Annotated in this window: 230 protein-coding genes, 1 tRNA gene and 1 other RNA gene (2 of these 232 running past the window's edge); 114 read left to right on the top strand and 118 right to left on the bottom strand. The window is 63.7% G+C overall.

What is annotated here, in order from left to right; translation table 11 throughout:
• Window positions 1-213, top strand: partial view of a Cu(I)-responsive transcriptional regulator gene (gene cueR, locus SLT36_RS07440; RefSeq protein ID WP_067957402.1) — the 3' portion only. Its footprint begins 183 nt before the window's first position; the window shows 213 of its 396 coding nt (coding positions 184-396); its start codon lies beyond the left edge, outside the window; it ends in the stop codon at window positions 211-213.
• Between the two features lie 10 nt (window positions 214-223).
• On the top strand, window positions 224-661 hold the full coding sequence (locus SLT36_RS07435) for a YqaA family protein (RefSeq protein ID WP_432286579.1): 438 nt from the start codon (window positions 224-226) through the stop codon (window positions 659-661).
• A 94-nt stretch (window positions 662-755) separates the two neighbouring features.
• Here SLT36_RS07435 and SLT36_RS07430 read toward each other — a convergent pair whose 3' ends face one another.
• From SLT36_RS07430 to SLT36_RS07420, 3 genes are read right to left on the bottom strand one after another with little or no spacing between them, the layout of a single operon-like run.
• Complete coding sequence (locus tag SLT36_RS07430; RefSeq protein WP_432286578.1) at window positions 756-1,826, bottom strand: ABC transporter ATP-binding protein; 1,071 nt, start codon at window positions 1,824-1,826, stop codon at window positions 756-758.
• Complete coding sequence (locus tag SLT36_RS07425; RefSeq protein WP_432286576.1) at window positions 1,826-4,081, bottom strand: ABC transporter permease; 2,256 nt, start codon at window positions 4,079-4,081, stop codon at window positions 1,826-1,828. The genes SLT36_RS07430 and SLT36_RS07425 overlap by 1 nt, the downstream gene beginning before the upstream one ends.
• 3 nt (window positions 4,082-4,084) lie before the next feature.
• On the bottom strand, window positions 4,085-5,107 hold the full coding sequence (locus SLT36_RS07420) for an ABC transporter substrate-binding protein (protein ID WP_432286575.1): 1,023 nt from the start codon (window positions 5,105-5,107) through the stop codon (window positions 4,085-4,087).
• Window positions 5,108-5,301: 194 nt separating this feature from the next.
• Here SLT36_RS07420 and SLT36_RS07415 point away from each other — a divergent pair, with 194 nt between their 5' ends.
• On the top strand, window positions 5,302-5,781 hold the full coding sequence (locus SLT36_RS07415) for an NUDIX hydrolase (RefSeq protein WP_432286573.1): 480 nt from the start codon (window positions 5,302-5,304) through the stop codon (window positions 5,779-5,781).
• 152 nt (window positions 5,782-5,933) lie between these two features.
• Window positions 5,934-6,953 (top strand): LacI family DNA-binding transcriptional regulator, encoded by a 1,020-nt coding sequence (locus SLT36_RS07410; protein WP_182573793.1) that lies wholly within the window; start codon window positions 5,934-5,936, stop codon window positions 6,951-6,953.
• On the opposite strand, the gene SLT36_RS07405 is transcribed toward SLT36_RS07410, so the two are convergent.
• The 9 genes from SLT36_RS07405 to SLT36_RS07365 all read right to left on the bottom strand — a co-directional run bounded on the left by SLT36_RS07405 (window position 6,911) and on the right by SLT36_RS07365 (window position 17,466).
• Window positions 6,911-8,638, bottom strand: coding sequence for a metallophosphoesterase family protein (locus tag SLT36_RS07405; RefSeq protein ID WP_432286571.1), 1,728 nt, complete (start codon window positions 8,636-8,638; stop codon window positions 6,911-6,913). The two genes, SLT36_RS07410 and SLT36_RS07405, sit on opposite strands and share 43 nt — an antisense overlap.
• 29 nt (window positions 8,639-8,667) lie before the next feature.
• A complete protein-coding gene (locus tag SLT36_RS07400) occupies window positions 8,668-9,300 on the bottom strand; it encodes a dual specificity protein phosphatase family protein (RefSeq protein ID WP_432286570.1) in 633 nt (210 codons plus the stop codon).
• Window positions 9,301-9,335: 35 nt separating this feature from the next.
• Window positions 9,336-10,154, bottom strand: a complete 819-nt coding sequence (locus SLT36_RS07395; RefSeq protein WP_432286569.1) for an inositol monophosphatase family protein — start codon at window positions 10,152-10,154, stop codon at window positions 9,336-9,338.
• A 143-nt stretch (window positions 10,155-10,297) separates the two neighbouring features.
• Window positions 10,298-11,152: an inositol monophosphatase family protein gene (locus SLT36_RS07390; RefSeq protein WP_432286567.1), complete on the bottom strand. Its 855-nt coding sequence runs from the start codon at window positions 11,150-11,152 to the stop codon at window positions 10,298-10,300.
• On the bottom strand, window positions 11,149-11,958 hold the full coding sequence (locus SLT36_RS07385) for an HAD family hydrolase (protein WP_432286565.1): 810 nt from the start codon (window positions 11,956-11,958) through the stop codon (window positions 11,149-11,151). The genes SLT36_RS07390 and SLT36_RS07385 overlap by 4 nt, the downstream gene beginning before the upstream one ends.
• Window positions 11,959-12,051: 93 nt before the next feature.
• Window positions 12,052-13,194 (bottom strand): ABC transporter substrate-binding protein, encoded by a 1,143-nt coding sequence (locus SLT36_RS07380; RefSeq protein WP_432286563.1) that lies wholly within the window; start codon window positions 13,192-13,194, stop codon window positions 12,052-12,054.
• Window positions 13,195-13,261: 67 nt separating this feature from the next.
• Window positions 13,262-14,389 (bottom strand): ABC transporter substrate-binding protein, encoded by a 1,128-nt coding sequence (locus tag SLT36_RS07375; protein ID WP_432286561.1) that lies wholly within the window; start codon window positions 14,387-14,389, stop codon window positions 13,262-13,264.
• A 103-nt stretch (window positions 14,390-14,492) separates the two neighbouring features.
• Entirely contained in the window at window positions 14,493-15,623 is a 1,131-nt protein-coding gene (locus SLT36_RS07370; protein WP_432286559.1) for an ABC transporter ATP-binding protein, read from the bottom strand.
• A 1-nt stretch (window position 15,624) separates the two neighbouring features.
• Window positions 15,625-17,466: an ABC transporter permease gene (locus SLT36_RS07365; protein ID WP_432288273.1), complete on the bottom strand. Its 1,842-nt coding sequence runs from the start codon at window positions 17,464-17,466 to the stop codon at window positions 15,625-15,627.
• Between the two features lie 590 nt (window positions 17,467-18,056).
• Between SLT36_RS07365 and gmd the strand changes: the two genes are divergently transcribed.
• On the top strand, window positions 18,057-19,148 hold the full coding sequence (gene gmd / locus SLT36_RS07360; protein WP_432286558.1) for a GDP-mannose 4,6-dehydratase: 1,092 nt from the start codon (window positions 18,057-18,059) through the stop codon (window positions 19,146-19,148).
• Window positions 19,141-20,085, top strand: coding sequence for a GDP-L-fucose synthase (fcl, locus tag SLT36_RS07355; RefSeq protein ID WP_432286556.1), 945 nt, complete (start codon window positions 19,141-19,143; stop codon window positions 20,083-20,085). Before gmd ends, fcl begins: the two co-directional genes overlap by 8 nt.
• A 33-nt stretch (window positions 20,086-20,118) precedes the next feature.
• Here fcl and SLT36_RS07350 read toward each other — a convergent pair whose 3' ends face one another.
• The gene (locus SLT36_RS07350; RefSeq protein ID WP_192314132.1) at window positions 20,119-20,580 is read right to left on the bottom strand and encodes a L,D-transpeptidase; all 462 of its coding nucleotides are present in this window, start codon (window positions 20,578-20,580) and stop codon (window positions 20,119-20,121) included.
• A gap of 781 nt (window positions 20,581-21,361) precedes the next feature.
• Between SLT36_RS07350 and SLT36_RS07345 the strand changes: the two genes are divergently transcribed.
• Window positions 21,362-21,526, top strand: a complete 165-nt coding sequence (locus SLT36_RS07345; protein ID WP_432286554.1) for a hypothetical protein — start codon at window positions 21,362-21,364, stop codon at window positions 21,524-21,526.
• A gap of 22 nt (window positions 21,527-21,548) precedes the next feature.
• Here the strand turns inward: SLT36_RS07345 and SLT36_RS07340 are convergent, their stop codons facing one another.
• Window positions 21,549-22,274 carry a winged helix-turn-helix domain-containing protein gene (locus SLT36_RS07340; protein WP_432286553.1) on the bottom strand — a complete coding sequence of 242 codons (726 nt, stop codon included), beginning with the start codon at window positions 22,272-22,274 and terminating at the stop codon, window positions 21,549-21,551.
• A 199-nt stretch (window positions 22,275-22,473) separates the two neighbouring features.
• Between SLT36_RS07340 and SLT36_RS07335 the strand changes: the two genes are divergently transcribed.
• The gene (locus tag SLT36_RS07335) at window positions 22,474-23,253 is read left to right on the top strand and encodes a response regulator (RefSeq protein WP_154385668.1); all 780 of its coding nucleotides are present in this window, start codon (window positions 22,474-22,476) and stop codon (window positions 23,251-23,253) included.
• Window positions 23,254-23,382: 129 nt separating this feature from the next.
• Window positions 23,383-25,467, top strand: coding sequence for a PAS domain S-box protein (locus SLT36_RS07330; protein ID WP_432286552.1), 2,085 nt, complete (start codon window positions 23,383-23,385; stop codon window positions 25,465-25,467).
• Window positions 25,468-25,469: 2 nt separating this feature from the next.
• On the opposite strand, the gene SLT36_RS07325 is transcribed toward SLT36_RS07330, so the two are convergent.
• The 5 genes from SLT36_RS07325 to SLT36_RS07305 all read right to left on the bottom strand — a co-directional run bounded on the left by SLT36_RS07325 (window position 25,470) and on the right by SLT36_RS07305 (window position 29,040).
• Window positions 25,470-26,243 (bottom strand): glucose 1-dehydrogenase, encoded by a 774-nt coding sequence (locus SLT36_RS07325; RefSeq protein ID WP_432286550.1) that lies wholly within the window; start codon window positions 26,241-26,243, stop codon window positions 25,470-25,472.
• Window positions 26,244-26,426: 183 nt separating this feature from the next.
• On the bottom strand, window positions 26,427-26,837 hold the full coding sequence (locus tag SLT36_RS07320) for a hypothetical protein (RefSeq protein WP_432286548.1): 411 nt from the start codon (window positions 26,835-26,837) through the stop codon (window positions 26,427-26,429).
• A gap of 337 nt (window positions 26,838-27,174) precedes the next feature.
• Window positions 27,175-27,474, bottom strand: coding sequence for a GNAT family N-acetyltransferase (locus tag SLT36_RS07315; RefSeq protein ID WP_432286546.1), 300 nt, complete (start codon window positions 27,472-27,474; stop codon window positions 27,175-27,177).
• The gene (locus SLT36_RS07310; protein ID WP_432286544.1) at window positions 27,471-28,097 is read right to left on the bottom strand and encodes an alpha/beta hydrolase; all 627 of its coding nucleotides are present in this window, start codon (window positions 28,095-28,097) and stop codon (window positions 27,471-27,473) included. Before SLT36_RS07310 ends, SLT36_RS07315 begins: the two co-directional genes overlap by 4 nt.
• Before the next feature lie 10 nt (window positions 28,098-28,107).
• A complete protein-coding gene (locus SLT36_RS07305; protein ID WP_432286542.1) occupies window positions 28,108-29,040 on the bottom strand; it encodes a VOC family protein in 933 nt (310 codons plus the stop codon).
• 231 nt (window positions 29,041-29,271) lie between these two features.
• On the opposite strand from SLT36_RS07305, the gene SLT36_RS07300 reads away from it, so the two are divergent.
• A complete protein-coding gene (locus tag SLT36_RS07300) occupies window positions 29,272-30,828 on the top strand; it encodes an alkaline phosphatase family protein (protein ID WP_432286540.1) in 1,557 nt (518 codons plus the stop codon).
• Window positions 30,829-30,884: 56 nt separating this feature from the next.
• On the opposite strand, the gene SLT36_RS07295 is transcribed toward SLT36_RS07300, so the two are convergent.
• Together SLT36_RS07295 and SLT36_RS07290 are read right to left on the bottom strand one after the other, a co-directional pair.
• Window positions 30,885-31,832 carry a PRC-barrel domain-containing protein gene (locus SLT36_RS07295; protein WP_432286539.1) on the bottom strand — a complete coding sequence of 316 codons (948 nt, stop codon included), beginning with the start codon at window positions 31,830-31,832 and terminating at the stop codon, window positions 30,885-30,887.
• 212 nt (window positions 31,833-32,044) lie between these two features.
• The gene (locus tag SLT36_RS07290) at window positions 32,045-32,215 is read right to left on the bottom strand and encodes a hypothetical protein (RefSeq protein WP_169808314.1); all 171 of its coding nucleotides are present in this window, start codon (window positions 32,213-32,215) and stop codon (window positions 32,045-32,047) included.
• Between the two features lie 126 nt (window positions 32,216-32,341).
• On the opposite strand from SLT36_RS07290, the gene SLT36_RS07285 reads away from it, so the two are divergent.
• Window positions 32,342-33,778 (top strand): sensor histidine kinase, encoded by a 1,437-nt coding sequence (locus SLT36_RS07285; RefSeq protein ID WP_432286537.1) that lies wholly within the window; start codon window positions 32,342-32,344, stop codon window positions 33,776-33,778.
• Window positions 33,779-33,790: 12 nt separating this feature from the next.
• Here the strand turns inward: SLT36_RS07285 and SLT36_RS07280 are convergent, their stop codons facing one another.
• Together SLT36_RS07280 and SLT36_RS07275 are read right to left on the bottom strand one after the other, a co-directional pair.
• Complete coding sequence (locus tag SLT36_RS07280) at window positions 33,791-34,243, bottom strand: hypothetical protein (RefSeq protein WP_432286536.1); 453 nt, start codon at window positions 34,241-34,243, stop codon at window positions 33,791-33,793.
• 72 nt (window positions 34,244-34,315) lie between these two features.
• Window positions 34,316-34,642, bottom strand: coding sequence for a DUF883 family protein (locus tag SLT36_RS07275; RefSeq protein WP_432286534.1), 327 nt, complete (start codon window positions 34,640-34,642; stop codon window positions 34,316-34,318).
• A 121-nt stretch (window positions 34,643-34,763) separates the two neighbouring features.
• Here SLT36_RS07275 and SLT36_RS07270 point away from each other — a divergent pair, with 121 nt between their 5' ends.
• Window positions 34,764-35,876 carry an AI-2E family transporter gene (locus SLT36_RS07270; RefSeq protein WP_432286532.1) on the top strand — a complete coding sequence of 371 codons (1,113 nt, stop codon included), beginning with the start codon at window positions 34,764-34,766 and terminating at the stop codon, window positions 35,874-35,876.
• A 71-nt stretch (window positions 35,877-35,947) separates the two neighbouring features.
• On the opposite strand, the gene SLT36_RS07265 is transcribed toward SLT36_RS07270, so the two are convergent.
• Window positions 35,948-36,709: a Crp/Fnr family transcriptional regulator gene (locus SLT36_RS07265; protein WP_432286531.1), complete on the bottom strand. Its 762-nt coding sequence runs from the start codon at window positions 36,707-36,709 to the stop codon at window positions 35,948-35,950.
• 147 nt (window positions 36,710-36,856) lie between these two features.
• Between SLT36_RS07265 and SLT36_RS07260 the strand changes: the two genes are divergently transcribed.
• Window positions 36,857-37,240 (top strand): response regulator, encoded by a 384-nt coding sequence (locus SLT36_RS07260; protein ID WP_432286529.1) that lies wholly within the window; start codon window positions 36,857-36,859, stop codon window positions 37,238-37,240.
• On the opposite strand, the gene SLT36_RS07255 is transcribed toward SLT36_RS07260, so the two are convergent.
• Complete coding sequence (locus tag SLT36_RS07255) at window positions 37,226-37,774, bottom strand: sigma-70 family RNA polymerase sigma factor (protein ID WP_432286528.1); 549 nt, start codon at window positions 37,772-37,774, stop codon at window positions 37,226-37,228. The two genes, SLT36_RS07260 and SLT36_RS07255, sit on opposite strands and share 15 nt — an antisense overlap.
• Window positions 37,775-37,780: 6 nt before the next feature.
• Window positions 37,781-37,978, bottom strand: a complete 198-nt coding sequence (locus tag SLT36_RS07250) for a NepR family anti-sigma factor (protein ID WP_432288271.1) — start codon at window positions 37,976-37,978, stop codon at window positions 37,781-37,783.
• Between the two features lie 195 nt (window positions 37,979-38,173).
• On the opposite strand from SLT36_RS07250, the gene SLT36_RS07245 reads away from it, so the two are divergent.
• The 5 genes from SLT36_RS07245 (at window position 38,174) to SLT36_RS07225 (ending at window position 41,214) form a co-directional block, all read left to right on the top strand.
• Window positions 38,174-38,968: a response regulator gene (locus SLT36_RS07245; protein ID WP_067957319.1), complete on the top strand. Its 795-nt coding sequence runs from the start codon at window positions 38,174-38,176 to the stop codon at window positions 38,966-38,968.
• A gap of 75 nt (window positions 38,969-39,043) precedes the next feature.
• Entirely contained in the window at window positions 39,044-39,208 is a 165-nt protein-coding gene (locus tag SLT36_RS07240) for a DUF1328 domain-containing protein (RefSeq protein WP_018429836.1), read from the top strand.
• Window positions 39,209-39,417: 209 nt separating this feature from the next.
• A complete protein-coding gene (locus SLT36_RS07235) occupies window positions 39,418-40,389 on the top strand; it encodes a sensor histidine kinase (RefSeq protein WP_432286526.1) in 972 nt (323 codons plus the stop codon).
• 98 nt (window positions 40,390-40,487) lie between these two features.
• The gene (locus SLT36_RS07230; RefSeq protein WP_432286525.1) at window positions 40,488-40,808 is read left to right on the top strand and encodes a hypothetical protein; all 321 of its coding nucleotides are present in this window, start codon (window positions 40,488-40,490) and stop codon (window positions 40,806-40,808) included.
• A 160-nt stretch (window positions 40,809-40,968) separates the two neighbouring features.
• Window positions 40,969-41,214 carry a YMGG-like glycine zipper-containing protein gene (locus SLT36_RS07225; protein ID WP_067957313.1) on the top strand — a complete coding sequence of 82 codons (246 nt, stop codon included), beginning with the start codon at window positions 40,969-40,971 and terminating at the stop codon, window positions 41,212-41,214.
• Window positions 41,215-41,286: 72 nt separating this feature from the next.
• On the opposite strand, the gene SLT36_RS07220 is transcribed toward SLT36_RS07225, so the two are convergent.
• From SLT36_RS07220 to xylF, 4 genes are all read right to left on the bottom strand, one after another.
• Entirely contained in the window at window positions 41,287-42,888 is a 1,602-nt protein-coding gene (locus SLT36_RS07220) for a CHASE domain-containing protein (RefSeq protein ID WP_432286524.1), read from the bottom strand.
• Window positions 42,889-43,008: 120 nt separating this feature from the next.
• On the bottom strand, window positions 43,009-43,797 hold the full coding sequence (locus tag SLT36_RS07215; protein ID WP_432286523.1) for an ATP-binding cassette domain-containing protein: 789 nt from the start codon (window positions 43,795-43,797) through the stop codon (window positions 43,009-43,011).
• A gap of 21 nt (window positions 43,798-43,818) precedes the next feature.
• The gene (locus SLT36_RS07210; protein ID WP_263005957.1) at window positions 43,819-45,171 is read right to left on the bottom strand and encodes a sugar ABC transporter permease; all 1,353 of its coding nucleotides are present in this window, start codon (window positions 45,169-45,171) and stop codon (window positions 43,819-43,821) included.
• A gap of 140 nt (window positions 45,172-45,311) precedes the next feature.
• Window positions 45,312-46,352 (bottom strand): D-xylose ABC transporter substrate-binding protein, encoded by a 1,041-nt coding sequence (xylF, locus tag SLT36_RS07205; RefSeq protein WP_154385677.1) that lies wholly within the window; start codon window positions 46,350-46,352, stop codon window positions 45,312-45,314.
• Window positions 46,353-46,600: 248 nt separating this feature from the next.
• Here xylF and SLT36_RS07200 point away from each other — a divergent pair, with 248 nt between their 5' ends.
• On the top strand, window positions 46,601-47,842 hold the full coding sequence (locus SLT36_RS07200; protein ID WP_067957299.1) for an ROK family protein: 1,242 nt from the start codon (window positions 46,601-46,603) through the stop codon (window positions 47,840-47,842).
• A 26-nt stretch (window positions 47,843-47,868) separates the two neighbouring features.
• Here SLT36_RS07200 and phoB read toward each other — a convergent pair whose 3' ends face one another.
• From phoB to SLT36_RS07160, 8 genes are all read right to left on the bottom strand, one after another.
• A complete protein-coding gene (phoB, locus tag SLT36_RS07195; RefSeq protein ID WP_067957297.1) occupies window positions 47,869-48,558 on the bottom strand; it encodes a phosphate regulon transcriptional regulator PhoB in 690 nt (229 codons plus the stop codon).
• Between the two features lie 98 nt (window positions 48,559-48,656).
• A complete protein-coding gene (phoU, locus tag SLT36_RS07190) occupies window positions 48,657-49,361 on the bottom strand; it encodes a phosphate signaling complex protein PhoU (protein WP_067957295.1) in 705 nt (234 codons plus the stop codon).
• 38 nt (window positions 49,362-49,399) lie between these two features.
• The gene (gene pstB / locus SLT36_RS07185) at window positions 49,400-50,224 is read right to left on the bottom strand and encodes a phosphate ABC transporter ATP-binding protein PstB (RefSeq protein WP_154385679.1); all 825 of its coding nucleotides are present in this window, start codon (window positions 50,222-50,224) and stop codon (window positions 49,400-49,402) included.
• A 24-nt stretch (window positions 50,225-50,248) separates the two neighbouring features.
• The gene (gene pstA, locus SLT36_RS07180; RefSeq protein WP_432286522.1) at window positions 50,249-51,565 is read right to left on the bottom strand and encodes a phosphate ABC transporter permease PstA; all 1,317 of its coding nucleotides are present in this window, start codon (window positions 51,563-51,565) and stop codon (window positions 50,249-50,251) included.
• Entirely contained in the window at window positions 51,562-53,028 is a 1,467-nt protein-coding gene (gene pstC / locus SLT36_RS07175; protein ID WP_432286520.1) for a phosphate ABC transporter permease subunit PstC, read from the bottom strand. Before pstC ends, pstA begins: the two co-directional genes overlap by 4 nt.
• 102 nt (window positions 53,029-53,130) lie before the next feature.
• On the bottom strand, window positions 53,131-54,168 hold the full coding sequence (locus tag SLT36_RS07170) for a PstS family phosphate ABC transporter substrate-binding protein (RefSeq protein ID WP_154385682.1): 1,038 nt from the start codon (window positions 54,166-54,168) through the stop codon (window positions 53,131-53,133).
• Between the two features lie 289 nt (window positions 54,169-54,457).
• Window positions 54,458-57,403: a response regulator gene (locus SLT36_RS07165; protein WP_432286519.1), complete on the bottom strand. Its 2,946-nt coding sequence runs from the start codon at window positions 57,401-57,403 to the stop codon at window positions 54,458-54,460.
• Between the two features lie 245 nt (window positions 57,404-57,648).
• A complete protein-coding gene (locus SLT36_RS07160; RefSeq protein ID WP_067957278.1) occupies window positions 57,649-58,005 on the bottom strand; it encodes a putative quinol monooxygenase in 357 nt (118 codons plus the stop codon).
• Window positions 58,006-58,715: 710 nt separating this feature from the next.
• Between SLT36_RS07160 and SLT36_RS07155 the strand changes: the two genes are divergently transcribed.
• Complete coding sequence (locus tag SLT36_RS07155; protein ID WP_067957276.1) at window positions 58,716-58,943, top strand: hypothetical protein; 228 nt, start codon at window positions 58,716-58,718, stop codon at window positions 58,941-58,943.
• 359 nt (window positions 58,944-59,302) lie between these two features.
• Window positions 59,303-59,797: a hypothetical protein gene (locus tag SLT36_RS07150; RefSeq protein WP_432286517.1), complete on the top strand. Its 495-nt coding sequence runs from the start codon at window positions 59,303-59,305 to the stop codon at window positions 59,795-59,797.
• Window positions 59,798-59,967: 170 nt separating this feature from the next.
• Here SLT36_RS07150 and SLT36_RS07145 read toward each other — a convergent pair whose 3' ends face one another.
• From SLT36_RS07145 to SLT36_RS07135, 3 genes are all read right to left on the bottom strand, one after another.
• A complete protein-coding gene (locus tag SLT36_RS07145) occupies window positions 59,968-61,338 on the bottom strand; it encodes an IS1182 family transposase (protein ID WP_432286516.1) in 1,371 nt (456 codons plus the stop codon).
• Window positions 61,339-61,435: 97 nt separating this feature from the next.
• Complete coding sequence (locus SLT36_RS07140; RefSeq protein ID WP_067957269.1) at window positions 61,436-62,110, bottom strand: outer membrane protein; 675 nt, start codon at window positions 62,108-62,110, stop codon at window positions 61,436-61,438.
• A 172-nt stretch (window positions 62,111-62,282) separates the two neighbouring features.
• The gene (locus SLT36_RS07135; protein ID WP_432286514.1) at window positions 62,283-63,158 is read right to left on the bottom strand and encodes a hypothetical protein; all 876 of its coding nucleotides are present in this window, start codon (window positions 63,156-63,158) and stop codon (window positions 62,283-62,285) included.
• Window positions 63,159-63,578: 420 nt separating this feature from the next.
• On the opposite strand from SLT36_RS07135, the gene SLT36_RS07130 reads away from it, so the two are divergent.
• From SLT36_RS07130 to SLT36_RS07120, 3 genes are all read left to right on the top strand, one after another.
• Complete coding sequence (locus SLT36_RS07130; RefSeq protein WP_432286513.1) at window positions 63,579-63,827, top strand: DUF982 domain-containing protein; 249 nt, start codon at window positions 63,579-63,581, stop codon at window positions 63,825-63,827.
• Between the two features lie 112 nt (window positions 63,828-63,939).
• Entirely contained in the window at window positions 63,940-64,239 is a 300-nt protein-coding gene (locus tag SLT36_RS07125; protein ID WP_432286511.1) for a DUF982 domain-containing protein, read from the top strand.
• Window positions 64,240-64,290: 51 nt separating this feature from the next.
• A complete protein-coding gene (locus tag SLT36_RS07120) occupies window positions 64,291-64,740 on the top strand; it encodes a GFA family protein (protein ID WP_432286509.1) in 450 nt (149 codons plus the stop codon).
• Window positions 64,741-64,833: 93 nt separating this feature from the next.
• Here the strand turns inward: SLT36_RS07120 and SLT36_RS07115 are convergent, their stop codons facing one another.
• Window positions 64,834-65,013 (bottom strand): hypothetical protein, encoded by a 180-nt coding sequence (locus tag SLT36_RS07115; protein WP_432286508.1) that lies wholly within the window; start codon window positions 65,011-65,013, stop codon window positions 64,834-64,836.
• A gap of 213 nt (window positions 65,014-65,226) precedes the next feature.
• Here SLT36_RS07115 and SLT36_RS07110 point away from each other — a divergent pair, with 213 nt between their 5' ends.
• Complete coding sequence (locus SLT36_RS07110) at window positions 65,227-65,601, top strand: tudor domain-containing protein (RefSeq protein ID WP_432286506.1); 375 nt, start codon at window positions 65,227-65,229, stop codon at window positions 65,599-65,601.
• A 92-nt stretch (window positions 65,602-65,693) separates the two neighbouring features.
• On the opposite strand, the gene SLT36_RS07105 is transcribed toward SLT36_RS07110, so the two are convergent.
• The 4 genes from SLT36_RS07105 to SLT36_RS07090 all read right to left on the bottom strand — a co-directional run bounded on the left by SLT36_RS07105 (window position 65,694) and on the right by SLT36_RS07090 (window position 66,957).
• Window positions 65,694-65,867 carry a hypothetical protein gene (locus tag SLT36_RS07105; RefSeq protein ID WP_432286505.1) on the bottom strand — a complete coding sequence of 58 codons (174 nt, stop codon included), beginning with the start codon at window positions 65,865-65,867 and terminating at the stop codon, window positions 65,694-65,696.
• 141 nt (window positions 65,868-66,008) lie between these two features.
• Window positions 66,009-66,083: transfer RNA gene (locus SLT36_RS07100), tRNA-Glu, on the bottom strand.
• Between the two features lie 89 nt (window positions 66,084-66,172).
• Window positions 66,173-66,580 carry a VOC family protein gene (locus SLT36_RS07095; RefSeq protein ID WP_432286503.1) on the bottom strand — a complete coding sequence of 136 codons (408 nt, stop codon included), beginning with the start codon at window positions 66,578-66,580 and terminating at the stop codon, window positions 66,173-66,175.
• The gene (locus SLT36_RS07090; protein WP_432286502.1) at window positions 66,577-66,957 is read right to left on the bottom strand and encodes a fimbrial protein; all 381 of its coding nucleotides are present in this window, start codon (window positions 66,955-66,957) and stop codon (window positions 66,577-66,579) included. The genes SLT36_RS07095 and SLT36_RS07090 overlap by 4 nt, the downstream gene beginning before the upstream one ends.
• A 24-nt stretch (window positions 66,958-66,981) precedes the next feature.
• On the opposite strand from SLT36_RS07090, the gene SLT36_RS07085 reads away from it, so the two are divergent.
• Both SLT36_RS07085 and rpoH read left to right on the top strand, forming a co-directional pair.
• On the top strand, window positions 66,982-68,010 hold the full coding sequence (locus tag SLT36_RS07085; RefSeq protein WP_432286501.1) for an RluA family pseudouridine synthase: 1,029 nt from the start codon (window positions 66,982-66,984) through the stop codon (window positions 68,008-68,010).
• Window positions 68,011-68,198: 188 nt separating this feature from the next.
• Window positions 68,199-69,098 (top strand): RNA polymerase sigma factor RpoH, encoded by a 900-nt coding sequence (gene rpoH, locus SLT36_RS07080; protein WP_067957191.1) that lies wholly within the window; start codon window positions 68,199-68,201, stop codon window positions 69,096-69,098.
• Window positions 69,099-69,207: 109 nt separating this feature from the next.
• Here the strand turns inward: rpoH and SLT36_RS07075 are convergent, their stop codons facing one another.
• The gene (locus tag SLT36_RS07075) at window positions 69,208-69,570 is read right to left on the bottom strand and encodes a cell division protein ZapA (protein WP_067966084.1); all 363 of its coding nucleotides are present in this window, start codon (window positions 69,568-69,570) and stop codon (window positions 69,208-69,210) included.
• A gap of 7 nt (window positions 69,571-69,577) precedes the next feature.
• Complete coding sequence (locus tag SLT36_RS07070; protein ID WP_067957185.1) at window positions 69,578-69,850, bottom strand: DUF4164 domain-containing protein; 273 nt, start codon at window positions 69,848-69,850, stop codon at window positions 69,578-69,580.
• A 282-nt stretch (window positions 69,851-70,132) separates the two neighbouring features.
• Between SLT36_RS07070 and tkt the strand changes: the two genes are divergently transcribed.
• The 3 genes from tkt (at window position 70,133) to SLT36_RS07055 (ending at window position 75,207) form a co-directional block, all read left to right on the top strand.
• Window positions 70,133-72,121 carry a transketolase gene (gene tkt / locus SLT36_RS07065; RefSeq protein WP_432286499.1) on the top strand — a complete coding sequence of 663 codons (1,989 nt, stop codon included), beginning with the start codon at window positions 70,133-70,135 and terminating at the stop codon, window positions 72,119-72,121.
• 22 nt (window positions 72,122-72,143) lie between these two features.
• A complete protein-coding gene (gene gap / locus SLT36_RS07060; protein ID WP_192314028.1) occupies window positions 72,144-73,154 on the top strand; it encodes a type I glyceraldehyde-3-phosphate dehydrogenase in 1,011 nt (336 codons plus the stop codon).
• 193 nt (window positions 73,155-73,347) lie between these two features.
• The gene (locus SLT36_RS07055) at window positions 73,348-75,207 is read left to right on the top strand and encodes a potassium/proton antiporter (protein WP_432286498.1); all 1,860 of its coding nucleotides are present in this window, start codon (window positions 73,348-73,350) and stop codon (window positions 75,205-75,207) included.
• A gap of 188 nt (window positions 75,208-75,395) precedes the next feature.
• On the opposite strand, the gene SLT36_RS07050 is transcribed toward SLT36_RS07055, so the two are convergent.
• Window positions 75,396-75,779, bottom strand: a complete 384-nt coding sequence (locus SLT36_RS07050) for a VOC family protein (RefSeq protein ID WP_432286496.1) — start codon at window positions 75,777-75,779, stop codon at window positions 75,396-75,398.
• Window positions 75,780-75,913: 134 nt separating this feature from the next.
• The gene (locus tag SLT36_RS07045; RefSeq protein WP_432286495.1) at window positions 75,914-76,465 is read right to left on the bottom strand and encodes an AAA family ATPase; all 552 of its coding nucleotides are present in this window, start codon (window positions 76,463-76,465) and stop codon (window positions 75,914-75,916) included.
• Between the two features lie 152 nt (window positions 76,466-76,617).
• On the opposite strand from SLT36_RS07045, the gene SLT36_RS07040 reads away from it, so the two are divergent.
• Window positions 76,618-77,814 (top strand): phosphoglycerate kinase, encoded by a 1,197-nt coding sequence (locus SLT36_RS07040; RefSeq protein ID WP_432286493.1) that lies wholly within the window; start codon window positions 76,618-76,620, stop codon window positions 77,812-77,814.
• 366 nt (window positions 77,815-78,180) lie between these two features.
• Here SLT36_RS07040 and SLT36_RS07035 read toward each other — a convergent pair whose 3' ends face one another.
• Window positions 78,181-78,561, bottom strand: a complete 381-nt coding sequence (locus SLT36_RS07035) for a cupin domain-containing protein (protein ID WP_432286492.1) — start codon at window positions 78,559-78,561, stop codon at window positions 78,181-78,183.
• 337 nt (window positions 78,562-78,898) lie between these two features.
• On the opposite strand from SLT36_RS07035, the gene SLT36_RS07030 reads away from it, so the two are divergent.
• Window positions 78,899-79,924, top strand: coding sequence for a class I fructose-bisphosphate aldolase (locus SLT36_RS07030; protein WP_432286491.1), 1,026 nt, complete (start codon window positions 78,899-78,901; stop codon window positions 79,922-79,924).
• A gap of 364 nt (window positions 79,925-80,288) precedes the next feature.
• Here the strand turns inward: SLT36_RS07030 and SLT36_RS07025 are convergent, their stop codons facing one another.
• Complete coding sequence (locus SLT36_RS07025) at window positions 80,289-80,708, bottom strand: hypothetical protein (protein ID WP_432286489.1); 420 nt, start codon at window positions 80,706-80,708, stop codon at window positions 80,289-80,291.
• Window positions 80,709-80,892: 184 nt separating this feature from the next.
• On the opposite strand from SLT36_RS07025, the gene SLT36_RS07020 reads away from it, so the two are divergent.
• Window positions 80,893-81,147: a DUF982 domain-containing protein gene (locus tag SLT36_RS07020; protein WP_432286488.1), complete on the top strand. Its 255-nt coding sequence runs from the start codon at window positions 80,893-80,895 to the stop codon at window positions 81,145-81,147.
• Between the two features lie 71 nt (window positions 81,148-81,218).
• Here the strand turns inward: SLT36_RS07020 and SLT36_RS07015 are convergent, their stop codons facing one another.
• The 9 genes from SLT36_RS07015 to SLT36_RS06975 form a co-directional block, all read right to left on the bottom strand.
• Window positions 81,219-81,377: a hypothetical protein gene (locus tag SLT36_RS07015; protein WP_432286487.1), complete on the bottom strand. Its 159-nt coding sequence runs from the start codon at window positions 81,375-81,377 to the stop codon at window positions 81,219-81,221.
• Between the two features lie 106 nt (window positions 81,378-81,483).
• Window positions 81,484-82,200 (bottom strand): type 1 glutamine amidotransferase, encoded by a 717-nt coding sequence (locus SLT36_RS07010; RefSeq protein WP_432286485.1) that lies wholly within the window; start codon window positions 82,198-82,200, stop codon window positions 81,484-81,486.
• Window positions 82,201-82,291: 91 nt separating this feature from the next.
• Entirely contained in the window at window positions 82,292-82,597 is a 306-nt protein-coding gene (locus SLT36_RS07005; protein WP_115730521.1) for a hypothetical protein, read from the bottom strand.
• A 107-nt stretch (window positions 82,598-82,704) separates the two neighbouring features.
• Window positions 82,705-82,881, bottom strand: a complete 177-nt coding sequence (locus SLT36_RS07000; protein ID WP_432286483.1) for a hypothetical protein — start codon at window positions 82,879-82,881, stop codon at window positions 82,705-82,707.
• 97 nt (window positions 82,882-82,978) lie between these two features.
• Window positions 82,979-83,173 carry a hypothetical protein gene (locus SLT36_RS06995; protein ID WP_154385705.1) on the bottom strand — a complete coding sequence of 65 codons (195 nt, stop codon included), beginning with the start codon at window positions 83,171-83,173 and terminating at the stop codon, window positions 82,979-82,981.
• Between the two features lie 113 nt (window positions 83,174-83,286).
• Window positions 83,287-83,463, bottom strand: coding sequence for a hypothetical protein (locus SLT36_RS06990; RefSeq protein ID WP_432288541.1), 177 nt, complete (start codon window positions 83,461-83,463; stop codon window positions 83,287-83,289).
• Between the two features lie 72 nt (window positions 83,464-83,535).
• Complete coding sequence (locus SLT36_RS06985; RefSeq protein ID WP_432286481.1) at window positions 83,536-84,006, bottom strand: hypothetical protein; 471 nt, start codon at window positions 84,004-84,006, stop codon at window positions 83,536-83,538.
• 55 nt (window positions 84,007-84,061) lie between these two features.
• Complete coding sequence (locus tag SLT36_RS06980; RefSeq protein ID WP_432286480.1) at window positions 84,062-84,322, bottom strand: hypothetical protein; 261 nt, start codon at window positions 84,320-84,322, stop codon at window positions 84,062-84,064.
• A gap of 18 nt (window positions 84,323-84,340) precedes the next feature.
• A complete protein-coding gene (locus SLT36_RS06975) occupies window positions 84,341-84,631 on the bottom strand; it encodes a hypothetical protein (protein ID WP_432286478.1) in 291 nt (96 codons plus the stop codon).
• A 263-nt stretch (window positions 84,632-84,894) separates the two neighbouring features.
• Between SLT36_RS06975 and SLT36_RS06970 the strand changes: the two genes are divergently transcribed.
• Window positions 84,895-85,662, top strand: a complete 768-nt coding sequence (locus SLT36_RS06970; protein WP_432286476.1) for a sulfite exporter TauE/SafE family protein — start codon at window positions 84,895-84,897, stop codon at window positions 85,660-85,662.
• On the opposite strand, the gene SLT36_RS06965 is transcribed toward SLT36_RS06970, so the two are convergent.
• A complete protein-coding gene (locus SLT36_RS06965; protein WP_432286474.1) occupies window positions 85,659-85,814 on the bottom strand; it encodes a hypothetical protein in 156 nt (51 codons plus the stop codon). The two genes, SLT36_RS06970 and SLT36_RS06965, sit on opposite strands and share 4 nt — an antisense overlap.
• A gap of 233 nt (window positions 85,815-86,047) precedes the next feature.
• On the opposite strand from SLT36_RS06965, the gene SLT36_RS06960 reads away from it, so the two are divergent.
• Window positions 86,048-87,958, top strand: coding sequence for a propionyl-CoA synthetase (locus tag SLT36_RS06960; protein ID WP_432286473.1), 1,911 nt, complete (start codon window positions 86,048-86,050; stop codon window positions 87,956-87,958).
• A gap of 245 nt (window positions 87,959-88,203) precedes the next feature.
• Window positions 88,204-89,856, top strand: a complete 1,653-nt coding sequence (locus tag SLT36_RS06955) for an alpha/beta hydrolase (protein ID WP_432286472.1) — start codon at window positions 88,204-88,206, stop codon at window positions 89,854-89,856.
• An 83-nt stretch (window positions 89,857-89,939) separates the two neighbouring features.
• On the opposite strand, the gene ybaK is transcribed toward SLT36_RS06955, so the two are convergent.
• On the bottom strand, window positions 89,940-90,413 hold the full coding sequence (gene ybaK, locus SLT36_RS06950) for a Cys-tRNA(Pro) deacylase (protein ID WP_432286470.1): 474 nt from the start codon (window positions 90,411-90,413) through the stop codon (window positions 89,940-89,942).
• Window positions 90,414-91,069: 656 nt separating this feature from the next.
• Between ybaK and SLT36_RS06945 the strand changes: the two genes are divergently transcribed.
• Window positions 91,070-91,741 (top strand): outer membrane protein, encoded by a 672-nt coding sequence (locus SLT36_RS06945; protein ID WP_432286469.1) that lies wholly within the window; start codon window positions 91,070-91,072, stop codon window positions 91,739-91,741.
• Between the two features lie 48 nt (window positions 91,742-91,789).
• Here the strand turns inward: SLT36_RS06945 and SLT36_RS06940 are convergent, their stop codons facing one another.
• Window positions 91,790-92,815, bottom strand: a complete 1,026-nt coding sequence (locus SLT36_RS06940; RefSeq protein WP_432286467.1) for a helix-turn-helix transcriptional regulator — start codon at window positions 92,813-92,815, stop codon at window positions 91,790-91,792.
• A gap of 250 nt (window positions 92,816-93,065) precedes the next feature.
• Here SLT36_RS06940 and SLT36_RS06935 point away from each other — a divergent pair, with 250 nt between their 5' ends.
• From SLT36_RS06935 to SLT36_RS06915, 5 genes are read left to right on the top strand one after another with little or no spacing between them, the layout of a single operon-like run.
• A complete protein-coding gene (locus SLT36_RS06935) occupies window positions 93,066-93,389 on the top strand; it encodes an ArsR/SmtB family transcription factor (RefSeq protein WP_432286465.1) in 324 nt (107 codons plus the stop codon).
• Window positions 93,386-93,796 carry an SRPBCC family protein gene (locus SLT36_RS06930; RefSeq protein WP_432286463.1) on the top strand — a complete coding sequence of 137 codons (411 nt, stop codon included), beginning with the start codon at window positions 93,386-93,388 and terminating at the stop codon, window positions 93,794-93,796. The genes SLT36_RS06935 and SLT36_RS06930 overlap by 4 nt, the downstream gene beginning before the upstream one ends.
• Window positions 93,797-93,824: 28 nt before the next feature.
• Window positions 93,825-94,049: a hypothetical protein gene (locus SLT36_RS06925; protein ID WP_432286461.1), complete on the top strand. Its 225-nt coding sequence runs from the start codon at window positions 93,825-93,827 to the stop codon at window positions 94,047-94,049.
• Window positions 94,049-94,465, top strand: coding sequence for a DUF1801 domain-containing protein (locus SLT36_RS06920; RefSeq protein WP_432286460.1), 417 nt, complete (start codon window positions 94,049-94,051; stop codon window positions 94,463-94,465). Before SLT36_RS06925 ends, SLT36_RS06920 begins: the two co-directional genes overlap by 1 nt.
• 30 nt (window positions 94,466-94,495) lie before the next feature.
• Window positions 94,496-94,945, top strand: a complete 450-nt coding sequence (locus SLT36_RS06915; protein WP_432286458.1) for a GNAT family N-acetyltransferase — start codon at window positions 94,496-94,498, stop codon at window positions 94,943-94,945.
• Window positions 94,946-94,990: 45 nt separating this feature from the next.
• Here the strand turns inward: SLT36_RS06915 and SLT36_RS06910 are convergent, their stop codons facing one another.
• A complete protein-coding gene (locus tag SLT36_RS06910; RefSeq protein WP_432286457.1) occupies window positions 94,991-95,470 on the bottom strand; it encodes a VOC family protein in 480 nt (159 codons plus the stop codon).
• 275 nt (window positions 95,471-95,745) lie between these two features.
• Between SLT36_RS06910 and SLT36_RS06905 the strand changes: the two genes are divergently transcribed.
• From SLT36_RS06905 to SLT36_RS06870, 8 genes are all read left to right on the top strand, one after another.
• Window positions 95,746-96,396, top strand: a complete 651-nt coding sequence (locus SLT36_RS06905; RefSeq protein ID WP_432286455.1) for a glutathione S-transferase family protein — start codon at window positions 95,746-95,748, stop codon at window positions 96,394-96,396.
• A gap of 102 nt (window positions 96,397-96,498) precedes the next feature.
• Complete coding sequence (locus tag SLT36_RS06900; protein ID WP_432286454.1) at window positions 96,499-97,284, top strand: SDR family NAD(P)-dependent oxidoreductase; 786 nt, start codon at window positions 96,499-96,501, stop codon at window positions 97,282-97,284.
• A gap of 95 nt (window positions 97,285-97,379) precedes the next feature.
• Complete coding sequence (locus SLT36_RS06895) at window positions 97,380-97,553, top strand: hypothetical protein (RefSeq protein ID WP_182573752.1); 174 nt, start codon at window positions 97,380-97,382, stop codon at window positions 97,551-97,553.
• Window positions 97,554-97,581: 28 nt separating this feature from the next.
• Window positions 97,582-98,193, top strand: a complete 612-nt coding sequence (locus tag SLT36_RS06890) for a DJ-1/PfpI family protein (protein ID WP_432286452.1) — start codon at window positions 97,582-97,584, stop codon at window positions 98,191-98,193.
• Window positions 98,194-98,376: 183 nt separating this feature from the next.
• On the top strand, window positions 98,377-99,093 hold the full coding sequence (locus tag SLT36_RS06885; RefSeq protein WP_067957091.1) for a helix-turn-helix transcriptional regulator: 717 nt from the start codon (window positions 98,377-98,379) through the stop codon (window positions 99,091-99,093).
• Window positions 99,094-99,218: 125 nt separating this feature from the next.
• Complete coding sequence (locus SLT36_RS06880; RefSeq protein WP_432286450.1) at window positions 99,219-99,653, top strand: GFA family protein; 435 nt, start codon at window positions 99,219-99,221, stop codon at window positions 99,651-99,653.
• Between the two features lie 115 nt (window positions 99,654-99,768).
• Window positions 99,769-100,977 (top strand): serine hydrolase domain-containing protein, encoded by a 1,209-nt coding sequence (locus SLT36_RS06875; RefSeq protein ID WP_432286449.1) that lies wholly within the window; start codon window positions 99,769-99,771, stop codon window positions 100,975-100,977.
• Window positions 100,978-101,166: 189 nt separating this feature from the next.
• The gene (locus tag SLT36_RS06870) at window positions 101,167-102,612 is read left to right on the top strand and encodes a serine hydrolase (protein ID WP_432286448.1); all 1,446 of its coding nucleotides are present in this window, start codon (window positions 101,167-101,169) and stop codon (window positions 102,610-102,612) included.
• A 233-nt stretch (window positions 102,613-102,845) separates the two neighbouring features.
• Here SLT36_RS06870 and SLT36_RS06865 read toward each other — a convergent pair whose 3' ends face one another.
• Window positions 102,846-103,316: a nucleoside deaminase gene (locus tag SLT36_RS06865; RefSeq protein WP_432286446.1), complete on the bottom strand. Its 471-nt coding sequence runs from the start codon at window positions 103,314-103,316 to the stop codon at window positions 102,846-102,848.
• 312 nt (window positions 103,317-103,628) lie between these two features.
• Between SLT36_RS06865 and SLT36_RS06860 the strand changes: the two genes are divergently transcribed.
• Window positions 103,629-105,092 (top strand): serine hydrolase, encoded by a 1,464-nt coding sequence (locus SLT36_RS06860; protein ID WP_432286445.1) that lies wholly within the window; start codon window positions 103,629-103,631, stop codon window positions 105,090-105,092.
• An 89-nt stretch (window positions 105,093-105,181) separates the two neighbouring features.
• On the opposite strand, the gene SLT36_RS06855 is transcribed toward SLT36_RS06860, so the two are convergent.
• Window positions 105,182-105,883, bottom strand: a complete 702-nt coding sequence (locus SLT36_RS06855) for a DUF1013 domain-containing protein (protein WP_115730498.1) — start codon at window positions 105,881-105,883, stop codon at window positions 105,182-105,184.
• Between the two features lie 506 nt (window positions 105,884-106,389).
• Between SLT36_RS06855 and SLT36_RS06850 the strand changes: the two genes are divergently transcribed.
• Entirely contained in the window at window positions 106,390-109,191 is a 2,802-nt protein-coding gene (locus SLT36_RS06850) for an autotransporter outer membrane beta-barrel domain-containing protein (RefSeq protein WP_432286444.1), read from the top strand.
• An 82-nt stretch (window positions 109,192-109,273) separates the two neighbouring features.
• Here the strand turns inward: SLT36_RS06850 and SLT36_RS06845 are convergent, their stop codons facing one another.
• The 7 genes from SLT36_RS06845 to SLT36_RS06815 form a co-directional block, all read right to left on the bottom strand.
• Window positions 109,274-109,762 (bottom strand): GlcG/HbpS family heme-binding protein, encoded by a 489-nt coding sequence (locus tag SLT36_RS06845; protein WP_432286442.1) that lies wholly within the window; start codon window positions 109,760-109,762, stop codon window positions 109,274-109,276.
• A 140-nt stretch (window positions 109,763-109,902) separates the two neighbouring features.
• Complete coding sequence (locus SLT36_RS06840) at window positions 109,903-110,490, bottom strand: response regulator transcription factor (RefSeq protein ID WP_432286441.1); 588 nt, start codon at window positions 110,488-110,490, stop codon at window positions 109,903-109,905.
• A 53-nt stretch (window positions 110,491-110,543) separates the two neighbouring features.
• Window positions 110,544-112,232 (bottom strand): sensor histidine kinase, encoded by a 1,689-nt coding sequence (locus tag SLT36_RS06835; protein ID WP_432286440.1) that lies wholly within the window; start codon window positions 112,230-112,232, stop codon window positions 110,544-110,546.
• 328 nt (window positions 112,233-112,560) lie between these two features.
• Window positions 112,561-114,147: a FadD3 family acyl-CoA ligase gene (locus SLT36_RS06830; RefSeq protein WP_432286439.1), complete on the bottom strand. Its 1,587-nt coding sequence runs from the start codon at window positions 114,145-114,147 to the stop codon at window positions 112,561-112,563.
• Between the two features lie 92 nt (window positions 114,148-114,239).
• A complete protein-coding gene (locus SLT36_RS06825) occupies window positions 114,240-114,839 on the bottom strand; it encodes a LysE family translocator (protein WP_432286437.1) in 600 nt (199 codons plus the stop codon).
• A gap of 93 nt (window positions 114,840-114,932) precedes the next feature.
• Window positions 114,933-116,369: an NAD(P)/FAD-dependent oxidoreductase gene (locus SLT36_RS06820; protein ID WP_182573743.1), complete on the bottom strand. Its 1,437-nt coding sequence runs from the start codon at window positions 116,367-116,369 to the stop codon at window positions 114,933-114,935.
• A 251-nt stretch (window positions 116,370-116,620) separates the two neighbouring features.
• Window positions 116,621-117,775: an acetyl-CoA C-acetyltransferase gene (locus tag SLT36_RS06815; protein ID WP_432286435.1), complete on the bottom strand. Its 1,155-nt coding sequence runs from the start codon at window positions 117,773-117,775 to the stop codon at window positions 116,621-116,623.
• A 111-nt stretch (window positions 117,776-117,886) separates the two neighbouring features.
• Between SLT36_RS06815 and SLT36_RS06810 the strand changes: the two genes are divergently transcribed.
• The gene (locus SLT36_RS06810) at window positions 117,887-118,798 is read left to right on the top strand and encodes a LysR family transcriptional regulator (protein WP_432286433.1); all 912 of its coding nucleotides are present in this window, start codon (window positions 117,887-117,889) and stop codon (window positions 118,796-118,798) included.
• A 236-nt stretch (window positions 118,799-119,034) separates the two neighbouring features.
• Window positions 119,035-119,985 (top strand): SMP-30/gluconolactonase/LRE family protein, encoded by a 951-nt coding sequence (locus SLT36_RS06805; protein WP_432286431.1) that lies wholly within the window; start codon window positions 119,035-119,037, stop codon window positions 119,983-119,985.
• A 376-nt stretch (window positions 119,986-120,361) separates the two neighbouring features.
• Here SLT36_RS06805 and SLT36_RS06800 read toward each other — a convergent pair whose 3' ends face one another.
• Window positions 120,362-121,225: a DMT family transporter gene (locus SLT36_RS06800; RefSeq protein WP_432286430.1), complete on the bottom strand. Its 864-nt coding sequence runs from the start codon at window positions 121,223-121,225 to the stop codon at window positions 120,362-120,364.
• 82 nt (window positions 121,226-121,307) lie between these two features.
• Between SLT36_RS06800 and SLT36_RS06795 the strand changes: the two genes are divergently transcribed.
• Window positions 121,308-122,723 (top strand): PLP-dependent aminotransferase family protein, encoded by a 1,416-nt coding sequence (locus SLT36_RS06795; RefSeq protein WP_432286428.1) that lies wholly within the window; start codon window positions 121,308-121,310, stop codon window positions 122,721-122,723.
• 265 nt (window positions 122,724-122,988) lie between these two features.
• Here the strand turns inward: SLT36_RS06795 and SLT36_RS06790 are convergent, their stop codons facing one another.
• Window positions 122,989-125,133: an acetate--CoA ligase family protein gene (locus SLT36_RS06790; protein WP_432286426.1), complete on the bottom strand. Its 2,145-nt coding sequence runs from the start codon at window positions 125,131-125,133 to the stop codon at window positions 122,989-122,991.
• A 139-nt stretch (window positions 125,134-125,272) separates the two neighbouring features.
• On the opposite strand from SLT36_RS06790, the gene SLT36_RS06785 reads away from it, so the two are divergent.
• A complete protein-coding gene (locus SLT36_RS06785) occupies window positions 125,273-126,169 on the top strand; it encodes an IclR family transcriptional regulator (protein WP_432286424.1) in 897 nt (298 codons plus the stop codon).
• Here the strand turns inward: SLT36_RS06785 and SLT36_RS06780 are convergent.
• The 6 genes from SLT36_RS06780 to SLT36_RS06755 all read right to left on the bottom strand — a co-directional run bounded on the left by SLT36_RS06780 (window position 126,132) and on the right by SLT36_RS06755 (window position 134,046).
• Window positions 126,132-127,157: an ABC transporter substrate-binding protein gene (locus SLT36_RS06780; RefSeq protein ID WP_432286422.1), complete on the bottom strand. Its 1,026-nt coding sequence runs from the start codon at window positions 127,155-127,157 to the stop codon at window positions 126,132-126,134. The genes SLT36_RS06785 and SLT36_RS06780 overlap by 38 nt on opposite strands.
• Window positions 127,158-127,316: 159 nt before the next feature.
• On the bottom strand, window positions 127,317-128,114 hold the full coding sequence (locus tag SLT36_RS06775) for an SDR family NAD(P)-dependent oxidoreductase (RefSeq protein WP_432286421.1): 798 nt from the start codon (window positions 128,112-128,114) through the stop codon (window positions 127,317-127,319).
• 13 nt (window positions 128,115-128,127) lie between these two features.
• A complete protein-coding gene (locus tag SLT36_RS06770) occupies window positions 128,128-129,291 on the bottom strand; it encodes a thiolase C-terminal domain-containing protein (RefSeq protein ID WP_432286419.1) in 1,164 nt (387 codons plus the stop codon).
• Entirely contained in the window at window positions 129,288-129,743 is a 456-nt protein-coding gene (locus SLT36_RS06765; protein ID WP_432286417.1) for a Zn-ribbon domain-containing OB-fold protein, read from the bottom strand. Before SLT36_RS06765 ends, SLT36_RS06770 begins: the two co-directional genes overlap by 4 nt.
• The gene (locus tag SLT36_RS06760) at window positions 129,740-131,935 is read right to left on the bottom strand and encodes a hydantoinase B/oxoprolinase family protein (RefSeq protein ID WP_432286416.1); all 2,196 of its coding nucleotides are present in this window, start codon (window positions 131,933-131,935) and stop codon (window positions 129,740-129,742) included. The genes SLT36_RS06765 and SLT36_RS06760 overlap by 4 nt, the downstream gene beginning before the upstream one ends.
• Complete coding sequence (locus tag SLT36_RS06755) at window positions 131,932-134,046, bottom strand: hydantoinase/oxoprolinase family protein (protein ID WP_067957023.1); 2,115 nt, start codon at window positions 134,044-134,046, stop codon at window positions 131,932-131,934. The genes SLT36_RS06760 and SLT36_RS06755 overlap by 4 nt, the downstream gene beginning before the upstream one ends.
• Window positions 134,047-134,389: 343 nt before the next feature.
• Here SLT36_RS06755 and SLT36_RS06750 point away from each other — a divergent pair, with 343 nt between their 5' ends.
• The 4 genes from SLT36_RS06750 (at window position 134,390) to SLT36_RS06735 (ending at window position 138,020) form a co-directional block, all read left to right on the top strand.
• Window positions 134,390-135,211, top strand: coding sequence for an ABC transporter ATP-binding protein (locus tag SLT36_RS06750; protein WP_432286414.1), 822 nt, complete (start codon window positions 134,390-134,392; stop codon window positions 135,209-135,211).
• 31 nt (window positions 135,212-135,242) lie between these two features.
• Window positions 135,243-136,079, top strand: coding sequence for an ABC transporter permease (locus SLT36_RS06745; RefSeq protein ID WP_067957017.1), 837 nt, complete (start codon window positions 135,243-135,245; stop codon window positions 136,077-136,079).
• A 139-nt stretch (window positions 136,080-136,218) separates the two neighbouring features.
• Complete coding sequence (locus tag SLT36_RS06740; RefSeq protein WP_432286412.1) at window positions 136,219-136,923, top strand: hypothetical protein; 705 nt, start codon at window positions 136,219-136,221, stop codon at window positions 136,921-136,923.
• 296 nt (window positions 136,924-137,219) lie between these two features.
• Window positions 137,220-138,020 carry a class I SAM-dependent methyltransferase gene (locus SLT36_RS06735; protein WP_432286410.1) on the top strand — a complete coding sequence of 267 codons (801 nt, stop codon included), beginning with the start codon at window positions 137,220-137,222 and terminating at the stop codon, window positions 138,018-138,020.
• A gap of 118 nt (window positions 138,021-138,138) precedes the next feature.
• Here SLT36_RS06735 and SLT36_RS06730 read toward each other — a convergent pair whose 3' ends face one another.
• On the bottom strand, window positions 138,139-139,149 hold the full coding sequence (locus tag SLT36_RS06730) for an NAD(P)H-quinone oxidoreductase (protein ID WP_432286409.1): 1,011 nt from the start codon (window positions 139,147-139,149) through the stop codon (window positions 138,139-138,141).
• Between the two features lie 113 nt (window positions 139,150-139,262).
• On the opposite strand from SLT36_RS06730, the gene SLT36_RS06725 reads away from it, so the two are divergent.
• The 3 genes from SLT36_RS06725 to SLT36_RS06715 all read left to right on the top strand — a co-directional run bounded on the left by SLT36_RS06725 (window position 139,263) and on the right by SLT36_RS06715 (window position 141,126).
• The gene (locus SLT36_RS06725) at window positions 139,263-139,457 is read left to right on the top strand and encodes a DUF1192 domain-containing protein (RefSeq protein WP_432286408.1); all 195 of its coding nucleotides are present in this window, start codon (window positions 139,263-139,265) and stop codon (window positions 139,455-139,457) included.
• Between the two features lie 79 nt (window positions 139,458-139,536).
• Window positions 139,537-140,778, top strand: coding sequence for an MFS transporter (locus SLT36_RS06720; protein WP_432286407.1), 1,242 nt, complete (start codon window positions 139,537-139,539; stop codon window positions 140,776-140,778).
• A gap of 84 nt (window positions 140,779-140,862) precedes the next feature.
• A complete protein-coding gene (locus SLT36_RS06715; RefSeq protein WP_067957002.1) occupies window positions 140,863-141,126 on the top strand; it encodes an ArsR/SmtB family transcription factor in 264 nt (87 codons plus the stop codon).
• Between the two features lie 311 nt (window positions 141,127-141,437).
• Here SLT36_RS06715 and SLT36_RS06710 read toward each other — a convergent pair whose 3' ends face one another.
• The gene (locus SLT36_RS06710) at window positions 141,438-141,617 is read right to left on the bottom strand and encodes a YdcH family protein (RefSeq protein WP_067956999.1); all 180 of its coding nucleotides are present in this window, start codon (window positions 141,615-141,617) and stop codon (window positions 141,438-141,440) included.
• 238 nt (window positions 141,618-141,855) lie between these two features.
• On the opposite strand from SLT36_RS06710, the gene SLT36_RS06705 reads away from it, so the two are divergent.
• The 3 genes from SLT36_RS06705 to SLT36_RS06695 all read left to right on the top strand — a co-directional run bounded on the left by SLT36_RS06705 (window position 141,856) and on the right by SLT36_RS06695 (window position 143,720).
• The gene (locus tag SLT36_RS06705; RefSeq protein WP_067956996.1) at window positions 141,856-142,059 is read left to right on the top strand and encodes a YdcH family protein; all 204 of its coding nucleotides are present in this window, start codon (window positions 141,856-141,858) and stop codon (window positions 142,057-142,059) included.
• Window positions 142,060-142,176: 117 nt separating this feature from the next.
• Window positions 142,177-142,641 (top strand): 5-(carboxyamino)imidazole ribonucleotide mutase, encoded by a 465-nt coding sequence (gene purE, locus SLT36_RS06700; RefSeq protein ID WP_432288269.1) that lies wholly within the window; start codon window positions 142,177-142,179, stop codon window positions 142,639-142,641.
• A 59-nt stretch (window positions 142,642-142,700) separates the two neighbouring features.
• Entirely contained in the window at window positions 142,701-143,720 is a 1,020-nt protein-coding gene (locus SLT36_RS06695; protein WP_432288268.1) for a 5-(carboxyamino)imidazole ribonucleotide synthase, read from the top strand.
• Between the two features lie 64 nt (window positions 143,721-143,784).
• Here SLT36_RS06695 and SLT36_RS06690 read toward each other — a convergent pair whose 3' ends face one another.
• Together SLT36_RS06690 and SLT36_RS06685 are read right to left on the bottom strand one after the other, a co-directional pair.
• Entirely contained in the window at window positions 143,785-144,156 is a 372-nt protein-coding gene (locus tag SLT36_RS06690) for a hypothetical protein (RefSeq protein WP_432286406.1), read from the bottom strand.
• A 72-nt stretch (window positions 144,157-144,228) separates the two neighbouring features.
• The gene (locus tag SLT36_RS06685; RefSeq protein WP_432286405.1) at window positions 144,229-145,113 is read right to left on the bottom strand and encodes an NAD(P)-dependent oxidoreductase; all 885 of its coding nucleotides are present in this window, start codon (window positions 145,111-145,113) and stop codon (window positions 144,229-144,231) included.
• 130 nt (window positions 145,114-145,243) lie between these two features.
• Here SLT36_RS06685 and SLT36_RS06680 point away from each other — a divergent pair, with 130 nt between their 5' ends.
• Entirely contained in the window at window positions 145,244-145,585 is a 342-nt protein-coding gene (locus tag SLT36_RS06680) for a winged helix-turn-helix transcriptional regulator (RefSeq protein WP_432286404.1), read from the top strand.
• Window positions 145,586-145,650: 65 nt separating this feature from the next.
• On the opposite strand, the gene SLT36_RS06675 is transcribed toward SLT36_RS06680, so the two are convergent.
• Complete coding sequence (locus tag SLT36_RS06675) at window positions 145,651-146,058, bottom strand: lysozyme inhibitor LprI family protein (protein WP_432286403.1); 408 nt, start codon at window positions 146,056-146,058, stop codon at window positions 145,651-145,653.
• Between the two features lie 243 nt (window positions 146,059-146,301).
• Between SLT36_RS06675 and ykgO the strand changes: the two genes are divergently transcribed.
• The 3 genes from ykgO (at window position 146,302) to SLT36_RS06660 (ending at window position 148,267) form a co-directional block, all read left to right on the top strand.
• Window positions 146,302-146,427 carry a type B 50S ribosomal protein L36 gene (gene ykgO, locus SLT36_RS06670; RefSeq protein ID WP_018429929.1) on the top strand — a complete coding sequence of 42 codons (126 nt, stop codon included), beginning with the start codon at window positions 146,302-146,304 and terminating at the stop codon, window positions 146,425-146,427.
• Between the two features lie 79 nt (window positions 146,428-146,506).
• Entirely contained in the window at window positions 146,507-147,088 is a 582-nt protein-coding gene (locus tag SLT36_RS06665) for a tetratricopeptide repeat protein (protein WP_432286402.1), read from the top strand.
• A gap of 129 nt (window positions 147,089-147,217) precedes the next feature.
• On the top strand, window positions 147,218-148,267 hold the full coding sequence (locus SLT36_RS06660) for an alpha/beta fold hydrolase (protein WP_432286401.1): 1,050 nt from the start codon (window positions 147,218-147,220) through the stop codon (window positions 148,265-148,267).
• Between the two features lie 97 nt (window positions 148,268-148,364).
• Here SLT36_RS06660 and pyk read toward each other — a convergent pair whose 3' ends face one another.
• Together pyk and SLT36_RS06650 are read right to left on the bottom strand one after the other, a co-directional pair.
• Entirely contained in the window at window positions 148,365-149,801 is a 1,437-nt protein-coding gene (gene pyk / locus SLT36_RS06655; RefSeq protein WP_432286400.1) for a pyruvate kinase, read from the bottom strand.
• Window positions 149,798-150,286 carry a DUF1036 domain-containing protein gene (locus SLT36_RS06650; RefSeq protein ID WP_432286399.1) on the bottom strand — a complete coding sequence of 163 codons (489 nt, stop codon included), beginning with the start codon at window positions 150,284-150,286 and terminating at the stop codon, window positions 149,798-149,800. Before SLT36_RS06650 ends, pyk begins: the two co-directional genes overlap by 4 nt.
• Window positions 150,287-150,531: 245 nt before the next feature.
• On the opposite strand from SLT36_RS06650, the gene SLT36_RS06645 reads away from it, so the two are divergent.
• The 3 genes from SLT36_RS06645 (at window position 150,532) to SLT36_RS06635 (ending at window position 152,047) form a co-directional block, all read left to right on the top strand.
• Window positions 150,532-151,329, top strand: a complete 798-nt coding sequence (locus SLT36_RS06645; protein ID WP_432286398.1) for an N-formylglutamate amidohydrolase — start codon at window positions 150,532-150,534, stop codon at window positions 151,327-151,329.
• Window positions 151,330-151,340: 11 nt separating this feature from the next.
• The gene (locus SLT36_RS06640) at window positions 151,341-151,649 is read left to right on the top strand and encodes a DUF1244 domain-containing protein (protein WP_432286397.1); all 309 of its coding nucleotides are present in this window, start codon (window positions 151,341-151,343) and stop codon (window positions 151,647-151,649) included.
• Window positions 151,650-151,786: 137 nt separating this feature from the next.
• Window positions 151,787-152,047: a DUF2312 domain-containing protein gene (locus SLT36_RS06635; RefSeq protein WP_067956960.1), complete on the top strand. Its 261-nt coding sequence runs from the start codon at window positions 151,787-151,789 to the stop codon at window positions 152,045-152,047.
• 58 nt (window positions 152,048-152,105) lie between these two features.
• Here SLT36_RS06635 and SLT36_RS06630 read toward each other — a convergent pair whose 3' ends face one another.
• Window positions 152,106-152,783 carry an NADPH-dependent FMN reductase gene (locus SLT36_RS06630; RefSeq protein WP_432286396.1) on the bottom strand — a complete coding sequence of 226 codons (678 nt, stop codon included), beginning with the start codon at window positions 152,781-152,783 and terminating at the stop codon, window positions 152,106-152,108.
• 42 nt (window positions 152,784-152,825) lie between these two features.
• On the opposite strand from SLT36_RS06630, the gene SLT36_RS06625 reads away from it, so the two are divergent.
• The 4 genes from SLT36_RS06625 (at window position 152,826) to SLT36_RS06610 (ending at window position 156,607) form a co-directional block, all read left to right on the top strand.
• A complete protein-coding gene (locus tag SLT36_RS06625; RefSeq protein WP_432286395.1) occupies window positions 152,826-153,809 on the top strand; it encodes a LysR family transcriptional regulator in 984 nt (327 codons plus the stop codon).
• Window positions 153,810-153,900: 91 nt separating this feature from the next.
• Complete coding sequence (locus SLT36_RS06620) at window positions 153,901-155,253, top strand: LLM class flavin-dependent oxidoreductase (protein WP_432286394.1); 1,353 nt, start codon at window positions 153,901-153,903, stop codon at window positions 155,251-155,253.
• Window positions 155,254-155,278: 25 nt separating this feature from the next.
• Window positions 155,279-156,091: a sugar phosphate isomerase/epimerase family protein gene (locus tag SLT36_RS06615; protein WP_432286393.1), complete on the top strand. Its 813-nt coding sequence runs from the start codon at window positions 155,279-155,281 to the stop codon at window positions 156,089-156,091.
• Window positions 156,092-156,253: 162 nt separating this feature from the next.
• Entirely contained in the window at window positions 156,254-156,607 is a 354-nt protein-coding gene (locus tag SLT36_RS06610) for a hypothetical protein (protein ID WP_432286392.1), read from the top strand.
• Between the two features lie 74 nt (window positions 156,608-156,681).
• Here SLT36_RS06610 and msrB read toward each other — a convergent pair whose 3' ends face one another.
• Together msrB and SLT36_RS06600 are read right to left on the bottom strand one after the other, a co-directional pair.
• Complete coding sequence (gene msrB, locus SLT36_RS06605; RefSeq protein WP_182573724.1) at window positions 156,682-157,086, bottom strand: peptide-methionine (R)-S-oxide reductase MsrB; 405 nt, start codon at window positions 157,084-157,086, stop codon at window positions 156,682-156,684.
• A 120-nt stretch (window positions 157,087-157,206) separates the two neighbouring features.
• Complete coding sequence (locus SLT36_RS06600; RefSeq protein ID WP_432286391.1) at window positions 157,207-158,397, bottom strand: vWA domain-containing protein; 1,191 nt, start codon at window positions 158,395-158,397, stop codon at window positions 157,207-157,209.
• Between the two features lie 218 nt (window positions 158,398-158,615).
• Here SLT36_RS06600 and SLT36_RS06595 point away from each other — a divergent pair, with 218 nt between their 5' ends.
• The gene (locus tag SLT36_RS06595) at window positions 158,616-159,689 is read left to right on the top strand and encodes a GH25 family lysozyme (protein WP_432286390.1); all 1,074 of its coding nucleotides are present in this window, start codon (window positions 158,616-158,618) and stop codon (window positions 159,687-159,689) included.
• A 36-nt stretch (window positions 159,690-159,725) separates the two neighbouring features.
• On the opposite strand, the gene SLT36_RS06590 is transcribed toward SLT36_RS06595, so the two are convergent.
• Together SLT36_RS06590 and SLT36_RS06585 are read right to left on the bottom strand one after the other, a co-directional pair.
• Complete coding sequence (locus SLT36_RS06590; protein WP_432286389.1) at window positions 159,726-160,172, bottom strand: GNAT family N-acetyltransferase; 447 nt, start codon at window positions 160,170-160,172, stop codon at window positions 159,726-159,728.
• Between the two features lie 422 nt (window positions 160,173-160,594).
• Window positions 160,595-161,434, bottom strand: coding sequence for an AAA family ATPase (locus SLT36_RS06585; RefSeq protein WP_432286388.1), 840 nt, complete (start codon window positions 161,432-161,434; stop codon window positions 160,595-160,597).
• A 248-nt stretch (window positions 161,435-161,682) separates the two neighbouring features.
• Here SLT36_RS06585 and ssrS point away from each other — a divergent pair.
• The 5 genes from ssrS (at window position 161,683) to SLT36_RS06560 (ending at window position 165,305) form a co-directional block, all read left to right on the top strand.
• Window positions 161,683-161,838: non-coding RNA, 6S RNA (gene ssrS, locus SLT36_RS06580), on the top strand.
• A gap of 121 nt (window positions 161,839-161,959) precedes the next feature.
• Window positions 161,960-162,544, top strand: coding sequence for a 5-formyltetrahydrofolate cyclo-ligase (locus SLT36_RS06575; protein WP_432286387.1), 585 nt, complete (start codon window positions 161,960-161,962; stop codon window positions 162,542-162,544).
• 87 nt (window positions 162,545-162,631) lie between these two features.
• Window positions 162,632-163,456 (top strand): TIGR00282 family metallophosphoesterase, encoded by an 825-nt coding sequence (locus SLT36_RS06570; RefSeq protein ID WP_067956925.1) that lies wholly within the window; start codon window positions 162,632-162,634, stop codon window positions 163,454-163,456.
• Between the two features lie 162 nt (window positions 163,457-163,618).
• Window positions 163,619-164,374, top strand: a complete 756-nt coding sequence (locus SLT36_RS06565) for a TerC family protein (protein ID WP_432286386.1) — start codon at window positions 163,619-163,621, stop codon at window positions 164,372-164,374.
• 220 nt (window positions 164,375-164,594) lie between these two features.
• Complete coding sequence (locus tag SLT36_RS06560; protein WP_432286385.1) at window positions 164,595-165,305, top strand: DNA helicase; 711 nt, start codon at window positions 164,595-164,597, stop codon at window positions 165,303-165,305.
• Window positions 165,306-165,350: 45 nt separating this feature from the next.
• On the opposite strand, the gene SLT36_RS06555 is transcribed toward SLT36_RS06560, so the two are convergent.
• The gene (locus SLT36_RS06555) at window positions 165,351-165,713 is read right to left on the bottom strand and encodes a VOC family protein (protein ID WP_432286384.1); all 363 of its coding nucleotides are present in this window, start codon (window positions 165,711-165,713) and stop codon (window positions 165,351-165,353) included.
• A gap of 11 nt (window positions 165,714-165,724) precedes the next feature.
• Complete coding sequence (locus SLT36_RS06550; protein ID WP_432286383.1) at window positions 165,725-166,210, bottom strand: SRPBCC domain-containing protein; 486 nt, start codon at window positions 166,208-166,210, stop codon at window positions 165,725-165,727.
• Window positions 166,211-166,261: 51 nt separating this feature from the next.
• Between SLT36_RS06550 and SLT36_RS06545 the strand changes: the two genes are divergently transcribed.
• Entirely contained in the window at window positions 166,262-166,585 is a 324-nt protein-coding gene (locus SLT36_RS06545; RefSeq protein ID WP_067956912.1) for an ArsR/SmtB family transcription factor, read from the top strand.
• A gap of 23 nt (window positions 166,586-166,608) precedes the next feature.
• On the opposite strand, the gene SLT36_RS06540 is transcribed toward SLT36_RS06545, so the two are convergent.
• Window positions 166,609-166,959 carry a winged helix-turn-helix transcriptional regulator gene (locus SLT36_RS06540; protein WP_432286382.1) on the bottom strand — a complete coding sequence of 117 codons (351 nt, stop codon included), beginning with the start codon at window positions 166,957-166,959 and terminating at the stop codon, window positions 166,609-166,611.
• Window positions 166,960-167,087: 128 nt separating this feature from the next.
• Here SLT36_RS06540 and SLT36_RS06535 point away from each other — a divergent pair, with 128 nt between their 5' ends.
• Window positions 167,088-167,792, top strand: coding sequence for a glutathione S-transferase family protein (locus SLT36_RS06535; protein ID WP_432286381.1), 705 nt, complete (start codon window positions 167,088-167,090; stop codon window positions 167,790-167,792).
• A gap of 162 nt (window positions 167,793-167,954) precedes the next feature.
• Window positions 167,955-169,406, top strand: a complete 1,452-nt coding sequence (locus SLT36_RS06530) for a diguanylate cyclase (RefSeq protein WP_432286380.1) — start codon at window positions 167,955-167,957, stop codon at window positions 169,404-169,406.
• Window positions 169,407-169,415: 9 nt separating this feature from the next.
• Here the strand turns inward: SLT36_RS06530 and SLT36_RS06525 are convergent, their stop codons facing one another.
• Window positions 169,416-170,222 carry an MBL fold metallo-hydrolase gene (locus SLT36_RS06525; RefSeq protein ID WP_432286379.1) on the bottom strand — a complete coding sequence of 269 codons (807 nt, stop codon included), beginning with the start codon at window positions 170,220-170,222 and terminating at the stop codon, window positions 169,416-169,418.
• Window positions 170,223-170,387: 165 nt separating this feature from the next.
• On the opposite strand from SLT36_RS06525, the gene SLT36_RS06520 reads away from it, so the two are divergent.
• The 3 genes from SLT36_RS06520 to SLT36_RS06510 all read left to right on the top strand — a co-directional run bounded on the left by SLT36_RS06520 (window position 170,388) and on the right by SLT36_RS06510 (window position 172,887).
• Entirely contained in the window at window positions 170,388-171,137 is a 750-nt protein-coding gene (locus SLT36_RS06520) for a YebC/PmpR family DNA-binding transcriptional regulator (protein ID WP_432286378.1), read from the top strand.
• A 226-nt stretch (window positions 171,138-171,363) separates the two neighbouring features.
• A complete protein-coding gene (locus SLT36_RS06515; RefSeq protein ID WP_067956897.1) occupies window positions 171,364-171,675 on the top strand; it encodes a SelT/SelW/SelH family protein in 312 nt (103 codons plus the stop codon).
• A gap of 135 nt (window positions 171,676-171,810) precedes the next feature.
• Window positions 171,811-172,887 carry a D-alanine--D-alanine ligase family protein gene (locus SLT36_RS06510; protein ID WP_432286377.1) on the top strand — a complete coding sequence of 359 codons (1,077 nt, stop codon included), beginning with the start codon at window positions 171,811-171,813 and terminating at the stop codon, window positions 172,885-172,887.
• A gap of 34 nt (window positions 172,888-172,921) precedes the next feature.
• On the opposite strand, the gene SLT36_RS06505 is transcribed toward SLT36_RS06510, so the two are convergent.
• Window positions 172,922-173,407, bottom strand: coding sequence for a DUF1772 domain-containing protein (locus SLT36_RS06505; RefSeq protein ID WP_432286376.1), 486 nt, complete (start codon window positions 173,405-173,407; stop codon window positions 172,922-172,924).
• Window positions 173,404-174,249 carry an NAD(P)H-binding protein gene (locus SLT36_RS06500; protein ID WP_432286375.1) on the bottom strand — a complete coding sequence of 282 codons (846 nt, stop codon included), beginning with the start codon at window positions 174,247-174,249 and terminating at the stop codon, window positions 173,404-173,406. The genes SLT36_RS06505 and SLT36_RS06500 overlap by 4 nt, the downstream gene beginning before the upstream one ends.
• Window positions 174,250-174,347: 98 nt before the next feature.
• Between SLT36_RS06500 and SLT36_RS06495 the strand changes: the two genes are divergently transcribed.
• Window positions 174,348-174,974 (top strand): TetR/AcrR family transcriptional regulator, encoded by a 627-nt coding sequence (locus SLT36_RS06495; RefSeq protein ID WP_432286374.1) that lies wholly within the window; start codon window positions 174,348-174,350, stop codon window positions 174,972-174,974.
• 639 nt (window positions 174,975-175,613) lie between these two features.
• On the opposite strand, the gene rpmE is transcribed toward SLT36_RS06495, so the two are convergent.
• Window positions 175,614-175,835, bottom strand: a complete 222-nt coding sequence (gene rpmE / locus SLT36_RS06490) for a 50S ribosomal protein L31 (RefSeq protein ID WP_067956883.1) — start codon at window positions 175,833-175,835, stop codon at window positions 175,614-175,616.
• Between the two features lie 188 nt (window positions 175,836-176,023).
• Here rpmE and SLT36_RS06485 point away from each other — a divergent pair, with 188 nt between their 5' ends.
• Window positions 176,024-177,829 (top strand): ABC transporter transmembrane domain-containing protein, encoded by a 1,806-nt coding sequence (locus SLT36_RS06485; protein WP_432286373.1) that lies wholly within the window; start codon window positions 176,024-176,026, stop codon window positions 177,827-177,829.
• Between the two features lie 4 nt (window positions 177,830-177,833).
• Here SLT36_RS06485 and SLT36_RS06480 read toward each other — a convergent pair whose 3' ends face one another.
• From SLT36_RS06480 to SLT36_RS06450, 7 genes are all read right to left on the bottom strand, one after another.
• Complete coding sequence (locus tag SLT36_RS06480) at window positions 177,834-178,523, bottom strand: nitroreductase family protein (RefSeq protein ID WP_432286372.1); 690 nt, start codon at window positions 178,521-178,523, stop codon at window positions 177,834-177,836.
• Window positions 178,524-178,636: 113 nt separating this feature from the next.
• On the bottom strand, window positions 178,637-181,456 hold the full coding sequence (locus tag SLT36_RS06475; RefSeq protein WP_432286371.1) for an autotransporter outer membrane beta-barrel domain-containing protein: 2,820 nt from the start codon (window positions 181,454-181,456) through the stop codon (window positions 178,637-178,639).
• 400 nt (window positions 181,457-181,856) lie between these two features.
• Window positions 181,857-184,247: an autotransporter outer membrane beta-barrel domain-containing protein gene (locus SLT36_RS06470; protein WP_432286370.1), complete on the bottom strand. Its 2,391-nt coding sequence runs from the start codon at window positions 184,245-184,247 to the stop codon at window positions 181,857-181,859.
• Between the two features lie 269 nt (window positions 184,248-184,516).
• Entirely contained in the window at window positions 184,517-188,164 is a 3,648-nt protein-coding gene (locus SLT36_RS06465) for an autotransporter domain-containing protein (RefSeq protein ID WP_432286369.1), read from the bottom strand.
• A gap of 164 nt (window positions 188,165-188,328) precedes the next feature.
• Window positions 188,329-189,177, bottom strand: a complete 849-nt coding sequence (locus SLT36_RS06460) for a hypothetical protein (protein ID WP_432286368.1) — start codon at window positions 189,175-189,177, stop codon at window positions 188,329-188,331.
• Window positions 189,178-189,472: 295 nt separating this feature from the next.
• Window positions 189,473-191,125: an FAD-binding dehydrogenase gene (locus SLT36_RS06455; RefSeq protein ID WP_432286367.1), complete on the bottom strand. Its 1,653-nt coding sequence runs from the start codon at window positions 191,123-191,125 to the stop codon at window positions 189,473-189,475.
• Window positions 191,126-191,339: 214 nt separating this feature from the next.
• Complete coding sequence (locus tag SLT36_RS06450) at window positions 191,340-192,824, bottom strand: carboxypeptidase M32 (protein WP_432286366.1); 1,485 nt, start codon at window positions 192,822-192,824, stop codon at window positions 191,340-191,342.
• Between the two features lie 139 nt (window positions 192,825-192,963).
• On the opposite strand from SLT36_RS06450, the gene SLT36_RS06445 reads away from it, so the two are divergent.
• Complete coding sequence (locus SLT36_RS06445) at window positions 192,964-193,317, top strand: DUF1304 domain-containing protein (RefSeq protein WP_432286365.1); 354 nt, start codon at window positions 192,964-192,966, stop codon at window positions 193,315-193,317.
• A 56-nt stretch (window positions 193,318-193,373) separates the two neighbouring features.
• On the opposite strand, the gene SLT36_RS06440 is transcribed toward SLT36_RS06445, so the two are convergent.
• Window positions 193,374-193,796: a hypothetical protein gene (locus SLT36_RS06440; protein WP_432286364.1), complete on the bottom strand. Its 423-nt coding sequence runs from the start codon at window positions 193,794-193,796 to the stop codon at window positions 193,374-193,376.
• Window positions 193,797-194,028: 232 nt separating this feature from the next.
• Between SLT36_RS06440 and SLT36_RS06435 the strand changes: the two genes are divergently transcribed.
• Window positions 194,029-194,977 (top strand): IS630 family transposase gene (locus SLT36_RS06435; protein WP_432283321.1). Its coding sequence is split into 2 segments (ribosomal slippage): window positions 194,029-194,364 and window positions 194,366-194,977, totalling 948 coding nucleotides; the frame shifts between segments, so codons are not numbered across the junction.
• A 134-nt stretch (window positions 194,978-195,111) separates the two neighbouring features.
• Here SLT36_RS06435 and SLT36_RS06430 read toward each other — a convergent pair.
• The 7 genes from SLT36_RS06430 to SLT36_RS06400 all read right to left on the bottom strand — a co-directional run bounded on the left by SLT36_RS06430 (window position 195,112) and on the right by SLT36_RS06400 (window position 201,479).
• The gene (locus SLT36_RS06430; protein ID WP_432286363.1) at window positions 195,112-196,143 is read right to left on the bottom strand and encodes a peptidoglycan -binding protein; all 1,032 of its coding nucleotides are present in this window, start codon (window positions 196,141-196,143) and stop codon (window positions 195,112-195,114) included.
• Window position 196,144: 1 nt separating this feature from the next.
• Window positions 196,145-197,164 carry a MotA/TolQ/ExbB proton channel family protein gene (locus SLT36_RS06425; RefSeq protein WP_432286362.1) on the bottom strand — a complete coding sequence of 340 codons (1,020 nt, stop codon included), beginning with the start codon at window positions 197,162-197,164 and terminating at the stop codon, window positions 196,145-196,147.
• A gap of 185 nt (window positions 197,165-197,349) precedes the next feature.
• Window positions 197,350-198,039: a PAQR family membrane homeostasis protein TrhA gene (gene trhA / locus SLT36_RS06420; protein ID WP_432286361.1), complete on the bottom strand. Its 690-nt coding sequence runs from the start codon at window positions 198,037-198,039 to the stop codon at window positions 197,350-197,352.
• 173 nt (window positions 198,040-198,212) lie between these two features.
• Window positions 198,213-199,013, bottom strand: coding sequence for an inositol monophosphatase family protein (locus tag SLT36_RS06415; RefSeq protein WP_432286360.1), 801 nt, complete (start codon window positions 199,011-199,013; stop codon window positions 198,213-198,215).
• A 26-nt stretch (window positions 199,014-199,039) separates the two neighbouring features.
• Window positions 199,040-199,606: an elongation factor P gene (efp, locus tag SLT36_RS06410; protein ID WP_018429990.1), complete on the bottom strand. Its 567-nt coding sequence runs from the start codon at window positions 199,604-199,606 to the stop codon at window positions 199,040-199,042.
• Window positions 199,607-199,709: 103 nt separating this feature from the next.
• Complete coding sequence (locus tag SLT36_RS06405; protein ID WP_432286359.1) at window positions 199,710-200,825, bottom strand: tetratricopeptide repeat protein; 1,116 nt, start codon at window positions 200,823-200,825, stop codon at window positions 199,710-199,712.
• A 6-nt stretch (window positions 200,826-200,831) separates the two neighbouring features.
• The gene (locus SLT36_RS06400; protein WP_192313812.1) at window positions 200,832-201,479 is read right to left on the bottom strand and encodes a thiamine phosphate synthase; all 648 of its coding nucleotides are present in this window, start codon (window positions 201,477-201,479) and stop codon (window positions 200,832-200,834) included.
• A 174-nt stretch (window positions 201,480-201,653) separates the two neighbouring features.
• Between SLT36_RS06400 and SLT36_RS06395 the strand changes: the two genes are divergently transcribed.
• Both SLT36_RS06395 and SLT36_RS06390 read left to right on the top strand, forming a co-directional pair.
• The gene (locus tag SLT36_RS06395) at window positions 201,654-202,424 is read left to right on the top strand and encodes a sulfite exporter TauE/SafE family protein (protein ID WP_432286358.1); all 771 of its coding nucleotides are present in this window, start codon (window positions 201,654-201,656) and stop codon (window positions 202,422-202,424) included.
• Window positions 202,425-202,481: 57 nt separating this feature from the next.
• On the top strand, window positions 202,482-204,116 hold the full coding sequence (locus SLT36_RS06390) for an acyl-CoA synthetase (protein ID WP_432286357.1): 1,635 nt from the start codon (window positions 202,482-202,484) through the stop codon (window positions 204,114-204,116).
• A gap of 37 nt (window positions 204,117-204,153) precedes the next feature.
• Here the strand turns inward: SLT36_RS06390 and SLT36_RS06385 are convergent, their stop codons facing one another.
• Window positions 204,154-204,705: a DUF2269 family protein gene (locus SLT36_RS06385; protein ID WP_432286356.1), complete on the bottom strand. Its 552-nt coding sequence runs from the start codon at window positions 204,703-204,705 to the stop codon at window positions 204,154-204,156.
• 445 nt (window positions 204,706-205,150) lie between these two features.
• On the opposite strand from SLT36_RS06385, the gene SLT36_RS06380 reads away from it, so the two are divergent.
• The 10 genes from SLT36_RS06380 (at window position 205,151) to SLT36_RS06335 (ending at window position 211,286) form a co-directional block, all read left to right on the top strand.
• The gene (locus SLT36_RS06380) at window positions 205,151-205,528 is read left to right on the top strand and encodes a hypothetical protein (RefSeq protein ID WP_067956827.1); all 378 of its coding nucleotides are present in this window, start codon (window positions 205,151-205,153) and stop codon (window positions 205,526-205,528) included.
• Between the two features lie 416 nt (window positions 205,529-205,944).
• Entirely contained in the window at window positions 205,945-206,478 is a 534-nt protein-coding gene (locus tag SLT36_RS06375) for a DUF1465 family protein (protein ID WP_067966050.1), read from the top strand.
• Between the two features lie 90 nt (window positions 206,479-206,568).
• On the top strand, window positions 206,569-207,090 hold the full coding sequence (gene ruvC / locus SLT36_RS06370) for a crossover junction endodeoxyribonuclease RuvC (RefSeq protein ID WP_432286355.1): 522 nt from the start codon (window positions 206,569-206,571) through the stop codon (window positions 207,088-207,090).
• 60 nt (window positions 207,091-207,150) lie between these two features.
• Window positions 207,151-207,402 carry an AbrB/MazE/SpoVT family DNA-binding domain-containing protein gene (locus tag SLT36_RS06365; protein WP_432286354.1) on the top strand — a complete coding sequence of 84 codons (252 nt, stop codon included), beginning with the start codon at window positions 207,151-207,153 and terminating at the stop codon, window positions 207,400-207,402.
• 108 nt (window positions 207,403-207,510) lie between these two features.
• On the top strand, window positions 207,511-207,780 hold the full coding sequence (locus tag SLT36_RS06360) for an AbrB/MazE/SpoVT family DNA-binding domain-containing protein (RefSeq protein WP_432286353.1): 270 nt from the start codon (window positions 207,511-207,513) through the stop codon (window positions 207,778-207,780).
• A complete protein-coding gene (locus SLT36_RS06355) occupies window positions 207,761-208,177 on the top strand; it encodes a type II toxin-antitoxin system VapC family toxin (RefSeq protein ID WP_432286352.1) in 417 nt (138 codons plus the stop codon). The genes SLT36_RS06360 and SLT36_RS06355 overlap by 20 nt, the downstream gene beginning before the upstream one ends.
• A gap of 13 nt (window positions 208,178-208,190) precedes the next feature.
• The gene (gene ruvA, locus SLT36_RS06350) at window positions 208,191-208,811 is read left to right on the top strand and encodes a Holliday junction branch migration protein RuvA (protein ID WP_192313797.1); all 621 of its coding nucleotides are present in this window, start codon (window positions 208,191-208,193) and stop codon (window positions 208,809-208,811) included.
• Between the two features lie 40 nt (window positions 208,812-208,851).
• Window positions 208,852-209,892 (top strand): Holliday junction branch migration DNA helicase RuvB, encoded by a 1,041-nt coding sequence (gene ruvB / locus SLT36_RS06345; protein WP_067956812.1) that lies wholly within the window; start codon window positions 208,852-208,854, stop codon window positions 209,890-209,892.
• Window positions 209,893-209,895: 3 nt separating this feature from the next.
• Window positions 209,896-210,387, top strand: a complete 492-nt coding sequence (locus SLT36_RS06340; protein WP_432286351.1) for a GNAT family N-acetyltransferase — start codon at window positions 209,896-209,898, stop codon at window positions 210,385-210,387.
• Window positions 210,384-211,286 (top strand): metallophosphoesterase, encoded by a 903-nt coding sequence (locus SLT36_RS06335; protein WP_432286350.1) that lies wholly within the window; start codon window positions 210,384-210,386, stop codon window positions 211,284-211,286. Before SLT36_RS06340 ends, SLT36_RS06335 begins: the two co-directional genes overlap by 4 nt.
• Before the next feature lie 12 nt (window positions 211,287-211,298).
• Here SLT36_RS06335 and SLT36_RS06330 read toward each other — a convergent pair whose 3' ends face one another.
• Window positions 211,299-212,531, bottom strand: a complete 1,233-nt coding sequence (locus SLT36_RS06330) for a glycoside hydrolase family 5 protein (RefSeq protein WP_432286349.1) — start codon at window positions 212,529-212,531, stop codon at window positions 211,299-211,301.
• A 323-nt stretch (window positions 212,532-212,854) separates the two neighbouring features.
• Between SLT36_RS06330 and SLT36_RS06325 the strand changes: the two genes are divergently transcribed.
• The 9 genes from SLT36_RS06325 to tilS form a co-directional block, all read left to right on the top strand.
• Window positions 212,855-213,664, top strand: coding sequence for a class I SAM-dependent methyltransferase (locus SLT36_RS06325; protein ID WP_432286348.1), 810 nt, complete (start codon window positions 212,855-212,857; stop codon window positions 213,662-213,664).
• A gap of 167 nt (window positions 213,665-213,831) precedes the next feature.
• Window positions 213,832-214,299 (top strand): tol-pal system-associated acyl-CoA thioesterase, encoded by a 468-nt coding sequence (gene ybgC / locus SLT36_RS06320; RefSeq protein WP_432286347.1) that lies wholly within the window; start codon window positions 213,832-213,834, stop codon window positions 214,297-214,299.
• Between the two features lie 354 nt (window positions 214,300-214,653).
• Window positions 214,654-215,364, top strand: coding sequence for a protein TolQ (gene tolQ / locus SLT36_RS06315; protein WP_067956800.1), 711 nt, complete (start codon window positions 214,654-214,656; stop codon window positions 215,362-215,364).
• A 10-nt stretch (window positions 215,365-215,374) separates the two neighbouring features.
• Window positions 215,375-215,833: a protein TolR gene (tolR, locus tag SLT36_RS06310; RefSeq protein WP_067956797.1), complete on the top strand. Its 459-nt coding sequence runs from the start codon at window positions 215,375-215,377 to the stop codon at window positions 215,831-215,833.
• 8 nt (window positions 215,834-215,841) lie between these two features.
• Window positions 215,842-216,912 carry a hypothetical protein gene (locus SLT36_RS06305; RefSeq protein ID WP_115730432.1) on the top strand — a complete coding sequence of 357 codons (1,071 nt, stop codon included), beginning with the start codon at window positions 215,842-215,844 and terminating at the stop codon, window positions 216,910-216,912.
• Window positions 216,913-216,950: 38 nt separating this feature from the next.
• The gene (gene tolB / locus SLT36_RS06300; protein WP_067956791.1) at window positions 216,951-218,267 is read left to right on the top strand and encodes a Tol-Pal system beta propeller repeat protein TolB; all 1,317 of its coding nucleotides are present in this window, start codon (window positions 216,951-216,953) and stop codon (window positions 218,265-218,267) included.
• A 355-nt stretch (window positions 218,268-218,622) separates the two neighbouring features.
• A complete protein-coding gene (pal, locus tag SLT36_RS06295; RefSeq protein ID WP_115730431.1) occupies window positions 218,623-219,132 on the top strand; it encodes a peptidoglycan-associated lipoprotein Pal in 510 nt (169 codons plus the stop codon).
• A 159-nt stretch (window positions 219,133-219,291) separates the two neighbouring features.
• Window positions 219,292-220,344 carry a tol-pal system protein YbgF gene (ybgF, locus tag SLT36_RS06290; protein WP_432286346.1) on the top strand — a complete coding sequence of 351 codons (1,053 nt, stop codon included), beginning with the start codon at window positions 219,292-219,294 and terminating at the stop codon, window positions 220,342-220,344.
• Window positions 220,338-221,087, top strand: partial view of a tRNA lysidine(34) synthetase TilS gene (gene tilS, locus SLT36_RS06285; protein ID WP_432286345.1) — the 5' portion only. Its footprint extends 603 nt past the window's final position; only the first 750 of its 1,353 coding nucleotides appear in the window; the start codon lies at window positions 220,338-220,340; its stop codon lies off the right edge, out of view. Before ybgF ends, tilS begins: the two co-directional genes overlap by 7 nt.

The raw sequence follows: 221,087 nt of genomic DNA, 5'->3' as shown, positions 1-221,087 counted from the left end.
TGCCGCCAGCTGCTGTCGCTCTATGGTGACAAGGAACGCGAGAGCGCCGACGTCAAGGCCATCGCCGAGACCAAACTGGTCGAGATCGACCGCAAGCTCGCCGAGCTGACCGAGCTGCGCAACACGCTGCGCCACCTCGTGCACAACTGCCACGGCGACAACCGCCCCGACTGCCCGATCATCGACGGCCTGTCCGGCCGCGTCACCCAGTAGCCGGCTTTCGATGACCAGCCTCGCCGCCTATGGCGGCCTCTTCGCCGCGGCCTTCGCCGCCGCGACGCTTTTGCCCGCACAGTCCGAAGCCCTGCTCGCCGGGCTGGTCGTCAATGGCGGCTACTCGCTCGCCCTGCTGATCGCCGTCGCCACCCTCGGCAACGTGCTTGGTTCGCTCGTCAACTGGTTGCTCGGCCGCCAGGTCGAGCGTTTCAAGGACCGCCGCTGGTTTCCCGCCAGTCCGGCCGCTCTCGCCCGCGCCGAGGCCTGGTACCACTGCTACGGCCGCTGGTCGCTGTTGCTCTCCTGGGTGCCGATCATCGGCGACCCGCTGACCTTGATCGCCGGCACGCTCAAAGAGCCGTTGTGGAGTTTTCTGGGGTTGGTCGGGGCCGCCAAGCTGCTGCGCTACCTCGCAGTGGCAGCGGCAGCGCAGAGTTTCATCTGAGACAACCCGTCTGGACTGGTCTCCTGAGGCAAGCGTCCTGGTCACACACATTGGCTACCGCCCAGAACGAAGCGCCTCGGTGCAACAGGTAACCTCAGGCCCTGATCAACACCGGTCCCCGTGCGGCGAACCCCACGCCAACGTCCTGCCCCGGCACGAACGGCGCATCGACGTCGGGCGACACGGCAAAGACCTCGCCGAACTCGGTGCCGATCATGAACTCGAGGTCGGAGCCGACATAGGTCACCTTATCGAGCCTCCCGGGAATGGTGCTCGGCGCGCCCACCGCCCGGATCTGGATGCGGCTAGGCCGCACCGCCAGCTTCGCCGGCCCCGGCCGCATGCCGCGCGCGTCGAGCTGCGTTTCGAAACCGCCTAGCCGCACAGTGGCAAGCTCACCTTCTACCGAGGCGATTTCGCAATCGAAGATATTGGCCTCGCCGATGAAGTCGGCGACGAAGGCATCCGCCGGCGCGTCATAGAGTTCGCGCGGCGTGCCGTCCTGGGCGATGACGGCATTGTTCATGACGATGATGCGGTCGGAGACGGCCAAGGCCTCCTCCTGGTCATGCGTGACGTAGACCACCGTCAGGCCGAGCTTGGTCTGGATGTCGCGGATTTCCTCGCGTACCCGGCGCCTGAGCTTGGCATCAAGATTGGACAGTGGCTCGTCGAACAGCAGCACCTGCGGCTCCAGCACAAGCGCCCGCGCCACGGCGACGCGCTGCTGCTGGCCGCCGGACAGTTCGCTCGGCAGACGGTTGCCATACCCCCCGAGACCGACGAGTTCGAGCCCGGCGCGGGCGCGATCGCCGATTTCCCGCTTGGCGAAGCCGGAGAATTTCAGCCCGTATTCGACGTTCTCGTTGACCGTCATATGTGGGAACAGTGCATAGGACTGGAACACCATCGACACGTCGCGGTCGGTTGCCGGCAGATGCGTAACGTCGGTCCCGCCGATAAGGATTTGTCCGCGCGTCGCCATTTCCAGGCCGGCGATCATGCGCAAAGTCGTCGTCTTGCCGCAGCCGGACGGGCCGAGCAGCGTCACCAGCCTGCCCGCCTCGACAAACAGCGACACGTTGTTGACCGCCGGGACCGGGCTCTTGCCATAGACCTTGGTGACCGCGCGAAACTCCACCGAAGCGGCGTTGCTCTTGATCATCAGCTCCCTCCCGAAAATGCCGGTTGGCTCACATTGGTGCGCGACTGCGAGAGTTCATGGCCACGGCGACCGATGTTGCGGCGACCGACAAGCAGCTGCATCAGCCCGACCACCGCCAGCATGACGCCGATCAGCACCGCCGAATAGGCGATCGCGATGCCGTACTCGTTGTTTTCGACACGGCCGACGATGTAGCTCGTCGACATGTCGTAGCGGGCGCTGACCAAAAAGATGATGGCGCTGATCGCCGTCATGGCACGCACGAAGGAATAGACGAGTGCTGCAACGATTGCCGGCCGGAGCAGCGGCAGCACCACCTTGCGGAACGTCTGCCACGAATTGGCGCCCAGCGTCAGCGACGACTCGTCCAGGCTCTTGTCGATCTGCGACATCGACGCCACCCCTGCCCGCACGCCGACCGGCATGTTGCGGAAGATGAAGGACAGAATGAGGATGATGCCGGTGCCGGTCAGCTCGATCGGCGGCACGTTGAAGGCGATGACATAGCTCACGCCGATGACAGTGCCCGGAATGGCAAAAGACAGCATGGTGCCGAACTCGAAAGCGTTCTTGCCGGCAAAATTCTGCCGCACCAGAAGATAGGCGGTGAGCAGGCCGATGGCCGCCGTCAGCGGCGACGAGATCAAGGCGATCTGCAAAGTCGTCCAGAACGAGCTCCAGGCCGAACCCTTCCAGTGGATGCCGAACTCGTTCCAGCCCACCGCGAATGCCTTCACATAATGAGCCAGGGTCAGGCTGTGGTCGACGCCCCAGAGCTTGACGAAGCTGCCGTAGAAGATCGTCGCATAAACGAAGATGGTGAAGGCGACCCAGAAGCCGGCAGTGGCGTAGACGGCGCGCTTGAGGCCCGCGGGCAGCTGCGGATGAACGCCGGCATCGCCCTTTCCGGACATCGTCGTATACGACTTCTTGCCGAGCCAGAAACGCTGGGCGTAAAAGGCAAGCAGCGTGAAGACGAGCAGCACGATGGCGAGCACCGCTGCCTGCGCCTCGTCATTCTGCGCGCCGACGATGGCGAAGAAGATTTCCGTCGACAGCACGTCGAAATTGCCGCCCAGCACAAGCGGGTTGCCGAAGTCGGCCATGCTCTCGATGAAGCCGAGCAAGAAGGCATTGGCGAGGCCCGGTCGCATCAGCGGCAGCGACACTGTCCAGAAAGTTTGCCAGCGATTGGCGCGCAGCGTCTGTGCCGCCTCCTCCATTGACGGGCTGACACCCTCGACGACGCCGATCAGCACCAGGAAGGCGATCGGTGTGAAGGCGAGCAGCTGCGCGATCAACAGTCCCGGCAGGCCATAGATCCAGCGCGTCGGCTGGATGCCGAACAGCTCCGAAAAGGTCTGCGTGACAGCACCGGATAGGCCGAAGAGCAGGATGATGGCGAGGCCGATGACGAAGGGCGGCGTGATGATCGGCAGCACCGTCAGTGCGCGCAGCAGCTTGCCATGGCGGAAGCCGGTGCGTGTCACCATCAGCGCGAAGACGAGGCCGAGCACCGTCGTCAGCACCCCGACGAGCACCGCGAGGAACAGCGAGTTCCAGGCGACGCCGCAGCGGCTGCCGCCGGCCAGGCAGCCGAGGCTCCAAAGCCGCGGACTGAACAGCTTGCCGAGGAAGGTGGTGACCGAATAGCCGCCGTCCTCGGTGACCAGCGCATTGGCCAGCATCTGCAGAATCGGCATGAAGATGAAAAGGCCGACCGCCGCCACCACGAAAGCGATTGTCGAGACGACGAAGACGTCGCCGCCGACGGCCCCGCGCGCGGCAAGACCGACGGAAAACAGGAACAGGAAGGCAAGCCCGACCAGAAGCGCGCCATAACCCATGCCGAACTGGCGATCGCCAAGCTCGCCGAACAGTCCTTCGAGCCAGCCGAACTGCCAGCCCCGCAAGCCGATGGCGAACCCCTGGAACAGCAGCCAGGCAAAACCCGCGGCACCGACCGCAACCAGCAGCTTGCCGAAGATCGGATCGGATTTCGTCCGCCCCCACAAGAACAGCGGCGCGGCCAGGAGCAGACCGAGCGGCGCAAGCCACAGCTTCTCGCCCTTGAAGTTGAGGACCAGCGCCGGCGCAAGCTCGCTGTCGAGGGGGTAGCCCTCGAACAGCCAGGACAGGCCGAAGAACCCGTCTTCGACGCCATACCAGGGCAGCACGGCAAAGCCGAGCCATCCGACAGCCACCCACAGGATGACGGTCGGATGCAGGCCGCCGCTCGGATCGCGGGAGCGCATGTCTTACTGCGGCAGCGAGGAAACCTCCGTGTCCCATTTGCCAAGCAGCCGCTTGCGCTCCTCGCTCGAGCCGTACTTCTTGAAGTCGTAGTCGATCAGCTTGATGGTCGAGAGATCAGGCGTCAGTTCCGACACGGCCGCCGACTTGTTCGACGGCAACTGGAACGACTTCACGTCCTTGGCCTTGCCCTGCATGTCGGCGGACAGCGCCCAGTCGTAGAACTTCTTTGCCGCCTCCGCATTGCGCGCGCCCTTGATCAGCGACATCGAGCCGATCTCGTAGCCTGTGCCCTCGCAGGGCGCGACCGTCACGATCGGGAACCCGGCCGCCGTCTGCGCCACCGCATCATGCATGAACACGATACCGACGGTGGTCTCGCCGAGGCCGGCGGCCTTGATCGGCGCCGAGCCCGACTTGGTGTACTGGTTGACGTTCTTGTGCAGGGCTTTCATGAACTCGAAGCCCTTTTCCTCGCCCATCAGCTGGACCATCGTCGCCAGCGTCGTGTAGGCGGTGCCCGACGAGTTCGGGTTGGCGATCTGGATCTGGCCCTTGAATTCGGGCTTGGTCAGATCGGCCCAGCACTTCGGCTCAGGCAAGCCGTTCTTGGCGAGCAGGTCCTTGTTGTAGCCGAAGCCGAGCGCACCGGAGTAGACGCCGATGGTCTTGTTGCCGGAGGCCTCGGCCTGCTTGATCGCCCAGTCGTGCAGCTCGCCGCGCATCGGCGAGATGTATTCCTCGGTCAGGTTTTCCTCGGCTGCCTGCAGATGCGGATCGCCGGTGCCGCCCCACCACACATCGCCCTTGGGGTTGCTCGCCTCGGCGCGCACCTGGGCGTAGGTCTCGCCCGAGCTCTTGCGGGTCATGTCGACTGATATGCCGGTCTTTTCCTCGAAGCCGGTCTTGATCTGCTGGCACCACGCCTCGTCGGCGCTGCAATAGAGCGTCAGGCTCTCGGCACGGGCAGCGCCAGCCGCCAGCATCAGGGCGGCAAACGCCGCCGAACACATAAAGGCAGACTTCATTTTTCGGTTCCCTCCATTTTTTCGCCGTCTAACGATCTTATGTCGCTTTGGCCTGTTGCAGAGTGAGTTGTTTTTACGCATTTTGCAATCGTGTTCATTGCACTATCTTTGCGTCATGATCACGATCTGGCCGATGTGCTAGAAAAGGCAAAAAGACGGTCTTCAAGACTGCGGGAAAGGAACGCCAGGCGAAAATGCCCAAGGACAAGAAGACCATTCGCAAGGCGAACAAGGGCGAGCGCATTGCCCAGGTCGCTGCCATCCCGTTCCGCGTGAACGAGGGCGGCGAGCTTCAGGTCATGCTTGTGACGTCGCGCGGCACCCGCCGCTTCATCGTACCCAAGGGCTGGCCGATGAAGGGCAAGAGCGGCCGCCAGGCTGCCCTCATCGAGGCCCGCGAAGAGGCCGGCGTGCGCGGCAAAGCCTTGAAAAGGCCTGCTGGCAGCTATTGCTACTGGAAGCGGCTGTCGACCAGCTTCGTCCACGTCGTGGTCACGGCCTATCTTATCGAGGTGACCGAGGAACTTGAAGCCTGGCAGGAAGCAGGTGCCCGCCAACGCGCCTGGCTGACGCCAACCGACGCGGCCGTGCTCATCGACGAGCCCGAGCTGTCGACCCTGATCCGCAATCTCACGCTCGCCGATCTCCTCCAGCCCGAGCCCGTCGCCGCCTGACAGCGGGCGGCGGGAATTCGGCACGCCGACATTGCAAGATTCCGGGTTCCAGGATTGCAGACTGCCCGATCCGATTGTATCAGGGGACAGTCCTTGCACATTTGTGCAAGCAGCCAAGTGCGGTCGACGACCGACCCAAACTGGAGCCGCCGATGTCCGAACTGAAGCCGGGCAGGTCATTCGTAAGCGCACAGCAGGTCGCCGAATTGGCCGGCGTTTCACGCTCGGCCGTGTCCCGCACCTTCACCGACGGCGCCAGCGTCTCCGAAACCACGCGCAAGAAGGTGCTCGAGGCCGCCGAAACGCTCGGCTACCACGTCAATCACCTCGCCCGGAGCCTGATCCATGAGGACAGCGGCATCGTCTGCCTCATCGGCGCCGACATCAACACGCCCTACCATTCGCGCCTGATCGACGCGATCACCCGGCGCCTGCAGGCGATCAACCGCGTCGCCATGGTCATCAACACCTCTGGCGACACAGACAGCGTCGAAGCAGCGCTCCGCCAGACGCTGAACTACCGCGCCAACGCGACGGTCGTCCTGTCGGGCACGCCGCCGACATCGTTGATCAACACCTGCCTCAACAGCGGCCAACATGTCATCCTGATCAACCGCGACGATCATCTCGACGGGCCGGAAAACATCAGCGTCGACAATGCGGCGGCCGCCCGCGAGGCCTTCCACATGCTGCACCGTGCCGGCAGCCGGCGCATTGCCGTGGTGTCGTCGCAGGCCGGAACGCCGAGCCTGGTGGCGCGCGAGCGCGCCTTCGAGACGGCCGCTGGTGAAGCGGGGCTGGACGTTACCATCACGCGCGCCGGCCCCACCGGCTACGGCGCAGGTTTCGAGGCCGGACGACTGCTGCTCAGCGGCTCGCACCGGCCGGACGCCGCCTTCTGCGTCACCGACCTTTTGGCCTGCGGTTTCATGGATGCGGCACGCGTCGAGTTCGGCATGAATGTGCCGGAGGAACTGTGCGTCGTCGGTTTCGACGACATCGAGCAGGCGGGCTGGGCGTCATACCAGCTGACCACCTTCCGCCAACCGATCGTGCAGGTGGCCGATCACATCACCATGCTGCTCGACGGCGAGGATCCGCTGCGCCAGCGTGGCGGCAGCGTCAGCTTTCACGCCGACCCGGTCTGGCGCCGGACCGTACGGCCCAAATGATCCCTTGGCATCACCTCGCCCGTGGCGAGGTCGACGGAAAAGTCGCGTGACGGGGCACTGGCCAGCCAGTCGCTCAGCATCCGCATGAACGATGCCAGCCTGTCCTGAAGACTTCCCGCCGGCCAGGCACCGGCGGCGAAACGCGCGGCGAGATGACGATAGACCGCGATGCGCTCGGGCTCGATGAAGTCGAGCGCCAGCTCGCGGCCCTTGCGCAGCCTGTACCAGTCGACGATCATCTCAAAGAACGGCAAGTCCTGCAGCTTCGTCGTTCCCGTTCTGGGCAACGAAGCAACGACCGAGGGTAGATCTTTCGGAGTCAGCGGCGCCACGGTCCTCGCCAGCATCTCCAGATCGCTGAGGCAAAGCTGCGGCACGAGCGCAGCCAGATCCTGCGGCCACTCCTTGGGCAGGTAACGATGCATGACCATCTCGGCGAGATGCCGACTTAGGAAATCGGCATGGCCGGTCGCTTCGGTCACGGCAGCCGACGTTCCCTCCTGCTCCGCCTCTACACGATAGAGGGCAAAAGCAATGTCATATGACGGCACGTCGCTGACGACCACCGTCTCGACCTCGAGCCTATCGCCGGACATCTCCACGACCTTGTAGGCCGGTGGAAATCCGACCATCGACGGCACGGCGATGTTGACCAGCCAGTCGTCGCCGTCGCGGAAGACGGCAGTGTCGTTGATGTGCAGGTGGCCGCTGAAATGCACGTTGATGCCTGTGGCAGCGGCCGCCTTCGACACCTCCGCCCGCGGCGTGCGGCGCAGGAAACTGGTGTCGTTGAGCAGCTTCGCCTCGTCTGCCCAGGTACCGTTGAGCGGGTCGATAACAGGGTAGTGCGAGAAGGCGACCAGCCGTTTGCCCAACGCTTCGGCGCGCGCAGCAACGTCCTTCATCCAGTCGAGGACAAAACCTTTATTGCGCGGCATCGCGTTCCAGCCGGCGTCCGTGCTGTCGTGGTAGCTCTTCTCCAGCGTCGGATCGAGGTCGCCGTTCTTCGGCTCGAAGACATTGGCGTCAATGGACAAGAGCCACAGCCCGTCGACCGGCTCGACGAGGAACGAGGCGTCCACCATCCGTCGCATCGTCTGCCCATCCCCGGACACGATCTCGAAGGTCCGCGCCTCCAGCCTGTCGTCGGTGCCGAACGGGCATTCCCAATGAAGATCGCCGTCGCGCTTGAAGAAGCCGAGATCGCCCAGTGCCGGGATAGCTGCGCCATACCCGCCGCAATACATGTCGTCCGAGACGATGCGCTCGACCGAGCCGCCCTGCTCCGCCAAGGGATCGCTCGTCACCAGCATGTGCGATCCGTCCGGGTTGAGGAAGCGCTTGCTGTGGTGGCGGCCGTGGATCGCATAGAGATCGTGATTGCCGGGCGTCGCCACGAAGCGCAGGCCGAAGCGCCTGGAATAGTCGGCAAGCAGCGCCGTCGCCGCGGCCATCGTCGACTGCTGGCCGTCATCGGTCAGGTCGCCGGCGATGATGACAAGCGAGATGCCGCGCCTGACGATGTCGTCGAGCAGTGCGTGCGTGGCATGGAAGCTTTCGTTGAACACCCGCGTCGAGGCATTGGTGTCGGCCAGCGTCCGCAACGCCACCCTGTCCCCACGCCCCACGCTCTGGCGATTGTCGATGTCGTGGAAATGCGGGTCGGCGATGACGGCAATCTTCATGTCAGTCTCACAGCAAAACGAGCGCGCCGTCAGTCATTGGAGGCCAGGGCCGGCGCAGGCAAGCCCTTGTCGATCATGGCGATCCACTGTGCTGCCTTGCGTGCGGCCTCGACCAGCATCGGCTTGGGCGCTTCATGCCATTCGTCGCGGCGCAGCTCACGCCGGGTGCGCACATGCTCGAGCGCTGCATCCAGCGTCGGGAACTTGGCCGGCATCTCGACATGCAGGAACAGCGCCACCAGCGACACCGAGCGGCTGCGGCCGCCACGGCAGTTGACCAGCACGTTGCCCTTTTCGCGACGCTTGTAGGTGGCCTTGTCAGGCAGCACCTGGCTCAGCGCTCCGCGCAGCAGGTAGAAGCCCGACAGCATCATGGTCTCGGGATTGCCGTGGCCGTCGATCAGGCCGAGCTTGTAGTAGCGCACGGCGCCGATGCCGTAGATCGCGTCAGCCGCCTCCCCTTCGCCGAACGGCTCGGTGGCGTAGTTGAAGTCGAGATTGACGGCGCAGTTCACCACCGTGGTGATGTTCTTTTCCCTGAGCAGTTCGAGGTCGCCCGCGCCGTCCATGCCGCCGACATAGATGTCGATGCCGTAGCCGGCGATGTCACGCTCGATCAGGCTGAGCGCCGGGCGCTCATATCGCGGGCTGTTGCTGTCCATCTGGCGGCCTTGACGCTTGAGGGTATCTGGGGCTCTCACTTGCCGGCCTCGAGCGCGATGCCGGTCGCCTCGCTCATGCCGAGCGCCACGCCGGGCGCCGCGGCCAGAACGGCCCCGCCCTCGGTCAAGCCGCCGACCGAAAGGAACGGCGCGACGACGCCTCCGGCCTCCCTGACCATCAGCAGCCCCGCCAGGCAATCCCAGGCATGCATGTGGAGCTCGGCATAGGCATCCGAGCGGCCATCGGCGACATAGGCGAGCCCCAACGCGCCCGAGGCGCCGCGACGGACGTTGGCGCCGCGCTCGAGGATGTTGGAGAGCACGTCGAGATAACGCGTGTTGGTCTTGCGGTTCGACCAGCCGAACTCGACGCAGGCAGCATCGAAATCGCGCGTCTTGGCAACTGACAACGGCTTGCCATTGCGGGTGCCGCCATGTCCGCGGCGGGCGAAATACAGCTCGTCCAACACTGGGTTGTAGATCGCGCCGATCTCGGTCTCGCCATTGCTGACGAAAGCGATCGAAATGCAGAAATGCGGAATGTCGCGGGCGAAATTCGCCGTGCCGTCGATCGGGTCGACGACCCAGATGTCCGCCTTGATCGCCCCGCCGCCTTCCTCGCCGAGGAAACCGTCCTCGGGGAATTCTTCGGCGACACGCGCCTTGAGGTGCCGCTCCACAGCCGCGTCCGTCTCGGTCAGGAAATCCTGCGGCCCCTTCATGTCGAAACCGGCCACGCGATTGGTGAACCCGTCGAGCGCCACCGCGCCCGCCGAACGCGCAATGTCACGGCAGAATGCCGCACGCCGGTCGAGGCCGGTTTCTGCAGTGGTGGCTGTTGCGTGAACCGTCATTTTCTATGCCGCCTGTGGTGTGGTTGACGTCAATTTGCACAGCTGTGCAAGATCGTCAACGCATTAAGTTGGATAATATTTCTGCAGTCGACGGAAGCGCAGGAAGTGCGTGATCTGACATCTATGCACACGCGTTCCATCGATCATGCCGCGTCTCGCGCACGGGCTGCATCTCGTTCGTCGGAGATGCGCCGCGCCACCCGCATCAACGTCGGATAGTCGGCACCTTCCCCGAGTGCGACATAACCGGGACACATGAAGTCGGGCACGCCGGCATCGACCTTGCCAAGGGTCAGCGGGTGATAGCTGCCACCGGCCTGTGTGAGGATCAGCGCCGCTGCCGCCACGTCCCAGGGATTGGAGCCGAAGCCGGCTGACGCATCGACCCAGCCGGCAGCGACATGGCAGAGGCTGAGCGCACCGCTGCCCGGCCGCCGCAGCGTCGAGAATGTCTCGACCAACTCGCCGAAATTGGCCAGCGTCTGCTCGTGCCCATCGCGCCTGAAATCACGCGCCACCGGATAGCCCGTGATCAGCGTCGCCTGCCGTTCGTCAGCTATGGCGCGCGAGCGCAACGGCTCACCATTCAACCAGGCACCGGTCAGGTCGGCCGCAAACAGGTTCCCGGCGACAGGATCATAGACCGCGCCGGCAAAGACCGCGCCGTCAATCGCCACGCCGACCGACACACACCAGAAGGCAAAGCCGCGGGCGAAGTTCGAGGTGCCGTCGATCGGATCGACATACCAGCGTACCCGGCCGACGCCGCTCTCACCTGCCTCCTCGCCGACGACGACCGAGTCAGGAACTTTGCCCAGGATGAAGGCGCGGATCGCCACCTCGGCTTCCCTGTCGTGTCTGGTCACCACGTCATGCAGGTCGACCTTGTAATCGACATCCATGTTGGAGCGGAACGCCGCCAGCAACGGCTCGCGCATCAGCTGTGCTGCCTGTTCGGCAACCGTCCGCAGGCGCTTCGACTCTTCGATGCTCGTCATGCCGCGATCCCGCGCCCGGCTTCGCGGAACAGGCCGAGCAGCCCGACAGGATCCGCCACGATGGCATCCGGCTTGAGCTTGAGGTCATAAGGCAGGTCGTATGTACCTTTGGCTTCCATCAGTATGTTGCCGCCAATGCCGGCACGTTTGCCGCACAGCAAGTCGCGGTCGAAATTGTCGCCGACGTACCACGCCGCCTCCGGCTCGATGCCGAGTGAACGTGTCGCCAGCCAGATCATCTCGGGGTTCGGCTTGCGCAGCTTGACCTCGTCGCTGTGGATGACCACGGCAAAGCGCCCGGTCAGCCCATGGACGTCGAGGAAATCGACATGTACCTGGCCGCACAGCGCGTTGCTGACGATGCCGACCGGCACGCCTGCGCCATCTGCCGCGTCGAGCAGGTCGAGCATACCGGTGCGCAAGACACGCTCGCTCTTCCAGTTGCCCATCTTGCGGCAGAGGTCGTAGGCCTCGGCCACGACGACATCCCGCGCCTGCTGCGGCCAGTCGCCGGCGACGAAGTCGCCCCAGAATTCCTCGTGGCGCAGCTCGCGCGGCGCAAGCGGTCGCGACATCGCATCCTTCCAGTGCGAGTCGGCGATGCCGCCGGCCTTGATGTCGGCGGTGATCTGCTCGACCGAAAGTGCCGACGCCTGCGCGCCGGCCTGGACGAGCAGGCCATGCACATGCGAGGCCAGCCGCTCCCGCCAGCCGGGCAGGTGCGTCGTCGATACGATCACGCCGCCAAAGTCGAGCAGCAATGCCCTGGGTGGCGCGAGCTTTCGCCCCGAATTGTCAGACATCATCACGTCTCCAGTTGTTCCCGATGAAAGCGGGCCAAGGGAAAAAAGTGGGACGGAGCCGAAGGAGAAGGGCCCCGTCCCTAGCCCACCGGGAAACTATTTCTTGTAGGCGACGCGCCAGAGGTCCTGCCAATCCTGGCGCGCGTCCCAATCTTCGAGCGCGGTCGAGGCGTCGTATTGCTGCAGCCTGTCCAGCACCTTGCCGATGCCCGATGGCTCATCGGCAGGCAGGCCGATGTCGGGGTTGGTCGGCAGCTTGCCGTCCTTCACCTGCGGCGCGATGCCCTCCGCGGTCAGGATGTAGTGGATGAATAGCTTGGCCGCGTTCGGGCTCTTGGTGCCGGTGGCGATCAGTCCGAGCTTGACATAGGTCCAGCCCGGCCAGGGATCGAGCCCTTCGCAGAGCCCGAGCTTGAAACCCTTGTCGGCATTGTCGCGGAACTTGGCCGAGCTCATCAGCCCAAAGAACGGTTCCTTCTGGCCGGGCGCGCCGACAGCTTCGGAGATCGCGTCGTCGGCATCCGCAAGCAGCGGCGAATTGCCGGCAAAGCCCTTGACCCAGGCAGCCGTCGCACTGTCTTCGCCGACCTCGATATCCTTGCCGAAATGCGCCTTGTAGGCAGCCTTCATCTTGTCGTCGTCATGCGTCGCAGTCTGATTGAACCAGTCGGGATAGGTGCCCTTCGACAGCGGATCGTAGAAGGCGACCTTGCCTTTCCACTTGGGATCGGTGAGCTCCCAGATGTTCTTCACCGGGCAGGCATCGTAGGCCTCGGTGTTGTAGGCCCAGACAGCGGCATTGGTGGTGATCGCCAGCGGGTTCTGGAACTGGACCGGGATCTTGTCGGCCATGTCAGGCGGCAGGTAGCTCTCGACGAACTTCTGCGGCAGAAGCTGCGCCAGGCCTGCTGGCGCGTCGGTAATCAGCACCACGTCGCCCTTGACGTTCTTGGCCTGGCCCTCGCGCACGATCATCTCGAGCTGCGCGCTCGCCGACACCTTGATGCCGGTTGCCTTCACGCCGTATTTGGCGGTGAAGTTCTCGGCCATTTCGACGATCTTGCCGGTGCTGTCATAGATGTTGATCGGCGCTTCCTTCTTCGCCGCCTCGACCAGGGCGTTGAGGTCAAAGGTTTCCGCGCGCGCCGGAGCCGACGCCATCACCATGGCCGTCATCAGCCCGGCCAGCGCCGTCGTTGCCAGTGCAACTTTCCTGCTCGTTCCAAATGCCGGTTTCATCGTTTCCTCCCCAAAAATCCGGCTGAAACGCGCCCGGCGTCAGTGCCGGGCGCGACAATCGCAAGCGCTATTTCTTGTAGTTGATGCGCCAGAGGTCCTGCCAATCCTGGCGCGCGTCCCAGTCACTCTGGGCCGACGCCGAGTCGTAGGGGAAGATCTGGTCCAGCACCTTGCCGATGCCCGAAGGCTCGTCGTCTGGCAGCTTGGCGTCGCTGTTGGTCGACATCTTGCCGTCGGCCGCCTGCGGGGCGATGCCCTCCTCGGTCATCAGATAGTGGATGAACAGCCTGGATGCGTTCGGGCTGTCGGTGCCCTTTGCGATGAAGCCGAGGCTCGGATACATCCAACCGGCAAAGGGCTTCAGATCCTTGCACAGGCCAAGCTTGGAGCCGACGTCCTGGTTGTTGCGGAATTTAGCCGAGCTGATCAGGCCGATGAACTGGTCCTTCTGGTCGGGAGCGCCGACCGCCTGGGCAGCTGCCTCGTCAGCATCGGTGAGCAACGGGCCGTTGGCGGCGAGCGCCTTGACCCAGGCGCCGGTAGCGCCGTCCTCACCCGCTTCGAGATCCTTGCCGTAATACTCCTTGTAGGCTGCAGCCATCTTGTCATCGGCGTTGGTCGCCATCTGGTTGAACCAGTCGACATAGGACGCCTTGTTGAGCGGGTCCTGCATGGCGAGCTTGCCTTTCCACTTGGCCTCCGTCAGCTCCCAGATATTCTTGACCGGGCAGCTTTCATTGAGCTGGGTGTTGTAGGCAAAGACGTTTGCCTCGTTGGAGACGGTCAGCGGGTTCTGGTACTGCACCGGGATCTTGGCGGCGAGATCCGGCGGCAGCCAGCTCTCGACGAAGCCCTGCGGCACCAACTGCGCCACGCCGGCGGGCACGTCGCTGATCTGGATGACGTCGCCCTGCACGTTCTTGGCCTGGCCCTCGCGGATCACCATTTCCAGCTGCGCCGCGGCATTGGCCTTGGTGCCGGTCGCCTGCACGCCGTACTTCTTGGTGAAGGCCTCGGCCTGCTTCACGATCTTGCCGGTGCTCGAATAGACATTGATCGGCGGTTCCTTCTTCGCCGCCTCGACCAGCGCGTTGAGGTCGAATTCCTCGGCCTGTGTCGCGCCGGCAAACGATCCGACAGCGGCAGCCAGTGCCGTCGCCGTCAGGAGCCGTTTCACACTGAAATCCCTGCTCATTCTCTCCTCCCTTGTCAGGCCGGCGCCATGCCGGCCGTGTCGTTCCCGATGGTCCTGCTTGCTTCCCCCGGGCCAGTCCTCCACCGCCCGAAGGGAATTCTCCTCAATGCAGCTTCGCCGGCCGCATCAGCCTGTCGGCCACCTCCATGCGCTGGCCTGCCTTGTCGAAGACATGCAGCGCCTTTGATTTGGCCCACCAGGTCACGGCCTCGCCGACCTCGACCTCCGGCGACTGGTGCGTGGTCATGAACAGCTTCTCGCCGCCAGCGGTGAGCTCGATGATCCAGCTGCCGCCGGTGGGCAGGATGCCGGTCACCACGGCCTGGCCGGCAACGGCACCGTCGGCCACGCCGCGCTCGGCATCAGCCAGCCGGATCGCCTCCGGTCGGATGCCGATCGAGCCCGCGTCGCGCAACTCAGCGAAACGCGCGCCGAGATAGGCATTGGCGAGCCGCGCCACCTCCGATTTTCCATCACCCAGCTCGACGATGTTGATCGGCGGATTGCCGACGAACTGCGCCACGAAGCGGTTGGCCGGCCGGTCGTAGATGTCGTTGGGCGTGCCGACCTGTTGCAGCTCACCCTCGCTCATCACCGCGATGGTGGTGGCCAGCGTCATTGCCTCCCACTGGTCGTGGGTGACAAACACGATGGTGGTCTTGAACTCGCGGTGCAGCCGCTTGAGCTCGGCCCGCATCTCAAGACGAAGAGCGGCATCCAGGTTGGACAGCGGCTCGTCGAGCAAAAGCACCTCCGGATTGACCGCCAGCATGCGGGCCAGCGCCACGCGCTGCTGCTGGCCGCCAGACAGTTGCGAGGGATAGCGATCTCGATACTTCTCGATGCCAAGTGTCTTCATCACTTGGTCGACGCGCTGCTCGCGCTCGGCCTTGGGCATCTTGCGCAGGCGCAGGCCGAAGTCGGTGTTGCGCTCGATGGTCAGATGCGGCCATAGCGCGTAGCTCTGGAACACCAGCCCCATCTCGCGCTTTTCCGGCGGCACGAACACGCCATCGACGACGGAGTCGACGACACGCGGGCCGACGCGGATCTCGCCCGCCGTCAGGTGCTCCAGCCCGGCGATCATGCGCAATGTCGTGGTCTTGCCGCAGCCGGATGGGCCCAGAAGGCACATGAACTCGCCATCGCCGATTTCGAGATCGAGGTCGGCCACCGCGTTGGCCGAGTTGCCGCCGTAGTTCTTCTCGACGCCGCTCAGGTTGATCTTCGGCATGTCAGTTCCCCAGTCCTTGCGCGAGATTGGTCTTGGTCAGCTTCTGGCCGAGCAGCGCGCCGAAATAGGCGAGGCCGGCGATGATCAGCACGACGGCGTTGGCGGCCTGCGTGTAGTGGTAGTCGACGAGCCGGAGCGAATAGGTGGTCAGCACGTCGGTCGAAGGAACCGCCAGCACGACGAACAGGCTGAGGCCCTTGATGCCCGAAATGAAGGGCAACAGGATGCCCGTCGTCAGCGACCCCTTCTGGATCGGGATGACGATCGAGATCATGCGGCGGAACCAGCCGGCGCCGGCGATCTGAGCCGCCTCTTCCGGATCCTTTCCGAGCTGTGTCATGGCGGCGATGCCGGCGCGCGAGGCATAGGGCATCTGGTCGGCGATCAGCGCCAGCATCAGGATCAGCGTCGTGCCGTAGAGTGCCGGGATCGGCCCGCGCGGCACGGCAAACAGCGAGAGATAGGCGGCGGCGAAGGCGATGCCCGGCACCAGATAAGGCAGGAACGTCACCTGGCGCAGGAAGGTGCCGAGCGGCTTCACCGGGGTTCGCGCCACGACATAACCGACCAGCAGCCCGAGGATGCCAGAGGTGATCGAGGCGACACCGACGATGCGCAAGCTGTTCCAGGCCGCGTTCCAAAGATCCGGGCTGAGCAGGATGCCGGTCTCCAGCGCCACCGTGTTGAGATTGGTGCCGATCCAGTAGTCGAGCGTGAAATTGTCGAGGTTGAACTGGCCGGGCACCCGCATCACAGTCGACAGGAACAGCGTGCCGATCGGCATGCCGACGCTGAGCAGGAACATCAGCGCGGCAAAGCCGGTCGCCGGCAGCCTGAGGATGCCGAGCGGGCTCAGCCGGTTCATCGAGCCCTTCGAGCCGATGGTGACGAAGCGGCGCGCCTCGCGCATCAGCCGGGCATCGATGGTGATGGTGATGATGCCGATCAGCATGATCGCGCCTGCCAGCACCGCTCCCACGCCGACCTGGCGCGACGAGATGTTCTGGTAGAGCGAGGTCGCCAGGACGTCGAAATTGACCGGCAGGCCGAGCACGTAGGGCACACCGAACTCGCCGAGGCATTTGGCGAAGATCAGCACCATCGCCGACATCAGCGATGGGCGCATCAGCGGCATGATGATCTTGCGGGCCACCGTCAGCCTGCCGGCGCCGAGAATCCGAGCCGAGTCCTCGAGCTGCGAGTCGAAGCGGCGCAGCGCGTTGCCGAACAAAAGGATGACGAAGGGCGAGTAGTGCAGCGCCAGGATGATTGTCACCGGCAACTGGCCGTAGGATAGCCAGTCGGGCGGCGAAAAACCGATCGATTCCAGCCAGCCGGGCTGTCCGCCGACGGTTCGGTTCTTGAACAGGGTCGTCCAGGCCAGTGCGAAGGTCCAGGCCGGCAGCATGTAGGGCACGATGAGGGCGGTGGCGAACCAGCGGCGGCCGAACATGTCGGTGCGGCTGAGCAGCCAGGCAAGCGTGCCGCCGACAAGCATCGACAGCGTGATAGCGCCGGCCGCCACGCTCAGCGTGTTGACCAGCGGCTCCCAGAACAGGTCGTGCGAGATGCGCGAGAGAAAGACGCGGTCGATGTAGTACCAGGTCAGTTCGCCGACATCCTGCTTGATGCGGCGTTCGTCGCCGAACTGCACCCGCATCGCATCCGACAGCATCGAGATGATCGGCACCACGATGAGATAGGCAAACAGTGCCGCGGCGAGCACGCCGATGATCGTCGTCGGCTCGCGCAGCGCCACCTTGGTCCGGTAGCGCAGGCGCTGTGAGCGGGTCGGCGACTTCAGGGTGGCCACAGTCCCGTGGGTTACGGTCGCCGGCTTCACCACCCTCTGGACAGAACTCTGCGATTGGCCGCTCACGAGGTTACGCCCCGCCGGCAGATTCCGTCATGGCTGCCGCACACGTCACCGGGGACGACCCGGCGCAGATGCACTGCATGGCCTGCATGCGATGGCATGAGCATGAATTCTCCTCCGTTGGGCGCCTCGAAGCGGACCTTGCGCCCCGCAGCTTGAGCCGCCCGGACACACCGCACCCGTCCTGCTTCAGACACCACCGCCGCCTCCCGGCGGTGCGGCACATTCCCGTGCCTGTTGGCATATTCATTCCATCGACGGCACGTTCATGTCAATCCAGATTCTGCAAATTTTGCACAGGCGTGCAAAACATATGATTTGTCTGAAATGGCTAAATTTTGCCAATGCTGGCTTCATCAACCTCGATTAGACTGCCCTTGTATGCCGAAAATATGCACTGCCGTGCAATGCACAAAATGCTGCTGTGGCAAAACATGCAGAAATGCCCGGGAAAGCGCCCTCGGCGCATGACCCCAAAGCCGCCTCTTTCGCAGTGCACTCAACATCTCTAGGGTGCGCTGCACGCAGGAACCGCAGGAATCGGGCAAGGAAACGGAATGTCGAACGAGCAGAAATCAGCGCCGGCAAAGAACGGCAAGGTGGCGCTGATCACCGGTGTAACCGGACAGGACGGCGCCTATCTCGCCGAGATCCTGATATCAAAAGGTTATGTCGTCCACGGCATCAAGCGCCGCTCGTCGTCCTTCAACACCGGCCGTATCGAGCATCTCTACGAAGACCCGCATGTCGCCGACCCCAGGCTGATCCTGCATCATGGCGACCTCACCGACGCCACCAACCTGATCCGCATCGTGCAAGAAACGCAGCCGGACGAGATCTACAATCTCGGCGCCCAGTCGCACGTCCAGGTCAGCTTCGAGACACCCGAATACACCGCCAACTCCGATGCGCTCGGGCCGCTCAGGCTGCTGGAAGCCATCCGCCTGCTCGGTCTCGTCGGCAAGACGCGCTTCTACCAGGCCTCGACGTCCGAGCTCTATGGCAACATCCCGGCGCCGCAGAACGAGACTTCGGGTTTCGCCCCGCGCTCGCCCTACGCCGCCGCCAAGCTCTACGCCTACTGGATCGTCGCCAACTACCGCGAAGCTTATGGCATCCACGCCTCCAACGGCATCCTGTTCAACCATGAAAGCCCGCTGCGCGGCGAAACCTTTGTCACCCGCAAGATCAGCCGCGCCGTGGCGGCGATCGAGGCAGGTATCCAGGACCGGCTCTATCTCGGCAATCTCGACGCCCGGCGCGACTGGGGCCATGCCCGCGACTACGCGCTCGGCATGTGGATGATGCTGCAACAGGACAAGCCCGACGACTATGTGCTCGCCACCGGCGAAGCCCACAAGATCCGCACCTTTGTCGAAAAGGCCTTCGCCGAGATCGGCACCAGCATCGAATGGCGCGGCGAGGGTGTCGGCGAAACCGGCATAGACAGCGCCACCGGCCGCGTTCTCGTTGAGATCGACCCGCGCTACTTCCGCCCGACCGAAGTCGACTATCTGCTCGGCGACGCCTCCAAGGCACGGCAGGCGCTTGGCTGGCACCACAACACCAGCTTCGACCAGCTGGTGGCCGAGATGGTTCGAGAAGATCGTCGCGCGCTGGCAAAACCCTGTGAGCGCAGCAATGGCTGACATCCTCTATCCGCTCGCCGGCAAGCGTGTCTGGGTCGCCGGACACCGCGGCATGGTCGGCTCAGCGCTTGTGCGCCGCCTCGCACGGGAAGGCTGCGAAGTCATCACCGCCGGGCGCGACACCGTCGACCTGACCCGGCAGGCCGAGGTCGAGGCCTGGCTGGGCGAGACCCGCCCGCAAGCGGTGCTGCTTGCGGCCGCCAAGGTCGGCGGCATCCTCGCCAACGCTACCTATCCCGCCGCGTTTCTCTACGAGAACCTGGCGATCGAAACCAACGTCATCCATGCCGCGCACAAGATCGGCGTGGAAAAGCTTTTGTTCCTCGGTTCGAGCTGCATCTACCCGAAATTCGCGACGCAGCCGATCGCGGAGGATTCGCTGCTCACCGGCGCGCTCGAACCCACCAACGAGTGGTACGCCATCGCCAAGATCGCCGGCCTCAAGCTTGCTGAAGCCTATCGCAGGCAGCATGGGGCCGACTTCATCTCGGCGATGCCGACCAACCTCTACGGCCCGGGCGACAATTTCGATCTTACGTCCAGCCACGTCCTTCCGGCGCTGATCCGCAAGGCGCATGAGGCCAAGTTGTCTGGAGCGGCCGAACTGACGATCTGGGGCAGCGGCACGCCGCGGCGCGAGTTCCTCCATGTCGACGACGCCGCCGACGCCATGGTGTTCCTGCTCAAGTCCTATTCCGGCGACCAGCACGTCAATGTCGGCTCCGGCACCGACGTAACGATCCTCGAACTGGCCGAGACCGTGGCGCGTGTCGTCGGCTTCGAGGGCCGCATCGCCCTCGACACGTCAAGGCCGGACGGCACGCCGCGCAAGCTGATGAGCGGCGACAAGCTCGCCCATCTCGGCTGGCGCCCGCGCATCGAACTCGAAAGCGGCATCCGCTCGACCTACGACTGGTTTGTCAACAACGCGCTTTAGCCGAGACGGGTCGCGCTGGCGCGGGCCGAATGCCTAGTTGACGATCTGGATGCTGGTGTTGGACGGGCCATAGGCCTGGACCAGCTCGTAGAAGTCGGCCGCATTGTCGGGGTGCAGGCGCACGCAGCCATGCGAGGCCGGGCGGCCGAGGCGGCTGATGTGGTTGGTCGCATGCACGGCGTAGCCGCCATTGAAGAACACCGAATGCGGCATCGGCGCATTGTCGTACTTCTTCGAATACCACATCTCGTGCATGCGCGTCGGCTTGTAGGAGCCCTTCGGCGTGACATAGCCGCGGCCCGCAGTCGACACTTTCCAGATGAAGGCCGATCGACCATCGATGATGACATGCATGCGCTGCTGGCTGATCGACACCCGCGCCACGATCTTGCTCGCGGCAAAGGCGCTGCCCTGGCCGGCAGCCAGCAGCAGTGCAGCGCCGGTCATTGCGATGGCGGCAATGTTGATGATGCGCTTCTTCAGTTCGGAATTCATGACGTCCCCCTTGAGCCGGCCGCGCCGGCAGTAAAAATGCATTTCGGAATGGACGTCTTTTGCCAGAGCCGTGTTTCAGACATATTTCGTTTAGATATTCTTTACGTTTCATATTCGTTTCCAAATTGCCACGTTTGGTTTCGCAGTCATTGACATCCCCTAGGCTTGCAACAGCTGTGCGGCGACGCAAACTGGGCTGAAGCAGCGCTCGCAGGCCGCCGCCGCTTATGATTCATTTGATATGACGTCGGGGTATGCCGCTGAAAGCGCAACGCAAGCGCCGGCCGGCCCGGCAACGTCCTTGAAACATTCGGAAGCACTAAAGGCCATCCGGCGGCATCTTCCCGATACAGCCGCCCGGCACATTCAGCCACGACGAAACGAACGTTGCGAAGGTTGGATGAGCGCGAAACGACTGGCTGCGAGATGGTTCCTGCGGGTGGGCGTCGCTACGGCGATTCTGTCAGGAATCGGCTTTCTGGCCAGTCCGGGCAACGCTATGGCAGCTGAATTGCCACCGGTGCAGGACATGGCGCCGGTGGCCTCCGCAGCCATCTTCTTCGCAGCAGCCTTGTTCGTCGCAACTCTGCACATCGGCCGGGTCCATGGGCGTGGGTGCCTGGCCTGGGTGAGCAGACCCTCGCGCGTCACTCGCAGCGAGGACAGGATACCCGCGCCGTCCACGGCAGGTCAGGCGGCGCGGGTATCTCGGTAGCCATCTTTGGGTATCTCGGTAGCCATCTTTGATTGAACCCCTGAAACGGAAAACGGGGCCACCGCAATGAAGAGACAATTCGCAGCATCGGTGCTTTCGGCACTGCTCTATGCCCAGGGGCTGCTTGGCTTCGCGGGCGTAGCGAGCGTGCTCCTCAAGGACAGGGCCCATGCCGAAGAGACGGCGATTGTCGAGATGGCCGCGCCGGCGGTCATTGCTCCGGCAAGCTGACATTTTGGTCAGTTCGGCGTCATCAGCTCAGGTTTTCGGTTGGAGTGGTTGTGCCGGCCTCCTGGCCGGCCGTCCTTGTCGGGGGATCGAAACGATAGCCCGAACCCCGGATGGTCGTGATGCTTTCGGTGTCGAGCTTGCGGCGCAGGCGCACGATGCGCGAGTCGATCGAGCGGTCGAAGGCATCGGCACTTTCAGCCGGCGCCGCCGCCATGATGTCGTCGCGGGTCAGCACGCGCCTTGGTTGCGACAGGAACAGCTTGAGCAGCGCGATCTGGCCGGGCGACAGCTGCTCTTCCTCACCGGTGCTGTGCATGACGAGTGCGGAGCGCAGGTCGACCGTCGAATTCTCCAGCACCACCAATTCCTGCGTGCCGCGTCCCCGGCGCGTGAGGAGGCCGCCGATGCGCGCGGCGAGCTCCCTCACCACGAGAGGGCTCTCCACGACATCGGCGGCGCCAAGTTCGAGCGCCAGCACCTTGTCGACCAGTTCACCGGGTCGGCAGATCAGCACGAAGTCGGGACCGCCCTCGCCGCCGAAACGGCGCAGCAGGTCACGCCCCTCGGCCGGCGCCACGCCGTCGCCGACAACGACGACATCGATGCCCTTCGCCGACAAAAGCGGCTCGGCCTCCCACAGCCGCTTGGCACAACGCACGTCATGGCCGCGCCGTTCGAGATGATCGGTCAGGTCGGAGGCAATCACCTCCGCAATGGCGATAAGCGCTACGACCGATCTTCCAGCCACGTTTCACCCCGCATCGTCAGCCTCAGTGCGACCATGGCCTGCCGGCGCGGACTGCGCGGCGCCTGCCGTGGCAAAAAAATGCCCAGGGATGCGCTCGGCCGGGGATGGGTCCCCAGTCGCCTCGCCCCTAGCCCAAAATCGCCCCTAACGAGGCAGGACGCCATTGGCAACTGCCCACCTGAAATGATCGCTGGACATCATGTTTATACCCAATCTACTTTCCGCCGGTAGCGGAGGCGAGACTAAACTGCGCGCTCGGATTGTCATCGTCGAAGATGAGCCCGACCTGAGGGATGCCGTCGCCGAATATCTCGGCGCGAACGGCTTCGACGTGACTGCTGTCGAGAGTGCCGCTGCCCTGCGCAGCATCATCGAAACCGAACAATTCCAGCTTGCCATCCTTGATATCGCCATGCCCGGCGAAGACGGGCTGTCGCTCGGCCGCTGGCTAAGGGCGAAAATGCCGATCGGCATCATCTACGCCACCGCCGCAGGCACGGCTCTCGACCGCATCGTCGGCCTCGAGATCGGCGCCGACGACTATATGGTCAAGCCCTACGAACTGCGCGAACTTCTGGCCCGCGTGCGCTCGGTCATCCGGCGCGTGCCGCAGCCCGAGAGTTACCGGCAGTCGCTGCTGGCCGCCCAGCCGCCGCGCCGCACCATCGCCTTCGGGCCGTTCCAGGCCGACCTCGACGGTCGCCTCGTCACCGGCAGCAGTGGCGCCATCATCGACCTCGCCAAGAGCGAATTCGACATGCTCGAGGTTTTCCTGACGCGGCCCAACCGGCTGCTCAGCCGAACCACGATTTCCGAGGCCATCGGCTTTGCCGAAGACCCCGAATCCTCACGCGCCGTAGACATTCGCATCATGCGCCTCAGGAAGAAAATCGAAGACGATCCGGCGAACCCTAAATTTCTGCGCACCGTGCGTGGCGAAGGCTACATCTTCTCCTTGCCCGGCAGCGAAGGCTACTAGCGCATCGACCCGATAATCGCGGTCGATTTTCGGAAAGCACGATGCGCAGATCATGAAACTGGAGCGTCCTTTGTGCGTCCTATTGGACGCATGGCGCACCAAAGCCTCCGGGCCCCGCCAGGAACCGCGATGACATTGTTGACCGTCTCCCGCACCGACAACCCGTCGGGCACGCCGAGCCCCACCATCGTGGCCGGGCAAATCGTGCGCCGGCTGCGCGCAGCCCAGGATTGGCAGATCGAGATCGACACGATCCTGCGCAGTCTCGCCGCCGGTTTCGGCGGTCATCGCACCATCCTGTTTCGGCTGCGCGACGTGCCCGGCCAGGGCTTCGCGCAGTCGATCGCCGCATTCTGGGTCGACCCGAAGATCGACGCCGTCGCTGCGCCGCCAACGACGATCAACCAGACGCTCGTCGATTCCGACCCGCTGCTTGAACGCCTCGCCGAGGAAGGCCGCCAGGGCAAGATCTTCACCGGCCTGACCCGCGACCTCAGCGGCTTCCTGCGCAATGACTTCGAAAAGCAGCACATCAAGTCGTTCCTCTCGGTGTCGGTGTCGGCGCATGGCCATCTCTGGGGCACGCTCGCCGTCAATGACTGCATCGTCGAGCGCCACTGGAACGACGACGAAATCGCAGCACTCGAGATCATTGCGGCCGCCCTTGGCGATGCCATCGAGCGTTCGCTGTCGGAATATCATGTCAGTGAGATCATCCGCCGGACGATGCTGCAGGCCTCGCTCGACGCCATCATGGTGGTCGACGAAACCGGCTCGATCATCGAGTTCAACCCGGCGGCCGAGAAGATGTTCGGCTGGACCCGCGACGAGATCCTGGGCAAGGACCTGCTCGACACGGTGATTCCGACCTACTACCGCAAGGGCTACAACAACGGTGCCGAATATTTGGCCGGGCGCGGCTCGCCGATGGTCGGCCACCGGCTCGAGACCGTCACCCAGAACGCGTCGGGCGAGATCATTCCGATCGAGCTCACCGCCAACGAGATGCGGCTCGCCGACCGACGCCTCGTGCTCGGCTCGATCCGCGACCTCAGGGAAAAGCACCGCGCCGAGGAAGAAATCAACCGCCAGCGCGAAAAGCTGCACCAGAACGAAAAGATGGCGGCGATGGGCTCACTGCTCGCCGGCGTCTCGCACGAGCTCAACAATCCGCTCGCCGTGGTGGTGGCGCAATCGACGCTGCTGCACGAATTTGCCAACGACCCGCAGACCAAGGTCCGCGCCGAGAAAGTGCGGGCGGCCGCGGAACGCTGCGGCCGCATCGTCAAGAGTTTCCTCGGCATGGTCCGCCTGCACCCGACGTCGCGTGCCGAGACCGACCTGAACCAGGTCATCCGCGCCGCCCTCGAAGTCACTGCCTATGGCGCGCGTTCAAGCGGCATCAGCATTGCCACCGAGTTGGTGCCGGGCACGCTGAGCGTCATGGCCGATGCCGACCACATGACTCAGGTCGCCGCCAACTTCCTGGTCAACAGCCAACATGCGCTGGCCGCGGCACCCGGCGACCGTATCATTCGCGTCAGGACGTTCCGCAACGCCGACGGCAGCGCCGGCTTCTCGGTCGAGGACACCGGCCCCGGCATATCAGAGGCGATCCGCGACCGCATCTTCGAGTCCTATTTCACCACCAAGCCGGTCGGCGTCGGCACCGGCATCGGCCTGTCCATCTCGAAGGCCATCGTCGACCGCCACAACGGCAAGGTCTGGTTCGAGCCGGTGATGCCGACGGGTGCCCGCTTCGTCGTCGAACTGCCGCCGATGGGCGACGGCCACGGCACGATGCTGGAAGCGACGCCGAAGTCGAGCGGGCTGCGCCATGCCGTCATCATCGATGACGAGCCCGACGTCGCCGCTTCGCTGGCCGACATTCTCGAACTGATGGGCGTCAAGTCGCGCATCGTTTCGACCTGGGACTCGGTCTCGGAAGCGCTCGCCGATCAGCCCGACATCATCTTTTCCGATTTGCGCATGCCCGACCGCAGCGGCATCACCATCTTCCGCGACATCGTCGCGACACAGCCCGAGATGGCGCCACGCTTCGTGCTCGTCACCGGCGACCTGATCGGCGCCAAAGCCGAGCTTGAGCAGCTGCCGCCCAACCTCAAGCCGCATATTCTGGAAAAGCCGTTCAGCACTTTCGACGTTCGCAGCGCGCTCAGCGCCGTCAGCGAACAGGTCGCTGACGGAGCCTGAGCTCACTGCGCCGTGTAGCCGCCGTCGATGACCAGTTCGGTGCCGGTCACGAAGCCCGATTCGTCCGAAGCGAGATAGAGCACGCCATAGGCAACGTCGTCGGGTTCGCCGACCCTGCCGAGCGGCGTCAGCTCGACCGCCTTGTTGCCTTCGCCGCTCGCAGCCAGCTTGTCCAGCGCGCCCGACGACATCGGCGTGCGGATCCAGCCGGGACAGATCGTGTTGACACGGATGCCGTAGCGCTCCTTGGCGCAGTGAAGGGCGGCCGACTTCGTGAACAGCTTGACCCCACCCTTGCTTGCGACATAGGCCGCCGTCGACGGGCTGCCGACGAGGCCCATTGTCGACGAAAAATTGACGATCGAACCACCCTTGCCGGTCTTTCGCATCGCCTCGATGCCATATTTGGTGCCGAGGAACACGCCCTCCATGTTGACGGCCATCACCTGGCGCCAGTCGTCGAGGCTGAGGTCCTCGACACTGCCGAAGGGCGCGCCGACACCGGCATTGTTGACCAGGATGTGGAGCCCGCCGAATGCTTCGAGCGTCCTTGCCATCACCGCTTGCCAGCCTGCTTCCGAGGTCACGTCATGTTCGGCATAGAGGCTGCGTCCACCGGCGATCCTGATCGCCTCGGCGACCTGGCGGCCCTTGTCGGCCTGCAGGTCGCTGACAACGACGGCGGCCCCCTGGCGGGCCAGCAACCTGGCGCTCGCCTCGCCCATGCCTGACGCCGCTCCGGTGACGATCGCAACTTTTCCTTCGACGCGGCCCATCGCTGCTCCCCTCGCTTGAGGGTACGACGGTCGCGCGACGACGATCGTTGCTGCATCGTCCCGAGAGACTAAGGCCGGCCGACACCGGAACAAAAAAAGCCCCCGCAGCCGAGGCCGCGGGGGAGGTACGCGCTGGAGGATATCTGTGCAGGCGCGGGGATAGGTGGCAGCGCTCGGAGAGCGCTAGAAGATGTTGGGCGTGGTGCGGACCGGCTCGGCGCTGGCGATCAGCCTGACCTTACGGGCTTCGCGCATGCCGGTTTCCTTGGCGATGGTCTCGACGCAGATCTTGCTTTCGGCGCCCCAGGCCTGCCCGCGGCAGGCGATATCGGTCTCGGACAGCGGCAGCCGGTCGGTCTTGGCGGTCGTTTGCGCGCCCTCGAACGCACCGAGCCGCGTGCCCATCGAGGCAAAGGCCGGACCACTGGTCGGCGCCAGGGCCATCGACGCCAGCGAGGCAAATACGAAAATCGAAAACATTGCCATCGGGTGCTCGTTGGCACGCTGGCGGATGGCAAGGCGCGGGCGGCGATAGATGTGTGAACGCGGCTGGAACTTGTGGTCGAACTCGACAAGCTGGGTGGAACCGGACATTGGGCAGCTCTTTTCGTTAAATTTCATTCCCCTGTTGATATGAATGTAACCGCGCTTTGTAACGCAGCGATGCTGATCAGCGACGCCTAATGCAACAACCTATAAACATCACAAACAGTCAGCATTTCTGTCTAATCAGTCACAAACAGTCGCCATTTCAGTCATTTCCACCTGGAGGCTGTACCATTTCGAGAAACAGACAGAGTCGCCTTTGTAACAGCCTGCCTGAAATTCAGGCACATCCGAAAAGAAACGAAAGGCCAATGCAGTCGCCTGCACCGGCCTTTCGCGATCGCTATGCTGCTGCCTGGCCGACGCCAGACAACAACTCTCAATGTCAGCGGTTGAGCACGTCGGCCCATTCGGGGTGACGGCGGAATTGCGCCGCCGCAAACGGGCAGAGCGGGATGATCTTCTTGCCCGCCGCGCGCGCGTCCTCGACCGCCCGCGTCACTAGCCTCAGGCCGGCGCCCTGGCCGCGGAACGCGTCGGGCACCTCGGTGTGGTCGATGATGAACAGCGTCTCGCTGACATTGCTGTAGGTCATCTCCGCATCGGCGCCGCCGGCACCGCGTATGACATAACGTCCCTTGCTGCCGCGGTCCTCGCGCTCGATCGCCGCCAGTTCTTCAGTCATGCTGCCGCTCCTTTTGTCACGCCGGCGAAAAGGCTTTTCACCGCTTCGATTTCGTTGGGCCGCACCTCGTGGCCGCCGTCATGCCATTCGAGACTGATATCGGCGCCGGCTTGCCGCAAACAGGCGTCGAGCCGGCTCGTCAGGTCAGGCGGACAGATCGGATCGCGCCGCCCCGCCGTGATCAACACATGCCGGCCGCTGAGGCTGCCCTTCACGTCAGGCGCAAACGGGATCAGCGGGTGCATCAGTGCGACAGCATCGAACAAATCGGGCTCGGCAAACAGCACCGAGGCCAGGATGTTGGCGCCATTTGAGTAGCCGAGCGCCAGCACCTGCGACGGCTCCGCTGCCGCGACATGCGCATTGACGAATTCGGCCATCTTGCCGGTCGCCCTGGCGAGATCGTCCATGTCGTAGACGCCCTCGCCGGTGCGGCGGAAGAAGCGCGCCGCACCCATTTCGGAGACGTCGCCGCGGGGCGACACGATGGTCGCCCCCGGCGCCAGCTCGCGGGCAAAGCCAGGCAACTGGTTTTCGTCGCCGCCGGTGCCGTGGAAGGCAAAGACCAGCGGTCCGCCGGGTTCCCCCGGCAGCACCTTGTGGATGTAAGCGTCCTTGCTCATCGGTCCCTCCTCAGTCGCCCAGCGGCTGCAGGTTGTTTTCCAGATAATCCCTGAGATGCGCGTGCTGCGACGGCAGCTTCAAAGCCTCGCCGAGATGGGCGGTGTCCTCGTCTCGGTCGAAGCCGGGTTCGTTGGTCGCGATCTCGAACAGCACGCCACCGGGGGTGCGGAAGTAGATCGCCCAGAAATAGTCGCGGTCGATCACCGGCGTCACCTGGTAGCCCGTCTCCATCAGCGCCTTGCGCACCTCGAGCTGCGTGGCCCGATTCTCGACAGCAAAGGCAATGTGGTGCACCGATCCCGCGCCGAGGCCGGCGAAGGACGCACTCGGCAACGTCTCGATGTCGATGACGTCGGCGCCATTGCCGTCCTTCAACGCCAGCCGCTTGATGTTGCCTGACGTGTCGACCGTCTCATAGCCCATGAACTTCAAAAGCTCTTCAGTCGCCCCGCCATCGCGCAGCCTGAGCGAAGCCGAGTGGAAGCCACGGATCGCCTGGTCATTGCCGACGCCGCCCTTGATCCAGGGCGCACGGCTGTCGCCCTTGGCCTCGACAAGCGCGAAACCGTCGCCATCGGGACCGGCGAAGCTCAGGCGCTTCTCGCCGAACTGCTCGTCACGTGCGAGTCCGCTCACGTCCTGCTCAGTGAAGCGCTTCTCCCAGAAGGGCAGCGTACCCTCGGGAACGGAGAACACAGTGGTGCCGACCTCGCCGACCCCGGGACGGCCCTTGCCGATGTTGGGGAACGGGAAATAGGTCATGACAGAACCGGGCGTGCCCAGCTCATCGGCATAATAGAGGTGGTAGACGTCGGGCGCGTCGAAATTGACTGTCTTCTTGACCCGGCGCAGGCCGAGCTTGTGGGTGAAGAAACGGTTGTTTTCAGCCGCATCCCCAGCCATCGAGGTAACGTGGTGCAGGCCCTTGATCTGGTTGAGCATCGTCTTGCTCCTTTCGCTTGCCGCGGCCCCTGCCGCTCTGTTGGGCCGAATATGGGCGCATCGAATGTCGCGTCATAGTGGCCGGTCACAGAATGGTCAGTATTCAAAAAGTGAACAATGAAGGCGAGCTCGTTCACACTTTCTGGTATGACCGCTGTGGCAGAGAGGACGCTTGCGCATGGCGGTGAATCCGGCTTCCTTGGCCCGCGATTTCAGTTCCAGGGGGCGAGCTTGGCAGGCACCGGCAGACGACAGAACATTCTTCTCATCACTTGCGACCAGTGGCGCGGCGACAGCCTGTCGGCTGTCGGTCATCCCGTGGTGAAGACGCCAAATTCGGACGCTTTGGCGCGCGAAGGCGTGCTGTTTTCCCGCCACTATGCCGGTGCGGCCCCCTGTTCGCCGGCGCGCGCCTGCCTCTACACCGGCCTCTACCAGATGAACAACCGCGTCTGCCGCAATGGCACGCCGCTCGACGATCGCCACGACAACATCGCCCGTGCCGCGCGCCGCGTCGGCTACGACCCGACCTTGTTCGGCTACACCGACGTCTCGCCCGACCCGCGCAACCGCGCGCCGGGCGACCCGTTCCTGCGCAGCTATGAAGGTGTCCTGCCCGGCTTCACCACGCGCCAGCTTCTGCCCGAGCACCAGAAGGGCTGGCTGTCCTGGCTCACCCAGCGCGGCATCGATTCCAGCGCCGGCTTCCCCGATGTCCACCGGACGGCCAATGCCGATGCGCCCGAGGTCAGCAACGCGGTTCCCATTTATTCGAAAGACGAAACGCCGGCCGCTTTCCTCACCGGCGAGTTCCTGCGCTGGCTCGGCGAACAGGACAAGGGCGAGCCCTGGTTCGCCCATGTCTCCTTCCTCAGCCCGCATCCGCCCTTCATCGTGCCAGAGCCGTTCAACACCATGTACGATCCGGCGGAAGGCCCAGCCTACAACAAGGCGCCGAGCTTCGAAGCGGAGAAGGCAAGCCACCCCTTCCTCGCCTACCACCTCGAGCATCACCAGGGTAAGTCGAGCTTCATCCCCGGCGCCCCCGGCAAGGTCGGCGACTGGAGCGAGGACGAATTCCGCAAGATCCGCGCGCTCTATTACGGCATGATCTCGGAGGTCGATTCCCAGCTTGGGCGCATCTGGCAAGGCATCCGCGACAAGGGCGACTGGGACGACACCATCGTCATCCTGACCTCCGACCACGCAGAAATGATGGGTGACCACCACATGCTCGGCAAGGGCGGCTGGTTCGACGGCTCCTACCACATCCCGCTCATCGTCAAGGCACCCGGTCATGAGCGGGCGGCCGGCAGCACCGTCGACCGCTTCACCGCTGCCGTCGACATCATGCCGACCTTGCTTGAGCTGGTCGGCGGAGCGGCGCAGCCGCATCTCGACGGCCAATCGCTGAAACCCTTCCTCAATGGCGACGAGCCCGCCGACTGGCGCGACGCCGCCCATTGGGAATACGATTTTCGCTCGGTCGCCAACGGCACCACGGAAGCCTATTTCGGCACCGGCCCGCGACAGCTCAACCTGTCGGCCATCCGCACCGAAACGGTCAAATACGTGCATTTCGGCGGCGGCCTGCCGCCTTTGCTCTACGACCTCGCCAATGACCCCGGCGAAGCACGCAACCTCGCCAATGATCCGGAGTGGCTGGCCGTGCGGCTGGAATTCGCCGAAAGGCTGCTCGCCTGGCGCGCCAGGCATCTCGACCAGTCACTGGCGCTATCGGAGCTGGCCGAGAATGGCCCGACAGGCCATTTCCTGCGCTTGCCATAACCTCAACGAAAAGGCCCGCGCCGAAGCGCGGGCCTTTCCTCTCAGGTACGCCGCAACTACTGAACGATGATCAGGCGCTGCTCGTCGCGCTTTTCGGCCCAGCTGCCCGCGTCATAAACGGGCTGGCCTTCGAGCTGCTCCTTGGTGAAAGTGGTGTAGAGATATTTCTTGCCGTCGGCATCGACCATGAAGGCAAGGTTGTCGCTGCCGACCGCGACCTTCTTTTCACCGACGCCAAGGAAGCCGCCAACGTCGATGACATAAGCATCGATCTTGCCGTCAGCGGTCATCAGGATATCGCCGATCTCGCCGATATTGGCATCGTCAGCACCATAGACGGTGGTACCCATCAGCTCTTCGGCGCGCAGATCGGCAGCGGGCAGTTCCTTCAGCGTCGACTTGTCGATCGCCGCCGTCTTGGTGTCGTCGGCCGTCGCCGCATCAGGCGTGGCGGCCGGCGCCTGGGCGGTCTGTTCCGTCGCAGGAGGCGTCGCCTCGGGCGTTGCCGGCGCCTGCGCCGTCTGGTCGGAGGCCGGCGCAGCCGGATCGGTCGCGGCTACGGCTGCGGGAGCCGGATCATAGGCGCGGCGATTGAAATCGGGCAGCGCCTGCAGCTGCTCCTTGGTCGTCGACATCACCAGCCAGCGGTCGCCGTTCTTCTCGGCCCAGTCGAACTTGTCGAAGCTGACGGCGACATTCTTTTCGCCAATACCAAGGAAACCGCCGACACCAATCACCAGCTGGTCGGCCTTGCCGTCGGCGGTCAGGACGATGTCGTTGACGTTGCCGATGTTCTCGGCGTCGTCGGCGGTGCCGTTATAGACCTTCTCGCCAATGATGTTGGCGGCAAGGAAGCCCTCGGCATGCGGAATCACTTCAGGTGTCGCGGGGGCAGCTTCCGTGGGGGCTGCCGGAGCCGGTGCAGGTGCTGTGGTGTCCTGGGCATAGGCGCCCGTCGCAAGCAGGGCTGCAATGGCGGTCGTGGCCAAGAGGTTGCGGATCATGGTAAAGTCTCCTCGTGCGTGTTGTTCATGCATGCCGCGCCTTGACCTGTCTTTTGCCGGAACGGTCGGGCGCGGCCTCCTACGGGTTCACAACGTCGTGACCCCGTCATGGTTCCGAATTTTTCCCCTGTCGGGATTGGCCGGCCTGACCTTCGAAACCGTCGCCCGCAACTTGGACGGGCGAGACGAAATCTCCATGGCAACCAAGGTACTTAGCCGGGAGCCGTGGTCGTCTGATTGGCATCTTGATCGATCATCTCGCCATAGAATTCTGCGGCACCCCATGCCGCCATGGCCAGCATCAGCGCTGCCAGAAGCACCAGCAGGACGTGACGGCCGCGCGTCCCCTGACGCGCCTTTCGGGCTGGAATGATCTTGCTCATCGCTGCTCTCCCAAATGGTTCCAGGAGGGCTAACGACAGCATAACGGCATGGTTCCCAAGTTTCGGCCAAGGCTTTTCAAGCGTGCCGCACCCGTCTAGTTTCCCCAGGCCAAGAGGGATGGCCAAGTGCAAGACGACAGAAGCAATGCGAGCAACGACGCCGAAGACAGCGCCGACGAGGCCCAAAGGCGCGCGCAGCACGATCCTGATTTCGACCGGCTGGCAAAGCTTGCAGCCGCCCTGATGTCGGCACCGGCAGCACTGCTCACCCTCGCCGACCAAGACGGACGACAGCTTGTCCAGGCGGACGTCGGACTGTCCTCCGCTCAGATCACCGAGGCATTGGATCTGGCCGAATGGTTCCTCGCAAACGGCCCTGCCGAAGCAGTTAACCGTACACTTTTTCTGCATGCCGGCGCGCCGATCGTCATGTCAGGACTTACCTTCGGAGCACTGCTGGTGCTCGACAACGAACGGCGCCCTGCGCCCGATCCGGACAGGCAGGCGCAGTTGCAGGACGTCGCCGCCCTTGCGGGTAGCCTCGTAGTCCTGCGCGACCGCTCGCAAGCCGGCGCGCGCGCCGAGGCCGCGCTTGTGCATGCCGAAACCCGCCGCGCGATAGCACTTGAAGCCGCTGCCCTTGCCAGTTGGGTCTGGGATCCGCGCACCGGCATCGTCGAATGCGACACGCTCTTGCCCGAACTCTTCAACATGCCGCCGGCTGCAAAAATGCGGGCGCGCGACATCGTCGTTTCCATCGACCGTCGCGACATCGGCAAGACACGCAAGATTTTCCAGGAAGCGCTTGAGGGCAGCGACGACTATTCCGGCGAATACCGCATCCGCGGCTTCGACCCGCCGCGCTGGCTCGCCGCCCGCGGCCGCGTCGTCGAGCGTGACGCCGACGGCCGTCCGACGCTGGTCTTCGGCGTCAACTACGACATCACGGAGCGCCGCAGTGCCGAGGAGCGCCAGCGCCTGCTGTTGCGCGAGATCAACCACCGGGTCAAGAACACGCTCGCCACCGTGCAAGCGCTGGCCACCCAGACGGTGCGCCACGCCCGCGAACCGCGTGAATTCCTCGACGCTTTCAGCCAGCGCCTGCGCGCGCTTGGCCTCGCCCACGGATTGTTGTCGGAATATGAATGGCGCGGCATCGGCATCCGTGATCTCGCGCGGCTGGAACTCTCGCCCTTCGACGACGATGACGCCCCGCGCATTTCAATCTCCGGCCCCGACGCGCTGCTCAGCCCTGATCAGACGCTGGGCCTGGCATTGATCCTGCACGAGCTGGCCAGCAATGCGCTCAAATATGGCGCGCTGTCGGTGCCAGGTGGCAGCGTTGTGGTGTCGTGGACAGTGAACAGCGACAAGCGGCTGGAGCTGCAATGGACTGAAAGCGGCGGACCGGAGGTCGTCCCGCCGAGCCATCACGGTTTCGGCTCGATCCTCATCCGCCGCAGCCTGGCAAAAGTCCTCTCCAGCGAGGTGACGCACGAATTTCCGAGCGAGGGCGTGCGTGCCCACATTTCGATGCCGCTGGGTGAAACGGCCGAAGCCTGACATCTGGCGGGCCTATTCGCCCGCCACGCCATCGCCGTCGTCCGGCTTGCGATTCTCGCGATAGATCGCATAGGCGGCCAGCGCCACCACCGGTCCCAGCAGCGCGCCGATGCCACCCTTGCTGCGCAGCAATGTCGGCAGCACTGCCATCACCGCCGTCGTACCCAGCGCCGCGATATCGGCGCGCCGGCGACGCTCCTCTTTGCGTGCCCGCGACCCGGCCATCAGCTTGTGCACGAGCAGGATCAACCCCGCCAGCAGCAGAAATCCGAGGCCAAAGCCGATTGCCGCTTCGAGGTGTCCATATTTCTCAGCCGCCCAGATGAAGGCGGCGCCGACGAGAAAGCCCACGCCGCACAGACCGGTGATGCCAGCGGCCAGATAGGCGGCTGCCGCGCGGCGCGTCCGCCTCAGTGCCAAAGTCGTCTCGCCGGTGGCGAAACTCGCAATCAACGATGCCAGCATGTGTCCCCCGGCCTCAACGTGAAATTATGCATCGCGCTTGCCGAGGATCGATGGTCCATCCTCGGCCACACGCTAGCGCCGCGCCAGCAGCGCGACAAGAAAACCGACGCCGGCGGCGATGGCGAGCGACGTCACCGGCTTTTCGCGCACGGTCGTCAGGAACTGCTCTTCGATGTCGCGGGCATTGCTGCGCAACGCTTCTACGGCGGCGTCACTCTGTGCCCGCAGTTGCTCGGCGCCTTGCGTCGCGGCGCGCCGGGCAGCGCCGTAGCCATGTTCGCCGGTCGCCGCCAGCTGCTTGGCCAACGCCTCGATATCGGCCTTCAATTGCTTGATGTCGGCCTCGAGGTCCGGTGTCGTCTTGGTGCCGTTGCCGGCCTTCCCTGCAGCTGCAGCCATGTCGTTGCTCCTTGCGTTCGATGGGGCCGAAACGCCTGATATCCCTGTCGGTTCCGTCAACGCAGGAACCATCGCCGACCACCGGGCGTTTTGCCAGCCTCATTCAGCTGGAAAGTCGTCGATGTCGAACCGTACCATCAAGAAGGCACCGACGGTGCGCCTGCCGCCAAAATCCAACTTCGAGCTTCTGCTCGTGCGCGGCTCCCAGGCGTCGATCATTTTCATCGGAATTATCGCCGCTGTCTTCTCCCTTCATGCCGGCGAGTTCATCCTCACCCCCATCGTACTTGGCGTCGTCGTCGGCCTGATGCTTGGTCCGCTTGCCTCGCGGCTTGAACGCTTCAAGGTGCCCCCGGCACTGTCGGCGGCGATCGTCGTCCTGCTGTTCATCGTCTCGGTCTGCGTCTTTGCGCTGCTGGTCAGCTCACCGCTCAGCTTCTGGCTCCAACGCCTGCCGCAGATCTGGTCTCAGCTCGCCACCCAGCTGGCTGACCTCAAGGGGCCGCTCGAGACCTTCAAGAGCATGCGCGACCAGCTGCGCCAGGTCACCGGCGGCGAAGGCGTGTCGGTCTCGGTCGACGAGGGCATGGGCGTCGAGACGATGGCAACACTGGCGCCTGCGGTCATCGCCCAGATCCTGCTGTTCTTCGCCAGCCTCTATTTCTTCGTCGCCACGCGCGACCAGACCAGGATCGCCATCCTCAGGGTCTGCTTCAACCGTCGCCTGCGCTGGCGCGTCGCCCATATCTTCCGCGACGTCGAGCAACTGGTGTCGCAATATCTGCTGTCGATCACCGTCATCAACATCGCCGAGGGCATCACCGTCGGCATCGGCCTCTATCTGCTCGGCGTGCCCTCGGCGCCGCTGTGGGGCGCGCTCGCCATCGTCACCAATTTTGTCCCCTTCATCGGCCCGCTGGTCATGGTGGCGATCCTGTTCGCCGTCGGCTTGACCGAGTTCGACACGCTGGCTACGAGCCTGCTGCCGGTGATCCTTTATCTCGGCGTCAACACCGTCGAGGGCCAGTTCGTAACCCCGCTGGTCATCGGCAGGACGATGACGCTCAATCCCTTCGTCGTGCTGCTGGCACTCGCATTCTGGATCTGGCTGTGGGGCGCCATAGGCGGCTTCATCGCCATCCCGGCCTTGCTGGTCGGCTATGCCATCATCCGCAACGTGCTCCCCGGCGTGAACTGGGGCGTCGACGAACTCGACCGGCAATACGGGCGCTAACGCAATTCCAGGAAAAATGCGCCGCGGTTTCCCGTCCGGAATTGCGCAAGCACAAGAAGACAACGCTCCTGTCACAGCAGAGGGCGCACACCTTCGTCGAGGCCGCCCCAGTTCGCCAGCGCCATCAATCCCTCGATGTCGAGCACCTTGCAGCCGCCATCGCGCCACTGCACGAGTCTGCGGTCGATCAGCTTGCGGATGGTCTTGTTGGTGTGGACCAGCGACAGTCCGAGCGTGTCGGCGACGTGCTGCTGGGTGATCGGAATCTCCACCTTGCCGGTCCCGTCCATGCCGACCTTCCGCGCCCTGCTGGCAATGAAGGCGAGCAAATAGGCGGCTCGCTCCAGGGCTGACCGGCGCCCGACACTCAACAGGTTCTCGTCGAGCATGCGCTCCTCGCGCGAGGCGATCCAGGTGATGTCGTAGGCCAGCCCCGGATAGCCGCGATAAAGCTCCATCAGCCTGTCGCGCTCGAACATGCACAAAAGCATCGGCGACAGCGCCTCCACCGAGTGCTGCATCTCGCCCATCAGGCTGCCTTGCAGGCCTATCATGTCGCCTGGCAGCACGTAGTTGAGAATCTGGCGGCGCCCGTCCTCCAGCAGCTTGTAGCGAAATCCCCATCCCGCCAGCACAGTGTAGAGATGCGCGCTGTTGCTGCCTTCGGAAAGCAGCGTCGCGCCCTTGTCGACGGACAGCTCGCCGCGCTTGAAGCTGCTGACGAAAGCCAGCTCGTCATTGTCGAACGGCCGGAAGGTCGGCAACGGCCTGAGCGGGCACTTCTCGCACGAAACCTGCCGCACAGTGTCGGTCGGAATGCCTTGCTCGGTCATGAATTCCTCCAGAAATGTGACCGGCAACGCCTTAATGGCGCCGAAGGTTCCTCACGGGTGCGCCGCTGCCGCAGCATGTCTTTTTTAAATGACAGCAGCCGCGACTGCCGTCATGGTCGGCTTCGATTCCATGGAGTACCCCACGACGTGTCGAGCCCGCTTTCAGGACTGCGTATACTTGTTCTCGAAGACGAGGCGCTGATCGCACTCGACGTCGAGCAGCTTTGCAGGGACCACGGCGCCGGCGAAGTCGCCATCGCTGGCAATCTCCGCGAAGCACGTGAAATCTCCGCGCCCTTTGATGCCGCCATCATCGACGTCATGATCGGCGGCGAGCCGACCTTCGACTTCGCCCGCTCGCTCGAGGCGGCTGGCGTTCCGTTCGTATTCGCTTCGGGCTACGACAAGCTTGACGAGATCTTCGTCGGCTTCCCTGACGTGACCCTGGTGAGCAAGCCTTACGCCGGCGCCGATCTCATCGAGGCAGTCACCGAGAGCATTCGCAAGCGCGCGCGCTCAGCTGACAGTTGAGCCCATCACCTGGGCCGCGATCGCGTCGGGGCCGTAGTCGGCCTCGCCCGAGATATCCAGTATCTCCTGCAGCCTGTTGCGGGCGCGGCTGACCCGGCTCTTGATGGTGCCGACGGCACAGCCGCAGATTTCCGCCGCCTCTTCATAGGAAAAGCCCGACGCGCCGATCAGGATGATCGCCTCGCGCTGGTCTTCCGGCAGTTGTTCGAGCGCCTTGCGGAAATCGTCGAGATCAAGTCGGCCGGGCTGGCTCGGATGCACGGCGAGCCGTGCGGTCAGAAGGCCGTCGCTGTCCTGCACCTCGCGGCCACGCTTGCGCATCTGCGAATAGAACTCATTGCGCAGGATGGTGAACAGCCACGCCTTGAGGTTGGTGCCGGGCTGAAAGCTCGACTGCTTGTCCCACGCCTTGACCAGCGTTTCCTGGACAAGGTCGTCGGCCCTGTCGGCGTTTTGCGACAGCGACATGGCGAAAGCACGCAGGCCAGGTATGGTCGCGAGCAAGTCGCCCTTGAAACCGAGAGATGCTGCCATGCCCGGTCAGTCCTTCTGCTGCTCAGGTTCGGCTTGTTCCAGCTGGCTCAACAGCTGGGCAAATCGATCCGGCACCTGGTCGGACACCAGTTCATCGTAATATTGCTTGAGCTTGCGGCCGATTTCGGAATTTGCCCCGAGAGGCTCACCGTCGCGAAGACGGTTCGGCCTGGCGCTGGCTGCGCCACTTGTCTGCCTTGTCATATGCTTGCTTTGCCCTTTTGCCCCGTCGGACGTCCCGCCCCAAACGGCGCGCAACAACCTTTGCGGTTTATCGAATTTTGCACCCAACTCCTCAAATGCGGATAGGTTCCACAAAAGAGGAACTTTTGCACAGACCAAGCGTTGTGTGTCGCTTCACAACAGTTTCAGCAACGTCACATGAGGGAGACGTCGACCATGACATTATCCACGAGAATCGCCCCCCACCTGCCTTATCTCCGTCGCTTCTCGCGTGCGGTGGCAGGTTCCCAGGAGAGCGGCGATGCGCTGGTGGCTGCGATGCTCGAAGCACTGATCGATGACATCGATGTGTTCCCGTCCGCTTCCAACGATCGCATTGCGCTCTACAAGATATTTGCCCGTCTTTTCACCTCAGTCTCCATCCGCGTTCCCCAGGATGGCCCGAGCCTGGCCTGGGAAAAGCGCGCCGCCGCCAATCTCTCTGCACTCTCGCCGCGTCCGCGCCAGGCATTCCTTCTGGTTGCCGTTGAAGGTTTCAACGAGGCTGAAGCTGCCGAAGTGCTCGACGCCGACGAGGAAGAGTTCACCAAGCTGCTCCATGAAGCGAGCGGCGAAATCTCGCGCCAGGTCGCGACCGACATCCTGATCATCGAGGACGAACCACTGATTGCCATGGACATCGAGGAGATGGTGGAGAGCCTCGGCCACCGCGTCGTCGGCACGGCGCGCACCCGTGCGGAAGCGATAGCGCTGTTCAAGAGGACGCGCCCGAAGATGATCCTGGCCGATATCCAGCTCGCGGACGGCAGCTCGGGCATCGACGCCGTCAACGAGATGCTGTCGTCAGCGCCGTTGCCTGTGATCTTCATCACCGCCTTCCCCGAGCGCCTGCTGACCGGCGAGCGCCCCGAGCCGGCCTTCCTCGTTACCAAGCCGTTCAACCCTGAAATGGTCAAGGCGCTGATAAGTCAGGCTTTGTTCTTTGACAGACAGGCAAAGGCTGCGGCATAGGGCGTTTTGGCCTCGCCTCAGGGAACCATCCTTGCGGCGGCACGTTTTTCATTCATCATTTGAAGGAGATAGATCATGCTGTATTGGGCGCTCGTATTTCTTGTCGTCGCGATTATCGCCGGCGCCCTCGGCTTCGGCGGTATCGCCGGAACTTCTGCCGGCATCGCGCAAATCTTGTTCTTCATCTTCCTGGCGTTTCTTGTCATCTCGCTCATTGCGGGCCTGTTCAGGCGCGCGTGATCACGTCGGCAATATGAAGAACCAACCCGAGACTGGAAGCCGGCCCCCTCAGTCGGAGTCCAGCGCCGCCGGGTAGCGCTCAGCACTGACGCGTTACCCGGCGGTCCCATTTGGTTCCAGCCGAAATCATTCGGCTGAACCGCAAGAAGCAGAGCAAAGGCTCTCGTGGCATGGCCAATCCCTCAGCATCAATGGGACCGAGCTCACGATTGGACGCCGCTCTTCTCCACGTCTCCCGCAATGCCGGCATCGCCGTGCTCTACCAGGATCACACCCTGCAGACGGTGTGGTCACACAATCTGCAGCCGCCTTGGGCGGAGGTGCTGGAGGAACAGTCCGGGACGGCCAACTCCCTGCCGCAACAGCAGGCCGACCGGCTCGTGGCTGCAAAGAAGAACGTCCTTGCCACCGGCAATTCGGACGGGCTTGAGGTCAGCATCGCCGACAACTCGGCAGGCATGCGCTGGTACGATGTCTGTATCGACGCCGACCATTCGTCGAGCGGCCAGGTCCAGGGTGTCGTCGTCACCGTCATCGAAACCACAGAGCAGAAGCGGCGCGAGCAAACGCTGAAGGCGCTGCTGCGCGAGGTCAGCCACCGCTCCAAAAACCTCCTCGCCATCATCCAGAGCATTGCCAGCCAGACCGGTCACTATTCCGGCTCTATCGACGTCTTCCTCGAGCGTTTTCGCGGCCGGCTACAGTCGCTCGCCTCGTCGCAGGATCTCGTCACGTCGTCGAACTGGCGCGGCGCAGGCTTTCGCGATCTCGTAATTGGCCAGGTCAAACGCTACAGCAGCGACACCGAGCATGCGGTCCACATCCTTGGCGAAGACCCGTACCTCACCCCCAATGCCGCCCTGCATATCGGCCTTGCCGTGCACGAGCTGGCGGTCAATTCGGTGAGCTTTGGCGCGCTTTCGCGTGCAGACGGTCACGTCGAAGTGACGGCCAGCAGGGTATCCGGTCCCGATGGCGAAGGGCAGTTGGCGCTGCATTGGTCGGAGGCAATCGGCCCGACTGCCGACGCGACGACACGCAAGAAGCGCTTCGGCTCGGTCGCGCTCGAGCGCGTCGTGCCGGCGGCGCTGAGCGGCAGTGCCGTACTCGAAATCGGCGTCGACAGGCTGCAATACCGCCTCGTCATGCCCCAGGCGAACTTCGAAATCGACCAGGATTAGCCGTCGCCACATGACACCGGAGATTCAAACGGTTTAGCTCGATTGGATCACGGAACTTTTGCCAGCCACCCGCCGTTTCTTGGCCGAGGTGGTTTGTCATGGAACACATCGCAGCATTTCTGTTGGTCGTTTCCTGCTCGCAGGATTTGTCGCGTTGCCGCGAGACACCGGCGCCAGCGCCCTTGTTCGAGGCATATGACGCCTGCCAGGCCGAACTGCCGAAGGTTCTGACCGCGTTCACGTCGCGCGACAGACGCGCCTTTGCCAGATGCCTGGAGGTCGATCCAGCGCTTGAGGACGATTACGACCAGCTGACCTGGAATGTCCTGCCCAACGGCACGCTCGAAGCGTCGCTGTCGGTTTCCAGCGTCGTCGTCGCGTCGGATGCGGCGAGCGGCAAGCCGGCCTATCTCCACTGATGCGCAAGCGTATCAGCCTGTCCCCTTCAAACTGAGGAGCCGACATCATGCGGATACGCTAAGCCGTTGAATTGATGCGGCGAGCGGAAAAACGATTCCGATTTTTAGACCGATACGCTAAGTATTCATCGGGCGATGTTAAAGTGAGAGGACTGACCACATGAAGAAGCTTATCCTTGTCGTTGCAGCCGTCGTTGCCATCTCAGGCTGCACGACGACCGAGCGCGACGTAGCCACCGGCACGGGCGTAGGTGCTGTTGCCGGCGCTCTCATCGGCGGCGGCCGTGGTGCACTCATCGGCGGTGCCGTCGGCGCGGCCTCGGGCCTGCTGGTCCGCAACCTGCGCAATGGCTACTGCGAATACCGCAACAGCCGCGGCCAGATTTACACGGCACGCTGCCGCTAATACGGTTTGCAGGCAAACCCGGCGATGGCCCTGCCGTCGCCGGGTTTTTCTTTGGAGCCTCGGTGCAGCGGGTCAGCTGCGATAGGGGATATCTATTTCCACCCGCAATCCGTCCTCGGCGTAGCGCCGCTCGATCTTGCCTCCGAGCTCGCGGGTGATATTCATGTCGATCAGCTTGGTACCGAAGCCGGTTCGTGCCGGCGCCGAAACGCCATTGGCGTTGCGCTCGGCCCAGTTGAGCACCAGCCGCCGCTTCTTGCCCTGGCCGTTCCAGCGCCAGCTCACCTTCAACCCGCCCATCGAATTATCCCCGTCGCCATACTTCAGGGCATTGGTTGCCAATTCGTGGAAGGTCAGTCCCAGCGCCTGCGTCGTCGTCTCGTCGAGTTCCACGACAGGCCCGCTCATCATATCGCTCGGCAGTTCCTTGCCGAATACCTGGCCAAGCTCGATGCGCAGCAACTCGCCGAGATCGGCCTTTTGCCAGCGCGAGCGGGTCAGCATGTCCTGGGATGCTGCCATTGCCTGAAGCCGGGCCGAGAATGACGACGAGAAGTCGTCGATGTTTTCGGAGTGCGCTGCGGTCTGCCGCGCCATCGCCAGCACGCGGGCAATCGAGTTCTTGATGCGATGCTTCATTTCCTGAAGCATCAGGTCCTTTTCCAGCAGGCTCTTCTCGGTCGTCTCGTGCAACTGCGCCGCGGCTTCATAGGCGCGCTGCTGATAGCGCGCGACAAGCGCGATCGCGCCCGCCAGCACGAGACCGAAAACCCCGAGCATCAGCGGCGCGGCACGCGGCGATGGCGGCGCAAACGCTGTGCTCGGCCTGAAATTGACGGTCCATTTGCGGCCGGCGACATTGGCCTCGCGCGTCACCGAGAACTCGTTGCCATAGCTGGGATCGGGTGGCACCTGCGAGCGGAACAAAAGCGTGTCATCGCCCATCGTCCCGTCGAATACCTCCACCGCCACCGGCAGTAGCGGCGCCTTGCCGAGTGCTGCCTGGAAAAGCTCCGACGTGCGGAAGGCGACATAGAGAAAACCAGCGGGTGCCGGACCTTCTGCCGCCGGGCGGTCGACGCGTGAAAGCACCAGGATTCCGGGCTGCTTCTCGTTGTCGCCCTGGCCGAGCAGCACCCTGCCCGTTGCCCTGGGTTCGCCCTGGGCCGCCATTGCCGATTCGATGGCGAGCCGGCGCAGCGGGTCGGTTGCCATATCGTAGCCCATCGCATCGAGGCTCGCCTTGCTCATCGGCTCGAACAGCACGATGGGGGTCCGCCAGTTCAGCGTCGTCTCAGGAAACAGCGCCCGGTCGATGCCGTAGCCGTCCTTCAGTTCGCGCATGACGGTCTCGCTCTGGCTGGTCTCGATCAACCTGAGGAAGCCTATGCCGCGCAGGCTGGGGAAATTCTTCTCCGCATCGAGCGAAGCGAAATAGTCGCGGAACTGGTCGCGCGAAAGATTGCCCTTCTGCGCCACGAACATCGCTTGCGTCGCATGCAGCAGGGCAAGGTCGAATTCCAGCCTGCCCTCGATGCGGTTGAGCGCGTCGTCGGCGACGGACTGGAACTTGATCCGCGCCGCCTCCACGGTCGCCAGATACACGAGCCCGGCCATCGTCAGGCTGACGAGGGTCACGGCGATAAAGATCAGACTGGGGAAGTACTTTCTCAATTCCGGCTGGCTCGCGTCACCCACGCACCATTAAAGCACGATCGCGCAAAGGTGAAACTGCTTTTCGCGATCGTGCATTGAGCCAGACGTGCGGCCTGCCTGAGCCGGCAAAGGGCCTGTTCAGGCAGCGATCTGCATTGCCCCCGGTCCGGGCGTTGCGCCAGGCGGACACTTGCCGAGAATGATCATGCCCAACACCTCATCCTTGGTCACGTCCTCGGTGCGGGCCGTGCCGACGACCTGGCCGTTCTTCATCACGCAGACACGGTCGGCGAGATCGAACACGTCGTGGATGTCGTGGCTGATGAGAAAGATGCCGATGCCGTCTGCCTTGAGCTGCTTGACCAGTTCGCCGACCTGCGCCGTCTCCTGTGGTCCTAGGGCTGCCGTCGGCTCGTCCATGATCAGTATGCGGGCATTGAACAGGATGGCACGTGCGATCGCCACAGACTGACGCTGGCCACCGGAGAGCTTGCTGACCGGCTCCTTGAAGCGCTGGAAGCGCGGGTTGAGCCGGCCCATCACCTTGCGCGCCTCGGCTTCCATGGCGACGTCGTCGAGCGTGCCATAGGCGGTCATGATCTCGCGGCCGAGGAAGAGGTTGGCGGCGGCATCGACATTGTCGGCCAGTGCCAATGTCTGGTAGATCGTCTCGATGCCGTATTTCTTGGCGTCGCGCGGGTTGGAGATCGTGGCCTCCTCGCCCCGGACCAGGATGGTGCCGGCGTCGCGCTTGTAGGCACCCGACAGGATCTTGATCAGCGTCGACTTGCCGGCACCATTGTGACCGAGCAGCGCCACCACTTCACCGGGATAGAGGTCGACCGAAGCATCGTCGACGGCACGGATGCCGCCGAAGGCGATGGAGATGTTCTTGAGGTCGACGAGCGGGATACGGGTCTGTTCCATGATCTTGGCTCCCGGATTTCGTTAGACGCGCTTGCGATAGAGCGTGTCGAGCCAGACGGCCACGACCAGCACCAGGCCAACGACGATGTTCTGCAGCGGCGTGTCGATGTTGAGCAGCACCATGCCCGACTGCAATGACTGCATCAGAAGCGCACCCAGCATGGCACCGGCAACAGTGCCGGAGCCACCGGCGAGCGAGGTGCCGCCAATGACCGCTGCCGCGATGACCAGCAGTTCGTCCAGGGTGCCGAGCGAGTTGGTAGCCGAGTTCAGGCGAGCACTGGAGACTGCCGCCGAGATCGCCGCCAGCACGCCCATGATCATGAACACCTTCATGGTGATCCAGCGCGTGTTGATACCGGCGAGGTTGGCTGCTTCCGGGTTACCGCCGATGGCGAAGACATAACGACCGAAGCGTGTGCGGTTGGTGACGAAGGTCATGACGATGCCCACGGCCACCGCGATCAGGACGGGAATGGCGATGCCATGGGCGATGAACAGGCCGCCTTCAGGGATGGTAATGCCGTTGGCCTCGGCGTAGCGACGCACGATACCGATCGGCCAAGGGTAGGAGTTGGCGATCCAGATCGCGCCAAGGATGACCCCGCAGGTAACGGCGCCGAGAAATGCCTCTGCCCAGACCGGCCGCAGCGGAAACTTGAAGCGCTTGCGTTGCTGGCGGCCACGCAGCAGCAGGAACACCACAGCCAGGCATGCGACAAGGCCGACGATCCAACTCCACGTCGCTCCGATGGCGCCCTGCGGACCACCACCCATGAGCTGGAAGGTGGCATCGAGCGGCGCGATCGTCTGGCCTGACGTGACCCACCAGGCCGCCCCGCGCCAGATCAGCAATCCGCCCAGCGTCACGATGAAGGCAGGAACCTCCATGTAGGCGATGACGAAACCTTGCAGCGCGCCTATCATCAGACCAAGCGCAATACCAATGGCAAGTGCCAACGCCCAGATCCACGGATTACCAAGTTCGAGACCGACGGCTTTGACCAGGAAATGCACCTGGGCAAAGCCCATCACCATGCCGATCAGGCCTTCGGCCGACCCGACCGACAGGTCGATATTGCGCATGACGATAACCAGCACCATGCCGGTCGCCATAATCGCCACGGCAGACGCTTGCACCGACAGGTTCCACAGATTGCGGGCGGTCAGGAAGGTGCGGCTGTCGAATTCGAACGGGTTGACGCCAAGGCGCAAGCTCGAAATCACCTGCAGCCCGACCCAGATCAGGAGCAGCGCGCCGACCATGCCGAGCATGCGCGTATCGATCTCGGTTGCCTTGAGAAAGCGTCCGACCGGGCTGAGTTCGGTCGTTCGCGCTCGGTCTGCCGGCGCGTTGGTTGTCGTGTCTGTCATTGTTACCTCCCGACCGGATAGCCGTCTAAGCGGCAGCCGGTGTGCGCATGATAGGGTCAATCCGCCATGTCATGAAGCGGGCGCTTTTGAAAAACGCCGCGGGCAAGCCGCGGCGTTTGACCGACCGGATCGAACCGATCTCAGTTGCAGGCTGCGACCGAACCGGCCGCCACGCCCTGGCAGACCACGTCCTTGCCAACCCAGCCGGCGTCGATGACGACGTTGAGGTTGTCCTTGGTGATCGGAACAGGCGTCAGGAAGACCGAGTTCAGCTCGAGGCCGCCAGGCGTCTTGAACTTGGTGACGTTGGCGATCTCTTCCATCTTCTTGCCGTCGGCGAGCTGCGAGGCGATTTCAGCCGCGTTCTTGCCAAGCTCGCGCGCGTCCTTCCACACCGAGACGGTCTGAGTGCCGAGCGCGATGCGGTTCAGCGCGGCATGGTCGCCGTCCTGGCCCGACACCGGCACCGAGCCGGCGAGGCCCTGTGCCTGGAGCGCTGCGATCGCGCCGCCGGCGGTGCCGTCGTTCGAAGCCACGACCGCATCGATCTTGTTGTCGTTGGCGGTCAGGAACTGTTCCATGTTCTTCTGGGCATTGGCCGGCAGCCAGCCATCGGTATAGGCCTCGCCGACATTCTTGATCTTGCCGGCGTCGACGGCTTCCTTGAGTACTTCCATCTGCCCGGCGAACAGGAAGTCGGCGTTCGGATCGGCACCGCTGCCCTTGATGAAGACGTAGTTGCCTTCAGGCTTGGCGGCGAACACACCCTTGGCCTGCATGCGGCCGACTTCCTTGTTGTCGAAGGTCAGGTAGAAGGCGTCCTTGTTCTCGATCAGGCGGTCGTAGCCGACAACAGGAATGCCTTCGGCGACGGCCTTGTCGACAGCCGGTCCGATGGCCGAGGCGTCCTGAGCCAGGATGATCAGCGCGTTGGCGCCCTGGGAGATCAGGCTTTCGACGTCGGTCAGCTGCTTGGCCGGCGACGACTGCGCGTCAGCTGAGATGTACTTGTCGCCGGCGGCCTCGATGGCGGCCTTCATGGCGGCTTCGTCGGTCTTCCAGCGCTCTTCCTGGAAGTTCGACCAGGAGACGCCGATGACCTTGTCCTTTGCCGAAGCCACTGCCGTAAGCGACAGAGTCATGGCAACGCCCGCCAGGATGGCGGTGGTAAACTTTTTCATTATTTCCTCCCTGCGCCCAATGGGCGCGCCTACTTCGCGATAGCCCTTGGAGAAGCTCTTTTTTTCGAGCCTCGAAAAAATACTGACTCAATGCCCGGCCACTGTCAACATGGTTTCGCGAGCGCTCCTTATTTTTTTCGGAGCCCGAAATAAATAGAGACATTTGGCGCTGGGTCTGGCACAATCACTTGGCGCGTAAGGGACTGCCGCTAAGAAGGGCAGCGCTTCGCCGGGAGGAAGACGAGCACATGTCGGTCGGCATACGTCACGACGATCTGAGACGGCGCAACCGCGCCATGGTTATATCCGCGGTTCGCCGAGCCAGCCAGCCATCGCGAACCGAAATCGCCGCCACCACCGGCCTCAGCCATTCGACGATCTCGACGATTTCCTCCGATCTCATATCAGAAGGCATCCTTGCCGAGGCCAAGTTCAGCGAACCCGTCTCCATGAAACGGGGGCGGCCGCAGGTCGGGTTGATGCTCGATGCCGATGCTGCGTCAGTCGTTGCGGTCGTGCTCTCGCTCAACAGCCTGTCCGCCGCCATCATCGACTATGCCGGCAACACCGTGACCGAAGAGACCCGGCGGCTTGTCACGCAGCAGATGCCTGCCGAGGCGCTGGTCGACGAATGCGTCGGAATGGTCCGGCGCCTGATCGACAGCGCCGGCGCTTCGGGCGGCGCCGTCCTACGCATCGCCATCGCCGTCCAGGGCATCACCGACGCCGCCTCGCGCAAGCTGTTGTGGTCGCCGATCACCCGCTACGACGACATCCCCTTCGCCGACCGGCTGGAGCAGGAGTTCGGCGTGCCTGTGTCGGTCGAGAACGACTGCAACATGATCGCCGAGGCCCTGCGCTGGCGAGATCCGGTGCGTTATCGCGACGACTTCATCGCCATCCTGCTCTCGCACGGCATCGGCATGGGCCTCGTCATCAAGGGCGAGCTGTTCACCGGCACGCAGTCGTCGGGTGCCGAGTTCGGCCACATGATCCACCGCCCGGACGGCGCGCTTTGCCGCTGCGGCCGCCGCGGCTGCATCGAGGCCTATGCCGGCAACTACGCCATCTGGCGCAACGCAAGGGTTGGCGACGAGAATGCCGAGCCGCTGGCCGACCTGTCCGACGACGACATCAGGGCCGTGGCCGATGCGGCACGTGACCATGATGGCCCCGAACGTGAGGCCTTCCGCAAGGCCGGCGAAGCTATCGGCTTTGGTCTCGGCTCGATGTTTGCGCTGTTCGACCCCGCCCCCCTCGCCTTCGTCGGCGTCGGCGCAACCGCCTTCGACATCATGGAGCCACATGTGCGCGCGGCCATCGCCAAGACGGCGGGCGGGCTGCACTCGAAGGCGATCTCCTTCGACACCGAGCCCAACGAGGTTCCACTCAAACGCGAGGGCGCGATGATGCGCGCGCTGCTTGCCGTTGATCAGGAGATCTTTGCCGCAGGCACGGCTCCACGCCGTGCCGGTGCCGACGTCGCCTAGCTGAGCGGAAAAGAGCCCGAAGCGGCTCAGTCCTCGCGGATGGCGTAGCCGGCACCGCGGATGGTCCGGATCACGTCAGGCATGCGGCCGTTGTTGACCGCCTTGCGCAGGCGCCCGACATGCACGTCAACGGTGCGCTCGTCGATATAGATCGTCTCGCCCCAGACATTGTCGAGCAGCTGGCTGCGCGAGAACACGCGGCCCGGGTGCCGCATCATGAATTCGAGCAAGCGGAATTCGGTCGGCCCGAGCTTGATCTCGCTCTTCTTGCGGTAGACGCGGTGCGACTCGCGGTCGAGCATGATGTCGCCGACCTTGAGCACCGAGGACAGCACCTCGGGTTTGGCCCGGCGCAGCAGCGCCTTGACGCGCGCCATGAATTCCGGCGTCGAGAACGGCTTGACCAGATAGTCGTCGGCACCGGTCGAAAGGCCACGCACCCTGTCGCTTTCCTCGCCCCGCGCCGTCAGCATGATGATCGGCAGGCGTTCGGTGTCGGGACGCATCCTGAGCCGACGGCACAGTTCGATACCCGACAGCGCCGGCACCATCCAGTCGAGCACCAGCAGGTCGGGCACGTTTTCCTGGAGCCGGATCTCGGCCTCGTCGCCACGCGTGACGACCTCGACCTGATAACCTTCGGATTCGAGATTGTAGCGAAGCAGCACGCCCAGCGGCTCTTCGTCTTCGACGACCATGACCTTGGGAGCGATCATTGGCTATACCTTGTCCTTGCGGATGGCCGCTTCTGGACCATGCGCTGATTTAACCTATGCAGCGCCCCCGCGCCAAACGCATGCGGTTGCGGAAATGCTCAGGCCGGAACCGTCGTCGTGGTCTCGTCGACCTTGGGCCGGTTCAGCGGCAGCTGCGTACCCGTCACGACGAAATAGGCGTTCTCGGCGATGTTGGTGACATGGTCGCCGATGCGCTCGAGGTTCTTGGCGCAGAACAGCAGATGCGTGCAGGCCGTGATGTTGCGCGGATCTTCCATCATGTAGGTCAGGAGTTCGCGGAACACGGCGGTGTACTGGATGTCGATCTTCTGGTCGTCGGCGCGCAGATCCTTCAGGCCCTCGGCCTGGCGCGCGACATAGAGATCGACGACGCCGCGAACCTGGCCGAGCACCAGCTGCGCCATCGCATCGATCGAATGCGAGAGATTGCGCGGGGTCGGCGACTGGCCGACGGCGCCGACGCGCTTGGCAATGTTCTTGGCGAGGTCGCCGATGCGCTCGAGGTCACCCGCCATGCGGATGGCACCGACCACGGCGCGCAAATCCTGCGCCATCGGCTGGCGCTTGGCGATCAGCGTGATCGCCGAATTGTCGAGATCGCGCTGCTTGGCGTCCATGATCGTATCGTCGGCAACGACGTTCTGCGCCAGTGCCTGGTCGGACGTGAGAAGCGCGCGGATGGCGCCGGCCACCATTGCGCCGGAAAGATCGCCCATGTCGCGGATGAGCTGGTCGACGTGCTGAAGTTCTTCGTCGAAGGACCGGACTGTATGTTCGCCCATGATTTCTTCCTCGTATCGTGTGCCGCGACGAAACCCACTCAGCCGAAGCGGCCGGTGATGTAGTCCTGCGTCCGCTTGTCGTCGGGGTTGGTGAACATCTTGTCGGTCGGGCCTTCCTCGACGAGATAGCCGAGGTGGAACATCGCCGTGCGCTGCGACACGCGCGCCGCCTGCTGCATCGAGTGCGTGACGATGACGATCGTGTAGTTCTCGCGCAGTTCGTCGATCAGCTCCTCGACCTTGGCGGTGGCGATCGGGTCGAGCGCCGAACACGGCTCGTCCATCAGGATCACCTCGGGCGAAACGGCGATGGCGCGCGCGATGCACAGGCGCTGCTGCTGGCCGCCCGACAGGCCGGTGCCCGGCTCGTTGAGACGATCCTTGGCTTCGTTCCACAGAGCGGCCTTCTGCAGGCTCTTCTCGACGATCACGTCGAGCTCGGCCTTGTTCTTGGCGAGACCATGGATGCGTGGGCCGTAGGCAACGTTCTCGTAGATCGACTTCGGGAACGGGTTCGGCTTCTGGAACACCATGCCGACGCGGGCGCGCAGCTCGACGACGTCGATCTTGGGATCGTAGATGTCTTCGCTGTCGAGCGTGATCTTGCCGCCGACGCGGGCCGCATCAATGGTGTCGTTCATGCGATTGAGGCAGCGCAGGAAGGTCGACTTGCCGCAGCCCGACGGGCCGATCAGCGCCGTCACCTGATTCTGGCGAACGTCGAGATCGACGCCGAACAACGCTTGCTTCTCGCCATAGTGCACGGTCACCTTGTCGCCGCGCATCTTGATGATTTCGTTCGTTCTGGCGTTCATCTCAGCATTCACCGCGTCGTCGAGGGATTTTTCGGTCATGATGTTCATAGCAGGATGCTCCTTGTCCATGCCCTACCAGCGGCGCTCGAAGCGGCGGCGCAGGACGATGGCGACGATGTTCATGGCCATGAGGAAGATGAGAAGAATGATGATGGCGCCCGACATGCGCTCGACAAAGGCGCGTTCGGCCTCGTTCGCCCACATGTAGATCTGCACCGGAAGTGCGGTTGCGGGATCGAACGGCGTCTTGGGATAGTCGGCGACGAAGGCGACCATGCCGATCAAGAGCAGCGGTGCTGTCTCGCCGAGCGCACGCGCCAGGCCGATGATCGTGCCGGTCAGGATGCCGGGGGCGGCCAGCGGCAGGATGTGCTGGAACACCATCTGCATCTTCGAGGCGCCAAGGCCAAGCGCTGCCGAGCGGATCGACGGCGGCACGGCAGCCAAGGCGGCGCGCGTCGCGATGATGATGGTCGGCAGCGTCATCAGCGTCAGCACCAGGCCGCCGACGAAGGATGCCGAACGCGGCAGGCCGAGGAAATTGATGAACACGGCCAGGCCGAGCAGACCGAAGACGATCGACGGCACGGCGGCGAGGTTGTTGATGTTGACCTCGATCAGGTCGGTAAAGCGGCTCTTCTTGGCGAATTCCTCGAGATAGATCGAGGCGGCGACGCCGATCGGCAGCGCCAGCAAGAGCACGATCACCATCATGTAGAACGAGCCGATGAGGGCGACGCCGACGCCGGAGGTCTCGGGACGGCTTGATGCGCCGTAGCTGAACAGGCCGGTATTGAAATGCTCGGCCATCACGCCTTCGGCCTTGAGCTTGTTCATCCATTCGACCTGCTGGTCCGACACCTTGCGGCGGCTTTCCGGCACGTCGAGGTCGATCTGACCCTTGTAGGCCGAATCGAGATTGGCGGCGGCGAGGATGTCGACGTTGCGGGTCGTGCCGATGACCGAAGGGTCGGCGGCGACGATCGCCCGGAGCTGGACACGCGAGCTGTCGGACAGGAAGCCCTTGAGCTTGCGCACTTCGGCCTTGTTGTTCGGGTCGATGCCGAGCTTGTCGATCAGCGCCTGCTCGGCGAGCTTGGGATAGTTCGCCGTGATCAGCACATTCGGATCGGTCGCCCGCTTGTTGGACGGATCGATGATCTTCTCGTCGAAATTGATCGGCAGCGTCACCGTCGTCTGCCAGAAGGCCGTGTAGCCCTTGGAAACGATCGAGGTCAGCATCACCGCCAGGAAGGCCAGGCCGATGGCGATCGCCAGCACGCCATAGAGGCGGAAGCGGCGTTCGGCGGCATAGCGCTTCTTGAGGCCGATGTCGCGGCGCGGACGGGCAGCTGACGCGGTCAGCGTGTCGAGCGAAATATCGGTCATTCGTACTGCTCCCGGTACTTCCGGACGATGTAAAGGGCGACGATGTTCATCACCAGCGTCAGCGCGAACAGCGTGATGCCGAGCGCGAAGGCGACGAGCGTCTGCGGCGTGTTGAATTCAAGATCGCCGGTCAGCTGGTTGACGATCTTGACGGTGATGGTGGTCATCGCCTCGAAAGGGTTGAGCGTCAGGTTGGCGGCAACGCCCGCCGCCAGCACCACGATCATCGTTTCGCCGATGGCGCGCGAGGCGGTCAGAAGGATGGCGCCGACGATGCCCGGGAGAGCGGCTGGGAGGATGACGCGCTTGATCGTTTCCGAGCGCGTGGCGCCAAGGCCGAGCGAGCCGTCGCGCATGGCGCGCGGCACTGCGGTGATGATGTCGTCGGAGAGCGACGAGACCACAGGGATCAGCATCACGCCCATCACCAGGCCGGCGGTCAGGATCGACTGCGCCTGGATGAACGGGGTGCCGCCGGTGAGCGCCGCACTGATGTCGCGCAGGAAGGGTCCGAGCGTGACGAGCGCGAAGATACCGTAGACGATCGTCGGAATGCCGGCGAGCAGTTCGAGCGCCGGCTTGACCACCGCGCGCACCTTGGGTGCTGCATATTCCGACATGTAGACCGCCGACATCAGGCCGATCGGCACTGCGACGAGCAGCGCGACGAAGGCGATGTAGAGCGTGCCGGCAAGCAGCGGGATCAGGCCGAACTGGCCTTCGCTGGCGCCTGCACCGGCAGCAGCGAAACGTGGATCCCACACCGTGCCGAAGAAGAAGTTGGTCAGCGGCACCTTCTCGAAGAAGGCGATGGTCTGGAACAGCATCGACAAGACGATGCCGATGGTCGTCAGGATGGCGAGCGTCGAGGCGCCGAGCAGGCTCCACAGCATCACCTTCTCGACATTGTTGCGCGCCCTGGCGCGCGGGCTGATGCCCTTGAGGCCGAAGCCGACGCCGATCAGGGCGAGGCCGATCGAGACGACGGCCGAAATCACCCCGAGACGGTCGGATACGCTGTTGGTCTCAGTCGCGATCGGGATCATGTAGTCCTGTGTGTCGGGAGCCAGCGCCACGCCCTTGGCGGCAAGAATCGGCTGCAGCTCGGCAAAGGTCGAGGGCAGTGCTGCAAGCGTCTGGCTGTCGAGCTTGCGCAATCCGCTGGCGAGGCTCTTGACCAGGCCTGCGGCCAGATCTTCATGCGCGACGGTGCCGTCTGCGACATCGGCCGGTAGGGAAGAATGGATGTGGCTGTTGAGATAGGCGCTGGCGCCGATGTCCCAGGCGGCGAGGAACAGCACCGCCGGCACGACGCCGGTCAGGAATGCCCACCAGCCATGGTAGTGCGCCCGCGAGTGCGGCTTGACGGTTCCGTCGTCCTGCGCGCGCGCTCTTTGCCGGCCAACCACGAAGGCGGCCAAGCCTATTGCGAGCACGATGGCGAAGACAAGCAGGAATGACATGGGCCGGCCTCGGTGAATTCGGTTCTTTGTGCCGAACGGGACAGTCGGCGAAATATTCCACGGGGCGCCGGATTTTTCCGACGCCCCGTGGCAGTTCGTTGATTACATGGTCTTGCCGGCGCCGAAGGCTTCGCGCTGGGCAGCGCGCTCTGCGTCCGGAGCAGCAACCAGGCCGTAGTCGGCGAGCGGGCTTTCCGGGCCGACCATCTGGTCGTCGAGGAAGAACTCGACATATTCCTTCAGGCCAGGAACAACGCCGAGATGCGCCTTCTTGACGTAGAAGAACAGCGGACGCGACACCGGATACTCGCCCTTGGCGATGGTCTCGACCGAAGGCGTGATGCCGCCGACGGTGGCGACCTTCAGCTTGTCGGCGTTGTTTTCGTAGAAGGCCAGGCCGAACACGCCGACGCCGGTCTTGTTCGAGTCGATGCGGGCCAGCGTCTCGGAGTAGTCGCCGTCGATGTCGACAGCCTTGCCGTCCTTGCGCACGGCCTTGCAGGCGGCTTCCGCGGCCTTGTCGTCGAGGCCCGAAGCCTTGCCGGCGTCAACGCCGCCGAGCTTCTTGCAGCCGGCGATCAGCAGCTTTTCTTCGAACACTTCGCGGGTGCCGTGCTTTTCGCCCGGGATGTAGGCAGCGATGTCCCAGTCGGGCAGGTTCGGGTTGACCTGGTTCCACTTGGTGTTCGGGTTGTCGACGAGCTTGCCGTCGACAGCGATCTTGGCCGCGAGCGCCTTGTAGACGTCTTCCGGGGTCAGCGCCCAGTCCGGGCCCTTGACGTCGGTCGCGAAGACGATGCCGTCATAGCCGATCTTCACTTCCTGGATGTCCTTGACGCCGGCGTCGACGCAGGACTTGATCTCGTCCTTCTTCATCGGACGCGAGGAGTTGGCGATGTCGATGGTGTTCTCGCCGACGCCCTTGCAGAATTCCTTGATGCCAGCGCCCGAACCGCCCGATTCGACGACGGGGGTCTTGAAGTTGGTGAAGGTCTCGCCGAACTGTTCGGCAACGATCTTTGCATAGGGCAGAACGGTCGAGGAACCGGCAACCTGGATCTGGTCGCGGGCCGAGGCATAGCCTACCGAGGCTGCGATCGCGAAGGCAGCAGCCGACGCAGTGAGAAGAGCTTTTTTCATTGGGGCCTGCTCCTGTTGGAGTATCTCTTATGACGCCTTTCCTCGGCGCCCGGTGAGCCAATAGCCCCCCTCTATTACAGTTGCATGACAGTTTCGTGTCACCCCTGTAACGGTTGCTGTGCATGGCGCTGAAGGGGTCGTTTCCTCGGTCCTTTGCCGGCGCGAGGCAAACAACAGGCAGGCAACGAAAGCAAGCCGCCTACGCAACGGCAGGCCGGTCTTTGCCACTGGAAGCTGTCACATTTCCACAGTCTTCGAGCGTCGGCCCGGCGTGGTTTCCGGATTCGGGTCAGACGGCGCCGCGGCGCTCCTCGTCCTGCCACGACCAGCGCTCGATCTTTTCGAGCAGCGCCCGCGGACTGATCGGCTTTGGCAGGTAGTCGTCCATGCCGGCTTCAAGGCAGCGTTCCTTGTCGCCTTTGAGTGCGTGCGCAGTGACACCGATGATCGGCACGCGCATGCCGGTGCCGCGTTCGAGCTTGCGGATTTCGCTCGTCGCCTCGAGCCCGTTCATCTCGGGCATCGACACGTCCATCAGGATCATCCTGGGACGACGCTCGCCATAGGCGGCAACTGCCCGGCGGCCGTTGCCGACGATCTCGAAGCTGAGCTCGGTCTCGGCCAGGATCTGGCTGAACACCATCTGGTTCACCTCGTTGTCCTCGGCAACGAGAATGTCGAGCCCGCCATCGCCGCCCGGCCGTTGGCCGCCGCGGAGGCGCGTTGCTTGCGGCGCAGGGCTGCTGGGAAGCTTAGCCGGCACCTGCGCTTCAGCCATCTGCGCCGGCGTGAGGTTGGGCGCCCGCTTGCGCTGGATCGCCGCGACCAGCGCCTCCAGCAGAGCAGACGAGCGCGCCGGCTTGATCAGCTGGGCATCAATTGCGAGATCGCGGTGCCCAGGACCCGAAAGCGACTGGTCGACCGAGGTCAGCATGACGACGGGCGTGTCCGACAAGGTCGGCGACTGCCGCACGATCCGGGCCATCTCGGCACCGGTCATGCCCGGCATCTGGTAGTCGAGCACGATGCAATCGACATTGATGCCAATCGCCTGCGCGGCCTGCAGCACCTGCAGTCCCTCGGTGCCGCTCTTGGCGGCACAGGAATCAAAGCCCCACGACAGCATCTGCTCTGTCAGGATCGTGCGGTTGACCGCATTGTCGTCAACGATCAGCACGCGCGCACCGGTGACGTCGATCAGTGCTGCCGGCCGCGTCTCCAGCCGGCCGGCGTTGGGCAGGGTCAAGGTGAACCAGAAGGTCGAACCCGCCCCCTCGCCGCTCTCCACGCCAATCTCGCCACCCATCATGTCGACGAGGCGCGAGGTGATGGCGAGGCCGAGGCCGGTGCCTTCGTGCCGCCGCGTCGACGACGCGTCGACCTGGCTGAACTTCTCGAACACCAGCTTGAGCTTGGCCTCGGGGATGCCGATGCCGGTGTCGGTCACCGCGACATGCAGCTTGGTCTGCTCGCCGTCGCTGCGGCCTGTCACGTCGACGAGCACATGGCCGGAATCGGTGAACTTCACCGCGTTGCCGAGCAGATTGGTGATGATCTGCCTGATGCGGCCGACGTCGCCGACATAGAGATGCCGGAGATCGGGCTGCATCCTGACGATCAGCTCGAGATCCTTCTCCTTGGCCCGCGTCGACATCAGCGTGGCGACGTCCTCGATCGCTTCCGACAGGTTGAACGGGATCGGGTCGAGCACCAGCTGGCCGGCGTCGATCTTCGAGAAATCGAGGATGTCATTGATGATCGTCAGCAGGGCATTGCCCGATTTGACGATGATGTCGGTGAAGGTCTTCTGCTTGGGATCGAGATCGGATTTCGCCAGAAGCTCGGCCATGCCGAGCACGCCATTCATCGGCGTGCGGATTTCGTGGCTCATATTGGCAAGGAATTCGGATTTGGCGCGGTCGGCCAGCACCGCCCGGCGCTGCGCTTCCTCGAGTTCGACTTCACGCTGCTTGAGCTCGGTGATGTTGGTTGTCGAGCCGATCAAATAGAGCGAACCGTCGGAGGCCACCATCGCGCTCTTGCGCGCGAACTGGTGGCGCATCGTCCCGTCGGCGCATGTCGCCGTCTCTTCGATCTCAACCGTCGTGCCGCGGCGCATGACCTCGCGGTCGGCCTCCATGAAGGGCTCGCCTTCGGAGCCGAAAATCTCGAGATCGGTCTTGCCGATGGCCTCTTCCTTGGAATAGCCGGTCAGCTCGCACCAGCCCTGGTTGACATACATCAGCCTGAGGTCGTGATGCTTGGCGTAGATCGAAACAGGAACATTGTCGATCAGGCTGCGGAACACCTCGTTCTCGCGCATCGAGTCTTGCAGAGCACGCTCGCGCTGCTTGAGTTCAGTGATGTCGACACGCACGCCGATGAAGGTGCCGTCGGCCAGCCGCTGGTCGAAGATCTGGTACCAGCGGCCATCGGGATTGCGCCGCTCCCGCACCGCCTGGCTGGAGTGATAGCGTTCCATCATGCCCTCGACCCACGCCTCAGGATCGGCGTCATAGAGGGCATCAAGGTCGTCGTCGCTGGTGTCGCGGAAGTAGCCCGAGCGCTGCGCTGCCACCATGCTGTCGCGCAGCGTGCGACCTTCGGTGAGTACGTCATGGAGTGCCGGCAAGGCGCTCTTGAGCTTGCGGTTGGCAAGCACGAAACGGTCGTCGCGGTCATAGATGACGACGCCGGCCGGCAGCGATTCCAGCACTTCGGCCAGCCGATGGCGGGCTTCGACCGCTTCGACCTCACGGCGCTTCATCTCGCTGACGTCGTAATAGGAAACCAGCCGCTTGCCGCCGGACAGAGCAGTGACCGAATAGATCATGGTACAGCCGTCGGCGCGGCGGAATTCACGCGGCGCGACATCACCGGCCGCAATCTCGGACTCGCGCAGGGCGACGTAGCTTTCCCAGTCGGCGTCGGCGACGGCATAGACACCGCTGTAGCGATTGATGTCCATCAACGCCCTGAACGGGCAGCCGACGGCGACCTGGCCGACTGTCAGCCTCCAGATGTCGTGGAAAGCCCGGTTGATGAACTGCACGTTGAGACCGGCATCGACCAGCACCACGCCCATGTTCATCGATTCGATGGTGCGTTCGAGATCGGCATAAGGCAGGTCGAGATCGTCCAGGGCCCGCGCGCCGCCAGCCTCGTTCGTCAGCCCCCGCTCATTGGCCGGCTCGCCGGTCGGATCGTTGACGTCCGAGCCCAGAATTTTCCGCATCCGTCAGCCCTGCATGCATGGAGCGATGCTGCTCCCCCGCAGACCGCCACGACAAACCTTGCCGCAGAAGCATTAACGACTGACTAACCTTAACATCGCAGCGCCACACATCAGCAATTGCAAATGTAACTTGAGCGAGAAACCACGAAAAACTACACCTGACCTGCGCTTACTTTCCGCGACGTCAGCATCGGGCAACCGGAAAATCGCCGCGAGCGGTGCCAGGTCGGCCTGAAACCTCCGCGCTAATCGTCATTGGCCGCGTTGAGCTCTTCCGGCCGCATGCCGCCATTGGGATCGACGAGGCCGAGCGACCGCGCCAGGATCAGCCGGCGCGACTTGAGCAAGGGCGAAAGTGCCGCCTGCACATCCGGCATGCGCGGGTTCCGCTCATGCGCGGCAACGGCCGCTTCATCAGCATAAAGTTCGTTGACCATCACCTTGTTCGCGATCGGCGTGCCGTCGCGCTCCACCGGCTTGATGACCTCGAAGCGCAGGCAGCCCGGCTCTTCCTGCAGCGTGGCACGGGCGTGTTCCGAGATCAGGTCGAGGAACTGCTCCTCCGCCCCGTCCACTGTCTCGAATTCGACGATGATGGTCATTTCAGCCAAGAGCTTATGCCTTTCCTGCGATACCGCCGGCGAGCCAGTGGGCAGCGGCGATAGCGTCAGGCTAAGTCATGCAGGCAGCGTTGGGAAGGCCATGTCAGGGGCCTGAGGCGCACCGGCGGGCGAAGGGTTGTGCAGCCCGCCGGGCGTTGCCAAAGACGCGCACTCGATACATTGCGCACATGAATGGTGGCGAGTTGATGGTGAACAAATGGTGAAGGCAAACGATCACTGTCGATGTCCAGATGTAAGGTAAGCCTGCTTGCCGGGAACCATCTCCCGCCCCGAAGAGTTGCGTTCTGGCACACCGGGCGTGGTCTTTTCCTTTCAGCCACGTCCAGAAAGGGCCTGCCGTTCCCCTCCTGGCGGGCCCTTTCGCTTGATTCCGAGCCGCTTTTTTCCTGCAACCCACTGCAACCCAGAGTGACTCGACATCACTGAGGTTGTAGAGCAGAATTTCCGCCCTGAAATGACCCACGCCTGCATGCAACCTTTGCCTCAAGGAGGCATATTGATGCGATCGCCTGCGGCAGATGCTTCCACATACGTGACGATGCTGAACTCTATCCTCGTTCTATACCCAAGGGCATGAGCGCGGATTTGGTTCTTGATCGCGATCAGCTTTGCTGACCGCGGCAGCAAGCAGGCAAAAACTCAGCAGCAAAGCATAAGACAAAAGAACAAGCACCATATGGGAGAAGACTATGGAGCACGTACTTTTCACCCAGCCTAACTCCCCGATTTATCCCAGGGATCTCGCGCTTCTTCAGCATGTGTTCGACCAGATTTGCCACGAACGCGGCGAAGACCCGAGTTCCGTCTGGGCAAGCGAGATAGCGAGGACGCTCCTCAAGCTTTATCGTAGCGGCGTGCGTGACAAGGATCTGCTGCTGGCAAGCATACCCCGTTTCAGGGCAAGAGCCGCCGCCTGACGAAAAGGCGGTCTGCAACCCCGAATTGCTAGCCCGAAAGCATCAGGCTTTCGGGACCGGGTGAATTCGACGCCAGCCTGTTGGCGCGCTTCACCAGGTTCGGGCATCGACCCGGTGCCCGAACGCAAGAGGCGTTCGGGGTTTTTTTCGCGATTCAATTTTCCCAAGATTTTTTCCGATCGGCCTTGCCCTGTTGCGGTCCGAAGGCAGAGATCATCCCGCCATTGATCCCGCTACGGCAAGCGGCGACAATGATGTCGACTGATTCTTTCCCGAAAACTGGGAAACAGGTTCGCGGGCAAGGTCACGCTCCAACGAGCGCTCGTTCCTATCCGGGATGGGCTCTGAGGCCCGGGCACATGTCGCGACGCATCGCAATGCTGCTTGCTGCCATCGCCGCCGTCGCCATGGCAACGGCGGCCCATGCTGCCGAGAGCCGTGCTCGCCAATTGCTTGTCGATCCGCATCTGCACGGCGTCGGCATGCTCTATGCGCGCTGGCCGTCCATCGCCGCCGACTACACCACCGCGATGATGCGCTATCGCCTGGCGGCCGAATATGAAGGCCTGCCGCCCAGGACCTATCCCTTCGTCATGTTCTCCCGGCCGCCTCTCGGCGGACCCTGGACCTGGACGGCAACCAACGGCTCCCATGCGCGGCGCCTCAAGGACGGCGCCTTGCGCATCAGCCTGACCGACCAGCTCGGCAACTGGTTCGTCGAGATCCTGTGCGCCGACAGCGGCTGGCCGGTGTTTACCTGCAGCGACGGCGTCCAGCGCATCGCCGCCGCACCCGAGCCGCACCTGCTTGTCATCGACGGCGTCGAATTCGTGCGCAGCCTGCCAGCCGAGTGAGGTCCAGCCGGACCTGCCGTCCATGACGAAAAAAAGCCCGGCGCGAAGCCGGGCTCAGACTGCTGACGAACCCCGACGAATTTCGGCGGGGTTTTGTTTTGTGGGTTGATTGAGCTTTTGGCTTGATTTCGGGGAGCAGATGCCAGGGCCGTTGCGAGCCCGCTTTGGCCTCATGCGAGGCTTGGTTTTGGCTTTGGCCAGAGGCTGATTGCGATCTTTTTCATGTTTTGGGCGGCGGCTGCGATCAGGCACTGGCAGGCGACGCGTGTTCGCCCTCGGAAGCGTGCATAGCGATGGCCGAAGAGCTGCTTGGCATCGGCGAAGGATCGCTCGACCGTCTCCTTGCGGCGTCGATAGATCGCCTTGCCCCATGCGGTTAAGCGGTTGGCATCGACCCGCTCGCGGACATCCTGCCAGACATGGCGCGTGATGGTGCGCTCGGCCTTGGCGTTTGATGTGCAAGACGCCAGCAGCGGACAGTTGCGGCAGATCGTCGGGTCGCTCCTGTAGTGGCGATAACCGCCGCGATCTGTGGTGGCGTAAGTGAGCAACTGGCCCTGCGGGCAACGATAGCCGTCAAGGTCCGGCTCATGGACGAAAGCGCCCTTCCTCATCTTGCCAGGCTTTGGCCGGGGCGGGTTGCGATAGCCGACGACACCCTGGATGTTCCTGTCCTCCAGGCCCTTGGCGATGCCTGGCGTGGCATAGCCGGCATCCAGCCCCGCCGCCGTGACGTCGAAGCCGAAACGCTCCACCTGGCGGTCGAGCCGGTCGAGATAGACGATCGAGTCATGCACGTTGGCCGGCGTGGCAAACGTGTCGGTGATGATGCCCAAGCCGCCATCCACCGTGCGGTGATCGAGATAAAAGAAGCCCTTCGGCTTGCCCTCGCGCACCATATAGCCTGCCTCAGGATCGGTGCGCGAGACCTTCGTCTCTTTCACCGCAGGCTGCCGCTCCTGCTCCTTCAGCGCCTTCTGGCCGTGCAGCGCCCGTTCGGCATCGATCGCCCGGTCGAGTTCGCCCCAGTAGTCGGCACGCGACTTGGCGACCATGGCAAGGTCGTACTTGCCCTTGTTGGCATTGGCCTTCAGGTGCGTGCTGTCGGTGTAGAGCACCGTGCCGTCGACCAAGCCTGCCCCGATCGCCTGCTCGACAATGCGGTCGAAGATCGCCTGCGCGATCGTCTCGTCCTGGTAGCGCCGGCGGCGGTTCTGCGACAATGTCGAGGCGTCGAACACCTTGTCCGTCAGCTTCAGCCGCAGGAACCACCGGTAGGCGACATTGACCTCGATCTCTCGCACCAATTGCCGCTCCGAGCGCACCCCGAACAGGTAGCCGATGAACAGCGCCTTGAACATCAAGGTCGGATCGAGTGGCGGGCGACCATTGTCGGCGCAGTAAAGCGGCGCTGTCAGATCGTGGATGAACGAGAAATCGATAACACCATCGATCTTGCGCAGAAGGTGATCAACTGGAACCAGTTGATCAAGTGTGACGATCTCAAGTGCGGTTTGTTCAGGGCCAGCTCGCTTCAACATCACCCACTGAATCACAAACCCCCAACTCTCGCCAGGGGTTTGTCAGCAGTCTGAGCCCGGCGCGAAGCCGGGCTCTTTTCTAGTCGGGCAGTGCCGGTCAGAACTTGTAGCTGATGCCGGCGCGCACGGTGTGCTCGTTGAGACCGATTTTGATGTCGCCCGGAAACGTCTCCGAACCGAAATCGGCATAACGGTATTCGAGGCGGCCGATCCAGTTGTCGGTGAACGCGTGCTCGATGCCGGCACCCACTGTCCAGCCCAGGAACGTCTTGCTTTCGTCATAGGCCTGCATCTTCACGTAGGTATTGGCGAAGCCAACGCCGCCCGTCGCGAAAAGCAGCGTACGGTCCATCGCATAGCCGGCGCGCAGGCGCGCGCTGCCTTGCCAGTTGGTCCCGGCTTCGACGGGAATGTCCATCGGCGGGAAATCGGGAACGCTGACACGGACGACCAAGTCCCGCTTGGTCCAGGCATGCGAGAGGTCAACCTCGATACCGCCGACGAAACCGCCGCCAAGCTGCCAATTGTAGCCTGCATGGACACCCAGCAGCCCGTTGTCGAAGCCATCGATATCGAAGGGCCGTTCGGCCGTAGCGACATCGACCGTACCATTGAGCCAGGCGTAGCCGCCATGCAGGCCGACATAGCCACCGGTCCAGACAAAACCAGCCGGCGCCTCCGCCGGCGCCGGCTCGTGGGCAACCACATCGGCGGCAAACGCGCTGCCCGCAACGGCAAGCATCAAGGTCGAAGCAAGAAGAACTGTTTTCATGAAAAACCCCTGGAATGAAGGGGCACAGCACGGCAACCTTTCGTTGCCCTGAACCTGACTGCCGCACGCCCTTCAGCGCGTGATAAGGGCTGCCTGCGCGTCCGGAAACGACCAAATCTGGTTCTATCTTGCCGCCGCTGGAAGCTGCGGCATTTCTGCCGATGCTCTTCGATCAGCCAGTGGCCGGGCCGTCTCCGGCAATGTTCTGAACCGCCCAGCAATAGGCCTCGTCCAGAGCGGCGAATTTCTGCGCCTGCCACAGGAAATAGTCGTCCAGGAACGTCGCCGACAGCCACAACACCCTTTGGTCCAATGCCTCCGACCAGCCCATCAGCCCGCTTGTTTCCGCTTTCTTGAACATTCTGCGCAGGTTCGTGACGGAGATGAAGTATCGCGCGGCGAGTTCCGCCAGGCTGGAGGGACCGACGATCACCTTGCCGTCTTGCGGGATGAAATCATCGATGCGCGAGATGAGCTCGTGCAGGATCATCCCGCCCAGTTCCGACTGCAGGAACGAATTGATGCTTTCGGCCGGATAACGCCACACCGGGTTCTCGATCAGCCGCCGGGCTGCGCGTGGCTGGGCGGCGCGGAAGATCCTGTCGTCAGCGGTGCAGCGGGCGTGCCGCCCGCCATTGTCCAGCTCATCGAGGCAGCTCATATGCCCCATGAACCAGCCGGTCATCGCCTTCCGACTCGCATCGGTCGTGTCGAGCAGGCGTAGCCGCTTGTCGTGCGGGGTGGGGACCTCGGTCAGAAACTTGTAGGTCAGCAATTCCTGCAGAAAGGCTCGTGCCGTGTTGTGGCTGACAGCGCCGATGCTGGTGGCGATGTCGACCAGGCGCGACTGCGAAAGGCCCGAATGAGGGTCGTCCTCGGTGCGCTCGAGCGTAAGCGCATAGAGCGACTGGGTCATCAGCCATTTGCGGTGCGAAGCCTTGAGCCGCGCCAGCCTTGGCGTCTGCTCGTGGATCGCGATCAGATGCATCGCCAAACGACGGTCGATGCGTGGAAACAGCGGGTGCGCCGTCAGCTCCGCTGCGCTCATCGGGTCTGTCGGGCGGCGGGGCGAACTCTGGACGGGCATGTGCATTTGAAAGTCGCTATGGCAATGGCATTTCGTGGCAACGAGCCACCTTCTCATGCGGCTCCTGGTCCGGGCAGTAGCCCGGCCAGTTGATATCAAGCAATCCTGAATTGTACATTGCTGATGCCTGCGAACCGATGGCACAAGATGATTTCGCGTCGGCACGGCACATCCAGTGCTGTTGGCCAACGTTCCGTTCGTGACTGGCAAGATACGGTCTGCCGTTCTCCTTCCATCGACAAGTCAGCGACCCCAGGATGCCTGCCCTGAGCAAGCTGCACGGCGGCTTCGAGCGCTGTATCGTCAAGGCATGCCGAAAGCCGCGCCGCAACGGGCGGCTTTTGCCGATGCAACCCTCCGTCTTCGGCCGCGTTTTGGTGGATGGATTTTACACCGAACGTCTGGGTCAAGGATGGAGAGTTTTCGCTGCGCGAGGTCGTGTCGGTGCCGGATGCCGTCGAATTTCTTGATGGCTGGCCGCAAGACAAGCGCAACCCATTCTTCTACCTGGCGGAAAACGCCCTCCAGGCCGCGATCAACGGCTCGATCCCTGTCGACGAGGCCAGGGGAGCTTTCGAAAGCTTCTGCACGGAGGCCGGAATACTGGCCGCGTCGCCGGATGCGGCTTGAACTCCATTCTTGACGGGAAAGGCTGCCGTCGCCATTTTCCTGGTCTGCCTGTCGCGCCAACTGCCGACGGGTTCGCTTGCTCGAAAGACGGTCCATGACCCAGGAGGAAGTGATGACAGCCAGAAGCTTTTCCAGCCCGATCTTCGTCAAGGACGCGGACCAGGCGATCCTGCAGATCGCAACCGTAGCCGACGCGCTCGGCTTCCTCGCAAGGTGGCCAGAACAGCGACGCGGACCGATCTACAACACGGCGATGCGCGCCTGCCAGGCGGCACGCGAGGACCGACTGTCGGTCGACGGCGCCCGCAATGCCTTCGCCGGCTTTGCCCGCTCCGTCGGCATCCGCGAAACGGAAGCGGTGTCGATCGAGCCATGGATCGTAACGCCGAAACGCGGCCGCATGCCGCTCTAGCCCGGGAACGTTTGCCTTTGGCTTTCGGTTGAAGCGGAAAGGAGCCCTGCCATGGAAAACCGTCGCAGCGAGACAATCCGATTCGGCAGTTGCTATTGCCGTGGCGTCAGCTTCCGGGTGACCGGCCAGCCTCTGCGTGTCGGGATTTGCCACTGCGCCGATTGCCGCAAGACCAGTGGTTCGGCGTTCTCGGCCTACGCCGTCTGGCCGGTCTCAGCCCTTGAACAGACGGGCCAGATCAGCACCTATGGCAACCGCAGCTTCTGCGTCACCTGCGGCAGCCGCGTGACCTATGTCAGCGACAACGAGGCCGAGGTCATGCTCGGCAATCTCGACGTCGTTCCCTCCGATCTCACGCCTCAATATGAACTCTGGACCGGCCGCCGCGAAAACTGGCTGCATGCGTTGCCCGATGCGCAGCAGTTCGACCACGACCGCGATAAGGCCGAACCGTCAGAAAGCGGACAGCCGGAGCGCATCCCCGTCGAAACGCAAGCGTAGCTATCGGCGCAACCCACAGCTGTCGCCGCGACCGGCTGCGCCGGTATTGAGCGGCCGAAGCATCAGCAACAAGCAAACATTGTGGGAAGCCACCTAGTGCGTGGTGGCCGTGGCAGCCTTGGCAGCCGGTTTCGCCCCGAGCTTGCGGCGGCGCCTGGGTGTATCCGAAGGCGCCGGCACCGGATCGAAATCCGATGGCACGCTGGCGATGAACTCCCGGCCGATCCGGTAGGCAGCGTAGCCGACGACAAGCAGTGCGAGCGTTCGAAGCATGGCGGCAATCTCCTTTGCCATCCGCAACGCCCGCAGCCACGCAAGGTTCCGAACCCGCCGTCAACTTGGACTTCTAGGACGTGAAGCCCGGCAGCATCGTCGGCCGAATTGTCTGGCCTGGGGCGCCAAATTTCATCGTGTATTCACATCAGCTCAATTATGCATGCTCGTACAGCTCAAATGGGGCTGGGGTGAAATACTTGGGGTAATATTTTGACACGACTACTTTCGGTTCAACTGGCCGCAGGCGCCATTCTCGCCGGCGCAGGCATAGCGAACGCCCAGACGACGGGCGATTGGGTTCTCGGCAACTACAAGGGTTCCGGCTACTGGTTTGCCGGCGTCATCGAAAAGATTGACGGCGACACGATCACCGTCCGCTACGACGACAACGAGCGCGAAACGACCAGCCTCGGCAAGGTCCGTCCCTACGACTGGATGATCGGCTCAAAGGTCGAGTGCAACTTCAAGGGCGCCGGCGAGTGGTACAAGGGCACGATCACCTCGCTGGCCGCCGAAAAGGTCGGAATCGCCTATGACGACGGCGACAAGGAAATCACCAAGACCGGCCTCTGCCGCTCGAAGTGATTGTGCCGGGCAGGCCGAGCGCCTGCCCGTTCACCGGTCCCTGTTCCGATGGATGCGGGGATTGTTTGTCGCCGTCATTCACTTGCCAGTGGTCACTTGGCGGTCGCGGCCTGTTCGATGATGGCGGCGACGGCGTCGAGCTTGGAGACATAGACGGCGTGGCAGCCTGCCGTTTCGTTGACGGTCGCGCCCACGCGTTCTGCCATCAAGCGTTGCGCTGCTGGCGGGATCATGCGGAGCGTCGTCGACGTTTCGGGGATGAGCATGCGAAGCGCTCCTGGCGCTCGCCGGACAACAAGAATGGGCCGGCCACGCGCGATCGCAGGATCGAGAGCGTCAGACCAATGGCCTTGCTTGATCGTCGTTTGGCGGCTGCGGCGCGCAGTACAATATGTGCTTGGAGAAGTTGGTACGCCCAAGGGGAATCGAACCCCTGTTCCCGCCGTGAGAGGGCGGTGTCCTGACCGCTAGACGATGGGCGCAGCCGAGATCGGCGATATAGGCTGGCGTTTTCGAAAAAGCAACAGCCCGGCACGCGTTATTTGCACTTGTCCAGGCTGCCGCAGCGGCATCAACGCTTCGGTTCGATCAGATCCCACAGATTGCCGCAGAGATCGGCGAACACGGCGACGGTGCCATAGGCCTCGTGGCGCGGCGCTTCACGGAATTCGACGCCATTGGCCGCCATCGCCGCATGGTCGCGGGCAAAATCGTCGGTCTCCAGAAACAGGAACACACGCCCGCCGGTCTGGTTGCCGATTGCCGCCACTTGGCTCTCGCCATCCGCTTTGGCGAGCAGCAGCCTTACGCCCTGCCCGCTGCCCGGCTCGACAGTTATCCAGCGCTTGCCGCCGCCGAGGTCAACATCCTCGACAAGGGAAAACCCGAGCTTGCCGACATACCAGGCGATCGCCTGGTCGTAGTCGGCGACGACCACCGAGACGGTGGCGATGCGGCGCCCGGCGGCGACGAAGCTCACTTGTTGCGGACCTGGAACTGGCCGATCAGGCGCCGTTCGGCGATGTCGTAGAGGAAGATGGTCCTGCTGCCGTCGACGAGTTCGGCGTCTATCGAGATGCGGTTGCCCGACAGCGCCTGCGACATGATCTTGGCGCCCACCGGCAGGATGATCTCGCCGCTGATCTGGCCGCCCGCCGGCACCTGGATGTCGCCGCTCGCCACCGGAGCGGCTGCCTCCGGCGTCCGCGATTTGTAGACAACGCCGCCGAGGACGGCCATAAGGGCGATGAACAACAGCCCTATATTAATGATGAAGAAGCGGACCAGTTTCCTGCGGACACGCTCAACCGATGGGTCGAGCGGCTTGTCTTCTTCTTCGATAGCGGGCCGAGACATGGCAAAACTTCCGGAACAATTGTTATGAGCGCATCAGATAGCGAAGCGACAGGCACTTTGATAGTGCTCGAAGCCGACGCCGATGCCGCAGGAGTGCGGCTCGACCAGTGGCTGGCCGGCCGCCTTGCGCCCGATCTGTCGCGCAGCCGCGTCCAGGCGCTGATCAAGCAGGGTGCGGTCAGCATCGGCGGCAAGGTCGTCGAGGAGGCCAAGCGCAAGCTGGCTGCCGGCGACGAAATAGCCATCGATATGCCCGAGGCCGAACCGGCCGAACCCGAGGGCGAAGCGATACCGCTCGACATTCTCTATGAGGACGACGAGCTGATCGTCATCAACAAGCCGGCCGGCCTCGTCGTCCATCCCGGCGCCGGCAACTGGACCGGCACGTTGGTCAACGCACTGATCCACCATTGCGGCGAAAGCCTGTCGGGCATAGGCGGCGTCAAGCGACCCGGCATCGTCCACCGCCTCGACAAGGAAACATCTGGTGTGATGGTCGTCGCCAAGACCGACCGCGCCCACAAGTCGCTGTCCGAGGCCTTCGCCGACCATGGCCGAACCGGCGACCTCGAACGCGCCTATGACGCGCTGGTCTGGGGCTTTCCGCAGCGCATGACCGGCACCATCGACGCTCCGCTCGGCCGCCACGCCGACCGTGTCCGCCGCGCCGTGGTGCCCGAACACCGCGACGACGCCCGCCACGCCATCACCCATTTCACCGTGCAGGAGCGGTTCGGCCAGGACCAGGCCGAATTCACCACGGCAAGCCTGGTCGAGTGCCGACTTGAAACCGGCCGCACCCACCAGATTCGTGTCCACATGGCCCATATCGGCCACCCCGTCGTCGGCGACCCCGACTATGGCCAGGCCTTCCGCACCAAGTCGAACCGGTTGCCCGAACCGCTGCAGTCTGCCGTCAAGGCATTCCCCCGCCAGGCTTTGCACGCCCGCCTCCTTGCATTTCGCCACCCGGCTTCCCATTTAATCATGCGGTTCGAGGCGCCCTTGCCTCGCGACATGGGGGAATTGGTCGAAGGCTTTCGCAATCTCTGAACCTTCGATCAGAAAACCTGACTCGTATTGTTCACTTAGGCGTGACACTCTGTTTCGCGTTGAACAAATCGTGTCTTTTCTGGTTTTGTTCCTGTATAAGAAACCCATAGCGCGACAGGCAATTCGGCAGCCGCGCCACATGCTCGCCTGGATCAGGGGGCATAGCTCGCAAAGAGGGAGGGTGCTTTATGGCCCAGTCACTACCCAGTATCGTTTCCGGCGAAGGCGGCCTCAGCCGCTACCTGGAAGAAATCCGCCGCTTTCCGATGCTCCAGCCGCAGGAAGAGTATATGCTCGCCAAGCGGTACAACGAGCATGAAGACACCACCGCCGCCCACAAGCTGGTCACCAGCCACCTGCGTCTGGTGGCCAAGATCGCCATGGGCTATCGCGGTTATGGCCTGCCCATCGGCGAAGTCATCTCGGAAGGCAATGTCGGCCTGATGCAGGCCGTCAAGAAATTCGAGCCGGAGCGCGGTTTCCGTCTCGCCACCTATGCCATGTGGTGGATCAAGGCCTCGATCCAGGAGTACATCCTGCGCTCGTGGTCGCTGGTCAAGATGGGCACCACCGCCAACCAGAAGCGTCTGTTCTTCAACCTGCGCAAGGTCAAGGGCAAGATTCAGGCGCTCGACGACGGCGACCTGAAGCCCGAGCACATCACCGAGATCGCCACGCGTCTCAATGTCTCCGAGGCCGAGGTGGTGTCGATGAACCGCCGCCTGTCGGGCGACGCTTCGCTGAATGCACCGATCCGCGCCAGCGAAGGCGAGTCGGGCGAGTGGCAGGACTGGTTGGTCGACGACCATGACAGCCAGGAAACCATGCTCATCGAGCAGGACGAGCTCGACAACCGCCGCGGCATGCTGGCGAGCGCCATGTCGGTGCTCAACGACCGCGAAAAGCGCATCTTCGAGGCGCGTCGCCTTGCCGACGAGCCACTGACGCTGGAAGAGCTTTCGGCCGAATTCGACATCAGCCGCGAGCGCGTCCGCCAGATCGAGGTCCGCGCCTTCGAAAAGGTCCAGGACGCGGTCAAGGCCGCTGCCAAGAAGCAGGCCCAGGCGCTGCGCACCATCGACGCCTGACAATCGGCCTCAGCCTGAAACAAAAAACGCGCCGGCATGCCGGCGCGTTTTTCTTTCGGTCTCCATCTTCCCCCGAAGGTGGAAGCCCGTCCCAGAACTTTCTCCGCGCTCAAGCCTTTTTCGTCAGGCTCAGCGCCAGCTGCTCCATGCGCTCGGCCAGCGAGCCCAGCGCGCCGGTCAGCGCCGCATCGTTCTTATCGGCCTTGGTCAAAGCATCGTCGCGCGTCTTGCGCAGCGTCAGCACCTCGGTTTCCATGCCCTTGACGCGCTTCTGCAGCTCCGACAGCTCGTCCATCACCATGATACCGGCCATCACGGTCAGTCGCTGGTCGCCGATCTCGCCGAACGAATCCTTGAGATGCAGCACGTAGCGGTCGAAACGGTTGGCGAGGTCGATGAGGTGCTCTTCCTGGCCCTCGTCGCAGGCCATGCGGTATTGCTTGCCATCGATGGTAACGGTGACTTGCGCCATCTCCACCCTACCTGTCCAGCACAGCGCGGATCGTCTCCATCGCCGTCACGAGCCGCCGCGAGACTTCCTTGTTGGCTTCTTCCAGCCGTTCGGCCCGGGCTTCGGAATTGTCGAGTTCCTGCGCCAGCCGCGCCCGGTCGGCATTCATGCGCTGGACCTCGGCTTCGGCTTCGCCGTAGTCCTGATCGTGCTCGAGCCGCGCGGCGACCGCGCCCTCGAGCGTATCGATCGCCCTGCCTAGCCGGCCAATGACTTCCCTGAGTGTCGTATCCCCGGTCATGGCTCTCGTAGACCCCCGCCCATCACCGAATCGCGCACGTTTCAGAACGCGTTATCAAGGAAACATTAGGCACCGGTTGAAGGAGGCGTCAACAAAGCTGTTTTGTCTTTCCCCCATTAAGCGTGTCCAAGCCGACACAGCGAAGCGGCCGGGGCGTGACTTCGCGCCGCAATGAGGGCGCGAAAACGCACCGATTTGTTGACTCAAGCCCTGTGCCTGCTATGTGTCCCCCCACCTTTCTGGGGCCGTCGGCGGCCCCTTTTCTCGGCTATGGGAGGGACGATGTCCTCGCGCGAAAAACACGACCGGATGGCCAATGCGATCCGCTTTCTGTCCATGGATGCGGTCGAGAAGGCCAACTCCGGCCATCCCGGCCTGCCAATGGGCGCCGCCGACATCGCGACCGTGCTCTACACCCGCTTCCTCAAGCATGATCCGGCAAATCCGCATTGGCACGACCGCGACCGCTTCGTGCTGTCGGCCGGCCATGGCTCGATGCTGCTCTACTCGGTGCTCTACCTCTCGGGCTACGAGGACATCAGCCTCGACGAGATCAAGAATTTCCGCCAGCTCGGCTCCAAGACCGCCGGCCACCCTGAATACGGCCACGCCGCCGGTATCGAGACGACCACCGGTCCGCTCGGCCAGGGTCTCGCCAACGCCGTCGGCATGGCGCTCGCCGAACGCATCATGAATGCCCAGTTCGGCGACAAGCTCGTCGACCACTACACCTACGTGCTCGCCGGCGACGGCTGCCTGATGGAAGGCATCTCGCAGGAGGCGCTGTCGCTTGCCGGTCACCTCAAGCTCAACAAGCTGATCGTCTTCTGGGACGACAACAACATTTCGATCGACGGCCCGATCTCGATGTCGGATTCGACCGATCAGTTGGCGCGCTTCGCCGCCTCAGGCTGGAACACGCTGGCCATTGACGGCCATGATCCGGAAGCCATTGCCGGTGCCATCGAGGCCGCCAAGCGCTCCGACCGTCCGACGCTGATCGGCGCCAAGACCACCATCGGCTTCGGCTCGCCGGCCAAGGCCGGCACCAACAAGGTGCATGGCTCGCCGCTGGGTGCTGCCGAAATCGAGGCGACCCGCAAGGCACTCGGTTGGGAATACCCTGCCTTCGAGATCCCCTCCGACATCCTCGACGCATGGCGTCTCGCCGGCCTGAACTCGGCCAAGAAGCGCGTCGACTGGGAAAAGCGCCTCGCCGAGGCCGGCACGGAAGTCCGTGGCGAGTTCGAGCGCCGCATGCGCGGCGACCTGCCAGCCGGCTTCGACGCCGCCATCGCCGAGTACAAGAAGAAGCTCGCCGCCGACAAGCCGAAGGTCGCCACCCGCAAGTCGTCGGAAATGGCGCTCGAGGTGATCAACGGCGTCGTGCCCGAGACCATCGGCGGCTCGGCCGACCTGACCGGCTCCAACAACACCAAGACCAGCCAGACCAAGAACATCACGGCCGAGGACTACGGCCAGCGCTTCGTCCACTACGGCATCCGCGAGCTCGGCATGTGCGCGGCGATGAACGGCATGGCGCTGCATGGCGGCGTCATCCCCTACTCCGGCACCTTCCTGTGCTTCTCCGACTATGCCCGCCCGGCCATGCGCCTGGCGTCGCTGATGGGCATCCGCGTCGGCTTCGTGATGACCCACGATTCGATCGGTCTCGGCGAAGACGGCCCGACCCACCAGCCGGTCGAGCATCTGGCGGCCCTGCGCGCCATCCCCAACCACATCGTCTTCCGTCCGGCCGATGCCACGGAAGCTGCAGAGTGCTGGCAGCTGACGCTGGAGAACCGCAAGACCCCGTCGACGCTGGCGCTGACCCGCCAGAACCTGCCGGCGGTACGCACCGAATATGTCGAGGAAAACCTCTGCGGCTACGGCGCCTATGAACTCGCCACCGCCGACGGCGATGCCGAAGTCACCATCTTCGCCACCGGCTCCGAGGTCGAGATCGCGCTCGACGCCCGCAAGCTGCTGCAGGCCGCCGGCCACCCGACCCGCGTCGTCTCGGTTCCCGCCTTCGAGCTGTTCGAACAGCAGAGCCCGGAATATCGCAAGGCGATGATCGGCAATGCCAAGGTCAAGGTCGCCATCGAGGCCGGCATCCGCCAGGGCTGGGACAGCTTCATCGGTTCCGACGGCGTCTTCATCGGCATGCACGGCTTCGGCGCCAGCGCCCCGATCGAAGAGCTCTACAAGCATTTCGGCATCACCGCCGAGGCTGCCGCAAAGGCCGCCACGGCTCGGCTTCAGGCATAAGACGTCCCCCAGGAGAACCAACATGACCGTTAGAGTTGCCATCAATGGTTTCGGCCGCATCGGCCGCAACATCGTGCGTGCCATCTATGAGTCGGGCCGCAAGGACATCGACGTCGTCGCCGTCAACGATCTCGGCCCGGTCGAGACCAACGCCCACCTGCTGCGCTACGACAGCGTGCATGGCCGCTTCCCGCACGAAGTGAAGGTCGAGGGCGACCAGATCAACATCGGCACCGACAAGTTCAAGGTCACCGCAATCAAGGACCCGTCGCAGCTGCCGTGGAAGGAACTCGGCGTCGACATCGCGCTCGAATGCACCGGCATCTTCACCTCGAAGGACAAGGCTTCGGCGCACCTCGCCGCCGGCGCCAAGCGCGTCATCGTCTCGGCACCCGCCGACGGCGCCGACCTGACCGTGGTCTACGGCGTCAACCACGACAAGATCACCAAGGACCACATCGTCATCTCGAATGCGTCCTGCACCACCAACTGCCTGGCTCCCGTCGCCATGGTCCTCAACAATGCCTTCGGCATCGAAAAGGGCTTCATGACCACGATCCATGCCTACACTGGTGACCAGCCGACGCTCGACACCATGCACAAGGATCTCTACCGCGCCCGCGCCGCGGCGATGTCGATGATCCCGACCTCGACCGGTGCCGCCAAGGCCGTCGGCCTGGTGCTGCCGGAACTCAAGGGCAAGCTCGACGGCGTCTCGATCCGCGTGCCGACCCCGAACGTCTCCTGCATCGACTTCAAGTTCCTGGCCAAGAAGAACGTCACGGTCGAAGAGGTCAACGCGGTGCTCGTCGCTGCAGCCAATGGCCCGCTCAAGGGCGTGCTTGCCTACACCGACGAGCCGCTGGTCTCCATCGACATGAACCACAACCCGGCCTCGTCGACCTTCGCGCTCGACCAGACCAAGGTCATCGAGGGCAACCTCGTGCGCGTCATGTCCTGGTACGACAACGAGTGGGGCTTCTCCAACCGGATGGCCGACACGGCCGTCGTGATGGGCCGCACCATCGGCTGATTGCCGCGCCCGTCTCGGACCACAAGCTAACCTATTGGCAACGCCCGGCTTCGGCCGGGCGTTTTCATTTCTACCGCAATGCAAAAAATGTTTGGTCCAAGCCGGCAAAAATCCATTCTTGCTTGCACATGGCCTTTTCTTCGCCGCACTCTCAACCGACGCAGCTAACAGGTGGTTCGCAAACGGGTCGGGGATGGAACAGGCGGTATATCTCATCACGCTGGTAGGCACCGCGCTGGTCGTGGCGGCGGCGTTTTCGAGCCTGATCGCCTTCCGCTTCGGCGCCCCCCTGCTGCTGCTGTTCCTCGGCATCGGCCTTGCCAGCGGCGTCGACGGCCTCGGCATCGTCTTCGACAATGCCCACATTGCTTATTTCGTCGGCTCGATCGCGCTCGCCGTGATCCTGTTCGATTCCGGTTTCGGCACGCCGCTCGGCGTGCTGCGCCAGGCCGGCATGCCGGCGCTGACGCTCGCCACCATCGGCGTCGCCATCACCACCGTCATCTTCGGCATCGCCACCTACTACCTGACCGGCTTCACCTGGCTCGAATCCTTCCTGCTGGGGGCGGCCGTCGCCTCGACCGACGCGGCGGCGGTGTTCTTCCTGCTGCGCGCCGGCAACATCAACCTGCGCGAGCGCGTCCGCTCGACGCTCGAAATCGAGTCCGGCACCAACGACCCGATCGCCATCTTCCTGACCATCACCCTGGTCGAGATCATCGCGCTCGGGGCCAAGCCGGACACCGACCTTTTGCTTGTCGATCTCGCCATCGGCTTCTTCGTCCAGATGATCCTCGGTGCCGCCATCGGCCTGCTCGGCGGCTTCCTGATCGTCAAGCTTGTGGAGCGCCTCAATCTCGACCGCGGTCTGTTGCCGATCTTCGTGCTGACGCTGTCGCTGCTGGTCTTCGCCGCCGCAGGCGCGGTCGGCGGATCCGGCTTCCTCGCCGTCTATCTCGCCGGTCTCGTCGCCGGCAATTCCGACATCCGCGCCGTGTCGACGCTCAAGCGCTTCCAGGACGGCATGTCCTGGCTCGCCCAGATCATCATGTTCCTGGTGCTTGGCCTGTTCGCCACGCCGTCGCAGTTCCCCGAAATCGTGGTTGCAGCACTGGTGCTCGGCCTGTTCCTGATGTTCGTCGCACGCCCCGTGGCGGTCTGGCTCTGCCTCATCCCGTTCAACATCCCGCGCCAGGAAACGGCCTTCATTTCCTGGGTCGGCCTGCGCGGCGCCGTCTCCATCCTGCTCGCCATCACCCCAGTACTCGGCGGACTGGAGAATGGCAGGGACATCTTCAACATCGCCTTCATCATCGTGCTGACGTCGCTCGTCATCCAGGGCTGGACGGTCGGCCCGCTCGCCCGCCGCCTCGGCCTCATCGTGCCGCAGCGCTTCGGCCCGCTCGACAAGGTCGAGCTCGAACTGCCCGGCTCCGCCCACCACGAACTGCTCGCCTATCGCGTCGTACCGGGCTCGCCGGTCGCCAAGGGGCAGCGAATCCCGCGCTGGGCGCGGCCCTCGCTGGTCGTGCGCGACGGCCGCTCGATGCGCTTCCAGGACATGGGCCGCCTGCAGGCCGGCGACAACGTCTACATCTTCGTGCCCGACCGCTACCCACGCCTGCTCGACAGGCTCTTCGCCAGCCGTGCCGAGGTCGATGCCGAGGACGAAGATTTCTTCGGCGCCTTCACCGTCGACCAGACCCATCTCGCCGGCGAGCTGGAAGCCGCCTATGGCGCGACCGTCAAGGAAGAAGAGCGCAAGCTCACCATCGCCGAGCTGATCAAGCTGCGCCTGCGCGGCCATGTCGAATATGCCGACCGCGTCTCGCTCGGCCTGATCGACCTGATCGTCCGCGACGTCGACGAAAAGGGCCGCATCGTCTCTGTCGGCCTGTCGATCGAGCCCGCCCCGCCCCCGCCGCCCGTTCCAGTGTTCCTCAGCGGCGGCGAGATCAGCGACCGCATCAGGCGCTTTTTCGCCAAGCGGCCGGAGAAGCAGGCCAAGACGGAAGCGTCGACGACCTCCGAGGGGTTATCCGAGGACGCGTGAGGCGCAACCCTCCCCTTGTGGGGTACACGTCGCGCGACGCCCCAAAACACCCCTGCAGCCCTCATCACAAGGAGTAGGGAGGGCATCGACGTCGCGCCTATCAAGCACTCAGCCTCTCTGCTTGCAGCCCGTCTGCGACAGGGGCCGCCCTGGAAGGATCGCCTGACAGCGACCGCCCTTCCTCAACCTCACCCGTTGTAGACCACCGCAAGCTTGTTCCCCGCGGGATCACGCACATAGGCGGAATACCAGTCCGGCCCGTAGTGCGGACGCGGGTTCGGTCCGCCTTCATCGGTTCCGCAATGCTGCATCGCCGCCGCGTGGAACGCATCCACCTCTGCGGTGGACTTGACCATGAAGCCGACCATCGAGCCGTTGCCACCGCTGGCGAGCTCACCATCGAACGGCTTGCAGACCCAGAGCACGAAGCCATCGCCCTTGCCGCCCTCCGAATAGGCGCGCCAGCCCGGAAACTCCGTGTGCTTGCTCCAGCCGATCGTAGCCAAGGTCGCGTCATAAAAGGCGTTCGACTTGGCATCGTCGATCGCACCAACCGTGGCATAAGCACTCATCGTCATTGTCCTCCAGCATTCCGCAGAAATGCATCAGCAGAACTAGAACATATCAAGAACATCCGAAGCCGGACAGCGTACGGATTCGGCATCCCGCAGATTGCCGGCAGACTGCGCGGCAAGCAGCGCCGTCTTCACCCGGCCACAATCCCCGCGAGCCGCGCCAGCCGCTCCGCCCGCGTGCCCCGCAGTTCGAGGATTTTGGGGCGCCCTTCGAGAAGCCCGAGCTCGTCGTCGCGGATGATCGCCTTCAGCCGCGTATCCACCTTGCTGCGCAGCCGTGGAAGCTCGATCGTCACGTCGATCTCGTCCGGCCGCGACAGCGGCAGGAAGACGACGAGGCCGAGCGACGCGAGTGCCTTTTCGATCCTGCCGAGCAGCTTGCCGCTCGGCACCCACTCGAACCCCTCCTGTACTGCGACCACTTCCAGATAGGCGACGAAATCGAGCGGGCAGCGGTCGTAGACGATGTCGGGCGAAGCAACTGACGCCAGGATCATCGCGCAGCTCTGCTCCAACTGCTCCTCGAGATCAGCCGATGTGGCACCGTCGGCGAATGGCGTGCCATGCTGCGCCAGCGCCCAATAGGGCTCCTGCTCGTGCTCATAGGCTGGATGTGCGGCGACAAAGTCGTCGATGAGGGTCGTCTTGCCGCTGCCGTGCGTGCCGGTGACCGCGATGCGCATGCTTTCCCCTCGTTTCTCCGGCGATAGCCGCTCACGACCGCAACAGGAAGAGCCGTGAGCATCAAAATTTCACCCACTCCGCCGCGCAAACCTTGCATCCGCGCCCGCGATTTGTATGGTCCGCGCAATCTCTCCATAGGAAAGGGAACCTTATGGCCGCCTTCAAGACTCTCGACACCATCGGCAACGTCAGCGGCAAGCGGGTTCTCGTCCGCGTCGACCTCAACGTGCCGGTATCAGACGGCAAGGTGACGGATGCCACTCGCATCGAGCGTGTCGCACCCACCATCACCGAGCTTGCCGGCAAGGGCGCCAAGGTCATCCTGCTCGCCCATTTCGGCCGCCCGAAAGACGGCCCGGATCCGGCCCTGTCGCTGGCGCCCATCGCGACCGCCACATCGCAGGTCATCGGCCGCCCGGTTGGCTTTGCCGCCGACTGCATCGGCGAACGGGCCGCCGCCGCCGTCGGCGCCATGAAGGACGGCGACATCCTGCTTCTCGAAAACACCCGTTTCTACAAGGCCGAGGAAAAGAACGACCCTGTTTTCGTCGAGCAGCTCGCCGCCAATGGCGACATCTTCGTCAACGACGCCTTCTCTGCCGCCCACCGCGCGCATGCCTCGACCGAAGGCCTCGCCCACAAGCTGCCCGCTTTTGCCGGCCGCACCATGCAGGCTGAGCTCGAGGCACTGGAAAAAGGCCTCGGCAACCCGGTCAAGCCGGTCGTCGCCATCGTCGGCGGCGCCAAGGTCTCGACCAAGATCGACCTCTTGATGAACCTGGTTAAGAAAGTCGACGCACTCGTCATCGGCGGCGGCATGGCCAACACCTTCCTCGCCGCGCGCGGCACCGATGTCGGCAAGTCGCTGTGCGAGCATGACCTCGCCCCTACCGCCAAGCAGATCATGATCGAGGCTGCCCAGTCCGGCTGCGCAATCATCCTGCCGTCGGACGGCGTCATCGCCCGCGAGTTCAAGGCGGGTGCCGCCAACGAGGTCGTCGCCATCGACGCAGTGCCTGCCGATGCCATGATCCTCGACGTCGGTCCCAAGACCGTCGCTTCGGTCAACGATTGGATCGACCGCGCCTCGACGCTGGTCTGGAATGGCCCGCTCGGCGCCTTCGAGATCGAGCCTTTCGACAAGGCGACTGTCTCCGCCGCCCAGCACGCGGCCGCCCGCACCAAGGCCGGCAAGCTCGTCTCCGTCGCCGGCGGCGGCGACACGGTGGCAGCGCTCAACCATGCCGGCGTGGCCGACGACTTCACCTATGTCTCCACCGCCGGCGGCGCCTTCCTCGAATGGATGGAAGGCAAGGAACTGCCCGGCGTCGAAGTGCTCAAGGCCTGACGTGCAACAAGCAGCCTCCCTCGCCCAGCGAGGGAGGCTTCCGTTCCGACAATCGCCCTCGATGAGCGCCAGGTTCCCCTCTCCGCCTCGCGGCGCTCGGCACCTCTCCCCAAAGGGGCGAGGAAGCCAGTCCTGCACCGACAGCTCCCTGGCATTCTCGGTGGAAGCATCCGCGATTCGGTTGACGCACCAGCGGCCAGGCTGAGCTACCCGCAGCTCAGTTAAGACGCGGATTGGGCGCGAGGCTTCTCCAGCTTGGGTTCCTCGCCCCTCTGGGGAGAGGTGGCTCGCCCGCAGGGCGAGACGGAGAGGGGTCCACGCCGTCTGCGCCCGGCCCGTCTAGCTTCCCAGCCTCGGCCTGCCCCACTATGCCGGCTTTGCATACTGCTCGGCGCTCATCACCTCGATGCAGGTGAAACGTTCGTTGCCTTCGACCCAGGCGTCGTGCCCGGGCGGAATGGTGTAGGAGGTGCCCTTGGTCAGCGTCTTCTGCGTCCCATCATTCAGCCTTACCGTCAGCGTGCCCGAAACGACATAGCCGACATGCGAGACCTGGCAGCTGTCGGTCTTCACCACCGGCTTCACGCATTCCGACCAGCGCCAGCCCGGCTCCATATTGAGCCGGCCGAGGGTGAAGCCTGTCAGCCGCACCACTTCGACACGGGTCTTGTCCGGCGAGCGGACCTCGTCCGGCTCATTGTGGGACTTGAACTCGAATTTCGAGACATTCATTGCGCCATCAGCCATGGCAGCCTCCCATCATCGTCATGCGCACAGGTGCATGCGGCGAGGTAATATTTTAGCACCCACTGATATAATAGATAGACAGACGCCGGCACCGTCGGCCGAGATGACCCGAACACGTATGGTCAGACCGAGTCGAATTGACCTTTTCCGATACCTCGCATTCTGTACTTTTTGCTATTCGGCTAGTCATAAGTTCAAATCTGTAACAACCGGTCGTAAATCTTGCCCGCGAGCTAAAACGATTGAAATAATTTCAATCGGTTATAGGCTTGTTGCCGGCATTCCGTTCAGGAAAACCATCTGCTATGCGCGCCGCATCTGACCAGGAGGTAATTGTATGAGCGAACGTCTCGAAGACATCGCCGTCGCCATAGTGGCGAACGGCAAGGGCATTCTGGCTGCGGACGAAAGCTCCGGCACCATCAAGAAGCGTTTCGACGTCATCGGCGTCGAGTCGACGGCCGACAGCCGCCGCGACTATCGCGAGATGATGTTCCGCACCAAGGAGGCGATGACCAAGTACATCTCCGGCGTCATCCTCTACGACGAGACAATTCGCCAGTCCGCCGCCGACGGCACGCCGCTGGTCGATCTCATCAAGGCATCGGGCGCCATTCCCGGCATCAAGGTCGACGCCGGTGCCAAGGCCATCGTCAATTTCCCCGGCGACACCATCACCGAAGGCCTCGACGGCCTGCGTGAGCGCATGGCCGAGTACTACAAGCTCGGTGCCCGCTTCGCCAAATGGCGCGCCGTGATCGACATCGACACCGGCAAGAACGTGCCGTCGGCCTACTCGCTCTCGGCCAACACCCAGGCACTCGCCCGCTACGCAGCACTCTGCCAGGAAGCCGGCATCGTGCCGATCGTCGAGCCGGAAGTGCTGATGGACGGCGCCCATGACATCGACACTTGCTACGACGTCACCAAGGCAACGCTGGTCAAGCTTTATGACGAGCTCTACGCCGCCCGCGTCGTGCTCGAAGGCACGATCCTGAAGCCAAACATGGTCATCTCCGGCAAGAAGGCCGCCAGGCAGGCCAGCGCCGAGGAAATCGCAGAAAAGACCATCAAGCTGTTCCGCGAGACGGTTCCGGCTGCGGTCCCGGGCATCGCCTTCCTCTCGGGCGGCCAGTCCGACGAGGAGGCTACCGCCAACCTCAACGCCATCAACGCCATCGGCCCGCACCCGTGGAAGTTGACCTTCTCCTACGGCCGCGCGCTGCAGGCAGCGCCGCAGAAGGCATGGTCGGGCAAGGTCGAAAACCTCGCCGCAGGCCAGGCCGCCTTCACGCACCGCGCCCACATGAACCACCTGGCTGCTCTCGGCCAGTGGAAGTCGACGCTGGAAAAGGCTGCGTAAGCCCCGCCATCGGGCAGAAATGCGAAAGCTCCGGAGCGATCCGGGGCTTTTTTTGCGACCTTGACCGCGCCGCGGACTGGACTGTCTGCGTGATGGCGGCAGCCTGCTTGATCGCCTAGATTTTCTCCCTGGACCCCAAGTTCACTGCCCCAGCAATGTTTGGCATGCTGGTCATTTGCACGTGTGTCTGGGTTGTTGACACACTGCTCGGACCTTTCGGCTGGTTTCTTGGCGCAGGCGTCGGGCTTTGCCATCGCTTCACAATAGCCGGCAAAGAGCACCGCCGTCGCGACACGGAAAAAGGTGCCGCCGGCGAAGCGTCTTCAAGCCGACACACACCTGCCGAACGTAGCTAGGCGGCTCCTCAATCTTGATAGGTATAAGACGCGCATATGTCGGCGCTGCTCTGAGGCGGCTCGTCGCCGGTGAACACCGCAACCACCGTCAGACCCTCGCCGCCGCTCCAACTGGCAAGGTAAGTCACGTCGCCCGCGCCGCACAGCTTGTTGCCATTCTCCAGCTCGGGATCCGAGGGGTCTTCGACGCTGTAGACCGATGCATTCACCCGCTCGCCGTCGACGATGAGATGATCGCCCAGCAAGGCGGCGAACTTCAGGGATTCGCCATTGGCGAAGGTGATGGAAAAGTCGTCCATCTCAATGTCGCCGGTAATACTCTCGGCGGTGGCGCTGAAGGCCCGGTAGCGGTCGCCTTCGGCCGATGCCGGCGCGGCACTGGCAATCAACAGGCCTAGAACAGCAGGCAGTATCCGTTTGCTTGTCATCGTCCCCCCTCGTCCGGCACGATCAATGCCGAGCCCGCCTCCTCTGTCATGCCAGCTCCAGCCTCACAAGTGCCAGTCTGTTCTCAACCACATGTGGAGGCGCTGCGCCGCATGCTGGCCACGCTTCAACCACCAGGCGTTATGCGGCTCGCTTCCCCCAGCACTTTCGCGTATGAGAGCGACCATGGAAAACATCAGGTTCGAAACGCCCATCACCGTAAAGGGCGACCCCGCCGGCACGCCCCTGCTGCTTCGCAGCGCCAAGGAAGCCTCAGCTTTCCTGCTCAACAACTGGTCTGGCAAGAAAAGCCCGAAGCATCGGGCTGCCCTTCAGGCATGCTCCGACGCTATTTCGGGCGAAAAGCCGGCCATGGCGGCGCGGCGGGCTTTTGTCGCCGCCGCGCGCGAAGCCAGCATCTTTATCAACGACAAGGACTGACCGGCGCACCGGCCAAGGCCGGATACGCAGGTTCGTGTTTCAAATGCACCCGGTCGGGCGCATTAGGCACCTTACTCTTCGGTTTCGCTTTCGGGCTCCGACTGGAGCTCCGAGCCGGCCTTGCCACGCAGCCTTGCTTCGGCCTTGGCGGCCAGCTTGTCTGCCTTCTTCGCCGCTTTGGCGCGGTCGCGGTCACGGCGTTCCTGATTGTAGTTCGTCGGCCTGGGCATGTTCTGTCCTCTTTTTCCGGTTCATGCCTGCCTAGGGCGATACGCCCGCGAATACAACCGGCCATGTCGGTTTGTGGCCGACAAGAGGGACGGAACCGGCCGTATCTCAGCCGCAGATGGCGGCGAAGAAATTGTCGTTGATACGGCTCGCCGTCTTGCGGAATACCGGCAGGTGCGGCGCCACCGTCTCTGCCAGGCGTGCAGCTTCCTCGGCTCCCAGCGCCTGCTCCAGGCTAGCGGCATATTCCGGAATTTCCGACCAGTCGCCGACAGTGCGGTCGGTGATTTCCATGTGATACTGGAAGCCGTAGGCCCTTTCGCCGACACGCAGCGCCTGAATCGGACAGGCAACGTTGGCGGCGAGACATTCGCCACCCTCCGGCAACACAGACACCTCCGCGCCATGCCATTGCAGCGTCTCGATGTCAGGGTCGATGCCCGCAAACAGTCGGTCGGTGCGGCCGGCTTGCGTCAGCTCGACGGTTGCCAGCCCAACCTCCGGCGCCTTCATCAGCCCAACTTTGCCGCCCAGCGCGTCGGCCAGAAGCTGGTGACCGAGGCAAATGCCGAGATAGGGCCGCTTGAGCTCGCGCACCCAGCGCCGGATCGCTGCCTTCTCCGGCTTCAGCCACGGATGCGCCTCCTCCTGCCAGACGTCCATCGGACCGCCCATGACGGCCAGCATGTCGAAGTTTTCGAGGTCGGGGATCCCCTCGCCCTCATCCAGCTCGACGACATGCTCGCTATGTCCAGCCTCGCGCCAGAATGCGGCGAAGATGCCGCTGTGCTCAACTCTGAGATGCTGGAAAACAAGGATCTTCATTCTGCCCTCGCGGCCGGCTCACTCCACCGCATCTGAAAGGAACCGCGGTTACGAGGCATGGGGCACCGCGACAAAAGGATTGAGGCAGAGTTCACATCTGGTCGTTATACGGCTCCTTCATCTGGCCAACCATCCGGGCCAGTGCCGAAAACGACGGTATGTCGGCTTCAGGCTGGCACTGGTTGGCCAACTGCAGCAGCCGGATTGGGAAGTTGACTGCATCGCGGTGGGACGACGACAGCGCTTCGGAGCGCTCTTCCGCCGTCTCACTCGCCTCGGCCTTGCGCAAGGCGATGTCGATCTCTTCTGCGGACAAGACGCCCTTGCGAACAAGGATGTGATTGATAGTGGCGATGGCCATCAACAGGCCTTCGAGTTGCAGGTTGGCGACGTTCACGGGGTTTGCTCCTTCGGGAGATGCCGGCTTGCTTCAGCGGGTACGAGCCGTACGAGTGCCGGACCTTTTCGGTTGATCGACCGGGCTCTCCGCGTCGAAGTGATCAGTCATTGCTTGCGCTCGGAGATCTGGTCGTGGATCACCTGGAAACACGCGTCGAGATCGCGGTGCAGGCGATCGCCGACGCTGCCGACAACCGCCTCATCCGGCACCACATCAGTGGTGTCCTCGGACGGCTGGCCATACCAGGCCGCGACCAGAAGGTTCTGCATAAGCTCGAACATCGCGGGCTCCACCATTGTCTCGCCATGAGACAACCCCCGATGCGGCAGAGCGTTCCATTGAAGCCGGTGAAAACGGCAAGCCAACCGTCGAGAGAGGCTATTCTTCCTCGTCGTATCCGAGCAGGGTCAGCAGCTGATCGACGATCAGTTCGGCCATCGTGCGGTTGATCGCAAGCTCGACGGCGCCGTCATCAGTCTCGAGGTTGAGCAGCGCCAGCAGCGGCTCCTCGTTCACCACCATCGTGTCGACGGCCAACACCCGGTTCGGAGCCGTGTTCGTCAATCTCGCCATAACCCATCATTCCATCAAGCCTGGAGCGCAGCAACGCAGATCTTGCCAACGTCAACACACTGCCATGGCCTTCGCCAGCGAGGCGACGCCGGCATTGGCGGCGAAAACCGTGATTACTTTTCCTGGACCGAAATGCCGGTTTCGTCGATGCGCAACTCGACACCCTTGGGCTTGGTCTCTTGGCGATAGACATAGATGCCGAGCGCGATGACGGCAGCCGCGAGTAGACCGATGATGAGGTAGAGATTGTTCTGCTTCATCAGCCACAGGTAGCTGCCGGCAGCCGGCAAGTCCAGCAGCTCGCGCCCGATTGCCGATGGTACGGCAGGTCACGCGTCAGGCCGGATCGGGTCGCTCGCCGATCAGTCGGACCTGACGATGCCGTTGCCCATGGCGATCGGCGAACGATCGGGCCAAAACCAGATGAAGGCGCCGACGACGGTCGCGACCAGTTGCGCCAGCACCACGGCACTTTCGGCCAGCGATCCGGCGTACCAACACTTGGCAAGGCCGGCTGCGGCGAGCACGGCCATGGCGTAAAACACCGCGCGCGGCATATAGGCGACGAAGGCGAAGTCGCAGACCACCCGCGCCGCCCAGACACCGGAAAATCCGCCCGCCGCAGCGCCAATCATCGCGGCAAGAATCCTGATGTAGCGCGACTGCTGGAGCATGCCCGCGATCAGATCGCCGAGCATCGCCAACCACCCGACAGCAATGGTCAAAGCAGCCATTACGAAATAGGCGACAAGCGTGCAGATCATCAGCGAAAGAACGATTGCCGCAGCGGTCGTCGGCCCGAACGGCACCTTGGCAACACCCTGGGAATTCATCCCCCGCTCCCGACGCTGGACGTATCAAAATACCACGAAACGCGGCTGCTGCGTCTTACAGGAACTCAGCGCATTTCGGCCAGAGCCATTGCAGCAGGACGACGATGACGATGAAAATGATCAGGCCGGCGGCCCGCTCCGGCGGCGTGAGGCTGGCACGCGTGTGATAAGCCGGGTCGACCCATTGTGTCGTCGGCCGCTCGACAGCTGGCCTATCCGAAAGGCTTGCCTGACGTTGCGCCTCCAACGTCTTCAGCGCATCGAGGCGGCCGCCGAGCAAATCCAGCCTTCGGCGCAAATCGGCGCCACCCATCATCGTCTTGCCACCCTGCAATCAGAGCGCGGGCAGCAATTGCCACGAGATGCTCGGAACCAGCGCCTCTGCCGCTGACATCGCCTCCGCCAGTGTTTCATGTTGGCCAGAAGCGGAGCGAAAACCGCAGGGATCGCCGGGCGAACCCCACCAGGCAACGAAGCAGGGCGTCTCGCTTCCGTCCCGGATGGCAGGAGGATCCTCATGGTCGCCCGAGCCACGTCTATAGGGCTGGCGAACGATCTTCACCGCAGTCGGAACATGGCCGTCATAGTGCCAGGTTCCGAGAGCCAGGACATCGCCATCGCTCATTGTCATCCCCTCGCCCTTAATGACGGACCATCAGCCAATCGCCATGATCTTACGTCGTCAACGTGTAGCGCGACAGCCCGGCGCCTTGTCCCAATCCGGCACAGAAACAGCTGGCACGCATCCTGCTTGATATGAGTTGCCGGCGATGGCCGGAGCCTGACCCTTGCGGTCAGGTAAGGTTCGCCGGGGTTGGGATGGGGTTTTGCCCCGGCGAACCCCCCATGACTGTGGGGGGCGCTTGCCTGCATGTCAGGCGCCATTGCATGGTCACAGCCATGCCTGAGCCCTACCTGCTCATCATCGTCGTCGGCGCCGTCTTCGTCCTTGCCGGGCTGGTCAAGGGCGTGGTTGGGCTTGGCCTGCCGACAGTGGCCATGGGGCTGCTCGGCCTCGTCATGCTGCCGGCGGAAGCCGCCGCCATCCTGCTCTTGCCCTCCTTCGTCACCAACATCTGGCAGTTGCTCGCCGGCGCCGATGTCGCAGCACTCGTGCGGCGCCTGTGGCCGATGATGACAGCCGTGTTCGCGGCAACGCTCGCCTTCACCGGACTGATCACCAGCGGCTACACATCAATCGTCACCGCGGGCCTCGGGCTTGTACTGCTCGCCTATTCAGCGCTCGGCCTGCTCAAGCTGAACATGTCGGTGCCGCCGGTCGCCGAACTCTGGGCCGGCCCTGTTGTCGGTGCGCTCACCGGCATCATGACCGGCGCCACCGGCGTCTTCGTCATCCCGGCCGTGCCCTATCTCGGCGGGCTCGGCCTTGGCCGCGACGATCTGGTGCAGGCGCTGGGGCTGTCCTTCACCGTCTCGACCATCGCGCTCGGTATCGGCCTGTGGGCCAACGATGCGGTTCCGCTCCATCAGGTCGGCATGTCGGCCTTCGCGATCCTGCCGGCGCTTGCCGGCATGTGGCTCGGCGGCTGGCTGCGCGGTCGCATCGCGGCTGAAACCTTCAGGCGCTGGTTCTTTGCCGGCCTGGCACTGCTTGGCGCGCATATTTCGTGGCAGGGCCTGGCGTCGGCTTTCTAGTGCCCCAGCAGCGCGGTCGCAGAAATCGCCGCCAGCGCCAGCACCGCGAGCTTCCAGAAATCGCGGCGCCGCCTCAGGCCGGGCAGGCCGAGCGGCTTGATCAGCTGGATCGCCATGATGGCGAGGATGAGGAGCGACAGCGCCTTGGACATGCCGTCTTTGATCAACTTCGCGCGTGCCTGTCAAAGGCGATGAGCCGATCTGCTACAGTGCGGCAGCAAGCACTACGATTTGAGAACAGCGGCAGTGCACCAAAACGCGTCAAAAACGGCATTTGCGGACAGCCTCTTAAACCAAGGTCAAATGGACGCCCAGTCGACCCGGCGGGTACAAACTGAGCCAACAATGACGGCCTCAAGGGCCACTGTCCTGGGAAGGAAACGCCATGCCATCTCGCTATCACGAGGTTTATGACGGTTGGGCCCACGATCCCGAGGGGTTCTGGGCGGAGGCTGCCAGGGCGATCGACTGGTTCAAGCCCTGGGACAAGGTCTTCGACGCCGAGGGCGGCGTTTATGGCCAGTGGTTCGCAGGGGCCGAATGCAACACCTGCTACAACGCGCTCGACCGCCATGTGCAGGACGGCCGCGCCGAACAGGTGGCCCTCATCCACGACAGCCCGATCACCGGCACGCAGCAGAAATTCACCTACGCCGGATTGCTCGCCGAAGTGAATGCGCTCGCCAGCGTGCTGCAGGACCAGGGCGTGCAAAAAGGCGACCGCGTCATCATCTACATGCCGATGGTCGCAGAAGCTGCCTTCGCCATGCTCGCCTGCGCCCGGCTCGGCGCCATCCATTCGGTGGTGTTCGGCGGCTTTGCCGCCAAGGAGCTCGCCACCCGCATCGACGACGCCACGCCGAGGCTGATCATCTCGGCCTCTTGCGGCATCGAACCTGGCCGCGTCATCGCCTACAAACCGTTGCTCGACGGTGCCATCGAGCTCGCCAGCCACAAGCCGGAACACTGCCTCATCCTGCAGCGGCCGCAGCTAGCCTGCGATCTCGTCGCCGGCCGCGACCTCGATTATGCCGCAACTGTCGGTGCCGCCAAGGCTGCCGGCCGCACGGTCGAATGTGTGCCCGTCGCCGCCACCGATCCGCTCTATGTGCTCTACACTTCGGGCACGACAGGCCAGCCCAAGGGCGTGGTGCGCGACAATGGCGGCCACATGGTCGCGCTCAAATGGTCGATGGAAAATGAGTTCGGTGTCAGGCCGGGCGAAGTCTTCTGGGCAGCTTCCGATGTCGGCTGGGTCGTCGGCCACTCCTACATCGTCTATGGCCCGCTGCTGCACGGCGCCACCTCCATCCTGTTCGAGGGCAAGCCGGTCGGCACGCCCGATGCTGGCACATTCTGGCGTGTCATTTCGGAACACGGGGTCGTTGCCCTGTTCACCGCTCCCACTGCCTTCCGCGCCATCAAGAAGGAAGACCCGCAAGGCCTCTTCGTGCCGCAATACGACCTTTCGAAATTCCGCACCCTGTTCCTCGCCGGCGAGCGCGCCGACCCAGAAACCATCAAATGGGCGGAGAATAAGCTGAAGGTGCCGGTCATCGATCATTGGTGGCAGACCGAGACCGGCCACCCGATCAGCCAGAACCCGGTCGGGCTCGGCCTGCTGCCGGTCAAATACGGCTCGCCCTGCGTGCCGATGCCTGGCTACGACGTGCGCGTACTCGATGATGCCGGCCATGAGGTCGGGCGCGGCACGCTCGGCAATGTCGTGGTCAAGCTGCCTTTGCCGCCCGGCTGCCTGCCGACGCTGTGGCATGCCGACGAGCGCTTCTTCAACGCCTACCTCGCCGAATTCCCCGGCTACTACAAGACCGCGGACGCCGGCTACATCGACGACGAGGGTTATCTGTTCATCATGGCCCGCACCGACGACATCATCAACGTCGCCGGCCACCGCCTGTCGACCGGTGGCATGGAGGAGGTCGTGGCCGAACACCCAGATGTCGCCGAATGCGCCGTCATCGGCATTGCCGACGCCATGAAGGGACAGATCCCTTGCGGCTTCATCGTCCTCAACTCTGGCGTTTCCCGCGACACGGCAGCGATCGAGAAGGAGGTCGTTGGCCTCGTCCGCGACCGCATCGGTCCCGTCGCCGCCTTCAAGATGGTGGTCACCATCAAGCGCCTGCCCAAGACGCGCTCCGGCAAGATCCTGCGCGGCACGATGCAGAAGATTGCCGACCGCGAGGACTGGAAGATGCCCGCCACCATCGACGACCCCGTCATCCTCGACGAGATCACGGAGGCGCTGAAGGCGCGCGGCATCGGCGTGGCCTGACCGCCCTCACGGCACCAAATCCTCATGGTTCGACAGGCTCACCATGAGGATTTGCGTGGGCGACGCCAAGATCCCGAAAGGCTGCAGTTTCAACTGCGCCTGAAACGTGACGATGCCAGCGGACCGCAATATGGATGCGCTCGCTCCCGGCTAAGGCTTTGCCTTTCCCTCAGATTTGGACGCTGTGCCATTGCCTGAGCACAAGGCACGCGGCAAGTTGGCCTGATAGGATTGGGGGCATAGGCATGCTGCGCAACTGGGCCGTCCGCTACTGGTTTTCGTTCTCGACCACCGGCCTGCTGCTCGGCACGCTGTTTTTCGCAGCGTCACTGACGCCCACGCTGATCCCGCGCAACTACCTGACCCAAGGTGTGCTCTCAGGCCTTTCCGCTGCCGTCGGTTATGGCTGCGGCTTCTTCCTGCGCTGGCTCTGGCGTTATCTTGAGCTGCCCGAACTCCGCGCCCGCATCCTGATCGCCGGCAAGCTGATCGCTGCCATCGCCTGCGGCATCGTCGGTCTCGCCTTCCTGTGGCAGGCGTCGGAATGGCAGAACTCGATCCGCCGGCTGATGCAGCTTGCCCCGGTCGACACCGCCCATCCGCTTGAGGTTGGCGCCATCGCGCTGGTCACCTTCGTCGTGCTCGTGGCGTTCGGCCGTCTGTTCAAGCGGACCCTTGTCTTCGTCTCGGAAAAGCTGCGCCGCTTCGTGCCGACGCGCGTCTCCTACGTCATCGGCACCACGATAGCCGTATTCCTGTTCTGGTCGGCCGCCGATGGCATCATCTTCCGTTACGGCCTGCGTGTGATGGACAGCTCGTTCCAGCGCCTCGATGAATTGATGCCAGCCGAAACCCGCCAGCCCGCCGAGCCTGGCAAGACCGGCAGCGCCGCATCGCTGGTGCGCTGGCAGGATCTCGGCCGCATGGGGCGCTCCTACATCGCCTCCGGCCCGACTGCCGCCGACATCGGCCAACTCACCGGCAAACCGGCCAAGGAACCCATCCGCGTCTATGTCGGCCTGCAGTCGGGCGACACGCCGCAGCAACGCGCCAAACTTGCATTGGAGGAGTTGAAGCGCGCCGGCGGCTTCGAGCGTTCGACGCTCGTCATCGTCACGCCCACCGGCACCGGCTGGGTCGACGAACAGGCGATCGACCCGATCGAGTTCCTACACCATGGCGACGTCGCCAGCGTCGCCGCGCAATATTCCTATCTCGCCAGCTGGCTGTCGCTGCTGGTCGAGCCCGGCTACGGCGCCGAGCAGTCGCGCGCCCTGTTCAGCGAGGTCTATGGCTACTGGCGCACCCTGCCCAAGGAAAAGCGCCCAAAACTCTATCTCTTCGGCCTCAGCCTCGGCGCCCTCAGCACCGAACTGTCCAACGAGCTGTTCGAGGTGCTCGGCGATCCCTACCAGGGCGCGTTGCTCAGCGGCCCGCCCTTCGCCAGCCGCATCTGGCGCTCGATCACCGACGACCGCAATCCCGGCACGCCGGAATGGCTGCCCGCATTCCGCGACGGCTCCTATGTCCGCTTCACCGCGCAGCAGAACGCGCTCGACATTCCGGGCGCTCAATGGGGGCCGCTCCGCCTCGTCTACCTGCAATACGCCTCGGACCCGATCACCTTCTACGAAACGCACGCGCTCTACAGCGAGCCGGAGTGGATGAAGACGCCACGCGGCCCCGACGTCTCGCCCGAGTTGCGCTGGTACCCTGTCGTCACCTTCCTGCAGTTGACGCTCGACCTCGCCATGGCGACCACAGCGCCGATGGGCTACGGCCACGTCTACGCCGCCGAGCACTATATCGACGCCTGGATGCAGGTCGCCGACATCAAGGACTTGTCGCATGACGAGATCGCCAGGCTGAAGCAGCATTTTGCCGACAAGCGGAACTAGCGATTGACCCGTGCGGCCCTGAAAACAGCGGCGCTGCCGGACTTGCATCGAGTTGGCAGAACGAAGCTTACCGGATCGAAACGTCAGCGGATCAGGTCGGCCGCCTTGGCGCCCAGTGCCGCGATCAGATCACCGGGCCGCATGCGAATCTGCAGGCCCCTCTGCCCGCCGTTCAGGAAGATCTCGTCCTCAAGCGTCGCGAGGTCCTCGACCGCCGTCGGCACCTGCTTGCGCTGGCCGAAGGGACTGATTCCACCGACCTTGTAACCGGTCAGTCGCTCGGCAATGTCGGGTTTCATCATCTGCGCCGCCTTGCCGCCGAAGGCGGCCGCCACCTTCTTCATGTTGACCTCCTTGTCGGAGGGCACCACCACGCAAGCCGGCCTGCCGTCGACCTCGACCATCAGGGTCTTGAGCACGATGCCGGGCGAAACCCCCATCGCCTCCGCCGCCTGCAGCCCGACACGCTCCGCCCCGGCGTCATACTCATAGGTCGCGAGCGCAAACGGAATGCCTGATCTGGTCAAGGCGAGCGTGGCGGGAGTGGTCTTCGACATGCCCTGTTGTGCAACAGGGTCCCGGCATTTCGCAAGGGTCGCGGTAGCTACGCATGGCATTCAGGCCGCCCTCGAAGTGCCCTTCTGGTTGGCATCGACCCTCGCTGCGGCCGGAGTTACCGCTGGAACCTTCGTGTCAGCGGTTGCTCCGCCTGGAACCGGACCCCTTCCAGCCACCGAGCATATCCAAAGCCTCAAGCCCGTCCGACCGGTGGTCTCGCTGCGGATACGGGTCGGCTGACGTGCAGCGCGCCCATGCCTTGCTTATTATCCGTCCCAGATACGATGATTGGTGGAGCATGGGCTGCTCCACCAAAGCTTCATCGATCCGCATTTGAACCGCTTCGTCCGGCATCTTCCTGCCCCTTATGCTCGCCACCATACCTTGAGAGTCATGACCGGTCGGTCTGCGCGCAAGACAAGCAGGCTACTGGTCAAGACCAGAAGTACTGTCAGCCAAGTCGATCATTCAGTCACTGCCCCAGGCGGACGTGACGCACACATTGGGACGTGGGGTCATCAAGATGAGACGCTGGATCAAGGCGCGAGATCTTCTCTTCATGTTAGTGACGTGATGTCATCACCTGCAAATCCTGGGGCTTGTTTTGAAAAATTCTGCCGGCATTACTACGATCTGTTCCGCCTTGATCTTGGGCTTGGCCTCCGCGCAAGCGGCCGACGTGATAGGCGAACTGCCCCCGGCACCGGTCGCGGAACGTTTCGCCTACGACTGGAACGGTTTCTACGTCGGCGCCCATGGTGGCATCGGGGGCGGCAAGTTTGACAATTTCTACAACATTGAAACCGAGGTCGACCTGATCAGCTACCAGGTCAGCGACCGGGCGTTCGGTGGTTTCGGTGGCCTTCAGCTCGGCTACATCAACCAGTTCGCCCCCAATTGGGTCGCTGGTGTCGAAACGGATCTGTCCTTGTCCGGGATCAAGGCCGAACACAGCGAGTCATCGACCGAAGGCTTCAGCTCTCGATATACGATCCAGGTCGACTGGTTCGGCACGCTGCGCGGCCGTCTCGGCTACGTCAGGGACAATGTCCTGTTCTACGGCACAAGTGGCGCCGCCTATGGCAAGATTGCCTATTCCGACAGCAGCAACGACGGGTTCAGCGAAACGCTTTCGGACACCAATCTGGGCTGGACCGCCGGCGCGGGTGTCGAATATGGCATCACCGACAACATCACGCTGAAGACCGAATATCTCTATGTCGATCTCGGCAGCCTGAAGGCGACAGATTTCATCTACACCGGAGACCGGATCGAGATGGATACCGCCTTTCACACACTCAAGAGCGGCTTGAACTATAAGTTCTGATCAGCGGCGTGCGAGACAAGAGGGCGCGGCCGTCGGGCCGCCTTTCGCTCAGGCGCGGGCAGCCGCAAGCCAGGCTTCGACGATGGCGCTTCCGTTGCCGCCGCCTCGCTTCAGCAAGGTCTCATACGTAGCCATCCGCATCGAATCCCTGGCCAGCGCGCGTACCGAGCTCGGACTGATCTGATATCGCTTGTGGAAGGCACGGCTGAAATGCGCCTCGCTGCGAAAACCGTGGCTGCGCGCGATGGCCGCTATCTTGTGATCCGGCGTCGATCGCAGAATGCCCTGCAAGCTTCCCCTCAGCCGCTCGGCAAGCATCCAGCGCTGTACGCCCCCATATGGCTCGAACAGGCGGAACAGTTTCGATCGCGAGACCCCCAGGGCCGAGACCAGTTCGTCGGGGCCGAAGTCGGGATCGGACAAGCCCTGCCGCGCGGCCGATAATGCGCGCTGGAAAAGAAAACGCTTGTCGCGCCTCTCTCGCGTCGCCGGCGAGGCATAGGCGGCGGCGGCGAAATGCAGGATGCCGTCAACGATTACCTGGCATTGGTGAACGCTGAGGCCGTCAATGTACTCAGCCAGCGCCTTGATCTGGGTTCCCAGCACAGCACCGGCATGGTCGTTTGCCGTCAGCACCAGGCCGTGCACGTTGTTCTGAAGGGCGGCCTGCACGCTGGTCTTGTCGAAGGTCAGCGCGATTGCTTCAAAGCCTGACGTTTCGCTCTCATATGGCAAAGAGTAGTCGACGACGACGATGTCTCCGGGCTCATGTTCCTGGATCAATCCGTCGTAGTTGCTGGTCACCCGCCCTTCCAGCACCATGAACAGCACCATATGCGGGGTAGGTCGCTCGTCGATCACCTGTTGCGTCCGCGACATCGCCATCGCCGAACCGCCGTTGACGTGCAGAAAGGCGCCGGGGAGCTGCCAGGCGCAACCGTGGAAATCAAAAGATGCGGGATCTGCGTCGTCGGGGATCGAGCAATCGACAAGCAGGGAGAGCGCACTCTTCCAAGCCGTGAAACACTCCAGGCCGGGCTGAAATGGCCATTCGTCTCGCTGTGGTGTTGCCATGATCGCCCCCCGGCGTTGACCTTCGATTTTTCACCGGCGCACCACCGATCAAGCGTCATGAGGTGAGCTGCAACGATCGAACTAGTCAATGGCTTTGGACGCTTGGTCAAGCAGTTGAGACGCTCGGTCAAGGCACGCTGCTCGACGGGCCATGACCACGCCAGCCGGCTCGCCCCACGCTCCAGAACCTCTGTTGACAACCCATAGCCAAACGGCTATGCATTATCCCATAGCCAAACGGGTATGAGATATGACCGAACCCCAGGACGCGATCTTTCGCGCGCTTTCCGATCCGACACGCCGCGGTCTGTTCGAGCGCCTCTGCCGCAACGGCGACACCACCGTCGTCGGCCTGTTGGGTGAGGCCGGGGTATCGCAACCTGTGGTCTCAAAACACCTGAAGATCCTGAAGACGGCCGGACTTGTGCGCGACCGGCAGCAGGGCCGCTACACCTATTACAGCGCCGAACGCGAAGCGCTGCGGACACTGGTCGACTGGACGACCGAAATGTCTGGTTTCTGGAACGACCGCTTCGACGATCTCGACAATTTACTCAAGAGGATGGACCAATGACCGAAACGATGGAAACCACGCGCTCGGTCGTGGTCGAGCGCGATTTCCCCTATCCGCCGGAAAAGCTCTGGCGCGCGCTGACCCAGCCGCATCTCATCGCCGAATGGCTGATGAACAACGACTTCATCCCGGTCGCCGGCCGCCGCTTCACGCTCTCCGCCGACTGGGGCCAGGTCGACTGCGAGGTCGAGACTGTCGAGGAGCACCGCGCATTGTCCTATCGCTGGGACACCAAGGATCTCCGCAGCATCGTCACATGGACGCTCGCCCCCACCGCGTTAGGTACCAGCCTGCGCATGGAGCAGCGCGGCTTCACCACCGCCCAGAAGGCCTACTTCCAGGGTGCATCAGTCGGCTGGCCGCGCTTCTTCGACCAGTTGGGCAATGTCGTCTCGAAGCTCGACTGAACAACATCGATTTCAGGGAGTATTGCAAATGAACTCGGTGATCCGCATCATCCATCGCTGGACCTCGCTGCTCTTCAGCCTGATCGTCGCCTCGATCTTCATCGGAATGGACATCACCACCCTGCCCGACTGGTACTACTACCTGCCGCTGCCGCCGCTCTTCGTGCTGATCCCGACCGGCATCTACATGTTCTTCGCGCCCTATTTCAGCGGTCGACGGGACACGCTGCCGGCGGCAAAGGGCCATGCCTGATGGCCAGGGACGCGGCACCCAAGCTGTTGTCGGGCGGAAATCCGCAGATCCCGAAGGGTTATGGCGATTCCGTGCTCCAATCTTACATCGACGCCATGCCCGGCTGGAAACAGGACGTCGGCCGCCGCATCGACGCCCTTGTCACCGTGGCGGTGCCCGGCGTGCTCAAGGCGGTGAAATGGAACTCGCCCTTCTACGGCATGGAAAAGGACATCTGGTTCCTCGGCTTCCACTGCATGAGCAAATACGTCAAGGTCGCCTTCTTCAAAGGCGCACAGCTCTCACCGCTGCCGCCGGGCACCTCCAAGCAGGCCGAGGTGCGTTATCTCGACATCTACGAAGACAAGCCGTTCGACGAAGCCCAGTTCTCCGACTGGGTCAGGCAGGCAAGCGCCTTGCCCGGTGAGAAGATGTAGGCGCAGCTCAATGAGTACACGGAAGCACAAATGACCCTCAGCATTCGGCCCGCTCGCGTCGAGGAGAGGGGTGCCCTCGGCGCGCTCAAGCTGCGGTCGTCGCTGGCCTGGGGAGACCATGTCGAGGAACTGCAGGCGATACCGGAGGCGAGAGAGGTTCCGGCCGCGCACCTGCCATATGTCGCGGTCGCCGACAGGTCAGGACAGATCTTCGGCTTCGTGACTGTTCTGCCGGGAGACACCGCAGATCGAGCCGAGCTGGAGGATCTCTTCGTCGCGCCGGAAGCATGGCGGATGGGGATCGGCAGCCTGCTCCTCGCCGAGGCCGAGCGCCGCGCCAAGGCGCTCGGCACGCAAGCGCTCGAAGTCGTTGCCGACGAGCGGGCGCGTCCGTTTTACGAGGCCTCCGGCTTCCGCTTTGACGGGACCGTGCAGACCGATCTGGCGCCGGCGATCCGATTGCGAAAGGATATCAGCTAGCCTCTCTTGCGTCCGGGCGAGCCGCCGGCAATCCGGCCAGTGTTCTTACCCCCGCCGGGCCGCCTCGATCGCTGCGACGTCGATCTTCTTCATGTCCATCATCGCCGCAAATGCGCGCTTGGCTTCCGCGCCGCCGGCAGCCATGGCATCGGTCAGCACGCGCGGTGTAATCTGCCAGTTGATGCCCCATCTGTCCTTGCACCAGCCGCAGGCGCTTTCCCGCCCGCCATTGCCGACGATGGCGTTCCAATAGCGGTCGGTTTCTTCCTGGTCGTCGGTGGCGATCTGGAACGAGAAGGCCTCATCATGGGTGAAGGCGGGCCCGCCATTGAGCCCGATGCAGGGAATGCCGGCGACTGTGAATTCGACAGTCAGCACATCGCCTTCCTTGCCCGAGGGGTAATCGCCCGGCGCGCGATGGACGGCCGTCACCTTGCTGTCGGGAAACACCGTGGCATAAAATCGGGCCGCCGCTTCGGCTTCCTTGTCGTACCACAGGCAGATCGTGTTCTTTGCAGTCGGCATGATGCGCTCCTCTCACGTGTAGCCAGTTCGGCGTAAAGCCGCCCGCCCTTCCGACATAGGCGCGCGACGGCCATTGTCCACCCCGCCCGCCGGTGATGGAAGGTGATCGCGGCTGTCTGCTGACAAAAGTACAAGCCGCGGCCGCGCGCTATCTTGAACTTACGACCGCGAAACTGCCATGGCCCAGGAAAATGCAGCGCGGCTGTCGGGAACCCTAGCCATCGTTCGTCCTCTGGAGGCACCATGCAAGGACATGCAACAGCCGGAGCCTGCCGATGACCCCCACCATCACCGCTTTTGAGGCTTCGCCCGACAGGGGCCAGGGACTGGCGCGCGACATGCGTGTTCGCTGGGCGCTCGAGGAGGTGGACCAGCCCTATGACGTCCGTCTGGTTTCGTTCAAGGCGATGAAGCAATCAGCGCATCTGGCGCGCCACCCGTTCGGGCAGATCCCGACCTATGAGGAAGGCGACCTCGTCCTGTTCGAGTCGGGCTCGATCATCCTGCACATCGCCGAGCGCCATGCCGGGCTGCTGCCCAGCGAAGCCAACGCCCGGGCGCGCGCCATCACCTGGATGTTCGCCGCGCTGAACACTGTCGAGCCGCCGATCGTCGAGCTCGAACAGGCGCCTTTCGTGGAGGGCGACAAGCCCTGGCTCGCGGAACGCATCCCGATGCTCAAGGATCGCATCCGCGTCCGGATGGACCAGCTTTCCGACAGGCTTGGCGAAGCCGAGTGGCTCGACGGCGCGTTCAGCGCCGGCGACCTCATGATGGTGATGGTGTTGCGCCGGCTGGAGGGGGACGGCATCGTCGAGGATTATCCAAACCTAGCCGCCTATGTCGCCCGCGGCCAGGCCCGCCCCGCCTACAAGCGCGCCTTCGACGCTCAGTTGGCGGTCTTCATCGCCGCATCGGGCGGCTGAGCAGGACGGGGGTCGTCACCCATCCCCGTTGACCCCGCCAGCCCTTCCCGCCACTGTCCGCGACTGGATTCGCCGTCGCGGCGACAACGGCAGGAGCGGACCATGAAGCTCGACGGCAAGACGGCAATCATTACCGGCGGTGCCAGGGGCATCGGCTATGCCATCGCCGGGCGCTTCCTGCGCGAGGGCGCGCGTGTCGTCATCGCCGACATCGACCAGGAAGAGGGCAATGCCGCAGAGCGCGATCTGGAAAAGCTGGGCGAGGCGCGGTTCGTTCGCGCCGATGTTGGCAAGCGCCTCGACGTCCACAATCTCGTCGCCTCGACCATCGACGCCTTCGGCGACATCGACGTGCTGGTCAACAATGCCGGCATCGACCACCAGGCCAGTTTCCTCGACCTTGCCGAAGACGATTTCGACCGCGTGCTGAGGGTCAATCTCAAGGGTGCCTTTCTAGCCGGCCAGGCCGTCGCCCGCATCATGGCCGACAGGGTCAAGGCAGGCGGGCCCGCGGGCACGATCATCAACATGTCGTCGATCAATTCGGTCGTCGCCCATCCCGACCAGGTGCCCTATGCCGTGTCCAAGGGCGGTGTCGGCCAGCTGACGACGGTGATGGCGCTCGGCCTCGCGCCCTATGGCATCCGCGTCAACGCCATCGGGCCCGGCTCGATCTCGACCGACATGCTGGCCCGTGCCAAGGCCGATCCGGTGGCCAAGGCCCGCATCCTGTCGCGCACCCCGCTCGGCCGCATCGGCGAGCCTGACGAGATCGCTTCCATCGCCGCTTTCCTCGCCTCCGACGATGCTTCCTACATCACCGGGCAGACGATTTTCGCCGATGGCGGGCGCCTCGCGCTCAACGGCACGGTTGCTGCCAAAGCCTGACGGAAACATAGTCGCGGACGACCGCGTGCTCCTGACAGACTGCTGTCAGGAGGGGTGTGCGATACTCCTCCCGTACAAGATAAGGAGGACCCGCCATGAATACGTTTACGCCTGTCATCTTTCGCACCATCAGGCATTATGCTGGCAAGGTCAGGACCATGCACAATGAGATCCGCACCGAGCGCCTCATGAATTCTCTGCCGACAAGCATCCGCAAGGATATCGGCTGGCCCGACCGTTTCGACGCCCGCCGTACCGACCGCAATTGACACACCACACGACAGAGGGGACACGCCCATGACCACAGCCAAGACGATCGGTGTCCTGTTCATCGAAGGTTATGCCGACTGGGAGTATGGCCTTCTGGCCGCTTCGGCGGCCGAGTGGTTCGGCGCGCGCGCCATCGCGATTTCGCCGCACGAGGCACCGCTGACCTCGATCGCCGGCTTCAGCCTGTCGCCGACACGCGGCGCCAACCCCGCGGAAAACATGGATCTCGACGCTGTCGCCGTCATCGGCTCGGATGGCTGGGCGTCGAAGGACGCGCCTGATGTCTCCCCACTGCTCAAGGCTGTCGCCGGGCGCGGCGGCGTCGTCGGCGGCATCTGCGCCGGAACCCTTGCGCTCGCCCGCGCCGGCCTGTTCGACGGTGTCTCCCACACCAGCAACGGCCGTGATTGGATCCTGGGGCATGAGCCTGCCTACGCCGGCGCTCAGGGTTACCAGGACGTGCCGCACGCCGTCGCCGACAGAAATGTCGTCTCCGCTCCCGGCTCGGCGCCCGGCACCTTCGCCGCGGCCTTCCTCGAGACGCTCTACCCCGAGCTCGTCGGCCAGATCGGCGAGATGCGCGCCATGTTTGCCCGCGAGCATGCTGGGGCAGCGCACGGACATGGTGACGCCTCCTGACAATACGCTGTCAGGAGCCTTGTGCAATGATAGGATGAACGGTTCGCATATCGCGGGCCTCCGGCGTCGCCCGGCGCCAGGCGCTTGGCGACATTCCGGACTGAGATTTTGACGACGCGCATTGTCATCGACGCCAGGCGCCCCCACTTGGCCAAGAACAGCGCGAGACTTGAGGGGTAATCGATGAGACGCGCCGACAGGCTGTTCCAGATCGTACAGCATCTCCGTGGTGGCCGCCTGGTGACCGCGCACAAGCTGGGCGCGTGGCTCGAGGTTTCCGAGCGCACGATCTATCGCGACATCGCCGACCTGCAATCGACGGGTGTGCCGATCGATGGCGAGGCCGGGGTGGGCTATATGATGAGGGAGGGTTTCGACCTTCCGCCGCTGATGTTCACACGAGACGAAATCGTAGCATTGGTTGCCGGCGCCCGCATGGTCCGCGCCTTCGGCGGTGCCGCCATGGCACGCGCCGCCGACGAGGCGCTGGTCAAGATCGGCGCGGTCCTGCCCGACTCGGAAAAGGACCGCATCGCCCGCACCGAAATCCACACGCCGATGTGGGTGGTGTCAGACGCCGACCGCGAGGCGATCGACCTGATCGAGCGCGCCGTCGAAAAGCGCCAGGTGCTCAAGCTCGACTACAATGACGAAGCCGGCCGCGGCTCTGCCCGCGAGGTCCGCCCGCTCGGCCTGTGGTTCTGGGGCAAGGTCTGGACGCTGATCGCCTGGTGCGAGATGCGCAACGACTTCCGCGCCTTCCGCATCGACCGCATCTCGGCGGTCACTTCTGCCGGCCGCGGCTTCAAGCCCGAGCGCGGCAAGCTGCTTGTCGACTACTACCGCAGCGTCGAACGCAGCGAATCCTATGGCACACACGACCGCAGCTCCGGCGGCTGACGCCACAATTTCCCTCCCCGGCCCTGCCAAATTGTCCCGGTGACAAACCGGGACTTTCTTTTGCGCATCACAGGCCATACCCAACCGTCCTGCATGCCGCTTGGAAGCGAAGAGAGGGACTGCCCATGGACATGGACATCAACGAGATCAATGGCGCCTGTCATTGCGGCACGGTGCGCCTGCACGTCAGGCTGGCGGACGGCCTGCGCAGCGCGCGGCGCTGCACATGCTCCTACTGCCGGATGAAGGGCGCTGTCGCCCTGTCGGCCGACCTCGGCGGGGTCGATGTCGTATCGGGTGAAGAAGCCCTCACCCTCTATCAGTTCAACACCATGGCCGCGAAGCACTATTTCTGCTCGAAATGCGGTATCTACACCCATCACCAGCGCCGCTCGAACCCCAACCAGTTTGGCGTCAACGCCGCCATCCTCGAAGGCATCAGCCCGTTCGATTTCACAGAAATCCCTGTCATGGACGGCATCAACCATCCATCCGACCGCAAGGATGGCACGACGGATTCGGGCGTCGCCGGCATCCTGAAATTCATCGCCAGAACGTAATCCGGCTCGATGCGTTGGCGCGGGGTTTCAAGCGCGCCATACCAACCGCCCGACCCCACGCAATGCTCTCGCAACCTGGACCAGCCACCAAGTTGTCTCTGATGATTTGAGAGACATGTGCGACATGACCGGCCCGGCCAAAAAGAAAACTGCACTGCAGGGCGCCCTGACAGCCACCGCCGCGATCCTGACGATCGCCGCCTTTTCGAGCGGCCTGCTCTATCTCGACCGCCTGATCGATCGCCCCCTGGTCGCCTCGCCGGCAAATGCCGCCGGCAGCATCCAGGCCGACGCCAAGGTCCGCGCCCTGCTTGCCGAGCGCATCGACAAGCACAAGCAGGGCGTCGGCATCGTCGTCGGCATCGTCGGCCCCAAGGGCCGCAGCGTGGTGTCGCATGGCAAGTTCGGCATCGCCGATCCACGTCCCGTCGATGGCGACACGCTGTTCGAGATCGGATCCATCACCAAGGTGTTCACCGCGATGCTGCTTGCCGACATGGCCGAGCGTGGCGAAGTTGCCCTGAACGACCCCGTTGCCAGATATCTACCCGAAGACGTCACGGTGCCCGGGCGCGACGGCAAGACGATCTCGTTCACCGACCTTGCCACCCACATGTCGGGGCTGCCGCGGCTTCCCGACAATCTGGCGCCAGCCGATGACGCCAATCCTTATGCCGACTATACCACCCAACAACTCTACGCCTTCGTGTCGGGCTACATCCTGCCGCGCAGGATCGGCGCCGAATACGAATATTCCAATCTCGGCTTCGGCCTGCTCGGCCATGCGCTCGCCCGCCGCGCCGGCGTCGACTACGCAACGCTTGTCAGGCTGCGGATCACCGATCCGCTCGGCATGTCCAGCACGGCAATCACGCTCACCCCCGACCTCGCGAAACGCATGGCGCGCGGACATGGCAGCGCGCTGGCCGGCGTTCCCAACTGGGACCTCCCCACGCTCGCCGGCGCGGGCGCGCTGCGCTCGTCGGTCAACGACCTGCTGGTCTTCCTCGAAATGGCGCTTGGCCAGCGCCAGACACCCCGGGCCGTGCGGCTTTCCAAGACGCTTGCCACAACGCTCGCGACACGCAGACAGATCACCGACGGCGGAGCCACCGCCCTTGGCTGGGTCGTGACCACGAACGCCACCGGCGAGGTCATCTGGCACAATGGCGGCACCGGCGGCTTCAGCTCGTTCATCGCCTTCCACCCCCGAACGAAGGTCGGCGTCGTCATCCTGTCCAACACCAATGTCGGCATCGAGGACATCGGCGTGCAGGTGCTCAGGTCGCTCGTCCTGCCCGCCAATGGCCCCATTCCCGGTTGACCAGCCTCTGACCTCCAGCATTGGCGTCAACGAAAAAGGCGTCGCTCCCAGGCGGGGTCTTTTTTGCTCATCGGACAAGGCATGCCCCCGCAATGCTCTTGCAATCTCATCCTGTCAGATGGGCACCAGCTCCCAAGCGACAACGCCAGTTCGAAAAGCAAGCCGATGAAATCCGCAAGAAAATCCTTTATGCGCTCACGCGCCGTTGCTGCCGGCAGCGCAATCCTGTCCGTCGCCGCATTCTTGACCGGCCTGCTTTCCGTTGACCGCCAGATCGAAGGACCTTTTGCCGTGACCAAAGCCTCGGCCAGCATGCCGTCCAGTTCCTTCCCCGCCGACAAGGAGATCGCCAAGATCCTTGCCGAGCGTATCGACATAAGGCGCGAAAGCATCGGCATCGTCGTCGGCACGATCGGGCCGCATGGCCGCAGCATCGTTGCCCATGGCAAGTTTGGCGCCAACGATCCGCGCAAGGTCGACGGCAACACCGTCTACGAGATTGGTTCGATCACCAAGGGCTTCACCGGCCTGCTGCTCGCCGACATGGTGGCCAGTGGCGAAGTCGGGCTCGACGACCCGCTTGCCAAATACATGCCTGAAGGCGTCACCGTGCCCGAGCGCGCCGGCAAGTCGATCACCCTTGCCGACCTGGCCACCCATCACTCCAGCCTGCCGAGCCTGCCCGACAACCTGGAGCCGCCGGACACGCTCAATCCTTATGCCGCCTACACCACCGAACAGCTCTATCGCTTCCTGTCGCGCTATCAGCTGCCGCGCGACATCGGTGCCGATTTCGAATATTCCAACACCGGTTTCGGCCTGCTCGGCCATGCGCTGGCTCGCCGCGCCGGCGTCGACTACGAGACGCTGGTGACCCAGCGCATCACCAACCCGCTCGGCATGTCGAGCACGGCCATCACGCTTTCGCCCGAACTCGCCAGACGCATGGCCACCGGCCATAATGGCGACCTGCAGCCTGTTCCCAATTGGGATCTTCCGGCCATCGCCGGTGCCGGCGCGTTGCGCTCGTCAGCCAACGATCTGCTCAACCTGCTGGCCATGGCGGTGAGCACTGAAAAGTCGCCGCTCAGCGACGCTGTTGCCGCGGCGAGCGTCAAGCGCAAGCCGGTCAACGACGGCACGCAGGTCGGCCTCGCCTGGATGATCACCGAAAGCTCATCGGGCGACATCGTCTGGCATAGCGGCGGCACCGGTGGTTTCGTCAGCTTCTTCGGCTTCCATCCGGCCTCCAGGACGGGTGTCGTCGTGCTGTCCAATTCCGACGCCGACGTCAACGATATCGGCATGCACCTGCTCAACCGGGACATTCCGCTTTCCGAGCCGAAGCCGAAGCCGGTCGAGGCCGTCATCGACCCGAAGCTGCTCGACGGTTATGTCGGCCGCTATCAGCTGGCACCGAAGATGGTGTTCGACATCACCCGCGATGGCGACAAGCTGTTTGCCCAGCTGACCGACCAACCCAGGTTCCGTCTCTTCCCCGAGGGGGGACACCGCTTCTTCTACAAGGACGTCGAGGCCGCGATCACTTTCACACAAGCCGATACCAGCCCCTCGCCAGGCCTGACCTTGCATCAGTTCGGCGAGCACATTTCAGCCCCGCGCGTGACCGATTGACCTGCCCATGAACAAAGAACAGGCCCCGTCGACGCGGGGCCTTTCGCTTTGGGACGGGGAGCCGGGAACGCCTCCGGCGCGTGGCCGCCGATCCACTGGGCGCAGCGCGCTTGTCGTTTTGGCTACCCGTCACGCCGAACGGGCGGCGCGCAGTTCGTGCTGATTGCCACCAATCGCATTGGCGAGGACGTGATCAGGCTGACTCTTCCATCAACCCGGCTTGACGGGCTCTGTCACCAGAAATCCTTATGGTCGTTGACGATCTCGTCTTCGAGCTCAGGGAATGGACCACGAACCGCGACATGGCGCCGTCCGGCGGCAAACACCTGATGACAGCTGAGGTCGAGCGTCAGGTTTTCCGGGTTGTCTCCGGTGAGTTCGGCCAACCGCTTTTCGCTCAGCCCATAAACCACGGTGCCGATGCCAGCCCAGTAACAGGCCCCGGCGCACATGCAGCACGGCTCCACCGAGGTCACCAAGGTGCATCGTTCGAGAAAGGCCGGTTGGTATTGCTGAGCGGCCGCGCGGGCCACATTCGCCTCTGCATGGCCAACGCCGCGATCCTGCGCGTAGGTGTTGCCGGATGAAAGCAGCACGTCGCCCCCCGGCCCGACAAGGACCGCCCCGAACGGATGGTTGCCGTTGGCCCGGCTCTCCCCGGCGATCTTCACGGCAAGACGTAGATACTCGGTATCGCTGCTCATGGCCGCCTCTCTGGGGTTCACAACCACAGGCCCAAACGCTTTGCGCCCACATCTTCCCGGAGCGCTTGGCGGCTGTCCAGCCGGCAGTTGAAGGAGGCGTTCATCTGAAGGCGGCGACGTCAAAGATTGGCTCGACGAGAACGAGGGAGCGGCGGCGACCGACGCGCCGTCTGCAAACGCAAGCGACGTCTTCAACGACCCGCCAACCCGCGCCGAGCGCGGCAGCCGCAATGCTCTCGCAATCTGCCGGGACCAGACAGTGCTGTTTGATTTGCCCGTCGCGCCGAACAAGCGCCCAGAGACAGCATCGCCATGAGACGCCTCAGGATACCCTCCGCATTTTCAGGTGCACTGACTGCAGCCGCCGTCATTTTCGCCGTAGCGGCCGTGACCGGCGGGCTGCTTTATCTCGACCGCAAGCAAGACAGGCCCATTGTCGTGTCCGCAGTTGCCGGCGACTGGTCGGGTCAGATGCCAACCGGGGCGGAGATCCGCCGCATCCTCGCCGACCGGATCGACGTCCAAAGGCGAAGTGTCGGCATCGTCGTCGGCACCATCGGGCCGGACGGGCGCAGCATCATTGCCCATGGCGACCTCGGCGGCTTCGATCCGCGACCGGTCGACGGCGACACCGTCTTCGAAATCGGCTCGGTGACCAAGGTATTCACCGGACTGTTGCTGGCCGATATGGCAGCGCGCGGCGAAGTCGCCCTGACCGACCCTGTGGCCAAGTACTTGCCGATGAACGTCGCCGTGCCGGAACGGGGCGGCAAGGCGATCACCCTCGTTGACCTCGCGACGCAGACCTCCGGCCTGCCGCGCATGCCCGACAACATCGAGCCGGTCGACGAGACCAATCCCTATGCCGACTACACGGTCGATGAAATGAATGCCTTCGTGTCAGGCTACAAGCTGCCACGCGACATCGGTACAGAATATGAGTACTCGAACCTGGGCTCGGCGCTGCTGGGGCAGGCTCTTGCCCACCGCGCCGGCGAGAGCTTCGAGGCCCTCGTCCACGACCGCATCAGCGGCCCGCTGGCCATGCGCAGCACGTCGATCGAATTGCCGCCTCGTCTCGGCAAGCGCCTGGCCACCGGCCACAACGACATGCTGGAGATTGCGCCCAACTGGGAGATGCCCGCTTTTGCCGGCGCCGGCGCATTGCATTCAAGCGCCAACGACCTGCTCGACCTGCTGCAGGTGACGGTCAACACGAACAAGACTCCGCTGGCCATTGCCCTGGCCGGCACGCTGGCGACACGGCGAGCCATCGGCGAACAGGAGACCTCGGCAGCACTCGGCTGGATCGTCACCAAAAGCAGCAATGGCGAGATTGCCTGGCACGATGGCGGCACCGGCGGCTACAGCGCCTTCATCGGCTTCCATACCGGCTCGCGCAGAGGTGTCGTCGTCCTGTCCAACGCCAACACAGGCGTCAGCGACATCGGCCTGCATCTGCTCAATCGCGAGATCCCGCTGACAAGGGTCAAGCCGCGGCACAGCGAAGCCGCCGTCGATCCCAGCCTGTTCGACACCTATGTCGGCCGTTACCAACTCGCCCCCGACGTGGTTCTCACCGTCCTGCGCGAGGACGACGCACTCTACGCCCAGTTCAGCGGCCAGCCGAAACTGCGGCTGTTCGCCGAGGGCGAGCACCGCTTCTTCTACAAGGAAGTCGAGGCGGCCATCGCAGCCCCTGCATCGAACCGATCACCTGGCCTCACCCTGCACCGCTTCGGCCGCGACATGCCGGCATCCCGGCTGTCGGACTGACCTGCTGACCTGCTGACCGCAGACATCGGAGCAACCCGGAAACGAAAAAGGCCCCGCAATGCGGGGCCTTTGTTTGTGTGAGGAAAACCTCAGAACTTGTCGTCTTCGTCCTCGTCGGGCGTCTTCGAACGCAGGGCCGAGAGCTTGGCGAACACCGCGTTGGCGTCGAGTTCCTTGTCCTCGTCCTTGGGTGCGGCCTGCTCCGGCGTCAGGCGCTCGGTCAGCGAGGCCGGCAGCAGCGTATCGCCGGTCGGCGCCGGGGCTTCGCGACCTCGCGAGGCGCGCTGCACTTCGATGTCGAGGTCGATCTGCGAGCACAGGCCAAGCGCCACCGGATCGAGCGGCGTCAGCGTCGCCATGTTCCAGTGCTTGCGCTCGCGGATCTGCTCGATCGTCGCCTTGGTGGTGCCGACGAGGCGCGAGATCTGCGCGTCCTTGAGCTCCGGATGGTTCTTGACCAGCCAGTAGATGGCGTTCGGTCGATCCTGGCGCTTCGACAGCGGCGTGTAGCGCGGGCCCTTGCGCTTGGTCTCGGGCACGCGGACCTTGGGATCCGACAGCTTGAGGCGATGATTGATGTCGCCCTCGCCCTTGGCGATCTCGGCGCGCGTCAGCTGGCCGGTCATGATCGGGTCCATGCCCTTGATGCCCTGGGCCGATTCGCCGTCGGCGATCGCCTTCACCTCGAGCGGGTGCAGCGAGCAGAACTGCGCGATCTGGTCGAACGAAAGCGCTGTGTTGTCAACCAGCCAGACGGCGGTCGCCTTGGGCATAAGCAGCGTATTGGCCATGCGATATATCCTCTTCGCTCGCCCGCGTCCCTCACGCGGGCGGTGGTCAGACCACCAGAAAATGGGAAATTCGGCCCGTATATAGACGCATTCGCCCGCCACCGCAACGATTTTGGAACCGCCCCGAAGCGGCCTTCGGAGCCGCATTCCGAATACGGGCCGCCCTCTGGCAAGGCCGCAGATGCCCCGGGCCGAAATGAATAGCCGCCAAGTGTAGAAACCGGCCTTGAGCCGGTTGATCTATAAGCAAAAGCTTATTACTCAGTGGAAAGGGGCAATGCAAGTTTTCTGAAAGCTACTCGTCCGGTATTCAGCTCTTGCGATACGCAGGCGACGTCATCACTTGGACGGAATTGCTGGTGGCATATTTGAACACTCCACTCGAGCGGTAGCCTGCTGCCGTGGAGCACCATTTTTGAGACGGCGACTTTTTTTGGGGATCTATCATGACAACTGACCACAGCATGGCCAAGCGCGGATTTTTGCGCGCTTTTGCGATAGCCGGCATGGCTAGTACTGTCTTGTGCGGCCTTGCCGCCGCTTCTCATGCCCAGACCTGGGAGGGAGATCAAAGCAGCGACTGGTTCAGCGGCGACAACTGGTCGGCCGGCAGCGCGCCCGCCGGAACAGCCGTCATAGTCGACCAGCCGGGCGCACCCAATGCCCCAAGCATCGCAACCCCCGGGGCCAGCACGAGCACCATCTTCATCGGCGGCGTCGCCGGTGCCTCGCTCGACATCGTCAATGGCGGCAGCCTGACCTCGACATCCGCGATAATCGGCAACTCATCGGTCAACGGCGCGCCGCCTGCCAGCAGCCAGACAGGCGAAGCGACGGTTACGGGCGGCTCCACCTGGACGACCGACACACTCAATGTCGGCTTCTACGGATCGGGGACACTGAACGTCGCGGCTGGCGGCAGTGTCGAGGCCGCGCAGGCGTCGCTTGCCACCCAGGCGGGCAGCGTCGGCCTGGTCAACGTGACCGGCACGAACTCGTCGCTGAGCACCGGCAACAGCGGATTTATTGTCGGCGACGGCGGCGAAGGCACCTTCAATCTCAGCCTGGGCGCAACTGCGAGCAGCTACTCCGCAAGCCTGGGCCAGCAGGCGAGCGGCCACGGCATCGCCAACATTTCGGGGGCCGATACGCTATGGCAGATCACCAACGCCAACCTGGTCCTTGGCCAGGCAGGCGACGGTGAATTGCATATCTCCAGTGGAGCCGAAGTCGAAGCGGCCGCGCGCACCTGGCTCGGCAGCGGAACCGGCTCCTCGGGCACGCTGACCATCAGCGGCACGGGCTCTGCCCTCACCTCGACCGTCGACATCAGGATAGGCGTCAAATCGGCTGGTTCGGCCAGCATCACGGCAGGCGGCAAACTGCAAAGCGCAGCTGTGATCGTCGGGGCCGACGCATCCGGCGTCGGCGACCTGATCGTCTCCGGCCCGGGCTCCCGCGTCGTGTCGGGCTCATATGTCATGCTGGGCTGGAATGGTGCTGGTACCGCCACGGTCAGCCACGGCGGCACGATCTCGACGGGAGCTGCCGGCATCCAGATCGGCTTCGCCGGCGGCTCCACCGGCACGCTCAACATCGGCGCGGCCGAGGGCGACGCGGCGGTCGCTGCGGGCACCATCGATGCACCGAAAGTCGTTTTCGGACCGGGCAGCGGCACGCTCGTCTTCAATCATAGCGACGATGCCCATGATTTTGCCGCGGCCATTTCAGGCAACGGCTCGATCAGGCATTTGAGCGGAACAAGCCGCCTGCTTGGCGACAACTCGGCCTTCACCGGGACGACCGACGTGCTGGGCGGGACCTTATGGATCGGCGATGGCCTCGGCGGCGCGCTCGACGTCTTTTCGACCGCCAGGCTTGAAGGCAGCGGCGACCTCGGCGATGTCACGATCCGCTCCGGCGCAACCGTCGCGCCCGATGGAACCTTCAACGTGGCCGGCGATTTCGCCTTTCAGGCAGCCTCGCTCTACGAGGTCGGCATTGGCGGCGCGGCCAGCCGCATCGCCGCCGGCACCGCCTCCATCGACGCGACGTCTTCGGTCCATGTCATCGCCAATGGCACGGATGCGCTGCTAGACGAGTATCTGATCCTGTCGACAACCGGAGCACTGACAGGTGCCTTCAGCGGCGTCACCGACGACTTTGCCTTCCTCGACAGTGCGCTCGACTACAGGAACGCTACAGAGGTCTGGCTCACCTTGCAGTTCAACGGCGCCGCGTTCGGCACCGTTGCCATCACCGACAACCAGCATGCCGTGGCCGGCGCGCTCGACAATCTGCCGGCCGGCAATCCGATGGTCGGCGGCCTGCTTGGCCTTTCCGCCGGCGGGGCGCGCGACGCGCTCGACCATCTGTCGGGCGACATCCACCCCTCGCTGATGAACGCCGGCATCATATCAGCGACACTGGCACAGGATGCCGTGCACAACCGCATCCGCCAGACCTTCGACACGGCGGCCGGCAAGCCATCGCGTGCATTCTGGGTCGAGGGTGTGGGCAATATCTCGGAATTATCCGGTGTGGACGACACGGATGGCTTCAAGGTCAAGACCGCGGCACTGTTCGGCGGTCTCGACGGCGAAGTCGCCGAAGGCATCCGCCTCGGGGCCATGGCCGGCTATTCCAGCAGCAGCATCTCCGGAGATGGGCGGGCCACCACCGGTACCGCCGACACCTTGCATGCCGGCCTCTACGCCGGGGCCGAGCTTGGTGCATTTCGCCTGCAATTGGGCGCCATCCAGGCGTGGCACGACCTGTCGAGCGCGCGCCGCGTTGCCTTCGGCGGCTTTTCCGACAGTCTCGCCGCCGGCTACGATGCTACAACCACCCTCGTCCATGGCGACGTCGGCTACCGCCTTGGCCTCGGCGCGTCCTATGTCGAGCCGTTTGCCGGCATCGCCTATGTCAGGACCGGCAGCGACGCATTTGCCGAGACCGGCGGCGCCGCGGCGCTGACCGGCGCAGCCGGCGACCAGGATGCGACCATCTCCACCCTCGGCATAAGGGCAAGCACCGAACTGCCGGCCGGCGCGCGATCCGTTACGCTGCAGGGCATGCTCGGCTGGCGTCACACCGAAAGCGACGCACCGCTGTCGCGCCTCGCATTTGCCGGCACGGCACCGTTTTCCGTCCTCGGCGACAGCCTAGCGTCGGATGCCTTCGTCTACGATGCCGGGCTGAGCTTTGCCGTCAGGGACAATGCCCGCATCGATGTCAGCTATGCCGGTGCCGTCGGCAACGGTACCGCAGCGCACCAGTTGCGCGGCGCCTTCGCCATGGGCTTCTGACCCGCACCAGCACACGAAAAGGCCCCACCTCCCCAGATGGGAAGCGGGGCTTCGTTATTGCCGGCAATGATGCCGGACAGGCTTACTTCAGCTTGTCGGCAGCCTTTTCGATGGCCGCAACGGCGCAAGCCTCGTCGAAGTTGCCGCCCGGCGCGCCGCCGACACCGATGGCGCCGATGACAGCGTCGCCAGCCTTGATCGGCATGCCGCCGGCGAGCACCAGGAAGCCGTTAATGTCGACCAGGCCGGCAGCGCCCGGATTCTTCTGCACGTTCTCGGCCATCTTCGAGGTCGGCGTGCGCGACGAGGCCGAGGTGAAGGCCTTGTCCTGGGCAGCCGAAACGGTGTGCGTGCCGGCATTGTCGGCGCGGACGAGTGCGCGCAGCACGCCGGCGCGGTCAACCACGGCGGCGGTGACGTTGTACTTGTCGGCGGCGCAGGCAGCGACCGCGTTCTGGGCGATCTCGACGGCGAGGCCCGACGAGATGTTCTTCTCGGTCAGCACCTGTGCGGAAGCAGCGCCGGAGATGGCGACGGTGGCAGCGGCGGCGAGGAAAATGCTCTTGATCATGACTGGGTTCCTGTCCTGATGTTGCTCGGGAGAAAGCGTCTTGCTTGTCCGAGGCCAGAACTACGCCGAACCGCGGCTGTGCAGAATCCGCGATGCCACCACCTGCCCTAGGTAGGATTACCTATCCAGCGCCGGGAACCTCACGAAATCAGTGCCAACCGCACCTGCTCGGCCACCGAGCTCGTGCCCAGCTTCTCCGCGATCTTCGCCCGGTGCGCGTCGATGGTGCGGGCAGAGACTTCCAGCGCGGTTGCGATCTCCTTGCTCGCCCAGCCCCGCGCCACCATGTCGAGCACTTCGCGCTCGCGCTCGGTAAGCTTGGCCAGAAGCGCGCGCGCCTCGCGCTTTTCCAGCCGGGCATCGAGGCTCGAAAACCCCTGCTGCAGCGCCTCGACAAGCACCTCGCCATCGACAGGCTTGGTTAGAAAGTCCTGGATGCCGGCCTTGAAGGCGCGGCGGCAGGCGGCGACGTCGCCATGGCCGGTTATCATGACGGTTGGCCAATCGATGCCGCGCTCGGCAAGCCTCTGGTAAAGCTGTTGGCCCGAAACCTCGGGCATGCGCAAATCGACCACCAGCACGCCGGGCTTCGCCTCGTCGACATGCGCCAGGAAAATCTGCGGATCGCCAAAAGTCTCGACCGATATGCCATAGGTGCCGAGCAGGAAAGCCAGCGCCTCGCGCACCGCCTCGTCGTCGTCGATCAGATAGACCTGATATCTGCTCATGCCTTCACTCCCGGCAGCACAGTCGCGGACACCCGCTCCGGGGCCTGTTCAAGCTAGCCATCATGCTTGCTGGAAATCGCCTCGGATCGTCCAACCGATGCACGCGGCAGCGTAATCACGAACCGCGCCCCGCCACTGCCAGCGTTGCCGGCCTCGATGCGGCCATCGACCCGCTCCACCAGCGTCTGGCACAAGGACAGCCCCAGCCCCATGCCATCTCCTTTGGTGGTGAAAAACGGTACGAACAGTTTCGGCAGCACGTCGGGAGCCATGCCCGGCCCATTGTCCGATACCTCGATCTTCGCTTCCGCGCCGACGACCTTGGTCGCGATGGCAATCCGTGCCCCGGCGGTCCCGGCACTGTCCAGCGCCTCCGCCGCGTTGCGGATCAGATTGTGCAGCACCTGCTCCATCTCGATCGCGTCGACCACCGCCTCCGGCGCCGGTTGCCCGAGTTCCAGCATCAGCGCCACCCCGCGCCGCTCGAGATCGGTGCGGGTCAGCGCCACCACCTCGGCGACGATGGCGTTCAGGTCCTGCCGCGCCCGTTCCGGCGCCTTGTTGGATGCATAGTCGCGCATCCGCTTCAGCATCTCGCCGGCACGCTTGGCTTCGCGCACATTGACGTCGAGCGCCTGCGAAATCATCGCCATGTCGGGTTGTTCCGCCCGCGAAAGCCGAAGTGCCGCCTGGCTGCGGCTCAGAAGTGCGGTCAGCGGCTGCGTCAGCTCATGCGCGATGCCGGACGCCAGCTCGCCCATGGCGTTGACGCGCGAGGCATGCGCCAGAAGCGTCTCCCGCTCCTGCACGGCCAACCGCTCCTCGGCCTCGCGCGCGGCAAGCTCGGAGCGCTTCACCGCCGCCCGCTGCCCAAGTCCGAAGCTCATGGCCGCAGCCAACAATCCGGCCACCGCGGCAAAGCCGAAAAACCGCCCCGGCGGCACAAGTGCGGCGAGGGGCAGCGACCGGTCGAGCGACAACAACAGTCGCTGCCCCTCACCGTCGATCACCTTCTCGAAATGCGGCGGCTTTAGCCACGACACGCCGGGGCCGACCGACTTATCGGCCGGCAGGTCCACCAGATTGGCACCGTCGAGGCTGATCCTGAGATGGGCAAAACCGGGCCGCTCCTCCGGCTCCAGAAGCCTGGCGGCATCAATCATCAGCACCACAGCGCGGTCGGACGGCTCCGGCGCGCGCTTGGCCAGGAGGTAGCGCCCCGGACCGGCGGCGTAGACGCTCGGCCTGCCCCGCACCTGCGCCACAATTTTCTCCCCCAGCGGTACCAGATCGACCCCATCGCCCGCGGGCACGTCCACCACCTCGCGCACGATCACAGCCGAAGTGCCGCCTCCTGTCGCCGGCGAAGCACCCGAACTGCCTGCCTCAGCCGATCCTTGACCTCCACCCACGGCGTCGCCGGCAGCCCCCTCCGGTTCGAGCGAAACCAGCGCCAGCCAGGCGATGCGCGGATAAAAGCGCGAAATGCTCTCCATTACCTGCCGCACGGCGCCGTCGGGTGCCGGCTCGGTCCCACTCGACAGCGCAATCAGCGTGGTCAGATGCGCATCATGCTGCGCCACCCGCTGCGAGACCAGCCGGTGCAAGGTCCGCCCGGTCACCTCCACCTCGTCCGCCATCCGCGTCCGCGACGTCTCCATCGACACGGCGACAAAGGCCGCCAGCGCAGCGAGCCAAAGCGCAAGGCCGAGGAGGCGGGGATGGGAGAACGGTGAGGTCACGTGGGGTTAATACTGGCCAGAAGTCGGCACCACCATAATCGCGGACCAAGCAGAAGGGAACGGCGGTGTCTGTTAGATGCAAAGCTCTCCTTACCAGGCAAAGCAGTTCTGCTCAGGGCCGGAAACAGACCACCGGCAGCACGGAACGTGAGGACGAGGGTCGCTTGCTGAGTTGCTTCGTCGTGTCGCCGCGGCTCTAGAGGGTCACGGTATCAAACCGTAGCGCCAACGAACAAACAGCGACTTAGCGTGGCTGAACAATACCGGAGTGGGCAAATTGCCCACCGACGGCATTGCCGAGCGGACCGAGGCAGCAATGAAGAGCCCTTCAGGCACATTTTGCCAACGAAACCCTGAGCTGATCCTTGACCACCTTGCCTTGCGGGCTGGTGGGCAGGGACGGACGAATCTCGACGCTGCGTGGACATTTGTAATTGGCCATGTTGGCACGCGACCAGTCGATGATGTCCTTCTCGGTGGCGATGGTGCCCGGACGCAGCACCACATAGGCCTTGCCGACCTCGCCGAGCCGTTCGTCGGGCACGCCTATTACCGAGACAATGCCGATGGCCGGGTGCTCGCTGAGCAAACGCTCGATCTCTGCCGGATAACAGTTGAAGCCGCCGGTGATGTACATGTCCTTGAGACGGTCCTCGATGCGCAGGTTGCCGTCCGGGTCGAAATAGCCGACGTCGCCGGTGTGCAGCCAGCCCTCCGGATCAATGGTCCTGGCAGTGGCTTCCGGATCGTTGAAGTAACCCTTCATGACGATGTAGCCGCGGATCACCACTTCGCCGGGCTTGCCGCTGGGCAGGAAATGGCCGTCGTCGCCCATGATACGCACTTCCACGCCGGGAGCTGCCTTGCCGGCAGTGTTGGCAATTACCTCATCCGGGTCGGTCGCCAGGCACATGGTGCCGTAGCCGCCGCACTCGGTCAGCCCATAGCCCGTCACCACGCCCGCAATTTTGAGTTCTGTTCGCATGCGATGGACCAGAATGGGTGGAATTGTCGTGCTTCCCGTAACGGCCAGGCGCAGGCTGGAGGTGTCGAATGTCGCCAAATCAGGATGCTGGAGCATGCCCTGGAAGATGGCTGGCGGACCGGGGATGACGCTGATCTTCTCTTCGGCGACACGCTTGAGGATTTCGCCGGCGTCATAGGTGAGGTGGGGCATGAAGACGGCGCCGCGCATCAGCGCCACCATTGCCCCTGCACGATAGCCAAAGACGTGGAAAAGTGGCGGGATGACGAGAATACGGTCATGCTCGCGGATGCCGACACGCGTCGCCCAGGCATCGATCGCCTGAAGGCATTGCTGGTGGCCGTACATGACGCCCTTGGGATAACCCGTGGTGCCCGAGGTGAAGAGCATGTCGCAGAGATCGTCCGGGCCGACAGTGGCCTCGCGTGCGGCAAGCTCGGCATCGCTGATGCTGTCGCCCGATGCAACGAAGCTGTCCCAGTCGCGATCGCCTTTGCTGCCTTCGCCGATGATGACCACTTCGCGCAGCAGCTCGCGCGTCTCGGCACGGAGCTGGTCGGGATAGTAGGTGCCCAAGAACTCGCCGACCGAAAACAGCACCGACGTGCCGCTGCGCTTGACCAGTTCCGCGATTTCCGCGCCCTTGAAGCGGGTGCTGGCGGGAATGAGCACGGCGCCAGCGGTGACGAGGCCGAGGGCTGTGGCGAACCATTTCCAGGTGTTGGGCGCCCAGACCATGATGCGGTCGCCCTTCTGGACACCGGCTGCGATCATCGCCTTGGCGACGCGCTTGCGCATCGCGTCGAGCTCGACGAAGTTAAGCACGACGCCGCTGTCTTCAATTGCGGTGCGTGTGCCATAGAGCTCGGCGGCGCGCGCGCAGAGCGCAGGAATGGTGGTGAACTTCCAGTCGGCGTCTTCTGAGATCATCTGTCTGCCTTGGGTGCGATGAAGGGTTGTCGCTCGCCCTGACCGGGGCGAACGAGTCTGGTTGGAAATTGTCGTGATGATTCGATGGGCTGCTAAAGCTCGAAGGCCCGCAGAAGGGTCGTCACGAAGAGCGAAGTGGCGAAAAACACCAACACCGCCGCCCCCAAGCGGGCAAAAAGCCGTGACGAGGCAAAATGCTGGAACCGTCGGGCGATACCGGCGCCAATCAGCGTCCAGATGGCCCCGATCGTCAGGATCAGCAGCGACAGCCACACCAGATATGGCAATGCGGCCGGAATGTTGCCTTCACGCAGATGCGGAACGATGGTGAGTGCAAACAGCAACGCCTTGGGATTGGACAGCGTCACAACGAAGATGTCGGCAGCGCGCGAGCCGGTCCGGTTCTGACGCGCCATATCCCAGGTCCAGAGCTTGCGCGCCGACAGGAGCAGGGCAGCGGCGGCGGCGATCGCGGCAAACGATGCGGCCGAATGAACGAAGCGGGCGGCGAGCGACAGACCGAGCGACCAGCCAAGGATGGCGCAGAGGTATCCGACCAGCTCTGCAGGCAAAAGCCTGAGCGCAGATTTCCAGCCGAGCAGCGCACCATTGGTTGCAATCAACGTGTTGGTTGGTCCTGGAACGAAAAGCAGCGTTATCGTAGCGGCCGAAAATGCGAGCCAATTCTCCATCGCAAGACCTCATAGCATCGCCAGATCCTGGTCGCCTCGGCGCCCAGGACAGATGTCGGGGAAAGGGCCGGGCTGTTGCCCGGCCCTGGCTCTTTAGGCTGCGGTCTGAGCCAACATGATCTCTGGCTGCGTCACCACATAAAGGCCGTCGATCGCTGCGTTGGCCTGCAGGAACTGCAGTCCGTTGAGAGCATCCATGAACTGCATGTTCTCACGCTTGGTCTCGTCGCCGATCTGGCCCGTGCCGCGGCGCATGTCGACACCTTGCCTCAGCTTTTCGGCAACCTGCTTGGCAACGATTTCGCCGTAGCGGCCATCACTGACCTCGGTGTAGTCGGCGCCGCCAGACACGATGCTGACGAACGCCTTCTTCATGTCGCGGTCCGAATAGTCCTTGGAGGTCAGCCGCTGCGCTTCCCAGAAGTAGCCTGCCTGTCCTCTGTTGAGGTCATAGAAGGAGGAAACCATCATCAGGAACCTGAGATAGGCCTGCCGGTAGCTGGTCTCGAAGAAATTGACCGCGCGCGCCTCGTCGACATGGCCTTTCAGGATGCTCGCAATCGACGCGGCGGCAACAAGGCTCGAGACCATCGCAAGGTGTACGCCGCTCGAGAGCAGCGGGTCGAGAAAGCACGCGGCATCGCCGCACATGAAGTAGCCCGGCCCCGAGAAGCGCTCCGACGTGTAGGAATAATCCGTCTCCATCTTGATGTCGGTGCGCTTGGCATCCTTCAGGATGATGCGCGCCTCCTCATTGTCGGCAAGCAACCGGTCATAGACCTGTTCGGCGCTATGCCCGGCATCACGTTCCTTGCGCAGCTGATCGCGGGTGATCACCGTACCGACGCTGACCGTGCCGTCGTTGAGCGGAATGAACCAGATCCAGCCGGCCTCCACCGAGATGATACGGGTCGAGCCGGCGGGCAGATCGTCGTAAAACAGGTTGGTCCCGGACCAGTAGGACCAGATGGCGACGTTCTTGAAGACGTTGTGGAAATGCCGGTCCTTCGCATACTCGTTGGCGATAACGCCGCTGCGGCCGGAGCAGTCGACCAGGTACTTGAAGCTGATGTTGCCTCTCGTCTCGGAGGTTCGGTCGAGGTAGCTCGCCGAGACCGCCCGGCCATTGTCGAACTCGATCTTGCTGACCTTGACGTTCTGGTGAACGCTCGCGCCATTTTCCGCAGCGTGGTCGAGCAGCAGCTTGTCGAACTCCGAGCGCTTGACCTGGTAGGAGTGGTTCGGTGCGCCCTCGATCTCGTCGAAGCGGAACGACCACTTTTCGTTACCCCAGTTGAAGTAGCCGCCAGGCTTCTCGACGAAGCCATGCTTCTTCATCTTTTCCCCGGCGCCGATCGCGTCGAGCATCGGCATCAGCGAGGCAAGAAGCGACTCGCCGATGTGATATCTCGGGAACACGTCGCGCTCCAGAACAGTGGTCTTGATCCCTTGCCGGGCAAGGATGGTTGCGACAGTGGAACCGGCCGGTCCGCCGCCGATGACAAGTACGTCCGTGGTATTCGAAATCATCAAGGTCTCCTATGCGATTGACGAGGCCAGATGTGGATGTGGGCGAGTAGGCAAATCTCCAATCGGGACTCGGAATATGCGGGATGCCCTCGACAACAATATTTTCCGACACCTAATTATAAATCGTCTATTTGGACGATATATTTGACGTTGCTTAAGTATATGAAAGCAACAAAAGAAATACATATCCGACAAGGCCTGGTCGGATCACTCATGTTGCTCGTGCTGGAGTGACGTTTTATTGATTCTGCCTAGTTCATCCTCTCAATGATGGTGACGTTTGCCTGCCCTCCGCCCTCGCACATGGTCTGCAGGGCGAACTTGCCGTTGCGTCGTTCCAACTCGAACAACATCGAAGTCATGATGCGCGCCCCGGTGGCACCGAGCGGATGACCGAGCGCGATCGCGCCGCCATTGACGTTTGTCTTTTCGTGCGGCACTTCGAGCTCGCGCATCCAGGCCATGGGGATGGAAGCGAAAGCCTCGTTGCATTCGAACAGGTCGAAGTCATCGATCCGCATACCGGTCTTGGCGAGCGCATGCCGGGTGGCCGGGATAGGGGCGGTCAGCATCCAGACAGGATCGGCAGCGCGGACCGAGATGTGGTGGATTCGTGCGCGCGGTTTGAGCCCGTGGTCCTTCACGGCCTGTTCGGACGCAATCAGTATGGCCGCGGCAGCGTCAGTGTTCTGGCTGGCGACGCCAGCATGGACCCGGCCGCCGGCGCGCAGTGGAGCCAGGGCAGCCATCTTGGCCAGGCTGGTATCACGGCGTGGCGCCTCGTCGACGGAAAAGCTGCCGATGGGAACGATTTCGGATTCGAAAAGTCCCCGATCGATGGCATCGATGGCGCGCCTGTGGCTTTCAAGCGCAAAGCGTTCCATGTCTTCGCGGCTGCAGCCCCACCTCTGAGCGATCATGTCGGCAGCCCTGAACTGACTGACTTCCTGCTGGCCGTAGCGTGCCTGCCAGCCCGGCGAGCTGCTGAAAGGGTCGTCGAAACCGAACTGCGTGCCGACCGACATGGCCGCCCCCATCGGGATGAGGTTGAGGTTCTGCACGCCGCCGGCAACCACAAGATCCTGGGTTCCGCTCATGACGGCCTGGGCGGCGAAGTGGATTGCCTGCTGCGACGATCCGCATTGCCTGTCGATCGTCACTCCCGGCACATGTTCGGGGAGGCCGGCCACCAGTGCACAGGTTCGGGCGATGTCGCCGGCCTGAGGGCCGATGGTTTCCGTGCAGCCAAAGATGACGTCGTCGATGCCGGCCGGATCTATGCCGGTGCGCTTGACCAGTTCCCTGATCGGGAAGGCGCCCAGATCGGCGGAATGCGTGCCGGCGAACGCACCCTTCTTGCGCCCGACGGGCGTGCGCACGGCATCGATGATGTAGGCTTCAGGCATCGGGACAGGCTCTGCGATTTCAACTGTCCCGGAGGCTAGCGCGAGAGCCGGTCCTCCACTATTCCTATAATGGTCATATGACTTCAACGATTTATGAATAACGAGCGCCACATGGATCTCAGACTTCTCGAGTGCTTCCTGCGTGTCGCCGAGTTTGGCAGCATGAACCGTGCGGCCGCCGACCTGAACCTGTCCCAGCCGTCGCTCTCGCGAAAGATTGCCCTCCTCGAGGGCGAAATCGGCGCCTCGCTGTTCCGGCGGGACACGACAGGGACCAAGCTGACCGAGGCCGGCCTGCTACTGGCCGGGCGTGCGCCGCAGCTTTTGCGCGAAGCCGTTCTGATCAAGGAAGAGATCGCCCAGGAAAGCTCGACGTCCGTGTCGTTGGCGTTGCCCTCATCGCTGAACCGCCTGCTGGCCATCCCCTTTCTGGAGAAGGTCGTCCGCAAACATCCGCATTACACGTTGCGTGTCAGCGAAATCGTCTCCAACGCACTCGAGGTGTGGATGCAGCGGCGGACCCTCGACGTTGCCATCACTGCGCTGCAGCCGCGAACGCAGCGTTTCAGCCTGACGCCGCTTGTTCGCGAGCCGATGATGCTTCTCGGAACCGAAAGCGCGGAACTGGGCGTCGAAGGGATGGTGTCGGCCGACTTCGTGGTGCAGCACAAGCTCGTGCTGCCTGAGTCCGGCAATCCGATACGGCGATATCTCGAGCAGAAGCTCGGAACCGGAAATCTCTCGATCAACACTGTTGTCGAAGTCGAGTCGGTTGCCATGTGCTACGAGCTTGCGCGCGCCGGCGTCGGCTACACCATGCTGCCCTATTCGTCCATTTACGAACACAAGCGCGACGACAGGGTTTCGATGGCGGTGATCCAGGGCTTCGATGTCACCTGGGCACTCGCGGTCAACCGATATCGCGTGCATTCCGCCGCCGTCAGCCAGGTGGCGGAGGACCTGCTTGTTTTTGCCCGGGGGCGCGCGGCCGACCCCGCCTGGAAGTTCGCCACGGCGATCTGAGGACGCCCACCGAAACAGCTGCCGGGCAGTCGTGACGAAGCAAATATCCATGCGCTTCGGAACAAGGCGGAGCTGCGAAAGCACGTCAGAGCATTAGTCCGAACAGACGATGCAGAGCATTTGAACGCGTCCACCCTTTATTGGGCGAGGACCTATCATCTACAAAATGGGAGAGAGAAATGTTGCGTCGTGGCGCACTTCTGGCATTTTTTGCATCGTCTCTTGCATCACAGACAATGGCATCCGACTGGCGAATTCTTGCACAGTTCGACGACGCCCCCGAAGGGCTCGTCGGCGACACCAACGGCAATTTCTATGTCAGCCTGTTTCATTCCGCGCTGGTCATGAAGGTCGCAACCGACGGCACGTCGACCAAGATCGCCGATCTGAGGACGGTGATCGGAGATGCCAAAGGAAGTACAGTCGGCATCGACTGGGACGGCAAGGATAACCTTTACGTCGCCTTTTCCGAATATTCCAAGCGCTTCCCCTGGCCAGCCAAGGCCAATCTGGCGGTCGAGGGATGTGGCGATGCGACGGTCACCAAATCCGGCCTGTACAAGGTCACGATCTCGACGGGCAAGGTGGAGCCGGTGGTGACGCGGGCCGACGGATATCCGTTCTGCTTCCCCGACGACCCGGTCATAGCACCGGACGGCAAGATCTACTTGTCAGATCTCAGCCTCCAGGCCATCTGGAAAATAGACCCCGAGCAGAAATCAGCCGAGTTGTGGTCGAAGGATCCACTGTTCAGTCCGGGAGACCGCTCTCTCAGCGGCTATCCGGTGGGCGTCAATGGCATAGCGCTGGCGCCGGACGGCAAGTCGCTTTACGGCGTGACAGGCGGCATCCCGCTGCTGGTCAAGGTGCCGATCCAGGATGACGGCAGTGCCGGAAAGGCCGAGATGCTCGCCTTCGGCTACGACAACATGGATGGCCTGGAGGTCGACAAGGACGGCAATTTCTACCTGACTGAGACCACGCGCAGCGAAGTCTGGAAGGTCAGTGCCGACGCAAAGAAGCGGCAGCAACTGGGCAACCCGCTTCAGGCGCCTCTCGGGGCACCCGCAAGCATCGCCTTCGGCAATGGCGACATCTGCGTGACCAACCTGAATTTCTTCAAGCATCTGCCTGAAAGCCAGGCAAACTCCATAGCCTGCACGAAGCTGGATAAGCCGCTCTGGTAAGTCAGAGCATGACAAGCGCACTCCAGCGGGGCTGGCGCCCCCTGGCTGCGCGGACATCGCAATTGCACCTGCAGCCGTTCCGTTGATCCGCCAGGCAGCATCGACGGGCTGGACGCAGCCTTGATTAACTTGGGCCAAGCCCGTTCGCCTCGGTCCCCGCCTGCCGACGACGCGGTGCGAGTTCGCCTCGCATGCGTTGTCGGCGCTTTTCGCAGTGTTGATGGATACAACGGCGGTATCGCTGGTCGGGATGGGGCTGGCCTTGATCAACCGTGCCACTGCGCGGCCACCATGGGGCCGACTGCGGTATGCCCTACGATGAACGCCCGGCAGAGCGGCCTCCTTGCAGCGGCTGACGCACACATCCAACTCTTCCTCATTTGCCGAATCTGCGCGCCCCGAAGACGCAGCAGATGACAGCGACGGTGACGACCAACATCACGGGGGTCACGGGCTCGCGGAGCAATGTGGCGGCAAGCACGAGGCCAAAGAATGGCTGCAGGAGCTGAAGTTGTCCGACCGAGGCGATGCCGCCAAGCGCAAGGCCGCGATACCAGAAGACGAAGCCGATGAGCATGCTGAACAGGGAAACGTAGGCCAGGCTTGTCCATGCCGGAACCGTCACGTTCTCAAATGTGGCAGGCCAATAGATCGCCGTGAGCGCCAGCATCACCGGAAGGGATATCACCAGCGCCCAGCAAATGACCTGCCATCCACCGAGCTTGCGGGAAAGCGTCGCCCCTTCGGCGTAACCGAGCCCGCAAGCGACGATCGCGGCCAACATGAGCGCGTCGCCGACAGGCGAGGCAGACAGCCCCTGGCTGATCGCAAACCCGGCGACAAGTGCGCTTCCGAGAACCGAGAAGAGCCAGAAGATCGGCTTGGGTCGTTCATTGCCGCGGATCACGCCGAAGATAGCGGTGCAGAGCGGAAGGAGGCCGATGAACACGATCGAGTGGGCCGACGTGACATGCTGAAGGGCAAAAGCCGTCAAAAGCGGAAAACCAACCACCACGCCGAGGGCAACGACCACAAGGGAAACAAGATCGCGACGTTCCGGGCGGCGCTCCCTGAAGGCGGCTAGTAAAACAACTCCGAGAATGCCGGCAATTGCCGCACGAGCGACAGTCAGAAAAACCGGATCCAGAGACTGCACGGCGACGCGCGTGGCGGGCAGTGACCCGCTGAAGATGATCACCCCTATCAATCCGTACAACCAACCGCTTGTCGACCGTTCCATGGCACCCCCTTTGTCCATGGACCTATGCGGGCAGCCGCTTGAAACCGCCAGACACAGTACGGTACAGTTTGACATTACTGTTATGGCCACAAAGGCAATACAGATGGACGCAACCCGTATCGAAATGGTGATGGAGCAGATCAGGCGTCGAATCGCCGGACGCAGCCTCTTGCCGGGCAGCAAGCTTCCCTCGATACGGGCACAGGCCAAGACGTCAGGGGTCTCGGTTTCGACAGTCGTAGAAGCCTATAACCGCCTCGTTGCCGAGGGGTTGGTGCTATCTCGTCCTGGTTCCGGTTTCTACGTGGCGACACAGACCGCCCCACTGTTGCTGTCCGAGGTTGGCCCGAAGCTCGACCGAGCTATCGATCCGTTCTGGGTGTCCCGCCAATCGCTGGAAGCCAGCGACAATACCGAGAAGCCGGGCTGCGGGTGGCTGCCCCCTGACTGGCTTCCCGAGGCTGGCCTCCGGCGCGGTCTACGCGCACTTTCCAGGGCTTCCGGCATTGCCCTGGCCGAATATGGATCGCCATTGGGATTGCCACCCCTTCGGCAATTGATCGCCCGGCGAATGGCAGAGAAGGGCATTGAGGCGCCGCCCGACCAGGTCATCCTGACCGAAAGCGGCACCCAGGCCATCGACCTTCTCTGTCGTTATCTCATCGAACCGGGCGATAAAGTCCTTCTCGACGATCCCTGCTACTTCAACTTCCAGGCGCTGTTGAGAGCGCACCGGGTTCAGGTCGTCACCGTTCCCTACACCCCAAATGGGCCCGATATCGAGGTGTTCGCGTCCGTGCTCGCAGAGCATCGGCCACGCCTCTACATCACGAACTCGGCAGTCCACAATCCGACGGGAGCGACGCTTTCTCCTGTTATCGCCCATCGTGTCCTGATGCTGGCCGAACAGCATGGCCTGACAATCGTCGAAGACGACATATTCGCCGACTTTGAGCACGTGCCCGGCCCGCGGCTCGCCGCGTTCGACGGCTTGAACCGAGTCATCCACATCGGCAGCTTCTCGAAAACCCTCTCTGCTTCAGCCCGATGCGGGTTCATTGCCGCGAAAAAGGATTGGATAGACGGGATCGTCGACCTGAAAATCGCGACAACATTCGGCGGCGGGCGTCTCAACGCGGAGCTCGTCCTCAGCGTGCTCAGTGACGGTGGCCATCGTAAGTATCTCGACGGACTGCGGATGCGCCTTGCTCGAGCACGCCACGAAGTCGGAGCGAAGTTGCGGGAGATAGGCATCGTGCCCTTGCTGGAACCGCAGGCCGGGATGTTTCTCTGGTGTAGAGTTCCTGGTCCTCGATCGTCGGCACAAGTGGCAAGGGCAGCACTTGTCGATGGTGTCGTCCTGGCGCCCGGGAACGCTTTCAGCCCTGCCCAGACGGCAGGAGACCTGATGAGGTTCAACGTCTCACAAATTGGCAGCAGCAGGGTTTTCGAGACGATACGGCGGTCGCTATCCCAATCCGGTACGGGGGATCGCTAGATCATGCGAGGCTCTTTGCAAGGAGCGGCCCCCGCTCGACGTGGCCAGCAATAGGTCATTCCTGATCGCCGACTAACGAAAACGCTTCAAGCTCTTCGGCTGGTCGGCAACGCTACCTCTGATGCTCGAGCGAAAGTAGCGCCACGCGATGCCCGGATAAGAGGCTCGCGATCTGTCGCCCGACCGCATTTGAAGACCTCCTACCCTTGTTGGATGCGCATCCCAATTCTCCCTTCTAACGGCGCAGAATTGCGCCATCGGGCGGCTATGTCGATGAGTTGGCCGCGACGACAAGCGCATCGACAGCCACAGCCCGGTCCGGCAGCACGATAACCGGATTCAGGTCAAGCTCGGCTATCGCGGAACCGGCGGCCAGCCCCAGCTGCGCCAGATTGAAAACCAGATCGACAAGGGCTTCCTTGTCCGACGGTTCCGCGCCGCGGGCGCCATCGAGCAAAGGGGAGAGCCTCAGGCTGGCGATCATGTCGCTGATATCGTCCTTGTCGACAGGCAACGGTCGCGTAGCCGCATCCTTCAAGATTTCGGCATAGATGCCCCCGGCGCCGACGGTAATGGTTGGGCCAAGATCGCGATCCTGCGTCAGTCCGACGATCATCTCGACGCCGGTGCCGATCAATTCCTGCATCAGCACACCCTCGATCCGAGCCGCCGGAAAATGGGTCTTCGCCTTTGCCACCAGGCTCTCGTAAGTGCTTGCGGCAGTCACAGCGTCACCGATGTCGAGCAGCACCAAACCCGCATCCGACTTATGGGCAATGTCGGGCGAAGCCAGCTTCATGACGACGCGTCCTCCCCAGGCCGCGAACGCTTCTGCTGCCTCGGAGGACGAGGTGACGAGGCGCTCGCCAGCACGGCAGATGCCTGAGCCGTCGAGCAGTGCGGCCACCTGTGCGCTGTCGAGAATTCCATCCTGCTTCAGCGCGCCTTGCTGGCTGGCCGACAATGCTGCTGCATCCCAGGAGCGGCTGCGGAATGCCGCCTTTGCGGCCTCGTAGTCAGCGTGCGCGCGCATGGCGCGGAAGCACTTGCGGAACGAGCGGAAGATCGGCACGCCTGAGCTGACCAGGTCGCGATAGCCGGGACTGTCGGTCAGCACCGACCCCCACATCGCGACCACAGGCTTGGGCGAACGTGGTGCGAAAGCCAGCACGTCGGCGGCAAAGCTGTCGGACAGCAGGCCAAGGGCCGCCGTCAGCCCGACCACGATGACATCGACGTTTGCGTCGGCGGCAATTGCTTCAAGCACCTCGATACGCTGTTGCTGCGGGGCAGCGATGACAAAGCCGCCGCCATTGTCGATCGGATTGGAGACGGTGACGTAGTTGGGCAGGTAGGCGTAGAGCTTTTCGATCGTCGCCTGCGACAGATCGGGAAAGCTCACGCCATAGCTGTCGGCCAGCTCGGCCATCAGCGTCGTCGAGCCTCCCGAAACCGAGTAGAGCGCACAGTTCGGGCCGGTGCCCGCCGGCAGCTTGGCGAGCAGGTTGGCCGTCTCGAGCAACTCGTCGAGATCGCGGACCCGGATCACCCCATACTGCCGGAACAAGCCGTTGATGACCGCATCCGCTCCAGCGAGGTGACCTGTATGCGATGCGGCCATGCGCGCACCACGCTCGGTCGATCCCATCTTGAGCATGACCACTGGCTTCTTCATTGCATTGGCAGCCTCAAGCGCCAGCCTGAGCTTGGCGATCGACTTGAAGCCTTCGACATAGGCTGCAATGACCGACGTCTGCGGATCATGGGCAAAGTAGTTGATGAAGTCGGCAACCTCGAGATCGACCTCGTTGCCCACCGTCACCCAACGCCGGAAGGCAGCACCCATGGCGATGCCCTCGACGATGGGCCGGCCGTTGAAGCCGCTCTGGGTGACCAAACCGACGAGGCCGCCGCGATGATGTTCCGGCACGGGAAACTGCTCAAATGTGTTGTCGTTGGTGTTCGGCCCGATGACACGCACGCCATGTTCACGTGCGGCCTCGGCGACCTTGGCTTCGAGCGCGGCACCCTCGGCACCGACTTCTGAAAAACCGGAGCTGAAGACGATGACATCGCGCACGCCGCGACGACCGCAATCGGCGATTACCTGCGGAACGATCGCCGGCGCCACCTTGACAACGGCGAGGTCGACATAATCAGGCACCTCCGCCATCGACGTGAAGACAGGCACGCCGCCGGCCTCACCGCCGCGCGGATTGACGTAGCAAAACCGCACGTCATCGCCGAAGCGGCGAAACCAGCTATGCGCTTGCGGCGACGCATCGACACGGCCGACATAGGCAATGCCGCTCTTCTTGCGAAACATGCGCTGGAGATCGACCAGGCTGCGGTCGAGTTCTTCACGGGCGTGCCGGATGGCCGGTGGGTTTGCCTGGGGGATTGTCTGCATGATTTGGGGTCTTTCGGTTTGTCGGATGTTCCGGGCGATTGGCCTAGGCCAAATGGCCGAATTCAGGGTCTCGGTCATGTGCCAAACTGGCGGCGAAACGCTCTGTGCCGGCCCGCCGGCACAAGGAGAGGAGAGCGCCATGCGAACCGCGGCCAACACGGCGAGACGGGCGGAGTTGGGATTCGAGGAGCCCAACGAATTGCTGCGGGGCGTCACCAATGACCGCTCTGGCGGCGTGGTGAAATCCAGCCTGCGCGTGCTTTCCGTGCTCGAATATTTCCAGGCCAATCCGCGGCCGGCGCGTACGACCGAGATCAGCCGAGCGCTTGCCATTCCCAATTCCAGCGCCGACGACATTTTGAAGACGCTGGTGCGCACCGGCTACCTCGCCTTCGATCCACGTCAGAAGGTTTACCTGCCTTCCTACCGGATCGTCACTCTGGCCCGGCGCATCGAAGGTTCCTTCTTCGGCGGCACGGCAGTCTCCGACCTGATGGACGAAGTGCATCGCCGCACCGGCCTGACGGTGTGGCTGTGCATGCAGAACGACCGCTGGGTCCAGTGCTCGGCGATCATCGCCGGCTCTGACTTTCACGCCGGCGTCCATGTCGAAGGCTTCACCGACTACGACTGGTCGACAGCGGCCGGCATGGCGCTTTTGTCGGGCAAGCCGCAGGAGGTGGTGGTGGAGATTGCCAAGCGCATGTTTCGCACCGAACCGCCGGCAAGGCGCGTGGCCAGTGTGGCCACGTTGCTCGACAAGGTCAGATCGGTTCGCAAACAAGGCTATGCCACCTCCCGCGGCTTCTCGGCGGAAGGGGCTACCGCAGTGGCTGCACCCTTCCAGTCGAAGTTCATGCGTGTGCCGGTCGCCGTCGGGCTTGTCAGTGCCGATCCCGAGGAAAGCCCCGCCACAGCGGCCTTGGGATCCGCCCTCCGGCAGATAGCTGCCCGGCATCAACGCCTCGCGGAATTGCACCGGGCCAATGACGACCTGCCTATTTCGCCGGAATGGGAATGCCCGCGGCAGCAATGAAGCCTTGGTCGACGACACGGTCTTCCGGCATCAACTCGCTGTAGGACAGCACTTCCGGAATGAGCGCGTAGGTCTTCTGCAGGCGCGCGGCGAGATCTGCCGGCATGTACAGATTGGGATCGAAGGTCAGCGATACGCCCTTCTTCAGCGTCTCCTCGGGCAGTTGCAGTTCCTCGAGCATGATCTTCATGATCTCGGGCTTGTCGTGGTAGTCGCCCTGCAGATAGGTGCGCGTCGTGCGCACCAGTGCCCGCATCACCGCCTCGCCCACGTCGCGCCGCTCCTTGAGCAGGCGCGGACCGAAGCTCCACGAGCCTGCTGACATCTCAGGCCCCTGGACGAAGGCCAAAGACACTTTGGATTCGTCGGCCTTCTGCCAGATGGAATCGATCAGGTAGCCAAAATTGACGGCACCGTTTTCCAGAGCCACGAGAATGTCGGCAGAAGCCATGGTCTGGAATTTCACGTCCTTGAGCGACAGGCCGACCTTTTCCAGCTCCGTCTGCAGGAAGTAGGAGGCCGTCGAGCCGAGGCCGATGGCACTGGCGACCGTCTGATCCTTGAACAGGTCGACGGTGAATTTGCGGCCGTTGAGAAAGGCGTTATTGGCCCAGATGCCCTGCTTCGAGGCCGGCGACTGGACAAAGAGCGGCGCCACGACACGAATGTCGGCGCCACTGGCAATGGCGTTGAAGACGGCCGCACTCGGCTGGCCGCCAAGCACGTCCGCGCGCCCCGTGGACAGGAGCACGATGCCGTCGCTCGACTTGGCGAAGGTGTATTCGATGTCGATGTTTTCCTTGTCGAACTCCCCCATCCGGTCGGCAAGCAGCATCGGTATGTATGCCTCGACCTTGGCGGTCATGGCGACGATCACCTTCTCACGCTGCGGCAGTGGCTTCGGCGCGTCGGAGCCCTCGGCACGGGCGCCGAAGCTTGCCCCGATCACGGCGGCGGCGAGTGCCAGTTTCTTCCATAGAGATTTCATTGCTTCCTCCCTGTTGCTGTTTTTCGCCGCCGGTCCTCCACCGGTCGGCAACCTCCTGGAGCGTCGTGCGTCCGAACGGACGCAAAAGGACGCCCTGATCCATTGCCCCTGCACCTCGTGCTCTCCGGAAAGCGTTCCGGATTCGGACCGATGCGCCTGTCAGCCCGCGTCGTAGACCAGCTTCCAGCTCGACCCGGCGAGTTGCCTTATGCGCGGACCACCAAACTGGAATGCCGCATCACCCGGTGGTTCGGCGAATGAGATGACCGCGGTATCCGGGGCCGGCGGCAGTGCTGCCCAGATCCGCCTGCCCGCCGTGTCTATGTCGACGCGGTTTGGAATGTTGCGCTTGAGGCTTGCTGCGCGCGGATAGAGTTCGGGATCGACTTCGGCTGCCGCGCGCAGGGCCGGCGTATCGACGCCGCCCGGCCGTACCGCCACCACCCATGGCCCGGTTCCGCCGCGGCTTTCGCGTTCGCGTGCGACGACTTCGACCCAGTGTTCGATCGCAACCTTGGACGCACAGTAGGTGGCCAGCCCTTCGAGCGCTGCCACAGCGGCTCCGGAAGAGAGCATCACCAGCCCTGCCTCGTAGCCGGGACGACAAGCGTCGAGAAACGCTTCAGCAAGCACGAAGGGTGCAGCGAGATTGGCAAGAACGCCCTTCTTGTATGTCTCAGAGGAGACCTTGCCGACCACGCCGATCGCTTCGGAATAGTATGCGTTGTGAATGAATATGGCACGCTTGCCGCGAAAGGCAGCCAGCTCCCGGATGAAATGCCCACGGACGCGATCCCATGACGCGGGATCGGTCAGATCAAAGGTGACGCTCTCATAGTCGGGGTGCTTCCGACGCGACAGATTGATGATGCGGGCGTTGTTGAACGGAACGTTGCGAGCAAGCCCGAGGCCCACACCCTGCGTCGCGCCGCTGATCCAGACAATGGTATCGTGCATCAATGCCCCCCTCTCAGTTGCGCAACACGACCGCACAGGTCGGGCCCAGATCGCTCGAGCTCACGAAGCAGCAGTCGGCTTGCTCGACCTGACCGGTCGAGGTGCCGCGCATCTGCTTCACGCCTTCGGTGATCATGTTGAAACCATGCAGGTAGACCTCGGAGAGGCTGCCGCCGCCTGTGTTTACCGGCAGGCGTCCACCGAGCGCGACGCCCCCATCCTCGGTGAAGGCAGCGCCTTCACCTCGCCCACAGAAGCCGTAGCCTTCGAGGGTGAAGAACACTTCCGGCGTGAAGGCGTCGTAGACCTGCGCCACCTTGATGTCGGCAGCGCGGAAGTCGCTCTGGCGCCACAGCGACTTCGCGCAGGTCGCAGCCTGCGAGCGCATCGGATCTGTTGTGAAGTAGTTGGCAAGGATGGCGCTGCCGCCATCGAACCCCTGGGCTGCGGCGTGGACGTAGACGGGCCTGTTGCGGCAGTCCCTGGCGCGATCGCTTGCCGTGACGACGAAGGCGATCGCGCCGTCCGTCTCAAGGCAGCAATCGAACAGGCAAAGCGGCTCGCTGATCCAGCGCGCTGCGAAATAGTCTTCGCGGCTCATCGGTTTGGCATGCATGAAGGCCTTGGGATTGCGGTTGGCATGGCTTCGGAACGCCAATGCAACATTGGCGAGATGATCGCGGGTGGCGCCGAATTCGTGCATATAGCGCCTGTACATCACGCCGACCTCGTCGACAGGCCGGATGATGCCCCAGGGTCTGAGCCAGGTATCGCGGCTGCCCTGAATGCGCTGCTCCAGCTGCGCCCAGACACGGCTGGCGCGGCCGCTCCGCTTGCGCGAGCGCCAGCCGACGACCACCTTGGCCTGGCCGGTGGCAATCGCCATGGCCGCATGGCCGACAGTACCGCAGCCGCCATGACCACCGGCGGGCATCTGCGAATAATAGGTCACCTCCTTCATGCCGAGATCACGCGCGATGTCGTGCTGGAAGACGTTCTCCATATTGAGCGAGCAGAGGCCGTCGACCTCCGACGGCGAGATGCCGGCGTCGTCGAGCGCCGCCTTGATCGCCATGCAGGCAAGCTGCTCCTCGCTTTGCACCATGGCCTTGCCAAAGGCGGTCTCGCCAATACCGACAATCGCAGTCCGGTCCTTGAGGGAGATCATATCGCTCATGGCTTCAGGCTCTCGGAAACCCGCGGCATCCAGCGCGGCAGGGTGATATCGTCGGAGACGGCAGCAAAGGTGACGTCGACCGGCATGCCGATGCGGATTGCCGAAACTGGTACGCTGTTGATGGCAGCGTCGGGTGCCGCAACCAGGCTGCCGACCATGCGGATGTCAGGATGGTCTTCGAATTCGACGACGATCATTGGATACGGCACCACATCCTGGAAACCAGGCAGCGTCGGACCATGCGCAACACCGTACGACCAGACAGAACCTCGACCGGACGTTTCGGCCCATTCCGTCTCGGCATGGGCGCAGGCGGCGCAGAACGGATGTGGTGGAAACTGACAATGGCCGCAGGCCTTGCAGCGCTGGACGACGAGGCGCCCATCGCGGGCCGCGTCCCAGAAGCCCGCCGTGTCGGGATCGTCAGCATAGGGCAAAGGGATGGCTGTCATGGTCTTGTCTCTGTCGGAATGCGGGGAACCGGCAATTCAATCGCCTCGAGCACCGGATCGCCTGAAAGCGCGACCTGGACGTCGACCTGTCGGGCGCAGCCGGGACAATAGAAATGGCGGATGCGGAAGCGTTCGCTGCCGGGATAGCGGTCGGTGATGGCTGATCGCTCGCCGGCGGCGGCTTCACGGACGGCAAGGGATGCGTAGATGTCCGCGCCAGCGGCGCAGATGCTGTGGCCGCAGGCGGCGCAGACGACCTTTTCGCCGCCCGGGACCGCGACGGCCCTGAACTGGCTGGACAGGCGCCGTCCACCGAGCGGCGCGTCGATCCTGCGCGGTTCGCGGCCACCGAGCCGCGCCTTGCGCCGCGCCTGTCGCTCGGCCTCGGATGCGGCGTGGTCGATCTCTGCCTTTTCACCGTCGAGGCGCAGCACCACGCCAAAGTCGCGCAAGGCATTGCCTGCACTGACCAGGCCATCGAGCACATCAGCGGCGACGTCAGCCGGATCGCGTTCGAGCGGATCGCCAAAACCTCCGCCGCCTTGCGAGGAGGTGACCAATATCTGGTCGGGCCAGAGCCTGGTTGCGGCATCCGGCAGCCGAAAATCGGTGACGTCGACAAGCTCCGGCCAGCCCTTGGCAGCGGCCACCGGCACGTCACCCCCAGTAATCGCAAAGCCGCTCGGCAAACCGGGCTCACCGCCGGCGGCACCCATCGTCGCCGGATGCTGCAGGCCTTGCGCCATGGACAGGAGCGCGATCGATCGTTCGGTCTGGTGCGGGCGATAGGCATGCATTGCGCCGACGCCACCGCGTCGTCTGCCCGGTCCGCCGGAGTCGGCCAGCTCGCGGCGCATGAGATAAAGCACTGGATAATAGGCTTCGTTGGTTTCGAGATTGGACGGCGTCGCGCCGGGCGAAGTCGCGGTGCCCGAGGTATCGCTTCCGTCCGCATTGCTGGTGGCTCCGCCCCCGCCGCTCAACTCGTCCAGAAACAGCGTGGTGAAAGGGCTGCCATCGCGCCGGTGGCCCGAAATCGACATGCCACCAGCGCCCGAGGACTGCGACGATGCCATGGCCATGTGCGCATGGGCTGCCGAACCGTCCAGCAGGCGCGCGAGGCAACCACTGACGCAGTTGCGGATCGCTTGTGCCGAGGTGCCTGTGCTCATCGCGACGCCGGCCGGCCACTCGGCATCCACGATCGAGGCCTTTCGGGTGCGTATGTCGATGGTGCGCCATATGGCGCCTGGCATCCAGGGCAGGCCCTGGCAGATGTGGACGAGCACCGCCGCCATGGTGAAGTTGGCCAGCGTCGGATAGGTGGAGTTGACCGCGCCAGGAGCCTGGTCGTCGCTTGCGGTGAAGTCGAAGCTGAGCTTGTCGCCTGTCTTGGTCATGGCGAGGCGGACCGCGTAGACCTGGTTCGGCAAATAGTCGGCGCCGCAACGCTGCTCATGCTGAATGAACGAATTCTCGCGCCAAATGCCATCTGGCAGCTCAATGAGGCGGCGACGAAAGGCAGCCTCCGTGGAAGCAAGCAGCCTGTCCATCGCGTGCACGAGACCATCGGTGCCATAGGCGGCGCAGAGTTCCAGCACCTGACGTTCGGATGCGCGGTTCGCCGCGATCTGGCCGAGCAAATCGAGCGCGTTGAGCTCGGGTGTTCGGGTGCGGGCAAGGTAATCACGCTCGATGTCGCGGCGGATGCTGCCTGCCTCGACGATCTTGACCGGCGGGATCGGGATCGCTTCGTCGAAGATCGAGCGGGCTGCATAGTTGAAGCCGCCGCTGACCGGCCCGCCGACATCGGGTTCGTGCACCGTCGACCCCGCCCAGGCAATCAGCCTGTCGCCGTGAAAGATCGGCGCCACCAGCGTCACATCGGGCTGATGCAGCGTCCCGAGATAGGGATCGTTGGTCAGAAACTGGTCGCCGCGACCAATGCCCGGGTTTTCGCCATAGCGATCGAGGATGTCGCGAACGATAAGGTTGAGCGATGTCGACTGCACCAGAATGAACTTGCTGCACGAAATCACGGTGCCGTCGGCCGTCATGATCGCGGTGTTGAAATCGCTCGCCTCGGAGGCGATCTGCGAACCCGAGACACGGACCAGCGTCTCGCCTGCATCCGCGTTGATGGCTTCAAGTCGGTGGCGGATGATTTCGAGCTCGATCGGACCGATTGTCATGCGAATTCCCCGATGCTGGGCGAAGGCGAGCGCTTGTGCACCGCAGGCACGGTCATGGTTAGGTTGCCGTCCACGTCGGTCGTCACCGTCTGGCCGGGATAGATGACTGCCGTTGTCTGGTCGGATTCGATGAAGGCAGGTCCCGATATCACGACGCCAACGCCAAGCTCGGCCCACAGGAAGACCGGCGTCTCCTGCTCACGACCCCCGAACCAGGCCCGCCGTTGCCGGCTGGGCCGGAGCGCGCCGCGCATCCCCGTTGGGGCGCTGTCGGGCATGACGATCGGCATACGCGCTTCAACGACGACGGCCGCAAGTTCGATCGTGCTTTTTGCATGGGCCGAACCCCGACCAACGATCTGCTCGTAGCGGGACCGGAACGCGGCCTCGGCAGCGGCAATCTCGGCTCTACCAAGCCGTGACGACGGCACTTCGATGTCGATCCGGTGCAACTGGCGAGAAAATTTCAGACCGATCTTGCGCCTGATTTCGACGGCACCTGCCAGGCTCGCCTCCGCCAGCCCCTCGAATTCGCCTCGAGCGCGCTGCTCGAGCCGACCGAAGGCGTCGATCTCGCCATCACGGAAGTCCTGCAGAGGCCGGGCGGGCAGCTCGATCTCATAGGAGGTCCGCATGTCGCTGGAGGCTGCCCCCCAGGCGGAGAACTCCGGCGCGAGCCGCGGTATGACGATTGCCTTCACACCGATCTCGGCGGCATAGCGCCCGACATGCTGAGGTGCTGCCCCGCCATAGGCATAAAGCACGAAGTTGCGAGGATCATGGCCGCGTTGCACGCTGGCACGGCGGACGAGATCGGCCATCTGTGCATTCGCGACGCGCAATATCCCCTCGGCCGCCTCTTCGATCTCAAGGCCGAGCTTGCCGGCAAGCGGCGCAAGCGCCGACCGCGCAGCGTCGCGATCCAGGATGAGCGCGCCACCGAGGTGATCGAGATGGCCCAGAACGACAGCGGCATCCGTCACTGTAGGCTGCGTGCCGCCACGGCCGTAGCAAGCCGGGCCGGGCATCGAACCGGCGCTTTGCGGTCCGACCCGCAACACGCCGAGTTCGGGATCCGCATAGGCAATGCTGCCTCCACCCGTTCCGATAGAGGCCAGGTCTATGACGGGAACGGCCAGGCTATGCCGGTCGATGCGTGGTCGGGAAGCAGTCGGCAGGGCACCACCGACGACGAGGCCGACATCGAAGCTCGTGCCGCCGACGTCGGTGGCAAGCACGTCGGCATGCCCAAGCCGCGCGCCGATCTGGCGGGCGGCCATGATGCCGCCGACGGGTCCGGATTGAAGCAGATGTATCGGGGCGTCGTGCAGCGAACTCGCGCGACGCGCGCCGCCGCCCATGGTCACGATCAGGAACAGGCCCGAAAATCCCTCATCGCGCAACGCCTCGTCGAGCGAGGTCAGGTAGTCGCCGACAAGAGGTGCGACATAGGCATTCATGGCAACGGTCGCGGTGCGCTCATATTCGCCGATGCGTGGTGCGAGCTCGCTCGACAACGTCACATGCAGGCCAGGTGCCTCCTCGGCAACGAGTTCGGCGAGACGGCGCTCGTGACTGCCATTGACCGGCGACCACATCAGCGCGATGCCGATCGCCTCGGCACCGCGCGCGACCAGTTGGCGGATCGACTGCCGGGCCTGCTCTTCATCCAGCGGCACGATGATGTTGCCATCGACGTCGATGCGTTCACGTACACCGATGATGCGGCGGCGGGGAACGAGCAGATCCGGCTTGCGCCATTTGAGCGCATTGATGCTGTCCTCGTCGGGCAGGCCGTGCACCTTGTTGGAACGCGCCATCGGCAGTGTCGCCTCAAAGCCTGAGGTCACAAGCAGACCAACCTTGGCGCCGGCGTTTGTGAGCAGGGCATTGAGGCCGACAGTGGTGCCGTGCGACAGGATGTCGGTCACCTCGAGGATTTCGCGCAGGCTCTTGCCCAGCGAGCGGGAGGCGACAGCAAGCGAGGCAATCACACCTTCCATCAGGCGGCCGTGCGTCGTCAGTGCCTTGCCGACCCCGATCCTGCCGTCGCCGGTAAGAATGACCGTATCGGTAAAGGTGCCGCCAGTGTCGATGCCGACGATCTGCATATGCAAACTCGCAAATCACTCTTCAGGACGCAGTCCGCCGTCCGTCGAACGCATGGCGCTCGCCGTTGGTGGCCTGCCGTGAACGCCGGAAATCCGGCACGGAATTGAAACAATCCTGCGGGGAACGAAAGCCGCCGCCGCTCTCCAAGGCGGCAACGATTTCCGCCACTTGAGACACGTCGATTAGGCGTCGAACGGAACAAGCTGTCAAACGCAACCGGCCATTTTCCGGCTATCCGGAAAATCTGCGGAAGCGATTGTTTTGATTTCGCCTATCGGCCTAGCCTCCGGTCCGCGGATGCTCTTGGCGCTCGCTGGATTGCACTTCCTCACGGAGCGACAGATGAACTCATTGCGCAGAACCGACATATCAGCTGCCATGCCATTGGCCGCCGAGGCCCCTGCCAAGATAGAAGTGCGAGGGGTACGCAAGCGTTATGACGCCAACGGCAATGTCGAAGCGCTTGCCGGTGTCGATCTCAAGGTGAGGAGTGGCGAATTCGTCTGTCTCGTCGGTCCGTCGGGTTGCGGCAAGTCGACGGTACTCAGGATGATTGCCGGCCTGCACAGGCCGAGCGAGGGCGAGGTCCTCGTCCATACCAGTGGCACGCGTGCGGTCCCCACCGCCATGGTGTTCCAAAGTTACAATGTGTTTCCGTGGAAGACGATCCAGGCCAATGTCCGCTTCGGTCTGGAGATGACAGGCATGTCTGGCGCCGAGGCCGACAGGCGCGCGACGGCCTGGCTCGGCAAGATGGGCCTCGCCGACTTCGCCAATGCATATCCGCCGGCTCTTTCCGGCGGCATGTTGCAACGTGTCGCCATCGCTCGCGCCATGGCGGTCGAGCCTGAAATCCTTCTGATGGATGAACCTTTCGCCGCGCTCGACGCCCAGCACCGTCGCATCCTGCAGGACGAGTTGCTGACGCTCTGGCAAGAAGACAGACGCACAGTCGTCTTCGTCACCCACAGCCTTGAAGAAGCGTTGCTGCTCGGCGACCGGGTCGTGGTGATGTCGGCGCGGCCAGGTCGCATCATCGCCGAATTCGAGGTGCCTTTCGCCCGACCACGCGCGCCGGAAATCCGCGGAGAGCCCATCTTCGCCAAGCTCGAGCAGGAAATCTGGAACCTGTTGCGAGAGCAGGTCGGCAAGCACGCTGCCTGAAACAAACATCGACGCGGAGGAGGCGACGAGCATGGAAAAGACCATCGCTATCAGACCGGGCGAAGCCGAGCGCGACCCACGTGGTTATGCGCTGCGGGCGCGAAGGCAGGAAAAGGTGCTGGCGATGGCGACGCCCGTCGTGTTCTTCATCCTGTGGGAGATCTGCGCCCGCGCCGGCCTTCTCGATTCGCGCTTTTTTCCCGCCCCGAGCGCGATCTTCCTGTCAGCGGTCGAAATGCTGCGCACAGGAATGCTGCAGCAGGATGTGATCGCGAGTGCTCTGCGTGTGCTCGCCGGCTTCGCCATCGGCGTCACATCAGGCCTTGGCGCCGCCCTGTTGCTCGGCCTGTCGCGCCTGACACGCGCCGCGCTGGAGCCGTTCCTTACCGCGCTCTACACGGTGCCAAAGCTCGCCCTGCTGCCGTTGCTGCTGTTGATCTTCGGACTTGGCGAACTGCCGAGCGTGCTGCTTGTCGGCATGACCGTGTTCTTCCTGGTCTGGATCCAGTGCATGGAGGCAGTGCTTGCCATCCCCGAGAACTATCACGAGGCCGCCCGCTCCTTCGGCGCCAAGGGCTGGAATATGTTCAGGCACGTCACCTGGCCGGCACTTTTGCCACAGCTGTTCATTTCCATGCGCATCGCCATCGGCACGGCGGTGCTGGTTATCGTCGGCGTCGAGTTCGTCCAGGCAAGCCAGGGCATAGGCTATCGCATCTGGCATTCGTGGTCGCTGTTTCAGGCCAACCGGATGTATGTCGGTATCTGCACCGTAGCCCTCATGGGTTTCCTGTTCAGCTCGCTGGTCCGCTGGCTCGGACGGTTGATGCTGCCCTGGACGGCGTCCTCGACCAAAGGATCCCGCTAGGTCCAACGCAGCATCCGAACTGCCCCGAAATGCGATAGCGCGCTTCGCGGCCGTTCGGCGAGATGGGCATCATTCTTCGTCTGCCCTCGTAGTGCCACCCGGCAGGGCGTGGCAGCTAGCTGACCTTTGGGAGGCCCGGATGAATTCCAAGATCTATATCCACGAATATATCGACATCATCGGCGCCAACCGGGCCAACTACTTCAAACACATGACGACCGACTGGGGTCGGCACAGTGCCGAACGCCTTCAAAAATGCTTCGGCGTCTGGGGGACGCTCGGCAGCACGGGCCGTTGGCCACAAGTGGTGAACCTGTGGGAGTACGAAGACTGGGACAGCCTGGCTGCCAGTTTCGCGCTTGAGACCGGCACGGACACGATGCAGGACAAGGCGCTTGAGATGTGGTGGCTCACGGCTCAAAATTACCGCAGCGGGGGCCTCGACCGATTGTTGATCGCAGCCCCTTACTCACCCGACATAGAGCAACTTTGTGCCGACGGCAGCGTGGTCGGCGCCAAGGTATTCCTGCACGAGACCGTCAATATCAAGCCAGGCCTGGCGCAGGATTATTTGCGGCTGGTGTCGGAGCATTGGCTTGGCCAGGCAATGGAATTGGGGCTGCAGCTTGTCGGCGCCTTTCGCACCGCCATGCGCAATGATTCCGAGGTGGTGCTTATCTGGGCCATGCGGGATTGGAGCGACTGGGCTCGCGTCGGCATGGCCGAAGACGGCGAGCCTTTCCGCACATGGCGCGCCAGGACCAAAGACATTGCGATCGACTGGGTCGGCCACCTGATGTGTTCGGCACCCGCCTCTCCACTCAAGACTGGAGTCCAGCCCTAGCAGGCCGGACGCGCGACATTCCAGCGCCACTGCGTGCTTGCCGCGTCGGCGGGATTGATTGCGAGCACTCCTAGTTACCAAATGCTGTTGGCTTTGAACTATCGCAATGGCCGCTTTCCAGACCGCCCCAGTGGTGTGCCAAGGCTATCAGCCGATGACAGGAAATTGCAGCGTCTGCCTGAACGGCGGGAATGGGCGCAGGTCATTCACGAGCTAGCCTGCGTGGATCAGTCGACAGTCTTTCTTCCCATCTCGTTCGCGGCGGCTTACCATGCCTTTTGGCATAGGAGGCTTCGATGACATCAAGCTTCAACGTGCAGGATGCGGCCGGCTATGAGCAGTTGATGGGCCGCTGGAGCCGGAAACTCGCGCTGCCATTCCTCGGCTTTGCCGGCCTCGCCGAAGGCGAGAGAGTGCTCGACGTCGGCTGCGGCACCGGCAGCCTGACTTTTGCGCTGGCCGAGGCCGTAAATCTCAGGCAGATCGCAGCCATCGACTTCTCGCCGGTCTTTGTCGCGGCGGCTCAGGCGCGCAACACGGACCCGCGCGTCGAGATCAGCCAGGCCGATGCCTGCGCCCTGCCCTTTGAGGACAACAGCTTCGATCGAACGCTCGCGCTGCTGGTGCTGCATTTCGTGCCCGAAGCGCACCGGGCAATCGCGGAGATGGCCAGGGTGACGCGACCGGGCGGCGTGATCGCTGCCACTGTATGGGATCATTATGGCGGCATGCCCGGCATGCGCATGGCGGTCGACACGTTGGCGATGCTCGGTGAAGCCGGCCGGCAACTGCGCAGCCGCTATTGCTTCCAGCCGATGATGCAGCCGGGCGAGATGAAAGCCGCCTTCGTCGCACAAGGACTGTCACGCGTCGAGGAATCCCAGCTTTTGTTGCGTATGGACTATGCCGACTTCAGCGATTTCTGGGCGCCCATCGGCGCGGGCGAAGGTCCGATCGGCAAATTTGTCGCCACGCTCGACCAGGCGGACAAGGCGCGCGCCGAGGCTGCCGCGCGCGATGCCTACGAGGCCGGCCGCCCCGACGGGCCGCGCTCATTTGCCAACATCGCCTGGGCCGTGCGCGGCATCGTTGCCTGAGGCACCGCCCATGACTGACGATGAGCTTCTGGGCCTGGCGCGGTAAAGGGCTTCCTTGGAAGCGCCGGGGAGAAGATCCCCACCCCGTCCCTCCTACAAAGGCGAGGCAGAAGGTCCCTCAGCCCACATCCAGCACGATCTTGCCAATGTGTTCGCCCTCTTCCATGCGCTCATGCGCCCGCCAGGCTTCGCGCAGCGGGAAGATCATGTCCATGACAGGCGCCACGCGGCGGACGGCCAGCAGCGGCCACACCTGGGCTTCGAGTGCTGCGGCGATGCCTGCCTTGAACTCGGTCGTGCGCGGCCTGAGCGTCGAGCCGGTATGGGTCAGCCTTTTGACCATCAGCTTGGAGAAATCGGCGCTCGCCACCGCCCCGCCTTGCGTCGCGATCTGGACGATGCGGCCGTCGACGGCGGCAGCATTGTAGTTGCGGCCGACATAGTCGCCACCAACCATGTCGAGGATGACGTCAGCACCCTTGCCGCCGGTGGCGTCCTTCACCGCCTCGACGAAGTCTTCGTTGCGGTAGTTGATCGCCCGATCGGCTCCGAGCTTGAGGCAGGCAGCACATTTGTCGTCGGAGCCGGCTGTGACGATGACATAGGCGCCGAAGGCAGAGGCGAGTTGGATCGCCGTGGTGCCGATGCCCGACGAGCCGCCATGGATCAAAAGCGTCTCACCCGCCTTCAGCGCACCTCGCTCGAACACGTTGTGCCAGACGGTGAAGAAGGTTTCGGGCACGGCCGCTGCTTCGGTGAAGGTGAAGCCCGTGGGCATGGGAAGCGCGTTGGTTTCGTGCACCCTGGCATATTCGGCATAACCGCCGCCCGGCGTCAGCGCGCAGACCGCGTCGCCGATGCGCCAGCGCGTGGCACCCTCGCCAAGTGCTGCCACTTCGCCCGACACTTCGAGCCCGGGCAGGTCGGAGGCGCCCAGCGGCGCGGGATAGGCGCCCTTGCGCTGCTGGACGTCGGGTCGGTTGACACCCGCCGCATGCACCCGGATCAGGATCTCTCCGGCGGCCAATTCCGGCAGGTCGCGCTTTTCGGCCTTGAGCACGCGGGGCCCGCCCGGCTGGCTGATCGCCACGGCCAGCATCTTTTCGGGAAGTTTGGCAGGCTTGGCCATGTCTTTCGGTCTCCGCTGGTCCGGCGCGCCCCGGACTTTACATGTGGTTGAACGCACTATGTATTCTGATTGGCAAATCAGGCAAACGCCTGTCTGCGATGGAGGAAAGCGAGATGGCGCTGTTCGATGACGAGCCGGTGAAGAAAAAACCCGTACACGAGATCGGCCAGGATCTGTCGCTGCTGTCGGTCGGCGAGCTCAACGAGCGCATCGCGGCCCTGCGCGCCGAGATCGGCCGGCTCGAGGCCGAGCTCACCGTCAAGGGCTCGACCAAATCGGCCGCCGAGGCGCTGTTCAAGCGCGGCTGAAACGCGCGCCGCCACCGATATGCCCCAAACGGGTTATCATCAGGTGCCAGTGCCTAATTGATTCGTGGTGGGACACCAGATGCTCGCAACCTACCGGCCGATCCTGTCGTTGCTCCGCGGCACAGCTTTCCTGCTCGCAGCATCGGGCCTGCATGGCCTGCTTTTGCCCCTGCGCGGCCAGGAAGAAGGTTTTTCCACCACCGCACTCGGCCTGATGGGCACCGCCTGGGCCGGTGGTTTTGTTGCCGGCTGCTATTTTGCCCCACGTGTCGTCCGCCGCGCCGGCCATGTCCGCGCCTTCGGCACCTTCGCCGCATCGGCCGCCATCATCGCGCTGCTGACCGGCCTGATCGTCAACGAATATGTCTGGATCCTGCTGCGCGCCTTTACCGGCTTCGCCATGGCCGGCGCCTTCATGGTCATCGAGAGCTGGCTCAACGAGCGAGCCACCAACGAAAACCGCGGCACCGTCTTCGGCCTCTACATGATGGTCACCTATGCCTCGATCATGGCCGGCCAGATGATGGTCGCCGGCGGCGACGTTACCAGCGCCTCGCTGTTCATGGTCACGGGCATCCTGTTCTGCCTGTCGCTGATCCCGACAGCCGTCTCCAGTGCCGCCCACCCCAAGCCGCTGCAGGACGTCTCGCTCGACATCAAGGGGCTTTACGCCAATTCGCCGGTCGCCTCCGTCGCCTGCTTCCTCATCGGCGTCGCCAATGGCGACTGGGGTACGCTCGGCGCCGTCTATGGCGCACGCATCGGCATTTCGACACCCGAGATCGCGCTGATGATGAGCCTCGTGGTCGTCGCCGGTGCCGCACTGCAGATCCCGATCGGCAAGGTCTCCGATCGCACCGACCGCCGCTATGTGCTGATCGGCGCCTCGCTCGCTTCGGCGGTCGCCGCCGTGCTGATCTTCCTGGTGGCGCCGCGCTCCGGCGCCTTCGTCATCGCCATGACCGCCTGCTACGGCGCCTTTGCCTATACGCTCTATTCGCTGGCCGTGGCGCATGCCAACGACCACGCCAAGCCTGAGGATTTCGTCAAGGTTTCGGGCGGGCTGCTGCTGCTCTACGGCTTCGGCACCATGGTCGGGCCGCTGCTTGGCGCCGGCCTGATGGATTACATGCGGCCGGAAGCGCTTTTCCTCGCGACAGCTGCCGCGCATTTCACGCTCGCCGGCTACACCGCGCTGCGCATCAAGCGGCGTGCGCCGGTGCCGATCGAGGATCGCGAGGCCTTCAAGACCCAGCCGGCCGACCGCAGCGCGACGCCGGAATCGCTGCGCCTCGACCCCAGGCACGAGGACGCTGCCTGACAGGCAAGGTGGTGCGACGAGACGCCAGTAAGGCGATTGCGACCGGTAGTTGAGATTTCGCCGATGTTGCGGCACAAATGAGCCATGACAACTGACGCGCCCTTCCTCGCCATATCGGATGCCAACCGGCGCCATCTGCTGGAAGAATTACGGCGTGGCCCCAAGACCGTCAGCGAACTTGCCGCCGGCCTGCCGGTTTCACGCCCGGCGGTGTCACAACACCTCAAGGTTTTGCTCGACGCCGGCCTTGTCAGCGCCCGCGCCGAAGGCACGCGCCGGGTTTATGCGGTCAGCGTTGCCGGTTTCCGCAAGCTCAACATCTGGCTGGACCAGTTCTGGGACGCCTGAGGCTTTGTCCGGTGCCGCCTCGAAGGCGGTCATGCCCAGGAGGATGGATGCGCCAGTCCTATGCTGGGCAATAACGCGACGTGCCAATGATGTGGCTGATCACGGCAATGGCCTGGCGGCAGCGCCGGCTCAACCACCGATACGCACGAGCATCCCGCTGCGGATGCGCTGTTCCGGTCATGCGATGATTTGGCTGATAAAGATCACCCTGATCCGGCGGCGATGTTGCTTCGCCGCCGGCTGTCGGGCCCTTGCCGAAAATCAGGGCCTTGCTGGAGACCTCGTGCCTGAGCCTAGTGCTGTGACTGAGCCTAGTGCTGCGTCGGGTCACCTTTCAGCTTTTCAATCTCGTCCTTGAGAGCCAGCTTGCGACGCTTCAGCGCTACGATTTGCAGGTCGTCCATGGATGGATGATTCATTGCTTCGCCGAGCTGGCGCTCGACGTCACCATGTTTGCGCTGGAGTTCTTCAAGATGGGAAGCAAGAGACATGATTGGTTCTCCCTTTCATGGTTTCCTCGATGCTCCGGGCACAGCCCTGCCCACCGCAGACAGTGCTCTGTGACGGAACCATGACAGTCTGCCATCCCCCGTCGGCGATGTCGAATAAAGTGTGGTAGCATTTCCTGACAGCGTGAAATGTGATAAGGGCTTCGCGCCGGTGACAAGGAGTCGCCGACCCCGCCTTAGGAGCGCCCCGGGTGCGCCAGTGAGTTTGCAGACGGTAGACATGTCGGAACAGGAACAAGCCGAGATTCGTCTCGAGTTTGCACGCTTGAAGCAGGACCATGCGGATTTTGATGCCGCAATCAACGCGATGATCGCGATGGGCTGCGATACGTTGCAGATCCAGCGGATGAAGAAGAAAAAGCTGGTCCTCAAGGACAAGATCAGCCAGATCGAAGACCGCATCATCCCCGACATCATCGCCTGAGAAACCGCCATTTTCGGACGGCCTTTGGTTGCGATGGCAGCGCATTTCGGTTAAGCGCAGGCTTATCAAGCAGGGGTGCCGCGCGTGAGCAAAGACAGGGTCGACGTCGCCATCATCATGGGGAGCCAGTCTGACTGGGCGACCATGCGCCATGCCGCCGAATTGCTCGACGTGCTCGGCATCGCCTTTGAGGCGCGCATCGTCTCGGCCCACCGCACCCCTGACCGTCTCTATGAATTTGCCAAGGGCGCCAAGGCAGCCGGCTTCCGCGTCATCATCGCCGGTGCCGGCGGTGCTGCCCATCTTCCCGGCATGACTGCAGCCATGACCTCTCTGCCGGTGTTCGGCGTGCCGGTCGAATCGAAGGCCTTGTCGGGCCAGGATTCGCTGCTTTCCATCGTCCAGATGCCGGCCGGCATCCCCGTCGGCACCCTTGCCATCGGCAAGGCCGGTGCTGCCAATGCAGCGCTCCTTGCCGCGGCCGTGCTTGCCCTGTCCGACGACGCGCTTGCCATCCGGCTCGACGAGTGGCGCGCCGCCCAGACCGCACGGGTCGCCGAACAGCCGACGGACGACGCGTGAGCGCGCCCCTTCCCCTCGGCGCCACCATTGGCATCATCGGCGGCGGCCAGCTCGGCCGCATGCTGGCCATGGCGGCGGCTCGCCTCGGCTACCAGACCATCGTTCTTGAGCCCCAGGCAGACTGCCCGGCTGCCCAGGTCGCCAACCGCCAGATCGCTGCTGCCTACGACGACCCCGCGGCCCTCGACGAACTGGCGCGCGCCAGTGCCGTCGTCACCTATGAATTCGAAAACGTGCCGGTTGTCGCTGCCGAACGGCTGAGCCGCACGATCGCCGTCTACCCGCCGGCACGCGCCCTCGAGGTTGCGCAGGACCGGCTTGTCGAAAAGACCTTCCTGAACGGGATCGGGATATCCACAGCCGGCTTCCGCTCTGTGAACAATGATGCCGAGCTGGCGGAAGCGCTGAAGGCCTTCGACGGCAGCGGCGTGCTGAAAACCTGCCGCATGGGTTATGACGGCAAGGGCCAGATGGTCTTCCGCAACATGACGACAGGCGGCTTCGATGGAGCCTGCGCCTCGCTCGGCAATGTGCCGCTGGTGCTCGAATCCTTCGTCGCCTTCGCACGCGAAATCTCGATCATCGCCGCGCGCGGCACCGACGGCAGCATCGCCGTCTTCGATCCGGCCGAGAACGTGCATCGCAACGGCATCCTGGCGACCTCGACGCTGCCGGCCACGATCGGCAGCGAAACAGCCATGGCGGCACGTGACGCGGCACGCAAGATCCTCACGGCACTCGATTATGTCGGCGTCATCGGCGTCGAGTTCTTTGTCCTTGCCGACGGCTCGTTGTTGGTCAACGAGATGGCGCCGCGGGTACACAATTCAGGCCATTGGACCGAGGCGGCCTGCGTGGTCTCGCAGTTCGAGCAGCACATCCGCGCCGTCGCCGGCCTGCCGCTCGGCGACGCCAACCGCCACTCCGACTGCATCATGGAAAACCTGATCGGCGACGACATCGAAAGGGTGCCGGCCCTGCTCGCCGAGCCCGACGTCGCTGTGCATCTCTACGGGAAGGCCGAAGCCCGCCCCGGCCGCAAGATGGGCCATTTCACGCGGCTGTTGCCGCGCCGCTAAAAGACAGTCCTCAGCATGGGGCCGGCTGCATCTGTGGCCGCGCCGGCTCGCCTTGCTGCCAAACTCACGCAGCAGGCCTTTGCAGCGAACCGAAGAAGCCGATGATGCGCGTTATGCGTTTCTGGTCGGCGTCGACAAAGGCGATGTCGAGGCCCTCGGGCGGCGATGATCCATCGGGCATCACGAACTGCCACGCGAAGCGCGCGACGCCATGATGAACATCCACCTCGCTTGTGCGCAGGATACGGGCTCCGGGGTGCCTGGCCTGAATTCCCGCGATATGCGCAAGCAGCTCTTCCACGCCTTCGGCATGGACGGAGGGGTCGGTGTAGGTTGCACCCTCGCTCCACACCGAAAGCAGCAGGGCTCGCCGCTGCCCGGCATTCTCCGTGGACCAGGCAGAGCAATAGGTGTCGACGAGAAGCGTCAGAGACATTCCGTTTCCTTCATATCAAGTGTTGGCATGAGGCTGGCCGACAGGTGGCCAGCCTCCTCGCTGCGGTGGCTCTCAGGCGGCCTTACCCATGAACTGCGTCAACGCCGCGAAATCTCCATGCAACTGGCCGGCTGCAATCGCCCGCTGGAAGAGGAAGCCGTATCCGTCAACCACGGATCGGTCGATGCCACGCGCATCCATGAGTTCCAGGAGGTGCTGGAACGCACTGTGATGGATGGAAATCGACGAAAGCGTCTCCGCGTCGCTGGCAAAACGGCCGGCATCGGTGCGCTTGATGAGATCAGTGACAAGCCCTTCGACAACAGGCGCTGTCGCCGTCCACTGCCGGCCCAGCTCACCGAGCTCGATGTCTTCGGCCTGGCACACGGCGATCGAGTTGAGCGCTCCGAACAAGGCACCCCACATCAGCGCCAGCAGAGCGCTATCAAGCGCATTGGCGCGTCCAGGGTCTTGTCCGACATGCTGGACATTACCGCCCAATGCGCGAAAGACGGCTTCGTTTTCCTGAAAGGCCTCGCCCTGCCCCGAGAACAGGATCGTACCCGCGTCAGTGCCGATGAAATCCGGCGTCGCCATGATTGCGCCGTCGAGGTAGAAGGCGCCGTGCCTGGCGCACCATTCGGCAACTTCGCGCGCCCCTTGCGGCGTTCCCGACGTCAGTTCGACGATCAGCTTGCCGCGGACGGCGGAAGCGACCGCATCGTCGCGCAGGATGCCTGCAGTCGCCTTGTAGTCGCTGACATTCACGATGATGACTTCAGCTGAAGTCACGGCCTCAAGTGCTGAAGATGCGACGGTTGCGCCGAGCAAGGCGAGCGGTTCGGCCTTGTCTTTTGTACGATTCCAGACGATCGTCCGATGCCCCTCGGCAAGCAGGGCGCGGGCAAGTGCCGAGCCCATGCGGCCGGTTCCAACAACCGCGATTGAACGCTTCATTCCAACTCTCCATATCCGGTGGCGGCGCCACGAAGCGACGTCGGTCGCGACGTGGTGGAGGTATGCCGATATGGGCGGCGCACAATACGAACCCGGACGTAAGTGGTCACCTGACGGTAAGGAGAAATGCATGGACAAGATGGCGGACAATGGCTTTGCCGCGGCTGTCAGGATGACCGAAGGCAAATGGAAGATAGACATCCTTTGCCAGCTCGGAACGGCATCGCGCCGGTTTGGCCGGCTGAGGCAGTCGATCCCCGGAATCAGCGAAAAGATGCTGGCGCAGCAATTGCGCGAAATGGAGGCCGACGGGCTTGTCGACCGGAAGGTCTATTCGGAATTGCCGGCCAAGGTTGTCTACTCGCTCACCGAACGCGGCACAGCCCTCAATGCGGCAGCAGACTCGCTATGCCGTTGGGGTGCGCAGTTCGGCTTCCCGTGCGAGGCTCAGGACAAAACAGAATACGCCTGAGACGATACCAATCGGTCGCCCTTTTGCCCGACGTAGCAAGCGGGCAAGCATCCGGACAGACGGCCCTACTGGCCCGGAACCGGGCAGCTGAGGTCGCCCTCCTCGCATTTGAGATAGCTGCCGAGCTGCGCCACGCGCGCATCGGTCAGGCTCTGCAGGCAGCCGGAATGGATCATCGGATAGGCCGATCCGCCCTCGACGCCGGAGGAGGCGAACTTGCACTCGGCGTCGCGGAACGCAATCCAGGCGCGCTGCGAGTCCTGCAACAGCTTGCGCGCGCCAGCGTTGTCGGACAGGCGCTTCATGATGTCACCATAGGCGAAATTCAGCTTGGCGTCAGAGGCCACGTAGTCTTGGGCCGCACAGGTGTTCATGCCCATCTGGGTCTGGTCGTTGCGGTCGCACTCCTCGGCCGACGCCACCGATGCCACCATCACGCCGGCCATTGAGATCAAGAGAATCGAAAGCCGCATCTGCCTCTCCTTTGTCTGACGAGCGGGAGGATTCCAGTGAGGCCGTCCACTGGCAAGTCCCGGTCCCGGCGCGGCCATGACCATTGCCGGCAAAAAAGCCAATCAATCCGCCATGCTGTGCCCTGTCGCGGTTGACTGGCAAAGACTCCTCGTCTAAGAGCCACTCACACAAATTGGGCGCGCACTTTGGGCGTGCTTTTGGTTTCGGCCCGGAAGATGGGCCCCATCTGACGGGTTAGTGACATGAAGATCAAGAATTCGCTCAAGGCGCTCAAGGGCCGCCATCGTGACTGCCAGCTGGTTCGTCGCAAGGGCCGTATCTACATCATCAACAAGACTGCGCCGCGCTACAAGGCCCGCCAGGGCTGATGCTCGTCCGGCCACTCGCGGCCGGCGCATCACGGCAATTTCAGTTTGACGTTCCCATGCGGGGGTCTAGAATTTCCGCATGCGGAGCGTTTTTGCCTTTTTTGTCCTGACCATCGCGGCAACGCCGCTGCCGCTCCAGGCGTTTGCCCAGACGAGCGGCAATACCGTCGTCGCCAAGGCCGACACCCAGCTCGATTCGCTGTTTTCCGACCTCAAGCGTGAGCGCAACGAAAAGGCCGCCGAACGCCTCGCCAACCGGATCTGGGAAGCCTGGTACAGGTCTGGCAGCGCTTCCGTCGACCTCATGATGCTGTGGGCGCAGCAGGCGCTGGAAGCCAAGAAGTTCGACGTCGCCCTCGATTTTCTCGACCAGGTCGTGACCCTGCAGCCCCAATATGCCGAAGGCTGGAACCGCCGCGCCACCGTGCATTTCATGATGGGCAACTTCCGCAAGTCGATGACCGACATCGAACGCACGCTGGAGCTTGAGCCGCGCCATTTCGGCGCCCTCTCCGGCATGGCCCAGATCATGGCCGCCACCAACCACAACGAGCTGGCACTGCAGGCCTGGCAGCGTGTTCTGGTCATCTACCCGATGCTGCGAAATGCCCAAAACGAGGTTTCGCGGCTGGAGGAAGAGCTTGCGGGCGAAGGGATTTGAGAGAACAGGGGAATAAGGGAGTGGGGGAATAGGGGAACGTCGCCTATTACTGCCCCAACCCTTGTTCCCTTACTCCCCACTCCCCTACTCCCATCCCGTACCCCCATCCCCCTCACGCCACCCGCACGCATGAACATCCTCACCTTCGTCCTGGTCCTGCTCGTTGCGATCGTGCTTGCCCTTGCCGGCTTTACCGGCGTGGCCTCATGGCTGATCGAGCGCCGCAATCCGCCGGTGGGCAGCTTCATCGACATAGCGGGCGCCAACATCCATTACGTCCATGTACCGGCGCCTGTTGGCGCGGAGCTGCCGCCGCTGGTCTTCATCCACGGCGCATCCGCCAACCTGAAGGACCAGATGCTGCCGCTCAGGCCACAATTCGAAGGCCGCGCCGAGATGCTGTTTTTCGACCGGCCCGGCCATGGCTGGTCCGAACGCGGGCCCAGCAGCAACGAGACGCAGGAAGGGCAGGCCACGACCATCGCTACCCTGATGGACAGGCTCGGTGTCAAGGACGCCATCATTATCGGCCATTCGTTCGGCGGCTCGATCGCGGCGACCTTCGCCCTGGAGCACCCTGAGAAGACGCGCGGGCTGCTGTTCCTGTCGGCGGCAACGCATCCTTGGCCGGGCGGAGACACCTCCTGGTACTACAGCCTGAGCGCCAGGCCGGTGGTCGGGCGGCTGTTCGCCGCGATGGTTGCCAATCCGGCCGGGCTGATGCGCATCGATGCGGCCACGACCTGCGTCTTCTCGCCCAACAAGGTGCCCGATTTCTATGTCGACGAAGCCTCCATCAAGCTGGTCCTGCGGCCGCAGCCGTTTCGCGCCAATGCGATTGATGTCGAGGGCTTGTACCGGCACGCGCTGAAGACGGCGCCTCGCTATCCCGAAATCAAGGCGCCGACTGTGGTGCTGTCGGGCGACGCAGACACAGTCGTCTACGAGGAGATCCATTCGATCGGCCTTGCCCGCGACATTCCTGATGCCGAGCTGGTCTGGGTCAGGAACCTCGGCCACAAACCCGACTGGGTGGCACCTGATCTGGTCGCGGCAGCGGTTGAAAAGCTCGCCGGCCAACCACGTGACCTGCAGGCGATGGCGCGGCAGGTCGAGCCCCGCATTGCCGGCGACGCGTTCGGGACGGATATGTGCGTGAACGAGAAGGCGCCAAATTAAGGGAGTAGGGGAATACGGGAGTAAGGGAATATCGAGAACGAGCAGGACGGCTTAAGCCGCCTATTCCCCTACTTTCTTACTCCCCTACTCCCATAAATTACCTGCTGCCTTTGCCTTCCGGCCCGACATAGGCGATGCGCAGCATGTTGGTCGAGCCGGGGGTACGGAGCGGCACGCCGGCAGTGATGATGACGCGGTCGCCGGCAGCGGCGAAACCTTCGTTGAAGGCGACGTTGCAGGCGCGGTCGACCATGTCGTCGAGATCCACCGCATCCGGCGAGACGACGCAATGCGTGCCCCAGAGCAGCGACAGGCGGCGCGCGGTGGCGAGGATCGGCGACAGCGCGATGACAGGCACCTGCGGCCGCTCACGCGCCGCGCGCAGCCCGGTGGTGCCCGAAGCGGTGTAGGTGACGATTGCCGACAATTTCAGCGTCTCGGCGATTTCGCGCGCCGCAAGTGAGATGGCGTCGGCGCCGGTCGCTTCCGGCTGCGAACGCTGGGCGTTGATGATGCCGGGATAGGTCGGATCCTTTTCGACCTGCTGGGCGATCCGGTCCATGGTCGCGACCGACTCGACCGGGTACTGGCCGGCAGCCGACTCGGCCGACAACATAACGGCGTCGGCGCCTTCGAACACCGCCGTTGCGACGTCGGAAACTTCAGCACGGGTCGGCACCGGGGCCGTGATCATCGATTCCAGCATCTGGGTGGCGACGACCACAGGCTTGCCGGCACGGCGAGCCGCGCGGGTGATCTGTTTCTGGATGCCGGGCACGGACTCGATCGGCATCTCGACGCCGAGATCGCCACGGGCGACCATCAAGGCATCGGACAGCTCGATGATTTCGGCGAGACGGGCAACCGCCTGCGGCTTCTCGATCTTGGAGAGCAGGAGCGCGCGCCCTTGGGCGATCTTGCGCGCCTCGGCGAGGTCCTCGGGACGCTGGATGAAGGACAGCGCGACCCAGTCGACGCCGGTTTCGAGCACCGCGTCGAGGTCCTTGCGATCCTTTTCAGTCAAAGCGCCGACCGGCAGGTCGGTGTCGGGCAGGCTGACGCCCTTCTTGTCGGAAATCTTGGTGCCGGCAACGACCGTGCAGACGATCGACTTGCCGTCGGTCTTGGTTGCCCTGAGCTCCAGCTTGCCGTCATCGATGAGCAGGCGGTGGCCGGTCTGGACCGACTTGAGGATTTCAGGATGCGGCAGGTGGACACGGCTCGACGTGCCGAGGTCGGGGTTGTCGTCGAGGGTAAAGGTCTGGCCGACTGATAGCTCTTCCTTGCCATTGGCGAACTTGCCAACGCGGAGCTTGGGTCCCTGCAGGTCGGCGAGGATGCCGATGGGCCGGCCAACCGCCTCTTCGACCGCACGGATACGGCCAACAAGCGTGCGCATCGAATCGTGGTCGGTATGGCTCATATTGATGCGGAAGACATCGGCGCCCGCATCGAAGAGCTTGCGGATCATGACCTCGTCGGAAGAGGCCGGACCGAGTGTGGCGAGTATCTTGACCTTGCGGCTACGTCTCATTGACCGTTCGTTCCCGAGGCGGCCGCATTGCCGCCCGTTGCGGGCTCGTCGGTGAGCTGGACCATCCAGTTCGCCTGCTCGCCCGTGTCGTATTCCTGGAAGCCGGCACGCTGGAAACCGCGTGCTACGCAGTCGGTGACCCCGGCAACCTTGAACTCTTTTTCAGCCACGCACATGTTGATGGGGCCGTCCCAGCGTCCGCCCCGCTCGGCATCTTCTGCATAGAGATAATAAAACCTCGATGACAGCGGGCCTTCGATCAGCGTCTTGCAGGTCTGCCCTTCGATGTGCCACCAGCCTTCGGTGATCCAGCCCGCCTTGGCACGATAGCCGATGCCGACGCCGACGAGGCTCTGCGTCGCGTTGCAGACCCTGAAATCGGCACGCGCAGGCGTCGCGGCAACGGAGGCAAACAGGGGAACCGCCAGGAACAGGAAAAGCAATGCGAAGGCTGAGCGTGCGCGCGGCCTCCCGGCAAGTTCCATCCCCAAGCCCCTCTTCGACGTATTTTTCATTTTCTGGTGCCCTTTTCGGCAATGTGCAAGCGCATGTCAACGCATGGCACGGCGCTTATCCAATCGATTTAGATGCGCTCGGCCGCCGTGATTTGCCACCCCATCTGGCATATTCGAAAAAAGGTTGGCAAAACAACGGCGTTAGCACATATCCCCACAGCTGCAACGGCGTCAAAACCTACACCGAAGCCGTGCCGAAGGACAATTTGCCTCCGATGACGCGAAACACTCTCTTTGCCCCGTTCGAAATCATCGACGGCGACCGCGCCCAGGGGCTGGTGCTTTTGTGCGACCATGCCCGGCGCGACCTGCCGCAGGAATATGGTGATCTCGGCCTGCCGCCCGAGGAGTTCGAGCGCCACATCGCCTATGACATCGGCGCCGAACAGGTAACCCGCAAGCTGGCGGCGCTGATCGGCGCGCCGGCGGTGATGGCCAATTTTTCGCGCCTTCTGATCGACCCCAATCGCGGCGAGGACGACCCGACCCTGATCCGCCAACTCTATGACGGCTCGGTCATCCCGGGCAATTATCCAATGTCCGGGGAAGAGCGCGAGCGCCGGCTCGACACTTTCTACCGACCCTATCATGACGCTGTCGGCGCCATGATCGCCTCGGTGCACCGGGAGACCGGTACGGCACCCTTCATCCTGTCGGTGCATTCCTTCACGCCTGTCATGCAGGGCCGTATCCGGCCGTGGCATGCCGGCGTGCTGTGGGACATGGACCATCGTGCCGCCTGGCCGCTGATCGAGATGCTGGCCGAGGACATCGGCTTGGTCGTCGGCGACAACGAGCCCTATGATGGGGCTCTGCGCGGCGACACCATGTACAAGCACTGCATCGTCAACGGCTTTGCCCATGCGCTGATCGAAGTCAGGCAGGACCTGATCGGCGACGACGCCGGAGCCGGAGCCTGGGCAAATCGGCTGGCGCCGATGGTTGACGCGATCAACCGCCGTGCCGACATACACGAAGTCAGACAATTCGGCTCGCGCACCGGGCCGCTGTGAAGGAGGTTACCATGGCCGAACTCAGTGAGGCGCAGCAGCGCGAATTCGAGGCGGCTGCCTTTCGCCGCCTGCTCGAACATTTGCGCGAGCGCTCCGACGTGCAGAACATCGACATGATGAATCTCGCCGGCTTCTGCCGCAATTGCCTGTCCAACTGGTATCGCGACGCAGCCGCAGGCACCGGCGTCGAGTTGTCCAAGGAGGCATCGCGCGAGATCGTCTACGGCATGCCTTATGCCGAGTGGCAGGCCAAGTATCAGCGCGACGCCAGCGATGCGCAAAAGACCGCCTTCGAGGCCAGTCGACCCAAGGATCACTAGGCGATATTACGTCGCGTCGTGTCAGCTGCGCCGCCACGTCCCCTTGACCCTCCTGCCGTCATCGGGCATCGAACCGGGCCGAAATGCCCCATGGCGCGCCGAGTCGCGCTGTTCCAATCACAATTGCGGAGTGCCCCATGGCCGACGAAATCACCGATACCAGCCAGACCGTTGCCGCCGGCCAGTTGCGCGCCTTTATCGAGCGCATCGAGCGGCTTGAAGAAGAAAAGAAGACCATCTCCGACGACATCAAGGACGTCTACGCTGAGGCCAAGGGCACCGGCTTCGACACCAAGGCGCTGCGCACCCTGATCCGCCTGCGCAAGCAGGACCAGGCCGAGCGCGACGAGGCGGAAGCAATCCTCGACCTCTACAAAGCCGCTCTCGGCATGAGCTGAGGCCAATATGGCTGCGGCGCATCCAAGCGACCCCGCCGCAGCCATCTTAGCAAGCAATCTACGCCACGTTTCGGGACTGCAACCGCGCAGCCATACTGGCTTTCCCCACGCCAAACGCGCCCGCAAAGTTCAAGACCTGATCGACCATCAGCGCGATCTGGTCTCCACAATCACAGTCCGGTAGCGACGAATTGGCAATGACGCCCAACGGCGTCGGCCAACCGCGCAGGGCGTGCACGATCGAGCGCAGATGCTGCAGCGTTGAGCCGCCAGCCTGCCAGCCGGCGGCTGCGGCGATCAGCCCAACGGGCCGCCCTTCGAGATATGGCCTGATATCGCCACGCAAGTGCTCGACGTAATCCAGCGCATTCTTGACCATGCCCGACACCGAGCCGTGATAGCCCGGTGATGCAACGACGACGCCGTCCGCGCGGCGCAGGGCTTCGACGAACGCCAGCTCGGCCGCGCCGAGCGCGACGGTGCCATAGATCGGAAACACCAGCCCTTCGCCGCTGAAGGCCAGCGTATCGGCACCTGCCGCCTGCGCCGCTGCCAGCGCCCGGTGCAGCAGCCGCTCCGAAGACGAGCCGTTGCGTGTCGTTCCGCCGATCCCGACGATTAGGGGTCTCGCAGCCATTCTGTCCTCCCGAGGCATCTCTGTTTCGGCCTTCAGGAGACAGGCAACGGCATTTAGCGGCAAATGACCTTTTCGGACGAGGCGATCTCGTTTCGGCATCGGCACAATCGGTACGACCAAACATTTGCGCGTGGTGCCCAGATGACCGGCAGTGCAGACGAGCCAAAGGCTCAGACCCCGAACGACAGCCTCAGCTTCGGCCGGCTCGGCATACGCCGGGCCCAGCTCCTGAAGAACCTGCAGCACTTCGTCGTCGCCGCCGAACTCGGCAGCTTCCACAAGGCGGCAGATAGGCTGGCGATCGTGCAGTCGGCGCTGTCGCGGCGCATCGGCGATCTGGAGGCACAGCTCGGCGGCAGGCTGTTCGAACGCGAGCCTACCGGCGTGCGGCTGACCTTGGCCGGCGCAGCGCTGCTGGAAGACGCATCGCGCATCCTGCGCGAGGTCGACCTCGCCATCCGCCGCTTCGACCTCATCGAAAGGGGCCAGGTGTCGCTGCTGCGCGTCGGCTTCAATGGTGCTGCGATGATGTTTGCGCCGGTCCCCGACGGTCTGCAGGCGTTCCGCAGCACCAATCCGACGGTCGAACTCCGACTGACGCCAATGCTGTCCGAGCAGGCATTCCAGGCGCTGGCGGCGGGCACAATCGACCTCGGCCTGGCCTATGATCTCGGCTACCCGCACAGCCTGAAGTCGCGACAGCTTGTGCTGGACGACCTGGCGCTCGCTTTGCCCGAGCATCATCCGCTCGCCTCGCGGCCAAAGCTTGTGGTCGAAGACCTCGAGGGTGCCGACTTCATCGGCATGGACCTCGCCCAGTCTGGCCTGATGGCGGAGAAGGTCGCGCTGGCCCTGCACTCACGCGGCGTCGCCATCCGCGTGTTGATGGAGACCGGCAGCACCGAGGCAACGCTGAGCCTAGTCGCCGCGGGGCTCGGCATCGCCTTCGTCAACCGCTCGCAGGCAGGGCGGCATCCGCCGAATGTCATCATTCGCGACGTCGCCGGATTTTCGGTGCCGCTGCCGCTGAAGCTGTTCTGGCGCGAGGAGATCGAGACGCCGGTGCTGCTGCGTTTTGCCGAGACACTGGCGGCGCAGTTCGGGACCGCGGGAGGTGTGGCCTGATTTCGAGATCGCCTCGTCGAAAACGGTCATTTGATCCAGTCCCTCGCCTCCGGGAAGTTGTGCCACAAACGCAAGTGGAGAACACCGCCGCATGACCCGGGAAATCAGGCTCAACGCGCTCGACCAGTGCAATCCGAGCTTCCTCGCCTTCGGCCTGTGGAGCCATCCGCGCGACAAGGCCCTCGACTTCACCAGCATCGACTATTGGGCCGACTATGCCCGCCTGCTGGAACGAGGCTTGTTCGACGCGCTGTTCCTGGCTGACTCGCTTGGCGTGCCCGACACCTACAAGCAGAGTTTCGCATCGGCTTTCCGCAGCGGCGCGCTGGCGCCGAGCCTCGATCCCGCGGTGATCGTACCGGCCATGGCGCTGGTGACCAAAAACCTCGGCTTCGCCATCACCGGCAGCGCCTCCTACGAGACGCCCTATCTGTTTGCCCGGCGCATGACGACCCTGGACCACATGACACGCGGGCGCATCGGCTGGAACATCGTCACCTCCTTCCTGCGCAGCGGCGCACTCGCCATGGGCCGCGACGAACTGGCCGAGCACGACGCGCGCTACGACGCCGCCGACGAATTCATGGAAGTGATGTACGGGCTGTGGGAAGGCTCGTGGGCCGACGATGCGTTGAAGCGCGACAAGGCGAGCAGCATCTATGCCGATCCGGCATTGATCTCCGAGCTCGATCACGACGGCCCGCATCACAGAATCCGGGCGGTGAGTGCTGCCGAACCCTCGCCGCAGCGCACGCCGATGCTGTTCCAGGCGGGTGGCTCGCCGCGCGGCCGCCACTTTGCAGCAACCCATGCCGAGGGCATCTTCATCAACGGGCCGAAGCTGGAGCTTGTGGCGCCGCAGGTGACCGACATGCGCAAGCGCGCCGCCGCGCTCGGCCGCGATCCCAGGAAGCTGAAATTCTTCGCCGGCGCCACCATCATCGTCGACGAAACCGAAGCGCTCGCCCGCGCCCGCTATGAGGACTACAAGCGCCACACCAGCGTCGAAGGCATGCTGAGCCAGTTGTCGGCAGCACTCGGCATCGACCTGTCTAAATATCCCTTGGACGAGCCGATCCGCTACGAAAAGACGGACGCGGCGCATTCGCAGCTGGAGATCCTGACGCGCAAGGGCAGCTGGACGGTGCGCCAGGCAGCCGAAAGCATGGTGGTCAGTGGCCGCAATCTCTTGATGGTCGGCACACCCGGACAAGTCGTCGACGAGCTCGCCAGATGGGTCGAGCACGCCGATGTCGACGGCTTCAACATCGCCCGCATCCTGGCGCACGAGACGATGGAGAACTTCATCGGCATGGTGGTTCCCGAACTGCAGCGGCGCGGCATGTTCAAGACCGAATACGCAAAAGGCACCCTTCGCGAAAAGGTGACGGGCGCGGGTCCGCGCACGGCCCACGATCATCCAGCCTCAAGATACCGCCGGTAGAAAGCAAGCCGTGAGACGCTTCTCGATGTCATACCTGACGGCACCTGTCGCCTCGCCGCTTGAGTCGATCCGCATCGCGGCGGAGGTTGGTTACGATCACTTGGGATTGCGCATCCATCCGACCGTAGCAGCCGATGCGCCATCGCCCCTGCTTGGGAACAAGGCGCTCGTCGCTGAGTGCAAACAGCTGCTCGACGATACCGGGCTGACAGTCACGGAGGTCGAAAGCTGGATGATCCGCAGGGAGTTCGATCTGTCGCACAGCGCCGCCGCCATGGAGGCTGCGGCAGCGCTCGGCTCGCCACGCCTGATCGCCGTCGCCGACATGCGCGGCGCGATCGCACAGGCCGAGATCGAGGACCGCTTTGCCGCCCTTGCCGAAATGGCTTCGGGCTTCGGGCTCGGCGTCGACTTCGAGCCGATCGCGCACAGGGCGGCGGGAACGATCGAGGCAGCACTGGCGGTGGTTGCAGCCGGCGCCGCCCATCACGCCGGGCTGATTCTGGATATGCTGCACGTCAACCGCATGGGCATCGCCCTGGCCGAACTGGCATCGCTCGACCAGAGCCTGCTCCACAACATCCATCTCTGCGACGCTCCGCCTACGCCCGTCGACCTTGAAACGATGGTGCGCCACTCGGCCTTCGACCGCGACCTGCCCGGCGAAGGGGCGTTGCCACTGAAGGCCTATCTCCGCGCCTTGCCGAGCGACCGGCCACTCAGCATCGAGATTCCGATCATGCGTCTCGGCGAGTGCGTTTCACCTGGGGAACGGGCACGCCGCTGCCTGACCGCCTCGCGTCAACTGGTCGAAAACATCGATGGTCCGCTCGCCTGACGAGTGCCCGGCAGACAAATGCTTGCAATCGTTCACTGTATTGGCAAGTGAAGCTTTGGTTGGACTTGTAAAGACGACTGATATGATGCCCTATTTACCTGCTACAATAGCATGGTGCGACGGGCCGCACGCCGGCTCGCCACGAAGGTGAAGAGGTCGGGCATGAGCAGCGCGGGACAATTCCATCCTTCCGACAATCCCCTGGGCGGACAGAGCGGGCTTTCCGCATTCTTTTCGCGCCGCTGGAACGGCGAGGTGCCGCTCGGCCAGCTGTTCTGGTGGGACATGGTGGTGGTTGGCAGCATCATCAACGTCGCCACGACGGTGGTTGCGCTGCTGATCCTGGCCGCCAAGATGTCGGCCCTGCTGGCGGTCGCCGTCCACCTGATCCCGCTGCCCTACAATTTGTTCCTCTATGGCAGCGTGCTGCGTACTGCCGATATCGCCGGGATACCGAACGCCGGCCCCATCAAGATCAGCGCCACGCTCTGGATCATCCTCGCCAGCCTGCTTTGAGCAACGACTGGTCCAGGCGACGGTGCCGCGGGCGCGAACAACTGCACCCGCGGGCGTATCGCGGAGAAGTGCAATTAGGCCGCAGGCTCGAAGTTCAGCGCCACGCCGTTGATGCAGTAGCGCAGGCCGGTGGGCGGCGGGCCGTCGGGGAAGACGTGGCCGAGATGACTGCCGCAATTGGCGCAATGCACCTCGGTGCGGACCATGCCGTAGCCGCGATCGACGGTGGTTTCGACCGAACCCTCGACCGGGTCGTTGAAACTCGGCCAGCCGGTGCCGCTCTCGAATTTGAGCTTGGATTCAAACAGCGGCTGGTCGCAGCCGGCACAGGCAAAGGTGCCGGCGCGCTTCTCGTACAAAAGCGCGCAGCTGCCCGGCCGCTCGGTGCCGTGGTGGCGCATCACCTGGTATTGCTCCGGCGTCAGCATCGCGCGCCACTCGGCATCGGTACGGGTGACAGGGAAGGTCTTGGCATCCATTCTGAGCATCTCCCTCGATTGTTCTTCTTGTTCGTCGTCTTCGCACAGATAGTTACGAAAGGCGCCGACTGACAGGGCATCACTTGATGGTGAGCCAAGATGCTCGGGCAATCCGGCTCGTTAATGCTTCCGCGACAGCTGCCTGGTCGCCGCTTCCAGCCCGGCCAGCGTCAGCGGGTACATGCGGTTGGCAAAGATCTCCGAGATCATCTTGATCGAACTCGTATAGCCCCAATGCTTTTCCTGGGTCGGATTGAGCCAGACGGCGTTCGGCCACTGGTCGAGCACGCGGCGCAACCAGACAGCACCCGGCTCGGGATTCCAGTGCTCGACCGAACCGCCGGCATAAGCGATCTCATAGGGGCTCATCGAGGCGTCGCCGACAAAGATGACTTTGTAGTCGTGGCCATATTTGTGGAGCACGTCGAGCGTCGGGATGACCTCGGCATGGCGGCGGCGGTTGTCTTTCCAGACGCCCTCGTAGAGGCAGTTGTGGAAATAGAAATATTCGAGCTGGCGGAACTCGACGCCCGCCGCCGAAAACAGCTCTTCCACCACCTTGATGTGGTCGTCCATCGAGCCGCCGACGTCGAAGAACATCAGGAGCTTCACCGCGTTGCGCCGCTCGGGCCTGGTCTTGACGTCGAGATAGCCGTGGTCGGCGGTGGCGTGGATGGTGCCGGGCAGGTCGAGCTCTTCCTCGGCGCCCTCGCGCACCCAGCGGCGCAGCCGCTTCAGCGCCACCTTGATGTTGCGGGTGCCGAGCTCGACGGAATCGTCGAAATTGCGGAACTCGCGCTTGTCCCACACTTTCACCGCGCGGCGATGGCGGCTCGTCTCCTGGCCGATGCGCACGCCCTCGGGATTGTAGCCATAGGCGCCGAAAGGCGAAGTGCCCGCGGTGCCGATCCATTTCGACCCGCCCTGGTGGCGGCCTTTCTGCTCTTCGAGCCGCTGCTTCAAGGTCTCCATCAGCTTGTCGAAGCCGCCCAGCGCCTCGACCAGTTTCTTCTCTTCATCGGTCAGCGTCTTCTCGGCAAGCCGGCGCAGCCATTCCTCGGGGATGTTGGCGACGTCGACACCGCCCTCGCCCGCAACGGCCTCGACGCCCTTGAAATAATGCGAGAAGACCGTGTCGAAACGATCGATATGGCGCTCGTCCTTCACCAGCGCAGCACGGGCGAGGTAGTAGAAACCCTCGACGTCGTAGCTGACAAGGTCGGCGTCGAGTGCCTCCAGCAAGGCCAGATATTCACGCAGCGACACCGGAACCTTGGCCGCCTTGAGTTCGAGGAAGAAGGGTATGAACATGGCCGGCACTTTGCTTCGGCGCGCTCGCGCAGGCAAGTCCGCCGATGCCGCATCCGGGTCCTGCATCGACGCATTGGCAGCGTTGCAACACCCGAAATCTAATTAAAGTAAAAATCGGATTCAGTCTTTCTTGGTAATTTCCCGTTAGCAATTGCCGTCAGTGGGGAGCGAGGGCCGAGTCTGCCTCCGATCCGAGTTTGTTTTGCGTACGGGTACCAATGCGTTTCTCAGCGGCGTCAGCGATCGTTCTCGCCAGCCTGGCTCTTGCCGGCTGCACCTCGAGCTCGGGCCTCGGCAGCCTGATGGAGCAGGCGTCGCCATCTCCTGAAACAACGAGTTCGGTGATACGGCCCTCGGCCGACATCGCGCCAATGGTCGCGCAGGCACCAATGCCCCAGCCTGTCATGGCAGCGCCGGTCGAGGTGACCACGATGACGGAAGCGCCGGTACAGGTGGCGATGGCAATGCCGACGCCGATGCCGCGGGCGCCGATGGAGCCTGCCATCGAACTCGAGGACATGCCCACGCCCGACGCCAAGCCGATTGCGCTGGTGGCGCCGTCCAACCCGATGAAGGCGACGCCGTTCGCGCCGGGCAAGATCTATGGCCGTCGCTTCCGCGACGCCAAGCCGATCAATTTCGGCCGCACGATGTCGCCCAAGAATTTCGCCGTTCACGGCGTCGACGTGTCGCGCTGGCAGGGCGAGATCGACTGGCCCAAGCTGCGCACCCAGGGCGCCAACTTCGCCTACATCAAGGCCACCGACGGCGGCGACCATCTCGACCCGATGTTCCGCAAGAACTGGCGCGCGGCCGAGGCCGCCGGCCTGAGGCGTGGCGCCTATCACTTCTTCTACTGGTGCCGCACCGCCGGCGAACAGGCCGACTGGTTCATCCGCAACGTGCCCAAGGTTCCCGGCGCGCTGCCACCGGTCATCGACGTCGAATATAACGGCGAATCGAGCTGCAAGCGCCGCCACAGCCCCGAAAAGATCCGCGAGAAGATGCAGGTCTTCATGGACAAGCTGGAGCGCCATTACGGCCAGCGCCCGGTCATCTACACCGCACCCGACTTCTACAAGGACAATCTGCGCGGCCACTTCCAGAACTATCCGTTCTGGCTACGCGCCGTGGCCGAGCCGCCATCCAAGGTCTATCCCGGCCGCAACTGGGTGTTCTGGCAGTATTCGGGCTCGGGCCTGTCGCACGGCGTCGAGGGCAAGATCGACCTCAACGTCTTCCGCGGCAGCGCAGCCCAGTGGAACCAGTGGCTGGAACGCACCGCGGGCTGATCGCCCGCGGGTCCTGGCCAGTGATTGCCTGTCGCCTCAGAGCAGGTCGTACTCGATGAAACCGGTGCGGCGAGCGACGCGATCGTAGAGCTTGCGCGCCGTGGCGTTGGTCTCGTGGGTCATCCAGTAGACATTGGTAACGCCGAGCTTGCCGGCCTCCTGCTTCACGGCTTCGATCAGGGCGGCGCCGACGCCCTTGCCGCGCACCTCCGGGTCGGCGAACAAATCCTGCAGGTAGCAATTGTTGGCCTCGGACCAGCCCGAGCGGTGGTAGAGATAGTGCGTCAGGCCGACCGCCTTGCCGTCGACGAGAGCGATCAGCCCCTTGGGCTCGAACTCGCCCTCGGTGAACATGCGCTTCCAGGCGAGCTTGTAGATGTTTTCAGGCAGGACCGTGTTGTAGAAATCGAGATAAGCGGTCCACAGTCGGCGCCAGTCCTCGTGGTCGGCAAGCTCGAGTGGGCGGATGGTGATGTCGGTCATGAAGCTCTCTCTCCTTGGATGCACCAGCGTCCTCAGAAATCTCTGATGGGACAAGGATCCAGGGCTGCCAAATCGCTGCTCCTAGCTTTCCGGCAACAGTTGGCTGGAAATGACTTCAAATCGACTGGTGCCCTTCAGAGATTCCACAAACCAGGGTCGATACGTATCGATTTCGCTATTGATCGACCTTCCGGATCGCAGCCTTGAGACAATACCATGCAACGCCATGTGCCGGGTTTTAGACGCTGGCCGCATCCAACAACTCTCCCGAAATCACTGCGCATTTTTCATGGAAATGCCATTGGCGCCCAGATCGGTCGCACAACACGAATTCAATGATTTCCGGCTGCGGTTCGTCGTCAACCCAGCGAATGATCGAGACCTCGACCTCCCTCTGGTCGCCGGACGATGCCGCCAAAATTTCACCCCTGCCGTCTCGCCATGAATGCCAGGCGCTCGAACAAATGCACGTCCTGCTCATTCTTGAGCAGGGCGCCATGCAGCTTGGGCAGCGCATTCTTGGGGTCGGCGCGCAGGTCCTCGGGCGCGACGTCGTCGGCGACCAGCAGGCGGATCCAGTCGAGCGCTTCCGAGGTCGACGGCTTCTTCTTGAGGCCGGCAACCTCGCGGATTTCGTAGAACTGGGTCAGCGCGGCGCGCACCAGGTTCTGCTTGATGCCGGGATAATGCACCTCGACGATTTTGTGCAGCGTGTCGACGTCGGGGAAGCGGATGTAGTGGAAAAAACAGCGGCGCAGGAAGGCGTCGGGGAGCTCCTTCTCGTTGTTCGAGGTGATGATGACGATCGGCCTGACCTTGGCGCTGATCGTCTCGCCGGTCTCGTAGACGAAGAACTCCATGCGATCGAGTTCCTGCAACAGATCGTTGGGGAACTCGATGTCGGCCTTGTCGATCTCGTCGATCAGAAGGACGACCTTTTTGTCGGCGGCAAACGCATCCCACAGCTTGCCGCGCTTGATGTAGTTTTTGATGTCGTTGAAGCGGCCATCGCCGAGCTGGCTGTCGCGCAGGCGCGAGACGGCATCATATTCGTAGAGACCCTGCTGTGCCTTGGTGGTGGACTTGACGTTCCACTCGATCATTTCAAGGCCGAGGCCCGATGCCACCTGGCGGGCGAGTTCGGTCTTGCCGGTACCCGGCTCGCCCTTGACCAGCAGCGGCCGCTCCAGCGCAATCGCCGCATTGACCGCCACCATCAGATCCTTGTCGGCGACATAAGCCGACGTTCCTTCAAAGCGCATGCGAAACTCCAAATTCGTCGGCGCCGACACTAGGGAGGTGTGGCCGGTGGGGCAAGCGGGACGTCCCGTCGTGATAGGCGTTCGGGACCGCCGCTACGGCACAGGAGGCAGAGCTCTCAAGCTCGCTCCAACAGACAACAAAGCGCATGAGCATGAAAAACCCCTCCACACCACAGCCCCGCAAATATCGTTGCACGAAGCGTCCCACTGCCATGGCGCATTGCGGCCACAGCGCCTATATTGGCGGTGACGGTCTGCGCTTCCCGGCAGGAGAGCATTTTCCCCGGGGCCTTAACGATCCTTAGGGAGCTGTCCCTGGGAGAACCCGTGGGTTCTTCCATACGGCGCCCACCTACTTTGTAGGTCTCCGGGATCGACTTCTTCACCGGTTGTGTGGATCGTCACCTCCCTGTCAGGATAAAACCTGCCCACCCGACGCCTGAAAGCGTCGGTTTCCGCGTTGCCGGTGCAACGGCCAATGTGCCAAACACTTGGCGAACGACAGCAGAACGGGCGAACACCGGCATGACTTCCCATCGCGAAATCAAGAAGCTGCTGCGCAAGGAAGCGCTGGCCCGGCGCGACGCGCTCGACCAGTTCTGGCGCATCGAAGCGTCGCTGGAGATGGCGGAGATGGCGCGCGACAATCTGCAGTTCGAGCCCGGCACGATCGTCTCGGGCTTCTGGCCGATGCGATCGGAGGTGGACGTCAGGCCGATGATGTTTGCCCTGCGCGAGCATGGTGCGCGGCTCTGCCTGCCGGCGATCCTCGACAAGCACACGATCGTCTTCCGCGAACTGGTGCGCGGCGCACCGATGGTCGATATGGGTTTTGGCACCGTCGGGCCGCATGAGGAAGCCGAGGTGCTGGATCCCCAGATCATGCTGGTGCCGCTGGCGGCTTTCGACAAACGCGGCCACCGCATCGGCTATGGCGCCGGCTATTACGACCGGGCGATCTCCAAGCTGCAGGACAAGGGCATAGAGCCCAGGCTGATCGGCATCGCCTTCGACTGCCAGGAGGTCGAGCGCGTTCCCGACGAGAACCACGACGTCATCATTCCCGAAATACTGACGGAAAGCGGGCTGCGCCGTTTCGAGCCGGCGTGAGGTGATTGGCCTGCGCGAATCCGCTCCGGGCAAATTCGGCCGGCTCCACTTGCATGATTTCGCAATGGCCCTGTAGAAGCATTTTTCATGAGACTTCTTTTTCTTGGCGACATGGTGGGCAAGGCTGGACGCACTGCGGTGTGGAACCAGCTGCCCGGCCTGATTTCGGATTTCCGGCTCGATTTTGTCATCGTCAACGGTGAGAACGCCGCCGGCGGCTTCGGCATCACCGAGGAGATTTTCCGCGAAACGCTTGCTGCCGGCGCCGATGTAGTGACGACAGGCAATCACGTCTGGGATCAGCGCGAGGCACTGGCCTTTGCGCCGCGCGAGGAACGCTTCCTGCGCCCGGCGAATTTTCCGAAGGGCACGCCGGGACGCGGCTCCGGCCTTTACATCGCCAGGAACGGCGCCCGCGTTCTCGTCTCGAACATCATGGGCCGGGTGTTCATGCATCCTGAACTCGACGACCCGTTCCAGGCCGGAGAGCGGGAACTGGCCGCCTGCCCATTGGGCGAACAGGCGGACGCGGTGGTGATCGACTTCCACGCCGAGGCGACGAGCGAGAAGATGTGCTTTGCCCATTTCGTCGACGGCCGCGCCAGCCTGGTTGTCGGCACACATACCCACCAGCCAACCGCCGACCACCAGATCCTCAATGGCGGCACCGCCTATCTGACCGACGCCGGCATGTGCGGTGACTACGACTCCTCGCTCGGCATGGACAAGGAAGAACCGCTCAACCGGTTCCTGTCCAAGGTGCCGAAGGGCCGCTTCGAGGCGGCCAACGGCCCGGCCACCATCTGCGGCGTCGGCGTCGACATTTCCGACCGCACCGGCCTCGCCGAACGGGTTGCGCCATTGCGTCGCGGGCCTAGGCTCGAAGAAACCGTCCCATCCTTCTGGTCCTGACATTGACGAGGGGCCAGTCGAAACCTACTTGCCCGCCGCACGTCAGCATATGTTAGAGCATGATGCATCTATCCGGATGCACCATGTCTCGGCACTGTAGCATGTGAACGAGCGGCCGCCGGCCGCTCGCATCGTATCCAGAAGAACAACGGGGACACTTAGATGATCGAATTCCTGACGCCGTATTTCGGCTTCATCAACGACCCGACCGCCTGGGTGGCACTGCTGACCCTGATCGCGCTCGAAGTTGTGCTCGGCATCGACAATTTGATCTTCATCTCGATCCTGACCAACAAATTGCCTGAGCACCAGCGCGCCAAAGCGCGGCGGCTCGGTATCGGGGCGGCCCTGATCATGCGCCTGGTGCTTTTGGCCACCATCTCCTTCATCGTCGCGCTGACGGCACCCGTCTTCACGGCCTTCGGCCACGGCTTCTCCTGGCGCGACCTGATCCTGATCGCTGGCGGCCTGTTCCTGGTCTGGAAGGCGACCAAGGAAATCCACCACTCGGTCGATCCCGAGGACCACAAGGACGAGATGGTGTCGCGTACGCTGCAGCTTTCGATGGGCGCTGCGATCTTCCAGATCCTGCTGCTCGACCTGGTGTTCTCGATCGACTCGATCATCACCGCTGTCGGCATGACCGACGAGATCGGCATCATGTACATCGCCGTGATCGTCGCCGTGACCGTGATGCTTTTGGCTGCAACGCCGCTCGCGACCTTCATCGAGAAGAACCCGACGATCGTCATGCTGGCGCTCGGCTTCCTCTTGATGATCGGCATGACGCTGATTGCCGATGGTTTCGGCTATCATGTGCCCAAGGGCTACATCTACGCCGCCATGGGCTTCTCGGCGCTGGTCGAGGGCCTCAACATGCTGCAGCGGAACCGCCGCAGGAAAAGTGGCGGTCACTGATGAACATGACGACGGCGGGCCAAAAGCCCGCCGTTTTCGTCTCGGCCAGCGATTTCACACCGACCGGAACCGGGCTATCATCTGATTCCGGCGCGGCCCACGCCTCCCCCCTCCAGCGGGAAAGTACTGATCGTGCAGGGTGCCTAATCACCGAACCATCTGTTCGAGCACGTGCATAAGGAGGGGTTGCGACGACAGCTCGTATCTGGAGGTTCGCACAATGAAACTATCCGCGCCCATTCCCGTGCTGAAGCGCAAGGCCAGGCTTCTGGCCAGGACGAAGACGATCCCACTTCATCAGGCACTCGACGAGGTGGCAGCCGGCGAAGGCATTGCCGGCTGGAGCCTGCTTGCCGCCAAGGCCGCTGCCGTGCGCCCGGCGGCAAAACTGTTCGCACGGCTCGCTTCCGGCGACATGGTCCTGCTCGGCGCGCGGCCCGGCCAGGGCAAGACGCTGATGGGTCTCGAACTCGCCGTCGAGGCGATGAAATCGGGCCATCGCGGCAGCTTCTTCACGCTCGAATACACTGAAAAGGAAGTGCTCGATCGCTTCCGCGCCATCGGCGCCGACCGGGCGCAGTTTGGCAGCCTGTTTGAGCTCGACAGCTCCGACATCATCAGCGCGGCCCATATCGCCGGGCGCATGGCTTCGGCGCCGCGCGGCACGATGGTGGTGGTTGACTACCTGCAACTGCTCGACCAGAAGCGCGACAATCCGAAGCTGATGGAACAGGTGCGGGCGCTGAGAGCACTGGCGCGCGACAAGGGGCTGATCGTCGTGATGATCTCGCAGATCGACCGCTCCTACGACCCGGCAACGAAGACGATGCCCGACCTCGGCGACGTCAGGCTGCCCAATCCGCTGGATCTCAAGCTGTTCGACAAGGCCTGCTTCCTAGCCAATGGCGAAGTGCGAATCCACTCGGTCTGACAAGACCGGGCGGCGGGAATGCCCGCCGCCCGAACTGTTCCAGCCTCACCAGGCGTCGGGTTCGCGCACCATGTGCACGATGTTGGCCGGGTTCATGATCCAGCCGCCACGGAAGCTTTCGCCGAGCGGCTCGATCGGGTCGCAGCGCACCGCACCGGCATCGCCGAGTTGCTTGAGCGTGCCGGCAAAATCGGGCGTGAACAGCTCCAGCCAGACCTCAGCCTGGCTCATGGTCGGGGCCTCGTCGATCCAGAGCTGGTTCGGGCCGAGCTTGAAGCCAACCGCGGGCAGCTTATCCGGGATACCCTCGAGGCCGACCACGTCGCGGTAAAAGGCGATGGTCGCCTCGTACTGGTGGCTCGGCACCTTCATGGCGATGTTCATGCCGCCTTCGATCTTGGCACCCATTCTCTCTCTCCTCACTTGCGTTCGCCTGTCGTCGGCAATTGGCCGCGCATTTCAGAGGGATAAAAACCCTCGCGCAGGTTGATGCCGTATTCGAGCCAGGCCTTCATCGCCGACAACATTTCCGCCCAGCCCTCGCAGTTGCCGTAGGACGCCTTGCGCCCAACCGCGTCCTCGACCCAGCCGGATTCGCCGATGGTGACGAAGGTCGAGCCATCCTCGAGCACGTCGAAGCCCATCTCGATCCGGGTTTTGTAGGCCGGCTGGCCCTCGGCCACCTCGGCGTCCCAGCGCAGTACGATGCGCTTGTCCAACTCGATCTCGTCGACCTCGACCGGCACCGAACCCCACCAGGTGACGGTGGTTCCGGCGACCAGCGGCGCGCTGGCCCCGTTCAGCGTGGTGAAATAGCCGCTCAGCTTCTTCGGATTGACGACCGCGTCGAACACCTCGTGGACGGGCTTGGCGATACGTCCCGAAACCTTGAACCCCAAGGACATTGTCAGCCTCCTATGCTTGCACACGGCGATAATGTGTTATAAAATTATAACATGTCAAGCGATTCGAAAGACGACAATGTTTTCAAGGCTCTGGCGCATCCGCGCCGGAGATTGATGCTGGACGTGCTGAAGGATGGCGCGCTGACGACGGGCGCCCTGTGCGAGCGTTTCGACGACATGGACCGCTGCACCGTGATGCAGCATCTGAAAGTTCTGGAAGAGGCCGAGCTGGTGGTCGCCCGGCGTGAAGGCCGCGAACGCTGGAACCACCTCAACTCGATGCCGATCAAAGAGATTCACGACCGCTGGATCAGCGAATATGCCAGCCACGCGATGAGCATTCTCGACCGGCTGAAGCTCGACCTGGAAGGCTGAGGCGTCCCGAGCTTTGATGTCAGCTAGTGACCAGGCGATTTCGCCTTCCGCGCCTCGATGGCGGCGCCATGCTCCTTGCCCCAGCTGGCGAGCGGTCCGAGCGCTTCATCGAGCGACTGGCCGAGCGGCGTCGCCGAATACTCGACGCGTGGCGGCAGCTCGTGAAAGATCTCGCGTTGGACGAGGCCGTCGGCCTCCATTTCGCGTAATTGTTGGATCAGCATCTTCTCGCTGATGTCGGGCACCAGCCGCTTGAGCTCGCCGAAGCGGCGCGGCTCGGTGTGCACCAGCCACAGGATCAACGCCTTCCATTTGCCGCCGATGACCTGGAAGGCGGGACCGAGGCCACAACTTTCTGGCTGCGTCTTCGCCAAGAAATCCTCAATTCTCACTTTGAAGTCAGTACCTTACAAAAAGGTAGGTACTTGTTGGAACGAGTTCAATGCATAGGTTCTGCGGCACGCCGCGACTGTCTCGCGGTCCGATTCCAAGAGGATATGACATGGAACCTGTGCTCTTTTACGGCGTGCCGCATGGTTGCTCGTTCGGCTCGATCGTGGCACTCGAATGGCTCGGCCAGCCCTACCGCCTGCACCGCATCGACATGACAGCCAAGCGTTCCCGCACCTTCGCCAGGGTCAACCCGCTCGGTCAGACGCCGGCGATGGTCACCGGGGATGGCGGCACGCTGACCGAAAGCCTGGCGATCCTGCACAACATCGCCGCGCGCGACCTCGACAATGGCCTCGGCTTTGCCCAAGGCAGCAAGGAATTCGACCGGCTGAACTGGATGCTGTCCTACCTGCACACCACGCTGCATTCCGATCTCGGCTATGGCTGGAACGCCTTCAAGCTGGTCGAAGACGACGACGCCGGGCGCAACATGCTGCGCAAGATGGCGCGCGAAAAGGCAGTCATGGACTTCGCCTTCCTGCAGCGCGTGCTCGAAAACAGCGAATGGCTGGTCGGCGACCACAGAACCGTGGCCGACGCCTATTTCATCGGCATCGCGCGCTGGGGCTCGGATCTCGACTTGTTCGACATGGCGAGCGAGTTCCCCGGCATCCACAAGCACATGGCAAAACTCGAAGCCGACCCGGCGGTGATCTTCGCCCATGCCATCGAGGAGGAGCGGGAAGCCGTGTCATTGGGCGGGTTCCGCGGTCACGCCACCGTCGAGGAGCTGGAGCCGCGCATCGCCGCTTGACCTGTCACGCCTCTCGCACCCATCGGTTGCGGAGGCATCAACGCGGCCAGCGAAATGCTTGGACGTGGCCAGCATCTCAATGTACATCAGAAGGAACTTATTAAGCTCGGATAAACGCTTGTTGGCCAACAATCCGAACAGGAACTTGCATACGGACGGGGAATGCTGACTGCCACCCGGGAACTGCCTGTCAGGCCAGACACAGAACCGCAATTTGCGATTGCTCTGATCGTTGCCGGCATCGTCTTCCTCGCATCGTTCTTCGGCATACTGACGCGGCCGATCGGTTTCCTCGCCGCGGTCTGGCCGGCGAACGCCATCCTGCTCGGCATGATGGTGCGCAATCCGAGCTACGCCATGCCACTGGGCTGGCTCGCCGCCTTCGTCGGCTACATCGTGGCTGACCTTTCAACGGGTGGAAACTTCTTCGTCACGCTGTGGCTGACGATCGCCAATATCACCGGTGCGCTGACCGGATACCTGCTGTTCCGGCTGGTGCCGGAGAGCGATCGCTGGCTGCAACGGCCGGCATCGGTGCTGCACCTCTTCGCCATCTGCTGCGCGGTGGCACTGGCCGCCTCGATCGCCGGCGGCGGCGCGGCACGCCTTTTGTTTGGCAAGGACTTCTTCAGCGGCATCACCTTCTGGTTCATCACCGAACTGGTCAACGGCCTGATCATCCTTCCGGTGCTGCTGACCTTCCCCGGCTTCCGCAGGCTGCGCGAGCATTGGCCGGCCGGTCTTTCGCCCGCGCTCTTCCAGCATGCCTTGCCGGCGCTGGTGCTGGTGGCTTCGGTTGGGCTTGCCATCATGCTGGGCGGACCAGGTGCTCTGGCGATGCCCATCCCTGCCCTGCTCTGGTGCTCGCTGACCTACAAGACGTTCACCACCTCGGTGCTGACCATGCTGCTGAGCGTGTGGTTGCTGATCTCGATCCCGGCAAACCTCATCCCGTTGCCGGAACTGCCCGACCCGCTGCGTTCGCTCGACTCGCTGCGGCTCGGCATCGCCCTGATGGCGCTGTGTCCGCTGACTGTTGCCAGCATCAACGCCGCCCGCGTCGAGCTGATCGAACGACTGTCGCGCGCGGCCAACCACGACTCGCTGACCGGCGCGCTGTCACGCGGTGCCTTCATCGAGCGAAGCGAAGCCTGCCTGCAAGCGAACCGGGACCAGGGCACGGCACTGCTGATGCTCGACATCGATCACTTCAAGAACATCAACGACCGATTCGGCCATGCCGGCGGCGACGCGATGCTGAAGGAATTTGTCGTCCTGATCTCCCGTCTGCTTCGCCCGGCCGACCTGTTCGGCCGTATGGGTGGCGAAGAGTTCGCCGTGGTGCTGCCGGGCCTCGACATGATCGCGGCAACCTCGGTCGCCGAGCGCATCCGCCAGACACTTGAAATGCGGGCGATCGAGATGCCGTCGGGCGGCGAGGTGTGGGCCACCGTCAGTATCGGTGTGGCAACGCGCGCGCCGGGGGAATACACCGATTTCGACGACATGATGCTGGCTGCCGACCGCGCGCTCTACGAAGCCAAGGAAGCTGGACGCAACATGGTTCGGGTCGGCGCCCGGCAGCCCGAGGCAACATCGCCGACCTTGAACTGAACGCTGAGGTCAGACACCGTCGAGAATGACGATGGTTGGCCGCGATGGCAGCGACCTCAGTGACACGGTGAGCGAACGGCTGTTGCGGAACTCGACGGCAAAACCATCACCCATCATGCCGGTGAACTCGCCAATCGGGGTGGAATGCCGATGCATCGGAAGGATCATCGACGAATAGAGCCTGGTCGTGATCTCGGTCATCGCATCGATCGACAAGGTCATGCCGCCGTCGATCGGCACCATGACGACGTCGAGCCGGCCGATGGCGCCATAATGTGCGTCCTCGAGCCGGTGATGCAGGTGGCCGAGATGGCCGATGCACAGGCCGGCCACCTCGAAGATGAAGATCGAATTGCCGTCGCGCTCCATCTCGCCAAAGCGCCTGATGTCGGTCGGCACGTTGCGGACATAGACATCGTCGACGACCAGCGCATGCCTGGCAGGCCCGCCCTCGGGGTTCCAGCCGCGCAGGACATGGTCGATGGCCTGGTCCGGCATGTCGGTATAGTGGGTGCGATGTGCCTTGTTCATGGTGACGATGCGCGGCAACGGATTTGTGCCGTAAATGCCGCTGTAATCGGTGGCGATGCGGACGCCGCCCGGCGTCTCGATGACATAGGTCGAGTGGCCGGCATAGGTGATGGAGACGTCGCCATCGACGAACGTCTGGGCCTGATAGAAGCTGGCATAGGTGACGTCGGGCAGCGCCTGCGCGATGGCCATGCATTTGCTCGGCACCGGATCGTCCGCCGCCCATGCCGGGATCGACGCTAAAAGCAGGGTGGCAAGACAGGCGGCGAACAGGCGAAGGGGCATGGCGCTCTCGAGCGTTCGTGGCGAAACGCACTATCCCAGCAGCGGCGTGACGCACGGAGTCACGTTTTCGCGAGGGCCGGGAAGCCCTGAAGTCTGGACGTATTGAGCCGATTTATCTATAAGGCGGCCCATTCAAACACTGCCGAAGCGACAAACAGGGGTCCCATGGCCGGCCATTCACAGTTCAAGAACATCATGCACCGCAAGGGCCGCCAGGATGCGGTGCGGTCCAAGATGTTCTCCAAGCTTGCACGCGAAATCACCGTTGCAGCAAAGACCGGCGTGCCCGACCCCTCGATGAACCCGCGCCTTCGCCTTGCCGTCCAGAACGCCAAGGCGGTGTCGATGCCCAAGGACAACATTGCCCGCGCGATCTCCAAGGCCTCGATGGGCGACGCCGAGAACTACGAAGAAGTGCGCTACGAAGGCTATGGCCCGGGTGGCGTGGCGTTGATCGTCGAGGCGCTGACCGACAACCGCAACCGTTCGGCTTCCAACGTGCGCGCGGCCTTCACCAAGGCCGGCGGCGCGTTGGGCGAAACAGGTTCGGTGTCGTTCATGTGGGACCGCGTCGGTGAAATCGTCTATCCGGCAGGCGCCGGCGACGCCGACAAGGTCATGGACGCGGCCATCGAAGCCGGTGCCGACGACGTTCAGTCGGACGAAGACGGCCACACCATCACCTGCGCTTTCGAAAACCTCAGCGAGGTGTCCAAGGCGCTCGAAAGCTCGCTCGGCGACGCCGAGTCGGTGAAGATCATCTGGAAGCCGCAGAACAACGTCCCCGTCGACGAAGAACGCGCCCAGTCGCTGATGAAGCTGGTCGGCACGCTCGAAGACGACGACGACGTGCAGAACGTCTACGCCAACTTCGAGGTCGACGAGGCGACGCTGGCCAAGCTCAGCGCGGCTTGATTATTGACACGCCCCGGCAAACCCGGGGCGTTTTCATTTGACGCCTTTTCTCGACCTTCGAGGCGCGCTCCGCGGGCGCCTCAGGATGAGGACCGCGGCGTCCGGCGCGACTATGCACTGCCCGTTGCCCGAACGTCGAAAGTGGGCGAATGGGACGAACCTCCCTCATCCTGAGGTGCCCGCGAAGCGGGGCTCGTAAGACGCACAAGAGAGCACCGGGTTGCGAATGACCGACTCCCTCCTGCCCCAGATCCGCATCACCTACTGCACCCAGTGCATGTGGCTGCTTCGTGCCGGCTGGATGGCGCAGGAGCTCTTGTCGACATTCGGCACCGAGCTTGGCGAGGTGACGCTGGTGCCGGGCACGGGCGGCGTGTTTACCATCACCTGCAATGACACGTTGGTGTGGGACCGTAAGCGCGATGGCGGCTTCCCCGACGCGGCCAAGCTGAAACAGCTGGTGCGCGACATCATCGACCCCGAGCGCGATCTCGGCCATTCCGACAGGAAGGGTCACAAGGCCAAGGACCAGGCCTGAGCGCCTGCCCACGGCGAAAATCGCGCAAGAACGCCGCGCCCTGAAACGGCGCCACAGATAAACTCGAATTGCTGAGCAAGCAGGGACATCGCGCCGCGGCATGGCGCGAACCCGGCGGCAGAGCGGAAAGCACCCATGACCACCAAACCACGCATCGCAGTTCTATTCGGCGGACGCTCCTCCGAGCACGACGTCTCGCTCATGTCGGCAAGCAACGTCGTCAAGGCGATCGACGCGTCCAGATACGAGGTCGTGCCTGTCGGCGTCGCCCGCGACGGCCGCTGGTTCCTGGTCGAACTCGACCGCGACGGCGCACTGCCCAAGGCCGTGCCCACCGGGGGCGCCGAGGTGGTGCTGGTGCCGGGCGGCAAAGGGCGGCTGATCGCCCTGCCAGCCGGCGAAGTGCCGTTCGAGCTGCCCCGGGTCGACGTGCTGTTTCCGGTGCTGCATGGCCCGTTCGGCGAGGATGGCGCGGTCCAGGGTTTGGCCGAGGTGGCCGACATTCCTTATGTCGGCTCGGGCGTGCTCGGCTCGGCCAACGCAATGGACAAGGACGTCGCCAAACGGCTGATGAGAGAGGCCGGTGTGCCGGTGGCGCGTGGCGTGACCGTGCATTTCGGTGACCGTCCCACATTCGACGCCATCAAGGCCGAGCTCGGACTGCCTGTTTTCGTCAAGCCGGCGCGGCAAGGCTCATCCGTCGGCGTCAGCAAGGCCGAGACGGCGGAACAGCTGGACAAGGCGCTGGCCGAGGCCTTCAGATATGACCGCAAGGTGTTGATCGAGGAGTTCGTCGACGGCCGTGAGGTCGAGTTTGCCGTGCTCGAGGCGCCAGATGGTTCGCTCTCCGTCTCCGTGCCGGGCGAGATCGCACCTGCGGCGAGCCACGGCTTCTATACCTATGAGGCCAAGTACATCGATGCCGACGGCGCTGCCTTGCGCATCCCGGCGGAACTGCCCGATGCGGCCAAGGCCAGGCTGCAGGAGGTTGCCCGCAGCGCCTTCCTGGCGCTCGGCTGCGAGAGCATGGCGCGCGTCGACTTCTTTGTGAAGGCGGACGGGTCGGCGCTGGTCAACGAGGTCAACACCATCCCCGGCTTCACCAACATCAGCATGTATCCGAAGACCATGGCTGCCTCCGGCGTGCCCTACCCCGATCTGGTCGGAAAGCTGATCGAACACGCCGTGGCGCGCTGGAAGCGCCAAGCCTGAGACCGAGAGGCCGGGTCAACCCCGGCCTTCTTGTTCATGCGGCACGGAAAGCCATGACGAACGACGCCAGCGACACCACGCAGGCGACCGTACGGACATGGTTCCACGGCAGCCACTCGTTGAGATAGCGCGCCCATATCGCGGCACCCTCGGCACTTGCCGGATCGACGGCGGCGAGCGCATCGTTGAGCGGCACGTTGAACACCATCGTCACCAGGAAGCATCCGACCAGATAGGCGACGCTGCCGGCGAGCAGCCAGGCCGAGCCGGTCTCGGCCCAGCCGAAAATCGCCTTGGCGCCGAGGACCAGCGACAGCACCACGAGCCCCATGAACACAAGCATGAACAGCGGGTTGATGATGGTGACGTTGATCTGCTGCATGGCGGCGATGCCTTGCGCGACCGGCAGGCGCGCGAACGACGCCATGATGGTGTTGGAGAAGATGAAGAACAGGCCGGCGGCGATGCCGCTGCCGAGCATGGCGGCGAAGACGAGCGCGGTGAATACGGGCGCGATCATTGTGCTTCTCCCCAGATGCCGGCTGCGGCGGCATTGTTGGCATAGTCTGTGAAGTCGCGCGCGGCGCGGCCGAGCGCGCGGCTGACGTCGTCCACAACATGCTCATTGCGGCCATCGAGAACCTCGGTGAACAGCATCATCAGGAGTTCGACGAGGTCCCCAGGCAGTTGCGCTGCGGCGAGGCCGGCCTTGAAGTCTGCGGCGCCGATCTCGACGAAGCGGATGTCGCGGCCGGCGACCGTGGCGATTTCTGCGATGGCCTCGGCGACGGTCAGCAGCCGCGGACCGGTAAGTTCATAGAGCTGACCGATGTGGCGGTCGTCCGTGAAGGCTGCGACCGCGACGTCGGCGATGTCGTCGGCATCGATGAAGGGCTCTCCGACAGCCCCCACCGGCAAGGCCACCTCTCCCGCCATCACGGCGTCGAGCACAATACCCTCGCTGAAATTCTGCATGAACCAGCTGCAGCGCAGCACAGTCCAGTCGGCGCCAGACTGCCTGACCCTTTCCTCGGCGCGCTGTGCCTCGGGTTCGCCGCGGCCGGACAGAAGCACCAGGCGCTTCACGCCCAAACCGACGGCGAGGTCGGCGAAGGCGCCGATGACCTCGGCCGCACCGGGCGCTGCAAGGTCGGGATAATAGGAGATGTAGACGGCGTCGACACCCTCGAGCGCGGGGGCCCAGCTCGCGCGGTTCTCCCAGTCGAAGGACGGGCGGGCAGCACGCGAGCCGATACGGACGGGCAGGCCTTGCGCTGCAAGCTGGTCGGCGATGCGGCGTCCGGTCTTGCCGGTGCCGCCAAGGATGAGAATGGGCTTCATGTCATGCTGGGATGCGGTCATTTTGGCCTCCTTCGCTAATGTGAGTAATCCTCACATTTGCAAATGTGATAAACCCTCATATTATGCAGGTCAAGCGGAATCGTTGCGGGCGAGAAACCATGGAAACGATCGAAGACAGCTCGGGTCAGGCGCTGCGGCGCGCGCCGAGCCAGAAACGCAGCCAGGAGCGCGTCGAGCGCATGCTGCAGGCGGCGAGCGGGCTGATTGCGGAGGCCGGCAGCGACGCCATGCGCATGGGCGAGATCGCCGAGCGCGCCGGCGTATCGATCGGCTCGCTTTACCAGTACTTCCCCGACAAGGGCGCGATCATCCGCACACTGGCCGAGCGCTACAACGCCGAAGGCCGCGCCTGCATTTCAGACGGGCTCGCCGGGGTGAGCGACATGAAGGGACTGATCGAGGCCTTTGGCGACCTGATCGACGTCTATTACGGCATCTTCCTGGCCGAGCCGGTGATGCGCGACATCTGGTCAGGGACCCAGGCCGACAAGGCGCTGCGCGACGTCGACCTGCGCGACTCCAGGGCCAATGGCGCACTGCTGGCCGAGGCCTGGCACCGCGTTGCTACAGGCGCCGAGGCGGCCCAGATCGAGCGCAAGGCGTTTCTCATCATGTCGCTCGGCGAGGCGACGATGCGGCTGGCGATCTCCGTCGAGCGGGTCGAGGGCGATGCCTTGGTGGCCGACTACAAGAGAATGGCGCTACGAGAGATCGCGGCGTCCTGACCTTCGGGCGAGGACAAACCGAAGGCTAAGCGCCTAAACTGCGCCGAATTGCGTTTGGAGCATCCCGGCCCGCTCATCCTCATCACAGAGCGCAAGGCGCGCCAGTGATAGCTGCTTGCGGTGCAAGGCAACGACTGCCAAGGCGCAGGATACGATCCTTGGCTCTGACTCGGTCCCCAAGTCGCGCAGGGCCAGCTCAAAGAGACGTTGCCATGCCTCGGCATAGGCGCGGTCCAGCCATTCTGGGATCAGAGGGTTTCGCAGAAAGACCAGCCGCGCCTCTTCTATCGTTGCGGCCAGACCGTAGAGTCCCCAGTGGGCGGGCTGGTGTCGGGCGGAAAGTCTGACGAGCTCAGGGACAGCTGCATAGGACGCCTCGCCGATATCGCCCTGATGGTGCAGTTCGTTCAGGAGTTCGTTCCAGGCCGCGCTGTCATTGTAGTGCTCGGCGAGATACCGAGTGCCCGCCGGGGATCATAGGTGACCTTGTATCCACCCGTCAGGCCAGTCCATCGTTCATCACTCAAGTCCCGCATGGCTCTGTCTCACGAAACGGGACGTGCGATGATTAGCTCGGTCGGCGACAACAAAAAAACCCGCCATGAGGGCGGGTTCTTGTATTCTTGGAAGCGGGTCGGCTTAGATGCCGAGGCCTTCGTAGCGCTTCTTGAACTTCGACAGACGGCCGCCGCGGTCGAGCAGGTTGTGCTGGCCGCCGGTCCAGGCCGGGTGCGTGGTCGGGTCGATATCGAGGTTCATCGTATCGCCTTCCTTGCCCCAGGTGGAGCGGGTCAGGTATTCGGTGCCATTGGTCATGACAACCTTGATGGTGTGGTAGTCGGGATGGATATCGGCTTTCATCGCTCTGTTCCTGCTGTCGCGGCGCGGCTTGCGCAGGTATCCTGCGGCGATGCGCCTCTTTCGAAAATTCGAAGCCACGGCTAGATAGGCCACGGCTTCAGAAACGGTCGGCGTGCCTATACATCAGCCGATTTCGAATCACAAGGCCGCGCAGCCGGCAAATGGCCCGCGGCCGAGAGGGAATTGACATGGCGAACACAATAACGGCCGCCAATGAACAGCGCCGACGTTCGCTCCGTCCACTGAGCAGGCTTTCGCCCTATCTCTACCGTTATCCCAGGCTGGTCGTCGGCGCCATCATTTCGCTGGTCGCCGCCGCCGTCACCACGCTGACGCTGCCGATCGCCGTGCGCCGGATGATCGACCACGGCTTCTCTTCGGCCGATTCGAGCTTCATCGCCAAATATTTCGCCATGCTGGTGGCGATCGCCGCACTGCTCGCCCTGGCCTCGGCCTGCCGCTACTATTTCGTCATCACGCTCGGCGAGCGCGTCGTCTCCGACATCCGCCGCGACGTCTTTTCGCACGTCACCTCGCTCTCGCCAGCCTTCTTCGACACGGCGATGTCGGGCGAGATCGTGTCACGGCTCGCCGCCGACACGACCCAGATCAAGTCGGCCGTCGGCGCCACCGCCTCCGTCGCCCTGCGCAACGTCATCCTCGGCCTCGGCGCGCTCGCCATGATGGTGGTGACGAGCCCGAAACTGTCTGGCCTGGTCATCGCTGCGATCCCTCTGATCGTGCTGCCTTTGGTCGCCTTCGGTCGCTCGGTGCGGCGCAAGTCGCGGCTGGCGCAGGACACGCTTGCCGACGCGACGGCCTTTGCCAGCGAACAGATCGGCGCCATCCGCACGCTGCAGGCCTTCACCAACGAAAAGCTGGTGACGGGCCGATTCGCTGCCGCCGTCGAGACCGCCTTCAACGCCGCCCGCGCCTCGGTGCTGGCCCGCGCCGTGCTGACCTTTTTCGCCATCTTCACCATCTTCGCCTCGGTCGTCGCCGTGTTGTGGTTCGGTTCGCGCGACGTGCTTGACGGCACGCTGTCACCCGGCACGCTCGGCCAGTTCCTGCTTTATTCGGTGTTCGCCGCCGGCGCGCTCGGGGCGCTGTCGGAGGTGTGGGGCGAACTCAGTTCGGCCGCAGGTGCTGCCGAACGCATCACCGAAATTCTGGCCGAACGGCCGACCGTCGCCGCACCGGCAATTCCCGTCGCCCTGCCCGCCAGGAGCAGCGGCGCGATCGAATTCCGCGACGTGACCTTCTCTTACCCTGTACGCCCCGACCGCGCCGCAGTGCATGAGCTGAGCTTCGCGGTGAAGCCGGGAGAGACTGTCGCCATCGTCGGCCCGTCGGGAGCCGGCAAGAGCACGGTGTTTTCGCTTCTGCTGCGCTTCTACGATCCCGAAGCCGGTGCTGTGCTGATCGACGGCGTCGACCTCAAGCAGGCCGACCCGCAGGCCGTGCGCGACCGCATCGCCATCGTGCCGCAGGACGTGACGGTCTTTGCCAGCACGGCAGGCGAGAACATCGGCTTCGGCCGGCCCGGTGCCTCGCAGGCCGACATCGTCAAGGCAGCCGAGGCAGCCCTTGCCGACGAGTTCATCGAGAAGCTGCAGGACGGCTATGACACCGAAGTCGGCGAACGTGGCGTCACGCTCTCCGGCGGTCAGCGCCAGCGCATCGCCATTGCCCGCGCCATCCTGCGCGACGCGCCGATCCTGTTGCTCGACGAGGCGACCTCGGCGCTGGACGCCGACAGCGAGCGGCAGGTGCAGACCGCGCTCGAGCATCTGATGCAGGGCCGCACGACCATCGTCATCGCGCACAGGTTGGCAACGGTACTGAAGGCCGACCGCATCCTGGTCATGGATGGCGGCCGCATTGTCGAGGAAGGCACGCATGCCAGCCTCGTCGCTAAGGGTGGCATCTATGCCCGCCTCGCCAAGCTGCAGTTCGACACCGGTGCCAGCGCCTTCCAGGGCGCCGCGGAATAACGCCTCACAGGAAGGTCGCGATCTCCGACAGCGGACGCTTCTCCGTGGCATGCAAGGGGATAGTGGCGCCCTCCTTGGGATAGCCGACGACCATCAGGATGTAAGGCTTGTCGTGCGGGTCGCGGCCGCAGATCTGGTTGAGGAAGCTCATCGGGTTCGGCGTGTGTGTCAGCGTCGCAAGGCCGGCGCGGTGCAGCGCGGCGATCAGGAAGCCGGTGGCGATGCTGACCGATTCGGGCACGTAATAGTTCTTGCGCGAGACACCGTCGGCCGAGCGGCTCTTGCGCTCGCCGAAGATGCAGATCAGCCAGGGCGCCTCTTCCAGGAAGGGCTTGGAGGCATCGGTACCGAGCGGCGCCAGCGCCTTCAGCCACTCCTCGCCGGCGCGGCCCTCGTAGAAAGCACGCTCCTCGATCTCGGCTGCCTCGCGTATCTGGCGCTTGATTTCGGCGTCACCGATGACGGCGAAATGCCAGGGCTGGTGATTGGCGCCGTTGGGTGCGGTACCGGCTGCCATGATGCAGGTTTCGATGATATCGCGCGGCACCGGCCGGGTCGAAAAATCACGCACGGTGTGGCGTGTGCGGATTTCGTCATAAAACGACTGCGCGCCGGCGCGCATCTCTTCGACCGGCTTTTCCTTGTAGTCGGGCAGCGGCAGCGTGCGATAGGCGTGCGCGGTTGAGACGGTCATATGTTCCTCCCCAGGATTCTCGATTGCGGCGACATTCTCCAATGCCACCGCTCGCGTCAACGGGGATCGGCGGGGATCGGCGACGCCGTGACCGGCGTCGCCTTACTCCACGTCTAGAACTTGACGCCGAGGCTTGCCTTGACGCCGTGGTCGCGGGCGCCGTTGGCGACTTGGCCGTTGTAGCTCAAAGCGAGATTGGCCTTGGGCGAGACGGCGAAGTCGAGGCCGGCTTCGATCAGCAGCGCATCACGGGCAATCGGCGCGCCATGGACGGTGAAGCTGTCACCGCCGGCGGCGAAGGCAACCGTCGAGGCAGGCGTGACATCGCCGAAGGCGTGGCGCCAGCCAAGACCGCCGCGCACCGTCGCCTTGGCATCGCCAAGGTTGAAGTCGGTTGCTGCGCGCAGGCCGAGCGTCGTCGTGGTGCTGTCGAAGCTTTTGTCGGCGCTGGTCAGCGCCGCCGAACCACCGGTTTCGGTGAAGCCGTCGGTCGAGGTCGAGACGTAAGCGAGGCCGGCGAAAGGCTCGAAGGCGACGCGGCCCAGTTCGACCTTGTAGCCCGTTTCGACAAAGGCCTGCGCCGTGCCGGCGTCGTAGCTGGCCTTGAGCGTTTCGGTGAGACCGGGGAACGAGACCGTGCGGCTCGTGTCGATCGCATGCCTGGTGTAGGAGGCTCCGGCACGCAGCGCGACGGCGCCGAAATGGCGACCGCCATAGATGCCGACATGGAAGTTGTCGCTGTCGCCTGAGGCTGCAGCGCCGTCGGCGTCGAAGCTGGTGCGGCTGTAGCCGCCGAGCAGGCCGAGACGCCAGCCGTCACCGACGACGGTGTCGCCGCCGGCAACCAGGCCGCCGCTCGAATGCTTGAAGCCGCCCGAATTGCCGTCGCCGTCGAACGAGCCCCAGTTGCCCAGCGCCTGGCCCCAGACGACGAAGCGGTCGGTGTCGGCTGCAACCAGTTCGAGCCCGCCCTCGCCATAACCCATGACGGGCAGGTCGGGTGCGGCGACATCGCCGAAGGCCGAGCGCACGCGGTCATTGGCGAACTCGCCGAGGAACTGGCTGGTCTGCGTCGTGCCGCCGCTGACCGAGGCATGAACGTCGCCGGCGAGCTGTTCGAGCGCGTCGCGCGCCTCGTCCTCGTCGGTCGACATCAGCAGGGCCGAGCGCACCGGATTGCCGCTCGGTAGGCTGTCGACGGCGCCGGCGACAGCCGACTGGTTCGGCGACTCGGCGACCTCTTCGACCGACAGATCGTTGCGGCTGAGCGCCAGTGTCACATCGTTGCCGTCGCCACCGGTATAGCTGATGAGATGATTGAGGAAGAGCAGGTTGTTGAGGTTACCGACCGAGGCGAAGGTTCCGGTGACGGCGTCACCGCCATCATTGGCGATGATCGTGAACGGCCCGTTGAGCGGATCCCAGCCTCCGGCCGGGCTCGGGTCGTTGGGCGTCAGCGACAGGTTCAGCGTCGCACCCGATATGTCGACTGTACCGTTGACCGTGAGCCTGTCGGCCGTCGTCGGCGTCGCCTCGATCTCGAGGACGCCGTTGTTGACGTAGTTGCCGGTGATGGTCTGGGTGTGGACGAGGCCAGTCGTCGCAGGATTGGCCGTATCACCGACGGCATGCGTTGCACCCGACGCGATCGTCACATTGCCGATCACCGTGCCGCTGCCGCCGAACCGCGCGCCCGAGTCTACCAAGACGGGCCCCGCCAGTTTGCCGCTGCCCTTATAGCCGACATTCAGCATGCCGGTGTTTACGAACGTCTCGCCTGTGAAAGCGGAACTGTCGCCACTCAGCGTTATGGTCCCGGCACCCTGCTTGAAGAAAGCGCCAGCGCCAGCGAGCTTGCCGTTCAAGCGCTGATTGTTGGACATGTTGGAGATCAGCTTGCTGCCGGCATCGATGGTGATCGTGCCACCGGCATTGGCGAGCCAGCTGCTCGTGCCGCCGGCGCCGAACTGCAGCGTGCTGCCATTGGTGATCAGCACAGTGCCGCTGCCGCTGTTTGACCCCGTAAGCGTCAGCTTTCCGCCGCCGACATGCTCGAATGCGCCTGGACCAGTAATGTTGCCGGCGAAGGTGACGCCGTCGGAACGGTCGAAGACAACAGCGCCATAGTTGAGTATTGCGCCGGCGATGGAGCCGCTCGTCCCGCCATCGCCGATCTGAAGCGTGGCGCCGTCGCTGACGCCAGTGCTGCCGAGATAGGTGTTCGCCCCGGTGAAGATCTGCTTGGTGCCGCTGATGTTGAGGCCACCATTGCCCGAGATCACGCCCGAGAAGGTCCCATTGGCGGCCGTTAGGGACAAGGACCTCTCACCAAGCACGACCTGGCCCGATCCGCCCAAGGCCTTGATGCTCGCACCCCCGTCGGTCGCCGAGATATCGAAAGTCCCGTCGACGGTCACGCCACTGGAGGCGCTGATGCTGCTGTTGCGGATCAGTTGCAGCGTCGTGCCGGAACCGATGGTCGTCGCGCCGGTATAGGTGTTTGCCCAGTCGCTGAACTTCAGCGTGCCGCCGCCGACGATGTCGAGATCGGCCGAGCCTTTCACGATCATGCCGATCTCGGCGGTAATGCCGGTGCCAACATTGATCGTCGCCGTGCCGCCTACCGGCGCCAGGGTAAGCGAGTCGGAAGCGGTCGCCGTAAGCCTGTAGCCGCTGCCGGTGAAACGAAGCGTGTCAAAGTTCTGGTGACCCTGAACGCTTATCCCGCCGCCGGTTCCGCCGAACACGGCAGTGCCACCGGCCCAGGCGCCGTTGATCGCACCACCCATGTCGGTCCAGTTGGTGCCGCTCGTGCTCCAGGTGCCGCCACCGCCTTCGATGATGATCGGAAGAGTGGAAGGACCATCCCAATACTGGTCGGCAGCGCTAGCCGGAGATGCGGCGCCGAGCACGACCGCCACTGCGGCAAGCATCACAAGCGCCGTTCCCGCACGCAAGGCAGAGGTACGGGCGAGCGGCCTGCTCGACGGACGATTGGAAGAAATTCGGGCGTCAAAACGAATGCGCGCAGCCGAGCTGCGGTCAATAAATTTCATAATATCCCCACCACTTGCATGCGCGCCCGAACGGGCAAATGAAATGCGCGAAGACCCCGATCCCCGCTCAAAACTCAACCAATAGCATTGCTTAGAACGACAAAGCTCATACAGCAATACAAAATATTAGCCATCAAAAACTCAACTTTAGATAACTGATACAACCGGCAGATAGACTCACCAACGCTGCGCGAGCACTCGCGCCATGTTTCGGAATTGCGCCGGCAAAGGCAAATGGCAGCGGCAAACGCTTGCCGTCATCTCGCCTCAAGACCCCCTAGAACTTCACGCCGAGGCTTGCCTTGACGCCGTGGTCGCGGGCGCCGTTGGCGACTTGGCCGTTGTAGCTCAAAGCGAGATTGGCCTTGGGCGAGACGGCGAAGTCGAGACCGGCTTCGATCAGCAGCGCGTCGCGGGCAATCGGCGCGCCATGGACGGTGAAGCTGTCGCCGCCGCCGGCGAAGGCGACTGTCGAGGCAGGCGTGACGTCGCCAAAGGCATGGCGCCAGCCGAGACCGCCGCGCACCGTCGCCTTGGCGTCGCCAAGGTTGAAGTCGCTCGCCGCGCGCAGGCCAAGCGTCGTCGAGGTGCTGTCGAAGCTCTTGTCAGCACTGGTCAGCGCCGCGGAGCCGCCGGTTTCGGTGAAGCCGTCGGTCGAGGTCGAGACATAAGCGAGACCGGCGAAGGGTTCGAAGGCGACGCGGCCAAGCTCGACCTTGTAGCCGGTCTCGACGAAGGCCTGCGCGGTGCCGGCATCGTAGCTGGCCTTGAGCGTTTCGGTGAGGCCGGGGAACGAGACCGTGCGGCTCGTGTCGATCGAATGCCTGGTGTAGGACGCACCGGCACGCAGCGCGACCGCGCCGAAATGGCGGCCGCCATAGACACCGACATGGAAGTTGTCGCTGTCGCCGGAGGCGGTGTCGCCATCGGCGTCGAAGCTGGTGCGGCTGTAGCCGCCGAGCAGGCCGACGCGCCAGCCGTCGCCGACGATGGTATCGCCGCCGGCAACGAGACCGCCGCTCGAATGCTTGAAGCCGCCCGAATTGCCGTCACCGTCGAACGAACCCCAATTGCCGAGCGCCTGGCCCCAGACGACGAAGCGATCGGTGTCGGCAGCGACCAGTTCGAGCCCACCCTCGCCATAGCCCATGACCGGCAGGTCGGGTGCGGCGACATCGCCGAAGGCCGAACGCACGCGGTCATTGGCGAACTCGCCGAGGAACTGACCCGTCTGCGTCGTGCCGCCGCTGACCGAGGCGTGAACGTCGCCAGCCAGCTGGTCGAGCGCGTCGCGCGCCTCGTCTTCGTCGGTCGACATCAGGAACGCCGCGGCGACGGGGTTGGAGTTCGGCAGCGCTGCAACGGCGCCTGCGGTGGCCGCCTGGTTTGGCGCTTCGGCGATGCTGCCCAGCGTGACATTGTTGCGGTGCAGCGCCAGGGTGACGTCGTTGCCATCGCCGCCGGCATAATCGAGCAGATGGTCGAGGAAGAGCAGGTTGTCGAGCCTGCCGACCGAAGCAAACGTGCCGGTGACCGCGTCGCCACCGTCATTGGCGATCAGCGTGAAGGGGCCATTGACCGGCAGCCACGCGCTCATGTTCGACGGCGTCAGCACCAGGTTGAGCGTCGCGCCCGAAATGTCGACGGTACCGTTGACGTTGAGACTGTCGGCGCCCGATGGCGTTGCCTCGACCTCGAGGGTGCCATGGTTGGCGTAGTTGCCGTTTATCGTCTGGGTGCCGATGGAGTTGCCTGCACCATGGTTGGCGCCGGCAGCCACGGTGACGTCACCGCCAATGGTGCCGCTGCCGCCGAGACGGGCGCCCGACTTGACTTCGACCCAGCTGTTGAGCGAGCCCGCGCCGCCGACGCCGACAATCAGGGTGCCGGCGTCAACCACCGTGCCACCGGAATGGAGATTGGTTCCGGTAAGCGTCTGGGTGCCGCTGCCCGTCTTGACCAGCTTGCCGGCTCCCGAGATGGCGCCGGAGAAGGTGGTGCTCTTGGTGTCTTTGCCGGTCGTCAGCGTGGCGCCGCCGAGATCGACGGTGCCGGCTCCCGCGAGCGAGCCGATGGCCTGGTTGTGGCCGGCGAGGACAAGCGAGGCGCCGCTGGCCACGGTGTAGCTGCTGTTGGCGCTGAAGACATTGGCGAAACCGGCGACGATGCTGCCTTCGGCGATGTTGGTCGCCGTGGCATAGTTGCTGAAGCCATAATAGTTGGTGAGGATCAGCGCGCCGCTGCCGAGCTTGGTGAAGATGCCGAGCGGGACATCACTATCGATGAATTGCGCCTCGGTGGTCAGGTCGAAGCTGCCGGTGTCGATCGCCCCACCAGCCGAGGTGAACTGGATGGTGTGGTTGAAGAGCTGGAGCGCCGCGGCACCCGACTGCAACGTGCCGCCATCCAGTGTGATGGTGCCAAGTCCGAGAACCGAATTGCCGGTGACCCGGATCGTGCCGCCGCTGATGTAGGCCCCGGCGCTGAAACCGTTCGAATTGTTGGTGACGACGAGCGTGCCGCCGCCGGTCTTCCTGATGTAGCCGACCTCGCCGGATTCATAAATTCTGCCGGAATAGGTGCCGGTGGCGCCGGTGCCGACGACGAACTCCTGGAACGGGTCGAAGCCGATGTCGTCGGTGATTTCCTGGCCGTCGACGAGGACCACCCGATCAGCCCAGGCGGGCTGGAGCAAAGCGCACAGGACAACGAGTGACACGCCCGAAAGAGCGCGCGTTCTGGAAAAAATGGCAGGCACCACATGCTCCCCGCCTGCCGTCGGGAGGGGAGCTTTCCCTCGGGCAAGCCCCAAAATGAATGGGCCCTACCTAAACGACAACGGCATGGTTGGGAAGATTTCGGCCCGCGCCATTTTTGGGACTAATTCCAAAAGGCAGGATTTGGCCGCTCAGGCCCGCACAGCTCCTATCGCGCAGCCTAGAATTTCACCGCCAGACTGGCGTTGACGCCATGTTGCTGCGCACCGTTGGCAAGCTGACCGGTGTAGCTCAGACCGAGGCTCGCCTTGGGCGAGACGACAACATCAAGCCCGGCCTCGACAAGCAGCGCGTCGCGGGCGATCGGCGTGCCATGAACGGTAAAGCTGTCGCCGTCGGCAAAGGCCACAGCCGAGGACGGCGCGACATCGCCAAAGGCATGGCGCCAGCCGACCATGCCACGCAGCGAGGCCTTGGCGTCGCCGAGGCTGACATCGGTTGCGGCGCGCAGGCCCAGCGTCGTCATAGTGCTGTCGAAGCTGTTGCCTCCGTTGGTCAAGGCTGCCGCACCGCCGATTTCGGTGAAGCCGTCCGCCGAGGTCGAGACATAGGCGAGGCCCGCGAACGGCTCGAAAGCGCCGCGGCCCATCTCGACCTTGTAGCCAATTTCCACAAAGGCCTGCGCGGTGCCGGCATCATATGAGGCTTTCAGCACCTCGCTGAAGCCGGGGAAAACGACACTGCGCGTGGTGTCGACGGCATGGCGCGTGTAGGTGGCGCCGGCGCGCAAGGCGACCGCGCCGAAATGGCGGCCGCCATAGACGCCGAGGTGGAAGTTGTCGCTGCTGCCGGACGAGGCGCGGGCGTCGGTCTCGAAGCTGGTGCGGCTATAGCCGGCGAGCAGGCCGAGTCTGAAACCGTCGCCGAAGGTCGCGTCGCCGCCGGCGAGCATGCCGCCGCCACTGTGGCTAAAGCCGGCGGCGTTGCCGTCGCCGTCGGCCGAGCGCCAGTTGCCGAGCGCCTGGCCCCAGGCGACGAAGCGGTCGCTGTCGGCGGCGACGAATTCGGTACCGCCCTCACCATAGGCCATGACGGGTATGTCGGCTGCCGCGACATCGCCGAAGGCCGAGCGGATACGGCTGGAGGCGACATCGCGCAACTGACCGCCGGCCTCGATGAAGGCGCCCGAAAGCGAGGCATGGACCTCGCCTGAAAGCGCATCGAGTGCCCCGCGCACCTTGCCCTCGTCGGTCGACAGCATGAGCGCGGCACGAACCGGATCGTTGAGCACCAGGCCGTCGACGGCCACGCCGGTTGCGACCTGGTTGCGGCTCTGGCCGACATCGCCGACCGAAACGTCGTTGCGGGTCAGCGTCAGCGTCACGTCGTTGCCGTCGCCGCCGGCGTAATTGATCAGGTGGTTCAGGAAGACAAGCTTGTTGAGGTCGCCGACCGAGGCGAAGCTGCCCGTCACTGCGTCGGTGCCATTGTTGGCGATCAGCACGAAGGGGCCGTTGAGCACATGCCACGAGGCGCTTGTCGGCGGCGTCAGCAGCAGATTGAGCCTGGCGCCTGAGATGTCGACGGTGCCGTTGACGTTGAGCCTGTCGGCTCCCGAAGGCGTCGCCTCGACTTCGAGGGTGCCACGGTTGACGTAATTGCCGTTGATCGTCTGGGTGCCGACAGAATTGCCCGCGCCATGGGTGGCACCACTGGCGACGGTGACGGTGCCACCAATCGTGCCGCTGCCGCCGAGCCGCGCGCCGGACTTGACCTCGACAGGACCGAGAATCGAGCCGGTATTGCCGACACCGACGATCAGCGTGCCGGCATCGACGCTGGTGCCGCCGGTGTAGGTGCTGGTGCCGGACAAGGTGAGCGTGCCGGCGCCCGATTTGGTCAGGCGGGCCCCGCCGGTGATGGCGCCGGCGAAATTACCTTGGGAAACGCTGATGCCGGCGCTGTTGGTAACGGTGCCGTTGCCTTGCAGGTTGCGGATGAGCGAGGGGCTGGACTTGCCGTTGAAATCGAGCGTTGCGCCCGACCGCACCGTGGTCGCCAGTGCAAGTTCGGTGATCTTGCCGACCGAACCATTGCCGTCCTTGAGAGTACCGCCGGCGATCGTGATCGATGTCGAGATATCCGCAGCCATCCCGGAATTTATTGCAATGGTACCGGTATCCGTTGAGCTGCCGAAAACAATCGTGCTGCCGAACACGGACAGAGTAGCGGCATCGAAGTTCATGGTGGTGCCCGCAGCCGCGGCGATGGTGCCGGTTTCGCCGCTTTTGACGTCGACCTGATTGGTGAACGACATGTCAGCCTTACTGACAAGTGCCGCACCTCCGCCGATCATTACCGGCCCCGATCCCAAAGCCGAGGCGTTGGTCATGGCAATGGTGCCGGCTTCGATGTTGGTGTCGCCTGAATAGCTGTTTTCGCCCGAGAGCGTCAGCGTGCCTGTGCCGATCTTGGTCAGGTTGGTAGCACCCATGATGGTGCCGGCGAAATTGCCCTGTGCAATCTTGATGTCGCCGCTGTTGGTGACGGTGCCGCTACCTTGCAGATTGCTGATTATGGGGCTCGATCCCGACGCGGTCTGGCCATTGAAATCGAGCGTGGCATCGGCAGCCACGGTCGTCGACTCGGCTCTCTCGGTCAGGTCACCGACCGAATGGTTGCTCGCCTTGAGCGTGCCTCCCGCGACGACGACCGACGTCGACTTCCCGATGAAGGCATTTCCGCCCAGCGTGATCGTGCCAGTGTCGGCGGAACTGCCGAAGACCACGGTCGAGCCATTGTTCACGGAAAAAATGCGGCCGGCAATATCCAGCGTCGTACCCGCTGCCGCAGCAATTGTCGTCGACACGCCTTCATTGATGACAACATTGTTTGTGAAGCCGAGGGTTGCGGTGCTCAAGAGCTTGCCGCCTGCCATGAACACCGCGCCGGAGCCCAGGGCTGAGGCGTTGGCGACGGCGAGCGTACCAGCTTCGATCATCGTGACGCCGGAACGGCTGTTGATGCCCGACAGCGTCAGCGTGCCAGCGCCGGTCTTTCGCAGCATGGCCAGGTCGGCTTCGGAGATCGTCCCAGAATAAGTAGCAGCCGCGCCAGCTCCGACATTGATGGCATGGTTCCCGTCGATAACCAGGGCGTTGGAGATGTCGATGCCATTCTGGATATCGATGGTCGTGCCACCGGAGGCGATGACAGAGCCGCTGCCCAGGGCCCTGTTGTGGCCGAGGCTGAGCGTGCCTTCAGACAGCGTGGTCCCACCGCTGTAGCTGTTGGCGCCCGACAGGGTCAGCATGCCGGTGCCGGTCTTGCGCAACACGGAGGCTAGACTGGTTTCGGAGATCGTCCCGGAATAGGTGCCGGCCGCGCCAGCTCCGACATTGATGGTGTGGTCCCTGTCGATGGCCAGGGCGCTGGAGATATCGACTCCATCCTGGATATCGATGGTCGTGCCGCTGGAAGCGACGACCAAACCGCTGCCCAAGGCCTTGTTATGGCCGAGGCTGAGCGTGCCTTCAGACAGCGTGGTGCCGCCGGTGTAGCTGTTGGCGCCCGACAGGGTGAGAGTACCAGTGCCGGTCTTGGCCAGGCTCCAGGCACCGGCCGTGAAGCCAGCGGCCGCCGCATAGCCCGAATTTGCCAGGAAGCCTTGTTCATCGGAGATCACGTCCGAAACCGTCACCGTCTTGCCGGCAGTGGGCGCGAAAGTAACCGTGCCGCTGCCTTGCAGGAACATGCCGGAGCCAGCCGCCTGGCCTGATGTCGGCAGCGTGCCAACGGCTCCGCTGACAGCGCCGGCGGCCCCCGCAGTGACGCCGCCGCCCGATATCGAACCTGAGGCAATGATCAACGAGCCGCCCTCGGCGACAAACAGCCCACCGCCGAGCGCACCACCGCCACCACCCGCGGAGCGGTCAAAGCCTGAGCCGCCATTGCCGGCAGCAAATCCGCCGCCGCCGCCATCGCCAAAGGCGCCACCACCGCCGCCGCCACCGCCATAACCGCCGCCACCGCTTAGACTGCGCCGCCGCCGCCGCCAAAGCCACCGCCGCCGCCTAGACTGCCGCCGCCACCGCCGCCGCCGCCAAAGCCGCCGTCGCCACCACTGCCGCCGCTATAGCCACCGCCGCCCGCAAGATCACCTCCCGCCTGGCCGCCAGCGCCGCCGTTTGCGCCACCACCAACTCCAGCACCATTGCCATGCTGACCGGCGAACGCGCCACCACCACCAGAGTCACCGAAATCTGGCACGGTGCCGCCATCCCCACCGAGGCCGCCACCACCACCGGAACTACTGCTGGCATGTGAGGGATAGTTGTCTGCCCCGCCATTACCACCAACAGCTTTGTTGCCGGAAAAAGAGACGCCGGAGAGTGTAACCGAAGCGCCCGTACCGGCACCAGCGTCGGCGCCACGCACGAACAGCGCGCCGCCTGCCCCCAGGCCGCCGCCACCGGATTCGCCCACAAAGCCAGTCCCCCCGTCGCCGCCCTTGGCACGACCGTCGGCGAGGGTGACGTCGTTGATGGCGATTTCGCCTGCATTGGCGAAGAAGATGCGCTGGCTGTTGCCGCCGCTGACGGTGTTGCCATTGCCGTTGATGGCAAGCGGGCTGGTGGCCAGCGGTGTGCCGGCGGCATTGCGCAGGCCGAGCGGCGGCAGCGGCCCCGTCAGCGTGATGTTGGCGATGACATTGATGGTGTTCGACGCATCGCCATTGCTGTTGGCGCTGGTGATCGCAGCGGCGAGTTCTGTTTCGTTGGAAACCACGAAGGTGGCGGCGAATGCCGGCTGCGCCAGGGCTGAAAGCGCAATCAGCGACACGCCTGACACGGCCTGTCGCGCATAATTTGTCTTCAGCATTTCGGCCCCCACTCGGCGCAGTTTCACGTCACTGGCACCGGATGCCTGCAGCCAGGCGCCCCGATACGGGCGGCCGGGCTCAGCTTCCGCCACGCCAGACGGCAGGGCTACCGCGACAGGGGGGCCGGACATATACGGCAGATGGCGTATTTCGACAGGGGGATGGACGGAAAATGGAGAACGCGCGGACACATCGGCAAGCTGCCATCACGTTGACGACGTCAGTACCGTCCGCAAGCTGGCGATGACCCTGCGCTGCTCAAGGATGCCAGCGGCAAGATGGCGGTTGCGGCGGCTAACCCGCCGCGTGCCGGCCGGCGTTGCGGCCGGAGAAGATGCAGCCGCCAAGGAAAGTGCCTTCGAGCGCGTTGTAGCCGTGATAGCCACCGCCGCCGAAGCCGGCGACCTCGCCCGCAGCATAGAGGCCGGGAACGGGTTCACCGTCGGCGCCGAGCACCTGGCCGTCGAGATTTGTGTGCAGGCCGCCCAGCGTCTTGCGGGTCAGCACGTTGAGGCGGACGGCGATCAGCGGGCCGTTTTCGGGAGCGAGGATCTTGTGCGGCTTGGCAGTGCGCACCAGCCGGTCGCCGAGGTAGCGCCGGGCGCCATGGATGGCGGTGACCTGTGCGTCCTTGGAGAAGGGGTTGTCGATCTCGCGGTCGCGCGCCGCGATCTGGGCATGCAGGCGGTCGTGGTCGAGAAGGTCGTTGCCGGCGAGCGCATTCATGCCGACGACGAGGTCGCGGAGGTTGTCGCGGACGACAAAATCCGCGCCATGCTGCTTGAAGGCCTCGACCGACGGCGGCGCGCCCTTGGCGCGGCGGCTCTTCAGCACCTCGATCCAACGTTTTGAGGTCAGGTCCGGGTTCTGCTCGGAACCGGACAGGGCGAACTCCTTCTTGATGATCTTCTGCGTCAGCACGAACCAGGAGTATTCGTGGCCGACAGACAAGATGCGCTTCAGCGTGCCGAGCGTGTCGAAGCCGGGCAGGAACGGTGCCTCCAGTCGGTCACCCAGCGCATCGAACCACAGCGACGACGGCCCCGGCAGGATGCGGATGCCGTGGTTGGGCCAGATCGGGTTCCAGTTGGTCACGCCTTCGGTGTAGTGCCACATGCGGTCGCGGTTGATGACCGCGCCGCCTGCAGCTTCAGTGATCGCGACCATGCGCCCGTCGACATGATGCGGCACGCCGGCGACCATCTTTTGCGGCGCCGGCCCGAGCCGGTCGGCCGGCCATGCCTTGCGGACCAGATCATGGTTGCCGCCGATGCCGCCCGAGGTGACGATGACGGCGCCGGCATGGAACTCGAAATCGCCCACAACGCCACGGCCGGATTGCTGGCCGCGCTCGACCGTGGAAGGTTCGAGAATTTCGCCTGATACGCCTGTCACCGCGCCATTGGTCTTGATCAGGCGGCTGGCCTGATGACGGAACTTCAGCTGGATGCGTCCGGCGGCAGCATGGTCGCGGACGCGGCGCAGAAACGGCTCCAGCACGCCCGGGCCGGTGCCCCAGGTGACGTGGAAACGCGGCACTGAATTGCCGTGACTATCCGCCCGCGCGCCGCCGCGCTCGGCCCAGCCGACGACAGGAAACCAGCGCATGCCCTGGCCATGCAGCCATGGCCGCATCTCGCCGGCAGAGAAGTCGATGAAAGCCTCGGCGACCTTGCGTGGCCAAAAATCTTCCGGACGGTCGAACTGCGCCGAGCCCATCCAGTCCTGCAGCGCAAGCTCGCGGCTGTCCCTGATGCGCATGCGGCGCTGCTCGGGGCTGTCGACGAAAAACAGCCCGCCGAGCGACCAGAATGCCTGCCCGCCAAGCGAGTTCTCGCCTTCCTGCTCGAGGATGACGACACGTTTTCCCTTGTCGGCCAGCTCTGCCGCCGCAACGAGCCCGGCCAGCCCGCCGCCGACAACGATCGCATCCGCCCGCTCCGCCAACTGCCCCTCCCAAGGTTTATCGGTGTCGCGGCGAGTTTCGGGCAACGGGTTGGAAGATCAAGCGGAAAGTCGGGGCAGGATGGTTCCGCTGGGGAAGAAGAGTCACCCACTCCGGCCGCTGCGCGGCCACCTCTCCCACACTGCGTGGGGGCGAGGAACCCAAGTTTTGCAGGCCCCCCGAGCATGTCGGTGGCCCGAGCGGTAAGCCGGTAGCCTAAGCTCCGTAGCGCTTCTTCAGATGGCTGGTGAAATGCGTCGCGTTGAGCTTTTCGCCGGTGGCGCGTTCGAGGAGGTCGGGGGTCGACCAGCGCGAGGCTTGCGACCAGATCTTGTCGCGGCGCCAGTTGTTGACGGTCTCGAAATGGCCGCGCGCGATCTCGTCGTCGACCGAAGGATGCTCCCTAGTCAGGGCCGCCCATTGCTGCGCCGCCATCATCGCGCCCAGCGTGTAGGACGGGAAATAGCCGAAGGCGGCACTTGGCCAATGCACGTCCTGCATCGGGCCGTCGGCCGGATTGTCGATGGTAGACAGGCCGAGATAGTCGCGCATCCTGGCGTCCCATGCCTCGGGCAGGTCGGCGACCGCAAGGCGGCCGGAGATCAGTTCCTGCTCGAGCTCGTAGCGCAAGATGACATGCAGCGGATAGGTGACCTCATCGGCGTCGACGCGGATGAGGCCGCGCTCGACATGGTGGACGTGCGGCAGGATCTCGTCCATCGACCAGCTTTCGCCGAGATGCTGCTCGACGAGCGGCAACGCCCATTGCCAGAAGGCGGGGTTGCGGCCGAGCTGCTTTTCGACGAACAGGCTCTGGCTCTCATGCACGGCCATGCCGCGCGCCTTGCCCAGCGGCCAGTGCGACCAGGCTTCCGGCAGGTTCTGCTCGTAGAGCGCGTGGCCGGTTTCGTGCAGCACGCCCATCAGCGCCGACAGGAAGTCTGAGGTCTTGTAGCGCGTGGTGATGCGCACGTCCGACGGCACGCCGCCGCAGAACGGGTGATGCGACACCGATAGGCTGCCGCGCGTCAGGTCGAAGCCGACGGCGCCCATCATCGCAAGGCCAAGCTCGCGCTGGCGCTCGATGGCGTAGACGCCGGAGAGCGGGCGCTTCGGGCTCCTCGCCAGGCGTTCCTGCTGCACGGCAAGTGCCTCCGGCACGAAGCCTTTCAGGAACGCCTTGAGGTCGGTGAAGACAGGCGTGATGTCGGCTGTACGGTTGCCGGGATCGTATTGCTCCATCAGCGCATCGTAGGGGTCGAGGTTGAGCGCCTCGGAGCGCAGTGCCGCCTCCTCGCGCGCAATGGCGACGATGCCTTCAAGTGCTGGCTGGAAACCGGCCCAGTCGTTCTTGGCCCGGAGGTCGCGCCACAGCTGTTCGCAGCGCAGACGAGCCGAGGTCTGGCGCTCGACGAACTCGGTCGGCAGGCAAGTCATGTTGGTGTACTGGCGGCGGAACTCGCGCACGGCGAGACGCTGATCGTCGTTGAGCGCCTCGGTCTCGGCGGCGGCGATCCAGTCTGAAATCTCGGGCGCGGTTGCCTGGCGGTGATGCATGCCGGCGAGCGCCGACAGTGCTTCGGCACGCTTGGCGCCGCCGCCGACCGCCATGTGGGTCGCCTCGTCGGCGCCTAGAATGGAAAGCGCGTGTTCCAGCGCTTCGAGCTTGCGGCCGAGTTCGTCTAGTCTCGCGAAGGACATGGCATTTCCTCTGTCTCGAATTCGCGGCGAGAGGATACCAATCCGCAGGCATTCGCAAGACCGTTCGGCTGGTCCACCACTTGCCGGAACGGCAGCCGGCATGCTCAATTTGTGCAACTGAGGTCGAAGGGGGGCGACTATGGTCGCAAACATACTGGTCGGGCTCGTCGCCCTGATCCATCTCTACATCGTCTATCTCGAAATGGTGCTGTGGGACACGCCGCGCGGCCACAAGGCGTTCGGCCTCAAGCCGGACTTCGCCACGGCGTCGAAAGTGCTGGCGGCCAACCAGGGGCTCTACAACGGCTTCCTCGCCGCCGGCCTGATCTGGGGCCTGTGGCTGAGCGATGCGGGCTTCCAGGTCAAGGTCTTCTTCCTGCTCTGCGTCGCCATCGCCGGGCTCTACGGTGCGGCGACCGTCAGCCGCAATATCCTCTACATCCAGACCGTGCCGGCGGCATTGGCACTGGCGGCACTCTGGCTCGGCTGGTAGCCGAGGCCCCGCTCACCCCCGGGAAGCGATCCGGAGGCGAGCGGGCTCCGGCCTCCTTAGTGGAGAGCCGCGTCGTGGTCGATCTGCATACCGAGATCGTTGACCTCGGCCATCAGCCGGTCGTACTGGCCCGCCGGGATCTTGCCGCCATCCCGAGCGGAATCGCGAATGGCCGTCCTGCGGATCATCGCCTCTTCACCGCGCAGGCCGCGAAGCTCGGCCGGCGTGATCAGCTTGGCATGGCGGTCGCTCATGAGCCGGGCATTGTCACCCTGGAGGTCGTCAAGGATGGCGCGCAACTGGCCGCCGGTCGCATAGCCGTCCGACGGTGCCGGCGAGTCCGGCTTGTCGCCGCCGCTGGGGCTGTTCTGGAACGAAAACTCGCGCATCGTTCCGTGATGCTCCTTGGCGAAAGCCGTCGCCAGGGGCGTTGAAACAAGGATTGCGGCAAGCGCCGCCTTGAATGCCATAGAGCGCATTTTTGCAACTCCCGGACCCGCGGGACGCGACAGGACGCCCCGTCAACAGCAGGCCGTCTGGAACCGTCGCGTCACGGTGGGAGGTCATCGCCGGCGGTTCCCGGCCTGCCTACGAAAACTAGGCGCCTCACCGACAGAAACCTAGAGCGTTTCATTTTTTGAGAGAATCGTAGGATTCCCAAAGATTGGCGTTTGTGATTCAAGATGCTGGCTGGATGGAGGCCAGCATCTGATGACGCGAGCCCTTTCGAACGATCTTCGTGAGCGTGTTGTGGAAGCGGTTTGCGCCGGCGAGAACTGCCGTGCGGTGGCGTCGCGCTTCGGCGTTGCCGTTTCCTCGGTTGTGAAGTGGTCGCAGCGTTACCGTGCCACCGGGTCGGTTGCGCCGGGCAAGATGGGCGGACACCGCAAGCGGATTTTGGAGCCGCATCGTGCCTTCATCGTGGAGCGGATCAACCAGACCTCTGAACTGACGCTGCATCGGCTGAAGGACGAGTTGGCCGCACGCGGGGTGATGGTCTCGCACAATGCGGTCTGGATGTTCTTGAGGCGCGAGGGCCTGAGCTTCAAAAAAAACACTGCTCGCTCTTGAGCAGGGCCGAGCCGATATTGCTCGCAGGCGTCGGCGATGGCGGTCTTGGCAGGCCAGCCTGGATCCGCGGTGCCTGGTCTTCATCGATGAGACCTGGATCAAGACCAATATGGCTCCACTTCGGGGCTGGGGGCCAAGGGGCAAGCGCCTGCGCGGCTTGGCCCCGCACGGCCATTGGCGAACCCTGACCTTCCTGGGGGCATTGCGTTGGGACCGGCTTGCGGCACCTTGTGTCTTTGACGGACCAATCAACGGCCAGTGCTTCCGCGCCTATGTCGAGCAGCAACTCGTTGGCGTGCTGAAACCCGGCGATATCGTCATCATGGACAATCTGGGAAGTCACAAATCGGTCGCCATCAGGCAGATGATCAAGGCCGCTGGCGCCAGGCTTTGGTACCTGCCGCCCTACTCACCCGACCTCAATCCGATCGAGCAGGCCTTCGCCAAGATCAAACACTGGATGCGCCAAGCCCAGAAGCGCACCGTCGAAGAAACGTGGCGGCACGTCGGTCAACTCGTTGCGACCATCGAACCCGGCGAATGCGAGAACTATTTCGCAAACGCCGGATACGCTTCCGTCAAAACGTGAAAGGCTCTAATTAAGAAAAGATAATCTTGGCCGCCACATTCGGCCTCGACCTGCCGCAACTCCGCCCCCGATGGGGCGGGCCTTTTCACACACGAAATCTTGAGAACGGCCTCACCTGAGTCCGGTGCTGCGGGCTAACGCTCGGTCAGCTTGAGCTCGATGCGGCGGTTCCTGGAGCGCGCCTCGTCGGTGCCGCTTTCGTCGAGCGGCTGGAATTCGCCGAAGCCGGCGGCAACGAGGCGATTGGCCGGAACGCCATTCTCGATCAGGAATTTTACCACCGAGGTCGAGCGCGCCGAGGAAAGTTCCCAGTTGTCGCGGTAGCGGCCGGTGCCTGACAGCGGAATGTTGTCGGTGTGGCCGTCGACGCGCAGCACCCAGTTGATCTCGGGCGGGATTTCCTTCTGCAACTCGATGATGGCGTCGGCGAGCTTCTTCATCTCGCCCTTGCCCGCCTCGTTGATCTGCTCCGAACCGGTGGGGAACAGCACTTCCGACTGGAACACGAAACGGTCGCCGACGATGCGGATGTTTTCGCGGTCTGACAGGATCTCGCGCAGGCGGCCGAAGAAGTCGGAGCGGTAGCGGTTGAGCTCCTGGACACGCTGGGCGAGTGCCACGTTCAGCCGCCGGCCAAGGTCGGCGATCTTGGTGTTGGATTCCTTGTCGCGCGCCTCGGACGCGTTGAGCGCCTCTTCGAGCGCGCCGATCTGGCGGCGCAGGGCGGAGATCTGCTGGTTGAGCAATTCGACCTGGCTGAGCGCGCGCTGGCTGACCTGGCGCTCGGTCTCCAGCTCGCCCGACAACGTGCCGATGCGGGTGTTGGCTTCGGCGCCGGCGCCGGCGCCCTGCGACAGCAGCTGTTCGAGCCGGCTCTTTTCGCTTTCGGCTGCATTGAGCGAAGCCTGGAGATTTGCGAGTGCGTCCTCGGCATCCTGCGAACTGGACTTTTCGAGCGCAAGCAGCTGCGTCAGCTCGTTGATCTGCGAGTTGAGCCGGGTCAGCACCTCGTCCTTGCCCGAGATTTCGCGGCTGAGCAGGAACTGCGCCAGCACGAAGACGGATAGAAGGAACATGATGGCCAGAAGCAGCGTCGACAAAGCGTCGACAAAGCCCGGCCAATAGTCGATGCGGCGGTCGCCGCGCCGCCCGCGCGCCAATGCCACCTTAGTGCACCCCTTCCTTCTTCAGGGCGTCGGCGATCTTTTCGAGCGTGTTGCGCATCGCCTTTTGTTCGTCGGACTGCGCCTCGACCCAGTCGCGCATGATCTGCTGTTCGCTGCGCATGTTCTTGACGAGGCCGGAGATGCCGTCGGCGAGGTTGGCCATTGCGGCGGCGACACGCGGGTTCGAGCCACCCTGCTCCTGCATGTTGCGCAGGCGCTCGGACAGCACGCGGATTTCGTCGGAGGAGCCGTTCTTGGCGTCGGCAACGACCATGTCGGAAGACAGGTCGGTGACCGAAGACAGCCAGTTTTCAAGCTCGGTGTAAAAGCGCGTCTGCGCGCGGCCGGCCTGAAGGTCGAGGAAGCCGAGCACCAGCGAGCCGGAAAGGCCAAACAGCGACGACGAGAATGCTGTACCCATGCCTTGCAGCGGAGCCGCGAGGCCGGCTTTCAGCGATTCAAGCACCGCCGAGGCGTCACCCGAACCGGGGTCGAGCGACTGGATGGTTTCGCCGATCGAGCCGATGGTGCCGAGCAGGCCCCAGAAGGTGCCGAGCAGGCCGAGGAAGACCAGCAGGCCGACGAGATAGCGCGAGACGTCGCGGCTTTCATCGAGGCGCGTGGCAATCGAATCGAGCATCGTGCGCATCGAACTCGTCGAGAACGCCATCGAGGCCGAGCGCCCGAGCATCGCCTTCATCGGCGCCAGCAGCACCGGCTCGGTGGCTTCGGAACCGGCACGGAAGGAATTGACCCAGCGCACTTCGCGGAACAGCCGACCGACCTGGACGAAGGCCAGCCCGATACCGACGACGAGCACGCCGAGGATCAGGCCGTTGAGGCCGGGATTGGTGCCGAAGGCGGTGGAGATCTGCCGCGTCAGGATCGCCGCGATGAAGGCGACGATCGCCAGGAAGATGATCATCGTCAGCAGGAACACCTGCGGAGAGGACAGGCGGTGCGGGTCGTAGTTCAGCACGTCGGAGCCTTTGCCCACCCCGAGAGATTTCAACAATGCCATCGGCGCCCCGGTTCCTGCGGTTGGAGCCCGGCCTGTCCATTCGGACGCGCCGCTCCATCACCCTGAAGTCTACGCACCGAGCTTTTCAAGAGTTTCGGCGCGCTACGTTAGTGGACTACGACTGTAAGCGGAAATGTGACGAAAATGAAAGACGCTTGCGCTCCGAGCTGGGAACCAGCTGTCGGTCAGAGACGCGTCACGACCAGAAGGTCGATCATCGCGGCAACGTGAAGGCCTGCCCCGGTGACGACAAAGCCGTGCCAGACCGCACTCTGGAAGCGCAGCCGCCGCCAGGCGTAGAAGATGACCCCGCAGGAATAGACCATGCCGCCGGCAAACAGCAGCCACAGCGTCGCCGAAGGCAAGGTGGCGATGAGCGGCCGCAGGATGACGATGCCGCTCCAGCCCATGGCGAGATAAAAGGCGATCGCCAGCCGGTCGAGCCGCCCGGGCAGGAACAGCTTGATCGCCATGCCGGCCGCCGCCGCAGACCAGACGATGCCCGCCATCCAGCCTGCCGTGACGCGGTCTTCAAGCTGGACGAGGAAGGGTGTGTAGGTGGCAGCGATCAGGAGGTAGATGCCGGCATGGTCGAAGCGGCGCAGCACCCACTTGGCCGGCGAGACCGGCCAGAGGTTGTAGGCACACGACACCGACAGCACGGTGAGCAGGGCGACGACGAAGACGACCGCTGCGAGATACTCGCCGGTGGCGGTGTAGAAGGCCGAAACCGACAGCAGCACCGAGCCGGCCGCCACGGCAAGCAGGATGCCGACCGCATGGACAACGCCGTCGGCGATCAGCTCGGCGCGCGAACGGTTGTAGCGCCCGATGAAGGGCACAGCTGTCTCAGGCTTTTGGTGGTTGTCAGACATGGTCCGTCCCTGCGCCCTTCAGTGCATGACCCCGAAAATCGGTCCGATTTTCGGAAAGGATCATGCACCGATCAAAAGGTCTACAGCGTCCTTTGCGCGTCCAAATGGACGCGCGGCGCTGTAGATATGGGCAGGCGCAGGCACGAGTTGAAAGCAAACGGCTACGCGGCGGATCAGCGCGGCGTGACCGGCCGCTTCAGCGTCTTGATGAGCGCGCGGTGGATGGTCTCGTTGCCGGCGACGATCGAGCCGCCGTCGAGCATGTCCTGGCCGCCCTTGTCATCGGAAACGAAACCGCCGGCTTCGCGCACCAGCAGGATGCCCGCAGCGACGTCCCAGGGCGACAGCGAGGTCTCCCAGAAGCCGTCCATGCGGCCGGCGGCGACGTAAGCGAGGTCGAGCGCGGCCGAGCCGAGACGGCGGATGCCGGCCACTTCGCCCATGACGTTGCGCAGTTCGAGCAGGAAGTTACCGTGATGGCCACGGCCGAGATGCGGCACGCCGCAGCCGATGACGGCATCGACGAGCTTGGTGCGGCCGGAGACGCGCAGGCGACGGTCGTTGAGGAAGGTGCCGCCACCACGCTCGGCGGTGTAGAGCTCGTCCATCGCCGGGTTGTAGACGACAGCGGCGACGATCTGGCCCTGGCGTTCAAGTGCGATCGAGATCGAAAACACCGGAATGCCATGCAGGAAGTTGGTGGTGCCGTCGAGCGGATCGACGATCCAGCGATGCTGGTCGTCCTCGCCGGCGACGACGCCGCGCTCTTCCATCAGGAAGCCGTAGCCGACGCGTGCCTTGGACAACTCGGCAAACAGGATGTCTTCCGCCTTGCGGTCGGCCTGGCTGACATAGTCGCCCGGCCCCTTCAACGAGACCTGCAGGTTCTGCACCTCGCCGAAATCGCGCGCCAGCGAACGGCCGGCCTTCATGGCGGCCTGCACCATAACATTTAGGATCGCTGAACGCGCCATTTTCTACAACCTCAGCAGTGTCGAAATCAGTCCGCGCGGCGGACGTAGGTGATTTCGTTGGTGTCGACGATGATGCGCTCGCCCGACGAGATGAAAGGCGGAACCAGGACGCGGACGCCGTTTTCCAGGACGGCCGGCTTGTAGGACGAAGCAGCCGTCTGGCCCTTCACCACCGGGTCGGCCTCGGTGATCGTCAGCGTCACCTGGTCGGGCAGCGCGATGCCGATCGGGCGCTCGTCATAGAGCTCGACGGTAACCATCATGCCGTCCTGCAGGAACGCGGCGCGATCGCCGACGAAATCCTTGAGCAGTTCGAGCTGCTCGTAGCTGGCGGTGTCCATGAACACCAGGGCGTCGCCCTGCTCGTAGAGGAACGAGAAATCCTTCTGCTCCAGGCGGACCTTCTCGACGGTCTCGGCCGAGCGGAAACGCTCGTTGAGCTTGGTGCCGTTGATGAGGTTCTTCAGTTCGACCTGGTTGTAGGCGCCGCCCTTGCCGGGCTTGACGTGATTGGTCCTGACCGCCACCCAGAGGCCGCCGTCATGCTCGATGACGTTGCCGGGACGGATTTCGTTGCCGTTGATCTTGGCCATGATTGGATTCCGGAAGAGAGGTTTGCGCCGGAAGGGGCGCTATCGGCGCCTCCAAGACCACAAAATGGCTTTTTAGGCAAGAGAAGTCGAGATTTTCGCTGGATCAGCGCAGACGGTTGGCGCGCTCCAGAGCCTGCTTCATCTCCGCGTCGGTCAGGCCGCGCAGGAAGTCGTCCATCTCGGGATCGTTGAGCCCGGCACGGCGGGCGTTGATGTACCACGCCGCCGCCAGAATGGGATCTGGATCGATGCCTATGCCGCCCATGTAGAATTTGGCGAGCCGGTTCTGCGCCGCGACATTGCCGCCATCGGCGGCAAGCTTCATCCAGCCGAAGGCGGATTTCAGGTCGCGATCGCCGCCGCGGCCATCGGCCATCCACAGTCCGAGATCGAACTGCGCCGAGTCATAATTCTGTCTGGCAGCACGGACGAGCAGCAGCCGCGCCTGGTTGTCGTCGCGGCGCTTGCCGCCGACGCCGTTGGCCAAGACCTGGGCCATGGCGTATTGTGCGTCGGGCAATCCCGTCGCCGCGGCACGCTCGTAATAGGGCACGGCCTTTTCGAGGCCCTTGCCGCCGGGTTCGCGCTGCACCAGCATCTGGGCATAGTTGAACTGGGCGAAACGGTTGCCGGCTTCGGCTGCCGCCTGCATCAGCGCATTGGCTGCCTTGTCGTCGCGGGTAACGTATTTTCCGTCGAGCAGCATCAGCGCATATTGAAACTGGGCTTCGGGAATGCCCTGTTCTGCGGCGCGCTCATACCATTTGGCCGCCTCGCTGTCGTTGCGGGCAACGCCCAGGCCGCGCGAAAGGATCTCGGCGACCAGCGTCTGCGCGGCGGCATCGCCCGCCTCGGCACGTGTGATGCCGAGGTTGTAGGCCGTCTTGTAGAGGCCGCGCTGGAAGGCGCCATAGGCCTCGTCAGAATGCTTGCCGCCGAAGCGGTTGGGGTCGATGCCGTCAGTCGCCTTGGCCGCCGGATTGGCGCCGAGGTCGGGCGTTTGCGGCGCCGGCACAGGCTCGCCGACCGGCATGGGCGCGGCGTCGAGCGGCATCGGAGCCGGGCCGAAGCGGTTCGGATCGATCAGGTCGAGCGGCTTGCCGAGCGAAGGAACCGCCCCCTGGTCGGACGGCGTGATCGGCGCGCTCTCGACGGCAATCGCGGGCTCGAGCCCAAAGCCCAGGCACAGCAAAGCGGCAAGAAGGCGCGAACGATCCATCGATGACTACTCCTCGAAACGCGGCGCGGTTTCGTCGAGCAGCGCATTGGCGCGGGCCACCGCCTCGCGCGGGTCGATGCCTTCGCCGAACACCGCCGACGACACGGCAACGAATTCGACGCCGGTAGCAGCCACTGCCTCGACCGAGGCGATGTCCGAACCGGCCATGACGATGCACGGGATCTCGATCATCTCGGACCACCATTCACCGAGCGAAAGGTTGCGCGAATGCGGCTCGGGCTTGTTGTCGTAGCCGAAGCGGCCGAAGAAGATGTAGTCTGGTCGCTCTTCGCCGAGCTCAAGCGCATCGTCGCGCGTCTTTGCGCCACCGGCACCGACCATCATCCGCTGCTGGTAGCTTTCGACGGCCTCCGCAAGCTCTTCCTTGTTGCCCTCTATATGGATGCCATCGGCATGGACACGCCCGGCGACGCGGGTGTCGCCGGCGACGACCACTGCCACCCCGGCCTTCTGCGCGGCGGCCACGACCTTTTCGGCAAAGCTCTGGAACGACGCTTCATCGACGCCCTCGCCGGGCAGGATCAGCGATGCGACGTCGCCACCGGCGAGTGCCGCCTCGACCTGTTGCGGGGCAACTGTCGGCGGCGCGATCAGCACGATACGGCAGCGATTGGGTGGCGTGGTTGGGTTCATGTGCATCGATCCGAGTGCTTGACGCCTATGCAAGGCGATCATGTTTGCATTGGGGCATAGAACAAAGTGCTGCCGTTGAACAGGACACGCGGCAAAGCCCAAGCATATGAAAACATGGGGAAGGCACTCGCCAACTGCCCGGCATCCCGATATTGCGGATTCGAGAGGCCTCCGATGACCGACCTTCTTCTCGACCCGTGGTTCTATGCAGCGGCAGTTCCTGCCGTGATTCTGGTTGGCCTTTCCAAGGGTGGCTTTGGCGGTGCCGTCGGCTTCGTCGGCGTTCCGCTGATGGCGCTGGTGATCTCGCCGGTGCAGGCCGCGGCAATCCTTTTGCCGATCCTGATCCTGATGGACGTGGTGTCGCTGTGGACCTGGCGCGGCGTCTTCGACCGCACGATCCTGTGGCAGATGCTGCCGGGCTCGATCATCGGCATCGGCATTGGCTGGCTGATGGCATCGGTGGTGACAGCCGACAATGTGCGCTTCATCGTCGGCGCCATCGCCTTCATCTTCGTGGCACGCTGGCTCTACACCAGCCTGCGCCACGGGGCCGACCACAAGACCGAACCGAACGGCGTCGCCGGCGCCTTCTGGGGATCGATCGCCGGCTTCACCAGCTTCGTCGCCCATGTCGGCGGTCCGCCCTTCCAGGTCTACACCTTGCCGCTCAGGATGGATCCGAAGGTACTGACCGGCACCAGCGTCATCTTTTTCGCCGTCACTAACGCCATCAAGCTGGTGCCCTATTTCGCGCTCGGCCAGTTCGACACTGCCAACCTCACTGCCTCGTTGGCATTGATGCCGCTGGCGCCGCTGGCGACGCTCGCCGGGGCATGGCTGGTCAGGCGGATGCGGCCGGAAATCTTCTACCCCTTCACCTACGCGACGGTGGCAATCGTCGCGCTGAAGCTGCTCTATGACGGGGTCGTCGACTTTATGTGAGGATGACCGCCTCGCGGCGGTGGACTAGGCTCGTCACGACCAGAGAGGAGAACTGTCATGGGCAAGTACGAGGAAGACCTCGACAAGACCCCCGCCAATCACCAGCCGCTGACGCCGCTGAGCTTTCTCGAACGCGCGGCCAAGACATTTCCCGACCACGTCGCCATCATCCATGGCAGCCAGCGCACCAGCTACCGCGAATGGTGGGAACGGTCGCTGAAACTTGCCTCGGCGCTCGCCGCGCGCGGCATCGGCAAGGGCGATACGGTGACGGTGATGCTGTCCAACACCCCGCCGATGCTGGAGGCGCATTTCGGCGTGCCGATGACAAAGGCGGTGCTGCATTCGCTGAACACCAGGCTTGACGCGGCGATCATCGCCTTCCAGCTCGACCATGCCGAGACCAAGCTGCTGATCGTCGACCGCGAATTCACAGGCGTGGTCAAGGAGGCTCTGGCGCTGGCAACGGTGAAGCCGCTGGTCATCGACTATGACGACCCTGAATACCCCGCGGACGCCCCCTATCCCAAGGGCGAGCGTATCGGCAGCCTCGACTACGAAGACTTCGTCGCGACAGGCGACAGGGCTTTCGCATGGTCGATGCCCGACGATGAATGGGACGCGATCTCACTCAACTACACATCGGGAACGACCGGAAATCCCAAGGGTGTGGTCTACCACCATCGCGGTGCCGCGCTGATGGCCTACACCAACACCATTCATGCCGGCATGGCCAAACACGCGGTCTATCTCTGGACGCTGCCGATGTTCCACTGCAACGGCTGGTGCTTTCCGTGGACGCTCGCCGTGCAGGCCGGCACCCATGTCTGCCTGCGCTGGGTACGCGCGAGGCAAATGTATGATGCCATCGCCGACCATGGCGTGACGCATCTGTGCGGGGCGCCGATCGTCATGTCGATCCTGATCAATGCCCAGGACGAGGACAAACGCACGTTTCCGCAGCAGGTCACCTTCAACACAGCTGCCGCGCCGCCGCCGGAAGCGGTGCTGTCTGGCATGGCCGACGCCGGCTTCGCCGTCACCCATCTCTATGGCCTGACCGAGACCTACGGGCCTGCGGTCGTCAACGAATGGCACGGCGAATGGGACAAACTCGAGAAGGGACCGCGCACGGCGAAGAAGGCGCGCCAAGGTGTGCGCTATGCAGCACTCGAGGACCTGACCGTGATGGACCCCGAAACGATGCAAAGGACACCCGCCGACGGCGAGACCATCGGCGAGGTGATGTTCCGTGGCAACATCGTCATGAGGGGCTATCTCAAGAACAAGAAGGCGACCGACGAGGCCTTTGCCGGCGGCTGGTTCCATTCCGGCGACCTCGGTGTGATGCATTCGGACGGCTACATCCAGATCAAGGATCGCTCCAAGGACATCATCATTTCGGGCGGCGAAAACATCTCGTCGATCGAGGTCGAGGACGCGCTCTACAAGCACTCCTCGGTCGCTTCATGCGGAGTGGTGGCGCGGTCCGACGACAAATGGGGCGAAGTGCCCATTGCTTATGTCGAGCTGAAGCCAGGCAGGCAAGCGACGGAGGCCGAGATCATCGAGCACTGCCGCTCCATGCTCGCGCGCTTCAAGGTGCCGAAGGCGGTGATCTTCGCCGAGATTCCCAAGACCTCGACCGGCAAGATCCAGAAGTTCCGGCTGCGCGACATGGCCAAGGGATAAAGATCGAGGGCGACGCGCCGGAAGCGCGCCCATTCCTTCAGGCCGCAACCACGGTGGACGGGCGCAGGCCATCGAAGGCTGCCCACAAGCCGGCCGCGAAAACGACAGCCATCGCCGAGAGGATCGGTAGGTCGGAAGCCGTCGGCTTGAGCACCATGTCGGCGACGATGATCAGCATCATCGCATAGTCGAATCGCGCAACCTTGAGGATGCGTCGGCCCTGGTCGAGGGCGGTGGGCGTCACGCCATCGCGGGCAATGATCGCTGCCATCCGGTCGGCGGTCGGCTTGAACACCAGCGTGCCGATCAGGAAGGCCATGGCGTAACCTGCAAGTCCGAGCACGATCCAGAGATCGGTGAAGCCGACCCAGAACCAGCACATGACGAGGCCGAGCAGAAGCGTGACCAGCGATGCCGGCATGAACAGCCGGTTGCCGAGTTCGCCGACCGAACGCATGACCTGCAACATACCGTCGGTGTCGCCGGCACGATCAGCGCGAACCGCGAGCAGCATCAGTGCGAAGCCGCCGCCGAGCCAGAGAACGGCTGCGACGACGTGAAGAAACTTGAAGAGAGAGTACCAATCCATACTCCGAACCTTTCCAATCCGGTTTCGCGAAAAGCGCCGGCCGCATCAGGCCACGCTAATTTTCGGCGCCGGCTAATAGCGCCGAGGCTGTTTCGGCATTGTGTCGGTGAAGCCGGTGGATGTTTCGGCACCGGAAACGAATGGATGGGCTGCGCAACATGGCGGGGGATAAGACACAACTTTAGCAACAAGGAATGTAACGCCCTTGGCAACGTGATATCGTCTGTCATGCGTTGGAGGGGCGCGTATCGAACCGGCCGCGGGGGTGAATGGCCGGACACTTCATCCAGGCAAGATCCGCAATGTAACGAGCCGACATCCGCGTGGCCCGGCCGCGCGGCATGCGGCGGAAACACGGCCCGGTGCACAAGCGCCGGCAGATCGGCTCGCGATGGGCCAAAACCAACCCATTCCCTGCGGGGGGAAAAGGCATCAGGAGACAACAATGCAAGGGGTAGCACGGAACTTCTTCACGCTCGCCGTGGTCTATGCGCTGTGTGGCATGGCGCTTGGCCTGCACATGTCGATCAGCCAGGACCACAGCCAGATGCCGGTTCACGCCCACACCATGGTGGCGGGCTGGCTGATGTCGGCGGTGTTCGCCTTCTTCTACCATCTTTTTCCTGTCGCCCGCGACAAGACACTGGCCAAGGTCCATTTCTGGCTGACGGCGGTCAGCGGCATCGGCCTTCTGGTCGGCTTGTTCTTCCTGCTCGGCGGCAATGCGGCGATCGAACCGGTGGTGGCAATGTCGTCGATGGGCTTTTACGCAGCGATGCTGCTGTTTGCCTTCATCGCCCTGCCGACGGTGTGGAAGTCCTGAGTCGGCATAAGATCCTGCCTGCCGGCAACGCCACACCGTTGTGCCGTGCCGGCACAGTCTAACGCGCCACAAGGCGAAATCGGCACCGATCTTAAGCGCCCATTAAGCATTCCCAGTGTTTACTGTGCGTATCCAGTCATCTGGATTCTTACCGAGTGGTTGGAGCCACTTTGTTTGACGCCTCCCTGTTAAACTCCTGAGAGCCGCGCTTTTCCGCGGCTCTTTTTTTTCGCCCGCGCGCCTTCGGAAATGCCCTCCAAAAGCTATCCAATCCGGCGCGTTAACCCTTTGTTAAACATGCGCTTGCGTTCACATCGGCGGAAGCGCATTTTCATCGGGCTTGGCGTATAGGAACGGCCGCGCAGAATCCGTCGGGAAAGACGGGCAGAACGCGAACAGGGTGCAGGGTAGCGATGATGAACGAGCCTTCGAGGGAAAGCGCAAACACGATCAAGCTCGCCGAAAGGCGGGTGTTTTCGCCGTCCTTCAAGCCCCTCTACAATGAGGGCATGGGCCTGGTCGAACAGGCCGCCGAGTATCTCGACGGTGCCGGCCGCGTCGAGGCCAAGAAACTGTCGCGGCTTGCCGCCACCCTCTACGCCGCCGAATCGATGCGGCTGACCACCCGCCTGATGCAGATCGCCTCGTGGCTGCTTTTGCAGCGCGCCGCCAACTCAGGCGAGATGACCCGCGACCAGGTCGCCTCGGAGAAGTCCAAGGTGCGGCTCGACACGGCTTCCGCCCATGACGACGCCGCCGGCTGGAACGAACTGCCCGCCGATTTCGTCGACCTGGTGCGCCGCTCGCTGCGCCTGCAGGCGCATGTGCGCCGCATGGACGATGAGATCTATGGCAACGGCGCAACCGTCGTGCCGGTGCAGGCGATGCGCCGCAGCAACCCGGTTTCCGACCAGATCAGCCTGCTCAACACGGCCTTTGCCCGCAACTGACGCAGGACCATCCCTGCGACGACGCGGGGATTGTTTCTGTTTTGTTCACATTTTTCTGGCGTCTTGTCTCCGTGAAGATAGAGTTCGCGGATGAGAGAGACGATTCGTATCATTGGCATCGACCCGGGGCTGCAGCGCACCGGCTGGGGCATCATCGAGAGCCTCGGCAACTCGCTGCGGTTCGTCGCCGCCGGCACCGTGCGCTCCGACAACAAGGCGGCGCTCGCCAGCCGGCTTTGCCAGTTGCATGACGGCCTAGCCGACGTGCTTCACCGCGAAATGCCGCATGAGGCGGCCGTCGAGGCGACCTTCGTCAACAAGGATGCCACTGCAACCCTGAAGCTCGGCCAGGCGCGCGGCATCGCCATGCTGGTGCCGGCCCGCGCCGGGCTGGTGGTCGCCGAATATTCGCCCAACGCAGTGAAAAAGGCGGTCATCGGCGTCGGCCATGGCGACAAGAAACAGATCGCCATGATGGTCAAGGTGCTGTTGCCGAAGTCGGTGTTCGACACCGCCGATGCCGCTGATGCGCTTGCGATCGCCATCTGCCATGCCCACCACCGCCAGAGCCCGGCATACAGGCTGGCTGCATTGACTGCGGCTCACGCCTGATGTTCTTGACTTGTTCTCATCGCTGCAACATTCCTTTCCAGCAAGAAGAGGAATGATTCCATGCGGGTTACCAGCAAGGGCCAAGTGACGATCCCTCGCGATCTGCGCGAGACGTTCGGCATCGGCGCCAACACCGAGGTGATTTTCGGTATCGAAGGCGGCAAGATCACCATCGTGCCCAAGGATGAGATCAACAGGCTGGCCGACCGCGACCGGCTTGACCGGTTCCTGGCCATTCTCGACCGGCTCGAAGGCGCCGGGGATCTGGCGACAAATGGTGACGAGATCCTGGCGCTGGCGAAGGGCCGGTGACGTCCAGTCAGCCGTCCCGACCGCACACCACACCACACTGTCGCCGCGGCCTACGTGTTCTTGACTTGTTCTCACATCACCACTAAGTAATACCTACGAGGTATTACCATGCGCGTGACCACAAAGGGCCAGGTGACGATCCCCAAGGAAATCCGCGACCGCCTCGGCATCGAGGCAGGGTCGGAGGTGGATTTTGTCGAACGCTCCGACGGCGCTGTCGAACTGGTGCGCGGCACCGAGCCAGATATGCGGGCGAAGGCGCTTGACCGCAGCCTGGAGGATTGGTTCCGGCGTATCGAAGGTACGGGCGACAGCAATCTGACTGCCGATGACATCATGGCCATGACCAGGGATCGTGATGTCCGCGACAATCATTGATTCCAACGTCATCATTGATGTCGTCGAGCCCGGCTCGCAGTGGGCGACCTGGTCCAGGCAGCAGATTCGAGAAGCACGGCGGTATGGCGACCTGATATTCAATGCCATTGTCGCAGCCGAAGTTTCGCATGAGTTCGTTTCGGCGGAGCGCTATCAAGGCGTCTTTGTCTCGACGCTGTGGACCTTCGAGGACATACCTTTCGAGGCCGCGCTGGCCGCCGGTTGGGCGCACCGCGAATACCGGCAGCGGGGCGGTCGCGGTGAGCGGACCCTGCCCGACTTCCTCATCGGGGCGCATGCGCTTGTGTCCGGACATCGCCTGTTGACCCGAGACGCCACCCGCTACCGCACCTATTTCCCCGAGCTCGAAATCATCGCGCCCGATACCCATCCATGACGAGGCTTGAACCATGATCGGCAAGTTGAAGGGCACCGTCGACGAGATCGGCGAGGATTTCTGCGTGCTCGACGTGCATGGCGTCGGCTACGTCGCCTATTGCTCGACGCGCACGCTTGCAGCCTTGCCCGGCGCCGGCGAAGCCGCGATCCTGTTCATCGAGACCTATGTTCGCGAAGACATGATTCGGCTCTACGGCTTCAAGACCGAGCTGGAACGCGAGTGGTTCAAGCTCTTGATGGCCAACGTCCAGGGCGTCGGCGCCAAGGTGGCGCTGGCGATCCTGTCGACGCTGGCGCCTTCCGATCTCGCCAACGCGATCGCGCTGCGCGACATCGCCATGGTCAGTCGCGCGCCCGGCGTCGGCAAGAAGGTTGCCGAGCGCATCGTCACCGAGCTCAAGAACAAGGCCCCGGCTTTCGCCGGCGAGGCAACGGGCACGATCGGGCTCAAGCAGGAACTCGGCGAAGGCGTCGCCCCTGCCCCGATCGCCGACGCGGTCTCGGCACTGGTCAATCTCGGCTATTCTCGCGACATCGCCGCCAACGCCATTGCCGCCGCCATGAAGAGCGTCGGCGAAGACGCCGATTCCTCCAAGCTGATCCGCTTCGGCCTGAAGGAGCTGGCACGGTGAGCGCCTTGCTCGCAGCCGGTCTCCGTGCGAGGACGGACGCATGAATTCGCCTGACCGCCTCATCACCCCCGACAAACGCGGCGAGGATGCCGACAACAGCCTGCGCCCGCAGACGCTGGACGATTTCGTCGGCCAGGCGGCGGCGCGCGCCAATCTCAAGATCTTCATTGAGGCGGCAAAGGGCCGTGGCGAGGCGCTCGACCATGTGCTGTTCGTCGGTCCGCCCGGCCTCGGCAAGACGACGCTCGCCCAGATCATGGCACGCGAGCTCGGTGTCAATTTCCGTTCGACCTCCGGCCCGGTCATCGCCAAGGCCGGCGACCTTGCCGCACTGCTGACCAATCTCGAAGAACGCGACGTGCTGTTCATCGACGAGATCCACCGCCTCAACCCGGCAGTCGAGGAAATCCTCTATCCGGCGATGGAGGACTACCAGCTTGACCTGATCATCGGCGAAGGTCCGGCGGCGCGCTCGGTCAAGATCGACCTGGCCAAGTTCACGCTTGTCGCCGCGACCACCCGTCTCGGTCTGCTGACGAACCCGCTGCGCGACCGCTTCGGCATCCCGACCCGGCTCAATTTCTATACGGTCGAGGAGCTCGAGCTGATCGTGCGGCGCGGCGCCCGCATCCTCGGCATGCCGCTCGCCGACGACGGCGCCATCGAGATCGCGCGCCGGGCCCGCGGCACCCCGCGCATCGCCGGCCGCCTCTTGCGCCGCGTCCGCGACTTCGCCGCCGTCGCCGGCTCCGGTCCGGTCGACCGCCGCATCGCCGATGAGGCGCTGTCGCGGCTGGAGGTCGACGCACTCGGTCTCGATTCGCTCGACCGGCGCTACCTCTCGATGATCGCGATGAATTTCGGCGGCGGCCCGGTGGGCATCGAGACCATCGCGGCCGGCCTGTCCGAGCCACGCGACGCCATCGAGGACATCATCGAGCCCTATCTGATCCAACAGGGCTTCATCCAACGCACGCCGCGCGGCCGCGTGCTGACGGCCAATGCCTGGAAGCACCTTGGCCTCGAGATCCCGCGCGACCTTGCCGTGCAGCAGATCAACCTGTTCCAAGAGGAAGACTGATACATGATCGGCTATCGCCCCGGACTGATAGCCGACATCGTTGGACTGCACGCCGACTACTACGCCCGCGACTGGGGTTTTGGGCTGCCTTTCGAGGCCAAGGTCGCCAGCGAGCTTTCCGCCTTCATGCGTGACTTCAGACCCGGCCTCGACTTCTTCGCCGCTGAGGATGACGACAACGGCGCCCTGCTTGGCACGATCAGCCTGGAGGCTCCGACCTCGACGGAGCTGCTGGCGCATCTGCGCTGGTTCATCACCAGCGATGGCGCGCGCGGGACGGGCCTCGGGCGCCGGCTGATGGACAAGGCCATGGCGCATGTCGACGCCAAGGGTTTTCCCGGCGTCTATCTCACGACATTCGTCGGGCTCGGTCCGGCCCGGCATCTCTATGAATCGTTCGGCTTCAACCTCGTTGCCGAGGAAGAACGCGACCAGTGGTCCGGCGGCGTGCGCGAGCAGCGCTTCGAGCGCCATCGCACGGGTGCCAAAGCTTGATCACTCGCCGCGGCTTCTTCCGTTTTCTCGGCGGTTCGGTCCTGGCTGCGGCGGCGCTCGGCAGCTATGCGGTCGGCATCGAACCGATGCTGCTGACCCGGGTGAAACGCTACGCGCTGACCCCGCCCAACTGGCCCGATGGCTTGAAGCTGCGCGTTGTGGCGCTCGCCGACATCCACGCCTGCCGGCCATGGATGACGCCAGAGCGCATCGCTTCGTTGGCAGAAGAAGCCAATGCGCTGGAGCCCGATATCATCGTACTGCTTGGCGACTACGTCGCTGGAACCCGCATGGTAAGCGGCTGGGTCGACTCCCATGAATGGGCTCCGGCCCTGTCGGGCCTCAAGGCACCGCTCGGCGTATTCTCCATCCTTGGCAATCATGACTGGTGGGAGGACCTGACGGCGCAGAAGGCCGGGCAAGGTCCGACAATTGCCAGGCGGGCGCTGGAAGCGGCGGGTATTCCCGTCATGGAAAACGACGTCGTCCGGCTGGAAAAGGAGGGTCATGGCTTCTGGATCGCAGGCCTCGCCGACCAGCTGGCCTTGCGGCCAGGCAGAGCATGGGGCCGGAAGGGCTTCACCGGGCTTCACGACCTGAGAGGCACGTTGGCGAGAGTCGGCGATGAGGCACCTGTCATCCTGCTCGCCCATGAGCCCGACATTTTTCCCGACGTTCCTAGCCGCGTTGCGTTGACCCTGTCGGGCCACACCCATGGCGGCCAGGTGCGCCTGTTCGGCTATTCGCCGGTCGTTCCTTCGCGTTACGGCAACCGCTACGCCTATGGCCACGTCGCCGAAGCTGGCCGCAACCTGATCGTTTCGGGCGGCCTCGGTTTCAGCATCGCACCGATCCGTTTCGGCGTGCGTCCGGAAATTCTCACGATCGACCTGGGTTGAGCTGAAGCGAAGCTACTTCAGCCCCTTCACAACCTCGAGCACGTCAGGTTCCGCCTTCCGCCCCTCGAATTCGTCGACGATGCCGAAAGCGCCGCCGTAGCCCCAGATCGACCAGGCATAACCGCGCGCCTCGGCGCGAGCGATCATGTCGTTGACATAAGCGGCGCGCCAGGCACCGGGCATGACGTAGGGGTTGTTGTACTCCTGGCGGATCATGCCGAACTCGCCGAGATAGATATTGTCGGGCGAAATGTCGTGCTTCTTCGCCCAGGCGTCGACCTGGCGGAACGGCGCATCGAGCTCGGCTTCGAGCTTTTCCTTGCTGTCGATCAGGGCGATCTGCTCATCGAGATAGGCGAGCATGCCGGCCCGGCGCAGCATCGGCGCCTCGGCCCGGATCTTGGCCCGGACCTTGTCGAGCACAGCATCAAGCTCGGCGCGAGGCACGGCATAGGGCGGATAAGGCAGCCCGGTAACATAACGAATGAAGTCGCCGGCCCAGGTGGCGCCCTGGCTGGTCAGCAGGAACGGCTGGTAGGAATGGAACGTCCAGATGACATTGTCGTCGGGAATATCCTTGGGGTCGAGCGCGGCGAGACCTTCCGCACCGGCCCAGCAACTGCCTGACAGCACAAGGGTCAGGCGGGTCGCCGTTGCGCGCGCGGCGGCATAAAGGCGCTTGAGACGTTCAGGCCAGAGCTTGGCCTCGCCTTGTTCGCAATCGACGACCGGCTCGTTCATCAGCTCGAAGGCGACCAGATCCGGATCTTCCTTGGCCAAGGTGAGTCCCATCTGCCGGACCAGCTCGACATAACGGTCGAAATTGGCCGGATCGTCCATCACCTCGGACATGCCGATCTGGCCATTGCCGCCTGCCGGAATGAGGTGAAGGTCGACCACCGCCTTGAGCCCGGCCGCGTTGACCATGCGCGCCGACTCCAGGACGCTCTCAAGCAATTGTTCGCGCAGCGGTTCTGTCTTTTTGGACAGGAACACCGAAGGGTCGACGGGAATGCGCACGACGTCGAACCCGCCGGCCTTGAGCGTTTTCAGGTCACCCTCACCGAGCCGTTGGCGCCATTCGGGAAACGGCAGGATGACGTTCGCGTCGTCCCATTTGTCCTCACCGGGCCAGGTTTCCCAGATGTCGAGATTGATGCCCCGCTTCATCGTGAAAGTCGCGGCGTCAGCCGTGCAGAGCGGCAACGCGAGCACAAGCAAGGCCATCACTGAGGTTCGGATCATCACCACCATCGCCACCCTCTCGGTTGGACAGAACTGGTGCCCAAAAGCCCGGAGAAAGGAAAGCCCCAAGGCCGAACATGGTGAAAGTCCAGGCCACCGACGCACTAAAGCACCTTCTAAACAACACGTCGACAGATTCGTCGGCACGTTTCATTACAAAATCTGCGCGAGATCCATTGCGAATGTATCTGCATCGAAATCAATAAATGCTCAGGTTAACCGTAAACGATGATCTTCATGATTTGTTTGCTCAGCATGGATACTTGTTAGCAGATCACAGCTATTGATAGAATTTCGATCGATTGCGCAGCGGGGGTTATGCAATGACGGTGGTTGACCGATGGCGGCCTGAGACAGCAGCCGGCGGATTTACCCGGGACGATGAGGCGATCGAGTTCTACACACGCGTCAACGCCCTTGTGGAGCCCGATATGGTGGTCGTCGACCTGGGGGCCGGGCGCGGCTCCCGTTTCGACCACGGGAGTGCGCCTTTCCGCAAGTGGTTCTGCAATTTCCATGGCCGCGTGAGGAAGGTCATCGGCATCGACGTCGACCCGGTGGTGATGACGCATCCGCATCTCGACGAGGCGCGGGTCATTGAACCTGGCGGCCGCCTGCCACTGGAAGACGCAAGCGTCGACATCATCATCTGCGAATGGGTGATCGAGCATGTCGAACATCCCCGGCAGTTCGCGCAGGAAATCCACCGGGTGCTCAAGCCCGGCGGATGGCTTTGCGCGCTCACCCCGAACCGCCTTGGCTATGTCGGGATTGGCACCACGCTGGTGCCGGAAACGGTGAAGGATCGCATGATGAGGCTGGTGTGGCCCGAGCGGCCACGGGAAGATGCGTTTCCGACATTCTACCGCATGAACACCTTGGGTAGCATTCGGCGCGCCTTCGACGAAAAGATCTGGTCGCACCATGGCTACGTGTCGAACGGCACGCCGAAATATCACGGTGGGACCACCGCAGGCTTTGCCTTCGTTTCTCTGCTGCAATGGTTCATGCCGCCGGCCATGCGCACCAACCTTCTTGTGTTCTCGCGCAAGCGCCCGGGGCCAATCGGCACCGAACCTCGGCTTCCGCAGGCCGACCGGCAACAGGGCAGAGCACTGGTCGAAAGGGTTTGACGGGATCGCCCCATCACGTCGTTCGGCGCGGCAAACCGCGTCCCAATCCTTGAACAGATCCAGCAACGCCAACAGACAGTTCTTGATCGTTGCCGCCGATAATGCCATCGCACTCCCTGCCCTGTCGCCGGATTTTCCCGGCAATGCGGCCGGAACGAGGACGTGCGATGGCGGATGAAGTTGACGAGGACGTGCTGGCTGCCGGCCTTTCCGGCGCCCTGACGCCATTCGGCCACCGGCTTATGGCGCGAGTCTATTATGCCGACACCGACTTCTCGGGGGTCGTCTATCATGCCCGTTATCTCGAATTCTTCGAACGCGGACGCTCGGATTTCCTGCGCCTTGCCGGCGTACACCACACCGAACTCGCCGACGGCAAGCATGGCGAGAAGATCGTCTGGGTGGTGCGCCGGATGGAGATCGACTTCCGGGCGTCGGCCAAGATCGACGACATACTGACCATCGAAACCCGAACCCAAGACATCTCAGGTGCTCGCATCACCATGGCCCAGCAGCTGAAGCGCGGCGACGAGGTGCTGGTCGAAGCCAGGGTCGAAGCAGCGATCATCGGCGAGAACGGCCGCCCGAGACGCTTCCCCAAGGACTGGATCGAAGCCTTCATGCCCGGCCGGTGACGACGGGCCAGTGGCGGCGCAACCTCAGCGAGCCTGGAAGCCCCTGATCACAAGATCGTGTGACGCAGCAGCGGCTATTCCACGCCCCGCAGCGCTCCAAGCCCGCCCCGCCGCGACGACAGGTTGGCGCACCATCATGTTCCTAACCCATCTTTAACCATAACGGTCCATTAAGAGGTCGGTGAAAGTCGTAAGTATTCCGAGCGGCCTTCCTTTCACCAAAATTGGCTCCGAAAAGGCCGAAAAGGCGCATTTTGGGGCACTTCCGGAAGCTTCGCGCGAACGGACCACGATGGGATGATGCGCAAGGGCTAGCCGCGAGCCGGGCCCGGAAATCTTAAGGACTGTTACAAGATGGAAAACCTACCTCTCGCCCAAACCGGCGCGGAATTGTCGATTTGGGCGCTGTTCTGGCAGGCCGGCTGGGTGGTCAAGCTGGTGATGCTGGGCCTGCTCGGCGCGTCGGTATGGACCTGGGCGATCATCGTCGACAAGCTGGTTGCCTACAACCGCATGCGCGCAGCGCTGAACCGCTTCGAACAGATCTTCTGGTCGGGCCAGTCGCTGGAAGAGCTCTATCGCAACCTTTCCGATCGCAAGACCACAGGCATGAGCGCGATCTTCGTCGCTGCCATGAAGGAGTGGAAGAAGAGTTTCGAGAAGGGCGCCAAATCGCCGCTGGCGCTGCAGACCCGTATCGACAAGGCAATGGACCTGGCGCTGACGCGCGAGATGGAGCGGCTGGAAGGCCGGCTCGGCTTCCTCGCCACCATCGGTTCGGCCGCCCCCTTCATCGGCCTGTTCGGCACCGTCGTCGGCATCATGACCTCGTTCCAGGCCATTGCTGGCTCGAAGTCGACCAACCTCGCCGTCGTCGCCCCCGGCATCGCCGAGGCACTGCTGGCAACCGCAATCGGCCTGCTCGCCGCTATTCCCGCGGTCATCGCCTACAACAAGCTGTCATCCGACGCCGGCAAGATCGGCATGCGCATGGAGGGCTTCTCGGACGAGTTCTCCGCCATACTGTCGCGCCAAATCGATGAAAAAGTCGCGCAGCGGGCCTGAGGAGTAGACCATGGGTATGTCAGTTAGCGCGGGCGGTTCGGGCCGCGGCGGGCGCGGCCACAGGCGGCGCGGCCGCCACCACGGCCTGATGTCCGAAATCAACGTCACGCCGTTCGTCGACGTGATGCTGGTGCTGCTCATCATCTTCATGGTGGCCGCACCGCTGATGACCGTCGGCGTGCCGATCGACCTGCCCGAGACCCAGGCCAAAGCGCTGAATTCGGAAACACAGCCGATCACCATCTCCATCAACGAGGCCGGCCAGATCCACATCCAGGAAACCGAGATCCCGATCGACGAGGTCGTCGCCAAGCTCGGCGCCATCGCCAAGGCCGGCTACGAGGAACGCATCTACGTGCGCGGCGACAAGACCGCCGACTACGGTACGGTGATGAAGGTCATGGCCCGTATCCAGGCCGCCGGCTACAACAAGATCGGCCTCGTTACGCTGCAGGAACAGGACCAGTAGCCCGCAAAATGAAGACCGGCCTCACGACATCTGTGGTTTTGCATGCGGCGGTGCTGGGTTTCGGCCTGTTCACCCTGTCGGCACCCAGCGCCCTCGAAGTCGCCGACGTCGAGGCGTTCCCGGTCGACATCGTGCCGGTGGAATCGATCACCCAGATCCAGAAGGGCGACAAGAAGGCCCCGGCCAACGAAAAGCCGGCGCCCAAGCCGACGAGCCGTCCCGACATCGTGCCGGACGCCCAGAATGTCGGCGACAACAAGACCGACAGCGACAAGCCGCCGACGCCCGAGCCGACGCAGAAGGAAGTGGACGTCGCCGCCGCACCGCCGCCCTCGCCCAAACCCGAGCCGAAGCCGACACCTGTCGAGCAGCCCAAGCCCGAGCCGGTGAAGCAGGCCGAGCCCAAGCCTGTGCCGGTACCCGCGACCGAAGTGACGCCGCAGCCCCAGCCCAAGCAGGAGGTCAAGCCCGACCCGGTTGCCGAGACCATCGTCTCCGACCAGGCCGAGGCGGAAGCCGTCAAGCTGCCCGAGAATGCGCCGGCGCCGGAAGCCAAGCCGCAGCCGCCCCAGGCCCAGACGGCCAAGACGCCCGAGCGCAAGCAGGAAGACAAGCAGACCCAGCAGGCATCGTCCAAGCCGAAGTCGGAAGAAAAGGAATTCAACGCCGACGAGGTTGCCGCCCTGCTCAACAAGCAGAAGCCATCCGGTGGCGGCGCCAAGCGCTCCACCGAACAGGCATCGCTTGGCGGCAAGAAGGACACCGGCGGCAACAAGCTGAGCCAGAGCGAGATGGATGCCCTGCGCGGTCAGGTCCAGCGTTGCTGGAATGTGCCGGCCGGCGCCATGGACGGCGGCGGGCTCAAAGTTTCCATTCAGTTCAATCTCACCCCTAGCGGCGAGGTCGAGGGACGGCCGGAGATCATCTCCGGTGGTGGTTCGGCCGGCATCGAGCGGGCGGCAGCCGAGTCGGCGCGCCGCGCGGTCCTCCAGTGTGCTCCGTACAATCTGCCGGCTGACAAATATGCCGGTGGCTGGGACCAAGTCATCGTCAATTTCGACCCGAGCGAAATGTTCTGAGCGCCAACACGCTCACCCGGAACTAAGAGGCCTGTCTAATGAAGCATGTAATCAAAGCGATCCTTCTGATCGGCGCCATGGCGAGCGGCATGACCGCGTTTGCGACCTTGCCTGCACGCGCGCTGGTCGAGATCGACGTCAACAAGGGCAATGTCGAGCCGCTGCCGATCGCCATCACCGATTTCCTGTCGGGTGATGCGATGGGCGCCGAGATCGCCGGCATCGTCGCCGCCGACCTGCAGCGGTCGGGCCTGTTCGCACCGATCGACAAGGGCGCCTTCATCGAGAAGATCTCCAACCCCGATGTTGCGCCGCGCTTCGAGGACTGGAAAGTCATCAATGCCCAGGCGCTGGTCACCGGCCGCGTCAGCCAGGAAGCGGACGGCAGGCTCAAGGCCGAGTTCCGGCTGTGGGACACCTTTGCCGGCCAGCAGCTTGCCGGCGAGCAGTTCTTCGCCAACAAGGCCAATTCGCGCCGCATCGCCCACATCATCGCCGATGCCATTTACGAGCGCCTGACCGGCGAGAAGGGTTACTTCGACACCCGCGTCGTGTTCATCGACGAGTCGGGCGCCAAGACCGCGCGCAAGAAGCGCCTCGCGATCATGGATCAGGACGGCGCCAATGTGCGCTACCTCTCCGATGGCCGCTCGATCGCCATGACCCCGCGCTTCTCGCCGACGCGCCAGGAAATCACCTACATGTCCTACGAAAGCGGTCAGCCGCAGGTCTACCTGCTGCAGATCGAGACCGGTCAGCGCGAACTCGTCGGCAACTTCCCCGGCATGACCTTTGCGCCGCGCTTTTCACCCGACGGCCAGAAGGTGATCATGAGCCTGCTGCGCGACGACGGCAATTCCAACATCTTCTCGATGGACCTGCGCAGCCGCACCACCACGCGCCTGACCAACTCCAGCGCCATCGACACCTCGCCGTCCTATTCGCCCGACGGTTCCAAGGTGGTCTTCACCTCCGACCGTGGCGGCCAGCCACAGATCTACGTCATGGGCGCCGACGGCTCGGGCCAGACCCGCGTTTCCTTCGGCGGCGGCAGCTACTCGACCCCGGTGTGGTCGCCGCGCGGCGACCTGATCGCCTTCACCAAGCAGTCGGGCGGCCAGTTCCAGATCGGCGTCATGAAGACCGACGGTTCGGGCGAGCGCATCCTGTCGACCGGATTCCAGCAGGAAGGCCCGACCTGGGCCCCGAACGGCCGCGTCGTGATGTTCTTCCGCGACCAGCCCGGCGGCGGCGGTCCCAAGCTCTACTCGGTCGACCTCACCGGCCGCAACGAGCAGGCGATCCCGACCTCGGGCTTTGCCTCCGACCCGGCATGGTCGCCGCTGCTCGACTAGGTGCACGGGCGCGAAGATCGGTTTCGATCTTCGCATCGGGCCAGGCACCCGTGTCAAAGTGTTACAGCGCCTTTGCGCGTCGCAGCTGACGCGCAGTGCCCCAGGGGCCTGTTGTTAACCTTCTCCGCTCAAGGCGCGACGAATGGACCAGGCGGCGTCATTTGACCAATGACGCCGCCTTTCTGCCGTATTTTCGCCTACGGTGCGCGGCGAAGTGCATGTTCGACGGCTGCCGCATGCGGGGACACTACAGCGAGCAGCAACGAAATTTTAACCACGTTTCTTGAATGCCGGTTAACCCCAACGTGGTTACTGGATGTTCAACGAAATCACTCGAATGCGAAGGAGAGGCGGGATGCGCCGTATCGCAAAATTTGCAACCAACCCCGTGGTCGTAGCCCTGATCGCCTCTCTGGCGATTGCAGGCTGCGCCTCGAAGAAGACCCCGAACAACGCGGCCGATCTCGGCCTCGGCGGCGGCGCCGGCTCGGCAACGCCGGGCTCGTCGCAGGACTTCACCGTCAATGTCGGCGACCGCATCTTCTTTGACACCGACTCCTCGTCGGTTCGCGCCGACGCCCAGGGCATCCTGAGCCGCCAGGCGCAGTGGCTGAACAAGTACGGCCAGTACGCAGTCGTTGTCGAAGGCCATGCCGACGAACGCGGCACCCGCGAATACAACCTGGCTCTCGGCGCACGTCGCGCCGCTGCCGCCCGCGACTACCTGATCTCGCAGGGCGTTGCCTCGAACCGCCTGAAGACGATCTCCTACGGCAAGGAACGTCCGGTCGCGGTTTGCGACGACATCTCCTGCTGGTCGCAGAACCGCCGCGCCGTCACGACGCTGTCGGGCGCCGGCAGCTGAGCTGCGCGAAGCCACTGAGTGGAATGAAAGGCGGTCTTCGGGCCGCCTTTTGCTTATCTGGCAGTCCGAAACAAAATTTGGCCGAAGTCTCCGGTCCTGATAAATGACGAGAGCGCATCGGCGCGAAGCAACCAAATTCTCTTCTACGGCGAGAGGCTAATGCATTTTCGATCAATCCTGAGTGGCACACTTGCCATCTTCCTTCTGTCGGGGGCCGCAGCGCACGCGCGCGACGGCATCGGCATCGACTTCCCCAAGATCGGCCTGCCGGGTGTTTTCGGCAGCAAGACGGAGAGCACCGAAGCTCCGATCCAGCTCGCCCAGGCGGGCGATCCGCGCGTCACCGCGCTCGAGGAGGAAATCCGCAAGCTCAACGGCTCCATCGAGGAGCTGAACTTCCAGATCCTGCAGATGCAGGAGCAGATGCGGAAGATGCAGGAAGACAACGAGTTCCGCTTCCAGGAGCTTGAGGGCGGCGGACAGAAGAAGTCCGACGCCTCCGGCAAGAGCAACAGCTCGATCGTTGAGGCGCCCACGGCGCCTCAACCCGGCGCGGCCCAGACGGCGACCGCTCCCGCCCCAGGCGCAAACAGCGTCGAAGACGTAATCACCGATTCCGGCACCGGTGAGCCCGGTGCGGTTGCCGGTGGCGGCACCGGCGCGCCGCCGACGACATTCGGCACCATCACCGTCGATGCCAATGGCAACGTCGTCTCGGAAACCACCAATCCGCAGGCCACTGCACCGGCCCAACCGCACGCGCCTGCCGCAACGCAACCGGCGCAACCGAAGAGCAATGGCACCGCTGTTGCCGCGTTGCCCGACACCAACGATCCGGACGAGCTTTACCGCAACTCCTACCAGTTCGTGCTTTCGGGCGACTACACCACCGCCGAACAGGGTTTTCGCGATCATATCTCGCGTTTCCCCGCCGATCCCAAGACGGCCGATGCCCGCTTCTGGCTGGGCGAGTCGCTTCTCGGCCAGAAGAAGTACCGCGACGCTGCCGAGATTTTCCTCAACGCCTCGAAGGAATATCCGAAGTCCAAGAAGGCGCCTGAAATGATGCTCAAGCTCGGCGTTTCGCTTGTCGGCCTGAAGCAGCGCGATGTTGCATGCGCCACCTTCGGCGAGATTGGCAAGCGCTATCCCGACGTCTCCGGCGCCATCAAGGAACGGGTCAAGCAGGAACGGGCTCTCGCCGCGTGCTGACGCAGCCGATCGACGCCGACTTCTTTGCAGACTTTTCCGAGTTCGACTTCGCCGCGCACGCAACGATCATCGCAGCGGCATCAGGCGGTAGCGACTCGACAGCGCTTCTCCTTCTTCTCAAATCCCATCTCGACAGGCATGCGCCGACGACGCGCTTGCAGGCGGTGACCGTCGACCACGCGCTACGCCCCGGTTCGGACGCCGAGGCCGACGCGGTTGGGCAGCTCTGCGCCCGCTTTGGCATTGCCCATCGCACGATGCACTGGACCGGCGACAAGCCGTCGACCGGCATCGCAGCCGCCGCGCGCAATGCGCGCTACGATCTGCTCGCGCAGGCAGCGCGCGAGGCGGGTGCGACGATCCTGGTCACCGGTCACACCGCCGACGACCAGGCCGAGACCGTGCTGATGCGCAGCGCGCGCGGCACGGGCCGCGGTGCCGCCGGCATGGCCTCGGCCACGCTTTTCGACGGCGACATCTGGATCGTCCGCCCGCTGCTCGGTCAGCGCCGCGAGCGGCTGCGCGACATGCTCAGGGCGCTCAGAACCAGCTGGATCGACGACCCCACCAACACCAATGACGCCTATGAGCGGCCACGCATGCGGCTGTCGCTGCAGAACCATGGCAGCCAGAGGATCGAGACCGCCCTGGGCGACGCCAGGCAGGCAGGCGCGGCGCGCACCAAACTGGGCGAGCGTGCGGCAGCGCTGATCGCCACCCATGCCAGTCGCGTCAGCCCGGGA

Source organism: Aminobacter sp. BA135, from assembly GCF_050859125.1.
GTDB classification, from domain to species: Bacteria; Pseudomonadota; Alphaproteobacteria; order Rhizobiales; family Rhizobiaceae; genus Aminobacter; species Aminobacter ciceronei.
Note: the sequence above shows the minus strand (reverse complement) of the source record. Positions and strands in the feature narration are given on the sequence as shown.

Bases quoted from the DNA above. Each gene is read 5' to 3' on its own strand.
- SLT36_RS07435 (WP_432286579.1), top strand. From the start codon at position 224: ATGACCAGCCTCGCCGCCTATGGCGGCCTCTTCGCCGCGGCCTTCGCC.
- SLT36_RS07430 (WP_432286578.1), bottom strand. From the start codon at position 1,826: ATGATCAAGAGCAACGCCGCTTCGGTGGAGTTTCGCGCGGTCACCAAG.
- SLT36_RS07425 (WP_432286576.1), bottom strand. From the start codon at position 4,081: ATGCGCTCCCGCGATCCGAGCGGCGGCCTGCATCCGACCGTCATCCTG.
- SLT36_RS07420 (WP_432286575.1), bottom strand. From the start codon at position 5,107: ATGAAGTCTGCCTTTATGTGTTCGGCGGCGTTTGCCGCCCTGATGCTG.
- SLT36_RS07415 (WP_432286573.1), top strand. From the start codon at position 5,302: ATGCCCAAGGACAAGAAGACCATTCGCAAGGCGAACAAGGGCGAGCGC.
- SLT36_RS07410 (WP_182573793.1), top strand. From the start codon at position 5,934: ATGTCCGAACTGAAGCCGGGCAGGTCATTCGTAAGCGCACAGCAGGTC.
- SLT36_RS07405 (WP_432286571.1), bottom strand. From the start codon at position 8,638: ATGAAGATTGCCGTCATCGCCGACCCGCATTTCCACGACATCGACAAT.
- SLT36_RS07400 (WP_432286570.1), bottom strand. From the start codon at position 9,300: ATGGACAGCAACAGCCCGCGATATGAGCGCCCGGCGCTCAGCCTGATC.
- SLT36_RS07395 (WP_432286569.1), bottom strand. From the start codon at position 10,154: ATGACGGTTCACGCAACAGCCACCACTGCAGAAACCGGCCTCGACCGG.
- SLT36_RS07390 (WP_432286567.1), bottom strand. From the start codon at position 11,152: ATGACGAGCATCGAAGAGTCGAAGCGCCTGCGGACGGTTGCCGAACAG.
- SLT36_RS07385 (WP_432286565.1), bottom strand. From the start codon at position 11,958: ATGATGTCTGACAATTCGGGGCGAAAGCTCGCGCCACCCAGGGCATTG.
- SLT36_RS07380 (WP_432286563.1), bottom strand. From the start codon at position 13,194: ATGAAACCGGCATTTGGAACGAGCAGGAAAGTTGCACTGGCAACGACG.
- SLT36_RS07375 (WP_432286561.1), bottom strand. From the start codon at position 14,389: ATGAGCAGGGATTTCAGTGTGAAACGGCTCCTGACGGCGACGGCACTG.
- SLT36_RS07370 (WP_432286559.1), bottom strand. From the start codon at position 15,623: ATGCCGAAGATCAACCTGAGCGGCGTCGAGAAGAACTACGGCGGCAAC.
- gmd (WP_432286558.1), top strand. From the start codon at position 18,057: ATGTCGAACGAGCAGAAATCAGCGCCGGCAAAGAACGGCAAGGTGGCG.
- fcl (WP_432286556.1), top strand. From the start codon at position 19,141: ATGGCTGACATCCTCTATCCGCTCGCCGGCAAGCGTGTCTGGGTCGCC.
- SLT36_RS07350 (WP_192314132.1), bottom strand. From the start codon at position 20,580: ATGAATTCCGAACTGAAGAAGCGCATCATCAACATTGCCGCCATCGCA.
- SLT36_RS07345 (WP_432286554.1), top strand. From the start codon at position 21,362: ATGAAGAGACAATTCGCAGCATCGGTGCTTTCGGCACTGCTCTATGCC.
- SLT36_RS07335 (WP_154385668.1), top strand. From the start codon at position 22,474: ATGTTTATACCCAATCTACTTTCCGCCGGTAGCGGAGGCGAGACTAAA.
- SLT36_RS07330 (WP_432286552.1), top strand. From the start codon at position 23,383: ATGACATTGTTGACCGTCTCCCGCACCGACAACCCGTCGGGCACGCCG.
- SLT36_RS07325 (WP_432286550.1), bottom strand. From the start codon at position 26,243: ATGGGCCGCGTCGAAGGAAAAGTTGCGATCGTCACCGGAGCGGCGTCA.
- SLT36_RS07320 (WP_432286548.1), bottom strand. From the start codon at position 26,837: ATGTCCGGTTCCACCCAGCTTGTCGAGTTCGACCACAAGTTCCAGCCG.
- SLT36_RS07315 (WP_432286546.1), bottom strand. From the start codon at position 27,474: ATGACTGAAGAACTGGCGGCGATCGAGCGCGAGGACCGCGGCAGCAAG.
- SLT36_RS07310 (WP_432286544.1), bottom strand. From the start codon at position 28,097: ATGAGCAAGGACGCTTACATCCACAAGGTGCTGCCGGGGGAACCCGGC.
- SLT36_RS07305 (WP_432286542.1), bottom strand. From the start codon at position 29,040: ATGCTCAACCAGATCAAGGGCCTGCACCACGTTACCTCGATGGCTGGG.
- SLT36_RS07295 (WP_432286539.1), bottom strand. From the start codon at position 31,832: ATGATCCGCAACCTCTTGGCCACGACCGCCATTGCAGCCCTGCTTGCG.
- SLT36_RS07290 (WP_169808314.1), bottom strand. From the start codon at position 32,215: ATGAGCAAGATCATTCCAGCCCGAAAGGCGCGTCAGGGGACGCGCGGC.
- SLT36_RS07280 (WP_432286536.1), bottom strand. From the start codon at position 34,243: ATGCTGGCATCGTTGATTGCGAGTTTCGCCACCGGCGAGACGACTTTG.
- SLT36_RS07275 (WP_432286534.1), bottom strand. From the start codon at position 34,642: ATGGCTGCAGCTGCAGGGAAGGCCGGCAACGGCACCAAGACGACACCG.
- SLT36_RS07270 (WP_432286532.1), top strand. From the start codon at position 34,764: ATGTCGAACCGTACCATCAAGAAGGCACCGACGGTGCGCCTGCCGCCA.
- SLT36_RS07265 (WP_432286531.1), bottom strand. From the start codon at position 36,709: ATGACCGAGCAAGGCATTCCGACCGACACTGTGCGGCAGGTTTCGTGC.
- SLT36_RS07255 (WP_432286528.1), bottom strand. From the start codon at position 37,774: ATGGCAGCATCTCTCGGTTTCAAGGGCGACTTGCTCGCGACCATACCT.
- SLT36_RS07250 (WP_432288271.1), bottom strand. From the start codon at position 37,978: ATGACAAGGCAGACAAGTGGCGCAGCCAGCGCCAGGCCGAACCGTCTT.
- SLT36_RS07245 (WP_067957319.1), top strand. From the start codon at position 38,174: ATGACATTATCCACGAGAATCGCCCCCCACCTGCCTTATCTCCGTCGC.
- SLT36_RS07240 (WP_018429836.1), top strand. From the start codon at position 39,044: ATGCTGTATTGGGCGCTCGTATTTCTTGTCGTCGCGATTATCGCCGGC.
- SLT36_RS07230 (WP_432286525.1), top strand. From the start codon at position 40,488: ATGGAACACATCGCAGCATTTCTGTTGGTCGTTTCCTGCTCGCAGGAT.
- SLT36_RS07225 (WP_067957313.1), top strand. From the start codon at position 40,969: ATGAAGAAGCTTATCCTTGTCGTTGCAGCCGTCGTTGCCATCTCAGGC.
- SLT36_RS07215 (WP_432286523.1), bottom strand. From the start codon at position 43,797: ATGGAACAGACCCGTATCCCGCTCGTCGACCTCAAGAACATCTCCATC.
- SLT36_RS07210 (WP_263005957.1), bottom strand. From the start codon at position 45,171: ATGACAGACACGACAACCAACGCGCCGGCAGACCGAGCGCGAACGACC.
- xylF (WP_154385677.1), bottom strand. From the start codon at position 46,352: ATGAAAAAGTTTACCACCGCCATCCTGGCGGGCGTTGCCATGACTCTG.
- SLT36_RS07200 (WP_067957299.1), top strand. From the start codon at position 46,601: ATGTCGGTCGGCATACGTCACGACGATCTGAGACGGCGCAACCGCGCC.
- phoB (WP_067957297.1), bottom strand. From the start codon at position 48,558: ATGATCGCTCCCAAGGTCATGGTCGTCGAAGACGAAGAGCCGCTGGGC.
- phoU (WP_067957295.1), bottom strand. From the start codon at position 49,361: ATGGGCGAACATACAGTCCGGTCCTTCGACGAAGAACTTCAGCACGTC.
- pstB (WP_154385679.1), bottom strand. From the start codon at position 50,224: ATGAACATCATGACCGAAAAATCCCTCGACGACGCGGTGAATGCTGAG.
- pstA (WP_432286522.1), bottom strand. From the start codon at position 51,565: ATGACCGATATTTCGCTCGACACGCTGACCGCGTCAGCTGCCCGTCCG.
- pstC (WP_432286520.1), bottom strand. From the start codon at position 53,028: ATGTCATTCCTGCTTGTCTTCGCCATCGTGCTCGCAATAGGCTTGGCC.
- SLT36_RS07170 (WP_154385682.1), bottom strand. From the start codon at position 54,168: ATGAAAAAAGCTCTTCTCACTGCGTCGGCTGCTGCCTTCGCGATCGCA.
- SLT36_RS07165 (WP_432286519.1), bottom strand. From the start codon at position 57,403: ATGCGGAAAATTCTGGGCTCGGACGTCAACGATCCGACCGGCGAGCCG.
- SLT36_RS07160 (WP_067957278.1), bottom strand. From the start codon at position 58,005: ATGACCATCATCGTCGAATTCGAGACAGTGGACGGGGCGGAGGAGCAG.
- SLT36_RS07155 (WP_067957276.1), top strand. From the start codon at position 58,716: ATGGAGCACGTACTTTTCACCCAGCCTAACTCCCCGATTTATCCCAGG.
- SLT36_RS07150 (WP_432286517.1), top strand. From the start codon at position 59,303: ATGTCGCGACGCATCGCAATGCTGCTTGCTGCCATCGCCGCCGTCGCC.
- SLT36_RS07145 (WP_432286516.1), bottom strand. From the start codon at position 61,338: ATGTTGAAGCGAGCTGGCCCTGAACAAACCGCACTTGAGATCGTCACA.
- SLT36_RS07140 (WP_067957269.1), bottom strand. From the start codon at position 62,110: ATGAAAACAGTTCTTCTTGCTTCGACCTTGATGCTTGCCGTTGCGGGC.
- SLT36_RS07135 (WP_432286514.1), bottom strand. From the start codon at position 63,158: ATGAGCGCAGCGGAGCTGACGGCGCACCCGCTGTTTCCACGCATCGAC.
- SLT36_RS07130 (WP_432286513.1), top strand. From the start codon at position 63,579: ATGGATTTTACACCGAACGTCTGGGTCAAGGATGGAGAGTTTTCGCTG.
- SLT36_RS07125 (WP_432286511.1), top strand. From the start codon at position 63,940: ATGACAGCCAGAAGCTTTTCCAGCCCGATCTTCGTCAAGGACGCGGAC.
- SLT36_RS07120 (WP_432286509.1), top strand. From the start codon at position 64,291: ATGGAAAACCGTCGCAGCGAGACAATCCGATTCGGCAGTTGCTATTGC.
- SLT36_RS07115 (WP_432286508.1), bottom strand. From the start codon at position 65,013: ATGCTTCGAACGCTCGCACTGCTTGTCGTCGGCTACGCTGCCTACCGG.
- SLT36_RS07105 (WP_432286505.1), bottom strand. From the start codon at position 65,867: ATGCTCATCCCCGAAACGTCGACGACGCTCCGCATGATCCCGCCAGCA.
- SLT36_RS07090 (WP_432286502.1), bottom strand. From the start codon at position 66,957: ATGTCTCGGCCCGCTATCGAAGAAGAAGACAAGCCGCTCGACCCATCG.
- SLT36_RS07085 (WP_432286501.1), top strand. From the start codon at position 66,982: ATGAGCGCATCAGATAGCGAAGCGACAGGCACTTTGATAGTGCTCGAA.
- rpoH (WP_067957191.1), top strand. From the start codon at position 68,199: ATGGCCCAGTCACTACCCAGTATCGTTTCCGGCGAAGGCGGCCTCAGC.
- SLT36_RS07075 (WP_067966084.1), bottom strand. From the start codon at position 69,570: ATGGCGCAAGTCACCGTTACCATCGATGGCAAGCAATACCGCATGGCC.
- SLT36_RS07070 (WP_067957185.1), bottom strand. From the start codon at position 69,850: ATGACCGGGGATACGACACTCAGGGAAGTCATTGGCCGGCTAGGCAGG.
- tkt (WP_432286499.1), top strand. From the start codon at position 70,133: ATGTCCTCGCGCGAAAAACACGACCGGATGGCCAATGCGATCCGCTTT.
- gap (WP_192314028.1), top strand. From the start codon at position 72,144: ATGACCGTTAGAGTTGCCATCAATGGTTTCGGCCGCATCGGCCGCAAC.
- SLT36_RS07055 (WP_432286498.1), top strand. From the start codon at position 73,348: ATGGAACAGGCGGTATATCTCATCACGCTGGTAGGCACCGCGCTGGTC.
- SLT36_RS07050 (WP_432286496.1), bottom strand. From the start codon at position 75,779: ATGAGTGCTTATGCCACGGTTGGTGCGATCGACGATGCCAAGTCGAAC.
- SLT36_RS07045 (WP_432286495.1), bottom strand. From the start codon at position 76,465: ATGCGCATCGCGGTCACCGGCACGCACGGCAGCGGCAAGACGACCCTC.
- SLT36_RS07040 (WP_432286493.1), top strand. From the start codon at position 76,618: ATGGCCGCCTTCAAGACTCTCGACACCATCGGCAACGTCAGCGGCAAG.
- SLT36_RS07035 (WP_432286492.1), bottom strand. From the start codon at position 78,561: ATGGCTGATGGCGCAATGAATGTCTCGAAATTCGAGTTCAAGTCCCAC.
- SLT36_RS07030 (WP_432286491.1), top strand. From the start codon at position 78,899: ATGAGCGAACGTCTCGAAGACATCGCCGTCGCCATAGTGGCGAACGGC.
- SLT36_RS07025 (WP_432286489.1), bottom strand. From the start codon at position 80,708: ATGACAAGCAAACGGATACTGCCTGCTGTTCTAGGCCTGTTGATTGCC.
- SLT36_RS07020 (WP_432286488.1), top strand. From the start codon at position 80,893: ATGGAAAACATCAGGTTCGAAACGCCCATCACCGTAAAGGGCGACCCC.
- SLT36_RS07015 (WP_432286487.1), bottom strand. From the start codon at position 81,377: ATGCCCAGGCCGACGAACTACAATCAGGAACGCCGTGACCGCGACCGC.
- SLT36_RS07010 (WP_432286485.1), bottom strand. From the start codon at position 82,200: ATGAAGATCCTTGTTTTCCAGCATCTCAGAGTTGAGCACAGCGGCATC.
- SLT36_RS07000 (WP_432286483.1), bottom strand. From the start codon at position 82,881: ATGTTCGAGCTTATGCAGAACCTTCTGGTCGCGGCCTGGTATGGCCAG.
- SLT36_RS06995 (WP_154385705.1), bottom strand. From the start codon at position 83,173: ATGGCGAGATTGACGAACACGGCTCCGAACCGGGTGTTGGCCGTCGAC.
- SLT36_RS06985 (WP_432286481.1), bottom strand. From the start codon at position 84,006: ATGAATTCCCAGGGTGTTGCCAAGGTGCCGTTCGGGCCGACGACCGCT.
- SLT36_RS06980 (WP_432286480.1), bottom strand. From the start codon at position 84,322: ATGATGGGTGGCGCCGATTTGCGCCGAAGGCTGGATTTGCTCGGCGGC.
- SLT36_RS06975 (WP_432286478.1), bottom strand. From the start codon at position 84,631: ATGAGCGATGGCGATGTCCTGGCTCTCGGAACCTGGCACTATGACGGC.
- SLT36_RS06970 (WP_432286476.1), top strand. From the start codon at position 84,895: ATGGTCACAGCCATGCCTGAGCCCTACCTGCTCATCATCGTCGTCGGC.
- SLT36_RS06965 (WP_432286474.1), bottom strand. From the start codon at position 85,814: ATGTCCAAGGCGCTGTCGCTCCTCATCCTCGCCATCATGGCGATCCAG.
- SLT36_RS06960 (WP_432286473.1), top strand. From the start codon at position 86,048: ATGCCATCTCGCTATCACGAGGTTTATGACGGTTGGGCCCACGATCCC.
- SLT36_RS06955 (WP_432286472.1), top strand. From the start codon at position 88,204: ATGCTGCGCAACTGGGCCGTCCGCTACTGGTTTTCGTTCTCGACCACC.
- ybaK (WP_432286470.1), bottom strand. From the start codon at position 90,413: ATGTCGAAGACCACTCCCGCCACGCTCGCCTTGACCAGATCAGGCATT.
- SLT36_RS06940 (WP_432286467.1), bottom strand. From the start codon at position 92,815: ATGGCAACACCACAGCGAGACGAATGGCCATTTCAGCCCGGCCTGGAG.
- SLT36_RS06935 (WP_432286465.1), top strand. From the start codon at position 93,066: ATGACCGAACCCCAGGACGCGATCTTTCGCGCGCTTTCCGATCCGACA.
- SLT36_RS06930 (WP_432286463.1), top strand. From the start codon at position 93,386: ATGACCGAAACGATGGAAACCACGCGCTCGGTCGTGGTCGAGCGCGAT.
- SLT36_RS06925 (WP_432286461.1), top strand. From the start codon at position 93,825: ATGAACTCGGTGATCCGCATCATCCATCGCTGGACCTCGCTGCTCTTC.
- SLT36_RS06920 (WP_432286460.1), top strand. From the start codon at position 94,049: ATGGCCAGGGACGCGGCACCCAAGCTGTTGTCGGGCGGAAATCCGCAG.
- SLT36_RS06915 (WP_432286458.1), top strand. From the start codon at position 94,496: ATGACCCTCAGCATTCGGCCCGCTCGCGTCGAGGAGAGGGGTGCCCTC.
- SLT36_RS06910 (WP_432286457.1), bottom strand. From the start codon at position 95,470: ATGCCGACTGCAAAGAACACGATCTGCCTGTGGTACGACAAGGAAGCC.
- SLT36_RS06905 (WP_432286455.1), top strand. From the start codon at position 95,746: ATGACCCCCACCATCACCGCTTTTGAGGCTTCGCCCGACAGGGGCCAG.
- SLT36_RS06900 (WP_432286454.1), top strand. From the start codon at position 96,499: ATGAAGCTCGACGGCAAGACGGCAATCATTACCGGCGGTGCCAGGGGC.
- SLT36_RS06895 (WP_182573752.1), top strand. From the start codon at position 97,380: ATGAATACGTTTACGCCTGTCATCTTTCGCACCATCAGGCATTATGCT.
- SLT36_RS06890 (WP_432286452.1), top strand. From the start codon at position 97,582: ATGACCACAGCCAAGACGATCGGTGTCCTGTTCATCGAAGGTTATGCC.
- SLT36_RS06885 (WP_067957091.1), top strand. From the start codon at position 98,377: ATGAGACGCGCCGACAGGCTGTTCCAGATCGTACAGCATCTCCGTGGT.
- SLT36_RS06880 (WP_432286450.1), top strand. From the start codon at position 99,219: ATGGACATGGACATCAACGAGATCAATGGCGCCTGTCATTGCGGCACG.
- SLT36_RS06875 (WP_432286449.1), top strand. From the start codon at position 99,769: ATGTGCGACATGACCGGCCCGGCCAAAAAGAAAACTGCACTGCAGGGC.
- SLT36_RS06870 (WP_432286448.1), top strand. From the start codon at position 101,167: ATGCGCTCACGCGCCGTTGCTGCCGGCAGCGCAATCCTGTCCGTCGCC.
- SLT36_RS06865 (WP_432286446.1), bottom strand. From the start codon at position 103,316: ATGAGCAGCGATACCGAGTATCTACGTCTTGCCGTGAAGATCGCCGGG.
- SLT36_RS06860 (WP_432286445.1), top strand. From the start codon at position 103,629: ATGAGACGCCTCAGGATACCCTCCGCATTTTCAGGTGCACTGACTGCA.
- SLT36_RS06855 (WP_115730498.1), bottom strand. From the start codon at position 105,883: ATGGCCAATACGCTGCTTATGCCCAAGGCGACCGCCGTCTGGCTGGTT.
- SLT36_RS06850 (WP_432286444.1), top strand. From the start codon at position 106,390: ATGGCTAGTACTGTCTTGTGCGGCCTTGCCGCCGCTTCTCATGCCCAG.
- SLT36_RS06845 (WP_432286442.1), bottom strand. From the start codon at position 109,762: ATGATCAAGAGCATTTTCCTCGCCGCCGCTGCCACCGTCGCCATCTCC.
- SLT36_RS06840 (WP_432286441.1), bottom strand. From the start codon at position 110,490: ATGAGCAGATATCAGGTCTATCTGATCGACGACGACGAGGCGGTGCGC.
- SLT36_RS06830 (WP_432286439.1), bottom strand. From the start codon at position 114,147: ATGATCTCAGAAGACGCCGACTGGAAGTTCACCACCATTCCTGCGCTC.
- SLT36_RS06825 (WP_432286437.1), bottom strand. From the start codon at position 114,839: ATGGAGAATTGGCTCGCATTTTCGGCCGCTACGATAACGCTGCTTTTC.
- SLT36_RS06820 (WP_182573743.1), bottom strand. From the start codon at position 116,369: ATGATTTCGAATACCACGGACGTACTTGTCATCGGCGGCGGACCGGCC.
- SLT36_RS06815 (WP_432286435.1), bottom strand. From the start codon at position 117,775: ATGCCTGAAGCCTACATCATCGATGCCGTGCGCACGCCCGTCGGGCGC.
- SLT36_RS06810 (WP_432286433.1), top strand. From the start codon at position 117,887: ATGGATCTCAGACTTCTCGAGTGCTTCCTGCGTGTCGCCGAGTTTGGC.
- SLT36_RS06805 (WP_432286431.1), top strand. From the start codon at position 119,035: ATGGCATCCGACTGGCGAATTCTTGCACAGTTCGACGACGCCCCCGAA.
- SLT36_RS06800 (WP_432286430.1), bottom strand. From the start codon at position 121,225: ATGGAACGGTCGACAAGCGGTTGGTTGTACGGATTGATAGGGGTGATC.
- SLT36_RS06795 (WP_432286428.1), top strand. From the start codon at position 121,308: ATGGCCACAAAGGCAATACAGATGGACGCAACCCGTATCGAAATGGTG.
- SLT36_RS06790 (WP_432286426.1), bottom strand. From the start codon at position 125,133: ATGCAGACAATCCCCCAGGCAAACCCACCGGCCATCCGGCACGCCCGT.
- SLT36_RS06785 (WP_432286424.1), top strand. From the start codon at position 125,273: ATGCGAACCGCGGCCAACACGGCGAGACGGGCGGAGTTGGGATTCGAG.
- SLT36_RS06780 (WP_432286422.1), bottom strand. From the start codon at position 127,157: ATGAAATCTCTATGGAAGAAACTGGCACTCGCCGCCGCCGTGATCGGG.
- SLT36_RS06775 (WP_432286421.1), bottom strand. From the start codon at position 128,114: ATGCACGATACCATTGTCTGGATCAGCGGCGCGACGCAGGGTGTGGGC.
- SLT36_RS06770 (WP_432286419.1), bottom strand. From the start codon at position 129,291: ATGAGCGATATGATCTCCCTCAAGGACCGGACTGCGATTGTCGGTATT.
- SLT36_RS06765 (WP_432286417.1), bottom strand. From the start codon at position 129,743: ATGACAGCCATCCCTTTGCCCTATGCTGACGATCCCGACACGGCGGGC.
- SLT36_RS06760 (WP_432286416.1), bottom strand. From the start codon at position 131,935: ATGACAATCGGTCCGATCGAGCTCGAAATCATCCGCCACCGACTTGAA.
- SLT36_RS06755 (WP_067957023.1), bottom strand. From the start codon at position 134,046: ATGCAGATCGTCGGCATCGACACTGGCGGCACCTTTACCGATACGGTC.
- SLT36_RS06750 (WP_432286414.1), top strand. From the start codon at position 134,390: ATGAACTCATTGCGCAGAACCGACATATCAGCTGCCATGCCATTGGCC.
- SLT36_RS06745 (WP_067957017.1), top strand. From the start codon at position 135,243: ATGGAAAAGACCATCGCTATCAGACCGGGCGAAGCCGAGCGCGACCCA.
- SLT36_RS06740 (WP_432286412.1), top strand. From the start codon at position 136,219: ATGAATTCCAAGATCTATATCCACGAATATATCGACATCATCGGCGCC.
- SLT36_RS06735 (WP_432286410.1), top strand. From the start codon at position 137,220: ATGACATCAAGCTTCAACGTGCAGGATGCGGCCGGCTATGAGCAGTTG.
- SLT36_RS06730 (WP_432286409.1), bottom strand. From the start codon at position 139,149: ATGGCCAAGCCTGCCAAACTTCCCGAAAAGATGCTGGCCGTGGCGATC.
- SLT36_RS06725 (WP_432286408.1), top strand. From the start codon at position 139,263: ATGGCGCTGTTCGATGACGAGCCGGTGAAGAAAAAACCCGTACACGAG.
- SLT36_RS06720 (WP_432286407.1), top strand. From the start codon at position 139,537: ATGCTCGCAACCTACCGGCCGATCCTGTCGTTGCTCCGCGGCACAGCT.
- SLT36_RS06715 (WP_067957002.1), top strand. From the start codon at position 140,863: ATGACAACTGACGCGCCCTTCCTCGCCATATCGGATGCCAACCGGCGC.
- SLT36_RS06710 (WP_067956999.1), bottom strand. From the start codon at position 141,617: ATGTCTCTTGCTTCCCATCTTGAAGAACTCCAGCGCAAACATGGTGAC.
- SLT36_RS06705 (WP_067956996.1), top strand. From the start codon at position 141,856: ATGTCGGAACAGGAACAAGCCGAGATTCGTCTCGAGTTTGCACGCTTG.
- purE (WP_432288269.1), top strand. From the start codon at position 142,177: ATGGGGAGCCAGTCTGACTGGGCGACCATGCGCCATGCCGCCGAATTG.
- SLT36_RS06695 (WP_432288268.1), top strand. From the start codon at position 142,701: ATGCTGGCCATGGCGGCGGCTCGCCTCGGCTACCAGACCATCGTTCTT.
- SLT36_RS06690 (WP_432286406.1), bottom strand. From the start codon at position 144,156: ATGTCTCTGACGCTTCTCGTCGACACCTATTGCTCTGCCTGGTCCACG.
- SLT36_RS06685 (WP_432286405.1), bottom strand. From the start codon at position 145,113: ATGAAGCGTTCAATCGCGGTTGTTGGAACCGGCCGCATGGGCTCGGCA.
- SLT36_RS06680 (WP_432286404.1), top strand. From the start codon at position 145,244: ATGGACAAGATGGCGGACAATGGCTTTGCCGCGGCTGTCAGGATGACC.
- SLT36_RS06675 (WP_432286403.1), bottom strand. From the start codon at position 146,058: ATGCGGCTTTCGATTCTCTTGATCTCAATGGCCGGCGTGATGGTGGCA.
- ykgO (WP_018429929.1), top strand. From the start codon at position 146,302: ATGAAGATCAAGAATTCGCTCAAGGCGCTCAAGGGCCGCCATCGTGAC.
- SLT36_RS06665 (WP_432286402.1), top strand. From the start codon at position 146,507: ATGCGGAGCGTTTTTGCCTTTTTTGTCCTGACCATCGCGGCAACGCCG.
- SLT36_RS06660 (WP_432286401.1), top strand. From the start codon at position 147,218: ATGAACATCCTCACCTTCGTCCTGGTCCTGCTCGTTGCGATCGTGCTT.
- pyk (WP_432286400.1), bottom strand. From the start codon at position 149,801: ATGAGACGTAGCCGCAAGGTCAAGATACTCGCCACACTCGGTCCGGCC.
- SLT36_RS06650 (WP_432286399.1), bottom strand. From the start codon at position 150,286: ATGGAACTTGCCGGGAGGCCGCGCGCACGCTCAGCCTTCGCATTGCTT.
- SLT36_RS06645 (WP_432286398.1), top strand. From the start codon at position 150,532: ATGACGCGAAACACTCTCTTTGCCCCGTTCGAAATCATCGACGGCGAC.
- SLT36_RS06640 (WP_432286397.1), top strand. From the start codon at position 151,341: ATGGCCGAACTCAGTGAGGCGCAGCAGCGCGAATTCGAGGCGGCTGCC.
- SLT36_RS06635 (WP_067956960.1), top strand. From the start codon at position 151,787: ATGGCCGACGAAATCACCGATACCAGCCAGACCGTTGCCGCCGGCCAG.
- SLT36_RS06630 (WP_432286396.1), bottom strand. From the start codon at position 152,783: ATGCCGAAACGAGATCGCCTCGTCCGAAAAGGTCATTTGCCGCTAAAT.
- SLT36_RS06625 (WP_432286395.1), top strand. From the start codon at position 152,826: ATGACCGGCAGTGCAGACGAGCCAAAGGCTCAGACCCCGAACGACAGC.
- SLT36_RS06620 (WP_432286394.1), top strand. From the start codon at position 153,901: ATGACCCGGGAAATCAGGCTCAACGCGCTCGACCAGTGCAATCCGAGC.
- SLT36_RS06615 (WP_432286393.1), top strand. From the start codon at position 155,279: ATGTCATACCTGACGGCACCTGTCGCCTCGCCGCTTGAGTCGATCCGC.
- SLT36_RS06610 (WP_432286392.1), top strand. From the start codon at position 156,254: ATGAGCAGCGCGGGACAATTCCATCCTTCCGACAATCCCCTGGGCGGA.
- msrB (WP_182573724.1), bottom strand. From the start codon at position 157,086: ATGGATGCCAAGACCTTCCCTGTCACCCGTACCGATGCCGAGTGGCGC.
- SLT36_RS06600 (WP_432286391.1), bottom strand. From the start codon at position 158,397: ATGTTCATACCCTTCTTCCTCGAACTCAAGGCGGCCAAGGTTCCGGTG.
- SLT36_RS06595 (WP_432286390.1), top strand. From the start codon at position 158,616: ATGCGTTTCTCAGCGGCGTCAGCGATCGTTCTCGCCAGCCTGGCTCTT.
- SLT36_RS06590 (WP_432286389.1), bottom strand. From the start codon at position 160,172: ATGACCGACATCACCATCCGCCCACTCGAGCTTGCCGACCACGAGGAC.
- SLT36_RS06585 (WP_432286388.1), bottom strand. From the start codon at position 161,434: ATGCGCTTTGAAGGAACGTCGGCTTATGTCGCCGACAAGGATCTGATG.
- SLT36_RS06575 (WP_432286387.1), top strand. From the start codon at position 161,960: ATGACTTCCCATCGCGAAATCAAGAAGCTGCTGCGCAAGGAAGCGCTG.
- SLT36_RS06570 (WP_067956925.1), top strand. From the start codon at position 162,632: ATGAGACTTCTTTTTCTTGGCGACATGGTGGGCAAGGCTGGACGCACT.
- SLT36_RS06565 (WP_432286386.1), top strand. From the start codon at position 163,619: ATGATCGAATTCCTGACGCCGTATTTCGGCTTCATCAACGACCCGACC.
- SLT36_RS06560 (WP_432286385.1), top strand. From the start codon at position 164,595: ATGAAACTATCCGCGCCCATTCCCGTGCTGAAGCGCAAGGCCAGGCTT.
- SLT36_RS06555 (WP_432286384.1), bottom strand. From the start codon at position 165,713: ATGGGTGCCAAGATCGAAGGCGGCATGAACATCGCCATGAAGGTGCCG.
- SLT36_RS06550 (WP_432286383.1), bottom strand. From the start codon at position 166,210: ATGTCCTTGGGGTTCAAGGTTTCGGGACGTATCGCCAAGCCCGTCCAC.
- SLT36_RS06545 (WP_067956912.1), top strand. From the start codon at position 166,262: ATGTCAAGCGATTCGAAAGACGACAATGTTTTCAAGGCTCTGGCGCAT.
- SLT36_RS06535 (WP_432286381.1), top strand. From the start codon at position 167,088: ATGGAACCTGTGCTCTTTTACGGCGTGCCGCATGGTTGCTCGTTCGGC.
- SLT36_RS06530 (WP_432286380.1), top strand. From the start codon at position 167,955: ATGCTGACTGCCACCCGGGAACTGCCTGTCAGGCCAGACACAGAACCG.
- SLT36_RS06525 (WP_432286379.1), bottom strand. From the start codon at position 170,222: ATGCCCCTTCGCCTGTTCGCCGCCTGTCTTGCCACCCTGCTTTTAGCG.
- SLT36_RS06520 (WP_432286378.1), top strand. From the start codon at position 170,388: ATGGCCGGCCATTCACAGTTCAAGAACATCATGCACCGCAAGGGCCGC.
- SLT36_RS06515 (WP_067956897.1), top strand. From the start codon at position 171,364: ATGACCGACTCCCTCCTGCCCCAGATCCGCATCACCTACTGCACCCAG.
- SLT36_RS06510 (WP_432286377.1), top strand. From the start codon at position 171,811: ATGACCACCAAACCACGCATCGCAGTTCTATTCGGCGGACGCTCCTCC.
- SLT36_RS06505 (WP_432286376.1), bottom strand. From the start codon at position 173,407: ATGATCGCGCCCGTATTCACCGCGCTCGTCTTCGCCGCCATGCTCGGC.
- SLT36_RS06500 (WP_432286375.1), bottom strand. From the start codon at position 174,249: ATGACCGCATCCCAGCATGACATGAAGCCCATTCTCATCCTTGGCGGC.
- SLT36_RS06495 (WP_432286374.1), top strand. From the start codon at position 174,348: ATGGAAACGATCGAAGACAGCTCGGGTCAGGCGCTGCGGCGCGCGCCG.
- rpmE (WP_067956883.1), bottom strand. From the start codon at position 175,835: ATGAAAGCCGATATCCATCCCGACTACCACACCATCAAGGTTGTCATG.
- SLT36_RS06485 (WP_432286373.1), top strand. From the start codon at position 176,024: ATGGCGAACACAATAACGGCCGCCAATGAACAGCGCCGACGTTCGCTC.
- SLT36_RS06480 (WP_432286372.1), bottom strand. From the start codon at position 178,523: ATGACCGTCTCAACCGCGCACGCCTATCGCACGCTGCCGCTGCCCGAC.
- SLT36_RS06475 (WP_432286371.1), bottom strand. From the start codon at position 181,456: ATGCTTGCCGCAGTGGCGGTCGTGCTCGGCGCCGCATCTCCGGCTAGC.
- SLT36_RS06460 (WP_432286368.1), bottom strand. From the start codon at position 189,177: ATGCTGAAGACAAATTATGCGCGACAGGCCGTGTCAGGCGTGTCGCTG.
- SLT36_RS06450 (WP_432286366.1), bottom strand. From the start codon at position 192,824: ATGTCCTTCGCGAGACTAGACGAACTCGGCCGCAAGCTCGAAGCGCTG.
- SLT36_RS06445 (WP_432286365.1), top strand. From the start codon at position 192,964: ATGGTCGCAAACATACTGGTCGGGCTCGTCGCCCTGATCCATCTCTAC.
- SLT36_RS06440 (WP_432286364.1), bottom strand. From the start codon at position 193,796: ATGCGCTCTATGGCATTCAAGGCGGCGCTTGCCGCAATCCTTGTTTCA.
- SLT36_RS06425 (WP_432286362.1), bottom strand. From the start codon at position 197,164: ATGGCATTGTTGAAATCTCTCGGGGTGGGCAAAGGCTCCGACGTGCTG.
- trhA (WP_432286361.1), bottom strand. From the start codon at position 198,039: ATGTCTGACAACCACCAAAAGCCTGAGACAGCTGTGCCCTTCATCGGG.
- SLT36_RS06415 (WP_432286360.1), bottom strand. From the start codon at position 199,013: ATGGCGCGTTCAGCGATCCTAAATGTTATGGTGCAGGCCGCCATGAAG.
- efp (WP_018429990.1), bottom strand. From the start codon at position 199,606: ATGGCCAAGATCAACGGCAACGAAATCCGTCCCGGCAACGTCATCGAG.
- SLT36_RS06405 (WP_432286359.1), bottom strand. From the start codon at position 200,825: ATGGATCGTTCGCGCCTTCTTGCCGCTTTGCTGTGCCTGGGCTTTGGG.
- SLT36_RS06400 (WP_192313812.1), bottom strand. From the start codon at position 201,479: ATGAACCCAACCACGCCACCCAATCGCTGCCGTATCGTGCTGATCGCG.
- SLT36_RS06395 (WP_432286358.1), top strand. From the start codon at position 201,654: ATGACCGACCTTCTTCTCGACCCGTGGTTCTATGCAGCGGCAGTTCCT.
- SLT36_RS06390 (WP_432286357.1), top strand. From the start codon at position 202,482: ATGGGCAAGTACGAGGAAGACCTCGACAAGACCCCCGCCAATCACCAG.
- SLT36_RS06385 (WP_432286356.1), bottom strand. From the start codon at position 204,705: ATGGATTGGTACTCTCTCTTCAAGTTTCTTCACGTCGTCGCAGCCGTT.
- SLT36_RS06380 (WP_067956827.1), top strand. From the start codon at position 205,151: ATGCAAGGGGTAGCACGGAACTTCTTCACGCTCGCCGTGGTCTATGCG.
- SLT36_RS06375 (WP_067966050.1), top strand. From the start codon at position 205,945: ATGAACGAGCCTTCGAGGGAAAGCGCAAACACGATCAAGCTCGCCGAA.
- ruvC (WP_432286355.1), top strand. From the start codon at position 206,569: ATGAGAGAGACGATTCGTATCATTGGCATCGACCCGGGGCTGCAGCGC.
- SLT36_RS06365 (WP_432286354.1), top strand. From the start codon at position 207,151: ATGCGGGTTACCAGCAAGGGCCAAGTGACGATCCCTCGCGATCTGCGC.
- SLT36_RS06360 (WP_432286353.1), top strand. From the start codon at position 207,511: ATGCGCGTGACCACAAAGGGCCAGGTGACGATCCCCAAGGAAATCCGC.
- SLT36_RS06355 (WP_432286352.1), top strand. From the start codon at position 207,761: ATGTCCGCGACAATCATTGATTCCAACGTCATCATTGATGTCGTCGAG.
- ruvA (WP_192313797.1), top strand. From the start codon at position 208,191: ATGATCGGCAAGTTGAAGGGCACCGTCGACGAGATCGGCGAGGATTTC.
- ruvB (WP_067956812.1), top strand. From the start codon at position 208,852: ATGAATTCGCCTGACCGCCTCATCACCCCCGACAAACGCGGCGAGGAT.
- SLT36_RS06340 (WP_432286351.1), top strand. From the start codon at position 209,896: ATGATCGGCTATCGCCCCGGACTGATAGCCGACATCGTTGGACTGCAC.
- SLT36_RS06330 (WP_432286349.1), bottom strand. From the start codon at position 212,531: ATGATCCGAACCTCAGTGATGGCCTTGCTTGTGCTCGCGTTGCCGCTC.
- SLT36_RS06325 (WP_432286348.1), top strand. From the start codon at position 212,855: ATGACGGTGGTTGACCGATGGCGGCCTGAGACAGCAGCCGGCGGATTT.
- ybgC (WP_432286347.1), top strand. From the start codon at position 213,832: ATGGCGGATGAAGTTGACGAGGACGTGCTGGCTGCCGGCCTTTCCGGC.
- tolQ (WP_067956800.1), top strand. From the start codon at position 214,654: ATGGAAAACCTACCTCTCGCCCAAACCGGCGCGGAATTGTCGATTTGG.
- tolR (WP_067956797.1), top strand. From the start codon at position 215,375: ATGGGTATGTCAGTTAGCGCGGGCGGTTCGGGCCGCGGCGGGCGCGGC.
- SLT36_RS06305 (WP_115730432.1), top strand. From the start codon at position 215,842: ATGAAGACCGGCCTCACGACATCTGTGGTTTTGCATGCGGCGGTGCTG.
- tolB (WP_067956791.1), top strand. From the start codon at position 216,951: ATGAAGCATGTAATCAAAGCGATCCTTCTGATCGGCGCCATGGCGAGC.
- pal (WP_115730431.1), top strand. From the start codon at position 218,623: ATGCGCCGTATCGCAAAATTTGCAACCAACCCCGTGGTCGTAGCCCTG.
- ybgF (WP_432286346.1), top strand. From the start codon at position 219,292: ATGCATTTTCGATCAATCCTGAGTGGCACACTTGCCATCTTCCTTCTG.